This window comes from Devosia sp. LC5 (genome assembly GCF_000735585.1).
Classification (GTDB): domain Bacteria; phylum Pseudomonadota; class Alphaproteobacteria; order Rhizobiales; family Devosiaceae; genus Devosia.
Map to the genome: position 1 here is coordinate 1 of NZ_JNNO01000034.1, position 225384 is coordinate 225384.

Genomic DNA, 225384 nt, shown 5'->3' on the forward strand with positions numbered 1-225384 from the left:
GGCGTGGGGGCACTGGGCATTGTCGATCACGACACAGTCTCGCTCTCCAATCTGCAGCGGCAGGTGATCCACACCACGGCCGGCATCGGCACCGGCAAGGTGGCGAGCGCCGCCGCCTTTGCCATGGCACTCAATCCCCATGCCGGCATCGTGCCCCATGCCGAGCGGCTGGATGCGAGCAATGCCGGCCGGCTGGTCGGCGCCTATGATCTGGTGCTCGACGGCACCGACAACCTGGTCACCCGCCGCCTCGTCGCCGCCGCCGCCGAACGCCTGGGCAAGCCCCTGGTCTCCGGCGCCGTCTCCATGTTCGACGGCCAGGTCACGGTGTTCGCGCCGGGCGGTCCCGGCTTTGCCGCGCTTTACCCCGAGGACGCCAGCGACGATGACCTGCCCTCCTGCGAGGCGACGGGCATATTGGGCCCGCTGACCGGCGTGATCGGCACGTTGATGGCCATGGAAGCCATCAAGCTCATCACCGGCATCGGCACTCCGCTGGTCGGGCGGGTGCTGACCTATGACGGCAAGGAGGCGCGGTTTTCGGAGTTTTCGTATTGAAAGTGGCTCGGTAGTTTAGCGCTACCGATCCCACCACGGTGTCATTCCCGCGAAAGCGGGAACCTCCGTTTACTTGCCCAGTATCGCCAACAGAGGTCCCCGCTTTCGCGGGGATGACATTGTGGGTGGGACGACATTGAGATCCCGACCTCGTCCTTCGACAGGCTCACCATGAGGTCTACTCGGAATATTGCGGTCTAGAAGTAGACCTCATGGTGAGCTTGTCGAACCACGAGGGTCGTGCCCCTAGGCATCAACATGCTTGAACACCAGCGCGGCATTGGTGCCGCCAAAACCGAATGAATTGGACAGCACCACGCCCAGATCCACATCGTCGCGGCGCTGGCGCAGGATGGGCATGTCTTCAAAGGCCGGGTCGAGGTTTTCGATATTGGCGCTGGCGGCGATGAAGCGGTGGCGCATCATCAGGATCGAATAGATCGCTTCATGCACCCCGGTGGCGCCCTGGCTGTGGCCGGTCAGCGATTTGGTGGCCGAAATGGGCGGGCATTTTCCGGCATCGCCGAACACCGCGCGGATCGCCTCGATTTCCTTGAGGTCGCCCACCGGGGTCGAGGTGGCGTGCGGATTGATATAATCCACCTTGGGGCCGACAGTCTTGAGCGCCATCTGCATGCAGCGCGCCGCGCCTTCGCCCGAGGGAGCGACCATGTCGAGACCATCCGAGGTCGCGCCATAGCCGGCCAGTTCCGCCCAGATCCTGGCCCCGCGCGCCCTGGCGTGTTCGTACTCCTCGAGCACCAGAACGCCGGCGCCACCCGAGATGACGAAGCCGTCGCGCGCCACGTCATAGCAGCGCGAGGCCTTTTCCGGCGTGTCGTTGAAATTGGAGCTCATGGCGCCCATGGCGTCGAACAGGTTGGATAGCGTCCAATCGAGATCTTCATGCCCGCCGGCAAACACCACGTCCTGCTTGCCCAGCATGATCTGTTCCATGCCATTGCCGATGCAGTGCTTACTGGTCGCGCAGGCCGCGGTGATGGAATAATTGACGCCCTTGATGCCGAAGGCGGTGGCCAGCGTCGCCGATGCGGTCGAGCCCATGGCCTTGGGCACGGCGAGCGGCCCGATGCGCTTGGGGCTGGTATTCTTGCGGGTGGTGTCGGCGGCCTCGACAATGGTGCGGGTGGAGGAGCCGCCCGAGCCCATGACAATGCCGGTCATGGGGTTGGAAATGTCGCTCTCTTCAAGCCCTGCATCGGCAATGGCCTGCTGCATGGCCAGATAATTCCAGGCCGCGCCGCGGCCCATGAAGCGGGTGACGCGGCGGTCGAGCAATTCGAACGGATCGAGGCGCGGATCGCCCTTGACCTGGCTGCGGAAGCCCAGTTCTGCCTGGTCTTCGGCAAAGACAATGCCGGGCCTGGCGGCTTTCAGGCTCGCCGTAACCTCGTCCAGGCTATTGCCGATCGAGGAAATGATACCCATGCCGGTGACGACAACTCGTCTCATTGCAACCTCGCTCCGTCAAGTTCGGGCGCCCTTGAGCTGGGCGCTTCGTATCGGTTTTCAAGTGGGGCGGATCGTCCGCCCCGGGCATCAGGCGCCCTTCTGGTCCTTGAGCTGGCTATCGCTGAACAGGCCCACCCGCAGGTCCTTGGCCTCATAGATCACCTTGCCGTCGGCCTTGACCCAGCCATCGGCAATGCCCAGGGTCAGACGAGAGCGCATGACGCGCTTGATGTCGATACCGTACTCGACCAATTTGACATCATCGGTCACTTGACCGGTAAACTTAATTTCACCGCCAAGGGCGCGTCCCTTGCCGGGCTGGCCGATCCAGCCGAGGAAAAAGCCGGTCATCTGCCACACGGCATCGAGCCCCAGGCACCCCGGCATCACCGGATCGCCGATGAAATGGCATTTGAAGAACCACAGGTCCGGATTGACGTCGAGTTCGGCGCGCACCTGGCCCTTGCCAAAGGCGCCCCCGGTCTCGTCGATCTGGGTGATGCGGTCGAACATCAGCATGGGCGGGGCCGGCAGGCGGGCATCCATCTGGCCCGGCAATTCGCCACGGCCATGGGCCAAAAGCTCTTCATACCCAAATGCACTCTGCCGATCGGCCATCAAAAGTCCCTCGGTTAACCTTGAGGCACGTCTCGTATAGAGGGCGGAACAGAGGGTCAATAGAGGGGCCATACCGCCTTTGGGCGCAGCATTGCTCCTGCGACGCCTGTGACGCTTGTGCGAAAAAGCCACGATAGCTATAAGGAGCTTAGGTTTTCCGGCCCTTTGGTGAAGTAAAAGGACCCAATGTCAGATCGTACCCAGACCGCCCGGTCCGTTCCCTCGCGCAAGCCCTGCCTCACGGCTGTGTTGCGCATGGCCGGTCTCCGTCCGACCCGGCAGCGCGTGGCGCTGGCCGAATTGCTGTTCGGCGGCCCGCACCGCCATGTCAGCGCCGAGCAATTGCATGACGAGGCGAGCCAATCGCGCGTCAATGTTTCGCTCGCCACCATCTATAATACGCTGCACCAGTTCCATGAAGCGGGCCTGCTGCGCGAAGTGGCGGTGGATGCCTCGCGCTCCTATTTCGACACCGACACCTCCGATCACCATCACTTCTATGTGGAAGACGAGCAGCGGATGATCGATATCCCCGCCAGCTCCGTCGAATTCGCCGCCCTCCCCAACGCCCCCAAGGGTATGAAGGTGAGCCATGTCGACGTGGTGATCCGCGTGCGCAAGGCGCAGTGATTTTTGGCGCCGCCCTCCTCAAGGAGGGCAGCAAATGCCGGTTGCCTCTCTTCCCACAGGGTCATTCCCGCGAAAGCGGGAACCTCTGTTTCTGCGCCTAGAGGCGCCTGGCATCGATTGTCGAACAGGCAGACGCAGTCCCCACAGACACACACCACCTGCGCCCTTCCCTCCATTCATCGTCATCACCCGGCTTGTCCGGGTGATCCATCTCTCAGCGGGTGCGGAGACAATGGATTGCCCGGACAGGCCGGGCAATGACGGCGGCACTTAGCTTGGAATCTAGCACGGCTTGCAACGGAAGCTTGACGCCCCGGCTATCATGAAACATATTAAGTTACATGATAGCCGAAAGCCGCCACAAAACCCCCAACCCCTTCCACGCCAGCAGCGCCTATGCCGAGGGGCCGCCGCGGCAGGTGCCGGGTTTTGCGAGCCTGCACCATATGGTGGCGCTGCTGCTGGCCGAACGGGTGCCGGCAGATGGACGCGTGCTGGTGCTGGGCGCAGGTGGTGGTCTGGAGCTTAAAGCACTGGCCGAGGCGCAGTCGGGCTGGTCCTTCCTGGGCGTTGATCCCTCGGCGGATATGCTGGCCTTGGCCAAACAGGCAATAGAGCCGCATGCCGGCCGCATGCAATTGCACCATGGCTATATCGAGGACGCCCCGGATGGAGCGTTCGACGGAGCCACGTGTCTCCTCACCTTCCATTTCATCCCGCGCGAAGAGCGGCTGGAGACGCTCCGCCAAATCCGCCACCGCCTGAAGCCTGGCGCGCCTCTCCTATTGGCCCATATCAGCTTCCCGCAGGCCGAGCCGGAGCGCAGCCAATGGATCGCCCGCCACGTCGCCTATTCGGCCGCACCGGGGACGGACCCGGTCCAGCTGGCAAGCGCCAGGCAGGCCATCGGCACCCGGCTCACGATTCTCGCGCCCGATGAAGAAGAGGCCATGCTGCGTGAAGCGGGTTTTTCGGGTGTCAGCCTGTTCTATGCCGGGCTCAGTTTCAAAGGCTGGGTGGCCTATGCCGGCTGATTTTGGACGGCTTTGGTATCTCCAAAGCCCGTTGTCCAGTCCCTGTGGGCAGGGAAATCGCCCAAGGCCCGAGTGACAAAGCCCACCTTCATCGCCCATATTGCGCCCGCGACGGAAACAGCCTCAAGGGTGGCCGATGAGCCAAAAGGTCAATCTAAACGCCTATTTCGAGCGAATCGGATTTGCCGGATCGATTGCGCCGAGCCTTGCGACACTGGAATTGCTGCATGAATTGCACCCTGCGGCGATCCCGTTTGAAAATCTGAACCCGCTGCTCGGCCTGCCGGTGGCGCTGGACCAGCAGAGCCTGGAAAAAAAGCTGCTCGGCGAAAAGCGGGGCGGCTATTGCTTTGAACACAATATGCTGTTCAAGCGCATCCTGGCCGAGCTCGATTATGCCGTGCGGGGCCTCGCCGCCAAGGTCCTGTGGAACAATCCGGACGCCGGGGGGCAGCAGCACAGCCACATGCTGCTTGCCGTCGAGATCAACGGCGCCACCTATATTGCCGATGTCGGCTTTGGCGGGCTGACGCCGACCGCCCCGCTGCGCCTGCGCGCCGACGTGGAACAGGCGACCCCGCACCAGACCTATCGCCTGACCGGGGGCGAACCGGAATGGCGGCTTGAGGTCAAGCTGGAGCAAGACTGGCGGCCGCTTTATAGCTTTACGACCCAGGAATGGGCCGACCCCGATTATGAGCCGCTCAACGCCGTCATCGCGGGTGATCCGGCTTCGCCCTTCACCAGGCAATTGCGGGTGGCGCTCTCGCCCAAGGGACAGCGCATCAAGCTCCTGAACAATCGCCTGACAATCGAGCCGCTCGAGGGCGAGCCCGAGCAAAGGCTGCTGGCCAGCGTCGCCGAATTGCGCGACGTGCTGAGCGTCACCTTCGGCCTTGGCCTGCCGGTGGCAGACCTGCTCGACCCCAGGCTCGAAGTCATCCTGGCCGATGCCGGCGTGGCGGAGGTCTAGATGGCCCCGGTCGTCGTCGATCCCGACCGCGTCAAGGAATTTGCCGATTTCGATGCCTTCTATGCTTGGCTCAAAGCCAATCACGACAGTGCAGAAGAAGTCTGGATCCGCATTTTCAAGAAGGCCAGCGGCCGGGCCACCATCACGCCGGCCGAGGCGATCGACGCGGTGCTGTGCTGGGGCTGGATCGATGCCATCCGCAAGAGCTGGGACGATGTCTCCTTCGTGCAGCGCTATTGCCCGCGCCGGGGCAAAAGCGTGTGGAGCCAGATCAATCGCGACAATGTCGCCCGCATGATCGCCGCGGGAAAGATGACCGGGCATGGCCTGGCCCAGGTCGAAAAAGCCAAGGCCGATGGGCGCTGGGACGCTGCCTATAAGCAGAGCATGGAGCCGCCCGCCGACCTGCTGGCCGCCATCGCCGCCAGCCCCAAGGCGCAGGCGGCCTATGAGACCTTGTCGGCGCAAAACCGTTTCGCGCTGACTTTCCGCACCCACAATATGAAAACCCCGGCCGGCCGCGCCAAAAAGATTGCCGATAGTGTGGCCATGCTGGAGCGGGGCGAGACCATCCATCCGCAAAAGGCCAAGCCGTGAGCCGCCACGTGGCCCTGCTGCGCGGCGTCAATCTGGGCAAAAGGCAGGTCAAATCAGCCGAATTGATCGCCGTCTTCGAGGCCATGGGCTTTGCCAATGTCAAAACCCTGCTCGCCAGCGGCAATGTGCTGTTCGATGGCGCGGCGCCCGAACGCGGCAAGATCGAAACCGCGCTGCAACGCCATTTCGGCTTCGAGATCGGCACCGTGCTGCGCACGCAGGCGCAGATGCGCGCATTGGTGGCCCGCGATCCGTTCCAGGGGCGCCTCGAGAATACCGATACCAAGCTCTACGTCACCTTTCTCGCCGAGCCCGATGCCCGCACCCTGCCCATGCCCTGCGGCATTCCGGGCGATTTCGAGGTGGTGGAGCTGACCGAGCGGGAAGTGTTCATGCTGGCGTTTCGCCTGCCCAACGGGCGGTTCGGGCTGGGCATGGAACAGGTGGGCAAACATTTCGGGACCAAGCGGCTCTGGACCTCGCGCAATTTCAATACCGTGCTAAAAGCCGCCGCATGACGCGCCAGGGAGGCTTTCTATGATCACCGTTTTCGGCTCGACCAATCTGGATCAGGTCGGCACTGTCAGCCGCTTGCCCAAGCCGGGCGAGACCGTGGCGGGCGGCACCTTCTCGATGGCGGCGGGCGGCAAGGGGGCTAATCAGGCCCTGGCGGCGCGCCGCGCTGGCGCCGATGTCCGGCATTTTTCGGCGGTGGGTGCCGATGCCTTTGCCGAAATGGCGCTCGAACTGCTCAAGGCGGATGGCGTCGATCTCAGCGACCTCAAGATTTCCAGCGGCCCCACCGGCATTGCCATGATCTTTGTCGATGGCCATGGCGAAAACGTCATCGCCGTATTGCCCGGCGCCAATGGCACGCTGACCCCATCCGATGCCGAAAAAGCCCTTGCCGGATTGGGTGTCGGCGCCGTGCTATTGCTGCAGCAGGAAATCCCGCAGGCCGCGACCGAACGGGCGCTGGACCTGGCGCGGGCGCAGAATGTCACCTCCATTCTCAATACGGCCCCCTTTCTCGACAGCACGCGGGCCATTGCGCCCAAGGCCTCGATCCTGGTCGCCAACGAGACCGAATTCGGCCTGCTGACCGGCACGGGGATCGAGCAACTCGATGCTGCCATGCTGGAATGGTCGACCAAGCATGACCAGACGGTGATCGTCACGCTTGGCCCCGATGGCGCCAAGGCCGCGACCAGGACAGGGCTGATCCATGTGCCGGCCATGCCGGTCAAGCCGGTGGACACGGTGGGCGCCGGCGACACCTTCTGCGGCTATCTCGCCGCCGGCCTCGATAGCGGTCTCGACCTGGAAGCCGCGATGAGGCGCGCGGCGGTGGCCGCGAGCCTGGCCTGCCTCAAGCCCGGCGCACAGCCGGCCATCCCCTATGCCAGGGACGTCGTGGCGGCGCTGGGTTAACCCACCGCACCTCCCCCAACCACCGGCTCTCCCTCGGGCTCGACCCGAGGGCCATCCTCCACACGGCGCGCATCCAGAGTGGTCCTCGGGTCAAGCCCGAGGAAGATGCGGTGGGTGGTGAGGCATCACACTGCGCCAACGGCGTGGGCGGTTGAACCACCGGGCCAAAAGACCAAAACAAAAAAGGCAGGCCCCCTTGGGACCTGCCTTTTTGCATTAGCTTGGCGTAGCGCTCACTTGGGCGCCAGCACCATGACCATCTGGCGGCCTTCGGAGCGGGGCTGGCTTTCGACCTTGGCCACCGGCTCCATCATGTCCTTGACCTTGATCAATAGCTGCATGCCCAGTTCCTGGTGCGCCATTTCGCGGCCCCGGAAGCGCATGGTCACCTTGACCCGGTCGCCATCGTCGAGGAAGCGCTGGACGGCCTTCATCTTGGTCTCGTAGTCATGCGTGTCGATATTGGGACGCAGCTGGACTTCCTTGACCTCGATCACCTTCTGCTTCTTGCGTGCCTCGGCAGCTTTTTTCTGCGCGGCATATTTGAAGCGGCCAAGATCGAGCATCTTGGCGACGGGCGGATTGGCATTGGGAGAAATCAGGACCAGGTCAAGACCCTGTTCCTGCGCCTCTGCAAGAGCCGCACGGGTGTTGACGATCCCGCGGTTCTCACCCTCGGCATCGATAAGCTGGACGTCGGGGCTGGCAATATCCTCGTTCGAGAGCGGCCCATCTTTCTGGGGCGCGACGGGTCTCATGGGACGGCGAATGGCAGGGATCCTTGTATTGTTAAGCCAGGTGGTGAAATCGGCCATAAAATCGTGTTAGCGGGAACATAAGTCAACTGGCAAACGGGGTATATTGCGCCCTGTTGCGTCGTTGAAACGCTTCCGCCCAGTCAATCGCAGAGTACCGGCTCTATGTCCACCATCAACGCTTTCTCCCTTCCGCTCGCCTCGGGCGCCGACCGCCGCGATATCGCGGTCGAACAGCGCCCCGGAACAGGTCCAGGCCTGTTCTGGCTGGGTGGTTTCCGCTCGGACATGACGGGATCCAAAGCGATGGCGCTCGATAGCCTGGGCGCACAAAAGGGCCTTTGCGTGACGCGATTCGATTATTCGGGCCATGGCGCCTCGGGCGGGAATTTCGACCACGGCACGATCAGCCGCTGGCTCGAAGAGGCCGAAGCGGTCTTTGCCACCACCCATGGGCCGCAGATCATTATCGGCTCCTCCATGGGCGGCTGGCTGGCCCTGCTGCTGGTGCGCGCCCTGTGGCGGCGCGGCGGCAATCGCTGCACGGGCCTGGTGCTGATCGCCCCCGCCGTGGACATGACCCGCGAATTGATGCTGCCCGGCTTTACCCCGGCCGAGCATGAAAGCCTGCAGAACAATGGCCATATCGACCAGCCCAGCCAATATTCCGACACTCCCTACCGCATCACCCGCGCGCTGATCGAAGACGGCGAAAGGCATCTGCTGTTCGGCAGCGTGATCGAAACCGGCTGCCCGGTGACCATCCTGCAGGGCGGGCAGGACCCTGACGTGCCCCAGGCCCAGGCGATAAAGCTCGTCACCCATATCCTGCACGACCCGGTGACGCTGACACTGATTCCGGATGGGGACCATCGGCTGAGCCGGGACGAGGATTTGGCACGGCTCAAGGATGCAGTGATGCATCTGGTGGAGGGGATCTAGGGAAGCCGAGCCCGTAGGCTACCTGAAGCTCTCCTCCCCACCGCTCTCCCTCGGGCTTGACCCGAGGGCCACTCGCCGCTTGCGCCGGGTTAGGAAAGGCCCTCGGATCAAGTCCGAGGGAGATGCGGTGGGTCAGACGGTATGGCGGCCCTTCCAACCCACAGACGACAAAAGCTACCGCGTCTGCAGCTTGCTCTTCTGCATCCCGTCCGGCCCAAAATTGTCCGGGCTTAGCCAGCGCTCATATTCGGCGCGCAGGGCCGGCCATTCATCGTCGATCATGGAATACCAATCCGTGTCGCGGCTCTGGCCCTTGAAGATACGGTCTTTGCGAAACCGCCCCTCATATTGAAAGCCGAAGCGCTCGGCTGCGGCCTTGGAGGGCAGGTTGAGCGCGTTGCATTTCCATTCGAAGCGCCGATAGCCCAGATCGTCGAAGGCGTGGCGGGCGAACAGGAACAGCGCCTCGGTGGCCACCCGCGTACGCGCCATGGTCGGGCCCCAATAGACGCCACCGATTTCGATGGAGGCATGTTCGGGAAAAATCCGCATCCAGCCTTGCTGACCCTGCGCCTTGCCGCTCGCCTTGTCGATGACGGCGACATAGCGCTCCGGCCCGGCATTGGTCTCGACGATCCGCGCTTCCTGTTCCGCCAGGGTCTGCGGCGGATAGCTGAACAGCCAGTGATAGCGCTCAGCGCCACCGGGCATCGTGGCCACGGCAAAAAGATCGGCCGCATGGCGCTGGTCCAGCGGTTCGAGCCTGGCGTAGCGGCCTTCAAGCACAATGCGTTCGGGCGCGGATTTGGCGGGCTGAGGCGCGCTCATGGTTGTTCACTCTCCAGAATTGCGGCAAGGCCGGTGCGATAATTGGGGTAGAGCAGCTCGATCCCCAAGGCCCGTTTGATCGCGGCGTTGGAGACGCGCTTGTTGTCGGCGTAAAAGCTGCGCTGCATGGGGGTGAGGTCGGCCGTGTCGAAATCGATCGCGGGCGGCGGCGCCATGCCGAGCAGCTTGGCGGCGTGGGTCACCAGGTCCTGGGGGGCGGCGGGTTCGTCATCGGCCAGGTTGAACGTGCCATCAAGGCGCTGCTGGGCAGCCAGCGCGGTGACCCGGCCGATATCGGCGACATGGATGCGGTTGAACACCTGGCCGGGCTTGACGATGCGATGCGCACTGCCGTCGCGCAGCTTGTCGAAGGCTGAGCGGCCGGGGCCATAGATACCGGCCAGCCGCAGAATGGTCAGTGGCACGCCGCGCTCGGCGGCATAATCGCGCCAGGCCTGTTCGGCGAGGACGCGGCGATCGCTGCGCTCGTTGCGCGGCACCAGCGGGGCGCTTTCATCGATCCAGTTGCCGCCGAAATCCCCATAGACCCCCACCGTGGAATAATAGCACAGCCATTGCAGGTTCTTTGCCGCATCCAGATCGGCGCGGTGTTGCAGCAGCGCCGGATCGCCCGCCGCGCCCGGCGCGATGGAAAGGATGACATTGCTGGCCCGCCGCAGGTCCGGTCCCAATGTGGGGCCCGGCCCGGTACCGTCGAAAAGATGCACCTGGCTGGTGATCGAAGCAAGGGCAGCGGCTTTTTCGGGCGTGCGGACGGTGCCCGAAATGCTAGCCTTTGGTTCACCCGCGGCCAGGAAAAGCGCCGCGGCTCTGGATGAGAAGCCAAGGCCGAAAAAGAAGACGTTCACCAGATATCCCCGGTCCATTCATCGCATACGCTCTTGTCGCTTTCGCCGGGCAAATAGTCCAGCCGCAAGCGCTCGCTCCGCTCCGGATCGAGTTTGCGCAGCGCCCAGATCGCAGCCCCGCGCACCAGCGGGTCCTCGGCGCCAAGCCGGGCCTCGGCCAGGGGCAAGAGCGACAGGTCGCCCGAATTGCCGATGGCGATCAATACGTTACGCAGGAACCGGGCATGCCCGATCCGCTTGACGGGCGAGCCGGCAAACAGGGTCCGGAACCGGGCATCGTCAAGCTGCACGAGATCGGCCAGAGCCGGGCGTTCCAGCTCTTCCCGCGCCCGCAGCCTGGCCTCGCGGCTGACGCTGGCAAATTTGTTCCAGGGGCAGACGGCCAGGCAATCATCGCACCCATAGATGCGGTTGCCCATGGGCACCCGGAACTCCACCGGAATAGGGCCTTTGTGCTCGACCGAGAGATAGGCCAGGCACCGCCGCGAATCGAGCTGGAACGGGGCGGGAAACGCCTTGGTCGGGCAGATATCGAGGCATCGCGTGCACGAGCCGCAGCTTTCTTCATGCGGCTTATCCCCGGGCAGCTCCGCCGAGGTGAAAATAGCCCCCAGAAACAGCCAGGAGCCAAATTCGCGACTGACCAGAACCGTATGCTTGCCCTGCCAGCCCAGGCCCGCCGCCTCGGCCAAGGGCTTTTCCATGACTGGAGCCGTATCGACAAACACTTTCACATCCGCCCCGGCCCGCCGGGCCAGCAGGCCCGCAAGCTCCTTGAGCTTGCCCTTGATCAGCTCATGATAATCGCGATTGCGCGCATAGACCGAGATGGAGCCGAGCGATTTTTCACCCAGAATAGCCAGCGGATCGCTTTGCGGCCCGTAATTGACGCCGAGCAGAATGATCGAGCGCACTTCTGGCCACAATTCGCTGGGGCTGGCGCGACGGGTGGCGGTTTCCGCCATCCAGTCCATATTCCCATGCCAGCCGGCCTCCAGCGCCGCCTGCAGCTTTTCGGGCAGGTCAGGCCGTGCGCTGGCCGGGGCAATGCCAAAGCTGTCAAAGCCCAACGCCGTGGCGCGGGCGCGCAACTCGGCGACGAGTTTGTCAGTGCTGGCAGGTGTTGCTGCGTCGGCCATCATCATCCGGGTCATTCCCGCGAAAGCGGGAACCCCTGTTTAATGGGGTAAGACGACGCCTGCAAACGGAGGTTCCCGCTTTCGCGGGAATGACACCGTGGATTGGCTTCAGAAATCGAGATCCGCATAGCCCTTTTGCGGGGGCATGGAGACGACGCGGTCGTTGAGCAGGGTGCGGAAGGCCGGGCGGGATTTGATGCGGGAATACCAGTCGCGGGTTTCCCCCGCCTTGCCCCAATCGATATCGCCCAGATAATCGAGCGTGGACAGATGCGCCGCCAAGGCAAAATCGGCCAGGGTCATGATGTCACCGGCCAGCCACGAACGGGTGGCGAACAGCCAGTTGAAATAGAGCATATGCTCATTCAGGTTCGCCTTGGCCACGCGCAGCACGGCGGGGTCGGGCGTGCCGCCGCGCTGGTCGCGCTTGAAGATTTTCTCCTCGAGCACATAGCGGGTCACTTCGTCGTTGAGCTTGAAGATGACCCATTCGATCAACCGCCACATTTCGGCGCGCGACCCCGGATCGGGTGGGATCAGCCCGGCCACCACGGCGGGGGTATAGAGATCTTCGATAGTGTGGATATTGGCCAGGATGCCAATCACCGCAATGTCATCTTCCCCCATGAAGATAGGCAGCGTGGCGGCCGGATTGAGTTCGAGCAATTCGGGCGTGCGCAGCCAGGGCTTGATCTCTTCCATATCGAGCGGAACGCCATATTCGGCGCACATCAGACGGATAATGCGGGAAGACGGATCCAGGGGATGATGGAGCAAGGTCGGCATGGCAATTGCGCTCTTGTTGTTTGGAGCCCACGTCCCGCCGCAGCTTGGCGCATGACGCGAACAGCGCTAGAGCTTTGGCAAGGGAGAGGCCCGTCGGAATGACTTAGGAGATCAAATGAACGTCGATCAAGGTCTTTTTGTGCCGCTGATCCTTGGAATCCTCGAAGGCCTTACTGAATTCCTGCCCGTCAGCTCTACCGGCCATCTGCTATTGGCCGGTCATTTTTTTGGATTGAGCCAGCCGGCCACTTTCATCGTGCTGATCCAGCTCGGTGCGATCCTGGCTGTGATCACCGTCTATTTTGCCAAACTGGGGCTGCTGATCCGCGACGCGCTGATGGGCAAGGCCTATGCCTGGCGCTTCGCCATTGCGGTCATCCTGGCCTGTTTGCCGGCCATTATCGTGGGCGTGCTGGGGCGCGAATATATCCAGCAGGTGATCTACGAATCCCCGCTCGTCATCTGCATTAGCCTGCTCATCGGCGGCATTGTCCTGCTGATCGTCGACCGTATGCCCAAGCAGGAAAAATACGACGATATCTACCAGTTTCCCTGGCATCTGGCGCTGGTTGTCGGCCTGTTCCAGATGCTCAGCCTCATTCCCGGCGTGTCACGCTCGGGCTCGACCGTGGTGGGCGCCATGCTGTTTGGCGCGACCAAGCGGAGTGCGGCCGAATTCACCTTCTTCATCGCCCTGCCCATCATGGTAGGCGCCTTCGGCTATGACCTCTACAAGAGCCGCGAGCTGATCGACATGAGCCTGGGGCTCAATATCGCCATCGGCTTTGCCGCCTCATTCGTCGTGGGCACGATCGTGGTGAAATACCTGCTGGGCTTTGTCAGCAAGCACGGCTTTGCCCCCTTCGCCTGGTGGCGCATTGTTGTGGGTGCCGCGGGCCTGGTGGCGATCCTGGCTTTCGGGCGGTAGAGGCACGATCTGGGCCCCTCTCACAGGGGAGGGCTATCGTATATGGCCGGATCTCACCTCGCCCCTCAGGGGAGAGGTCGACGGCGCAGCCGGCGGGTGAGGGGTGCGATGCTGCAAAAATACGAGATATTCCAGCATGGCACCCCTCACCCTAGCTCTGCCAGGTCGCTTTGCTCCCGGCGCCGCTACCCTCTCCCCTGAGGGGCGAGGGGACGATGGACGCTATCCATCGGTCCATATGCGACAGCCTTGCCCCTTACCGCGTCGAGGGATCGACGCCCTTATAGGTGGCGGGAATGGAGAAGAAGGCGCGCGGAATCTGCACGTCTTTTTCCACATCATAGAGCGAGAAGGTCAGTTCCGCTCCGCTGGGCTCCACCAGGCTCCATTGCGCCAGATCGAAGGTGGTGGTGTCGAAAATCAGCGACACCTGCACGGTGCCGGCCACGGTCTGGTCGACCACGGTGATCGATATATAGCCGTCCGAATTGGTGACATTGACCACATTGGCGCTGAGCAGGTCGATCTGGTCGCCGAGGAACTGGCGCAGCGGGATCGTGTCCTGCGGATAGGCGTAATAGGTCTCGTCCTTGCGGTTGAGCACGTAGAAGCCACGGCCCACCGAGACGATTTCCTCGCGGCTGGGCGGGTTGTAGCGAAAGCGCACCTTGTCGGGGCGCTCGAGGAAGAACGTGCCCTCGGTGCGTCCGCCATTGGTGTCGATCTGCAGGAACCGGCCCGCCATGGAGCGGATCGCCGAATTGTGCTGGTTGATATTGGCAATCAGCTGCTGCTCCTCGGCACTCAGCGCTCGATCGAGCGCCAAGGCGGGCAGGCTCAGGGCAAGAGCGGTGGACAGACCGAGCAGCAGGGCATCGCGGCGAATCATGAAAATCTCTGTTCCTGGCTGAAGTCGAGGTGACCCTAACCTAGAAAACAATTGCGGCAACAGCTGGAAGGTTGCATTCACGGAGCGTTCATCCACGATGCCATGCGGACGCACCGGGAGAGATGGAATGCTGCGCTTGTCGATTGTCTTGGGGTTTGCGGCGATGACCGCCTTGCCTGCTCTGGCGGCGCTGCCGCCGCAATACCAGCGGCAAAAGGAATTGCAGGCGATCATTGCCGATGCAGCGGTTGTCGATGCTTTCGGGTTCGAGGGCATTGGCGCCGTGGAATTCGTCGCGCCCGATCTCTATCGGGTGACCGGCGGGAAATGCACGCTCGAGGTCAAAATCGTCGATGTACCCAACAGGCACGGCGAAGGCTGGGCCGGGCCACGCGAATTTGCGCTCGAACTGGGCGAACCGGTCTGCAAGTAATCCGGCCCGGCTAATCGCCCAGTTCACCGCGCGCCTTCTTGCCACGGGCGATCTCGGTGGCGAGCGCATCGAGCTTATGCGGCCAGAAGACGCGGAAGCGCTCGAGCCAATCATCGATCCCACGCAGCGGGGACGCATCGAGCACATAGACGCGGCGCGTGCCTTCGGGACGCACCTGCGCGAAACCGGCCTCGCGCAGCACCTTGAGATGCTGGCTGACACCGGCCTGGGAAATGCCGAATTCGCTGGCGATTACCGCCACCACCTCACCGGAGGCATGTTCGCGCTCCGCCAGCAGTTCAAGAATACGGCGGCGCACCGGATCGCCAAGAACGTCGAAAGCGTGCATCAGCCACCCATGGGCGCTTCGCCCGAATAGAAGGCACGGGTGGCCTCGGCGGCTTTGAGCGCATGCTCGCGATCCTCGCCCGCCGCAATGGCCGCACGGCCCCAATCGTCGCTGGCGGCGCGGACCAGGCTCTTGGCTTCGTCCGACACTTCCCAGCCGCCCAGGCCTTCGGCCCGCACATCCGCGCCAGGCCGCTCGAGATGGGCGGCGAGGCCCAGAAAGCTCAAATCCCAACCAACACCCACCGCGCCCGGGCCAAACTGGTCCCAATGCGGGCTGATCTGGGCGATATGCTCGAGTTCGAGCCTGGTGCCGGCTCCGTCCGGCGTCAGCGTCAGATTGACCCAACTGGTAAAGCCGCCGAATTCCCAGGTCAGGGCCATGGATTTTTCCGGCTCGCAGGCGGTGACCGTGCCGCTGGCATTGCCCTCGACATGATAGCGGCCGCCCAATTCGAGATCGCCCGTCACCGGCGCAAACCAGCGCTTGAGCCGCTCGGGCTGGGTCAGGGCATCCCAGAGATCGGCGGGCGAGGTTGGGTAGACGCGCGCGGCAATGACGGCCTTGGCGGGCTGGCCATCTTTTTCCAGATTGCGGACTTCGCGGACCATGGCGCCCAGATGGGCGGCAATGTCGAAAGCCATGGGTCTCTCCTCTATTTCAGTCTGAACTTATATAAGCATAGACTGAAATAGAGTCGAGTCTTTGTTCGCGCGGTGCCTATCACAGGCACCGGCTTCTCCCTCGGGCTTGACCCGAGGGTCGCTCCCAATACGGCACAAGCGGCAAAAGGCCCTCGGATCAAGTCCGAGGGAGCCCCGGTGGGTGGGATGGCTAGGAACGACGGGGCACTATCGGATGAGAGGTGCTCTCAATACCCGTCGGCATTGTTCCCGACCAGGATCTCGCGCTTGCCGGCATGGTTGGCCTGGCTGATGACGCCTTCGCGTTCCATGCGTTCGATCAGGGTCGCCGCCTTGTTATAGCCGATGGCGAGACGCCGCTGGATATAGGAGGTGGAGGCCTTCTTGTCGGATAGAACGATATGGACGGCCTTGTCGTAGAGCTCGTCGCCCGAGCCGGCATAGTCATCGCCGCCACCATCGCTGTCACCGCCGAATTCGCCGCCTTCTTCGTCATCGGCGGTGATGGAATCGAGATAATCCGGCGTGCCCTGGCTCTTGAGATGGGCGACCACGGCTTCCACTTCGGCATCTGACACGAACGGGCCATGCAGGCGCTTGGTGCGGCCGCCGCTGGCCATATAGAGCATGTCGCCATTGCCCAGCAGCTGTTCGGCGCCCTGCTCGCCCAGAATGGTGCGCGAATCGATCTTGGACGTGACCATGAACGAGATACGCGTGGGGAAATTGGCCTTGATCGTGCCGGTGATGACGTCGACCGAGGGACGCTGGGTGGCGGTGATGATGTGGATGCCGGCGGCGCGGGCCATCTGGGCCAGACGCTGGATGGCGCCTTCAATGTCCTTGCCGGCCACCATCATCAGATCGGCCATTTCGTCGACGATCACCACGATATAGGGCAGCACTTCGAGGTTGAATTCCTCGCTCTCGAAGATCGCTTCGCCGGTTTCGCGGTCAAAGCCGGTCTGCACCGTGCGGGTGATGGTCTTGCCTTCGGCGGCGGCTTCGCTGACGCGCTGGTTGAAGCCATCGATATTGCGGACACCGATCTTGCTCATCTTGCGATAGCGATCTTCCATCTCGCGCACGGCCCATTTGAGCGCCACGACCGCCTTGTTGGGGTCGGTAACGACGGGGGTCAGCAGATGCGGAATGCCGTCATAGATGCTCAGTTCAAGCATCTTGGGATCGATCATGATCATGCGGCACTGCTCGGGCGTCATCTGGTAGAGCAGGCTGAGAATGAAGGTATTGATACCCACCGACTTACCCGAGCCGGTGGTGCCGGCAATGAGCAGATGGGGCATGCGCGCCAGATCGGCGATGACAGGCTCGCCGCCAATGGTCTTGCCCAGGCATATGGGCAGCTTCCCCTTCATCTTCTCGAAGTCGGAGCTGGCCAGCATTTCGCGGAAATAAACGGTTTCGCGATTCTGGTTGGGCAGCTCGATACCAATGGCATTGCGGCCCGGCACCACGGCAACGCGGGCGGAAATGGCGCTCATCGAGCGGGCGATATCGTCGGCCAGCGAGATGACGCGGCTCGATTTGATGCCCGGTGCAGGCTCGAGTTCGAACAGCGTCACGACTGGGCCGGGGCGGACATTGATGATGTCGCCCTTGACGCCGAAATCTTCCAGCACGCCTTCGAGCTGGCGGGCCATTTCCTCCAGCCGCTCGGGCGCATGCTCGGGCGAGGGGCCCTTGTGGCGCGGCTCGGCCAATAGGCTCAGCGGGGGCAGTTCAAACCCACCGGGCTCGTCAAGGAACGAGCTTTGCGCTTCGCGCGCCATGCGACTGCCCGGCACGGGACGCGGCGCGGGCGCGGTGACGCGCGGCTTGGTCGGATCTGCCGGATGGAAGCGCGAATCCCCCTGCTGGCGGTGGCTGACCACCGAAGGCGGCAGCGGCGCATCGGGCACGAAGGGAATGGAATCGTCATCCGGCTCGTCGGGATAATCGATGGCGGTATCGTCATAGCTGGGCCGCGCATTGATGCGGGGCGAGATATCGCCGGGCGCAGCAAAGCCCGGCTCGACTTGTGGAGCACTGGGCGAATGGATGCGGCGCTGCGGAGCGTCAAAGGACGGCTCATCGCGTGGCGACACAACAGGGGCGCGGCCATCAAGGCTGGGCTCGAGATCGTCATCGCGCCAGGGCGCGGCATCGGCAGCACGCTTTTCGGCATGGCTGGCACGGGCACGGCGGAAGGCGGTGCGCAGCGAATAGCCCATATGGACCATGGCGCCCAGGGCAATGTCGACGATCGGGTTGGTTTCCGGCTCGTCATCGGCTTCGGCCGGGGCGGCAGCGGATTTACGGCCACCAGCGGCGGCTTGCGCCTTGCTGGGTGCGGTGGAAACCGTGCTCCCAAGACCCATGCCGATCCAGAACAGCGCCAAAGCGGGGGCCGAGATGATGATGGCGAACAGCGCCGAAGTCACCGCCTGCGGCTGGGCGCCGGTGATCATGGTGGCAAGAGTCATGAAGCCGGTGCCGAGCAGACCGCCCAGCCCCGTGGGCAGCGGCCAGGTCTCGGGCATGGCAACGAAGGAGAAGACGCCGGTGGCCAGGATCGTGGCACCCAGCCAGCCGATCAGGCGCAGGCCCATATGGGTGGGCACGCGGCGGCGCACCATGGCCCAGCCCCATAGCGCGGGCGGCACCATCAGCACCAGGGCGCCCAGGCCCAGGGTCTGGAACAGGATGTCGGCAATGGCCGAGCCGGGAAAGCCCAGCCAATTGGCGGCCGGCTTGCTCGTGGCATAGGAAAAGCTGGGATCATCCACCGACCAGGAGGCGAGCGCGGCGAGGCAGATCGCCACGAGCCCCAGCAGCACGAAGCCGACCAGTCGCATGGGAATGCGAATCGACAAAGCGGGCGGCGGCGCCGGCATGGCTTTGGCCCCGCTGCGCGTACCGCGCTGGGGCAGGGACCGGATTTCGTCGAGCACTGGTGCGGGATGGCTGGGCATGGAGCAAACTCAATACTGCCCGGAATTGACCGGGCCCAATTGAGCTCATGCTAGCGGGACCGGGTTAACCCAAGGCTAACCATGGGGGCCGGGAGGATATTTGCTGAGGTGGGAGCGGGCGGTGGGTCTCCCACCTACCGCTCTCCACCTATCACCGGTGCTCCCCCACCCACGGTTCTCCCTCGGGCTTGACCCGAGGGCCACTCTCAGCCCGGCACACGTGGCGAGAGGCCCTCGGGTCAAGCCCGAGGGAGAACCGGTGGGTGGGATGGATAGTAGATTGAGGAGGATGCGGGCAAGAAACCCAAGAAAAGGCCCGCCACGGGGGGGCGGGCCAGGTCGCCGCAATCGTCCAGGGAGGAAGAACGAAGGGGAAGCAATTGATCGTGGTGTGCAGCCCGTGCAGTTTGCGAGTGGGAAGCCTCTGTGGCGGGCCAAGAGGGACACGAGCCGCACGCCGCGATCAATCTTTTGGTCACTAAAGATGCCCGGCGGCGGAGGACGCCGCCGGGTGAAGTCGCAATTTACGAGTTGTAGGCGCGCTCGCCGTGGCTCGACAGATCCAGGCCATCGCTTTCGCTCGATTCGGAGACGCGGGCGCCACCGAAGATTGCCTTGACGATCAGCATGGCGACCAGGGCCACGACACCGGACCAGACAACGGCGATGATCACGCCAGTGAGCTGGACCATGAACTGGGCGCCCATTTCATAGCCGTCCAGCGGGTAGCCGCCGAAGCCGGGATTAGCGACGATGGCGGTGCCCAGGGCGCCGACAATGCCGCCCACGCCATGGATGCCGAACACATCCAGGCTATCGTCATACTTGAGCATCGGCTTGAGGTTGACGACCGCCCACAGGCAGACGAAACCGGCAACCGCGCCCAGCACGATGGCGCCGCCGACACCGGCAAAACCGGCAGCGGGGGTGATCGCCACGAGACCGGCAACGGCACCCGAGACCGCACCCAGGGCCGAAGCATGGCCACGGGTGACCTTTTCGCCGATAGCCCAGGCCAGAGCCGCAGCGGCCGGAGCCAGCACGGTATTGATCAGGGCAACGGCGGTCAGCGCATTGGCTTCCAGATTGGAGCCGGCATTGAAGCCGAACCAGCCGAACCACAGCAGGCCGGCACCGATATAGGTGAGAACCAGATTGTGCGGAGCGATCGGCTCCTTCATGTAGCCCAGGCGCGGCCCGAGCACGATGGCGGCGACGAGCGCGGCCACACCGGAATTGATATGAACCACGGTGCCGCCGGCAAAGTCATAGGCGCCCATGCCGAACAGCAGGCCGGGGCCCGACCAGACCATGTGGGCCATCGGGATATAGGAGAAGGTGAACCAGATGGCCAGGAACGCCATCAGCGCGCCGAACTTCATGCGTTCGGCAATGCCGCCGACGATGAGGGTCGAGGTGATGCAGGCAAAGGTCATCTGGAAGACCACGAAGACCATTTCGGGCAGTTCGAACCCGGCCGAGAAGGTCGCGGCGGTGGATTCAAGCGTCACGCCCGAGAGGAAGAATTTGGAGAAGTCACCGACGAAAGCCGACAGGCCTCCTTCGGTCGGGCCGGCAAAAGCCAGCGAGTAGCCATAGGCGACCCACAGAATGGCGATCATCGAGAAGCCGAGGAACACCTGGGTCAAAACGGAGAGGATATTCTTGGCGCGCACCAGACCGCCATAGAACAGGGCCAGGCCCGGAATGGTCATGACGATGACGACCATGGTGGACACCAGCATCCAGGCCACGTCGCCCTTGTCGACGACGGCGGTGACTTCAGCAGCCGCCTCGGCCGCCGGAGCGGCAGCGTCCTGCGCAAATGCCGGCAGCGCCAGCAGCAGGGAGGCGATTGCAGCGCTCCCCAAAACTTTTGACATCTTCATCTTGTTGTTCTCCCGATGACGCTTAGAGGGCAGAAGCGCCGGTTTCACCGGTGCGGATACGGGTGACGGCCAGAAGATCGAGTACGAAGATCTTGCCATCGCCGATACGGCCGGTCTGGGCACTGTCGCGGATGGCCGTGGACACGGCATCGGCTAGGGCGTCATCAACGGCGATTTCAACTTTGAGCTTGGGCAGGAAGTGCACGGCATATTCGGTGCCGCGATAGATTTCCGAATGCCCCTTCTGGCGGCCGTAACCCTTCACCTCGGTCACGGTCATGCCGTGGACGTCGAGCGAGTTGAGAGCCTGGCGAACCTCTTCGAGGCGTGATGGCTTGATAATTGCAATCACCAGTTTCATGTGAGCCCCTTTGCGACTTGGCGCTGGTCTGGAATGCCCAACTAGACTCAAGCGCCGTGCCAACTCCGAATGGCGCGAAAATCATCAGCAAAAACAATGTATTAGTAATTCATAAAGGATTCACAACACCGCGGCCGTTGCGAAATGCACAAAAAATGTGCAAAACGGCAGCGAATTGGGCAAAATTACGGCAAGGCTGCCGCGACCTTCGGCCTCTTGCGCCTTATGCGTGCAGGCGCTCAATAAGGGAAAGGAGAACTGACATGGCCAGCGCTGCACAAACCCATGACGTGCTGATTGTCGGCGGCGGCCCGGTGGGGCTGACGCTGGCGCTTGCCCTGGTGCAATCGGCGCGCGGCATCCGCGTCGGGCTGGTTGATCGGCGGCCCCTCTCGGTGCCGCGCGACAATCGCGCCTCGGCCATCGCTGCTGGCGTGCGACGTGTGTTCGAGGCCCTGGGCGTATGGCCCGCCATGGCCGCCCAATCGCAGCCGATTACCGCCATGCGGATTACCGATTCGGGCGTGGGCGATATTTCTCGGCCATTGTTCCTCAGCTTTGAGGGCGATGTGGCGCCGGGCGAGCCCTTTGCCCATATGGTGCCCAATCGCATCAGCGGGCAGGTGCTGCTCGATGCGGTCGGCGCGCAGATCGAAGTGATCGCGCCGGCCGAGATTGCCTCGTGGCAGAGCGACACCCGTTCCGCCCGGCTGGTGCTGGCCGATGGTCGCGTGCTGGCGGCGCCCCTGGTGGTGGCGGCCGACGGCGGGCAATCGGCGCTGCGGCAGATGGCGGGCATTGGCGTCGTCGAGCATGATTACCGCCAGACGGGGCTGGTCACCACGATCAGCCATGAATTACCCCATGACGGGGTCGCCTATGAGCATTTCCGGCCCGCCGGCCCCTTTGCCAGCCTGCCGCTCACGGGCAATCGCTCCTCATTGGTCTGGACCGAGTCCAGCGCCGACGCGCCGCGCTTTCTCGGCATGGACAAGGCGTCATTGGCGCTCGAAATCGAGGCGGTGATGGGCTCGACGCTGGGCGCGGTGACGGTAGAAGAGGATCTGGCGGGCTTTCCGCTCCGCATGCGTATCGCCCGCGATTTCGTCGCGCCACGGCTGGCTCTGGTGGGCGACGCCGCCCATGTCGTGCATCCGATCGCCGGGCAGGGGCTCAATCTGGGGCTCAAGGACGTGGCGGCTTTGGCCGAAGTGGTGATCGAGGCCGTCCGGCTGGGGCTCGATCATGGCAGCGACGACGTGCTGGCGCGCTACCAAAGCTGGCGCCGGCTCGATACCTCGGCCATGGCCATGGTGACCGACGGGATGAACCGGCTGTTTTCTAATGATGCCGCGCCAGTGCGGGCCGTGCGGGATTTCGGCCTGGGCCTGGTCGACCGCGCCGGCCCCATCAAGGCCGCCATGATCCGCACCGCGGCGGGTGTCTCGGGCAATGGACCAAAACTGCTGAGCGGGCTGCCGATCTAGTTTTGGCCCCGCGTCAGCGTCTTGATCTCATCGGGCTCGACGCTGCGTGCTTCATCCAGGCTCAATAGCGGCACGCCCTTGTTGATGGGGAAGGCCAGGCGCGCGGCGACCGAGATCAGCTCGGTATGGTCCCCCGACAGGATCAGCCGCGTCTTGGTCAGCGGGCAGACCAGCATTTCAAGCGTCCGCACATCCAGCACATGGCGGGGATCGACGCCGGAAGGCATCAGTTGAGCGGGGGGCGGTCATTGCCGCCACGCGCCATTTCATATTCGGTCATGGCGATCAGGGTTTCGGCGCGCTGCTCCAGCGTCTGGGCTTCCAGCAGCACCTGTTTTTCGGCGGCGCCATAGGGGGAGACCATGCAGCAGAAATTGACGAGGTCAGCCGTGCCGGTGCGCTCGATCTCTTCGAAATTGAGGTCGATATTGGCGAATTCGGCATAGTCGCGCATCATCTTGATGAAGCGCTCGCGATCCACCGCGTCCTCCCCGAAATCGCGGGTGAAATCCATGGCAAAGTCCTCGGCTGCTATCACCGCCTGCCGATAGGGCGTCATCACCGTCAATTCATGGGCGAGGCGGAAGCGGGTGACGCCTTCCAGAATGATGAAATACCGCCCCTCCCCGCTTTCCTCGAAATGGGTGATCCGGCCGAGGCACCCGATCTGCTGCAGCGGACTGCGGCCGCGCGGGCTTTCCTCGGACGTATCCTCGGGCTGGATCAGCCCGATCAGCCGGTCGCCGCGCAGGGCCGCATCCACCATCTCGATATAGCGCGGCTCAAAGATATTGAGTGGACGATGCGAAAAGGGCAGCAGCAGCGCCCCGGTCAAGGGAAAGACCGGGACGGATTTGGGCAGCTCGGCAGCAGAAGTCGGTCGCTTGGGCATGAGGTCTCCGGCTCAGGAAAATAGCGCAGCCGACAGCAGCCGGCGGCCCTTGAGCGTGGCGGGGTCCTTGGGGCCCCAGGCTTCAAAGAATTCGAGCAGCTTCTTGCGCGCGCCGTCCTCGTTCCAGGTGCGGTCGCGCTTGAAGATAGCAACCAGCGCCTCGGCCGCCTCGACGCGTTTGCCTTCGGCATTGAGTACCACGGCTAGGTCGAAACGGGCCTGGTGGTCATCCGGGTTGGCGGCAAGAGCGGCTTCCAGCGCCGAGGTTTCCGACAATTCGGCCGCTTCGTCGAGCAGGCGGATGGAATTGGCAAGGCTGGTATAGACTTCGCCCTTGCGCTCGGCCTCGGGCACCATGTCGAGCGTTGCCTTGGCCTGCGCGGTTTCGCCGGCCGCGAGGTAAACCTTGGTGAGGCCGATCAGCGCCACGGCGTGGTCGGGCACATGCTGGGTCACCATGCCGAAAATCTGCGCGGCGCGGCCCAGATCGCCAGCAGCCAGCGCCTCCTCGGCGGCAGCAAGAGCCTCGGTGATCTGGGCTTCCATCGAGCCTTCGGCTGGCGCGGGCTCGGGCGCAGCGGCAATCACCTTGTCGGCAAAGCGGCGCACTTCGCCCTCGGGCATGGCGCCCATAAAGCCATCGACCGGGCGGCCACCCGAGAAAGCAAAGACGGCGGGAATCGATTGAATGCCAAGCTGGCCGGCAATCTGGGGGTTTTCGTCGATATTGATCTTGATCAGGCGGATCTTGCCGACCTTTTCATTGACCACTTTTTCCAGCGCCGGAGTCAACTGGCGGCAAGGGCCGCACCAGGGCGCCCAGAAATCGACCAGCACGGGCGTATCGAGCGAAGCATCGATCACATCGGCCTTGAAAGCCTGATCGGTCGAATCCTTGATCAGCGCGCCGGCGGGCGCAGCAGCGGGAGAAGTCGGTGTTGCAACGTTAAACGGAGTGGACATCGGCGTGACGGGCCCTTGGCGTTTTTCGATTTTTGGGTCGGTTCCGGGCTCTTCTTGCGCCCGCAAACCGGGGTGTGACAAGCCCTTCTATCCACAAGGCGACCGGAAGATGACGAAGCGGTCAAAATGTGGGTTGCAATCAGGCAGGTGATTGGGCATATAGGCGCGCATCGGGGCACTGCCAAGGCGGTGACGACGATATGGAGTGCGGGTGTAGCTCAGGGGTAGAGCATAACCTTGCCAAGGTTAGGGTCGTGGGTTCGAATCCCATCGCCCGCTCCAAATACCAAAGTCCGGCATGGCTTTGGTGACAAAGGGTCCTTCGGGACCCTTTTTGTTTTTCCGGGTTTGTTTCTGAGCTCGGCGTTTTTCCAGCAACCGAAACGGGCGCCGATAGTTCTCCTGCCGGCAGGACAGGGAGACTTGCGCCATGGCACATGTACGCTACGAGGTCGTCGAGCATGACGGCGGCTTTGCCTATAAGGTGGGGGATGTGTTTTCGGAGAGCTTTCCGACCCATCGTGCGGCTTTGGACGCGGCCATCGCCGCCGCCGACCGGCAACAGGCCGCCGGGCAGACCCAGGCGATCGGTTATCAGGATGCAGAAGGGCGCTGGCACGAAGAGCTGGCCCGCGGCGATGACCGGCCCCAGACCGAAGTCGAAGACGACCTGATCGAGCCGGTCGGGCGCCGCCCGCGGCGCTAGCCAATTCCCGTATCAAGAAACGCCATCAATTCCTTGGCGGCGGCGCTGCCGGCGCGATTGGCGCCGATGGTGGAGGCCGAGGGGCCGTAGCCGACCAGATGGATGCGCTTGTCGCGTTCCACTTGCGTGGCCAGCCGCCCGCTCATGACGATGCCGCCCGAGGGCTCGCGCAATTGCAGCGGCGCCAGATGATCGAGCGCACTGCGAAAACCGGTGCACCACAAAATGACATCGACATCCAGAATGCGGCCATCGGCCCAGCGCACACCGCTGGCCGTAATCTCGTCGAACATGGGCTGGCGGTCCAATACGCCGCGGGCCCGCGCCGCTTCGATGGCCGGGGTGACGGGCAGGCCCGTGACCGACACCACCGAACCCGGCGGCAGTCCCTGGCGCACGCGCTCTTCCACCAGCGCCACCGCGGCGCGGCCGGCATCCTGATCAAAAGGACCGGTCCGAAAGCGCGGCGGCGTGCGGGTAACCCAACTGGTCTGCGTAACCTGTGAGATTTCATCAAGCAGCTGGATAGCGGAAATACCCCCGCCGACCAGCAGTACATGCTGGCCGACAAAATCCTGGGCGGTTTTATAGTCGCGGGTATGCAATTGGCGCCCGGCGAAGAGATCGGCGCCGGGATATTCGGGAATGAACGGTTTTTCCCAGGTGCCGGTGGCATTGATCAGCCCTTCGGCGGAAAACACACCGCGATCGCTCTCGATGCGCAGCCTTGCGCCCCGGTCGCAGACCACGCTGACCGAGGCGGGGCGCAGCACATTGAGGCCGAAGCGCTCTTCGTAAGCCGCAAAATAGCGCGGCACGGCCACCGCGGCCTGCACCGAATCGTCGCCCCCCGCCAGTTCGGCAAAGGACAGGCCCGGCAGGTCATGCACACGATTGACGGTGCTCAGCGTCAGCGAGGGCCAGCGATATTGCCAGGCGCCACCTGGCGCGGGGGCCTGGTCGAGCACGATGAAATCGCGGCCGGGGGTGAGGCCCATTTGCCTGAGGTGATAGGCCGAGGACAGGCCCGCTTGTCCTGCGCCAATCACGACGACGCGGGTTTTAAGCGCAACGCGCAGGGCAGGGGATGGATCTGACAAAGGCGGGCTCCCGGGGAGAGCCCATATTTAGGGGCGCCAGGCGATGGGAGCAAGCATGGTGGCTTCGCACGCTTGACTCCCATCCATAATCGATTTATTTAACGCATATGTTAATTAATGGATACGTTAAATGCAGCCTGATCCCCTAAGCACGACGCTGGCCGCCCTGGCGGACCCGACCCGCCGCGCCATCCTGGCCCGGCTCGGGCAGGGCGAAGCCAATGTCAATGAATTGGCCGAGCCCTTCGATATCAGCCTGCCGGCCATTTCCCGCCATCTCAAGGTGCTCGAAAATGCGGGCCTCGTCTCGCGCGGCCGCACCGCGCAATGGCGGCCCGTCCGCCTCGAAGGCGCCCCCCTGCGCGATCTTGCCAGCTGGCTCGAACACTATCGCAAATTCTGGGACGAGGGCTTCGACAAGATGGATGCCCTCATCAAGGATCTCACCAAAGGACAGCCCGATGCAGCCAAAAACTGAAGCCATGACCGAAAACGAACTCTTCATCGACCGCACTTTTGCCGCGCCGGCTGCATTGGTGTTTCGCCTCTGGAGCGATGCGGAATTGCTCAAGCGCTGGTTCGGCCCCAAGGATTTTACCTGCCCCAGCTACACGCTCGATTTCCGCGTCGGCGGCGCCTATCGCGGCATGATCCGCTCGGCGCAATATCCCGATGGCTGGTTCGGCGGCACGTTCAAGCAGATCGTGCCCGATCGAAAAATCGTCATGAGCTTCGCCTGGGAACAAGGCTCGGGCCAGACCGATCTTACCGACATCACCATCACGCTCGATGAGGCCGGTAGCGTCACCAGCCAGCGCTTCCACCAGGCCCCGTTCGCCTCGATGGCCGAGCGCGACAGCCATCTGAGCGGCTGGAGCGAATGCCTCGACAAGCAGGTGAGCTACCTGCGCGACAATCCCGCCTGAGGAGAGCAATTCATGCGACAGACCCATCACGGCTCCTGCCATTGCGGCGCCGTCAGCTTCGAAGCCGATGTCGATCTCAGCGCCGAATCCCGCCGCTGCAACTGCACCTATTGCGCCAAGACGCGCTATTGGAAGAGCTTTGTCGGCGTCGACGACATTCGCCTGCTGGCCGGTGCCGAAAGCCTGGCCGATTACCGCGCCCCGGATTCGCTCTGGCCGCCCGATCATATCCATCACCATTTCTGCAAGACCTGCGGCGTGCAGCTCTATTCGCGCGGCTTTCTCGAGCAGATGGGCGGCTGGTTCTACGCGCTCAACATCGCCGTGCTCGACGGCGTATCACCGCAGGATTTTGCCAAAGTGCCGATCACCTATGAAAACGGCGTCCAGGATAAGCAGATGGAGCCGCCGGAGGTCACGTCTTACCTCTGAGGAGGACCTGTGGCCCGCCGGCCACACCTGCCCGCCATCTCCATTCCCCACCAGGAACCAAGTCTTTCAGGCCCCCGTTTAATCCAGCACGGGGCGGTAACCGCGCGGGGCCTCCCAGTCTCGCGCTTCCGCAATAAGTGGCTTGTCCACTTCCTTGAAAGGATCAGAGCAATGAAACAGCTTCTTTTGGCTAGTGTGGCCGCGTTGGCGCTCGGCATTGCCATGCCGGGCTTTGCCCAGGATACGCTGATCGGCCCCGAAGATGATGTGCAAGCCGGCGCCACGATCGGCGCGAGCGGTGGCGGAATAGCCGGCGCGACCGTTGGCGCCGTAGTGGCCGGCCCGCTGGGCGCCGCCATTGGCGGTTTTGCCGGGGCCACTTTGGGCGCCGCGGCGGGTATCGAGACTTCGGTAATCGACTATGCCGGTGCCCACCCGGTCGAACCCATCTATCTCGAAGGCGCGCTCGATATCGGCTATGTGCTGCCACCCGATGTGGTGATCTACCCGGTCGAGACCGATCCCTCCTATGGCTATATCTATGCCAATGACCGCGTCTGGATCGTTGATCTGCAAAGCCGCGCCTTGGTGCAATCGCCCGGCTACGTGGTGACCCAGAATTATCTCGATTACGCCATCGCCAACCCGATCGATCCGGTGTCGCTCGAAGCCGACGTGGTCGTGGGCTATGTGCTGCCGCCCGATGTCGCACTGACCCCGGTGCCCCAATCGAGTTATTCCTATGTCTATATCGAGGGCCGCCCGGCCCTCGTTGAAAGCACCAGCCGTGCCGTGGTCTGGATCAACTAGTCCCGGCGCCGCAAGAGTATTCCTCCCTCTTGAGGGCGGGATGGGGTGGAAGTTCCGTAGTCACGCCCGCCCCGAAGCCGCCCGGTTCACCCGGGCGGCTTTGCTTTGACCGCTTGAACAGTTTGGGCAATATTGCCGGACGAGGTCGGAGGGGCGCATGGCCGATATTCTGGACTATTGTGTGGGGCTCAAGCAGGTCAGCTTCAAACCCGGCCAGCTCATGCTGCCCGAGGGCGAGCGGCTGGGCCGGCTTTATGTGCTGGTCGAGGGGCAGGTGGAGGTGATCCGCGAGCGCACTCAGGTCACCCATGTCGATGAGCCAGGCTCGATTTTCGGAGAAATGGCGGTGCTGCTCGACATGCCCCATTCGGCCAGCGTCAAGGCGCTCTCCGCCGTCACGGCCTATGAAATTCCCGACGCACTGACCTTTCTCGATAGCCGCCCCGAATTCTCCCTCCACATTGCCACCATGCTGGCCCGGCGGCTTTATTATACCACCTCCTATCTGGTCGATCTGCAGCAGCAGGCCGCCGGCAAGCGGCAGGATCTCGACCTGGTCGACCAGATCCTGGCGTCCCTGGTCGAACCCGCCGATCACAAGAGCAAAGTCGCACGATGAATAAACCCGCCCTCACCATCACCTATTGCACCCAGTGCAATTGGCTGCTCCGCTCGGCCTGGATGGCCTCCGAAGTGCTCTCCACCTTCAGCCTTGAAATGGGCGCGGTGACGCTGGTGCCCGGCACGGGTGGCATTTTCGAGATCAGCCTCGATGGCGAATTGATCTGGGAGCGCAAGCGCGATGGCGGCTTCCCCGACGTCAAGCAACTCAAGCAAATGGTGCGCGACCGCATCGATCCCGAGCGCGATCTGGGCCATATCGACCGAACCCATACGGGCTGATCCGCGGGGACTTTCTTTTCTGATATCTTGGGTTAATCTTGCTCATTGCAAAGCGACGCGCCGTCGCGTCGCTCCTTGAGGGAGAGCCAAGCGTCATGGCGCATAAGTTCAAGATCACTGCCGCCAAGAATGGCGAGTTTACCGCCAAGTTCGTCTACAATAGCGAAACCATGGTCTGGTCGGAAAACTACAAGTCCAAGGCCAGCGCGCAGAACTGCATTGAATCCATCAAGAAGAATGCGCCTTCCGCCGCCATTGTCGACCTGACCAAGGGCGAAGAGGGCAAGGGCTACCGCTTTGAAATCGCCGCCTCCAAGGACGGCCAGACCTTTGTGCGTTTCGTCGCCGCCAATAACGAAACCATGGTGCGCTCGGAAACCTATAAATCCAAATCCAGCGCCAAGAACTGCATCAAATCCGTCCAGGAACGCGGGCCCAAGGCCGAGACCGTCGACGAGGCGTAGGGCCCGGCTCTAACGTCGTTCCACCCACAATGTCATTCCGGCGCAGGCCGGAATCCATGCTGAAGGCTATCCCCGCGCTGGATATGCGTGGATGGCCACGGACCTGGATTCCGGCCTGCGCCGGAATGACTCCGTGGTTGAACGGGCAAAAACAAATACTTCCCGCCACGCCACCCGCCCGCAAAACCCCATTCCCAAGCCCCGGCTACCCGGTCTAGTCTTGCCACCAAATCGTTCCGGGAGAATGCCGCCTCATGTCATCCATCCTCAAGCTGCTCGCCACCGCCGCGGCCTCGCTGGCCTTCGGCGCCGTTTCGGTCCAGGCCCAGGATGCCCTGCCCGACCTTGGCGGCCGCACCATCGTCGCGGTCACCGAAAACGCCTATGTGCCGCTCAATTTCGCCGATCCGAACACCGGCGAGGGCATCGGGCTTGAATATGACCTGTTCAACGAGATCGCCAAGCGCCTCAATGCCAAGGTCGATTGGCAGCTCTCCAGCTGGGACGTGATGATCCAGGCGGTGCGCGACGGGCAATTCGAAGTGGGCATGGATGGCATTACCATCAATGAGGAACGCGCCGAGTTGATCGATTTCTCCGACGCCTATCTCACCAGCGAGCAATATATGCTGGTGCGAGCCGACGAGACCCGCTTCACCGAGGCCGAGAGCTTTGCCAGCGATCCCAATCTGCTGATCGGCGCCCAGGCCGGCACCACCAATTTCTATGTCGCAGTCTATAACGTGCTTGATGGCGAAGAAAGCAATCCGCGCATCAAGCTGTTCGACACGTTTGGCACGTCGGTGTCGGCGCTGCAGGCTGGTGATGTCGATACCGTGCTGATGGACCAGACCTCGGCCAATGGCTATATCGGGGCCAATCCGGGCGCCTTCAAAGTCATCGGCGGCCCGCTCGGCGCCGAGGATTTCGGCTTCATCCTGACCCAGGGCTCCGATCTGCTCGAGCCCATCAACGCCGCCATCGCCGCCATCAAGGCCGATGGCACCATGGAAAAATTCCAGCAGAAGTGGTTCTACGAATACAGCGCCGCCCAGTAAGCGGTTTGGCTCATCGACGATGCGGCCTCCCTCGTTATGCGAGACAAGGCAATCCCCTATGCATTGATCCAGGTGCTTTATCGTCCGCTCGCCCCTCTGGGGAGAGGGCCAGGGTGAGGGGTGCGATGCTGGGATATCTGCTGATGGTGCAGCATCGCACCCCTCACCCGGCGCTGCACGCCAGCCCCTCCCCTGAGGGGCGAGGTGATCTGAGCCACATGCCAAGCGCGGTGCAGCGCCGAAGCGCGGCTGCCACCATGAAGACACCATGACCTATTCCCCCCGCCGCCCCTCCATCCTCGCCCGCACGCCCTGGTGGCTGCTTGCCATTGCCCTGCTCTTCGTGCTCGGCTTGTGGGCCATGACCGCCAATGCCGGCTATGCCGTCATCTTCCGCGCGCTGTCGGGCGGCATAACCACCACGCTCTGGGTCACCGGCGTCGCCTTCACCGCCGCCACCATTCTTGGCCTGCTCGTCGCCCTCGCCCGTACCTCCACCAACCGCGTGCTGCGCGAACTCGCCACCTTCTATGTCGAGATCATCCGCGGCATTCCCGTATTGGTCTTTCTGTTCTACGTCGCCTTTGTCGGTGCACCCGGCATGGTCGCCGCCATCAATTGGCTGCTGCAGCCCATTGGCGGCACGATCACCATCCGCCAGTTCGATTTCGCCTGGCGGGCCATCGTGGCGCTCACCATCTGCTATTCCGCCTTCATTGCCGAAATCTTCCGTGCCGGCATCGAGGCGGTCAATTCCGGCCAGGTCGAGGCCGCACGTGCGCTGGGCCTGTCGCGCTGGCATTGCTTCCGCTTCATCATCGCCCCCCAAGCCCTGCGCACCATCCTGCCCCCGCTGGGCAATGACTTCGTCTCCATGGTCAAGGATTCGGCCCTGGTCTCGGCTCTGGGCGTGCAGGACATTACCCAATTGGGCAAAGTCTATTCCTCCAGCACCTTCCTGTTTTTCGAAACCTATAATGTAGTGGCCTTCCTCTATCTCACCATGACCATTTCCCTGTCGCTATTGGTCCGCCTGCTGGAAAACCGCCTGCGCAACGAACGGCGCTGAAGCGCAGCGGTCTTGGTTTCCGTCTTCTGGCGAGCAGGATGACGGGCTCACCTCGCCCCTCAGGGGAGAGGGGACGATTGAGCCCGCGAAGCGGTACATATGATCAACCGGGGGAGAGGCCTCTTCACCACCACTTGCCGAGCGCGGCAAACTCCCCCACTTATAACCCGCAACCCACGGAGACCCGCGCATGAACCGTCTCGCCGCCCTCGCTCTCGCCGCCTTCGCTGCGGTTTCCCTCGCTGCCTGTGGCGACAATCGCACCGTGGGCTCGGTCGGCGTCGACTGGACCGGCAATGACATCGCCATCGATGCGCTGGCCGATCCGGGCGTGGATGGCGTGGTCTGCCACCTGGCCTATTTCAACCGCTCCTTCATCGATCGCATCAGTCAGGGCAATTGGTTCGAGGCCCCCTCCTATTCCGCGCTCGATTGCTCGGTGGTCGGCCCGCTGACCATTGGCAATATTTCCCTGCGCCCCGGGGGCGAGGAAATCTTCCGTGAAGGGCGCTCGCTGATCTGGAAGTCGCTCCGCGTCACCCGCATTTATGATGCGGCCAACAATGCGCTGATCTATCTCGGCCATGCCCGCGAATTGCAGCAGGGTTCGGGCAAGATGAGCCTCTCGGTCATCCCGCTCAATGGCGAGGCCGTGACCTGGAGCAATGGCGAGCCGGCCCCTGCCACCACCCCGGCCACGGTCAATACGCAATAATAGAGCCTTCCCAAGTAGACCTCATGGTGAGCCTGTCGAACCGCGAGGGCGTGGCATGCAAGCCTCCACCCGCTCGACCTGGTCCTTCGACAAGCTCAGGATGAGGTCCAGTGCTTTCTGCCCCCATCCTGCTGCATGCCATCCCATTGGAACGCCATGGCGTTCCGTCGGGCGACAACATAAAAAGATTTCGCGCCGCTCCGCTTCTATCGGCGGTCTGCAATACGATACTCTTTGCCTAACCAGACGATCACCGGTTCAGGCGCACAAGGATCAAAAATGGCCATTCTGATTGGCGATACCGCCCCCGATTTCACCCTCGAATCCACCGAGGGCAATATCCACTTCCACGATTATATCGATGGCTCCTGGGCCGTGCTGTTCAGCCATCCCAAGAATTTCACTCCGGTCTGCACCACCGAATTGGGCTATACGGCCAAGCTCAAGCCAGAGTTTGAAAAGCGCGGCGTCAGGGCGCTGGGCCTGTCGGTCGATAAGCTCGAGGATCATGCCGGCTGGGCCAAGGATATCGAGGAAACCCAGGGCACCGCGCTCAATTTCCCACTGCTGGCTGACACCAAGGGCGAGGTCGCCCGCCTCTACGACATGATCCATCCCAATGCCGACAATACGCTGACCGTGCGCAGCCTGTTCGTCATCGGGCCGGACAAGAAGGTCAAGCTCAAGATCGAATACCCGGCCTCCACCGGCCGCAATTTCGATGAAGTCCTGCGCGTCATCGATAGCCTCCAGCTCACCGCCAAGCACCAGGTCGCCACCCCGGTCAATTGGAAGCAGGGCGAGGATGTCATCATCGTTCCCGCCGTTTCCAACGAAGCCGCCAAGGCCAAGTACCCCGAAGGCTGGACGGAACTGAAGCCCTATCTGCGCATTGTTCCCCAGCCCCGCGGGTAGCGGAACAATATCCCGCGCTCAGAGCGGGTTGCCTCGCGCGCCAATGCGCGCGCTCGTTTTCTCCCTGACAACTGGGCGGCACCAACCTGCCGCCCTTTTCTTTTGGGTGGCGTGAGCTGATGTGCGGGGGAGCGGATTGGTGCCAAGGCCCAAAACGGCACAGAACCTGCCTTTTTCTCGCCCGATTTGCTGCTGTTCTGCCTTTTGATCTCCCGAATTCTTGCCGGAACCTTCGTAAAAACGCGATTGTTTGGCATATGGTATGGAACCGTGACCATTAGGCCACAGCGGGCAAGATGAATCCTGTACTGGCCGGAATCCTCGACTTGCGTTTTCTCAGATTGGCGAATCGAGGATTCATTTCCTGCAATCGCAGTGCCAATCTTGCTAATTGGGCGGCAATGCCGCCCCCGATTTTGCGGCATATGCGCAACAGCAGGTGCTTTGAGTCCAGTCATGGCGTTGCCGCCCACATTATGGCCGGGCAAGGCCATTAATCGATTGCTCACCGTAACTATGTGAGTTTCTCAGCTTGATTAGAAAAGTCGTTTCCGCCGCCGCAATTGCTGCAGCATTGCTCTCGCTTTCCACTGCAGCCTATGCCCAATGCGGCGGCGCTTCCTGGTATGGCCCTGGCTTCAATGGCAAAAAGGCCGCATCGGGTGAGACCTTCAACGAAAACGCCATGACGGCGGCCCATCGCTCCCTTCCCTTCGGCACCAAGCTGCGCGTAACCGACCAGCGCACCGGCCGGCAAATCCAGGTGACCATCAACGATCGTGGCCCGTTTATCGGCGGCCGCATCATCGATCTGTCCAAGGCCGCTGCCGGCCAGCTCGGTTTCCGCAATCGCGGCGTCACTTCGGTGTGCATCGAGCAGATCTGATCGAGAAGTAATTTTCCGTGAGACGGGCCGCCCGGCTGGAGCGGCCCGTTTTTTATGCCGAGCGCAGGCCGAGCGCGTCGATGGCCGCCACCTGGTCGGCCTCAAGCGGGCCGGCCCGCTCCGCTGCAAGCGCCTGTTCCAGTTCGGCGACGGTTTTGACGCCCAGCACCAGCGTATCGACGCCCTCGATGCCCAAGGCATAGCGATGGGCGATAATAGCGGGGTCCTCGCCCCATTGCCGGCAGAGCGCGCGATAGGGCGCGGCGCGGTCGAAGTCATTGCCGGTGGCGCGCTGATCCTCGGGGATCTTGCGGTCAAGGCCCGCGGTCAGCGCGCCGGCTTGCACGGCGCGCACGCCCATGACCCCGACCCCATTGGCCCTGGCGGCGGCGATGATGTCGCGGGGCCGCCCGGGCGTGCCGGTGCCGTTCATTTCCCCGGCGCTATCCATCAGGTTGGCGATGGCCTGCAAAGCGGCGGGGCGGGGGGCGGAAGAAATCGCGTCGATGGTCGCCCCGGTATGATTGAAACCGGTAATGCCCCAACTGGCGATCAGCCCGTCTGCGACCAATCGCTCGAAGGCGGGGACGACCGCGTCGCGATAAAGGCTGAGGCTGGTGGAGCGTTCGTCGCGCGGCCGATCATTGTTGGGATAGACGAAATCGTCGGGGCGGATTTCGGTGTGCAGCAGCATCATGTCGGCTTGGCTGATGCGCATGGCGGCAAGGCTGGCTTCCAGCGAAGCGCGCAGGCGGGGATAGACTTCGGCGGCGGGCGGATTGCCCGCGCCATATTTGGTGGTGATGCGCACGCCTTGCGGGATGCGACCCTCAAAGGCTTTGGCGATCATCGCCTCGCAGGTCTTGTAGCCGGGTGCGGTGTCGATGAGATCGATGCCCGCCTCGACCGCGCGATGCAGGGTGCCGATGGCGTCCTCTTCCGAGGCGGGACCCCAGACCATGCCGATACCGCCGCCGCCCAGCGTGAGGCGGCTGACCTTTCCGAATGGGCCCAGGATATTCTGTTGCATTGTGGTGCTCCGTTTCTAACGATCAGGCGAAGGCCGGCTCGGCCATCTCATCCAGAATATTGGCAATCTCGGCCATGGTGGTGGCGGGGAGCGGACCCTGGTCCAGGGCGCCCAGATTGTCGCGCACCTGGGCTTCCGATTTAAAGCCCGGAATGGGGATTGTGTGCGGCGAGCGGGCCAGAATCCAGCCCAGTGCGCCTTGTGCCGGGCTGCGCCCGCCGGTGGTGAGCAATTCGCGGATGGCCTCGATTCGGGCCAGCGCCTCGGGCAGCGGCTTGCCATCTTTGAAGAAGCGCACCCATTCGTGCCCGGCGCCGCGCACGTCCGAGCTTGGCAGCACCGAAGCGGCAGTGAATTTGCCCGTCAGCATGCCCATGGCCAGAGGTGAGCGATTGAGACTGGCCAGGTTCTGTTCAGCGCAGAGCTTGAGCATGTCGGGCCCGTCCCTGAACACGCTCAATTCCTGCTGCACGGCAGCAAAATGGGGGAATTTGACCATGCGGGCGGCCGATGCGGCATTGTCGGTGCTCCAGCCCCAGGCGCGGATCTGGCCGCTCTCGGCGAGCTGTTCCAGCGCTTCGCCGGCGGCATCGGCTGCAGCATCAGCCAGGTCGCCGACATGGATCTGCAGCAGGTCGATATAGTCGGTGCCCAGCCGGGCCAGCGATTGGGTGCAGGCCCATTGCACATAGGCCGGGCTCACATCGGTGGCCAGCAGCGCCTTGGCCCTGGGGTCATAAGTATAGCCGAACTTGGTGGCGATGACGGCATCGCTGCGGCGCCCGGCCAAAGCCCGTCCAAGCACGCTCTCGCTATGCCCGGTGCCATAGGCATCGGCGGTGTCGAACAGGGCCGCGCCCAGTTCGAGCGCCACCTGGATGGCGCGGATCGATTGGGCGTCATCGATATCGCCCCAGCCATCGGGTTTGCCATTGAGCAGGAAGGGGCCGCCAATGGCCCAGCAGCCCATGCCGATGGCGCTGGCCTTGATGCCGGAGCGGCCGATGGAGCGGAATCTGGAAAAGGTCATGGTGAGGATGTCCTAGTGGCTGGCGTGATTGCGGACGAAATCGGAGAGGCAGTCGCGGCTGGCGCCCAGATCGGCGAGCTGACGGTCATCCATGCTGCGCAGGATGCGCAGGGCGACGTGGTCCTGCCAGACGGCGTGGACCCGGCGAAACAGGTTTTGCAGCATTGCAGTGTTCCTTGAGGCAAAGCCGAACCCCGCGCCGGTAGCATGGCCACCGGCTTTGCAGATTTGGCTGTTTTGATTTCCGTTCGGCGCCTGTCGCGGTGCCGTCGCAGCCATACTTGCGCAAATTTGCGGCGTGCCGCTATGCTCAAGAACGCAAGACACTTTGCAGAAATGAAAAATGGATTTCAGCTGGGACGATCTGAGGCTGTTTCTGGACGTGGCGCGGCTGGGCGGGCTGAGCGCGGCTACCGCCACGACGGGCCTGAGCGCCGCCACTTTGGGCCGCCGCATCACCGCGCTCGAACGCCAATTGGGCGAGCCGCTGTTTGCGCGGTCCCAAACCGGTTATCGCCTGACCCCGCCCGGCGAGGCGCTGCTGGCCCGCGCCGAGGACGTCGAGACCGCGATGCTCTCGCTCAAGCGCTGGAAGGAGGGGGCAATCGGCGAGCGGGTGGTGCGCGTCTCGGCCGGCGCCTGGACCTCCGCCTTTCTTGCCTCCCATATCGGAGCGTTGTGGAGCGTGGATGACCGCTTCGGGCTCGAACTGGTCACTGCCAATGAAAAGGTCGATATCGGCCGGCGCAATGCCGATCTGGGCATTCGCAACCAGCGTCCCTCCGAGCAATGGCTGGCGGGACGGTTGATCGGCAAGGTGGCCTATGGCCTCTACTCAGGCCTCAACCTGGTCAATGGCATTGCCGCCGGATATTTCGTCGGCATTGCCGGCGATGGCGCCCAGACCCAATCGGCCCGCTGGATGCAGGCGCGCCATGGCGATCGCATCGCCGTGCGCGGTAATGATTCGATGAGCGTGCGCGAATTGGTGGCGGCAGGGGCCGGGCTTTCGGTATTTCCGTGCTTCGTGGGTGATAGCGACCCAAGGCTGATCCGCGTGGCGCCGCTGATCGCCGAACTCGAAACCGACCAATGGCTGGTCAGCCATCATGAGGAACGTCATACCCCCGCCGTGCGTGCGGTGGCCGATCGCATCGGCAAGCTGATGGGCGAGCATGGGGCGCTGTTCCGGGGCGAGCGGCCGGGACATTAGGCGCCGCCGTGATCGAGTTGCAACGATACAATTAAGTAGCTAAAGCGCTTGCAGGCCCTATTTTACTCCTCGGCGAAATGGACTAGCGTGCGCCTCGCTTCTGTTTGCGAGTAGCTTTTATTATGAGATTCGGCATTGAGCTGCCGCCCCAGATCAAGGTCTATGGGGCGTTCTTTGTTTATTCATTTTGCATGGGGAGCCTTTATCCCCGCCTGCCCGATATCCAGCACGCCATGGGCGTGGGCGAAGGCGCTCTCGGGTTTGCGCTGATCGGGGCGGCCCTGGGCACGCTGATCTCGCTGACCTTTGCCAGCCCGATCATCGAGCGTATCGGCTATCGCCGCACGCTGCTGACGGCTTTGCCGACGCTGGCGGTGTTTTACGCCATCGCCGTCTGGGCGCAGACGCCGCTGACGCTGTTCCTGCTGCTGATGCCGGTGGGCATAACCATCGGCGCCATCGAGATCATCATCAATCTTGAGGCCGACCGGGTCGAGCATGCCATTGGCCGGCGCATCATGAACCGCTCGCATGCCTTCTGGAGTTTCGGTTTTTTCAGCGCCGGAATGGTGGGGGCCTTCATCGCCCAGACCGGCCTGTCCGCCCAGATGCACCTGGCCATCATGGTGCCTGTTGTCGCCATCGCTACATTGCTGATTCTGGGCCGGTTTCAGCCAGCCGAGCATCGCAGCGGCGGCAATACCGATGCGGCGCCGCGCTTTGCCCGCCCGACCCTGGCTATTCTCGTGCTGGTGACGGTTTGCCTGTCGGCCATGATCATGGAGGGCGCCGGTATCGACTGGTCGGCCATCTATATGCGCGACGTGTTTGGCGCCGCCCCGTTCTGGGCCGGTTTTGCCGTGGCCCTGGGCGCCGGCACGCAGGCGGTGACACGGTTCTTCGCCGATAGTTTTGTCGAACGCTGGAGCCCGGTCATCGTCGCGCGGACCCTGTTGACCATTCTGGGCATCGGCACGCTGCTGGTCTTCTTCACCTCCGCGCAATGGGCGGCTTATCTGGGCCTGGCGCTGATGGGGGTGGGCACCAGCGCCATCTTCCCGCTGGCCATGTCGGCGGCAGCGCAGCGCACCGACCGGCCTGCCGCCGTCAATGTGGCGGCGCTGGCGCAGATTTCCTTTGTATCATTCCTGTTGGGACCGCCGCTGCTGGGCTATATCGCCGAGCATCTCGGCATTCGCTGGGCCTTTGGCGTGGGGCTGCCGCTCGTCGCGTTGAGCCTGTTCGCCGCCTCTGCCCTGGGCCCCAAACCTGTCAGATCGACCGTGACCCCATGAATATTGCACCGCAATACCGCATTTATGCGGGTTTTTTCCTGTTTGCCATAACCACCGGCGCCTTGATGGCGCGCCTGCCCGATATCCAGACCCATCTGGGGGTGTCGGAAAGCCAATTGGGCCTCACCATGATCGGCATGTCGCTCGGCTCGCTGATCTCGCTGACCTTTGCCTCCCCGCTAATCGAAAAAGTCGGGCCGCGCATGACAGCTTTGGTCACCGTGCTGGGTCCGTCATTGCTCTTCGCACTGATCCCCTGGTTGCCGGTGGCGCCGGCCGTGTTCGTCGTGATGTTCTTCACCGGGCTGTTGTCCGGCGCGCTCGAAATCAATCTCAACGTGGAAACGGACCGGCTCGAAACGGCCAGCGGCAAGCGCTACATGAACCGCGCGCATGGCTTTTGGAGCGTCGGCTTCTTCGTCACAGCGCTGTTCGGTGCCATGATCCGCCAGTCCGGGCTCAGCGTCCAATGGCATATGGCGATCATTGCAGCGATCGTCGTGCTAGTGGGCGGCTATATGTTTTTCGGCATGGTGCCGGCGCCCAAGCCCAAGGGGCAGAGCCACGATGCCGGCGCACACCGCATCGCCTTTCCCAATTGGGGCCTGGTGCCGCTCTGCATTATCGGCTTTGCCGCCTTCCTCGTCGAAGGCGCGGGCATCGACTGGTCGGCCATCTATATGCGCGATGTCTTCTCGGCCGAACCCTTTGTGGGCGGCATGGGGCTGACGCTCTTTGCCTTCTTCATGGCGGCCATGCGGCTCACCGCCGACCCGGTCGTCTCCCGCTATGGTCCGCGCAATGTAGCCATGGTGCTGCTGGTGCTGGCGGCGATCGGCGTGCTGATGGTGGGCATGGCGCCCCAGACCTGGGTGGCTTTGGCCGGTTTCTCGCTGATGGGCATTGGCTGCTCGGCGGTCTATCCGCTGGCCGTTTCGGCGGCCGCGCAGCGCACCGACCGGCCGGCCGCGGTCAATGTCGCAGCGCTTGGCCAGGTGAGCTTTGTCGTCTTCTTCCTGGCGCCACCGCTGTTGGGTTTCGTTGCCGAATATCTGGGCATCCGCAACTCTTACCTGATCTGCCTGCCGCTGCTGGTGGCCGGACTCTGGGCGGCGAGCTTCGCGCTGGGCAATCGCAAGGTGGAAGAACCGCACGGCCTGCCGCCCGAGCCGGTGCCGCCGCATGGCTGAGCTGCCGCCCATTATCGACCTGCGCCAATCGGCCACCGCGCTGCGCGTGCAGCGCGGGGTGATGCGGCTGCTGCGCGAAACCTATGACATGGCCTGCTATGCCGAGGTAACCTTGCGCAGCGGCAGGCGGGCCGATGTGCTGGGCGTGGGACCGAAAGGCGAGATCTGGATCGTTGAGATCAAGTCGAGCCTGCTCGATTTTCAGGTCGACAAGAAGTGGCATGAATATCGGGAATTTTCCGACCGGTTCTTCTTCGCTAAGCCGACGGAACTGGACGCCGGGATTTTCCCCGAAAGCGAAGGGTTGATCGTGGCCGATGGGCATGATGGCGCGATCCTGCGCGACAGCCCCGACACGCCCATGGCCCCGGCCCGGCGCAAGGCGCTGATGCTCAAACTGGCGCGGCTGGGAGCGGACCGGATCCATATGTTGATGGATCCGGGTCCGAAATAGGTCGATAGACCGTGGCTTGCCGTTCTTGCAGTAGACCTCATCCTGAGCCTGTCGAAGGACGAGGTCGTGACGGGATGGTGGGCACGACCTCGTGGTTCGACAGGCTCACCATGAGGTCTACTGGGGACGCTACCCCGCCATCGTTTCGCTGAGCCTGCGTCGCCGGATCAGCGGCTCGATGCTTATATTCGGATGCGCGACGGCCTTGCCGTCCACCGATAGACCAGCATTCCAATCCAGCCCGATCGTGCCGACCGGCAGGCCCTTAAGGGTCAGATGGCGGCCGTCAAGGCTGAGGTCGAGCCCGGCAATGCGCTGGGCGAAGGCATGGATATCGTCGCCTTCGGCGGCCAGGGCCATCCAGCCTATCATCTTGCCATAACAGCGGTATTCACGACCGGCGCTGGGGCCCTTGGTGACCGGCTCGAGTGGGGCGGTGGCTTTGTAGGCCAGGAGACCATTGCCTGAGCGCAGGATCAGGGCGCCGTCGATCAGATGTGCTTCCACCCCAGCCTGCGAGACATAGGCATGGGTGAAATCCAGGCGCGGATTGCTGCCCAGGTCGTAGAGCAAGAGGGCAACGTTTTCGTGCTGGGCGGCGCGGGGGAGGACGCCATTGCCGGCCCAATAGGAGGGGCGCTGGCTGCCCCAGGGATCGTCTTCGCCGGGATGGTTGATCCAGCTGCGGGCCAGCGGATGGGCGGAGAACAGCACGTCGATCACATGCTGCTGGTGGCCGTAGCCGCCCGGCTTGGCGCCGGCATTGCTCGATAGCTGCACGGCGGGGGTCTTGAACAGGCTTAGATGGGCGGCGTGGTCATAGCCCTGGGTGTAATGGGCGGTGATGGCCTGGCCCGGCTCGGGCCAGGCCAGACTGCCCAGCTCGGGCGGCGGCAGATAATTACCGGCGGCAAAAAACGGGAGCGAGGCGACGCCCTGATTGAGCCAGCCTTTGCCAAAGGCGACGGTAGCGAAGGGGGCAAGTTCGGTCAGCGGACCGGCGCGCAATTCCTTGTCATAGGCGCGGCCCATGCTGCCGGCGGAAACGCCGCCAAGGGTATGCAGCGCCATCATGGTAAAGATGCGGTCGGTGACGCGGCGGGCGCGGATGGCAATGTCGGCGGGGGCGAAGTCGATCAAGGCCAAGAGACCGATGAAATCGACCGGGTAATAGGCCGATGAATTCCATTCGGCCAGCCCTTCGGCCTCGACCGCATCGAACCACAAATGCAGTCGCTCGGCGGCGAGCTTGGCTTGTTCGCTTCCGTTGCGGTTGGCGGCGGTGAAGAGGCTGTCGGGGAAGAGCTGGCCAGCCATCAGTTGGGAGACGTGGAAGCACAAAGCGTGGTTCTCGCTCCAGAACCACATGACGTCATTGCCCGGCTCATCCACCCAATAGCGGAAATTGAGCAGGGCCGTCTTGGTGCGGGCGCGCAGGTCGGTGGGGAACTGGGCGGCATATCGCGCAAAGGCCCAGAGCAGCGGCACGCTGACGAAATCGGCGCAGTCCCAACGCTCCTCGATAATGCTCAGCGTTTCCTCGATAATGTCGCGGAAGCGCTGGTCAGCTGGCTGGCCCGACGCCAGCATGGCAAGGGCGGTGCCCATGCGCATCTCGCCTTCGTTTGCACTATGCAGCAGGGCCTCGCGCTTGCGCTCGGCAATGTCGGCATGACGCGGCTGGGGGGCAATATCATAGATGATTGCGCAGGCGATCCGGCGGGCAACGCGTGTATCGTCGAGGATGAAGGTCAGGTCGATAATGTGGTAGCCGTCGGGCAATTCATCGCCGCGGCAGAGGGTGACTTTTGTCTCGCCCGCGTTCAGCGTGACCGTGCGATCAAGCATGGTGTGTTTGGCATGCGAGGTCGAGCCGACCTTGGCGTGGATGGCGACGGAAAGGCTTGCGGGGGTGTCGAATTCGAGCACCAGCGGGTCGTTGGAGCCGGTAAATTCCCCGGCTGGCCGGACTTCTGCGGCCAATGCCTTGAGACTATCGAGGTGGGCATCGGCCGGGGCGCCTGGCAGGAAGACGGCGAGGGGGACGTCGTCGAGCAGGGTGAGCTCGAAGAACCAATTGGTGTCGCGCTCGGCCATGTCTTCGGTCAAAACGACGATGTCGCTGCCAGCCGCTTTGATGGGCAGGTGGACGACGCTTTGCTCGGTGGAATTGCGGGTAAAGGGTTCAAAACGCGCAGCTATTTCGCCATCGACCCAGATATGCACGCCCCCCCGCGTCGAGAGGCGGAACGAGCAATAGCGGTCGATCGGGGCGCTCAGACTGGTGCGGCACCAGCGGGCCAAACGGGTCGGGGTGAAGCGGAACTGGCTGAATTCGACGCGGCGATTGGCGCCGGGCAGGTAGAGGCTCTCCACGGGCCAAGAGGTGTCGAGTGTGACATTTCGCGTGGCGATGTCGCGCCAGGTGGCGACGCGGCAGGGTAGGTCGCCAACGTCGACGAAGCCATTGATATATTTGTAGTTTTGCTTGTCTTCAGCGGGCGCCGGAATGCCCGGAAAGGGCGTGGCCATGACTGGCGACAGGGCCCAGGCGGCAAGGCTATCGCCACGGTTGAGGATGAGAAGCGGTTTTGACATGGGACCCGATTTGGTTAGCAGACTGTTAACGTTGAGCGGCCGCAACGGCGCCAGTCAGGCTCAATTCGGCGGCAAATGACACCGCACCTGGCGGCCCGATGGCAGGGCGCGCAAAGCCGGCTCTTCACTGGCGCAACGCTCCTGCGCATAGGGGCAGCGCGGGTGGAACAGGCACCCCGAAGGCGGATTGGCGGCATTGGCGATTTCGCCCTTGAGCGGCACGCGTTTGCGGGTGCGGTTGCCGCGCGGATCGGGTTGCGGCACGGCCGCCATCAGCGCTTCGGTATAGGGATGGAGCGGCTTGCTGAAGAGATCGTGCGTCGGCGCGATCTCCATGATGCGGCCCAGATACATGACGCCGATCCGGTCGGCGATATGCTCCACCATGCCCAGGTCGTGGGTGATGAACAAATAGGTGAGGCCGAACTGCTCCTGCAAATCTTGCAGCAGGTTGATGTTCTGGGCAGCCACCGACACGTCGAGCGCCGAAACGGCTTCGTCCGCGGCAATGAAACTGGGATTGAGCGCGAGAGCCCGGGCAATGCCGATGCGCTGGCGCTGGCCGCCGGAAAAGGCATGCGGATAGCGGGTGAGGAATTCCGGACGCAGGCCGACCACGCTCAAAAGTTCGGCCACCCGGTCGCGGATTTGTGCCTGGCTGCCCACGCCATGGATCACCATGGGCTCGCCCACCAGTTCGAGCAGGGTCATGCGCGGATTGAGCGAGGAATAGGGGTCCTGGAAAATCATTTGCATTTCCTGGCGCATTTCGCGCATGCCCCGCTCGGAGAGGCCCGAAATGTCGACCACTTCGCCGGAAGCGCGGCGGAACAGGATTTGCCCATCGGTGAGGCTATAGGCGCGCAGCATCAGTCTTGCGACGGTGGATTTGCCCGAGCCGCTTTCCCCGACCAGGCCAAAGGTTTCGCCCTTTTTGATATCGAGGGAAACGTCGTCAATGGCCTTGATGTCCCCGACATGGCGTTTGCGCCAGCCGGCATGGATGGGGAAATATTTCTTGAGCCCGCGCACCGAGATCAGCGTGTCATCGGCAAGGGTCAGGCCGGGATCAGACATGGGCTGGCTCCTGCTGTTCGGTTTGGGCGAATTGCTCGGCAATATGGCAGCGCGACATCTGGCTGCCAAAGCGCAGTTCGGGCGGCACTTGGGTGTCGCAGAGACCCGGCACGGCATGGATGCAGCGCGGGTTGAAGGCGCAGCCATTGGGCACGCTGAACGGATCGGGCACCATGCCCGGAATGGTGGGCAGGCGCCGGCCCTGATCCACCCCAAGGCGCGGAATGGAGCGCAGCAGCGCCTGGGTATAGGGATGCTTGGGGGCGTAGAAAATGTCGTCGACATCGGCGGTTTCGACAATGCGGCCCAGATACATCACCGAGACCCGGTCGGCGATATCAGCCACGACGCCGAAATTGTGGGTGATGAAGACGATGGCCATGCCCAGCTCGGATTTGAGCTCCTTGAGCAATTCGATGATCTGGGCTTCGGTGGTGACGTCGAGCGCGGTGGTGGGCTCGTCGGCAATCAGCAGGCTGGGATCACACGAAATGGCCAGCGCAATCATGGCGCGCTGGCGCATGCCGCCCGAGAGCTGGTGGGGATAGGCATCGACCAATTGGGCGGGGCGCGGCATCTGCACTTTGGCCAAAAGCTCGACGGCGCGGGCGCGGGCATCGGCCTTGCTCAGCCCCTTGTGCAATTGCACGGTGCGCATGATCTGGGTGCCGATGGTGTGGACCGGGGAGAGCGCGGTCATCGGCTCCTGAAAGATCATGCCGATATGATTGCCGCGCACCTTGCGCACGGCGCGGCTATTGCGGTCGAGCGCGGAGAGCTCGAACTCTTCCCCGGTGCGGGGACGCAGGCGAATGCTGCCGCCGGTCTCTTTGGCATTCTTGGGCAGCAAGCGCATGATGGCGCGGGCGGTGATGGATTTGCCCGACCCGCTCTCGCCGACAATCCCCAGCACTTCGCCCTTGTTGACATGGTAGGACACGCCGTTGACGGCCTTGACCAGGCCCTCGCGCATGGGGAACTGCACCTGCACATTGTCCAGTTCGAGCAGCCGGTTTTCAGGCATGGAATTGGTCATGATGCTATTGCCCATAGGGGTCGGCCGCGTCGCGCAGGCCATCGCCGAGGAAATTGAAGGCCAGCACGGTGAGCACCACCGCCAGGCCCGGCGAAAGCAGCCAGGGCGCCATCGAGATCGAGCGCAGGTTTTGCGCATCCTGCAGCAGCACGCCCCAGCTGACGACGGGGGGACGCAGGCCCAGGCCCAGGAAGCTGAGCGCGGTTTCGCCCAGGATCATTTCGGGCACGGCGAGCGTCAGCGCCGCGATGATATAGGAGGTCATCGAGGGCAGCATATGCTTGGTGATGATGCGGTATTCCGAAGCGCCGGCGAGGCGGGCCGCCATCACGAAATCCTCGTTGCGGATGGCCATGAATTGCCCGCGCACCACGCGCGCCAGATGGGTCCAGCCGATCAGCGCCAGGATCAATGTAATCAGCACATAGACAAAGATGGGGTCCCAGGCGATGGGCAGAGCCGCGGCCAGACCCATCCAGAGCGGGATGGTGGGAATGGAGCGGATGAATTCCATGAGGCGCTGGATGGAAGAATCGATCCAGCCGCCGAAATAGCCCGAGATCGAACCCAGGGTGAGGCCGAGCACGAAGGCAAAGACCACCCCGACGAGGCCCGCCGACAGCGTCACGCGGCCGCCATGCATGAGGCGGGAAAAGACATCACGACCCAGATCGTCAGTGCCGAGCAGGTTGATCTGCTCGCGGCGATCGTCGACGCCGAAGAGGTGGATATTGGACTTGAACAGGCCCAGGAAATTGTAGTCGTCGCTCTGGTAGAAGAACTGGATCGGCAGCACCGTTTCGGGATCGGCCTCGTAGAGCACGCGGGCGGTATTGGGATCGCGTTCTCGCGACAGACCATAGACGAAGGGGCCGACGAACTGGCCTTCGTGGAACAGGTGAATGCCGGTCGGCGGGGCGAGGGTGCGCAGGCGCTGCACCTTGAACGGATCATAGGGCGCCACCTGATCGGCAAAGATGGCGGTCAGCGCCAGCAGGATCAGGAACCACAGCGAGACGACGGCGAGCATATGCTTGGAAAAGCGGCGCCACACCAATTGCCAGGGCTTGGCGGTGAACAGGTCTTCCTTGTGGTCGCGGACTTTGGGGGCTTCGAGGGCGGAATCGGTCACGGGCGCACTCCTCACGCGTAGCGGATGCGCGGGTCGAACCACGCCAGCAGGATATCGGAGACCAGCGTGCCGATGACGGTAAAGACGCTGAGGATGAGAATGAAGCTGCCTGCCAGATACATGTCCTGCATCTTGAGGGCCTGCAGCAGCAACGGCCCGGTGGTGGGCAGGTTGAGCACGACGGCAGTGATCACGTCGCCCGAGAACAAAGCCGGCAGCGACCAGCCGACGGTGGAGATGAAGGGATTGAGCGCCACGCGCACGGGGTAGTTCCACACCACCTGGCGTTCGGAAAGGCCCTGGGCATAGGCGGTCTCGACATAGGGCTTGCCCAATTCGTCGAGCATATTGGCACGCATGACGCGGATGAGGCCAGCCGCGCCGCCTGTCGCCAGCACGACCAGCGGAATCCACAGATGGGAGAGCAGGTTGACGACTTTGTCCCAGCTCCAGGGGGCGTTCTGATATTGCGGGGAGAACAGCCCGCCCACATCGATATGCAGATACATGAAGCCGATCCACATCAGGATCAGCGCGAGCAGGAAATCGGGCACGCCCTTGCCGAGGAAGCCGAAGACGGTGAAGAGGTGGTCGAGAATGGAATATTGCCGCGTGGCGGAATAGACGCCGACCGGAATGGCGATGATCCAGGTGAAGACTAGGCTGAGCGAGGAAATGGCGAGAGTGAGCGCCAGCCGATCCCAGATCAGGCTGCCCACAGGTGCATTCCATTCCAGGGAATGGCCGAAATCGCCACGGAACACGATATTGGAAATCCAGCGCCAATATTGCACCAGAATGGGGTCATTGAGCCCCAGATTCTGCCGCATGATCGCTTCCTGCGCGATGGAAATATAGTCGCCCTGCTGGCGCAACTGGGCCGCATAGGAGGTGACGTAATCGCCCGGCGGCAGCTGGATGATGACGAAGGATATGAACGAGATAAAGATCAGCGTCGGTATCGCCAGAAGCGCACGCCGCCCGATAAAGGCAATCATACTGCAGTTCTCTCCCCTTGCCGGCACGCCACGGCCCGGCTTGGAGTCCGGGCCGTGGGGCCGAGATGGCGCGCGGGCCGAGGGCTCCGCGCGCCTATGCGTCTATCAGGGCTGGTCGAGCCAGAACTGCTGGGTGCGGGCCAGACCAATGCCGCGGAAGATGTCGTCCTGCACCAGATCGGGCTGCACGTTTTGCATGGTGTTGCCCACGATATTGACCACCGGGCCTTCGCCATAGACGCCGATCACCCAACCCTGTTCGGTAAAGATGCGGGCCATTTCGTTGACCGAGACATCGGCTTCATCGATTGAGGCCGATTGCGAGGCCTTGTCCCACAGCGCCCAGATCTCGCGGACCGGATCGTCAGCGGGTGGCTCGATGCCTTCGGCGCCGTCCGTGCTGTACCATTTGAAATATTCGTTGCCGTAACCGTCCCAGCCCATCAGGCGGCGTGGGTCGGCGGGCAGAAAGGTCATGCGGTCGAACGGGATCCAGTGCATCTGGAAATCGTTATTGGCCCGGTTATTGTCCCATTGCGTGCGGTCGATGACGCGGGGCAGCATTTCAATGCCCACTTCGGCATAGTTTTCGGTCAGCAATTCCAGTGTCTTGGCATGGGCCGCGTCGCTGGTTTCGACCACTAGGCTGAAGCGCTTGCCATCCGCGCGCAGCCGGAAGCCCTGGGCGTCGCGTTCGGTCAGCCCCGCCTCATCGAGCAATTGATCGGCCAGGTCCGGATCGTATTCGGTCCAATGGGTGGCGAGCTCTTCATTGTAATATTGCGTGCCGGTCACCGGCGCCGCCTGGATCGGCTGGGCCATGCCCGATTGGGTCAATTCGATGATCAGCTCGCGATCGACCGCGACCGAAAGCGCCTCACGCACCTTCTCGTCGGCGAACAGGGCGGCCAGCACCTCGTCCTTGACGGTCATGTTGGGCACCAGCGACCAGATATTGGTGTCCTTCCAATTGACCGTATGATAGCCGCCGCGCTCCTCGTTTTCCTTGTAGAAGGTGAAATTGGTGAGGGTCAGCCCGCGATCCTGCATGTCCAGCTGTCCCTGGGCGATCATCAGGTTGAGCGTTTCGGGATCCTGATAGAGGCGGTGTTCGATGCGGTCGATATAGGGGAGCTGGTTGCCCTCCTGATCGACGGCGTAATAATAGGGATTGCGCACCATCACGACCGTATCGGCCGGTGGCGGCGTCTCGATCTTCCAGGCGGTGATCACGGGAAGGTCGGGATTGGACCACCAGGCGGTCGCCGCGCCCTTGGAGCCCCAAAGATCGGTCCAGGCCGCAACGTTGAACTTCTTGGCCGCTGCTGCCAATTCCTCGTCGCTGGCATAATTGTTGTTGAATTGGCTCAGATAATGCTTGGGGAACAGGAAGCTGGGACGGTCCAGACTCGGCTCCCCGGTGGAATCCTTGGCCAGGATTTGCAGGAAATACACATAAGGCTGGGCGAATTTCACCTTGAAGGTGCGCTCATCCACCACTTCGAGTTCGAGCGGCACGCCGCCCGGGGCAAAGGTCGGCTCCAGCGTGGGCACGATCTCGCGGTTGAGGAAGATGTCATTGTACCAGAAGGCGACGTCTTCGGTGGTCACCGGCTCGCCATCGGACCATTTGAGGCCGTCCAGAAGAGTGAAGGTGAATTCGGTGGAATTCTCGTTGACGGAATAGCTCTCGATATAGCCCGGCGTCAGCACGGCGCCTCCGGCTTCGTCGGCGGTCCATTTGAGGACGCGTTCTTCCATCAGCTTGGTGGGGCCCCAGCGATCGCCCGGGCCACTGAAGGCGCGGCGCCAGATGCCGCCATATTGGCCAACCTCGAGGGCGTTGACCACGGTCGGCTTGACCGGCAGGCGCTCATCGACCGGCGGCAGGCTGCCGGCTTCGACCAGCTCGGTCAGCATCGGGGCTTCCTGGAAGGCCCAGGCCAGACCGCTCAGCCCGCTCGTACACAGGATGCCGGTTGCCAAAGCTGCAACCCATTTCTTGGAATTCATCGTCTCAATCCTCCCCCAACATGAACTGGGTTCCCTCGGCGAGGCGCTATGCCCGGCCTGTGATTTTGCGCAGGAATAGCCTCGTCACAATAAAAATATTTGCATGAGATAGATCCTCCCGCCGGCAGGACATTCGAAACCGGCGCGATTTCCTCGTCTTTCCGGTGGCTTCTGCCGCTGCACTTTCATAATTGCGTCACTCGTCGTATGAATCAACTAGAAAAATTTTGCACGAATGGCATTATGCCGCCTAGCAGAGGGGAAGGGGTCCATCTTGAATGGAAGATTGGCAGATAAATCAATCGCCTAGCGAACAACGGCCGGATCCGGCAAATTTAACCAAGGTACGTGCCTCAAATCCGGCATCGCGCCAGCTGCGCCAATTGGCCGAGATATTGATCGAGGGGGGGGCGCTGCAACGCCCCGCCTTGGCCAAGCGGGTCGGGATTTCCAAACAGGCCGTATCCGAATTGCTATCGGTGCTGGAACAGCGCGGACTGGTGCAGGTGGCCGGGACGATCAATGGCCTGCCGGGGCGCTCCAGCCTGAGCTATGCGCTGCGGCCCGATGCGGCTTTGGCGCTGGGCTTTGATATCGGGGGTACCAAGATTGCTGCTGCCCTGGTCGATCTGCGCGGCAAGGTGCTGGCCGAAACTGTCGTGCCGACCGCCCTTGGCGGGCTTGACCAATTGGTCAGGCAATTGGTGGACCTGGCCGATAGCCTGACGAGGACCGCCGGGGCGCAACGGTTTCGCGTGCAGGCCTGTACCGTGGGTGTGCCGGCCGCGGTCAATCCGGCTACTGGTATTTTGAACCTTGCGGCCAATTTGCCCGGTCTGGTTGCGGTGGATTTGCATGCCCGGCTGACCAGGGCGCTGAATTGTCCGGTCTCGATCGAGAATGACGTCAACCTGGCGCTACTGGGGGAAGTTGCCAGCGGCAGCGGGCAGGGCAAGCGCGACATCGCCTTTATCGCCTTGGGCACCGGGGTCGGTGCGGGGCTGATGGTCAATGGCCGGCTATTGCGTGGCGCCACCGGCGGGGCCGGGGAAATCGCCTATCTGCCGCTGCCCGATCATCGCACTACGGCGCGCTCGCTGGCGCAGGGGCATTTTGAAACCATGGTGGGCGAGGCCGGGATTCGCGAAGCCTTTGCCCGGCGCGGCGGGGCAGAGGATGTGTCGGTCCGGACGATTTTCGATCTCGCTACATCGGGCGACGCGCGGGCGCTGCAGACCATCGACGAGTTGGCGGGGCATGTCGCGTTGGGCATCGTGTCGCTGATTGCGCTGGTCGATCCCGAACTGGTGGTGCTGGGTGGCAGTGTTGGCGCGCGGCCCGAGCTGATTGAGCGGGTGCAGGCGGAATTGGCGGCGCGCTTTGAGCGGCCGGTGCCGATTGTGGCGAGTAATACCGGCTCGCGCGCGGGATTGGCCGGGGCGCTGGAGACGGCGCGGCGGCATTTGCTGGCGGATTTGTTCGGGGAGGAATGAGGGGGCTAAATCAGTCGCCGTGCGCTGTTGCGGATGGTCAGGCGGCAGCCCAGTTCCAGGCGGTGGGCGGGAGGATGCTGGGCGGCGTTGACGATGCGCTGCTCGAGCAGATGCAGGGCGGCGGTGCCCATATGTTCGAGCGGCACGCTGACCGTGGTGAGGCTGGGCGTGGTCAATTCGCCGATGGCCACTCCGTCAAAGCCGACAATGGAGACGTCGCGCGGCGAGGCCAGCCCGGCCTTGCCCAGCGCAGCGAGCGCGCCCAGCGCCAGGTTGTCGGCGGCGCAGAAGATCGCTGTCACCCCGCCCAGCCCGTCATGCCCGGTCAGCCAGGCGGTGAGCGCCGCTTCCCCCTGATCGGGCAGAAAGCCTTCGGCCAGATGGATATGGGCGGTGTCGAGCGGCAGGCCGTTGGCGCGGAAGGCGTCGAGAAAACCGTCGCGGCGGCGGCGAATGGTCGAGCGGCCCTCCCAGGTCAGGTGCAGGATCGAGCGGTGGCCTTCCTCGATCAGCCAATTGGTGGCGTAGCGGGCGGCAAAGCGATTGCCAGGCGTGACGCTGTCGATCTGCATTTCATGGTCTTCGCCATTGATCAGTACGGCGGGAATTTCCGAAGCCGCGATGTCGTGCAGCACCTCGCGGCGGTCTTCGCTGAGCAGCAAGATGCCATCGACCTCGGCGGCTCGCGCTTCGGCCACTATCTTGTCGCCGCTGATATCAGGGCGGTCGATTTCGATGGGCACGACGCGAATGGCACGCCGCTCGCATTCGCGCATCAGCGAGCTGAGCAGCGTCCAGGAGAAGAGGTTGAATTCATTATGCGGCAGCGTATCGCTGGGCACGGCCAGAAGAATGGATCGCAGCACGGCGATCGAGGCTTTTTCCCGCCGCTTGGCGAGATAGCCCAATTGGCCGGCAGCATCGAGCACGCGGGCGCGGACCTCGGGCGAGATGGGCGCGGTGCCATTGAGCACATGCGACACGGTCGAAATGGCCACATCGGCCTGTAGCGCGATTTCCTTGAAACCCACTTTCTTGTGCACCGGCTTCATCCTGGCACCATGCGGCGCGCCATGCCGCCGCCCAGGAACATATTGGCCGGGTCCTTGAGATCGATAGGACCACGCGGATCGGGGAAATCGTGCAGGAGCGAGCTGCCCTGGGGCGCCCAGCCCAGCCCATTGTCGGGCGGGTTGGTGAAGAAGGCGCCCGGATTGTCCGAGATGCCGTAAAGGGTCTGGCAGCCCAGCTCGTCCACGCTGAGCGCCTGGCCGACCATGCGCGCCAAATCAGTGGGATCGCACCAATTGCGGGATTCGCGCGGTGTCTTCGGCTTGTGGGCCGAGCAGATGCGAATCGACAGCGATTGCACGCCGTATTTGTCAAAATAGAACCGGGCCAGGTTCTCCCCGAAAGCCTTGGAGACGCCGTACAGCGTGTCGGGGCGATAGGGCATGTCCACCGGCAGCGGCGCTCGCGCCGTGGGGTAGAAGCCGGCCACGTGATAGGACGAGGCATAGATCACCCGGCCCACGCCATGGCGGCGGGCGGCCTCGAAAATATTGTAGCAGCCCATGATATTGGCGCGCAGGATGAGGTCCCAATCGCCCTCATTGGCCATGCCGCCCAGATGCAGCACGGCATCGGGCTTTTGGGCCATCAGCGCATCGATGGCTGCGGCATCGGCCAGGTCGGCCAGCGCGATATCAGTGCCATCGGGCGCGGGGCGCATATCGGTGGCCAGCACAATGTGGCCCTGCGCGACAAGCGCTGGACGGAGCTGTGTTCCCAGATAGCCGGAGGCTCCGGTGAGCAGGATGCGGGACATGGAACCGAAGCCCTTATGCGCGCCGGAAAGTGCTGGCGTGGCACGATTGCCGATTGAGCGGTGCAAAAGTTGGTATGACTAATCCGGCCGTGAGGCAAGATAGCGTCGAGGGGGCAGGAGGCCCGAATCGGGAGCATGCCGGTGAGCGAGACAGCGCGTGAGCAATTGGCCCTGGGGCCCGTGACATTTCTGGTGCGCGAGCGCTTCGGGGTGGGAGAAAGCCCGGTCTGGGACGGGGCGCATGACCGGCTCTGGTGGTGCGATATCGAAGCGGGCGTGATCCATGCGCTCTCACTGGGCGACGGCACCCGGCAGGCGCTGCGCTTTGACGAGCCGGTGGGCAGTTTTGGCCTTGCCGGTCCCGGTCAATTGGTGGTGGCGTTCCGGCGCACGGTCGAACTGGTGGATATCCAAAGTGGGCGGCGGACGCCGCTTGCGGCGGTGGAACATGCAAAGCCCAATATGCGCTTCAATGACGGCAAGGTGGGGCCGGACGGCGCCTTTTATGTCGGCAGCATGGACTTTGGCAGCGCTGGCGAGCCGGAAGGGCGCCTCTATCGCGTCACGCCCGAGGGCGAAGTCAGTGTGCTGGCGAGCGGGGTGACCATTGCCAATGGGCTGGCCTGGAACCGGGAGGCGAACACGCTCTATCACTCCGATTCGCGCGGGCAAATGTGGGTGGATGCCTGGGATTTCGATGCCGCCAATGGGCGCATTGCCAATCGCCGCCGGCTGCGCGACCGCGACGAGACCAATGGCCGCGCCGATGGCGCTGCTTGCGATATGGATGGCTATTACTGGTCCGCTGCACCGAGCCGCAGCCGCATCAACCGCATTGCGCCCGATGGTACGCTGGCCGGCTGGGTCGACTTGCCGCTGAGCCATCCAACTATGCCCTGTTTCGGCGGCGCCGATATGCGCACGATATTTGTCACCAGCCTGAATTCAGGCGGCGACACCGAGGGCCGGGACGGTGTGGTGCAATTCCGCGCCGCGGTGCCCGGCGTGCCGGTCTGCCGGTTTGGATTTCCGCAGGGATAAAGGGTTGAGCATCGCGCCGTGCCGTCCTAGCCTGCCGCGCCGGCAAGGAGAGGCGCCGATGACCCCGTTTTACCATCTGCTGGGCAATAATCTGATTGCCAACATAACCAACTTCACCGTGTGGTTCGCACTGACCTTCTGGGTCTATATCGAGACCCAATCGGTGTTCGCCACCGGCATGATCGCTGGCGTTTATCTGGTGTTCACGGCCGGGTTCGGCTTCTGGCTGGGCAGCATTGTCGATCACAATCCCAAAAAGCTCGCCATGCTGGGCTCGAGCGTGGTGTCGGCCGCCTTCTATGCCGTGTCGCTGGCGCTGTTGCTGCTTTCGCCGGCCGAGGCCTTCACCAATCCCTATAGCCCACAGCTGTGGATCTTCGTGTTCCTCGTCATGCTGGGCGTCATTGCCGGCAATATCCGCTCCATTGCGCTGCCCACCCTGGTCACGATCCTCATTCCTGAAGACCGGCGCGACAAGGCCAATGGGCTGGTCGGCATGGTCTCCGGCATCGGGTTTTTGACCACCTCGGTGATCAGTGGGTTCCTCGTGGCCTGGGGTGGCATGGTGGCGACGCTGTCGCTGGCGCTGGTTTTGACCCTGCTGGCCTTTGCCCATCTGTTTCCGGTTCGGATCGATGAAGGGCGTGTCGAGGCGGTGCCGGGCGAACCGGTCGAGCCCAAGCGGGTCGATATCAAGGGCACGATTGCGGTAATCGCCGCCGTGCCGGGCCTGTTCGCGCTGATCTTTTTTGCCACCTTCAACAATTTCCTGGGCGGCATATTCATGGCGCTGCTGGACGCCTATGGCCTGTCGCTGGTGTCGGTGCAGGTCTGGGGCCTGCTGCTCGGCGTGCTGTCGACGGCGTTCATCCTGAGCGGGATCATTATCGCCAGGACCGGGCTGGGCAAGAATCCGCTACGCACGCTGCTGTTGGTCAACCTGATCACCTGGTCGGTATGCTGCGTCTTTACCATCCAGCCTTCGATCTGGCTTTTGGCCGTTGGGTGTTTCATCTGGATGCTGCTGAGCCCCTATGCCGAGGCCGCCGAACACACGACCCTGCAAAAGGTGGTGCCGCTGGAACGGCAGGGTCGCGTCTTCGGTTTTGCCCAATCGGTCGAACAGGCGGCGTCCCCGTTGACCGCCTTCCTGATCGGCCCACTGACCCAATTCATCGTTATTCCATTCATGACCGATGGCGCGGGCGCCGATGCCATTGGCGGCTGGTTCGGCACTGGTCCGGCGCGGGGCATTGCGCTGGTGTTTACCGTTGCGGGCATCGTGGGCGTGGTCGTGACCCTATTGGCGCTGCGCTCGAAATATTACCGCCAGCTTTCGGCGGCCTATGCCGGCAGCTCGGACGACGACGACCTTGACGGGGAGGGCGCCAAGGCCAGCCCGGCTTGACTTAACAGGCGCGACAGGATTGATGTCTAAATATGACTTTAATTGTCATTTTATGGACCAAAGATGATCACTCGCCGCTTGTTCTCGCTTCTGGCCATCCCGGCCGTGCTGACGCTGCTCGTGCCCGCCGCCTTCGCCCGGGACATTACTCACATCATGGGCACGACAGCCGTGTCCGACGCGCCGCTGCGCATCGTCGCCCTTACCAACGAAGCGACCGAAGACCTGCTGGCGCTGGGCATCGTGCCGGTCGGCGCGGTTCGCTCGGCCAATGCCAATCCATGGTTCGACCATGTCGCGGCCCGATTGGCCGATACGGTAGTGGCCGGCGAGGAGCTGGCGCCCGACATGGAAACCATCGCGGCGCTCCGGCCCGACCTGATCATCGGCAACAAGAAGCGGCACGAAAAGATCTACGACCAGCTTTCGGCCATCGCCCCCACCGTGTTTGTCGAGAACATTACTGGCCAGTGGCGGGAGAATCTGGCGGTCTATGCCGAGGCCGCCGGCAAGACCGCGGAAGCCGAAGTCGCGCTGGCTGACTATCAGCGCCGGGTGACCGCCATCCAGTCGGCGCTGGGCGAACGCCGCTCCGAAAAGGTGGGGTTGGTGCGCTTCATCGCCGGGCAAAATTACGCCTATAACAATGACAGTTTTTCCGGTTCGATCCTGCGCGATATCGGCTTCGGCCGGCCGCAGGCCCAGGACAGACCCGGCCTGGCCGAGCCGATCACCAAGGAACGCATTCCCGAACTCGATGGCGACCGGCTGCTGTATTTTTCCTACGAGACCGGGGACGGGCTGGCGCTCGAGGAGGAACAGAACTGGCTGGGCGATCCGCTCTGGCAGAACCTGGCAGTGGCCAAGACCGGCCATGTCTATGGTGTGTCCGACACGGTGTGGGCGACCGCCGGCGGGATTCTGGCGGCCCATCTGGCGCTGGATGACATCGAGCGCATTTACGGGATCGCTTCGACGCGCTGATTGCGGCCCGCCTGTGGCCCGGTCAAGCCAGCAACAGATTGTCGATGAGCCGCGTGCTGCCCAGATGCGCGGCGACGGCGAGGAGGGCGCCTTCGGGGCCGATCGTGGAGATGGGTTCAAGGCTCTGGGGGTGGCGTACTTCCCAATATTGCGGGGCGATGCGCGGCTCGGTGGCAAGGCTTGCCCGACCGATGGCGGCAAGCGTGACGGCGTGGCGTTCGCCGCCCTCGAAGGCCTTGCGCGCCGCCTCAAGGCTTCTGAAGATCGCCGGAGCTGCCTGGCGGTCGGCGGGTTCGAGATAGATATTGCGCGAACTCAGCGCCAGCCCGTCGGCTTCGCGCACAATGGGGCCACGCAGGATCTGCACGCGCAGGTTGAGATCGCGCACCATGCGCTCGATAACCACGCATTGCTGGGCGTCCTTCTGGCCGAATACGGCGAGGTCCGGCGCAACAATATTGAAGAGCTTGAGTACCACCGTGGTGACGCCCCGGAAATGGCCGGGCCGCACGGCGCCGCAGAGATGGCTCGAAACGCTGTCCTCGGTGACGAAGGTGGAAGCATCAGGCGGATAAAGCTCATGCACCGGCGGCAGGAACACCGCGTCCACCCCCGCCGCTTCGAGCAGGGCGAGATCCTGTTCGATGGGACGGGGATATTTGCTCAGATCCTCATTGGGTCCGAATTGCAGCGGGTTGACGAAAATGCTGGCAATGGTGCGGTCGGCATGGCGGCGGGCCAATTCCATCAGGCTGATATGGCCGGCATGTAGCGCCCCCATAGTGGGCACGAAGCCCAGTTTTTCGGTCCCGGGCAGGCTGTCGCGCCAGGCCCGGACCTCGGCAATGGTGCGCAATATTGTAATCATGCGATAAGGTCCCAGAGGCGTTTGGCAAGGTCCGTCTTGCTCATCACCGGCAGGGCAACGGCCTCGCCCCCGGCGCGGAACAGGGTGCCGCCATTGGTGGGCACGGAAAATCCGGTGGCGCTGGTTTCCCCGCTGCGGGCGACGGGATTGGCAAACAGGAAATCGAGTTTCTTGCCGTCGAGCTTCTTGCGGCCATTGGCTTCGACATCATCGGTTTCGGCGGCAAAGCCTAAAAACCACTGGCTGGTGGCGGCGTCCTTCAAGGCGCCCAGCACGTCCACCGAGGGCACCATATCGAGCGCCACGGCTTCGCTGGCGCGCTTGAGCTTATTGGCCGATGGCGTGGCCACGCGGTAGTCCAGCACCGCTGCGGTGGCGATCACGCCATTGACCTGCGGCAGGAAGCCCAGTGCGGCCTGCGCCATCTCTTCGGCGGTGTGCACCTCGACCAGAGTCAGGCGAGTGGCGCTGTCCTTGGGCGGAACCGGGCGCACCACGCCCTTGTCCACGCCCAGCACATAGCGCACCGCGGCGCCGCGCCGCAACGCTTCCTCGGCCATGGCCGCGCCCATGCGGCCGGTGGAGTGGTTGGTGATGTAGCGCACCGCGTCGATCGGGCTGGTGGTGGGGCCGGCGGTGATCAGTACTGTCGTGCCGGCAAGGTCGGTTTCGGGTTGGATCAGGGCCGCTTCGATGGCGCCGACAATGGCGGGGATGGGCGCCAGCTTGCCGATCCCCACTTCGCCGCAGGCCAGCGTTCCGGCGGCCGGATCGATCACGCCGACGCCGCGCTGCAGCAGGGTTTGCAGGTGGTCCTGGGTGGCGGGATGCTCCCACATCACGGTGTTCATGGCCGGAGCGATCAGCACGGGTGCCTTGGTTGCCAAGGCCACCGTGGTCAGCAGGTCATCGGCCAGGCCCAGCGCCAGCTTGGCCAGCACATTGGCGGTCGCCGGGGCGACGACGAAGACATCGGCCCAGCGCGCCAGATCGATATGCTCGGTGCCTGAAATGTCGGCCCCGAAAAGGTCCGACTTAACCGGCCGCCCGCTCAGCGTTTCGAGTACCAAGGGGGTGATGAATTGCTGGGCGCTGGCGCTCAGGATGCATTGCACCTGATGACCCCGCTTGGTGAGATCGGAGACCACGTCGGCCATTTTGTAGGCCGAGATGCTGCCGGTGACGGCGATGAGGATGTTACTGGCCAAGGGAGGAATCCTTTGGGGCTTTGACCTCTGCGATATAGGCAGTGGCAGCGGCGCGGACAATCGCGGCGACATCGGCCTTTGGCTTGGCAAAGCTGGGCGGCGGGGTGACGCTCAGCCCGATCAGGTCATTGATCACCAGCACCTGCCCGGCGCAATCGGGACCCGAACCGATGCCGATCGTGGGGATATCCAGCAGGCGGGTAATCTCGGCGGCCAGTTCGGGCACGAGAAATTCCAGCACGATGGCAAAGGCGCCGGCCTGCTGCAGCGCCTTGGCGGCCGCGGTCAGTTCGCGCGCCTCTTCCTGCTGCTTGCCGTGGCGGTAATAGCCGCCCAATTGATGCACCGATTGCGGCGTCAGCCCGATATGGGCCATGACGGCAATGCCCTGTACCACCAGCCGGGCAACGATCGGCGCGGCTGCCGCCCCGCCCTCGATCTTGACCGCCTGGACGCCCGTTTGCTGCAGGAGCGTGACCGCATTGCGCAGGGCAGTATCGGGATCGCTCGCGGTGCCGAAGGGCAGGTCGCACACCACCAGCGCGTGATTGGTGCCGCGCTGCACGGCGGCCGCGTGGCGGATCATGTCGTCCAGCGTGACGGGCAGGGTGGTTTCATGCCCCAGCACCACATTGCCCAGGCTATCGCCGACCAACAGGATATCGATCCCCGCCTGGTCGAGCAGCGCCGCGGTCACATAATCATAGGCGGTGAGCATGGCGATATTCTCGCCGCTGCGCTTCTTGGCCCGTATATCGCGCGTGGTAAGGCGCTTGGCCTGGCTCTGGACAGACATGGCACTCCTTGCAGTGAGCGAAGACCACGTGCCCCCGCGCGCCTTCATTAATGCGTTCGGGCGCTCAAGGCTATCCTCGCCGCCCAGCACGCCGGTGGATGGCAGGACGCTTTTGTTTTGCCTGTCGTCCAAATGTCATGTCCGGCTTCTAGATGGGCCGGATGACAACCATCATGCTCGACAATCTGACCAAGCGGTTCGGTGACAATCTGGCGGTGAACGCGGCCAGCTTTACGCTTGAGACGGGGTCTTTCACCGCCCTGTTGGGGCCTTCCGGCTGCGGCAAGACCACGCTGCTGAGATTGATTGCGGGCTTTGAGCAGCCGAGCGCCGGCACTGTTCATTTCAATGGCCGCCTGGTCGGCAGCCCCGGCACGATGGTGCCGCCCGAACGCCGGAGCCTAGGCGTGGTTTTTCAATCCTATGCGCTGTGGCCGCATATGGATGTCGCCGGCAATGTCGCCTATCCGCTGCAGGCGCGCGGCCTGGGGCGGGCGGCTATCGAGGAGCGTGTCGGCGCGGCGCTCGAGATGGTTTCCTTGACCGGCTTCGGACAGCGCGCCGTCGATGGCCTGTCGGGCGGTCAGCGCCAGCGCGTGGCGCTGGCACGGTGCCTCGTGACCGGCACCGATATCATTCTGCTCGATGAACCCTTAGCCAATCTCGACGTGCATCTGCGCGCCGAAATGCTGGACGTGTTTGCTCGCTTGCACGAAAAGACCGGTGCGACCATCGTGTTTGTGACGCATGACCAATCAGAGGCCTTGGCGCTGGCGGACCGGGTCGTCGTGCTGGACCGCGGCGTGGTGCAGCAATCGGGCCGTCCCGAGCAGCTTTATAACGAGCCGGCCAATGCGATGGTCGCGGGTTTTGTCGGTCGTGGGATGCTCGTGCCGGCGCTGGTGTCCGGGGGGCGTGTGATGCTGGCGGACCGGCCGGTTCCCGCTCGTGGTCAAGCGCAGGGCAGCAAGGCGACTTTGCTGCTGCGGCCGGAAAATCTGGCCCTGGCGGAGATTGGCGTTCCGGCCGCCGTCGTTGCCGCCCGCTATTCGGGGGCGGGTTATGACACAATTCTGCAATTGGCGAGTGGCCAGAATGTGCTGCTCACGGCCCGGGAGCGACTGGAGCCCGGCCGCCCGGTGCATTTTGCGGTCGAGGATGCCTGGATCGTGCCGGGCTGATCAGCGCCAGGGCAGCACACCCACCGGAAAGCGGCCGGACAGCCGATCGAGCGCTGCCAGCAGCACTATGATCACGATCAGGGTAATGACGGCCACTGCGGCTGCCTGCGGTGAGAGTCCCGATTCCTCAAGGCTGAACAGGATCACCCCGATAGTCTCGTTGCGGCTGGACCATAGCAGCGCCGAGACGGTCAGTTCATTGAAGGCGCTCATGAAGACCAGCAGCGCGCCCGCGGCCGCCGCCGGGGCAACGAGGGGCGCGGTGATCGTCAGCAGCCGCCTGATGGCGCCGGCGCCAGATGCCGCCGCCGCCTCGTTCAGGTCGGGCGGCAATTGCCCCAGCGCCGCCTCTACCGGCTTGAGGCCAAGAGCCGCAAATCGCATCAAATAGGCGATGAGGATGATCCACGGTGTCGGATAGAGGCTGCCCAGCAGCGGCAGCGGCCGCAGGAACAGCAGGATGCAGGCGATTGCCAGCACGATGCCCGGCAGGGCATAGGGCAATTCGAGCATGCCGTGTGACAGGCGCGCAAAGGCGCGGGGCAATTGCGCCATGCCCAGGGCCAGCGGCACGGCCAGCACTGCCAGGATGGCGGCGGCCAGGAGCGACAAATAGCTGGAATTGACGAAAGCCCGCATGGTGGAGGCCTGCCGCAATAGGACTTCCGCATAGTTGTCGAGCGTGACGGTGGCCGTCGAGAGCGCCACGCCATAGGCGGGCACGAGCGAGGTGGCGATGAGCGCTGCCGCCGGCAGCAACAGCGCGATGGACAGCGCCAGCATGCCGGTGATGGCGGCCGGCCAACGCCAGTGCCCGAGCGCGAAGTGCATCGGCGTGCCGCGGGTCAGCGCGAACGGCCTGCGGCGCAGCGCCAGGCCTTGTGCGCCGATACCCAGGATGGCAATAGCGCAGATCAGCAGTGAGAGCCCCGCAACCTGCGGCAGCACGGTGGGCCCGTTGCTGGAAAGTTGCTGGTAGATCAGGGTCGCCAGCGTCAGGTAATTTTCCGGCATGCCCAATAGGGCTGGAATGCCGAAATTGCCGACGCCCGAGACAAAGGCCAGAGCCGCCGCTGCGATGACATAGGGCCTTAGCAGCGGCAGCACGACGCCGCTCAGTACCCGCGCCGGCCCCATGCCGGCGGCGCGGGCCGCCTCGACATAGTCGCGCGGTATCAGGATCAGCCCCGCGCGCAGGGTGATGAAGACAATGGGGGCGTGCTGGATTCCGAAGAGCACAATGATGCCGCTGCGCCCCAATAGGGGATTGGCTGTACCCGGCGGTGGCGCCAGGCCAACGGCGCCAAGCAGCGCGCTTGATGGGCCCAGCAGATGCATGAAGGCCAGCGCCATCACCTGTGGCGCAATCATCAGCGGCAGGATCAGCAGAAAGCCCTGCAGTTTGCGCAGCGGCATATCGGTGGCCGCAATCAGCAGCGCCAATGGTGCGCCAAGCACCAGCGCCAGCAGGGCACCGAATAGCGATGTATCGAGCGTGTTGAAAATAGCCCGCTGTGTGGCGCCGCGGGCAAGCCGGTCCAGCAGCAGGCTGGCATCAAATGTGCCCTCGATGAATAGCGCTGCCGCCACCAGGCGGCCGATGGGCAGGACCGCCAGCAACCCGACCGCAAGAAGAACAAGAGCGGCGGGCACCAGGGGGCCCGCCGCTCTATGGATGCGGCCGTCCGGCAGCGACAAGGGAGGAACCGTGCCGGCCAGCCGCATCGATGGCTTGGATGAAATCACCGTGGCTTACTGGCCGAAAATCTCGCCAAACTGTTCCTTGTTGGCGGTCTCGTTGGCGAGGGCTGCTGCGGCATCGTAGGGCAATACCTTGATCCCGGCGCGGTCGGGATAACCGGCTGGCAATGCGACGCCATCGCGCGCCGGAATATAGCCCTGGTTCGACGCGAGCTGCTGGCCTTCTTCGGAGAGCAGGAAATCGATAAACAGCTTGGCATTGTCCGGATTGGGTGCCGAGGCGAGAATGGCCGCCGGCTCGGTGACGGCGGAAACGCCTTCGGTTGGGAACACGAAGGCCACCGGCGCGCCCTTGGCCGCTTCGCGGATCGGCAGGAAATCCACGATCATGCCATAGAGTTTTTCGCCGCCGGCAACGGCCGTCAGAATATCGCCATTGCCGCCGGACGCCTGGGCGCCATTGGCGGCGAGCGCGGAATAAAAGTCCCAGCCTTCCGCCAGACTACCGGTCAGCGTCACCGCATGGATCAGTGCTGCGCCCGAGGTGAGCGGGCTGGGCATGGCGAGCTGGTCCTTGGCTTCCGGCTTGGTCAGGTCAAGCCAGCTTGCCGGGACCATACTGGCGGCAGTGTTATAGACGATGCCCGTGGTGATCAGCTTGGTCGAGAAATAGGCGCCGTCCTCGTCGAACAGATTGGCGTCAAAGCCGGTCGTATCGGCTTCGGGATAATTGAGCAGCAGGCCTTCGGCCTTGAGCCCTTCCATGGTCACCACATCGGCGATCAGCAGCACGTCGGCCAGCGGCGCGCCGGCTTCGAGTTCGGCACGGAACTTGGCCATGATCTTGGGCGTACCATCGCGTACCCATTCCACCGTAATGCCCGGATATTTGGCCATGAAGGCGTCCGCGGTCTGCTGGGCATCGGTATTGGGCTGGCTGGTATAGAGTACCAGCGTGCCGTCCTGGGCGAAGGCGGGCGTGAGGGCACTGGCCAGCATCAGGCCGGCGGCAAGAAGGATTCGCATGGCAGCTCCGGGGTCAGGTTACGGCTGGGATGTTCGCGACAATGCGGCGGACTTAACCAGCCTGTTTGACACTGGCATGACGAAACCGGGGTATGCCGGCCAGACGCCTCCGCACGAGCGCGTTGAGCCAATGATGGTGTTTGCACCCGCTCTTGCTCATCGCAGCGGCATCCACCGGGCATCGCATTTCTTTGTTGCGAATGATTTGCAATTGCACTATTGAATTGCTCGTCCCAATCTGGAGTACCCGATGCGCCGTCGTTTGTTTTCCGTGCTTGCTGTGTCCGCTTTTGTCCTCGCATCGTTGCCAGCTGTGGCCCAGGACCGTCTCAAGGCGGTGACCACCTTCACCATCATTGCCGATATGGCGCGCAATGTTGCAGGCGATGCGGCCGATGTGGTTTCGGTCACCAAGCCCGGCGCCGAGATTCACAATTACCAGCCCACCCCCGGCGATCTGATCGCGGCGCAGGATGCCGACCTGATCCTGTGGAACGGGCTGAACCTGGAACAATGGTTCGCCCAGTTCCTGGCCAATCTGGGCGATGTGCCCAATGTGGTGGTCAGTGAAGGCGTCGAGCCGATGGGCATTGGCGAAGGACCCTATGAGGGCAAGCCCAATCCGCATGCCTGGATGTCGCCGACCGACGCGCTGATCTATGTCGAGAACATCCGCAAGGCATTCGTTGCGGCCGATCCGGCCAATGAAGCAACCTACAATGCCAATGCTGCCGCCTATTCCGAACAGATCAATGCGGCCGTCGCCCCGATCCGCGCCAGCATCGAGGCCATTCCCGAGGAGCGGCGCTGGCTGGCGACGTCCGAAGGCGCCTTCAGCTATCTGGCGCGCGATTTCGGGCTCAAGGAACTCTATCTCTGGCCGATCAATGCCGACCAGCAGGGCACCCCGCAACAGGTGCGCCATGTGATCGACGAAGTGCGCGCCAATAATGTGCCGGCGATTTTTTCGGAATCCACCATCTCGTCCAAGCCGGCCGAACAGGTGGCGCGTGAAACCGGCATCAAATATGGCGGCGTGCTCTATGTGGACTCCCTGAGCGAGGCCGACGGCCCGGTGCCGACCTATCTGGACCTGCTTAAGATCACCACATCGACTATTGTAAAAGGTCTGACCCCATGAATGCTGTCCAGCAGCCGGGCCTGGCGGTAAGCGACATCACAGTCGCTTACCGCAATGGGACCACGGCCATGAGACATGCCAGTTTCTCCATCCCGCGCGGTTCCATAACCGCGCTGGTTGGCGTTAACGGCTCGGGCAAATCCACCCTGTTCAAGGCCATTATGGGCTTCGTGCCGCTGGCTGCCGGATCGGTGGAGATTCTGGGCGTGCCCGGCAAGCAGGCGCTCAAGCGCAACCTGGTCGCCTATGTGCCCCAATCCGAAGACGTGGACTGGAATTTCCCGGTGCTGGTCGAAGACGTGGTGATGATGGGGCGCTATGGCCACATGAATATCCTGCGCCGCCCCCGCCCGATCGACCACCAGATGGTGACCGAAGCGCTGGAGCGGGTGAACCTGCTCGAATTCCGCCACCGCCAGATTGGCGAGCTGTCCGGCGGCCAGAAAAAGCGCGTTTTCCTGGCCCGGGCCTTGGCCCAGCAAAGCGAAGTCATCCTGCTCGACGAGCCGTTTACCGGCGTCGACGTCAAGACCGAGGATGCCATCGTCGCCCTGCTGCGCGCATTGCGCGACGAGGGCAAGGTCATGCTGGTCTCAACTCACAATCTGGGTTCGGTTCCCGAATTCTGCGATCGAACGGTGCTGGTCAAGGGTACGGTTCTGGCCTCCGGGCCCACCGCGGAGGTCTTTACCCGCGAATGGCTCGAAATCACCTTTGGCGGCGCCTTGCGCCACTTCGTGCTGGCGGGCTCAGACCTGCATGATGACGATGATCCGCGCCATGTCTCGGTGTTGACCGATGACGAACGCCCCCTAGTCATGTATGGCGAAAACGGCAAGATGAAAACCAAGCAGTCGGACCCGGTCAAGAAATGATCGACATCCTGCTTGAACCTTTTAGCTATGGTTACATGATCAACGCCATCTGGGTCTCGGCCCTGGTCGGCGGCGTCTGCGCGTTCCTGTCGGCCTATCTCATGCTCAAGGGCTGGTCGCTGATCGGGGATGCGCTCAGCCATTCCATCGTTCCCGGCGTTGCCGGAGCTTATATGCTGGGCCTCCCCTTTTCGCTGGGCGCCTTCTTCTCCGGCGGCCTTGCCGCTGGCGCCATGCTGTTTTTGACCCACCGTACCAAGCTCAAGGAAGATGCGGTGATCGGGCTGATCTTTACCGCGTTTTTCGGGCTGGGCCTGTTCATGGTTTCGCTGTCGCCCACCGCGGTCAACATCCAGACCATCGTGATGGGCAATATCCTGGCGGTCACGCCCGAGGATACGCTGCAATTGGTGATCATCGCATTGGTAACGCTGGCCATCATGCTGGTGATCTGGAAAGATCTGATGGTCACCTTTTTCGATGAAAACCATGCCCGCACGATCGGGCTCAATCCGCCGCTGCTGCGGGTGATCTTTTTCACGCTTCTGGCTGCCTGCACCGTTGCGGCCATGCAGACCGTGGGCGCCTTCCTCGTCATCGCCATGGTGGTAACCCCTGGGGCGACGGCCTATCTGCTCACTGATCGTTTTCCGCGACTGATCCTGATCGCCGTGACGGTGGGAACGCTATCGAGCCTGTTCGGCGCCTATATCTCGTTCTTCCTTGATGGGGCGACGGGCGGCGTTATCGTGGTGCTGCAGACCGTGGTGTTCCTGCTGGCCTTTTTCCTTGCTCCCAAGCATGGCCTGTTGGCCGCCAGGCGCCGCACCGCCAAGGAAATCGCCAAATGAACGAATTCCTCATCTATGCGCTCTGGCCGTTCCAGTTTCCCTTCATGACCTCAGCCATGGCGATTGCCGTCATGGTCGCCATTCCCACAGCCCTGCTCTCCTGCTTTCTCGTACTCAAGGGCTGGTCGCTGATGGGCGACGCCATCTCCCATGCCGTGCTGCCCGGGGTGGTGCTGGCCTATATCGTTGGCTTGCCGCTGGGCGTGGGTGCCTTTGCCGCCGGCATGGGCTGCGCGCTTTCGGTGGGCTATCTCAAGGAACATAGCCGCATCAAGGAAGATACCGTGATGGGCGTGGTGTTTTCGGGCCTGTTTGGCCTGGGCATCGTGCTCTACACCTCGATCCAGACCGATGTGCATCTCGACCATATCCTGTTCGGCGACATATTGGGGGTCAGCATCGAGGATCTGATCCAGACCGGTCTGATTGCCCTGGTGGTGACGGCGATCGTGCTGGCCAAATGGCGCGACCTGCTGCTGTTCACCTTCGATCCGCAGCAGGCCGGCGCCATCGGCCTGCCGGTGCGGGTATTGCATTATGGGCTGCTCGCATTGCTCTCGCTCACCATCGTGGCGGCGCTGACGGCGGTTGGCATCGTGCTGGTGATTGCGCTGCTGGTCGCCCCCGGCGCCATCGCCTATCTCATCAGCAAGCGCTTCGCGCCGATGATGCTGATCGCGGTGACGGTGTCGGTGGTGTCTTCGCTGGTAGGTATCTATGCCAGCTTCTTCATCGACTCGGCGCCCGCGCCCACCATCGTGCTGCTGATGAGCATGACCTTCATCGTGACCTTCGTGGTGACCACCATGCGGCGGCCCGCGCCGCTGGCCGCGGCTTAGCACGGGATTTCTCCCGCTTATCCCCTCCTTTGCCGGCCGGCCTAGACTGGCCGGCAAAGGAGTTTTCCCATGGACCAGAGCCCACGCCTGTCGCTGCCCCTCATCATGCCGCAACAGGCACAGAAACACGTGACGCATAATGAGGCGATCCAGGCGCTCGATGCCCTGGTACAACCCATTGTCGAAAGCCGCACATTGGCAAATCCGCCCGCCAGCCCGCTGGCGGGGGAGGCCTATATCGTGCCGGCCGCGGCGAGTGGCGCCTGGTCGGGACATGCCAATGAGCTCGCCGCATTCCAGTCCGGCGCCTGGATGTTCTACGATCCGGCGGCCGGCTGGCAGGTCTATGTCAAAGCCGACCGAACCTTTTATGTATTCGACGCGGGCGCCTGGGTGCCGCTGGCTTCGCTGGGCGCGGGACTGCCCCAATTGGGCATCAATGCCTCCCCCGATGCGACCAATCGGCTGACGGTCTCGAGCGCCGCGACCCTGCTCAACCATGCCGGTAATGGTCATCAACTCAAACTCAACAAGGCCGGCCCCAGCGATACGGCGAGCCTGCTCTATCAAAGCAATTGGTCGGGCCGGGCTGAAATGGGGCTGGCGGGCGATGATCACTGGCGGCTGAAAGTCAGCGCCGATGGCTCGAGCTGGATCGATGCCCTGACCGTGGATGCGGCGAGCGGCGTGGTGAGCTTTGCCGCATCCGTGCATCCGGCCAGCGACAATGCCGTGACGCTGGGCGCCAGTGGCGCGCGCTGGGCCTCGGTCTGGGCGGCGACGGGCACGATCCAGACCTCCGATGCGCGGCAAAAGACCGACATTGCACCCAGCGATCTGGGGCTCGACTTCATCCTGTCGCTCGAACCGGTGAAATATCGCTGGATCATTGGCGGCACCGAGAACGGTGCTGCACGTGAAGGCCGCCGCACCCATTACGGTCTGCTGGCCCAGCAGGTGAAATCAGCGCTGGAAGCGGCAGGTTGCGTGGATTTTGCCGGCCATGTGAAGGCCGACTCCGCCGATCCGCAGAGCGAGGAGGGGCTGCGCTATGACGCCTTCATCGCCCCGCTGATTGCAGCAATGCAGCAATTGGCCGAGCGCGTCGAGAGCCTGGAACGCGCTAAATCTTGAGGCCGCGGATCAGGGCCTTGATGGCCTTGCGATAGTCATTGACCTCTTCCGGTGGTGCCAGCGCGGCACGGTCGAACAGGGCGTTGAGCAAATGCGCCAGCGGCACGGCGGGCAATTCGCGGATCGCCTTGGCCTCCATGGCCGCCGTCACGCCCTCAACCAGGGTGCGCAGGCCATGGCGGCCATCGATCTCGTCGACTGCCGCCCGGCCAAGCACGGCGGGCGCATCCACCAGCAGGATGCGCCGCCGGCCCTGGTCCTGCATGGCATCGAGAAACGCATCGCCCCCGGCGACCAGCGCCTTGACCGGCCCCGGCTCGTCCTCGCTCTCGGTGGCAGCATTGATCGCCATGGCCAGCAGCATATGCTCTTCCTCCACTACGGTGGCGAACAGGGCGGCCTTGTCGGCAAAATGGTGATAGAGCGCACCGCGCGTCACCCCGGCGGCCTGCACGATCTCCGGCGTACCTGTTCCGGCATAGCCGTTCTGGGCAAAGAGCGCGCGCGCTGCGCTCACCAGGGCAGCACGGGTTCCGCTGCGTCGTTCGGCTTGGCTTCGGCGCTCTTGCATACGTACAGCCTGTATGTTAAATGACATTGCAGACAGCTTGCACGTAAATTCAATGCCTCGCAAGGATGCTTACTATGGAAATGCTCAATTCCTATCCGCTCCTCCAGGTCGAGAATGTCGCGGCAACCGCGGAATTCTACCAGAACCATCTCGGCTTTGCCCCGGTCTTCGATAGCGACTGGTATGTGCATATGCGCTCCACCGTCAAGGACCATATCGAACTCGCCGTCATCGCCTATGATCACGAGACTATCCCCGAAATCGGCCGCCGGCCGACAGCGGGCCTGATCCTGAGCTTTGAAGTAAAGGATGCGGCGGCAGAGTATGATCGCCTGCTTGCGGCCGGCGTTTCCATCGCGCAGCCGCTACGCGACGAGGTCTTCGGGCAGCGCCATTTCATCGCTGCGGATCCCAACGGGGTGTTGCTCGATATCATCACGCCCATCGAGCCCGACGCAGACTGGCTGGCCAGCCAGCAGCAATAGGCAGGTTGGTGCTAGCCTGCCGGCCTTTGGTGGGCTAATGGCACAGCATGGCTATCGACATTGCGCATTCCGACGCGGCCATTGCCGCGTCCTCCCCAGTCCTGTTGTCCGAAGCGGGTTCGCTCCGGCGCATCCCGCTTGGGCCCGAGCTGGAGCGACCCAGGAGCTTTTATGACCGGTTCGACGATCGTGCGGTGTTCTACGACGTGTTCCGCGATCACACGGGGCGTTATGTCTACCTGATGGGACCAATGGCGCTCAATCTGGCGCCTCATATTGACGGCCTTGTGGTCGAAGGCATTCAAACCGGCACCATCGTCCGGCCAAAGATACATCATGGCGTGCAGGCCATTATCCTGCGGGTAACCTTGCCCAAAGCGGATACCCATGTTCGGCTCAATATCGGCGATCAGCAGTTCGAGTTGGCCATTCAGCCAAACCGAAGCCAAGCGCTTGCTGGTGATCGCGTCATTTTCACCATCAACAAAGACAACGATCTCGAATGGATCGCCGATTGGGCGCGTTTTTACGTCAAGGAACATGGCGCTACTGCCGTGATCGTCTACGACAACGGCTCCACCGAATATCGTCTTGCTGATATCCGCAGCACGCTGGCTGCCGTCGAAGGGCTCAAAAAATTCTTGGTTATTCCCTGGCCCTATCGCTATGGCTCCATGGGCGATGTCTATACCAAGCACAAGTTCGGTGGACATTGGCCGCAGTTTGCCCAGCCGACCCTGTTCGTCCAGTTCTTCCGCAAATATGCGATGCAGGCGCGGTCCATCCTCAATGTTGACGTGGACGAACTGGTGATGTCGCCGTTTCGCAAATCGGTGTTCAAGGCGGTCGAGTGCTCTCCTTTCGGGTTGCTGCGATTCAATCGGGTCTGGGTGCTCAATGCCCGCGAAGAATCCGGGCCGCCGCGCCATAGCCAGTTCGTCATCCGCAAGAAGGGCATTGCCGCCCGCGACCGCGGCAAGAAATGGGCGCTAGCGCCCGGACGGGCGTTCTTTGCCTCCTGGCGCGCCCAACCCTGGACCCATCAGGTCAAGGGCTGGCTTAATCTATCGGGCTCCTCCAACAGCTTTTATGGCTACCATTTCATCGGCATCTCGCGGTCCTGGTATTGGGATCGCACCGAAAAGATCGTATTCGATCCCAAGCAGCATGTGCGGGACCCCTTGATGATCAAGACCTTCGCCGATGTGTTCGGCCCGGGAAACAAGCCATGAACCTGCCCACCATTGTCAGCTTCTGGCATGGCCCGATGAGCTGGCTCGAAGCGCTGTCTGTCGCCTCGTTCCGCCGCAATGGGCACCGCGTCGAGGTCTATTCCTTCGATCCTGTGCCCGGCCTGCCCGAAGGCGCAGTGGCCATGGACGCCGCCGAAATACTGCCGCGCGACAAGCTGGTGTTCTACAAGGGCAAGGGCACGCCCGGCGTGTTCTCCGATTACTTCCGCATGAGCCTGCTGCGGCAGGGGCGCGGCGTCTATGCCGATCTCGACGTCTATTGCGTGCGCCCCATCGAGGGCCCGCCAGATTATCTGATGGCCTATGAGCGCCCGGGCTCGGTCAATGGCGCGGTGCTGCATATTCCGGCCGATGCGCCGCTGCTCGATGATCTGCTCGCCATCTTCACCGATACCAAGCGACCATTGTTCGAGCCGCATTTGCCCCCGTTCCGGCGGCTGGAAATCGCCGCGCGGCGGCTCCTGGGCGAGAAGATCGCTCCCGAAGACATGCAATATGGCGCCACCGGCCCCTTTGCGCTGACCCATTATGTGCACCGGCACGGCCTGCAGCATCTGGTGCGCCCCAGCAGCGTCTTCTATCCCATTCCCTACGAGGGCATCCCGGCTCTGATGCAGCCTGGCTCCAGCATTGATAGAGCCATTGGGCCCGATACGCTGGCAGTCCATATCTGGCGCAGCCAGCTGACCCGCCGTGGCCGGGCCGGCATGCCGCTGCCCGCGCCCGGCAGTGCCCTGGCCGAACTCTGCGCCCGCGAAGGGATCGTACCCGGCTAGCCTATTTGCCCAGGCCTAGCTTCTTCTTCCACCAGCGCTTCCAGCGATGGCGGGCGAAACGGTAGAACAGCTCATTGGTCATCACATGCCGATAGAGCCGGGCGAAGGCCACGCTTTGCAGCATGCCCGAAAAAATGCCCCAGGGCTTGGCTTCCCCGGTATAATGCAGGATGGCCGGATCGAGCCCCTCATGGGCGTGGCGCGCATCGATCGTGTTCCAGCGCCAGGGCAATTGCAGCCAATTGCGCTGGAATACCAGGTTGAGGAAATCCTGGTCGTAATAGATGCGGGCCATGACGCCGTCCGTGAGCGCCTGTTCCAGCCGCCCGATAATGTCGGCCTGCCGCCATTTGGCGACGTCGATCAGAACCATGCCGGCATTGAAATAGGCATCCGCGGGATCAAAGATATCGCGATTGTTGCGCAGGTCCCGCCCACCGGTGATGAAGGCGCCGATGGAATCGCGCACTGCAGCGACCGGGTGGCCTTCCATGTCCACTTCATAGAGTTTTTCGATATTGTCGCGGACCAGCATATCGCAATCGAGATAGAGCACTCGCGTCACATCGGGGCCGATCAGTCTGTCGATCATCAGCCGCGCATAAACGATATTGCTCAGCCGCTTGTTGACCGGCATGCGGGCGGCCACATCGCGGAACAGTTCAGAGCCGTCCAGATCGTGCCACACTAGGGTAACGCCGAATTCGCCCTCGATCGCCTTGAGGTCATCAATGTGCTCTTGCGTCAGCGTGCGGTGGCAAAGGTGAAACACCAGATCGCTGCGGCGCTTGGTGAACAGGCAAACCGACCGCATCGTGGCATAGGCGGGCGCCCAGAAATTGTCGTCGAAGGTCAGAGCGACGTGGATTTCTTCTTTTGAAGAGGACTTGCCAGTGCTGCTTGTTGAGGGCGCGGTATTGGTCATGAAAATTCTCGACTTCGACCCAATACGGCGATTAGTGCCAAAAGAACAGCAAACAGCAAAGTTTGAGCGAGAACGCCAAGCATGGCATTTGTCAGCGCAGTGGAAAAATATCCAACACTGGTGACCGTAGCCAGATAGATCGCCATGCCGCGCGCCGGACCTCGTACCGCCAGAGCCCCCGCGACTGGTGCAGCAATCGCTAGACCATAGGCAATGAGCCCCATCAGCCCGCCAATAACGGCAAAGTCTGCTATATCGCTATGCAAGTGTCCTGAGGGGGGGAAGGACGGCCCTGATGGAGCGTATTGAGCGGCGATTGCGGTGAAATCGACCAGCCCGTGCCCATAGATTGGGGATGCAAGGAAGGCGCCAATGGCACTGCGATACATGTAGAGCCGTTCGGCGGTTGAGGCGTCGACCACGGCAATCGATCCGGTCATCTCGCCAAAGCTGACCAACTCCGTGAGCCTGCCGCCCAGCTTCAGGCTGACGGCACCGGCAAAACACACACCTATCGCGGCAAGGCTGGAGAGTATCGTAGCCACGGCCGGCCGGCGCGGCAATAGCAGGATTGCTGCACACGCGCCTCCCGCCATCGCCATCGGTATGAAGGCGAGAAATGGCCCGCGCGATGCCGAGCACCAAACCGCTACCAGCGCCAATACGGGCCCGAGAAGAAAAATCGGCCAGACTGATTTGGAGCGATCGAATATGCCAACCATGCTGGCGAAACCGAGCACCAGGGCGATATCGGCAAAGTGTATGGGGTTGTTGACCGACAGCCCGCCGCGATCCAGTCCGCCCAGGGTGATATCATAGACGGCGATGATCGCAGCGGCAGCAGTCCCTGCAAGCGCTGGCCACGCGATCTTTTGTGGGGATAGGTCTGCCTCCAATCGTGTAAGCAATCCCGCATAGGGCCCCACCAGAAGCAACGGACTGAGTATATATACAGCCAGGATGTGCTGCGGCGTACGCGCGGTTATTGCGAAGGCCACAACCAGTAAAAGGCAGGCGACAAGCGGCAGCCAAACCGCGGGTTGGCGCATGATTTCATGCCGGTAAGGGGATGCAATCAAGGCCATGAGCCCAATTGCCGTCAATGCCAGCGTTAACGCGTTGCCTACACCCGGCGCGACGGCTGGCAGGAATAGGCCGACAAAAAGCACGAACCAGAGAAAATATTCGTTGCGTGAATGGAGCAAATCTTAAGCCTGATCAGAAGTAGGGGGAGACCCAGGGTGGGCACCTCTAGCGAGAATGCGTGCGCACTACCATCGATAGCTGAGGGCCTTGGCTGCTGCTTCGTCGAAATGGATCGTTACCTCGGTGTCGCGCGCGGTGTCATGGATGTCATCGATATATTGGCGCTGGGTTAGCTTGAGCGTCTGGTTCTCCGCATCGGCTGAAACGAAGAGATAGTCAAAGCAATCCTTCGATTCGTCACTCTGCAGGCCGGCTATTTCGCTCTTGAGTTGGGCCAATTCACGGCCGCCGATTGCGCTGCCGTCCGAACGCTTGGTGGCGCGGACTGCAGGGACCCAGTCGAGGCCGGTCTCGCAGATATAGCGGCCATCACGAAACTCGCCGCGATCGGTGAACGCGATGTCTATATCTTGGTCCCAGGCATTGCCGATCTCAAATTCGGCGCCGCTCTTGTCCACATCGAGATAGATGTCGGACCACGAACAGGTACCTTCCTCCTCAACGTAACACCAGCGTTCGCTGCTTGCCATCAGGTGAGCCACGTCGGCAATGCGGATCAGCTTGCCGGACTTGTAGTCGTCGATGATCCCCTGTGTCCTGCTGTCGAACCCCAAGGCGGCCGATGTGGCGGCGAGCAGCAATGCGGCGGCGAGTGGGATCTTCATGGACTACTCCAACGCGGAAACTTCGCGCAATCCTAGCCGCAATTGGCCAGCGGCGGAACCGGCCTTGACACGGCAGGCTTAATGTAACAAATAAAGTCACATGAAAGCGTGCGAGTCCGGCGTCGCACCTTGCCTGCAATGTGGAGATCATCATGGATGACGTCATCATCATCGGCGGCAGTTTTGCTGGCCTGGCTGGGGCTCTGCAGCTCGGACGGGCGCGGCGCAAGGTCACCGTGCTCGACACCGGGCTGCCGCGCAATCGCTTTGCCGCCCATTCCCATGGCCTGCTCGGGCATGACCACAAGGCGCCTGCCGATATTCTGGCGGCTGCCCGCCAGCAGCTTGAGCGCTATCCGACGGTGCGCCTGCTCAATGCCCGGGCCGAGAGTGCCGGCGGCACAGCCGACGATTTTGCCGTCCTGACCGATGATGGCGAAACGCTGAGGGGCCGTCGGTTGCTGCTGACCTATGGCGTGTCCGACCAGATGCCGGCCATTCCCGGCTTTGCCGAATGCTGGGGCAAGTCGATCGTGCCCTGCCCCTATTGCGATGGGTTTGAAGTGGCGGGGCAGCATTGGGGGCTGGTTTATTCGGGGCCGCAGGCTTTGCATGCCGTCTCGCTGTTTGGCGACTGGACCGACAAGCTGACGCTGTTCGCCGACGGGCACGAATTGGATGCCGAGGCGCGCGCCGATCTGGCGCGGCGCAATGTGCCGGTGATTGATGGCAAGCTCGTAAGCATCGCGCATGACAATGGTCATCTGACAGCTATCCACCTCGATACCGGCCGCACCGCTGTCGTCGATGTCCTGTTCGCCCATCCGCGCAATCGGCCTTCCGCCAGCCTGCATACCAGCCTGGGACTCGAAACCCTCGAAGCGCCGCTTGGCCTCTATCTCAAGGTCGATGATCGCCGCCAGACTTCGGTGGAAGGCATTTATGCCGCTGGCGACCTCGCCAACCCCATGGCCAGCGTGACATTGGCCACGTCCAGCGGCGCCATGGCCGCGATTTTCGCCCAGCAATCCATGCTGCAATAGGGCGGCAGGGCTTGCCATCAGTTTAGAATGGTTCTAGACAATGTTTAGAACCATTCTAAACGAGACCGCGCCATGTTTTCCCTGCTGCCCGATACCCGCCGCTCTTTTTCGAGCCTCTCCGAACGCGAGATATTGGCTTTGGCAGTAGCGGCCGAGGAAGAGGATGGCAGCATCTATTCCGAATTCGCGACGCGCCTGGCGCCCACCTATCCGGGCTCGGCGGCTTTGTTCGAGGGCATGGCGGCCGAGGAGGATGAGCATCGCCGCCGTCTGCTCGATCTTTATGTCGAGCGCTTTGGCAAGCGGGTGGTGCCGATCCGGCGCGAGCATGTGCGCGGCTTCATCAACCGCAAGCCGATCTGGCTGCTGAAGAATCTCACCCTTGAAGCCGTGCGCCAGCAGGTATGGGAGATGGAGGAGGGCGCCTATCGCTTTTATATGGAGGCAGCCAAGCAGGTCAGCGATGCTGGCACGCGCAAGCTGTTGGGCGATCTGGCCGCGCAGGAACGCCGCCACGCCGACGCCGCCGACCGGATCGATGAGGCGGTGCTGGGCGCCGAAGGCCGCGATGTCGAAAAAACCGAAAACCATCGCCAGTTCGTTTTGACCTATGTGCAGCCGGGACTGGCTGGGCTGATGGATGGCTCGGTTTCGACCCTGGCGCCGGTCTTTGCCGCGGCCTTTGCCACCGGTGATACGCATCAGACGTTCCTCGTTGGCCTGGCCGCGGCGATCGGCGCCGGCATTTCGATGGGCTTTACCGAAGCGGCCTCCGACGATGGCAAGCTGACCGGACGCGGCTCCCCAGTCAAACGCGGTCTGGCCGCCGGCATCATGACGGCGGTGGGTGGGCTGGGGCATGCTTTGCCCTATCTGATCCACGATTTCTTCACCGCCACGGCGCTGGCCATCGCCATCGTGCTGATCGAACTCTGGGCCATCGCCTTCATCCAGAACCGCTATATGCAGACCCCATTCTGGCGGGCGGTCATGCAGGTCGTGCTCGGCGGCTCGCTGGTGTTCGCAGCAGGCATATTGATCGGCAATGCCTGAGGCTTAGGCGACCTTATGGCCCAGGGCCGCTAGGCGATTGTCGAGGATGACGCCGACCTTGGCGCATTCCTGGGCGATTTCGGCGATGAAATCGGCCAGCATGTCGCGATCGAGCGCCGCCAGCGAGCGGACGACCATGGCGGTGTCGCGGTGCAGTGGCTCGAAATCGGGCGGGGCGATTTCGACCAGCCGGCCCGCTTCGATATCGTCGGCGACGGCGGAGCTGACGAAAAAGCCCAGGCCCTCGCCCTTGATGGCGAGGCGCCTGGCGGGGCCGGTGGGCAGTTCGACACTGGTTTTGGCCAGCCGCACCAGGGCGGCGGCGGTTTCGGGCTCGGCCTGCCACCAGCGCAGCGAGATGACGCGGGGCACCAGCGCCAGCACATCCTCGATGCTGGGCTGAGCCGGTAGCCTCGCAGCGATTTCAGGCGCCACCACCAGTGGCACGCGCTCGCGCATGATGACGAGCGGCACCAGATCGACGATCAGCGGATCGATATTGGGCCAGCACAATATGCCCATTTCAGCGTCCCGCTCATGCAGCATGGCGGCGATCTGGGCTTGTCTTCCCTCATGCACCACCACATCGACGCTGGGATATTTCTGCTGAAAGCGCAGCAAGGCCTCGGTGATGAGCGGGGAAACCAGGCTGCGCAGCGAAGCAATGGCGATGCGGCCACGTTCGACCCGGCGCAGCGCCTCGCGACCCTCCTGCGCCGTGCCGATGATGCGGCGGGCAAAGGGCAGGAAAGTCATGCCCTGATCAGTCAGCGTCACAGTGCGGCCGCGCTGAAACAGCGTGACGCCCAGCAGCTGCTCGAGCGCGCGGATGCGCATCGAGGCGGTGGCCTGGGTGATGTGCAGATAAGCTGCGGCTTTGGTAAAGCTCTGGTCGCGAACGATGCGATCAAAAGTGCGAAGCTGGTCGAGGTCCATCGGGAATGCTTATGCGGCTGGAGGTATTGCGAGTAATTTTCAGCCTAGCATCGCATTTTGCGATGGGGAAGCGGGCTCAACCCGCCTTGTTGCGCTCGCGCGAGGCTTCGGCTTCCGCGCGTTTGCGGGCCCGGGCGCGGGTGGCAGCTCGGGCGGCATCGTCGCCCAGATGGGCGCCACCGCGCTGGCGGGCGAGGTCCATCTGTTTCTGCCGTTCGGCAGCCGCGGCGTGCTTGGCGCTGTCATCGCTGCAATGGGGGCAGGCAATGCCTTCCTGATAAGCCGGATCGGCTCGATCCGCTGCGGTCAGCGGATGCCGGCATGCCCGGCACAGGGTGGCATCGCCTTCGACCAGGCCGTGGCCGACCGAGACACGCTCGTCGAACACGAAGCATTCCCCGGCAAAGCGGCTCTCTTCCGTGGGGACTGTTTCGAGGTATTTGAGGATGCCGCCCTTGAGGTGGAACACTTCCTCAAAGCCCTTGCTCAGAAGGTACGAGGACGCCTTCTCGCAGCGAATGCCGCCGGTGCAGAACATGGCGACTTTCTTGTCGCGCGCCGGATCGAGGTGGGTTTCGACATAGTCCTTGAACTCGGTAAAGCTCTTGGTGGCCGGGTCGAGCGCGCGCTGGAAGGTGCCCAGGCCCACTTCATAATCATTGCGGGTATCGACCAGCACCACGTCATTGCGCTCGATCAGGCCATTCCAGTCTTCCGGCTCGACATAGGTGCCGACGGCCTTGGCCGGATTGGCTTCGGGCGCCCGCAGGGTGACGATTTCGGGCTTGAGGCGCACTTTCATGCGCAGGAAGGGCATGGTGCTGGCGGAGGAGAATTTGATCTCGGCGCCGACAAGGCGGGTGCCGAAATCGGGGCCGTCCACGAGATAATTGTCCAGCGCGTCGATGGCATCCATAGACCCGGCCACGGTGCCGTTAATGCCTTCGGGCGCCAGGATCAGCGTGCCCTTGATGCCGAGCCCACAGCAGAATTTGGCCAGAATGGGCTGCAACTCGGCGCAGTCGGGCAGGTCGGCAAATTTATAGATCGCCATCACCTTGTATGGCTGATTGGCTTGGGGCAGACTGGGCATGGGCGTATCATCGGGCGGGCACATGGCCCCGCTCATACCACTCGTAGCGCCACCCGTCACGCATGGGGCAATCGCAAATTCTCAGGAGGACGTCATGACCTATCGGGCCGATCCGGCACGCTATGACAGCATGCAATATCGCCATTCGGGCCGCTCGGGGCTCAAGCTGCCGGTCATCAGCCTGGGCCTGTGGCAGAATTTCGGCGGTACGCGGGACTATCCCGGCGCCATGGAAATCCTGGGCCACGCGTTCGACGCGGGCATTACCCATTTCGATCTGGCCAATAATTACGGCCCACCCGCCGGCTCGTCCGAAGAACTGTTCGGCCAGGTCATGGCGCGCGATTTTCGGCCCTATCGGGATGAGCTGATCATCTCGACCAAGGCCGGCTACAATATGTGGCCCGGCCCCTATGGCGAATTCGGCAGCCGCAAATATCTGATCGCCAGCCTTGACCAGAGTCTCAAGCGCATGGGGCTCGATTATGTCGATATCTTTTATTCCCACCGCTACGATCCCGAGACCCCGCTCGAGGAAACCATGGGCGCGCTGGCTCAGGTGGTGCGGCAGGGCAAGGCGCTTTATGTCGGCGTTTCGAGCTATCCCGAGGCCGAAACGCGGGAGGCGCACCGCATCCTCAAGGAGATGGGCGTCGCCACGACCATCCACCAGCCCAGCTATTCGGTGCTCAATCGCTGGATCGAGAATGACCACACGATCGAGGCCTGTGGCGAGCTGGGTATCGGCATCATCGCCTTCTCGCCGCTGGCGCAGGGCGTGCTGAGCGGCAAGTATAATACCGGCAACAAGGAAGGCACCCGCGCGGCATCCAGCAACACCACGCTGCGCGCCAGCCATGTCGAGCCGCGGGTGCTGGAGGCGGTCGACAAGCTGGGCGCCATCGCGCGGGCGCGTGGTCAGTCCATGGTGCAGCTGGCCTTGAGCTGGGCGCTGCGCCGCAAGGAAATGACCTCGGCGCTGGTGGGCGTGCGCACGCTCGATCAGCTCAAGGACAATCTAGGCGTCCTCAACAATCTGGAGTTGAGCGCTGACGAGATTGAGCAGATCGATGAAGCGACCAAGGATGGGCAGATGGAGCTGCATCCCAGTCCGAAGGGATGGTTGCGGTAAGGGCTGAGCGAGGAAGCACAGGGCCTAGTCCAACCAACAGAGCCTCCCTTCTCCCCTTGAGGGAGAAGGTGCCCGAAGGGCGGATGAGGGGTATCTTTCTGCACTTCTGGCATGGGTGGGCGCAGAACCCCTCACCCTGATCATTCTTCTGAACGAAGAATGATCTGCCCCTCTCCCGCAAGGGGAGAGGGGTGGTCCGGCGGTTAGTGGCGAGCTAATCCCAATCAAACCGCGGCACGCCGAGCGCGGTGAGAGTTTCCGCGCTCTCCCCACCAATCCGGCGCAGCAATAGCGTGCCCAGGCTATGACCAGCCTTGGTGAAATCCTCGAAGACCGTCTCGGCACCCGGCTGGAATTGCGCAAATAGCGGCGAGGCCTGTTTGGTCACGACATGGGTGGATTGCCCGACGGTCTTGCCGGCTTCGTTGAGCGCGCCGATCACCGCCAGGGCAGAAATTTCGGACGCGCAGACATAGCCGTCGGGGCCGCCATCGGGGCGGCGGGCGCGCTTGGCGACATGGGTGCGGATGGCGTCAGTGGCGCTGCCCAGATTGATATCGGCGGCAAATTCGTAGGCGATCCCAGCCTCCCCGGCCGCCCGGGCAATACCGGCCTTGAGGTGTTCGGTATAGGTCAGGGCGCTATCGGGCAGTACGATGGAGACGAGCCGGCAGCCCTTTTGCACCAGGCGCCTGACTGCGCCATAGGCAAAGGCTTCATTGTCGAAATCGACCCAGGGATGAGCATCGGGCCAACGGCTGCGGCCATGGCTGATAAAGGGGAAGTCGTTGTCGAGCAGGAAGCGGGCGCGTTCGTCATAGATTTCGGCCTTGGAAAAGATCACGCCATCGGCCATGCGATTGCGCACGATATGGCGGATCGGCTCCATGGGGGACACATTGCGGAAGAGCGGCGTGATGACGAGGTGATAGGGCGTGTTGCGCATCGCCTCGGTCAGCCCGCTGACGATGGACGTACCGAAGCCGTAAATCTGCTCGTCCGGCTCCAGCACCAGCGAGAGCACATTGGTGCGGCCGGTCTTGAGGCGCAACGCCGCGCGGTCAGGCAGATAGCCGATTTCGGCGGCGACCCTTTGCACCTTGTCGCGGGTGTCCTGCGCTAGTTCGGGCGCATTGTTGAGGGCGCGCGACACCGTGGTCACGGCAAAGCCGGTGAGTTCGGCAATGGTCTTGAGCGTTGGCTTGCCGGATGGCTTGACGCCCCGCTTGGCCGCCGGTTCGGCCGGCATATCGTCGTCAGGCACGCGGCACCCCTTCTGGCCGCCCTGCCGGGCAGCGATCATCTATCGGGGGCGGACATCACCAGATTGTCACGGTCACTGCAAGCACGGTGGCGGGTGTCATGGCTTTGTCATAATATGACAAAATTACACCAGTTTTCGTTCTGCACCCAAAGTCGAGCAGGCTTTTTTCAGAAATCGTCATTCTATGGCGTTGGCCGGGCTGGAAATCTGCCCCGAACGCCCCTATCTTGCCTTCATCGCTGGCAGAGCCCCGGCGGCCTTATCGTTCAACCTGCAGGAGAGGACTGAAGATGACATCATCGAATACCTTCACCATCCATGCTGGCTGCTCGAACGTACGTATTTCCATGCAAGCCTCAAAACGCTGGCAACGGATCTGTCGCTCCAAACGAATGTGACCTCGTCACAACCTCGTCTCAAACTCTCGATAGAACCCCCAGCGTTGCTGCTTCACCCCGGTGGTCCACATGGACCAAATTCCAGGGTGGTGAACGAGTCGACGCCAAGTGGAGCATCCACTGATGCAGGAAAACAGTCTAGATCGGGCCAAGGCCCACAAGCCTATCGTCATTGAAGTGGCCGGCGAGCCTTTGGGCGTCGTCGTGCCGCATGAAGCAGGCTATCGCTTCCTCGCCGTTCGCCTGCCGGCCTTCGCCATTGATGGCCAGCATTTCGAAACCGTCGAAAAGGCGCATTTTGCCGTGTCCCAGGCCGTCCGCAAGGGCGGCGCCGACGCGGCCTGAATTTAGCTCACCAACAGCAAAAACAAAAAAGGCATTCCCGCCACAGGGAATGCCTTTTGTTTTTGGGGGGGAACTGAACGCTCAATCGTCATTGGTCGCGTTGAGTTCTTCGGGGCGCCTGCCTTCATCGGCGGGTGGCGCGGCATGGGCTTGCAGCAGGCTTTCGATCACCTCGACCAGGGCGGTGACATCGACGCGTTGCGCGCCCTGTCTGGCCTGCCGGTCCAGCTCGTCGGAAATGGCCTCGGCCAGCACTGCACGGGGCAAGGGATTATCATGAGCGCTAGCCATTGCCATCGATGGAAATTCCCTGTTCATCCAGCCGGATTTCGACGCCGGGGCGGTTCTGCTGCTGATAGGTATAGATGGCAAACGCCACCACGGCGACCAGCAGGACGGCGATCACCGCATAAAGACCATTGCGAGTCATGAAAGCTCCCGGACGCTTGACGCTTGTTGTTCAGATACAACGCGTTGGCGCCCAACTGGTTCATTGCTTGGCTTAGCTTACCCTCAGGCCCTCGCGCCAGACGCCATGCACGACGGGCAGCGGCCCCGCCTGGCGCACCCGGACCAGATCGGCCCGTTTGCCGATGGCGATCTGCCCGCGATCCTCAAGCCCCGCCGCCCTGGCGGGATTGATGGTGACCATGGCCAATGCCTGGGAAAGGCTCAGCCCCTCGACCCGCTCGGGTAGCACGAAGACCGCCTGCAGCAGGGCAAATGGTACATAATCCGAACTCAGAATGTCGAGGAGCCCCGCCCGCACCAGATCGGTCGCCGAAATATTGCCCGAATGCGACTTGCCGCGTACCACATTGGGCGCGCCCATCAGGATGGAGAGGCCCGCATCATGGGCAGCAGAAGCGGCTTCGAGCGTGGTGGGAAATTCGGCAATGGCAACGCCATCGGCCAGTGCCTCTTCGACATGGGCGAGCGTCGCGTCGTCATGGCTGGCCAGCGGCAGGCCCAATTCGGCGGCGCGCCTGACAATGGTCTGGCGATTGGCTGCCGAATATTGCGCCTGCTCGCCGAGGCGCGCGGCGATATAGCTATCCCGCTCGGCCTGCGTGCGACCCATCTTGTCCTTGTAGAAGCGCTTGTAATCCTCAAGCGAGCCGAACTGGCGCTGGCCCGGCGTGTGGTCCATCACCGAGGCGAGCCGCGTGGCCGGATCGGCCGCATAGGTCTCGAACTGGGCGAGCAGGTCGTGGCTGGGCAATTCGCAGCGCAGATGGATGAAGTGTTCGGCTTTCAGCCAAACGCCCGCGCGGCCGGCATGGATGGCGCCGACGAGCTTGCCGACATGCTCGCCCATGGTCGGCAGATCAAAATCCGAGCCGATCCGCACCGCGTCGAACACAGTAGTAATGCCCGAGCCGGCAATCTGCACGTCATGGGCATGGAGCGACGCCAAAGGATCCCAGAATACGCCGGGGCGGGGGCGATAATAGCTTTCCAACTGGTCGGTATGCAGTTCAACGAGGCCCGGGATCAGATAATCGCCCGCCAAATCCTCGCCGGTCTGCGCTGGGCCGCTATCGATCGCAGTGATCACGCCATTCTCGATGGCGACACTGCCCTCGATCACCTCGTCGGCCAGCACGATCCTGGCATTGCGCAAGACCTGCCCTTCCATCAGTCCTGGCCTCCCAGCACAAATTCGGCGACGCGGCGGAATGGCCGGCCTTTTTCGGGTTCGACGAATAGCGAGAGACCATCGATCACCACTTCATCGTCCAGCACGGGCGAGAACCAGGTCGTGGCAGCCTTGGCGATGTCGGTGGCGTCCTCCGCGCTGAGGCGGTCGGTCAGCGTCATGTGGAACTGGAATTGCTCGAACACATAGGGGTAGCCATAGCCATCGAGCAGTTCCACCTGCCGCTCGGTCAGTCCCTTGCCGAGGCGGGCGGCGCGATCCTTGACGCTCATGGGCGCGCGGAACACTTCGAAGCTCTCCACCACATGGGCAGCAAAGTCCTGCAGCTTTTCACTCGGGCTTTCGGGAATCAGGGCCAGAAAACCATCAAGCGAGGCCAGCTTGAGTTTGCCGATGGTGAAGGGGGCATGCTCGGCGGCAAAGCGGGTGAGCGCGGCGCGCAGGTCGGCTTCGGTGGCGCCATCGGCCAGGCCCATTGGCGCCTTGATCGTGGCGTGAAAGCCGTAACGATTGGCCGATTGCGTGAGATTGAGCAGGCGCGCCCGATCGATGCCGGCAACGGGGCCGTCGAACAGATCGCCATCGGCAGCGTCGCGGCCCAGCCAGGTTGCGGCGCGTTCCCACAGGCTTCCCGTGACCGGAGGGGCAAAATAAATCGCATATCGTTCAGTCATTTTTGTCCCTTTGCAGTCAGCATCCGCCAGCCGCTATCCGCATTCTGTGTCCGTCGTTTGACAGCGCGCTGCTGGACAGCCTCACATGGCTCCGCCACAAGTGTGGCTACCCTTGGCCGTATCGAGTCGCAACCGCCCATGGATCGCACGCTACTTCAATCCCTGTTTCAGGCCGCGGTTGCCAAAGCGCAACCAGCTCTGGCCGTGCGTCTCAACCTGCCGCCCAAGCCGGTTGGGCGAACCTTGGTTATCGGCGCCGGCAAGGCCTCCGCGCAGATGGCCAAGGCGTTTGAAGCAGCCTGGGATGGCCCGCTGAGCGGACTGGTCGTTACCCGCTATGGCTATGGCGAGAGCTGCGAGCGCATCGAAATCGTCGAGGCCGCCCATCCAGTGCCCGACGAAGCCGGGTTCCTTGCGGCACGGCGGATCATGGAGACAGTATCGGGACTGTCGCACGACGATCTGGTCGTGGCGCTGATTTCGGGCGGCGGCTCTTCGCTGCTGCCGGCTCCAGCGCCCGGCCTGACGCTTGACGACGAGCAGGAGATCAACCGCACGCTCCTGGCCTCGGGCGCCCCGATCGGGGTGATGAACCTGATCCGCAATCAGTTTTCGACCATCAAGGGCGGGCGCCTGGCCGCCCATTGCACACCGGCGCTTGTGGCAACGCTGGTCGTGTCCGACGTGCCGGGGGATGATCCGGCCATTGTCGCCTCCGGTCCCACCATTCCCCTGCCGGGTACGCGCGAACTGGCCCGCAAATATGCCAATCTCTACCGGCTCGAACTGCCACCTGCGGCGCAGGCCCTGCTGGCGGGTGAGGACAATCTTGCACCCTTGCCCAGCGATCCGGTTTTCGCCCAGCACACCGTGCGTACCATTGCCTCGGCGGCGCTGTCGCTTGACTCTGCCGCCGACATTGCTCGGTCACAAGGCATCGAGGCGGCAATCCTGTCCGATTCCATCGAGGGCGAAGCGCGCGACGTGGCGCAGGTTCACGCCGCCATGGCCCGCGAAATCGCCGTCCGCAATCGTCCGTTCAACAAGCCCGTCGTGCTGCTCTCGGGTGGAGAAACCACGGTGACGCTGCGCGGCAAGGGCCGGGGCGGGCGCAATGCCGAATTCCTGCTCGCCTTCGCCATCGCCATTGATGGCGTGGAGGGTATTTCGGCTGTTGCTGCCGACACGGACGGGATCGATGGCTCGGAGGACAATGCCGGCGCTTTTGCCGATGGCGGCACCGCCACGCGGCTGCGCCACGCCGGCATAGATCCCCTGGTGGCCTTGGCCAATAACGATGCCTATTCCGCTTTCGCCGCCATTGGCGACCTGCTGGTCACCGGGCCGACCGGCACCAATGTGAATGATTTCCGGGCAGTCCTGATCCGTTAGGAGTGGATGATGGCAAAGACGACTGGCATTGGCGGTATTTTCTTTCGGTCTAGGGATAATTCGGCGCTTGCCGCCTGGTATGAAAAGCATCTGGGCGTGACCGAACTCTGGAACCAGGAGGCCGGGCTCACCGTCTTCGCGCCGTTCAAGCAAACCAGCAGCTATTTTCCGGCCGACAAGCAATGGATGATCAATTTCCGCGTCGATGATCTCGACGGCATGATGGCGCAATTGCGGGGCGCCGACATCGCCGTCGAGACGCGGCCGGACGAATGGGACACGCCCGAGACGGGACGCTTTGCACGCATCCACGATCCGGAGGGCAACCAGATCGAACTCTGGGAGCCTTCAGAGCCACAGCCGCAATAAAAATCATACTTTTATTGCGACAGACCTTGGCGGTCTGCCCGGTCTCTGCTCTAAACACCCCGCAAAAAGCGGCTCGGGGAAATCGACATGGCCAAACGCAAAATCGCTGTCATCGGTGTGGGCAAGATCGCCCAGGATCAGCACCTGCCGGTTATCGACAGGTCTGAGGATTTCGAACTGGCGGCGACGGTGTCGACGCGCGGCGTCGGCCACAACGGCCTGCCCGTGTTCAAGACCCCGGCCGAGCTTTATGAAGCCCTGCCCGACGTGTCGCTGGTGTCGATCTGCACCCCGCCCGGCATCCGCCATCAATATGTCCGCGAGGCGCTCGAGGCGGGCAAGGACGTGATGATGGAAAAGCCGCCCACCACCACCATTTCCGAATTGGACGACCTGGTCGCCTATGCCGGAAGGCTGGGCCGCGTACTCTACCAGACCTGGCATTCCCAATATAATGCTGCGGTGGATCGCACCCGCGATATCCTGGCCGAAAGCGGCGTCAAATCGGTGCGCATCGACTGGCGCGAAAGCGTGCGCAAATGGCATCCCGGCCAGGATTGGGTCTGGGAGCCCGGCGGGTTCGGCGTCTGCGATCCGGGCATTAATGCCATGTCGATCTTTACCAAGGTCATGCCCTTCCCGGTCTTTGTGAAATCGAGCAAGCTCACTTTCCCGGCCAACCGGCAGACCCCGGTCGATGTCGAAATCGTCTTCAAGTCCGGCCAATTGCACAGGCCCAGCCTCTCGGCCGGGTTCAACTGGCTCGAAGAGAGCGGGGAAATCTGGACCATCCGTTTCGAGACCATGGCAGGCGATGTGCTCAAGCTCGAAAATGGCGGCCGCAGCCTGAGCGTCAATGACGAACTGGTACTCCAGCATGGCGACGAGGAATATGGCTTGATGTATGAGCGCTTCGCCACGCTGCTGGACCGGCACGAAACCGACGTCGATGCTGCCCCGCTCCGCATGATGGCGGATGTGTTTTTGCTGGGCGCGCGGGTGAATGGGCCCGCGTTTGAGTGGTAATGTTCAATAGCCGCTGATCTGCACCTCCCCCTTTTGACGGGAGAGGTTGGGAGGGGGTGCGTAAGCCTCAATATTTGGACTGATGGGTTTATTTCCCAGCAGCACTCAAAGTCTTCAAATCCGCATCGCTGAGCTTGAGCCGCACGCCTTTGGCAAGGCTCTCGACCTGTTCCACCGAGGTGGCCGAGGCGATGGGGGCGCTGACGCCGGGTTGGGCGACGAGCCAGGCCAGCGAAACTTCGGCCGGGGTGGCGTCATTGGCCTTGGCGACCTTGTCGAGTGCGGAAAGAATGCTCTCGCCCTTCTTGTCGAGATATTTTTCAACGCCGCCGCCGCGCTGGCTTTTGCCCAGGTCGGCCTTGGAACGGTACTTGCCGGTCAGGAATCCGGCGGCCAGGCTATAATAGACGATGGTGCCGATTTCCTGGTCGATGGCGAGCTTTTGCAACTCCCCTTCGAAATCGGCGCGGTCATAGAGATTGTATTTGGGCTGCAGCACTTCGTAGCGTGGCAGCGATTTGATCACCGCAATCTCCTCGGCATCCCGGATCATCTGCGGCGTATAGTTCGAGGCGCCCACCACCCGCACCTTGCCGGCGCGGATCAGCACGTCATAGGCGCCCAGCGTTTCTTCGTGGCTGGCATCGGGATCCGGCCAGTGGCTGAAATAGAGATCGACATAATCGGTCTGCAGGCGCTTGAGCGAAGCCTCGATGGAGGTCTTGATATTGTCCGCGCTCAGCCCGTTCTTGACCTTGGCGGAATTGACCTTCGTGATGATATGCACGCCGTCGCGATTGCCGCGCGCCTTGAGCCATTTCCCGATAATGGTCTCGCTCAGGCCCGGCGGATTGCCCGGCACCCAATTGGGATAGCCTTCGGCCGTGTCGAGTGCGGTAAAGCCGGCGTCCACGAAGGCATCGAGAATGTCGAAACCCTGTTTCTCATCAACCGTCCAGCCGAACACATTGCCCCCCAGCACAAGCGGTTCGATGACAAGTTCACTGCGTCCGAGCGGGCGGCGATCCATAGGTCTTCTCCTGTGATGATGCTGTCTAAACGCGTTGGGCGGCTTTCCGTTCGCCATCTTGTTTGAGGTGGTGCGCAAAACGCCTGAGGCTAGGCCCTGGGTTCGATAAGGTCCCATTTATTGCCATAGAGATCTTCAAACACCGCCACGCTCCCATAAGGCTCATGCCGGGGCGCTTCGAGAAAGCGCACCCCGCGCGCCATCATGGCAGCATGAGTACCCGAAAAATCGTCGGTTTCGAGAAACAGCATGACCCTTCCGCCGGTCTGGTTACCGATGGCTTTACGCTGCTCGGGACCGTCAGCGCGGGCCAGCAGGAGCCGGGCGCCATTTCCGCCCGGCGGCGCCACCAGGACCCAGCGTTTGCCCCCGCCCATATCGGTGTCGGAAAGCAGGGCAAATCCGGCTTTGTCCCGGTAAAACTCTATGGCTTCATCATATTCTGCGACAAGCAGGGCGATTGTGGCGATCGAATTGGTCATATCCTGTTGGATCACTCCGTCCCATGGGGCGTCAAGCGGTGCCAGGCAGCCGAACGGATCGCAATAAAACCGTCCATTGTTGTGGAATGGGGGCGGGACCGTCATCGAATTGACCAAATGGTCAAACTGACCCATTGCGCTCCCCTAAATTCTACGCTTTGTTGGCGCCCAAGCTCCGGCCGGCAAACCGGATGCGCAAAAAACTTTCTCGGGAGACAACAATCATGAAATTGATGACCACCCTGCTGGCGGCGACCGCCATGCTGGCGCTGGCCGCGGGCGCTGCCCAGGCCAAGCAATTGGTATTCTGTTCGGAAGCCTCGCCTGCTCACTTCGATCCCGGCCCGACGACTGGCGGCAACGATTTCGACGCCTCCTCGCGCACCATCTATAACCGCCTGGTCGAGTTCGAAAAGGGCGGCACCGCCATCGAGCCAGGCCTGGCCGAAAGCTGGAGCACCTCCGAGGACGGCAAGGAGATCACCTTCAAGCTCCGCGCCGGCGCCAAGTTCCACACCACGCCCTATTTCACCCCCACCCGCGATCTCAATGCTGACGACGTGATCTTCAGCTTCGAGCGCCAGTGGAAGGAAGACAATCCGTGGTTCGCCTATCTCGAAGGCATGACCTGGGATTACTTCCAGGGCATGGACATGCCCAAATATATCAAGGAAATCGTCAAGGTTGACGATCTGACCGTCAAGTTCGTGCTCAACGAGCCCAATGCCCCCATGGTTGCCAACCTGGCCATGGACTTCGCGTCCATCGTCTCCAAGGAGTATGCCGATCAGCTCGCTGCCTCGGGCGATCTGGCCGCCTTCTCGACCCAGCCGATCGGCACCGGTCCGTTCGTCTTCTCCGACTATCAGCTCGATACCGTCATCCGCTACCAGGCCTTCCCCGACTATTGGGCCGGCAAGCAGCCGATCGACGATCTGATCTTCGCCATCACCACCGATCCGTCGGTGCGTGCCCAGCGCCTGCTGGCCGGCGAATGCGATATCATGCCCTATCCCTCGCCTGCCGATATCGCCCAGTTGCAGGCTGACGAGAACCTGACGGTGCTGGAGCAGGAAGGCCTCAATATCGGCTATATGTCCTACAACACCACCGAGCCGCCATTCGACAATGCCAATGTGCGCAAGGCGCTCTCCATGGCCGTCGACAAGGCTGCCATCATCGAGGCGGTGTACCAGGGTGCTGGCCAGGACGCCAAGAACCTGATCCCGCCCACCATGTGGAGCTACAACAACAATATCCCAGCCGACACCTATGATCCGGAAGCGGCCAAAAAGCTGCTCGAGGAAGCCGGTGTCACGGACCTGACCACCGATCTCTGGGCCATGCCGGTCTCGCGTCCCTACAATCCCAACGCCCAGCGCGTTGCCGAACTGATCCAGGCTGACTGGGCGGCCATTGGTGTCACCGCCAATATCGTTTCCTATGAATGGACCGAATATCGCGAGCGCGGCAAGCAAGCCGACCGCAAGGGTCCGTTCCAGATCGGCTGGACCGGCGACAATGGTGATCCGGATAACTTCTTCGCTACCCTGTTCTCCTGCTCGGCCATTGGTGTGTCCAATTATTCGAGCTGGTGCAACCAGGAATTCGAAGACCTGATCCAGCAGGCCAAGACCACTGCCGACCAGGCCGAGCGCACCGCGCTCTATGAAAAGGCCCAGGAAGTGTTCAAGGCTGAAGAGCCCGCCCTGACGCTGGCTCACTCGAAAGTGTTCATGCCCATGAACAAGCGTGTCATCGGCTACAAGATGGACCCGCTGGGCATTCACCGCTTTGACGGCGTCGACGTCACCGAGTAAGGCTGCCGCCACGTAAATCCAAGGAGTCCCACGCCGGTTTTACCGGTGCGGGGCTCCCCTTTCATTTTAGAGCAGGGTAAGGAGGCGCCGGCCAACGGCGCCCGTTCATCGCCCCGCCACAACAGGAAACGCGCACCCTGCCGGTTTGCCGGCGCGGCGCATTAGGGTAAAGACCCGCATGCTCAATTACATTCTGCGCAGGCTTGCGCTGATCGTGCCGACCATTATCGGCATTTCCATCTGTGCTTTCGCTTTTGTCCGGGTACTGCCGGGCGACCCCATCCTGGCCATGGCCGGCCAGCATGGCGTGACGCCGGAACGCTACGAAATCCTGCGCGAGCAATTCGGCTACAATCTGCCGATCTGGCAGCAATATTTCAATTATCTGGGCGGCGTCCTGCAGGGCAATTTCGGCGTCTCGCTGGCCACCAAGCGCCCGGTCATCACCGAGTTCATGACCCTGTTCCCCGCCACGATCGAACTGGCGCTGGTCGCCATGTTCCTGGCGGTGATCATCGGCATTCCCGCCGGCATCTTTGCCGCCGTCAAGCGCGGCTCCTGGTTCGATCAATTGACCATGGGCGTGGCGCTGACCGGCTATTCCATGCCCATCTTCTGGTGGGGCCTGCTGCTGATCATCTTCTTTTCCGGCTATCTGGGCTGGACGCCGGTCTCGGGGCGCATCGCGCTCTCCTTCTTCCTGCGTCCCATTACCGGCTTCATGCTGGTCGATACCCTGCTCTATGGCAATTGGCCGGCCTTCGTTTCGGCTTTGCGCCATCTGATCCTGCCGGCGGTGGTGCTGGGCACTATCCCCCTGGCCGTCATCGCCCGCCAGACCCGTTCGGCCATGCTCGAAATCCTGGGCGAGGATTATGTGCGTACCGCCCGCGCCAAGGGCATGTCGCCCCGCCGGGTGATCAATGTGCATGCTTTGCGCAATGCGCTCATCCCGGTGGTCACCACGATTGGCCTGCAGGTGGGCCTGCTCATGGGCGGCGCCATCCTCACCGAAACCATTTTTTCCTGGCCGGGCATCGGCAAATGGATGATCGATTCCATTTCCAAGCGCGACTATGTCGTCGTGCAATCGGGGCTCTTGCTGATCGCGCTCATCGTCATGGCGGTGAACCTGCTCGTCGATCTGCTCTATGCCGTCATCAACCCGCGCATCAGGGTGCAGTAAGATGACCCAGACTCCACAAATCGCTCCCGCCAAGTCCGATCGCGCCGCTGCCTTGCGCGAATTCTGGCACTATTTTTCCGTTAACCGCGGCGCCGTCATCGGGCTGGTGGTCTTTGCCCTCTTGGTGCTGATCGCCATCTTCGCGCCATTGCTGGCGCCCTATTCGCCCGACATCCAATATCGCGACGCCATTCTCAAGCCGCCGATCTGGGACGCCGGCAGCGATCCGCGCTTCTGGCTGGGCACCGACCCGGTGGGCCGTGATATGCTGTCCCGGCTGATCCATGGCGCCCGCTATTCGCTGTTCATCGGCTTTTTCGTGGTCAGCGGCGCCCTGTTCGTCGGCGTGATCCTGGGCGTACTCGCCGGCTATTTCGGTGGCTGGATCGACGCCATGATCATGCGCGTCATGGATATCATCCTGGCCTTCCCCTCCCTGCTGCTGGCGCTGGTGCTGGTCGCCATTCTGGGGCCTGGCCTGTTCAACGCCATGGTGGCGATTGCGCTGGTGTTGCAACCGCACTTTGCCCGTCTGGTCCGTGCCGCCGTGATGGCGGAAAAGAACCGCGAATATGTCACGGCCGCCCGGCTTTCGGGCGCCGGGCATTTGCGGCTGATGCTGGTGACCATCCTGCCCAATTGCCTGGGGCCGTTGATCGTTCAGGCGACGCTGAGCTTTTCCAATGCGATTCTGGAAGCCGCCGCTCTTGGCTTTTTGGGCATGGGCGCCCAGCCGCCGACCCCCGAATGGGGCACTATGCTGGCCTCGGCTCGCGAATTCATCCTGCGCGCACCCTGGGTCGTGACCTTCCCCGGTCTGGCGATCCTGATCACCGTGCTCGCCATCAACCTCATCGGCGACGGATTGCGCGATGCGCTCGATCCCAAGCTCAAGCGGAGCTGAGACATGCCCCTGCTCGAAATCAAGAACCTGACTGTTTCCTTCGATACCTCGGTCGGCCTGTTCAAGGCCGTTGATGGGATCGATGTGTCGGTCGACGCCCGCGAAGTCCTTGCCATTGTCGGGGAATCCGGCTCGGGCAAATCGGTGGCCATGCTGGCGGTGATGGGGCTCCTGCCCAGCACAGCGACCGTCACCGCCGACAAGATGGAATTCGAAGGCCTCGACCTGCTCGCCATGTCGCCGGCCGAAAAGCGCAAGATTATCGGCAAGGACATTGCCATGATCTTCCAGGAGCCTATCGCGAGCCTTAACCCCTGCTTCACCGTGGGCTTCCAGATCGAGGAAGTGCTGTCCAAGCATCTGGGGCTCAAGGGCCGGGTGGCCCGCCAGCGCGCTGTTGAATTGCTCCACCTGGTCGGCATCAAGGATGGCGCCGACCGGCTCAACGCCTTCCCCCATCAGATGAGCGGCGGCCAATGCCAGCGCGTGATGATCGCCATGGCCATTTCCTGCAATCCAAAGCTCTTGATTGCCGACGAGCCGACCACCGCGCTCGACGTGACCATCCAGAAGCAGATCCTGGATCTGCTGGTCCGGCTGCAAGCCGAACATGGCATGGGCCTGATCATGATCACCCATGACATGGGCGTCGTCGCCGAAACGGCCGACCGGGTCATCGTGCAATACAAGGGGCACAAGATGGAGGAGGCCGACGTGCTCTCCCTGTTTGAAAATCCCAAATCCAATTACACGCGGGCGCTGCTCTCGGCGCTGCCGGAAAATGCGGTGGGCGATCGCCTGCCCACGGTGTCCGACTTCGTCTTCGAACCGGCGCCGGGAGTGGCATGATGAGCGCATCCGTTCTCGAAGTCCGCAATCTCACCCGTGACTATATTTCCTCCGGCGGCTTTCTGCGGCCAGCCAAGGTCGTGCATGCCGTCAAGGGCGTCGATTTCTCGCTCGCCAAGGGCCGCACCCTGGCCGTGGTCGGCGAAAGCGGCTGCGGCAAGTCCACGCTGGCGCGCATGATCACGCTGATCGATCCGCCGACCTCGGGCGAAATCCTGATCGATGGCAAGCCGGTCGACGCCGGTCACGTTACCCATGAAATGCGCCAGAAGGTGCAGATCGTGTTCCAGAACCCTTATGGTTCGCTCAATCCGCGCCAGAAGATCGGCGACGTGCTGGCCGAGCCGCTGCTGCTCAATACCAAGATGTCAGCCGCCGAGCGGCGCGAACGCGCCATGGCCATGCTGCTCAAGGTTGGCCTTGGTGCCGAGCACTTTAATCGTTACCCGCATATGTTTTCGGGTGGCCAGCGCCAGCGCATCGCCATCGCCCGCGCGCTCATGCTCAATCCCAGTTTCCTCGTGCTGGACGAGCCCGTATCGGCGCTTGACCTGTCGGTGCAGGCGCAGATTCTCAACCTGCTCAAGGATCTGCAGGACGAGTTCGGGCTGACTTATGTGTTCATCAGCCATGATCTGAGCGTCGTGCGTTACATCGCCGACGAGGTCATGGTGATGTATTTCGGCGATGTCGTCGAGCATGGCAGCCGCGAGGACGTATTCGGCAATCCCCAGCACAGCTATACCAAGACGCTGTTCGCCGCGACGCCCAAATCCGACGTGGAATCGATCCGCCAGCGCATCGCCAAAAAGGCCGCCTTGGCCTCCTGACTCTCTGGTGCCGCCCCTCCGCTCAGGAGGCGCGGCGCCAACGCTGCTCGCCCAGGAACACTTCGAGATCATCCCGGCTCATCGGGCGGGCAAAGGCGTAGCCCTGCAGGATATCGCAGCCGAGCTCGGTCAGGATCACGGCATGCGCCATGCTCTCGACGCCCTCGGCAATCACCTCGATGCCCATGGATTTGCCGATATCGACGATCGAGGCCAGCAATTGGCGCTGCCCGGCATTGTCCAGGATCGGATCGACCAATTGCCGGTCGATCTTGAGCCGGGCCGGGCGCAATTTTTGCAGTGATACAATGGAGGCGTAACCGGTGCCGAAATCGTCGATTTCGATCTCGATGCCCAATTCCTTGAGCTGGTCGATATTGCGCGCAATGACCGCATCGTCCTCGTCGAGATAGATCGATTCCACCAGTTCGAAGGAAATCCGCCCCGGCGGAATATGCAGCTTTTCGAGGCTCTCGATCAGCTCATCATCATGCAGGCGGCGGTGGGAGACATTGACCGAAGCGCGCGGCACCTTGAGGCCCATGCTCTCCCAGCGGTCCAGGTCGGCCAGCGCATGTTCGAGCACGATACGGTCAATACTGGCCATGACATTGAGGTCTTCCGCCGTCGCGAGGAACGCGTCGGGCGCACGCAAGCCCAGTACCGGATGGCGCCAACGCACCAGCGCTTCCACGCCAACCAGGTCATGGCTGCGCGCGTCGAACTGGGGCTGGTAGAAGGCGATGAATTCCTCGCGCTCGAGCCCGCTGAGGATTTCGTCGGCCACCCGTTTGGTATGCACCACCTCGGCCTGCAGCGCCTCGGAGAAATATTCGAAACGGTTCCGGCCTCGCCCCTTGGCGCGGTAAAGCGCGATATCGGCATTGACCAGCAGGCGGCCCACGTCGATGTCCGGCCCATGTTCGGCGGCAATGCCGATGCTGACCCCGAACCGGCATTGGTGGCCCTGATAGCTCACCGGCTTGCGCATTTGCGCCACGATCCGCTCGGCCATCATGCCCAGATACTGATCGCCATCGGCGGCGGGGCAGACCACCACGAATTCGTCGCCCCCGATTCGCGCCACGAAATCGCTGGCGCGGCAATTGGCCCGGAGCACGGTGCTGGCATGGACCAGCATGGCATCGCCCGCCGCATGGCCCAGTGTGTCGTTGATCTGCTTGAACCGGTCGAGATCCAGATGCAGCAGGGCAATGCTGCCGCTGCCGGCATAGCCGCCCGCCGCATTGGCCTTGAGGATATCGTCGAGATAGCGCCGGTTAGGCAATCCGGTCAGGCTGTCATGCAGGGCATTGTGCTCGATGCGGCTCTTGGCGGCTTCCAGCTCCCGATTGCGCGCCTCGGTCAACAGCTTGGTGCGCCGCAAATCCTCGCTGCGGGCCACGTCCTCGGTAATGTCCCAATTGACCCCGACCAGCCGGGGATTGCTGCCGGCTTCGCTATAAACCGCGCCGATGGCCTTGATGGTGCGCACCGTTCCGTCCGGCCAGGTGACGCGGAACACCGATTTATATTGCCCGCTGCGGATGCCCTTGGAAAAATCGGTTTGCGCCTGCGCAAAATCGGCCCGGTGCAGCGCCGCGGTCCAGTGTTCGACACGGCGCGGCGTACCATCATTGGGCAAGCCATAGAGCTCGTTCATCCGCTCGTCCCAGACCAGGTCCCGGGTCACTATGTCCATTTCCCACACGCCGACCTCCGAGCTGTCCAGCGCCAGGGAGAGCCGGCGCGACAGCCGGTCGAGCTCGGCTTCGCGCTGCTTGAGCACGCGAATATGCAGCTGCCGCTCGCCCATCAAGCGCCCGGTGATCAGAATGGGAAACAGGATCAGCGCCCCTGCAAAGATCAATGTGCCGCGCAGCGCCCAGATGCTGGGATCGCTCGTCCAGCCACCTTTGGGCCGGGCTGCAATCTCCCAGGAACCCGAGGGCAGCGCGACATTGGCGACCACCGGGTCCTGCCCATCCAGGTCCGGCCCGAAAAACCGCGGACCCTTGGCGCCGCGCGCATCCCTGCGGGTGATGGAAATATCGCTGCCAAGCGAAGGGGCAAGCAACCCACTCTCGACATAGAGCCGGTCCATATCGACGACGGCGGACACCAGGCCCCAGAAGCGGCGCTCCGTGCCATTGCCGGTGAATACGGGAAATCGCCCGACAAAGCCCTGCCCGCCCTGCACCAGGTCAACCGGTCCCGCCAATACCGGTCTGCCCGTGTCGCGAGCCTCCAGCACGGCATCGCGCTGGGCAATTTCGAGGACATAGTCGAGCCCGATCAGCGCCTCGTTGCTCGCCATCGGATAGGCCATGGTGACCACCAGGCCGGGCGCCGCTGCCACCAGCCGCAATTGGCTCCGCTCGGCAAAAATGCTCGATGCCAGGGCGGCGAAGCGGGCCTGCTCCATCCCTGGCTCGGTTGCCAGGGTCGACACCAGCCCGCGCACCAATTGGATATTGCCGTTGATATTGCCCTCGAGCTTGGCGCGGACCAGCGAAATCTCGGCCTGCACCTCCGCCCGCAATCTTTCGCGGGTGAGAATGCGGGTCTGCTTGTCGAGGAACAGTCCGCCAGCAATGAGCACGATCAACGCAATCACTGCCGGCACTGCAATGGGGCGCAGCCAGTTCAGTCTATTGTCCTGCGACGCAGTTGAATTCACCACTGACACATCCGCCTCCCAGTCTTCTGTCCGGGCAGGATGAGCCTGGCGGCACAACCTTTATGTTTGCCTTACCCGCGCCAGCTCTATCGTCTTGTGGTTAGCGGCGGGCTAAACTTGGCTTTGGTATTTACCCGGTTTCCACCACGATTGTGCCCGCCGCGGCGCATAGGGGGGTGAAGGCGGGGGAGGGGCTGCGGTCGGTTACGAAGGTATGGATCTGGTCGATACGGGCGATCCGGACCGGCGCGGTGCGACCGAATTTACCGGCGTCCGCCACGAGGATTATGTGCCGCGCATTGGCGATGATGGCTTGGGCCACCTTGACCTCACGATAGTCGAAATCGAGCAGGGCGCCTTCCTCATCCAGTGCCGAGGCGCCGATAATGGCGTAATCGACCTTGAACTGGGAGAAAAAGCCTGCCGCTGCCTCCCCCACAATGCCGCCATCGCTGCCGCGCACCACCCCACCGGCAATCACCACCTCGAATTGCGGGTAGATGCGCATCCGGTTGGCGACATTGATATTATTGGTGATGACCAAGAGGCCCGTATGATCGAGCAGCGCCTGGCTCACCGCCTCGGTCGTCGTGCCGATATTGATGAACACAGAAGCGTCATTGGGAATGAGCGCGGCGGCCGCCTTGCCGATGGCCTGCTTTTCGGCCGCCGCAATGTTCCGCCGCGCCTCATATTCGAGGTTTTCAATGCCCGAGGGCAGCACGGCCCCACCATGCATGCGCTTGAGCAGCCGCTGGTCGCAGAGCTGGTTGAGGTCCTTGCGGATGGTTTGCACCGACACGGCAAAGCGCTCGGCCAAGGCGTCGACCAACACCCGCCCTTCGAGCCGGGCCAGTTCCAGGATCGCCTGCTGGCGTGTCTGCGTGTCGCTCACCTTAGGCCCCTATGCCGGCTCGAAATCACTGGGTCGGCCGGTCACGTCGGCCAGTCCGGTAGCAAAGCGGCGGGCATTACGCACATAGCCGTCGGCCGACCGTACGAGGCCCGCAATAGCTTCAGCGTCCAACGCCCGGATCACCTTGCCCGGCACGCCGACGACGAGCGAGCCATCGGGAATTTGCTTGCCTTCGGTAATCAGGGCGCCCGCCCCGATCAGGCAATTGCTGCCGATTTTGGCGCCATTGAGCACGGTCGCGCCCATGCCGATCAGCGTATTGTCGCCAATGGTGCAGCCATGCAGCATGGCCTTGTGGCCAATGGTGCAGCCCTCCCCGATGGTCAGCGGAAAGCCCATATCGGTATGCAGCACCGCATTGTCCTGCACATTGGTGCGCGCGCCGATGGTGATGGTTTCATTGTCGCCCCGCGCCACCGCGCCAAACCAGATGCCCGCATCTGCCCCCACCACGATATCGCCGACCAGCACAGCAGTCGGCGCGATCCAGGCGACATCGGGATCGAGCCGCGGCGCGACGCCGTCGAGTTCATATAGGCTCATCAAAAGTCCTCCTCAGCTCGCCACGCCATAGGCATCGCGCATCTCGGCGATTTCGGCCAGTGCCCGGGCAAATATCTCCCAATCGTCGTGCTCGGCAATCGCCGTCCAGATCGCCTCGACATCCTCGATCAGCATGGTGCGGGGCTGGCTCCGGGCGAAATAGGGATGATCGAGATTGAGAGTGTCGCTGGCCGCATAGCCTTCCAGCATATCGGCAATCGGCCGGAAGGCCTCCGTCGCATAATACGCTGCTGACGGACTGGCGGCCGCCCGTTTGGCGCTCAACGCCCCGCCGCGCCAATCGAAGAAAAACTGCTCATAGGGCGCCTGCGACTGGTTGAGGAAGCCGAACAGCGCGGTGACAAAGGCGCTGTCGCTCTCCACATCGCGCGGCTTGAGCCCTAGCCGGGCCAGCATGGCGGCGGGCAGGGCAGCGCGGAATTGCGGCCAGATCGTATTGAGCGCCGGCTCCAACGCCTCAAGGCTGGAGAGTGGAAGCAGGCATTCGGCCAGCCGCGTCAGGTTCCAGGCCAAAGTGTCGGGCTGCCGGCCAAAGCTATAAAGTCCCGTCTCATCGAAATAGGCAGCGGTGAAATCGGGATCATAGCTGGGCAGGAACCGCCACGGCCCATAATCGAAACTCTCGCCGGTGACATTGATATTGTCGGTATTGAGCACGCCATGCACGAACCCGGCCGCGATCCATTGCGCGCCCAGCCGGGCCACGGCCGCAACCACGGCTTCGAGCAGCGCCGCCGGCTTGTCGGGCGCGTTCGATAACTCGGGATAATAGTGGGCGATCGTGTAGTCGATCAATCGGCCGATCGCGTCATTGTCTTCGAGATAGGCCAGACGCTGGAAAGTGCCGATGCGGATATGGCTGTGGCTGAGCCGGACCAGCACCGAGGAGCGCGTCGGGGAGGGTTCGTCGCCGCGATAGAGTTCTTCGCCCGTCTCGATCAGCGAAAAGCTCTTGGACGTGTAGACGCCCAGTGCTTCCAGCATTTCGGTGGCCAGCACTTCGCGCACCCCGCCCTTCAGCGTCAGCCGCCCATCGCCGCCGCGGGACCATGGCGTTTTCCCGCTCCCCTTGGTGCCGAAATCGAGCAGGCGGCCGTCCTTGAGATCACGCCCCTGTGCGAACAGAAACCCGCGTCCGTCACCCAGATCGGCATTGTAGCTGCGGAATTGATGGCCGTGATAGCGCAGCGCCAGCGGCTGGTTGAGCGAGCCGGGCAGGGGCCTGAAGCGGCCGAAATGCTCGATCCATTGTTCGTCGCTCAGCCCATCCAACCCCATGCGTTTGGCCCAGCGCTGGTCGCGATGGCGCAATATGGTCTGGGGGAAATCGGCGGGGACGACACGGTCGAAGAACGCGTCGCCGAGCGTTTCGTGGTCGGTGGCTGGCTTGAATGCGGGCATGGCGCGAAGCTAGCAATTGGTCCGGCCCGGCGCCAGTGCGCAACCCAGCCTTTCGTCTGCGCGCCTAGCGCAAGCCAGCAAATCGCCCTATATCCCCAGGAATGACAATCCAGAGCGACATCCTGCGCCTCGCGCCCTTTCAGGCCGCCATTTTCGATATGGACGGCACGCTGCTTGATACTGAAGCGGTGTTCAAGACCATCGTCTATGAAGTCTGCACCGATCTGGGCTTCGAGATGACCGATGCGGTGCATATGTCCATGGTCGGCTCCAGCCATGAGCGCACCAATCAATTACTGCTCGAAGCCTATGGCGTGGCTTTTCCCTATACGCTGTTCGACGAGCGCTGCCGCGTCAGCATGCGCGAGCGCACCCATGCCGGCGTACCGGTCAAGCCGGGTGCCCGGGAATTCCTGACCGAACTGGCCGATCGCAATATCCCGATCGCCGTCGCCACCTCCTCGCGTACCCCCCACGCCCATACCCATCTGGGTGCGGCGGGCCTGCTCGATCTGTTCCAGACCGTCGTCACCCGCGACGATGTGGTCAATCCCAAGCCCCATCCCGAGCCTTACCTGACGGCGGCGCGGCGGCTGGGCGTCGATCCGCTGCAATGCCTGGCGCTCGAAGACAGCCATGCAGGGGTCCGCGCGGCCCATGCGGCGGGGATGCAGACCATTATGGTGCCTGATCTGGTCCACCCCAATGACGAATTGCGCGCCCTCGGCATTGCTGTGATGGAGAGCCTCGATCAGGTCCGGCTGGCGGCCTTCGCGCCGCGCTGATCGCATCTGCCTCTGAACTTGTCCAAGGGTCCCGAGTCTTGCTCGGGGCCTTTTGTTTGTGCTGGCCTTGGCTAGCCGAGCGTTAATAGTTTTGGGGCGCCCGAAGCCCGTAAACTTTTATCGATCTGCTTAAACTCCCATTTGTTACGTCCCAAGCCTTTGTACGCTAAAGGTTTTCAAGTCGCGCTGGCTGGATTAACCCTAACTTAAGAAGCTAACGCCTATGGTTAACCAGCGGTAAATTTCAGCTTCCCAGCCGAGCTAAGCCCGGCTAGGGTGCGGCTCGTTATCAGACGAAGCCGGTCCGCAATGACGGAACGGATGAATGCGCCGGAAACGGCCGGACGGGCTCAGGGGCAAGGACGGGGCATTGACGCAAACCTGGCAGGTCATCGCTGTGCGTGCGGTTTCGCATGTGCTGATCCTGTGCGCGGCTGCGCTTGTGCTGTTCGTCACCCTGGCTCCTGCTCACGCCGAAAACCTGCTCATTGCCGATGTGACCCCGCTTGATGTGCCGGCCAATCTGGCCGTGTTGCGCGCCCAGCCGGCGCTCGGCGCCACCATGGCGCCGCTTGAACCCGGCCAGCAGCCTTTGACTGCGGCCCTCCTGGCCAATTACGTCGCCCGCCAGCAGGCGCTGCGCGATTTTGACGTCAACGCCGCCCTGCCGCAGCCTGAACTCAATTCCGAAGTGCTGCTGGGTTACATCGCCCGCGGTTCGTTCGGCGGGAACGGCGCGCTGTCGGCCATTGATAGCTTCGCCACGTCCAGCGCTCCGGCCGAGCGGGCATTAAGCCCTTCAGTGCTCGCTGCCTATGTCGAAAGCGGCTACCAGACCACGCCGCAGCGGCTCGATCATGCCAATACCGAGCGCGGATGCCTCGCTCAGGCCATCTATCACGAGGCCCGCGGCGAAAGCGAAGCCGGCCAGCTCGCCGTCGCCAATGTTATCGTCAATCGCGCGCGGTCGAGCAAGTTCCCGTCGACGCTATGCGGCGTCATCTATCAGAACGCCAATAAGGGCCGCTATCGCTGCCAGTTCACCTTTGCCTGCGACGGGCGCGATGACACGCCGGGCGAACGCCGGGCCTGGGTTCGCTCCAAAGATCTGGCCCAAAAGGTCTATGCCGAATTCGCCCTGGGCGAGAATGTTGGCGCCGTGCCGGGCTCGACCCTCTACTACCACACCACCGCGGTGCGCCCCTCCTGGGCCAATACCTACAATGCGGTCGCCGAAATCGGCTCGCACATCTTTTATTCCCCCAACTGATTGAAGCGCTAGGCGCGATCGGGCTCCTTCCGCTTGTGACGTAGGGCAAATGCGTCCCCATGTCTGTGCTCATGGAGGCGAAGTGTGCCTGAAGATCTGGGCGCGGGGATAAGTGGCGCAGATCGCGGCTCGCGGTATCGTCCTTGCCAAGGCCTATCCCCAAACAAAAGGGCGCCCGGAGGCGCCCTTCTTACGTCAGATGGCAGAAAATCTATTCTGCCGCCTGAGCCATCCTGGGTCCTGGGGCAGCGTCGGCGCCGTCACCGAATTTTTCGAAATTGGCGCGGAACAGGCCGGCCAGGTGGGTGGCTTGGCGGTCATAGGCGTCGGGATCGGCCCAGCTGGCGCGGGGGGTGAGCAGGATGGGGTTGATGCCGGGGACGGCGATGGGGACGGCGAAGCCGAAGAGTTCGTCGGTCCGCATCTCGGCTTGATCCAGCTCGCCATTGAGCGCGGCACTCAGCAGGCGCCTTGTCGAGGCGATGTCGATGCGCTTGCCCAAGCCGTAGCCGCCCCCGGTCCAGCCGGTATTGATCAACCAGGCGGAAGCCCCGCTTTCCTTGAGTTTTTCGGCCAGCATGGCGCCGTAAACCGTCGGATGCAGCGGCATGAACGGGGCGCCGAAACAGGCTGAGAACGTGGCCTGCGGCTCGGTGACGCCGCGTTCGGTGCCGGCCACCTTGGCGGTGTAGCCCGACAAAAAGTGGTAGACCGCCTGTTCCGGGGTGAGCCGGGCGATGGGGGGCAGTACGCCGAAAGCGTCGGCGGTGAGGAAGACGACGGTGCGCGGCGTGCCGCCCACGCTGCCCTTGGCGATGGCTGGCAGCACGTGAATTGGGTACGCCGCGCGGGTGTTCTCGGTGAGCCTAATGTCGTCAAATGCTGGCAGACTGTTAGCATCGAGAATGACATTTTCCAGCACTGTGCCAAAACGCTTGGTCGCAGCATGGATTTCCGGTTCCGCCACGGGGCTGAGCTTGATGGTCTTGGCGTAGCAGCCGCCTTCGAGGTTGAAAACGCCGTCTTTGCTCCAGCCATGTTCATCGTCGCCGATCAGTGGGCGGTCGGGATCATTACTGAGCGTGGTTTTGCCGGTGCCCGACAATCCGAAGAACAATGCGCTCTCTCCATTGGCTCCCAGATTGGCCGAGCAATGCATGGGCAGCACGCCCTGGCGCGGCGCGTGGAAGTTGAAGAGGCTGAAGACGGATTTCTTGATTTCCCCGGCATAGAGCGTGCCGGCGATCACCACGATATTGCGGCTCATGTCGAGCGCGATCACCGTATCGGTGCGGCTGCCATGGCGGGCCGGATCGGCCTTGAAGCTCGGTGCATGCACGATGGTGACGGCGGTCGGGTTGGCGCCGGTGGGCACCATCTCGCCGGGGCGGATCAGCAGGTTGCGGATGAACAGGGCATGCCAGGCGCTGGGGGTCAGCACTGTCACGCCATATTGATGGCGCGGATCGGCCCCGGCCAGCAGGTCCTGCCGGTAGAGCGGGCCGCCGGCAAGATGGGCCTGCGCATCGGCCAGCAGCGCATCGAAATGGGCCGGGCTCATGGCGCCCGAATTGTCCCACCAGACGCTGTTTTCGGTGAGGCCATCGCGTACGATGAACTTGTCCTTGGGCGAGCGGCCGGTAAAGGCGCCGGTGCGCACCGAAACGGCTCCATCGGCGGTCAGCACGGCGCCGCCATCAGCGACAGCGCGGGCAACCAGGGCCGGGGCGATATCGTTGACGAAAAGCGAAGCGGCTGCCGCCCCGATCCGGTCCCGCAAGGCGCTATGGTCGAACACACTCATCTGGCTTACTCTCCAAGGGTCGCCGCAACACCATGATGCGGCCCTCAATGGCGGCCAGATTAGCGTGGACAATAGCGGGCCAACCATCCCGAAATGGGTCGTAAGACGGAAGTTGCATCCACCCGCGGAAACCCGTCGTCATTGCGCAAGACTTGGCCGCGCCTTATTTAATGCGTAATTGTCGCCTGCAACGCGAGGCCGAACCGGCTATAGTTCTGGCCGGCCATACGCGCCACAACAAGAAAGGCAGCTCATGCCCAAGATTGCCCTGGTAGATGACGACCGCAATATTTTGACCTCGGTGTCGCTGACGCTGGAGGCCGAAGGGTATCAGGTCGCCACCTATACCGATGGTGCATCGGGTCTTGAAGGTCTCACCACCGACAAGCCGGACCTTGCCATCCTCGACATCAAGATGCCGCGCATGGATGGCATGGAATTGCTGCGCCGCCTGCGCCAGAAGTCGGATGTGCCGGTGATCTTCCTGACCAGCAAGGACGAAGAGATCGACGAACTGTTCGGCCTCAAGATGGGGGCCGACGATTTCATCACCAAGCCGTTCAGCCAGCGCCTCTTGGTCGAGCGCGTCAAGGCCATCCTGCGCCGTTCGGCCCCGCGCGATCCCTCCGCGCCCGCCGGCGCCCCGGGGGAATCCTCGCCCGGCAAGGCACTGATCGAGCGCGGCTCGCTGGTGATGGACGAAGAACGCCATACCTGCACCTGGAAGGGCCAGCGGGTCACGCTGACCGTCACCGAATTCCTCATCCTGCAGGCGCTGGCGCTTCGCCCCGGCGTCGTCAAGTCGCGCAATGCCTTGATGGATGCGGCCTATGACGATCAAGTCTATGTCGACGATCGCACCATCGACAGCCACATCAAACGGCTGCGCAAGAAGTTCAAGGCGACCGATGACGACTTCGAAATGATCGAGACGCTCTATGGCGTCGGCTATCGCTTCAAGGAGCAATAAGCACCCAAGTGGCCATTATCGACCCCGATATGGATGAGAAGCCGGACGCCAAGGCGCCCGGCAAGGCCACCCCTTTGCCCGAGCCCGAGCAGGACCAGCCCGCAGAGCCGCGCCGCACCCATCGTTGGCGGCTGGTGCTGGCCCCGTTCTACCGGCTGGCTAGCGGCATCAGCCGCTTTCTCGATTTCACGATCTTTTCCAGCCTTACCCGCCGCATCATCGTGCTCAACCTGGCGGGGCTATTGGTGCTGGTGGTGGGGATCCTGTATCTCAACCAATGGCGCGCCGGGCTGATCGACGCCCGCGTGCAGTCGCTGCGGGTGCAAGGCGAAATCATCGCCGCCGCCGTCGCGGCCTCGGCTACGGTCGATAGCGACGTCATCTCGGTCAATCCCGACCGGTTGCTGCAATTGCAGGGCGACGGCACGGTGTCCTCGCTCTCCTATTTCGATCCGACGCTCGAATTCCCGATCAACCCCGAGCGGGTCGCTCCACTGCTGCGCAATCTTATCACCCCGACCCGTACGCGCGCCCGCATCTATGACCAGGGCGGGCTGATGATCCTTGATAGTGACAATATCTATGCGCGCGGCGAGGTGATACGGCAGATCATCGAGACCAAGAAGGCGGATGATTTCTTCCTCTGGGACTGGTGGAACGCAGTGCTGAGCTGGGTGCCGGGCGACAATTTCCCGAAATACCAGGAATATGGCGTCGACGAGGGCATGCGTTATCCCGAAGTCGCTTCGGCGCTGGGCGGCGCACCGGCCGATTTCGTTCGGGTCGATGGGCAGAACCAATTGGTGGTGTCGGTCGCTGTGCCGGTGCAGCGGGTGCGCGCCGTGGTCGGCGCCATCCTGCTGTCGACCGCGCCGGGCGACATTGATTCCATCGTTGCGCAGGAACGCTGGGGTATTCTGCGCATCGCCATGATCGCCGCGGCTGTGCAGATCGCGCTCTCGCTGCTGCTGGCCGGCACCATTGCCGGGCCGATGCGGCGCCTGTCCGAAGCCGCCGAGCGGGTGCAGACCGCCGGCAATGCCCGCGCCGAAATTCCCGATTTCTCCGATCGTCCCGACGAAATCGGGCATCTGTCGGGCGCGCTGCGGCGCATGACCGATGCGCTCTATAATCGCATCGAGGCCATCGAGCGTTTTGCCGCCGATGTGGCCCATGAACTCAAAAACCCGCTGACCTCGCTGCGATCGGCGGTGGAACCCCTGCCGCTGGCCAAGCGGGCCGAGGATCGCGACCGCCTCAACGCCATCATCCAGCACGATGTGAAGCGGCTCGACCGGCTGATCACCGACATTTCCAGCGCCAGCCGGCTCGATGCCGAACTGGCGCGCGAAAGCTCGGACCGCATCGACGTGGAAAAATTGGCCGATGTCATGGTCGGCATCCAGAAAGACATGGCGCTGGGCCGCAATGTCACGGTGGTGCTAGGCAAGCGCAGCGGCAAGGGCAATGCCATCGTCAATGGGCACGAAAGCCGGCTGGCCCAGGTCTTCGCCAATCTCATCGACAATGCGGTCTCCTTCTCGCCCGAAGGGGGCGTGGTGACCGTGGCTTTGGCGACCGATGCCGACGACATCACCGTCACGGTGAGTGATGAAGGGCGCGGCATAACCGGGGATTTCGGCAAGATCTTCCAGCGCTTTTATACCGACCGGCCCGATACCGAGAGCTTTGGCGACCATTCGGGACTGGGTCTCTCTATTTCCAAGCAGATTGTGGACGCCCATAAGGGCACGATCCGGGCCGCCAACCGCCAGGACCGTTCGGGCGCAGTGTTCACGATTGTGTTGCCGCGAGCCCGCAAATAGAGCCCGCCATGCCGCAAAACCTCAATATTCATGGCACGGCGATCGTGCTGGGCGGTGCCGGATTGCTGCTGCGCGGCCCCTCCGGTTCCGGCAAATCGCTGCTGGCCCTGTCCCTGCTCGATCGCTGGGCCGCGCGGGGCCTGGATGCGGCGCTGGTGGCCGATGACCGGGTCGATCTGAGTGCCGGCCCCGAAGGGCTGACAATGGGTGCTCCCGCCGCGATTGCCGGGCTGATCGAGCTGCGCGGGCGCGGCATTATCAACCGTCCCTATCGCAGTGATGTGCCGCTGCATCTGCTGGTCGATCTGGTGCCCGAGCTGGTGCGCATGCCCGAATCCGCTGCCTTCACGGCCGAGCTTTTGGGGCTGGTATTGCCCCGTGCGCCGGTGCCGCAAGCCGGGCTGATCGGGCTCGACCATCAAATGCTGTTGGTAAGTGGGGCTCTGGCAGCCCTTGACCCGCCGGCAGGCCGGCCGTGACAAAAAACCACTTGAATCCCTGTCGCTCCGGGGCAAGACTGCCCTTCACTCGCGCCTTTGGGCCGGGTTCGGCTCCGCGCGCTATCCAAACAATGCCTTGCGCGGGCAGGGGGCAGACAATACTGGAATGCCGTCGGCGCCACGACGCGGGCGCATCTCGGCAGGCTGGGGACGTTGCATGATCGGTCTGGTTCTGGTGACGCATGGTGCGCTCGCCAATGAGTTCAAGTCGGCACTGGAACACGTCGTCGGCCCGCAGGATTATTGCGAAACCATCGCCATTGGTCCTGACGACAATATGGAAAATCGCCGCAATGACATTCTGGCCGCCGTCGACAAGGCCGATAATGGCTCGGGCGTGATCATTCTGACCGACATGTTTGGCGGCACGCCGTCCAATCTGGCCATCTCGGTGATGCAGAACCGCGACGTGGAGGTGATTGCCGGCGTCAACCTGCCCATGCTGGTCAAGCTGGGCCGGGTCCGTGGCGACATGAGCATCAAGGAAGCGGTCAATCTGGCCCAGGAAGCGGGCCGAAAATATATCACCGTCGCCAACTCGATCCTGAGCGCGGGGTAAGCCTATATGGATGCTGCCAGCACCGGCCGGGCCGTCGCCCAGCAATTGACCATCGTCAACCGCAAGGGCCTGCACGCCCGCGCCTCGGCCCGCTTCGTACGCACTGCCGAATGCTTCGACGCCACCATCGCCGTCATCAAGGACGGCACTTCGGTGGCCGGCAATTCCATCATGGGTCTGATGATGCTGGGCGCCGGGCCGGGCAGCACGATCCTGGTGCAAGCCAGCGGCAAGCAGGCCCGCGAAGCGCTCGAAGCCATCGTCGAACTGGTCAATAACGGATTTGACGAGGATAGCGACGGGGCCTCGGGGTGAGCGAGGCGGTCGAGCTCGTCCCTTATTCGGATGACTGGCCGCGAGCGTTCAACGCTATTGCTCCGACCATAGCGGCCTGTTTCGACCCGCCGCCGCTGCGGCTCGACCATATCGGCTCTTCGGCCGTGCCGGGCCTGCCTGCCAAACCGATCCTGGACATCATCGTGCTGGTGGCGGATATGGAAAAAATGGACCCGGCGCTTGTCGCGCTCGAGCGCGCCGGTTTTGAGTTCCGTCCCGAAGTGTCGAATGCCCACCGGATGTTCCTGCGCAAGCTGGGCCCGGCCGGACATCGCACCCATCATCTCCACATTCACGATAGTGCGGATGAAGTCCGTCGGCACGTGATGTTTCGTGATTGTCTGCGGAACGATGCCACGACCAGGGCCGCCTACTTGGCCCATAAGGAGGACTTGGCGACACGTTTCCGCGAAGATCGCGGGGCCTATTCTCGCGGTAAGTCGGATTTCATCGACGAGGTTATTCGAGCAGCGGGCGGACCAGAGCGGGTGCCTTGGAATCCCTAGGCACGGCTCACGCCACCTTCACACTCTCTTTGCCATTTTGCTTTGCTATGGCAGCGGAACTACGCGAGGCCCGCGCCATTGGCATCGGGCAAAGGGGAGAACCAAGCATGCGGCGGATAATTGCCGGGGCCGGCGGGTTGGGACTGGCGCTGATCCTCAGCCAGTTTCCCGAATATGCGCAGCAATATGCCCAGCGGCTGGGCGGCGCCGTCGATGAATTGCGCATCGTCACCGAGGATTTCGACCAGGCGGCCGCCGCTGGCGGGCTCAACCGGGAACAGGCCCTGGGCCGCTATGAAGGCTCGGCCGACAATTTCATCGTCGGCCGCGGCACTGCCATGGCGGCCACGTTCGTGCGCTATGAACAGCTCAGCGCCACGCTGGCCCAGATCCAGGGCGCCGGACCCGTCGAACGCTTCCAATCGCTGCCGGCCTATCTCGATACCGATATCGGCCGGCGCACGCTTGAGGCTTATAAGCCCGCTGTGCCTGTCACAGTCGAGGGCATTCTCTATGCCGGAGGCGGTTTCATCCTGGGCTATCTCGTGCTTTCGGGCCTCTGGCGCTTCTGCGCCCTGCCGTTCAAGCGGAAGCGGCGGGAGGCCTATCGGTGACGGCCTGAGCAAGCCTATTCCTGCTTGCGCAGCCGCTTGCCGGCGATGAGCCAGATCGCCGAGATAAGGAAGTAGATGGCGCCGAAGCCGGCATATCCGGCTATCGTGGGGATCACCATGGGCACCGCTTGCTGGGCCTGGACGACAAAGAAGGCGCCGGCCAGCGCCGATTGCGCGCCGCTCAGGACCATCGCCCACTGGGCTCCGGATTTCCAGCGGCGGATGGCCGTTCCCAATTGCAGCAGACCCGACAGAATTGCCCAGACCCCGAAGACCGCCAGCACGGCGCCCAATCCCATCGGCAGGGCAATCAGCACGGCCAGCGTCGTGGCCAGGCTGACAAAGATGTTGATCGCTTGTGTGCGGCTACGGGCCAGGCCGCCGTTTCTCGTGGCGTCGAGATAATTGGCTGTCGCGTCCCAGAGCGGGTAGATCACCAGCAGGACAGCGCCAAGCCCGGCCTGGTGCAGGCCAAGGGTGAGGGCGACCGCCACCCAGGCCACCGAGAAGGCGGCGCGGCTGAGGTAATAACGGGTGAGCCAGCTTTCCTCAGCGGCACGGGCGGGATTGGTTGCGATGGATGACATGATTTAGCCTATCTACTAATTGGTAGGTATTGGTTTATGGATGACCCGAACAGCCGGACCTGGTTACTGGAAGCGATTGAGCAGGGAGTTGGTGATCGTGCCGAACAGGGCCGGATCGCCAAGCGCCCGGGCGGACAGCATCCCGCCATGTACGGTCGCCATGAAGGTCTCGGCTTCGGCTCTTGGCGTGCTCGAGAGGCGGAAGACGCCCGAAGCCGCGCCGCGCTCAAAGGCCGATGTCAGCCATGCCGACAAGGTCTCGAAATGCAGCCGCACTTCGGCCGCTACTGCCGGCGGCAAGGCCGGGAGTTCGCTGGCCATCAGGGCACAGACGCAAAACGGATCGCTCGCATCCGTGATGCATTTTTCCCAATAGGCGACATATTTGACCAGTTGATCGCGCGGATCGTCGGCGGCCCGTTCCAATGCGGCAAACCCGGCTTTGGCGTCCTCGCGGTAGCGCAGGACCAGGGCGCGCACCAGATCGACCTTGCTGGGGAAATGGTGGTGGATGCTGGCCTTGCGGATGCCCACCACCTCGGCAATGTCGGCATAGCTGAAGCCGTTATACCCGCCCGCAATGATGAGGGCACGGGCGCAGGCAAGAATGCCGTCGGCGGTGGAAGAAGGATTGCTCATGATGAAGTGTCTACCTAGTGGTAGGTAGAGAGTCAAGGGCGCGCGCAGGATATAAACTTATCTTTATATCCGGTTGATCCGGGCGGCGGGCTTGGCTATAGCAAAGGCAAGATTTCCTGTGCCCAAGCGGAGCCCGCCATGACCACCAACTCGACCGACTATGCGGTCAAGGACATTTCCCTCGCCGAATTCGGCCGCAAGGAAATCCAGATCGCCGAAATCGAAATGCCTGGCCTGATGGCCATCCGCGAGGAATATGCCGCCGCCCAGCCGCTCAAGGGCGCGCGCATTGCCGGCTCGCTCCACATGACCATCCAGACCGCCGTGCTGATCGAGACGCTGGTGGCGCTGGGCGCCCAGGTGCGTTGGGTCAGCTGCAATATCTTTTCGACCCAGGATCATGCCGCAGCCGCCATTGCCGCCGCCGGCATCCCGGTGTTCGCCCATAAGGGGGAGAGCCTGGAAGAATACTGGGCCTTTACCGACCGCATGATGGACTGGGGCAATGGGCTCACTCCCAATATGATCCTCGACGATGGCGGCGACGCCACCATGTATATCCTCAACGGTGCCAAGGCCGAGCAGGATGCCTCCTTCCTCGACAAGCCCGGCAATGAGGAAGAGGAAATCTTCTTCGCCACGATCAAGAAGCGCCTGGCGACGTCGCCCAATTTCTTCTCCACCATCCGCGCCAATATCCGCGGCGTGTCCGAAGAAACCACGACGGGCGTGATGCGGCTCTATCAGCTGCATGCCAAGGGCGAGCTGCCTTTCCCCGCCATCAACGTCAATGACTCGGTCACCAAGTCCAAGTTCGACAATAAATACGGCACCCGGGAATCGCTGGTCGACGCCATCCGCCGCGGCACCGACGTGATGCTGGCCGGCAAGGTCGCCATCGTGTGCGGCTATGGCGATGTGGGCAAGGGCTCGGCCGAATCGCTGCGCGGCGCCGGCGCCCGCGTGCTGGTCACCGAAGTCGACCCGATCTGCGCGCTGCAGGCGGCCATGGAAGGCTTTGAGGTCGTGACACTCGAAGACGCCGCCCACAGAGCCGATATCGTGGTTACCGCCACCGGCAATCGCGACGTGCTGATGATCGATGACATGCGCAATCTCAAGGACATGGCCATTGTCTGCAATATCGGCCATTTCGATAACGAGATCGACGTGCTCGGCCTGCGCAATTTCAAGTGGACCAATGTGAAGCCCCAGGTCGACCTGATCGAGCAGCCCAATGGCAAGCGCCTGATCCTGCTGTCCGAAGGGCGCCTGGTGAACCTGGGCAATGCCACCGGCCATCCCTCCTTTGTGATGTCCGCCTCCTTCGCCAACCAGACGCTGGCCCAGATCGAACTCTGGACCAATGGCGAAAAGCTCGAAAAGAAGGTGCATGTGCTGCCCAAGCATCTCGACGAAAAGGTCGCCGAACTGCACCTGGCCAAGCTGGGCGCCAAGCTGACCAAGCTGAGCAAGACCCAGGCCGATTATATCGGCGTGCCGCAGAACGGCCCCTTCAAGTCCGGCGAATACCGCTACTGAGTTTTGGGCTTTTAAGATTGGTGCCCGCGGCTTCTGCCGCGGGCGTTTTTGTGCCGGGCTGTGGGGCTTTGCATATGTGCCGATCCAACGGCTTCATCGTCCCCTCGCCCCTCAGGGGAGAGGGCCAGGGTGAGGGGTGCAATGCTAGGATATCGCGCTTGTTGCAGCATCGCACCCCTCACCCGCCGCAAAGCGGCGACCTCTCCCCTGAGGGGCGAGGTGAGCCGGTGCGCAAGCGACAATCCCAACTTGGTGGACAGAGTTGAGAAGCACGATGCATGTTTCTGCTTCGTTCCCCGTCAAGGGGCGATATCCGCCATTTGGCAACAGGGTAGGTCCATTAAGACTCTTTTAGCCGATTCGCCGTGCCGGTATGGTCAGGGTGATTCGGGGCGCGGGGACACGCTGCCGGCTCGGGGTGGCGGGAACCGAAAATTCCGCTTGCGTCGCCCCTCTAGTGCAAAGCGTACCGCTCTTGGGGCGGACTTGGCAGAACGTAAAACAAACACGAGGGCAGCGCATGGCGCCGGATCGTTTCCGGAAGCATTGGGGATTCCGCGGATTGGCCGCGGCCCCTATGACACTGGCAACAGCCGTACCCGCCTTGGCCCAGAGCCCCACGACGGCCACTCTTGCCGGCGCGGCGCCGCTGGCCATTGCCGTGGGTGCGGGCGCCTTTGCCCTGCTCGCCATGGCCGTGCTGCGCACCATGCAGGCCGATGGCAAGAAGGCCCGCCGCAAGGCTGCCGAACAGATTGCCGGCCTGCGCGCGCTGGTCGACGAATATGAAGCCCTGCTCTCAGGCACGCGCGAAGTCACCGTGCTATGGACCGAAAACGATGGCGGCGCGCCCAAATTCCTGGGCCAGACCTCGGCCGTAGTGCCCACGGGCCGCCAACCCGAAAGCATTCTCGATTTCCATTCCTGGCTGGCCAATTACGATGCCGAGCAACTCGGCCAATCGCTCGAGGCGCTGCGCGTGCATGGCCAGGCGTTTTCCGCCAGCCTCACCGCCATTGACGGCCGGCTGATCCGCGCCAATGGCTGGGTGCTGGGCGGCGGCGTGGCGCTGCGCCTGCGCCCGGCTTTCCTGCAACCCAGCACCGAGCAGGCCGCGACGGCCAATGCCATGATGAGCGACACCGATAGCGTGCGCGCCATCCTGTCGCTGCTGAGCCAGCCCGCTTTCCTGCGCGGACCCAATGACAGGCTGATCTTTGCCAATCCGGCCTATCACAACCTTGCCAGGGCGCTGAACAAATCCGGCAGCGAAGCCGCCCCCGCCGAATTGCTCGACAACGGCGGGCTGAAAGCCCACCTCGCCGCCTGTGCCGGCGCCAACAAACCGGCCCGCATGAGCATGGACTGGCCCGGCCAGGGCCGGTTCGAGCTGATCGAATTTGCCATCAATGGCGGCCGCGCCGGCTATCTGCGGCCGCTCGAGGCAGCTGTCGTGCCGGCCGATCCGGGTGTCGCCCAGATCGGGGGCATCATCAATGCGCTGGCCACCCCGATCGCCATCTTCAACGGCCGGCGCGAACTGGTGCAGTTCAACCAGGCCTATGCCGATCTCTGGCATCTTAATGGCGGCTTCCTCGTGCCGGGGCTGGATGAACGGGCAATCCTGGACAAACTGCGCACCGAGGGCATGCTGCCCAGCCAGGTGGATTACCAGACCTGGCGCACCAGGCATCTGCAATCCTATACCCGCACCATTGCCTATGAGAACGAGCCCTGGCACCTGCCCGATGGCCGCACCATCAAGGTGATTTCGGCACCCGCCGGCGCCAATGGCGGGGTGATCTATGTGTTTGAGGACCTGACCGAACGGCTCAAGCTGGAAAGCACCAACAAGGCCTTCACCAATGTGCAGCGCGAAACCATCAACGCGCTGAGCGAAGCCGTCGCCGTGTTCGGCACCAATGGGCGGCTGACGCTGTCCAATCCACGCCTCTCCGCGCTGTGGAAGCTGCCGATGAACGAATTGGGGCAGAACCCCCATATCGACCAGATCGCCGAGGCCTCGGGCCGCGCCATTCCCGAGGATGGCGCCAGCATCTGGCGGGACCTCAAACGCGGGATCATCGATCTCAACCCCACTCGCTCCGACCAGACCGGGCGGCTCAACCGCTCCGACGGGCGGCTGCTCGATTATGCCATTACCCGCCTGCCCGACGGGCAGACCATGATGACCTTTCTCGACGTCACCGAAAGCGCCTCCTATTCCAAGGTGCTCAAGGAGCGCAACGACGCGCTGGTGGCCGCCGACGTGCTCAAGGACGCCTTCGTCGAGAACGTCTCCTATGAATTGCGCAGCCCCTTGACCAACATCATCGGCTTTGCCGACCTGCTCGCGGGCAGCGAGGGTGGTTCGCTCAACGAACGGCAGCGCTCCTATATCGATTATATCCGCGCCTCCTCGGTGACGCTGGGCGTATTGATCGACAATATCCTCGACCTCGCCTCGGTCGATGCCGGCATTGCCGAATTACGGCCCGAACTGCTCGATGTGCATGGCCTGGTCGACAAGGCGCGGGCGGGCTTGTCGGCGACATTCCCCGAAGTTTCGGGCGAAAAGCCGATCAATCTGGTGGTCGATATCGAAGACCGGCTGCCGTCGTTTATCGCCGATGGCACACGCATCGTGCAGGTGCTGTATAACCTGCTCTCCAACGCCGCCCGCTTCTCCCCGCCGGGCGGGGAAATCCGGCTCACCGTCAGCCATCGGGCCGAGCGCATGCTGTTCATCATCGAGGATGAGGGCCCGGGCCTGACCGATGAAATGAAATCGGCCATCCTCACCCGCCTCGACGCCCCCGCCGGCGGACGCCAGCGCGGCGCGGGGCTGGGCCTCGCCATCGTCAAGACCTTTGTGAACCTGCATGGCGGGGTCATTTCGGCCGAGCGCCGCGAACCCCGCGGCAGCCGCATCATCGTCAACCTGCCCCGCGACAGCGCCATGGCGGGCGTGGCGGAATAATTTTGCCCGTTGGTGGACGAATTTTCCCTTTGGCTGGGAATAGTCATAGATTCAGCGGCTCCAGCGCACCCCTCACCCGCCGCGTTGCGGCGACCTCTCCCCTGAGGGGCGAGGTGAGCCGGCAAGCAATTCTAAGGGCCAAAATATGCAAAAACTGCTCCCCGACGATGAAGCCACCGCGGCCCTTGGCGCGGAATTGGCCGCGACGCTCTCGCCCGGCGACTTGATCATCCTCGAGGGCGATCTGGGCGCGGGGAAAACGGCTTTGGCCCGCGCCATCGTCCGCACGCTCGCCAACGACCCCGCGCTCGACGTGCCCTCACCCACTTTTGCCCTCGTGCAACCCTATGACACGCCAAAGGGTCCCGTGCTGCATGCCGATCTCTACCGGCTGGGCGATCCGCGCGAGGTGGACGAGCTTGGCCTGCTCGAGAATCCCCATGCCATCGTGCTGGTCGAATGGGCCGAGCGCTCACCCGAAATCGTCGCGGCCGCGAGCATGGTGATTACGCTGGCCATCCCACCGGGCGGCATGGGGCGGCTGGTGAGCGTCACCCGCCGCTAGTTATCGCTGCGGCGTTTCATATGCTCGCTTTCCTGGTTGGCGCCGCGGCGGATGGAGCGGTCGCCATGGGAGATTTCATATTCTCCGGCTGGCTGTTCCTGCTCGCGGCGCGCTTCGGCCATGGATTTCTCGTGTGGATCGACCGGGGTGCCCTTGGTCTTTTCCCGGCCCTCGATAATGGCCTTTTGCTGTTGGCGGGTGCGGGCGCCGGTGGTTTTCTCGGTGCCGCGCGGCTGGGTCGTGCTTTGCTGAACCATGATGGTGCTCCTTGGCTATCGGGACCAACGCGGGCGCGGCGCCAAGGGTTTCCCGATGTGATCGGCGTGGGGGGAACTTCTCGCGTCCTTGCCGGTTGGCCCCATGAGGGCCAAGCATGGAGCAAGAGCCATGAACCATCATCCCAAGACCTCAAAACCCAATGATCTCGACCTCAAGCGCAATCCGGGCATCGGCCAGACCACGGCCGGTATCGACCAGGAGGAGACGACGTTCGAGGACGAGGAGGGCGGCTCCACCGTCGAGGGCGATGTGATGAACGGCACCGAAGGCGACGGCAGCATCAATCCGCGCCACCGCGGCCGCACCAATAAATAGCGCCTAATTCTGGCCGAGAATGGTGTCGACCACAGCCTCGACGCTCATATCCGAACTATCGATCCAGAGGCCGAGGCGCGGCGTCTCGCGCGCCAGCGCCTCGGCCAGAATACCGGGCGGAAAATTCTCGCCATACCCGGTCTTGGCCCGCGTCCGATCCCGTCGCGTCAGGGTCGCCACCGATGGCGCCAGCACCACCACTTGCGGCACCAGATCAGCCAACCGCTCCGCCGCCGCCACCAGATCCCGCCCGATCAGGATATCCTGATAGACCACGGCAAACCCTGCCGCGTGGTAGGCCCGCGCCGCATCGGTGGCGAGAAGCTGCCGCAAATCCAGCTGCCGCCGCGCCTCATCATCCAGCACCGGCCCCATCTCGGCCGCGCCATTGACGATCATCTTGCGAAACACATCGCCGCGCAGATGGACGGATTTGGGCAAGCGTTTGGCGAGAGCCTCGGCGATGGTGGATTTTCCGGCGGCCATGGCGCCGGTGATGATGAAGAGGGGTGGGGTCATGGGGGGCATTATGCCGAACCAAACCACGATGTCATCCCGGCGCAGGCCGGGATCCACGCTGTGTTCTGTCCACAATCTGAATAGCGCGGCTGGGCCTTCAGCATGGATTCCGGCCTGCGCCGGAATGACCCGGTGGGTGGAGAAGGTGCTGATAAACCCCAATTTACATCGCGCGCAATTGTATCTAGGCTCCAAGCATTGTGGGGGGCACAATGTCATTTAAAGAAGATGTCGCCGATTTGGCGAAGCGCGCCATTAGCGCGCAAGCAGTTGCTCAGAATGAAGAGGCAACGAAGAACGCTATTGTCATGCCGTTTCTTCGCGTTCTGGGATTTGATGTCTTCGATCCGACGCAAATCATTCCAGAATATGTTGCCGATGTAGGGCTCAAGAAGGGTGAGAAAATCGATTACGCCGTCAAGATCGGCAGTCGGATTGAGTATCTAGTTGAAGCCAAGTCAGTGTCGGTCAATCTGCGCGAGGCGCAGTATAGCCAGCTGTTCCGCTACTTTCACACCTGTGACGCCAACATCGGAATTCTGACCAATGGCTTGCAGATCTGGTTTTTTACCGATCTTGAAGCGCCGAACAAGATGGATGCCACGCCCTTCTTCAAGTTTGATCTGCTGTCCTATGATGACAATGATCTCAAGGAACTGGAGAAGTTCCACAAGGCCAATTTCAGCATTGAGAACATCAAGGCTGCGGCATCCACGCTGAAATATCTGCGCGGGGCGATCGCTTTCATTGAAAAGCAATGGGCCGACCCCGATGAAGCTTTCGTGCGCATGGTGGCCAAGGATTTCTATGAAGGCCAGTTGCGCACTCCCGTCGTCGAGTCGCTGAAGCCCATCGTCAAGCGCGCCTTTGGCGACCTGTTCCGGCAACGCGCCCTGAAAAAGATCGACACGGCTTTTGATGGCGGCAGCGAGGAAACCCTGATCGAGGTCAACGAGACCAAGGTCGAGACCACCCAGGAAGAGTTGCAGGGCTTCATGATCGTGCGCGCCATCGCCGCTGAGGTGGCGCCGGTATCACGCATCACTCTGCGTGACGCCCAATCCTATTGCGCGATCCTGTTTGACGACAACAACCGCAAGCCCATCGCCCGTATGCACTTCAATGGCAAGACCAAGTTCGTGACCGTATTTGGGGCGGACAAGGAGGGAGTGCGGCATGATGTGTCACGAGTAGAGGATCTGTTTGGGCTACGTGGCCCGCTTCTTGCCGCCATCAAGTTATATCTCATCTGAGGGGCCAGACATCGTGCGGAAGGTCTTCATTAGTTATCATCATGCCAATGACCAATGGGCGAAGGACGCTTTGGTCACAATGAATTTTTGGGGGGATGTCTTCGAGGATTTGTCCGTCAACTCAGGAGATATTGATGACGAGTACCTGACGGACGAAGAAATTCGAGTTCGTGTGAGAGACGGGTATCTACGTCAATCAACGGTTACGCTAGTTTTAGTAGGAACAGAGACCCGATATAGAAAGCATGTCGACTGGGAACTTTTTTCTAGCATGCGTGACAGTCAACTAAATCCGAAGTCGGGTATTATTTTGGTGCCGCTTCCGGACACGGGTATTACTCATTTCACGGCGGCGCACGGGGCGGAGGAAAAGAACGCCATATACCCCGACGTCACGAATTGGACTTCATGGAACAGGGGGGAGCATGAAGATATATACCCCCATTTTTCCACGAGAATGATAGACAATCTGGTCTGTCCGACGGCCCACATTTCAGTAGTGCCGTGGAATCGCATCGTGAATTCCCCGGACAACCTGCGTCGAGAAATAGAGTACGCACACGCCGACAGAATGACTTGTGAGTATGACTTCTCGACCCTAATGAGGCGACGTAACGGCCCTGGGCTCAGAAGGTAGGGTGCCCACCGATGCCACAAACCGCAAGTTCCACTCAGAACATCCTAGTCCTTACATGGGATTGGGTAACCTGGTCATTCGGAGTGGAGTTGGGCGGGCCGGCCCTTGCCGTAGTGTTGATCGGCCTCATTTGTACTTTAGCCGCTTGGCTACTCCCTCGTTTGCGACGCAATGAACTTATGGAAATAGACCAGACCGAGATCGGTATTGGTGAATCAAAAATAGTATTTCGACCAAATAATACGGACAGGCAGGTGGCGTACGCCATATGGGTTGAGTTGAGCACTCGGAAGATCGGATTGCCAATAGATCTTGATGATGATGTGATAATTGAAATATATGACTCTTGGTATAATTACTTCTCTGTTACTAGGGATATGATTAAGACCATTGCCGTGTCCAAGGTTCGAGGGGCAAGTACACGGGCGATAGTGAACCTTTCAATTGACGTATTGAATGAAGGACTCCGGCCGCATTTAACCAAATGGCAGGCGCGCTTTCGGCATTGGCATGAGAAAGAGCTGGAAAAAAAAGACAAAAGTGGCGTTGAGGTGGTCGACCCGCAGCTGATGCAAAAGAAGTTCCCTCAATACGAAGAGCTCAAAAAAGAGCTTCTAGAAATAAACAAGAAGCTAATCTTCTATCGGGGGAAGATGCAGGCGATCGTTTTCGATAAGACCTAATGCGCCTCATCCCAATTATGCGCGGCATGCGCGTCCACCTGGATCGGGACGGATAGCCGAACGGCGGGTTCCGCCGCCCCCTCCATGACCGTCTTGATCACCGGCATGGCGGTGTTCTCGGTGCCCAGGGGGACTTCGAAGATCAGTTCGTCATGGACCTGCAGCAGCATGTCGGCTTCGATGCCGGCTTTCTTCAAGGCCGGTTCCATGCGGATCATGGCGCGGCGGATGATGTCGGCGGCAGAGCCCTGGATGGGGGCGTTGATCGAGGCGCGTTCCACGAAGCTGCGTTCGCTCGGATTGTGCGAATTGGCATTGGGGAAATTGATCTTGCGGCCGAAGATCGTGCTGACATGGCCGTCGGCTTTCACCCGCCGCTTCTGTTCTTCCATATAGTCGCGAATGCCGGGGAAGCGCTCGAAATAGGTCTTGATGTAATCGCCTGCCTCGCCGCGTGGAATGCCCAGCTGATTGGCGAGGCCAAAGGCTGATATGCCATAGATGATGCCGAAATTGATCGCCTTGGCGCGGCGGCGCACGTCCGAGGGCATGCCCTGGACCGGGACGCCGAACATTTCGCTCGCCGTCATGGCGTGAATGTCCAGCCCCTCCTCGAACGCGTCCTTGAGGGCCTGGATATCGGCGATATGGGCCAGCACGCGCAATTCGATCTGCGAATAATCGGCTGAGACCAGGATTTTGCCGGGCGCGGCGACGAAGGCGCTGCGGATCTTGCGGCCATCCTCGGTGCGCACCGGGATATTCTGCAGGTTCGGATCGTTGGAGCTCAGCCGCCCCGTCAGCACCGAATGCTGGGAATAGGTGGTGTGGACCCGGCCGGTGCGCTGGTTGATATAGGCGGGCAGGGCATCGGTATAGGTGCCCATCAGCTTGGTGAGCTGGCGCCAATCCACAATGGTGCGCGCGAGCGGCACGCCCTTGAGCGCCAGTTCCTCGAGCACGCCGGCGCCGGTTGCCCAGGCGCCGGTCTTGGTCTTGGTGCCGCCCTCAAGCCCCATCTTGTCGAACAGGATTTCGCCCAATTGCTTGGGTGAACCGAGATTAAAGCTCTGCCCGGCCAGCTCATAGGCTTCCGCTTCGAAGGCGGCGGCGCGCTGGGCGAATTCGCCGGAAAGGCGGGAGAGAATCTGGCGGTCAATGGAAACGCCGCGCCCCTCCATGCGCGAGAGCACCGGGGCCAGCGGGCGCTCGATGGTTTCATAGAGCGCGGTCATGTTTTCGGCGGCGAGGCGGGGTTTGAGCACCTGCCAGAGGCGGATGGTGATGTCGCTGTCCTCGGCGGCATAGCGGGCGGCATCGGCCAGCGGCACCTGGGCAAAGGTCTTCTGCGTCTTGCCGCTGCCCAGCAGGTCCTTGATGGGAATGCCGGCAAAGCCCAGCCAATGGTCGGACAATTCGGCCATGGTGTTGAATTGCGGGCCGTCGAGCGAATAGCTCAACAGCAGCGTGTCATCGATGGAATTGACCGCAATGCCGTAGCGGGCGAGCAGGCCCAGATCGTATTTGGCATTGTGGAAAATCTTGAGGATCGAGCGGTCGGCAAACATGGGCCGCACCAGCTCGAGCGCCTCGCGCATATCCATCTGCCCCTCGACGCGTCCGCCGCCGAACATGTCGTCATTGCCCTCGATATGGCCGAGCGGCAGATAGGCGCCGGTGCCGGGGGCGACGGAAAACGAAATGCCGACCAGGTCCGCGGTCTGGTTGTCGAGCCCGGTGGATTCGGTATCGGTGGCCACATGGCCATTGCTGACGATCAAGTCGAGCCAGCGCTGTAAGGCGCTGGCGTCGCGGATGATCTCATAGGCATCCGGATTGAAGGGAATGGCCTTGACCCGGGCATGCATGTCGGCGGCGTGCAGCACGGTGGCATTGCCGGCCCGGCCAGTGGCCTCCTGGCGGGCAGCACGGGCCTCGGCGCGGGCAGTATTGTCGAAACCGACGGCGGCCACGGGCTTGGCGGCGATGTCCGGATCGGCGGCGAAGTCATCGGGATTGGCATCCAGCAGGCCGGCCAGGCGCTTGGTAATGGTGGCAAATTCCATCGCCTTGAGGAAGGGAAACAGCGCACTTGGCGCAATTGGCTGGCGCGCCAGGGCGCCCAGGTCCAACTCGACCGGCACGTCCTGCGCCAGGGTCACGAGGCGCTTGGAAATGCGGGCCAGCTCGGCATGTTCGCGCAGCTTTTCGCGGCGGGCATTCTGCTTGATCTCGTCGACATGGGCGAGCAGGTTTTCGATGTCCCCATACTGGTTGATCAGCTCGGCCGCCGTCTTGACGCCAATGCCCGGCACGCCCGGCACATTGTCGACGCTGTCCCCGCACAGCGCCTGCACGTCGATCACCTTGTCGGGGCCGACGCCGAACTTGTTGAACACTTCCTCCACCCCAATCCAGCGCAGCGGCGGCTGGCCGGGGCGGGGAATGGTATCGAGCATGCGGATCGAGCCATCGGGCTCAACCAGCTGCATCAGATCCTTGTCGGAGGACACGATAGTGACCTTGCCGCCGGCCTTGCGCGCATTGCAGGCATAGGTGGCGATGATGTCATCGGCCTCCCAGCCTTCCATCTCGATGGAGGGAATGCCAAAGGCGCGGGTGGCGGCGCGGGTCAGGGGGAATTGGGGCACCAGCTCTTCGGGCGCGGGCGGCCGCTGGGCCTTGTATTGCGGATAGATATCGTCGCGGAAGGTCTTGCTCGAATAATCGAAGATCACCGCCATATGGGTGGGCTCGTCCTCGCCCTTGAGATCCTCGGTGAGCTTGTAGAGCATGTTGCAAAAGCCCTGGACGCAGCCGACCGGCAGCCCATCCGACTTGCGGTTGAGCTGGGGCAAGGCGTGGAAGGCGCGGAAGATGTAACCCGAGCCGTCGACGAGCAGCAGATGCATGAAGCGATTCCCGATCCGTGAAGCGAGCGGACTTTAAGGGAGTTTGGTCCCGCCCAAAAGCCTTGCCGATCTTTTCATTTACCCCTGCAACAAAAACCGGCTTGTGGCGTTGGCCGGCTTTAAGCCATCATCGCTGTGGTGGTCCGCTTTGTAATGGGCAAGCCTTTTGGGTGACATGGTTCGACGCATTCCGCGCCATTTGCAGAACCCGGCCAGGCTTTGTCGCCCGGCCCCGAATGGCTGCGCCATGGCCGCATTCGGGCGGGCGGAGGGCCCGGCGGCGTGACCAGTTCGGAGCGCGCATTGATCCTGGTATCGGCCGAGGGCGACGGCGACCAGACCAGCCAATTGCTGAAAAATGCCGGCTGGGCGGCGGAAACCTTCACCCATGCCGACGCGCTGGTGGAGCAATTGCACAAGGGCGCCGGGGTGGCCCTGCTGGCCGATGAAACCCTGCATGGCGACAATCTGCGGCCGCTATTCGAATGGGTCGCCAACCAACCCTCCTGGTCCGATTTCCCCTTCATCGTGCTGACCCGCCGCGATGAAGGCATTCCTGCCGGGCTCGACAACGGGCTTGAGACCCGGCTGGGCAATGTGATCTTTCTTGAACGGCCCTTCCACCCTCAGGCGTTGAGCAATGTGGTGGGCAATGCGCTGCGCGGCCGCCGCCGTCAATATGAAGCACGCCGCTATCTCGATGACTTGCGCGAGGGCGAACAGAGCCTGCAGACGGCGCTGCTGGCCGGCCGCATGGGCTCCTGGGAGCTCGACATCACCGAACAGGTGCTGCATGGCTCCGACCAGTTCAAGGCCTGCTATGGCAGGGCGGCGGACGAGCGGCTGCTGTATGCCGACCTGATCGCCGCCATTGCCTCGCCCGATATCCAGCGGGTGCAGCGGGCGCTGCACGATTCCATCAGCACCGGGGCGGATCTGGTCATCGAATATCGCGTGATCTGGCCCAATGGCACCGAGCATTGGCTGGATTCCCGTGCCCGTGTGCTGCCCGACCGCTATGGCCGGCCCGAAACGCTGGTGGGCGTGGTCTCGGACATTACCGCCCGCCGCAATGCGGAGGCGGAGCGCGAAAAGCTGCTATTGGCCTTGGCCACCGAACGCGAACGCACGCAGCAGGCCCTGCGCGGCGAGCGGGCGCTGTCAGGCCTGTTGCTGACCAGCGTGCCGGCCGGCATTGTCGCCTATGACAGCGATTTCCGCGTCACCATCTGGAATCCGGTGATGGAACGCATTTTCGGGCTGCCCTCGCCAGCGGTGCTCGGACGGCCGCTGACCGATGTGTTCAGCCGCGATCAGGGCGACATCATCGAGCCGCGGCTGCGCGATGCGCTGGCGGGCGTCTCCGGGCCGATCGAGGAAATCGAATTGACCACTATTGCCGCGGGGCAGGTGATGCTGGAAAGCCAGCATGCCCCGCTGCGCGGCGGCGACGGACAGATCGTGGGCGGGGCGGCATTCTTCCGCGACATTACCGACCGCCACCGCGCCGAAGAGCAATTGCGTCAAGCCCAGAAGATGGAAACCATCGGCCAGCTGACCGGCGGGGTGGCGCATGATTTCAATAATCTCTTGGCTGCCGTGCAGGGCAATCTCGAATTGCTGGCCAAGCGCCTGCCCGATGACCCGCAAATCCGCCGCTTCATCGACGGCGCCTTGCAGGGGGCCCAGCGCGGCGCTTCGCTGACGGCGCGCCTGCTGGCTTTCGCCCGCCGGCAGGAGTTGACGCCCGAGCCGACGGACCTGGCCCAATTGCTCGAAGGCATGCGCGGCCTGATGGAGCGCTCGTTGGGCACTATGGTAACCATCCGCTACGAGTTGGCGCCCGGCCTGCCGCCGGCCCGGGTCGATCCCAACCAGCTCGAACTGGCGATTTTGAACCTGGCGGTCAATGCGCGCGATGCCATGCCCGAGGGGGGCGAATTGACCATTTCGCTCAACCAGATGGATGGCAGCGATAGCCGGCTGGGCCTGAGCGGCCCCTTCCTGCGGCTGGGCGTGGCCGATACCGGTTCGGGCATGGATGCCGAAACGCTCAAAAGCGCCATCGAGCCGTTTTTCTCGACCAAGGAGCTGGGCAAGGGGACCGGGCTTGGCCTTTCCATGGTGCATGGCCTGGCCGTGCAACTGGATGGCGCACTCAAATTGATCAGCGCGCCGGGCGAAGGTACCACTGCCGAACTCTGGCTGCCGGTTTCCACCTCACCCGTCACGGAGCTGCGCGAAATGCCGCTGGAACGCACCGAGGCCCCCGCTTCCACCATCCTGGTGGTCGATGACGATGCGCTGATCAACATGAACACCGTCGATATGGTGGAAGACCTCGGCCATACCGCGCTCGAAGCCTATTCGGGCAAGCAGGCGCTCGAAATCCTGGGTAGCGGGCAACAGGTGGATATGCTGATCACCGATTATGCCATGCCCGGCATGACCGGGGTGGAGCTGGCCGGCAAGGCCCGCCAATTGCGGCCCGGCCTGCCCATCCTCTTGGCCACCGGCTATGCCGACCTGCCCAGCGGCACCAGCACCGATCTGCCGCGCCTCGCCAAGCCCTATCAGCAGACCGATCTGGCAACGCAGATCGCAAGACTGCTGGCGCATCGGGAGTGATGGAAGCCGATCAACGCAGCCCGGATTGAACCAACAGCCCCGCCCGCTTGGCGTCGTAATAATAGCCAGCGGCGTAGAACCGCACCGCCTGGTCGTGATTGCCGCGCGCCGTCATATAGGCGCCGGCCAGATACCGCACCGCATAGCGCAGATTGGTCTCGGCATCGAGCAGCCCGCCGGGCGAGCCGCGATAGCCCATGCCGCTGGCGGTAGCGTGGGAAATCTGCATCAGGCCATAATAGGGCCCATTGCGGGCCGCCGGATTGTAATTGCTCTCGCGCACGATCACCCGCCGCACCAGGGCCTCGGGCACGCTATATTGCTGGGAGTAATGCGCGATCAGCCCATCGAGGCTCCCACTGGCCGCATAACCCAGCGCCTCCGGCGCCATCGGTACCGCGTCGGCCTTGGGCACATGGCCCGGCTGGGTGGGCGCCAGCGCCGCAATGGCTGCGGTGGCCGGGCCGGCCGCGGGCTTGAGCGAGCCCGTCGAGCAGCCCGAAACCACAAGCGCCAGCATAGCGGCGGCCCCAATCGCCTTCGCGCTCATCCCAAATGTGTGTACATCTGCCATAAGGTCACCCCAGACCGTTTCCATAGAAGGCGCGATAGAGTGCCGACCTGAAAAAAGCATTACGATTTTAACCATAAGCCCGGCGCAACGGCAAAACCTGCCGCGCAGCCATTCAAGCCCCAGCGCGATAAGGATAAATCGAGGCGGCTTGATGGCAAAATCGCGATGGAGCGCGGGCGGGCATTCATCTGTTCCCGATAGACCGGGAGTCTCGGTCCAGTTCCTTCCCCTCGTGCGGGCAGGTGCCGTGTAGTCCAAATACGCCCGTGCCGGCGAGGAGAGTTCCCCCGCCCCCACCTTCCCACAAGAGGGAGATAGGCAGACGGGGCTTGCCGGGCGGCGGACAGCGCCCTCACGCGGCCTGAGCGAACGACCTCTCCGCCTGCTGCTATTCCCTCCAGTCACCGTCATCATCCGGCTTGTCCACGTGATCCGCGCGGCGGCAACCGATTTGCCCGGACAAATCAGGTAATGACCATGGGAGCTTGGCTTGGGGGACGACGCGGAGACGTCCTCAAACCGAACACCGCCTCAAAAGGGGGTGGGATGAAGTGGCGCCAAGCCAATTCTGAGCGGGATGTTGATTGGAGGGCGGTCACGACGCCATTGGAGCCCGCCAATGCCGTGATACGGGATTTCTTGTTCACCCCCGTTGCGCGGCTCACACTCTTTAGCTAGTTTGCACCCCGTTCAGCCGGGGTCCGCCCCGCCCCACGGATGCACCCGTAGCTCAGCTGGATAGAGCGCTGCCCTCCGAAGGCAGGGCTAAGTCAAGCCTGCTGTAGGCGAGTGGCGAAAAAATAGAGGAAAACCAAGCGATTGGTGAAGCTGGGAGGAAGTAACAAAATCGGTTCCGAGGTCGCGGAAGCACCACGGAAGCAAACTGAAGGAGGTTGTAGAGAACGAACGGCGAGGATCGGCAGGGTTATGCACCCGTACCGTTTGAGCCGATTCGATTACTGGATTCGGGATTGACCCTGTTCGGTCTCGGACACTATCTGAACATTGATGCACCCGTAGCTCAGCTGGATAGAGCGCCACCCTCCGAAGGTGGAGGCCACACGTTCGAATCGTGTCGGGTGCGCCACCACCCCCACCAGGGGTTGGCTTGGCGGGTTAGAGCGTTCCTCCCTGCCTGAAGCGCCCTCCTATAATTGAAGCCGTGCTGGTCTGTCAGCTCGATGTCGGTCCGGCGCTGGGGTTGACCCCGGTGCTCAACCAATCGGGCGAAAGCCATCGCGTCGGCCGCGTGTCCCTGTGCGGCGACGAATTGACCTGCTTCGCGCCGGCAACGGCGAGCGCTGGGCCTCGATCCCGGCGTTCAAGCGCACCGTGCGCGGCATCCGCGTCGAGGTCGGCATGATCCGGTGGCAATGCACCAAGGACTACAAGATCGTGCCGATCCGTCGGCACGTCCTTGCGCCAGCCGTGCGGGCGTGATTCCTCCTCCGACGCGGCGGGGACGGTTGTGACACTCAAGTCATGTCCGCCTCCGATCCTTCGGAAACTCGGCTTGCGGCGCTGACCGCCAAGGTCGGCCCTGCGGAATGCTTCCGTAACTTTGCAAGTCCGGATACAGTGTTGACTGGAAGCGATCTCGTCACGTCATGCCAGAGCCTATGAACCGCCCTTACATCAAACACATCGGCATCGTGGGCTGCTCGGCAGAGGGTGCGGCACTCTGCTACAAGACAATCTGTCAGGAGGGAGCTGCGCTGCTGGGCGAACATGCGCACCCGCAGATTTCGATGCACACGCACTCGCTTGCCGATTACGTCGAGTGCTTGGAACGAGGCGACCTCGACGGTGTCGCGGAGTTGATGCTTAGTTCTGCGCGGAAGATCCAAGCGAGCGGTGCCGACTTCCTGATCTGCCCGGACAACACGATTCACCAAGCCATGGATCATGTGATCCCGCTTTCGCCGCTACCCTGGTTGCACATCGCGGAGGTGGTCGCGGCCGAGGCGGTGAGGAAGGGATATCGCCGGATCGGGCTCATTGGCACGCGCTGGCTGGTCGACAGCGACGTGTACCCGAGCCGCCTGTTGGCGGTGGGGCTCGACCATGTGCGCCCGAAGCCGGGCGAGCGCGAGCGCCTCGGAGAAATCATCATGTCGGAGCTGGTGAATGGCGTCTTTGACCCGTCCAGCATCGCCTACTTCAAAAAAGTAATCGAGCGCTTGAAGGCAAAGGGCTGCGACGCGGTCGCGCTTGCCTGCACTGAGATACCGCTCATCATCAACGACAACAATTCAGCGTTGCCGACACTAGACTCGACGCGTCTACTCGCGCGGGCGGCGTTGAGGCGTGCTGTAGCGCCTTCATCTCCTTGAATGTGAACTAAGCGGATGTACGCGCCCCGGTGTCAAAAGCGAGGTCGGTCGTGACACCAGCAACGCACCTCAGTCTTTCCACGGACTGCAGAGTGTTAGAACCGCCGGTCACAAGTGGACCTTTTTCAAGATTTGCCGGGCGAATTGGCAACGACCGCGAGTGAGTCGGGTGAGGTCATCCCGCTCCAGCGTCCACGCCGTCCTCGCCCCGTGAACACCGGGAGGTTGAGAGTAAGAGGGCTGCGCCGGTCTTCGTGACGGGTTGGAGGCCGAGAGAGAGGCTCCCGCTCGCGCCCGGCTGACGATGTGCGCGGCATCCAGAACGTTCTCGGGAAGCCACAATCCAGGGGGCGGCACTGGTCGCCCATCGAGGCCCAGCAATCGTTCCAGGGCAAACGCTACGGCGCTACCACTGGCTTTGGTATGGAAACCTTCCCCTCGATAGCGATCCGCAAATTTTCAGGCCGATGGTCCCGCATACGCCTCTCGATCTCGATGACGACTTCGTGGCGGGCTTTCGGTGTAGCTGCCGATTCGCGAATAGCAACGTCGAAGCGAACCGACCGTGCCTTCGTGGCTGCGGCGATGCTGGTTACGTGCAGATTCCGTTGAAGTGCATGATAGATAGAAAGCGCCGAATACGTCACCCGAAACGCGGCCCTCAAACTTCGTTTGTTCCTGACGCGATGCCCCGCAATAAAATGGCGATATGCTTTTCGAGCAATTCAGTGCCGCGCGCTTTCGTCAGACTCCACGCGACAGCGTTCGCCAGCAGAAAAACATCCTCGGCTGTGACATCGGCTCGAATCTGCCCGGTCTCTTTGCCGCGAACCAGAACACGATCCGTCAAGCTCTCCAGCGATCCGCACAATTCGGCAAAGCTTCCCGACTTCCCCACTGAGGCATCTAACACGCGGTTCGGCAAACCGCTGTAGGTTCTCGAAAATAGGGCCAGTTCCCGCAGCCATTCGCCCAAGGCTTTCAAGGGGTAACGCGCACGCACACGCTTGTCCGCGTTTCTTGCCAACTGTTCCACATCGTCCTGGATCGCCGCCGCTATCAGGTCTTCCCGTGTCGGAAAGTGGCGATAGAGCGTGCCCTGGCCCACCCCCACTGTCTTAGCAATCTCTTCCAGGGAGGCATCGACGCCCTTGGATGCGAAGGCCGCCCTGGCAGTCTCGACGATCAGATCACGATTGCGGCGTGCGTCCGCGCGAAGGGGGCGCTTGGAGGAGGTTGTCATGTCTCAGCATAGCACTTGACATAAACGGACACCATGTCCACTTATTCGGACACAATGTCCGCTTGTGAGGGGTCCGTCGTGCCCGATTCTGAGAATGCCCAGCCTGTTCCATCAGCTCGGAGCCGTTGGTTTGCTCTGGCAGCCCTCGTCCTGCCCGTCCTGCTGGTCTCCATGGACCTCTCCGTCCTCTACTTGGCAGTCCCCCACATAAGCGCCGATCTGACACCAAGCAGCAATCAGATGCTGTGGATACTCGATATTTACGGATTTGTACTGGCAGGGCTTCTTATTGTGATGGGAAGCCTGGGCGACAGGATTGGCCGCCGTAGGCTGTTGCTCGCCGGAGCCTCGCTGTTCGGTGTGGCGTCATTGCTGGCGGCCTTTGCGCCAAGCCCCGAGTTCCTCATCGCGTCCCGCGCCTTGATGGGGGTGGGCGGGGCCACGCTTATGCCGTCGACGCTGGCGCTGATTCGTAATATTTTCCATGACCCTGAAGAAAGAACGCGCGCCATTGGCATATGGACCGCTGCCTTTGCCGGTGGTGGGGTTCTCGGCCCCGTAGTGGGAGGTGTGCTTCTGAGCCACTTCGACTGGGGTTCTGTCTTTCTTATCAATGTCCCGGTCATCATCACCCTGCTCGTTGTCGCACCGAAGCTCGTGCCGGAGCATCGCAACGATGAACAAAGCGGCTTTGATCTTGTTGGTGCAGCCCTGTCATTGGCTGCGGTTCTCGCGTTCGTTTACGCACTCAAAAAGGGAGCCGAAGAGGGCCTCTGGTCCGTTTCCAGCGGCTCGTTCCTGTTGCTCAGCTTGATCCTACTGGTTGTCTTTTTTGCGCAGCAACGCTCGACACACCAACCGCTGATCGACTTCACCTTGTTTCGGCGCAGAAAGTTCGTTGCGGGCATCCTCGCGGTTACGCTGGGAATGTTGGCGCTGACCGGCCCAACCATGTATCTGGCGCAGTATCTCCAACTTGTCCTGTCCATGTCTCCGCTGACGGCGGCGCTCTGGATGGCCCCCCTTACGTTTGCGTCAATGGCTGGAGCGATGGGTGCAACTGTTGTCGTCGCACGGTGGGGTCTTCCGCGCACCCTGTTCGTAGGGTTCCTTCTGGCCTCAGGTGGTTTGGCGATTACGGCGACAACTCCATCGCAGAACGGTCTAGCTATCGTGTTGATCGGCGGCGCTCTGCTGGGCGCTGGCGTAACGACAATCATGTCGCTCTCAACAGACGTGGTGGTGGCTGCCGCGCCGATAGAGCGCGCAGGAGCAGCTTCTGCACTGTCGGAAACCGGCTCCGAACTCGGTGCAGCGTTAGGTATTGCTCTCACGGGAACGCTGGGCACCGTGATTTACCGCTCTTCGTTGACGCTTCCCGCTGAACTTCCAGAAGATTTACACGAGGTCGCAGCGCAAACACTCGGCGCAGCCATAGCGGTTGCCGATACTCTCACCGGGTCAACCGCCGATGCGCTTCGTTTGAGCGCTCGACAAGCCTTCACCTCCGGCTTCACCACGGCAGCGGGTGTGGGAGCAATCATGATGTTTGCGCTTGGCGTGCTGGTTCCCTGGCTCATGCGATCCGCACCCGTCGAACGCGACATTCAAACCCCGGTGATACCAAAGGCCGCAAAGGAGTAAGAATATGATCGTGGTTACAGGCGCTACAGGTTCAGTCGGACAGCATCTGGTTCGGAACCTTCACTCGCAACAGGTCGATGTCGTCGCGGCGGTGCGAGATCAGAAACGTGCTTCGTTGCCGGCCGGGGTTCGAAGCGTTGCCATGGACGTCGGGGACCTATCGTCAATTGAAAGGGCTGTAGCGGGGGCAGAAGCCGTTTTCTGGCTCTGGCCGTCACTGTCCGGTTCGGAGACTGCCGAGGTTGCGGAGGACATAGGCAGGATACTAGGAGCTTCCGGCGCGCGCATTACATATCTTTCGGCTGAGGCAGCCGCCTCAGAGCCTACTTCGTCATGGGCGATAATGGAAAATGCCATCGAGCAGGCGGTCTCAAAATGGACGACCCTGCGCTGTGTGGGATTCGCGAAGAATGCGCGCATGTGGATTCCGCAAATTCAAGCGGGCGACCGAGTTCGCTGGCCGTTTGGGAACGCGACACGCTCATTGATTCATGAGGCGGACATCGCTGAATCGGCCGCTGCGACGCTGATAGACGAGAGGCACGCCGGTCAGCGCTATACGCTGACAGGGCCAAACGCATTGAAGCAGATCGATCAGGTTAGAATCATCGGAAATGCCATTGGCCGCAGCCTGTATTGGGACGAAGAGCCCGAAGAGGATGCACGTATTCGCCTTACGGAAGAATTTGAGGATTCCGGGCTGGCTGGATACATTCTGGAGAGTTGGCGCTCTTTCATTGATAAGCCCGAACCCGTCACTTCATCCGTCCGAATGCTGACAGGGCGTGATCCCAGATCGTTTGAAAGCTGGGCTCTAGATCATGTGGATGAGTTCCGTTGACCAGAGGGCGGCATGCGCCCGCTGCGTTTTGCACCGATAATTGATCGCCAATGGGGAATGCCGACCTCGTTGGGGTCGCGTATTCCCCTAGCGTCACTCATCCAGACGCTCGCCGTCGCCGAATATCTGAACTTTCGCCAAGTGGCGAACGCGCTCGGCGTGGTGCAATCCAGCGTCAGCGCGCGCGTGAAGGTGCTGGAGGACGACGTTGGTATCCTGCTGTTCGAGCGTCACGCGCGCGGCGTCCGGCTGACGGAAGCCGGCCGACATTTCATCAAACATGTGGCGGCCGGCGTCGATCAACTCGACCATGCCGTGATGACCGCCGGCATGGCGGCGTCGGGAGAAGGCGGTCGCCTGCGCATCGGCATCCGTTGGGTAAGATGACGCCTGCGGATGAAACCAGCTTTGAGCTTCGGCATCTGCGCTACGTGATTGCGGCGGCGGAACATGGCGGGATCCGTCGTGCCGCCCGGCAACTCGGCGTTGACCCAGGTGCTGTCAGCCGCCGCATCCGCGAATTGGAAGATGAGATTGGCGTGGCCCTGTTCATTCGTGGACAGGGCGGCGTCATTCTCACCTTCGCGGGCGAGCGGTTTATCCATCGGGCGCGCAGGGCGCTGAACCAGCTCACCCATGCTACGCTTGACGCTGGCGCCATTGGACGGGGTCAGGCGGGTGTCGTCAGGATCGGGCTGATGTCCTCGATGGCTTCAGGCTTCATCGCCGAGTTGGTAGATGTCTACGCCGCCGATCACGCCCAGGTGCGGATCGATTATATCGAAGGTGACGCTTCCGATCATGTTCCAGCAATCCGGCAGCACCGGCTGGATGTCGCCTTCCTGACCGGCACGCCTGCGGCGGAAGGCTGCGACGTTTCGTATCTGTGGAGCGAGCGCGTCTATGTCGTGATGTCGACCCGACATGAACTGGCCGGAAAAGAGGAAATCTCTTGGAGTGACCTTCGGAATCAGGAATTCACCGTCAGCGAAGCGCAGTCGGGATCGGAAATCCGAGACTATCTGGTGAAGCATCTCGCCGAACTCGGCCATAGCCCACCTATTCAGAAGCATGCGGTTTATCGGGACACCCTGATGCAAATCGTCGCCGGCGGAAACTGCCTGACGCTGACCAGCGAGGCGACGATTGCCACACAGTTTCCGGGTATCGTGTATCGACCGCTCACCGAAGAAAGCCTGCCCTTCTGCGCGGTCTGGTCGCCCCGCAACGACAATCCTGCCTTCCGTCGTCTTCTCAGCCTGGCCAAGGTGATCTCGAAACGCTGCGAGGCCAGCATTGTCACGACGGGCCTGACTGGTCCTTTGGAAAGCGGGATGAATGGTTCTGATCCGGCGCCCGTCGCGCCTTCGCAAAGCCCCGATCCGTCGCAATGAACCGTTCCAGCATCGGCACGATCAGCCGCTTCGGATCGGCAGCAGTCTGGCCGCTCTCCCGGGCCATCGCCTCGGCATAGGCGACCAGATCCCGATGCAGACTGCCTGGCAGGTCTATTGTCACCTTGACCGGCTTGTCTTCGGTAACCGGGCCGAGTTTCAGCTTGGTCATATCAACCCCCATAGGGTTCGAGGACGAGATCGCGGGTGACGATGACGCGCACCGGGAAACCCGGCCGGATCGTCAGCGTCGGTACGACCTGCAATTGGCGCTGGATGATCTGCTGGCCGGCATCGTTGATGGTATCCTGCCCCCCGTCGCGGATGGCGCGCAGAAGCCGGTCGTCGTCATCGACAGCGAGTTCCGCTCCGACCGCGAGCAGCGTCGAAAGACCGGCGGCTTTCGCCATATCCCACCAGTGATAGTCGATGCCGTCCTGCAGCCCGGCATAGCCCTGGGCGTCCGCGCCCGGCTGACGCTCCAGCACGATCGAACGGCCATTCGGCAAGATCAGCCTGTTCCAGACCAGCAGCACGCGGCGCTGCCCGAAGCCGACATCGTTGCTGTATTCGCCGATGATGCGGGTGCCCTGCGGTACGAGGAGGATGCGGCCGGTCGGGCTGTCATAGATGTGCTCCGTCACCTGCGCCGTGATCTGCCCCGGCAGATCGGAACGAATGCCGGTGATGAGTGCCGCCGAAATCACCGCGCCAGCCTGAAGGACGTAGGGCGATGCGGGCGCCATGACGCGATCGGATGCGACCGTGCGCCGGTCGACAGCGGCGTTGAGGAAGGCCGACTGGCGGTCCTGCGCCGTGGGTGTACCTGCCGGGCCAGTTAGGCCGAGACCGGAAAAGTCCGGCATGCCGCCGGCTGCCGTGCCGGTTGCCGCCGCCGTTCTCGCCTCCGTCTGGAAGAAGAGCCGGCTGTTGCGGGCGGCTTCTTGCTCCGCGAGCCGACGCTGCTCTTCTGGATCGACCGCCGGTGTCGCTATTGAAGGCGGCACGACGGGTTGACCCCGGTTCTGCGCATCGAGGATCGGTCTCCCCAGATCGCCGGGCAATGCAGGACCGAGGATCGGGCCAGTGTAGTCGCGTGGCAGACCGGCGATGCCATCTGCCGTGGCGCGATTGTCTACGGAATAGAGTTCCTCATTGCCTGAGCCGGCGTCGCGGGTCTGCAGCGCATAAATCAGGGCCCCACCAATACCGAGGCTGGCAACAAGACCGACACTGGCAAGCACCTTGCGCGAGATGCGCGTGACGCGGGGAGCGTCGGCGCGCAGTCGCATAGGGGCGGCAGGTTCGCCGGTTAAAGGCAGAGCATCGTCGTCTCCGTCCGTATTCGGCTGACTGTTCGCTGTGGGATCGATAGGAGTCATGATGCGGGCCTTCCGTCGGTGCGGACGATCCTGACGGTTTGCTGACGGTCGCCGCCGCCAAGGCGCAGTTCGGCAGCGCCGAACAGGCGGTCGACGATCAGGATGTTGTTATAAATCCGGCTATTGACGATTTGCGGCTCGCCGTCCGGGCCGATGACAAAGAGCGGCGGCATCTCGCCCTGAACGATGCCGCGTGGGAACTCGACATAGACGCGGCGGCCATCGTCATAGACCGAGATCGGCTTCCAAGGTGGGTTGCCGCCGGTGAGACCATAGCGATGGTTTCGAGCCGCAACGGCCGGAATGATGGGTGTGGTAGGCACGGATTGGCGCTGTGATGCCGGTTGCTGGGGATAGGCCCAGGCAACGGCCGGCATATAGAGCGCCTCGCGAGCGCGCAGCTCGATCATGTAGGTCCGGCGATCCGTGGTGATGACGAGATTGGTCGAGATTTCGGCGCGTGTGGGTTTCACGAGAACCTGTACGCGGCGGGTGAGGCCTGAACCGCTTTCGGTGTCGCCGATGATCCAGCGGGCGGTATCGCCGGCTGCGATCGGTCCTGCGCCGGTCAGGCTTTCGCCAGGCTCCAGGGCAATCGTGGTGATCTGCCCCACGGCGGCGTAGACCTGATAGAGGGCCCCTTCACTCCATGGGTAGATCTGGATGGCGTTGTAATAGCCGTCGCGCCTCGGTTCCACGCGGGCGGCGGCATTGGCGTTCTCGACGCGCCCGGTCGGCGTGCCGGCCGAAGTCCCACCGCGGCTCGGCGTCCAGCTAGGGGGCACATGCAGGGGCCGCGGCGCCTGTTCCGTTACAACCGCCGCGACGGCGGGCAGCGGTGGAACATCGGCGTCGTAGCTGATTTCCGGCGGCTTTTTCATCGTTGCGCAACCGGCGAGCATGGTTGCGGCCAGGAGCACGGTCGCCACGGCCGCGCCTCTCTTTCCCGGCCTATCCGAGACGTGGACGGCGCGGGTCATTGGCTCATCTCCCGCGACCAGGAAATTGCATTGATGTAGATACCGAGCGGATTGGCTTTCAGCCGTTCCGCATCACGCGGCGGCTGCACGACGATCGTAAGGATCGCGGTCCAGCGTTCCGTGGTGGAAAGCTGGCCATTCTCGTAGTGGCGTTCGGTCCAGGCCACACGGAAGCTGTCCGGGGACGCCCGGATGACGCTCGACACCTCGACGGCGATCTGCTGGCGGCCGACGCGGGTGAAGGGATCGTTGGCGCGGGCGTAGTCGTTCAGCGTCGCCGCGCCGCGATCGGTGGTGAACTCATAGGCGCGAAGCCAGTTCTGGCGCACAATGATGGCGTCGGCGGGGATCGAGCGGACCTGCTCGATAAAGCGGCCGAGATGCCAGGCCACTTGCGGATCGGTCGGGCGATAATCGGCAACGGCCGGGGCGACTGCCTGCGATTGGCCGAGATTGTCGACCTGCACCACCCATGGAACAATGGTGCCGCGCGCCGACTGCCAGACTAGGGCAGAAGCGAAGCCGCCCGCCAGCAGCAGCGAGCCGAAGGCCATAAACCGCCAGTTCTTCGCCTGGACACGGGCCGAGCCGATGCGCTCGTCCCAAATCTGTGCGGCTTTTTGGTATGGGGTCTCGGGCTCGGGCGTCTTGCCGTAATGGGTTGCGGGACGTTTGAACATCAGCGGTCACTTTCGGAAAGGTTGATGGAGGAGCCGCCGCCATGGCTGTCGCCAGATCGCACCGCGTGGGCGGCGGCGGAGACGCCGTGGGACATGCCCTGCGAGCGTTTCATGCGCTTGGCCCAGTCGGGCGGGCCGTTGCCTGCGGGGGTTGAGGGGGAACCGGCAGCGTCAGCGCCGCGGCCGATCGTTCCCATGGTCGAAGAGCCGCCCGTGGTCTCGAAGGCGGATTTGGCGCCGCCAGAGAAGCTGGATTGGACGCTTTCAGTGGCTTTAGATGCGGCGCGCTTCAGCGGCGAGACGGCGGCGCTGCCGGCCGCTTTCGCTACACCGCCGAGGCCGGATGCCACACCGGATGCGCCGGACTGGCCAGCGGAGGCGAGGCTATAGGCGGTGGAGGCGCCGCCAGCGGCAGCCGCGCCTCCCCGAACGGCGGCAGCGCCACCGGAAAGGGCGGCAGCACCTCCCTTAGCGGCCAGACCTGCCGCACCGCCAGCGCCCAGAGCTGCACCGCCGACGGCGAGGCCGGCTCCGACTGCGGCGCCCGCGCCAAGCTGGGGACCGCCGGAGACAAGACCATTGGCGATGCCGGGGCCGAAAATGCCGAGGCCGAGAAGGGAAAGGGCGGCCAGAACGATCGCCATGGCGTCGTCTATGGTGGGCGTCGCCCCGCTAAAACCTGCGGTGAACTGACCGAACAGGGTCGAGCCGATGCCGATGATGACGGCCAGCACCAGCACCTTGATGCCGGAGGAGATCACATTGCCGAGCACCTTCTCGGCCATGAACGCTGATTTGCCGAACAGGCCGAAGGGGATGAGAACAAAGCCTGCGAGGACGGTCAGTTTGAACTCGATCAGCGTGACGAAGAGCTGGATGGCCAGAATGAAGAAGGCGAGCAGCACCAGGGCCCAGGCGAAGAGCAGGCAGGCGATCTGGATGAAGTTCTCGAAGAAGGACCAGTAGCCCATCAAGCCGGAGATCGACTCCAACAGGGGCCGCCCAGCGTCGAGGCCTGTCTGCGCCACCTTGCCGGGTCGCAGCAGATCGGCCGTCGTGAAGCTGGTGCCGGAAGCCTTGAGGCCGAGACCGGCAAAGCTGTCGAAGATGATCTTCGCCAGATTGTTCCAGTTGGAAATCAAATAGGCGAAGACGCCGACGAACAGGGTCTTCTTTACGAGGCGGGCGATGATATCGTCATCGGCGCCCCAGCTCCAGAACAACGCGGCCAGCGTCACGTCGATGACGATCAGCGTCGTGGCGATGAAGGCGACCTCGCCGCCGAGCAGGCCGAAGCCTGAGTCGATGTAGCTGGTGAAGACCTGGAGGAACTGGTCGATGACGCCGGTGCCGCCCATGATTATTGTCCTTCGTTCTGATGGGGAGCGGCCGGTGCGGCAGGCGTCGGGGTTCCGAGGAAGCGATCGCGGCTTTCGGTCCAGACGCGCAGGCACTCTGGATCTTCGGTGGCCTTCTGCCCGAGTTGCTGGCAGCGGCGCTGACCGGCGCGCAGCGGATCGGGGGTGGACGGCTGAAGCTGCCGGGCGGAGGGGGCCGCCGGTGCTTCTTCCTTGCGGGTCATTTCGATGGCAGTCGCGGTGATCGCGACGGCGACGAATATGATGGCGCCCAACCGGGCCAGCATCTTGCCGTCCATGGTGCTCCCCTTTCCGGGTCTCAGTTGCCGTTGTTGAACATCCGGGCGTTGCCCGGCTGGTAGCCCGTGCCGGGCGTCAGGAAACGGCGGCGCTGTTCACGGCCTTGTTCGGCGGCTGCGGCCTGTTCAGCCGCAGACAGGGCCTCGGCCCGGCCATTGGCGGCGAGCAGCGCCGTGAGGTCGGCGAGTTGCTGTGCTTGAAGGGCGAGGAGCTGATTGCCGGCCTGGGTTGCCTGAAGCGCACCGGTCGCGCTCTGGCTCCGGCCGACCAGGGCCGACATCTCGGTGCGCTGCCCGTCAATATTGCCGACGACGCCGGCCTGTACCCGCATGGCATCCTGAAGACCGCCTACCGTGTTTTGCCAACGCTCACGCGCGCCGGCAACGAGCTGCTGGTCCGTTGCCGAGAGCGAGGCTGCGCCATATTGGGTCTGGAACGCCTGATCGATTTTCTGGACGTCGAAGGCGATGTTCTGCGCCTGATTCAGAAGCTGCTGGGTACGCTGGACCGATTGCTGGAGCTGCTGAATCGAGGAGTAAGGCAGGCTCGCCAGATTACGGGCCTGATTGATCAGCATTTGCGCTTCGTTCTGAAGCTGGGTGATCTGCTGGTTGACCTGTTGCAGGGTGCGCGCCGCTGTCAGAACATTCTGCGCGTAGTTGGTCGGATCGTAGACAATCCATTGCGCGTGGGCTGGAGCGGTGAGCACCGGCGATAGCGCCAGCGGCGCGGCAAGGATCGTCGCGGCGACAAGGGCCGCGCGGGAACGGCGGATCATCATGAGGGTCTCTCCTGGTTGTTGAGGTCGGGGATGAGGTCGATGGCCCAAGCCACGTCGCGGTGGCGCAGCCAGGCGGCGAGGAAGCCCTCACGGCCATGCTCGGCAACAATGCGCTGAATGTCCGTCTGGTCGGTCTTGGAAGAGGCGGCGCAGAGCGCCAGCGCCACATCGGACAGGCCCAGCTCGAACAGGCGATTGCCGCGCCGGGACTGGCAGTAGTAATCCCGCTTCGGGGTGGCCCGCGCGAGGATCTCGATCTGCCGGTCGTTCAGTCCGAAGCGCCGGTAGATGGCGGTGATCTGCGGCTCGATGGCGCGTTCGTTCGGGAGCAGAAGCCGGGTCTGACAGCTTTCGATGATCGCGGGCGCGATGGCACTGCCGTCGATGTCGGACAGGGACTGCGTGGCGAAGATCACGGAGGCGTTCTTCTTGCGCAGGGTCTTCAGCCATTCGCGGAGCTGGCCGGCGAAGCCGTCATCATCAAGCGCCAGCCAGCCCTCGTCGATGATCAGCAGGGTCGGAGACCCGTCGAGGCGGTCGCCGATCCGATGGAACAGATAGGACAGGACGGCGGGCGCCGCGCCCGTGCCGATCAGCCCCTCGGTCTCGAACGCCTGTACGGATGCCCCGCCCAGATGCTCGACTTCGGCGTCGAGCAGACGGCCATAGGGACCGCCGACGCAATAGGGTCGCAGCGCCTGCTTCAGATCGTTGGATTGCAGCAGGACGGCGAGGCCGGTGATGGTGCGCTCGTTCACCGGCGCGGACGCCAGAGAGGTCAGTGCTGTCCAGATATATTCCTTCACCTCGGGCGTGATGCCGAGACCCTCGCGCGTCAGGATCGAGACGATCCAGTCGGCGGCCCAGGCGCGTTCGGGGACATCATGGATGCCGCCCAGAGGTTGAAGCGAAACGCTGTCGTCGGCGTCTTCGCTCAAACCGCCGCCGAGGTCGTGCCAGTCGCCGCCCATGGCGAGCGCAGCGGCGCGGATCGAGCCGCCGAAATCGAAGGCGAAGACCTGTGCGCCCGGATAGCGCCGGAACTGCAAGGCCATTAGCGCCAGCAGTACGGATTTACCGGCGCCGGTCGGCCCGACGATCAGCGTATGGCCGACATCGCCGACATGAAGGGAAAACCGGAACGGGGTCGAGCCTTCGGTCTTGCCGAAGAGCAGAGGGGGCGCTGCAAAATGCTCGTCCCGTTCCGGCCCCGCCCACACCGCTGAAAGCGGGATCATATGGGCGAGGTTCAGTGTGCTGATGGGCGGTTGCCGGACATTGGCGTAGACGTGCCCCGGCAAGGAGCCGAGCCAGGCGTCCACCGCGTTGATGGTCTCAGGCATTGCCGTGAAGTCGCGGCCCTGGATGATTTTTTCGACCAGCCGCAGCTTCTCGTCAGCGATGCGCGGATCGTCGTCCCAGACCGTGACGGTCGCTGTGACATAGGCTTGGCCGGCATAGTCGGCGCCCAATTCCTGAAGTGCCAGATCGGCGTCGGCGGCCTTGTTCGAGGCATCGGTATCGACCAGAGCCGAGGCTTCGTTGGTCATGATCTCCTTGAGGATGGAGGCGATGCTCTTCCGCTTGGCGAACCATTGCCGCCTGATCTTGGTCAGCAGCTTGGTCGCGTCGGTCTTGTCGAGCATCACCGCCCGCGTCGACCAGCGATAGGGAATGGCCAGCCGGTTCAACTCGTCGAGAATGCCGGGCGTGGTTGCGGTCGGGAAACCGACGATGGTGAGAATGCGCAGATGGGAATTGCCCAGACGCGGCTCCAGTCCGCCGGTAAGCGGCTGATCGGCGAGCAGCGCGTCGAGATACATCGGCGTTTCAGGGACGCGGACGCGGTGGCGTTTGGTCGAGATGCAGCCATGCAGATAGGTCAGCGTCTCGGCGTCATCGAGCCATGCGCATTCCGGCATGAAACCGTCGATGAGCTGGATCACCCGGTCGGTGCGGTCGATGAAGCCGCGCAGGATCTCACGAGCGTCGACGCCGGATTGTTCGCGGCCCTCGTAGAGCCAGCTCTCGGCACGCGCCGCGTCTTCGGCGGGCGGCAGATAGAGGAAGGTCAGGAAATAGCTGGATTCGAAATGCGTGCCGGCTTCCTCGAACCCGGCCTTGCGCTCGGCATCGACCAGCGCCGACGCGGCATCGGGGAAGCGGCTTGCCGGATAGGTGGCGGCGGCATGGCGCTGCGCCTCGACGAAAATGGCCCAGCCGGAGCCGAGACGGCGGAAGGCGTTGTTCAATCGTCCTGCTACGGCCACCAATTCGGCAGGGACTGCGGAATCGAGATCAGGGCCACGGAACCGCGCCGTTCTCTGGAAGCTGCCGTCCTTGTTGAGCACGACGCCGTCTCCGGCCAGCGCCGCCCAGGGCAGGAAGTCGGCGAGTCGTGTGACGGTGCGACGATATTCTGCAAGGTTCATCATGATGGTTGTTCTCCTCAGACGCCGAGATGGCCGGGGATGCGCAGATGGCGGCGCACCACATCGACGAACAGCGGATCGCGTTTGGCCGCCCAGACGGCCGCGAAATGTCCGAGCAACCCAAGCGCGATGCCAACCAGCCAGAGACGCAACCCCAGGCCGAGGGCGGCGGCCAGCGTGCCGTTGACGATGGCGATCGAGCGCGGAGCCCCGCCGAGCAGGATGTGCTCGGTCAGTGCTCGGTGAACGGGGACGGAGAAGCCCGGCACTTCGCCGGTCTGGTCGTTGAAGCCCGCCATCAGACGAGCGCTCCGCCGCCGAAGGAGAAGAACGAAAGGAAGAACGAGCTGGCCGCGAAGGCGATCGACAGGCCGAAGACGATCTGGATCAGCTTGCGGGCGCCGCCCGAACTGTCGCCAAAGGCCAGCGTCAGGCCGGTGACAATGATGATGATCACCGCGATGATCTTGGCGACGGGGCCTTCGATCGATTGCAGGATCGACTGCAGCGGCGCTTCCCACGGCATGGACGAGCCGGAGGCGTGGGCGGCGGGGGCGAGGATCAGGCTGGCATAGGTGACGGCGGCAGCCGTCGCGATATGGCGGCGGACGCGCAGAGCACGGCGGATCATGTTGGTTCTCCTGTGAGATTTGGGGTTGAGGGCACGACGCGGTAGTCGCCGTCGGGGCCGAGGCCCTCGACGCGGGCGAGTTCGGAGAGGCGGCGCAGAGATCCACGGCCTGAGAGCACGGCGACGAGATCGATGGTCTCGGCGATCAGGGCGCGCGGGACCGTGACGACGGCTTCCTGAATAAGTTGTTCGAGACGGCGAAGCGCGCCGATGCCGGTGCTGGCGTGGATGGTGCCGATGCCGCCGGGATGGCCGGTGCCCCAGGCTTTGAGGAGATCAAGGGCTTCGGGGCCACGCACCTCACCGATGGGAATGCGGTCGGGGCGCAGGCGCAGGGAGGAGCGAACCAGATCGGACAGCGATGCCACGCCGTCCTTGGTGCGCAGCGCCACGAGGTTCGGCGCGGCGCACTGAAGCTCGCGGGTATCCTCGATCAGCACCACGCGGTCAGAGGTCTTGGCGACCTCGGCGAGCAGCGCATTGGTGAGCGTGGTCTTGCCGGTCGAGGTGCCGCCGGCGACGAGGATGTTTTTGCGCGAGGCGACCGCAGTGCGCAGGGCCTCAGCCTGGTCCGCGTTCATGATGCCGGCGGCGACATAATCGTCGAGGGTGAAGACGGCGACGGCGGGTTTGCGGATGGCAAAGCTCGGCGCCGCGACGACGGGAGGGAGAAGCCCCTCGAACCGTTCCCCCGTCTCTGGGAGTTCCGCCGAGACACGCGGAGCGCCGGAATGGACCTCGGCGCCGACATGGTGCGCGACCAGACGCACAATCCGTTCGCCGTCCGCTGGCGACAACCGCTCGCCCGTATCGGACAGGCCTTCGGAGAGCCGGTCGATCCAGAGCCGGCCATCAGGATTGAGCATCACCTCGACGATCGACGGGTCTTCCAGAAACCGGGCGATGGCAGGGCCAAGGGCGGTGCGCAGCATGCGCGCGCCCCGCGTCGTCGCCTGTGATGTCTGAAAAGATTCCGCCATGTCGTCCCCTTGCGTTCAGGGACCGTTCGGCCAGCCCTGGATCGGGGAAGAGTAAGAGAGGCAGAACTTAGGCCTGCGCAACAGCGTCAAGGACGTAGTAGTGGGCTGGCGTGGAAAGACAGGGAGACGGCGGGAGCTTAGCTTGGCGGCTATGTTGCTGATCGCAGAATTTGGCATTCTGCGACCAGCAAATATCAGCCGTACAATGGTGCTTTTAAGCGAGAGTTTCACGAAAAGCAGACGGCAGGAATCGACCGGTTGAACTCACCACCCATTTCGGACGTTCGGCGATCAAACGGCTGACCATAGAACTCGACATGTGAGAACCTCTTGCCACGTGCACACTTCCATATCGCACGCCAACATGCATACGGTAGGTATGCGAGAACTTCCCAAATCCAGAGCCGCCCGCGCGGCTGAGACACAACAGCACCTTGTGCGGGTGGCGCAGGAACTCTTTGCCGCTCGCGGATATGGAGATGTGAGCCTTGACGATGTGCTGAAAGGCGTTCAGCTCACCAAGGGCGCGCTCTACCATCATTTTCGGGACAAGAAAGACCTGTTTCGCGCCGTCCTCGTGACCGTGCAGACGCAGGTTGCAGCCCGCGCCCGAGCGGCGGGTGATGCGGCCCCCGACCCGTTTCAGGGCCTCAAGGCCGTATGCCAAGCCTTCCTGCACGAGCTGCGCAAGCCCGATGTGATGCGGATCGTTTGCCGCGATGCGGGCGCGGTCCTGACATGGGCCGAATGTGCCGAGATCGACCAGCAGCACATGCTTGCCGTGATGCGCGATTTCATCGGCGCGGCGCAGGCGTCGGGGGCGCTCGCCGCGCTGGATCAGGAGGCGACGACGCGCGTTATCGCCGGGGCGATCTATCAGACGGTCGAATGGGCCTCGCATGATGAGGCCGAGGACCGGATGACTCAGGGGGAAGCCGTCATCATGCGCTTGCTGGACGGGATCACCGGCGATTGACTAACATACCGAAAGTATGGCTTAGCTGAACATACCATTGGTATGTGAGGATAAGCCATGACTGAAAAGCCCAAGACCCTTGTGATGGGGGCGAGCGGATTGATCGGCCGCCCCGTTGCGGAAACCCTTGCAGGCGCGGGCCTGCCGGTGCGGGCTGGCTACCGAAGCCGGCCCGTCGAGATTCCAGGCGCGGAAGCCGTCAGGATCGACGCCGGGACGGGCGAAGGGCTGGCGGAAGCGGTCGAGGGGATAGATCAGCTCTTTTTGCTGGTCGGGGACATGCCTCACCAGACCGAGGCCGAGCTGCGGGTTGTCGATGCGGCCAGCAAGGCCGGCGTCGGTCACATCGTGAAACTTTCGACGTTGGGCGTTGAATCCGAATCCTTCTCCATCGCCCGGATTCACCGGCCCGTAGAGCAGGCCATTGAACAATCGGGGATCGCCTATACCTTCCTGCGGCCGAACTGCTTTATGCAGAATTTCTACACCTACTATCGTGACATGATCGCCTACACCGGCATGGTGAGGATGCCTTGCGACGATGCTGCGGTTAGCTTTATCGACGCGCGGGACATTGCCGCCGTTGCCGCCCGCGTTCTCGTTGATGAGGCTTGGCGCGGCCGCGCCTACGACCTCACGGGGCCGGAAGGGCTGACATACGAGCAGGCAGCGGCCATGCTGGTGACGCCGGAAGGCAAGGCCGTCCGCTATGTGAACATCACGGATGAGGAGTGCCGTTCGGAAATGATCGCTGCGGGCCTCGACGCCACCTATGCCGAGGATACGGTTGAGCTTGCCCGCTTCTATCGCACCGGCGCGGCGGCCCGCGTCACATCGGCGGTTGAGGATATTACCGGCCGGTCGGCACTGTCGTTCTCGACATTTGCGGCCGATCACGCCGACACATGGAAATAGTATGCTGTTCAAGAGCCGGGTTCTCGATAGCATCAAGGCAGGCAGGATAACGCTTGCCTTTCGGTGGTGGACCAAGCCCACGGTGCGCACTGGCGGCACATTGAGGACGCCGATCGGCGTCCTCGCCATCAAGGGCGTCGAGGCGATCGGGCCGGATGATATTTCGGGGGAGGACGCCCGGCGCGCGGGATTCGATACCCGCGAGGCCCTGCTTGCCGATCTGCGAAAAGGGCGTGACGGCACCTTGTATCGGATCAGGTTCCATGTGGCGGGGCCAGACCCGCGCGAGGCCCTGCGCCAGAACGACCGGATTGACGCCGACGACCTCGCCGGCCTGCTCGATCAGCTCGCCGCGCTCGACAAGAACAGTCGTTCGGGACCGTGGACCGCCGATGCACTCCGTTTGATCGGTGAGCGCGACGGCAGAACCGCCGGCGAAATTGCCGAACGCCTCGGGATCGAAAAGCCGACCGTGAAACGCAAAATCCGGCAGCTCAAGGAGCTTGGCCTGACTGAAAGCCTGCAAAGCGGCTATCGGCTTTCTAAACGCGGCCGGTTTCTCGAAAAACACAGACGGAGGGCCGCATGGCCGCTCGACGGCTTTTGACGAATTCTGCTCGAAAGCCGACGGCCCGCCACCCAAACGGCGACGTTCCCCGGAAATATTCGCGACACGATGCGGAGTTGATTTCGGTGCGCTGCTGGTGTCGATCGTAAGTCAGTCAGGCTCGACTATTGAGCCGCTTGCGACTACGTCATCGGGGATCTCGCGCAAGAAGCTCTGCCCTTTCTGCAACCGACGACCGAGTGTTTCCACGAAACCCTCATAGCGCTCGCGGCCTTTGATCTGGGCGGCAGACTGTGCGTCTGGAGGAAGCGGCGGCGTGATCGTCAGCCAGAAGCGGACGAACAGCGCCAGGGTTTCGGCGGTGACGCCGAGATCGCGTTCCATCCGTTGCGCTTGTCGCGATAGCCGGTCGAGACGACGGGCGAACGCGGCTTCTCGCTTGTCGGCGCCATCGGGTGACAGGAAGGAGGCAACGGCCGCCTCCACGATGGCGGAACGGGAAAGTTTCTTTCGGTCAGCCAGTTCGGAAATCCCCTTCATCAGGTCCGAGGGCAGATAGACGTTCATCCGGTCGCGCATGGGCTTCCTCACAGGTCCATATTGTCATTGGGGTCCATGGCGATCTGCCGGGCGACACCGCGCATCTGCTGGCGCAGCATACGGGATTGTCGGGCCGTATCTTCCGGCTCGTCATCCATCACGATGTCGAATTCATTGGACGGGTTGGGCTGCGTGGTTTCCTTGGCGATGGCGACGTGATCGGGCAGTTCCGGCTCGCGGCGCAGTCCGCTGTTGGCGGCGTCCTTTTCCGCCTTCTGGATCTCGGCCAGCTGGACGGCATCCGGCGCCTGTGGTTTCAGCTCCGTCCAGGCGTCTTTCCGCGTGGTTCGTAAGGTTTTGGACGGGTCCGGCGGGGGCAGGACGCGCTCGTTGAAGCGCTTGTCCTCGAAATAGCGCGCCTTGTTGGCCCGGATCGGCGGGGTCGCCGCGAGCATGACGATTTCGTCGTTGGGCGGAAGCTGCATGATCTCGCCGGGTGTCAGCAGCGGGCGCGCCGTCTCCGAGCGTGAGACCATCAGATGTCCGAGCCAGGGCGAGAGACGATGACCGGCATAGTTCTTCATGGCCTTCATCTCGGTGGCCGTTCCGAGGGCGTCCGACACCCGCTTTGCGGTGCGTTCGTCGTTGGTGGCGAACGAGACGCGCACATGGCAATTGTCGAGAATGGAATTGTTGGCGCCATAAGCCTTCTCGATCTGATTGAGAGACTGCGCGATCAGGAAGGCTTTCAGGCCGTACCCCGCCATGAAGGCCAGGGCGCTTTCGAAGAAATCGAGCCGGCCGAGCGCCGGGAACTCGTCGAGCATCATCAGCACGCGATGCCGTCGGCTCTTGGTATGGAGATCCTCGGTCAGGCGGCGGCCGATCTGGTTGAGCACCAGGCGGATAAGAGGCTTGGTGCGGGAGATGTCTGAGGGCGGCACCACGAGATAGAGCGTGGCGGGTCGCTCGTCCTCGATGAGGTCGGCGATGCGCCAGTCGCAACGGCTCGTCACCTCGGCGACGACGGGATCGCGATAAAGGCCGAGAAACGACATGGCTGTGGACAGCACGCCGGATCGTTCGTTGTCGGATTTGTTCAGCAACTCGCGCGCAGTGGACGCAATGACCGGATGCGGGCCTTTCTCGCCGAGGTGCGGCGTGGTCATCATCGCCGCCAGCGTCGTCTCGATCGGGCGCTTCGGATCGGAGAGAAATCCGGCGACACCGGCCAGCGTCTTGTCCGGTTCGGCATAGAGGACATGCAGGATGGCGCCGACCAGCAGCGAGTGGCTGGTCTTCTCCCAATGATTGCGCTTCTCCAGCGAACCTTCCGGGTCGACCAGCACGTCGGCGACGTTCTGGACGTCGCGGACCTCCCACTCGCCACGCCGGACTTCGAGCAGCGGATTGTAGGCGGCGGATTTGGTGTTGGTCGGATCGAACAGCAGCACGCGGCCATGAAGCGCGCGAAACCCCGCGGTGATCTGCCAGTTCTCGCCCTTGATATCGTGAACGACGACGGAGCCGGGCCAGGTCAACAAGGTCGGAACGACGAGGCCAACGCCCTTGCCGGAGCGGGTCGGGGCGAAACACAGAACATGCTCGGGGCCATCGTGGCGAAGGTAGTCGCGTTCAAGTTTGCCGAGAACGACGCCATCCTGGCCGAGCAGCCCGGCGCCTTTCACCTCAGCGGGGGTCGCCCAACGGGCCGAGCCATAGGTGGCGATGGTCTTGGCCTCGCGCGCCCGCCACACCGACATGCCAATGGCGACGGTGATGGCGATAAAGCCACCGGACGCGGCGATCATCCCGCCGATGTTGAAAATCCCGGGGGCGTAGGCCTCATAGGCATACCACCACCAGAAGAACATCGGAGGATAATAGACCGGCATTCCGGCCAGCTCGAACCAGGGCGTGCCGAGCTGCGGTTGAAAGCCAAGCTGCCAGGCCGTCCATTGTGTCGCGCCCCAGATCGACATGAGCACGATCAGCAACACAACAAGGATCTGGCCCCATAATATTTTGGTCGCGGACATACGCTTCTTTCTTCACGGTAAACACCGTAGAGATCGGAAACCGTCCGCCAGTTAATCAAGTGCTAGTCAGTAGGCGTAGTGTCGATGGCTGTGTTGGCGTAGAAAAAGGCGACCCAAGCTGTTGCTCGGTTTTAACTCAACGTTGGTCAGTCGATCCGAAATTCTTCGAGAACGTTCTGGCCAGGCTGAGCAAGCGCCGGAAGGCGGGATTGTCATTGCGCGGTGACCAGACCGCGCAGAAGGGCAGTATCTCTCTCGCAAGCGGGCGATAGACGACACCTGGGAAGCGGGCTGCGGTAGTTGCCTCGCTGGTCAGCGTAAGACAGCCGCCGCGGGCGACGATCTGCATTAGCGTATCTCGATAGACCGCATGCTGCTGGACATTCAGAGGATGTCCGAGTTCGACAAGATGCTTCACCAGATAATCGTGGATCTCCGGTCCTGACTGAACTTCGCTCACGATAAACTCGCGATCCAAAAGGTCGTCCCAAGAGATTTCCTCCTTTTTGGCGAGTTCGTGCTTATCCGACATAACCACATAGACCCGCTCACTCCACAGTTGAACAAGATCGCAATCGTAAGCCATGGGCATTCCTGTCAAAAATGCCACGTCCAACCTTTGCTGCTGGATCGCCGGAATATGTTCCATGGCTCCGCCTTCGACATATTCAATTCGCACACCGGCATGATCGGCAGTGAAGGCGTCCAGTAGGTCGGCGATAAACCCTGAGGCGATGGAGGACATCAGACCTATCTTGATCGCGCCTTCCTGGCCGCGTCCGATGGCGCCCACGTCTATTGTTGCGTATGTGATCTGGTTTAGGATCGTTCGTGTCCTATGGATGAATCGCTCACCAGCACGGGTGACGGTGACGCCTGTATGCCCCCTAATGAATAAGGCGGCACCAATAGCGTCTTCGAGATCGCGCACGCGACGGCTGATAGTCGAGGGTTCAACGGACAGGCTGCGCGCGGCACGCCGAAAGCTCCGCTGCTCGGCTACTTTGAGAACGTACCGCAGATGGCGGAGCTCGAAGGTCAATCGGTCCCCTCCTGACCGCTAGTCGGCCAATTTACTAGAAAGACCTCTACGGCCACTGATACACGACGGGCTTGCGACGGGTCATTCATCGACAATCGATCGTGATGCCGGAGGTTCGCGCTCGGCTGACGATGTGTTCTGCATCCAGCACGTTCTCGGGAAGCCACAAACCAGAGGGCGTTGCCGATCGTCCATCAAGGCCAAGTAGTCGCTCCAAGGCGAACGCTACGGCGCGTCCACTGGCCATCGTATGAAAACCGTCTCCCTCTATCGCTATCCGCCGATTTGCAGTCCGATTGTCTCCCCCGCGTCCCTCGACCTCGATAACGACCTCGTGGCGCGCTTTCGGTGACGTTTCGCGAATCGCAACATCGAAGCGCACCGACTGCGCCTTCGTCACAGCAGCAATGCTGGCGACGTCCAACAGCGAGAGAGCGCTGCCTTCATGGACGACCCCGCCCGAACCGGTAAACTGCCGCGTCAGGTGCGGCCCCTCTGCCCAGAGCCAACGGCCTTCGTACCGGATCAGAGGATGCGGCGTCGCGCGCGCAACACGAGCGGCATCGGCTTGGGCCGTCGCGCCGCCGAGATCGGCTTCGTCAAAGATCGCGCCGATGCGAACTGCGGTGATTTCCGCTAAGTCGCGGGTGTGATGCAGCGTCGCCATTGTGACCAAGCCGCCAAGGTGATGTCCGAGAAGTAAGATCGGGATGTGTCTGCCGTCGCCGCCAGAGCGAGCGGTGAGCGGCGCGATCTCGACTGCGTAGTCGGATATGGCGACATAGGCGGCGCCCTTGGTGATCGCGTGATCAAGCGCGTGCAGATACTCGTCCTTGGCGAAGACAACGACGCCTCGATAGACAAGACCGGGCACCAGTCCCAAGCCTGGCGTCGTGAGATCGCACGCGACGCCTTCCGCGCCGCCCAGTTCCGCCGCGAGTTCAGCCGCTCGCGTGACATCACGCCCGGCTATGACAAGCTTCACATCCGGGTAGAGCCGCCGAATTGTTTTTGCAGCCTCGCGTCCGACGGCACCGTATCCGCCAACCATGAGAATGCCGTTTTTATCGCCGCTCATTGCGCCAGCGTCTCCGTCCTGTGCGCTACGAAACCGTCTGATTGACGCCATGCGTCATCAACCGTCGCACCGATCTCGCGAAGCGCTTTGACCGCCCGCGTGGGATCGACGACGGCGTGCGGCAGATACAGCCCTGGAGCCAACTTCTTACCTGTCCTGAGCCCGAGCATGTCTTCGATTGCCAAGCTGACACCCAGAGCAGTCATGGGAGCCTGACCATCGGGATGGACGAGGGCGCGCCTCGCGTGCGCCTGCCGCCCATCACGAGAAATGCCAGCGATCTCGATCAGAATTTCGTGCGAGAATCCTTCGCCGCGTCGGCGACTGGAAGTTTCGCCAACCGCGAACTGAAAGACAACATCCGGTGCATTGGTCGCCGCCGACAGGCTCAGCACGTCAAGATTGCCGAACGCTTGCGCGTCAAAGTTTCTCCCGTCCACTGCCTCGAACGTGCCTGCCGCATCTTCCCCGGCGATCCAGAGGAAGCGGCCTTTCTTTCGTACCAAGCCAGATGGTCCGGCCTGTGTCTGTCGCACGTAGTCGGCTTCCGCAGCGCCCCCGCCGATATCCTGATCATCCAGCAAAGCCGATACAAGGATGCGATCAATGCGATCGAAGCTGTTTGCGAGGTCAAGAGCAGCGAATGTGCTCGCCCCAGCGAGCCAGTTACTGGCAAGCAGTACGGGAGCAGCTTGCGGGCGTTCGCTGTAGAACGCCGTCTGCGGCCCAAGTTCAAAGGCTGCGCTTGATATGTCGATGAAGGGCGCGCCGTGATCCTGCGCGAAAACCTGACCGTTAAGAGTCTCATCCTTGACGAACATGGCAACGGCGCCGACAGAAATGTCATGAGCCAACCCAAGATCGCGGCGATTCAAATCTAGTGCCACGCCCCTAGAATTGCCGAGTTCGGCGGCTATGGCTTCCGCTCGCTGAAGATCGCGGCCGCCTGCAAGAATGGGCAATTCAGGCCATCTCTGCCGAAGCCGTGCTGCCGTCTGTCGCCCGACAACGCCGGAAGCGCCCACCAGAAGGACCCAAGTATTTTCATTCGCCATCTCGTCTCATCCTCCAATTGCTTCGCGCCGGCTGGACTTAGCGAGCAGGCTTATATACAATATGTAACTTACACTATGTATATAGTCAACCGGGCTCATATGATGGATGTCAAAACGAAGCGGACGCGTCTGAATCGGGATCAAAGAAGGCGACAGCTTCTTGATGTAGCGAAGGGGATGGTCGGCGCGCACGGTGCCGACGCGCTAACGCTTGTATCGCTCGCCGAGACCGCTGGTGTCAGCCGACCGGTCGTCTATGACCAATTCCAGACACGATCGGGGCTCTTCATCGCGCTCTATGAAGAGATAGCCGAACGGCAATTCGGCATGCTCCGGGACCGACTGGCGAACGCCGAGCCTGCCTTCCGATCCGTCGCCGAAGCGGCAAGCGAGGCTTATATGCGCTGCTACGCAACCGTGGGGCCGGAAGCATTCGCCATCGTCGCGGCGCTCAAGGGGGACGAGGCAATGGAACGCTTTGGAAGCGAACTCCTGCGTCGCTATATCGACGCCTATGCAGAAGCCTTTCGTCCCTACACTCGCCTTCCTGAAGAAGTGCTTACAGTTCGCTGCACGGCCATAGTTGGTGCGGCAGAAGCACTATCGGGCGTGATGGTGCGCAGCGAAATTGAAGAGCCGGAGGCCGTGGCGACGCTTTTTTCACTGATCATAAGCTGGTTCAGTACGGATATTCCTTCCGACGGCTAGAATTGCTGAACGTGGCGCACTTCGCCAACCCTGAGGCAGCAAACCTTGCTGTCCACGTTAGCTATCAACCGCGAAGTTGGAATAATATTAAGTGGTAAGGTGGCCTCTGGGCAAAGAACGGCTCGAGCCAAAGCGGCATCATCACTCTCAAGCTGAAACGCTAGATATTAACCTATTAATTCTCAAGGCTGGGCTGATAATCCACATTTCACCGAGATAACCTTGGCCAGGCTGAGAAACCGCCGGAACGCGGGGTTGTCATTGCGGGGTGACCAGACCGCACAGAAAGGCAAGCTTTCTCCGGCGAGCGGACGATAGACGACGCCGGGAAACTGCGTCGCGACCGTCGCTTCGCTGGTCAGCGTCAAGCCTTGCCCATTGGCGACAATCTGCATCAGCGTATCCCGATAGACTGCATGTTGCTGGACGCTGGGGCGATTGCCGAGTTCGGCGAGATGCTTCACCAGATAATCATGGATCTCCGGCCCCGGCGCGGCCTCGCTGACGATGAACTCCAAGTTGCGGAGGTCTGTCCAGGCGATTTCCTCCTTTTCGGCAAGTTCGTGCCTAGCCGACATCACAGCAAAAACCCGCTCGTTCCATAAATGCGCGAGTTCGCAACCTTCGGCTGCGGGGGTGCCGGTCAGGAACGCGACATCCAGCCGATGCTGCTGGACCGCAGGGACATGATCGATGACGCCACCTTCGACATATTCGATCCGCACGCCGGCATGATGGACAGCGTAAGCATCCAGAAGCTCGGCAATAAAGCCAGAGGCGATGGAGGATATCAGGCCTATTCTGATGACGCCTTCCTGGCCTCGACCGATGACGCCGACATCCTTCGTCGCATGGGTGAGTTCGCTCATAACCCTGCGCATCCGGCGGATGAACAGCTCGCCAGCGTGGGTGAGGGTGACGCCTCCATACCCCCGAATGAACAAGGCGGCGCCGATATTGTCTTCCAGATCACGGATGCCGCGGCTGATTGTCGAAGGCTCGACGGACAGGCTACGTGCGGCTCGCCTTATGCCCCCAAGATCGGCGGTTGCTAAAAGATAGCGAAGGTGTCTGAGTTCAAATTCGGAAAAAGCCACGTCATTCGCCAGCGGCCGTTGCAACCGTCGGGGCTGATAGAAAAACAACGGGTACAAGGCTGCCGACGAGAGCGAACGCTGCGACCACCATCAGTCCGGCGAGTTCGGTGAACGAAATGACGACCGACCCCAACAACGCGCCAGCACCGATTGCAGCGTTGAAAATAGCGACATAGATCGCCGATGCCGGAAGCGCCGCATCACCCGCCGTGCGCAAAATCCAAGTCTGGAAGCCGACAAATACGGCAGCAACCCCGATCCCCCAACCCACCAGCAGAATACCGACGACGACCACACTGGCGTTCGCACCGATCAGTCCGATCCCGGACAGGCACAGCGCCATCAACGCCAGCGATCCCATCACGAGCGGCTTGAGGTATCGGTCGACGAGGAAGCCCGTCATAACATTGCCGAGAAGGCCCGCGGCACCGAACGCAAGAAGGAGCGCATACAGTACATTAGGCTGCATGCGCAGACCGTCGGAGAGCAATGGTTCGATATAAGTGAATGCGGCGAAATGTGCGGTGATTGCGCACGCTGTCGCGCCGTAGATGCGAAGGAATGCAGGGTCGCGGGCAATGGCGGCAAGCGCCTGCCGCCCCACGGGCGCTGCGGCCGGTACACGAGGTACTGAAAACATGATGGCAGCCGCAGTCAGGAAGGACAAAGCCGCGATCACGCCAAACGCAGTACGCCAGCCATCGAGATGACCTATCATCCCCGCCAATGGGACACCCAGGACACTGGCCGTCGACACTCCACCGAAAATGATAGACGTCGCGACACCGACATGCCTGGCCGGAACGATCTGTGCGCCCAGCGTTCCGATCATGGCCCAGAAAGCACCATGGGCCACAGCACCGATGATCCGCGCCCCAAATAGCGTAGGAAAGGTCGTCGTCATGGCCGCAACAGCGCTAGACAACGCCAACACCAGCATGAGGCCGACAAGGAGCGGCTTTCTTGGCATGCGTCCCAGCATCATCGCCGACAGCAGCGCGGCGGCGGCTGCGATCCAAGCATAGCCGGTGACGATGAGGCCGACCTTTGCTTCGCTCTCGCCGAGATCACCAGCTATCGAAGAGAGAAGGCCGATCGGGGCCAGTTCTGTGGTGACGATGGTGTCAATCGGCGTCTAAAAGGGACCCCCTATCAGCGTGCAATAGGGACCCCCTTTTCGGGGTTCGGGATGGACGTCACGAGCGCACCGCTTGCGAGGGTTGGGGCGTAGGGAGGGCGTAGCCCGACCGGAGGCTCAACCCTCGCTTGGCGTTCTTTTGGTGGGGTCAGCTGCGGTGCTTGAAGCGCCAGCTGTCGTTGCCGGTCTCGACGATGTCGCAGTGGTGGGTGATGCGGTCGAGCAGGGCCGTGGTCATCTTGGGATCGCCGAACACGGTCGGCCATTCGCCGAAGGCGAGGTTGGTCGTGACGATCACCGAGGTCCGCTCGTAGAGCTTGCTGACCAGGTGGAACAGGAGCTGGCCGCCCGAGCGGGCGAACGGCAGGTAGCCGAGCTCGTCGAGGACCACGACGTCGAGCCGGCAGAGGTGGGCCGCCAGCGTACCGGCCTTGCCGAGGCGGGTTTCTTCCTCGAGGCGGTTCACCAGGTCGACGGTGTTGAAGTAGCGGCCACGCGCCCCGGCGCGCACGACGTTAGCGATGATGGCGGTGGCCAGGTGGGTCTTGCCCGTGCCGGTCCCGCCGACCAGCACGATGTTGCGCCGGTTCGCCAGGAAGGCGCCGCTGTGCAGCGAGCGCACCAGCCCCTCGTTGATCGGCGTGTCGTCGAACACGAAGGCGTCCAGGTCTTTCACGGCCGGCAGCTTGGCCGCCGCCATCCGGTAACGGATGGAAGCCGCATGCCGGTGGGTCGTCTCGGCGCGCAGCAAGTCGGCCAGGATCTCCATAGTCGTGCGCTTGCGCTGCAGGCCCGTGGTGACCGCCTCGTCGAAGGCGCCGGCCATGCCCTTGAGGCCCAGGCCGGTCAGCGCCGCCATCATCTCATGCCGCTGCATGCAGGCCTCGCAAGCTGTCGTAGCGGTCGCAGTCCGCCAGCGGCGGATGCCGCAGCGCCAGGTCGTCCGGCGTGACGATGCTCAGCGGCCGGGGCGGTTCGCGCCGGCGCGCCAGGATGTTGAGGATGACGTCGTCGCTGACGGTCCCGGCGGCGAGGGCCTCGCGCGCGGCAGCCTCCACCGGCTCCAGGCCGTCTTCCAGGACCGCCGCCAGCACCCGCACGAACCGGCGATCGGCCTCGTCGCCCGCACCCAGCTTGCGGCGCAGGCGCGCCAGCGCCGGCGGCAACTCCCAGTCCTGGAACGGCGCGCCATTGCGCAGGGCTCCGGGCTTGGTCGCCAGCACTGGGAGGTAGTGCCAGGGATCGTAGAGGGTCCGGTCGCGACCGAAGAACCGGCGATGGTCGGCGACGACCTCTCCCTCGCAGCGCACGACGATCCGGTCGGCATAGGCGCGGACCTGCACCGTGCGTCGCCCGGCCCTGGCCATCACCGAGTAGCGGTTGCGGTCGAAGCTGATCAGGCAGGTCCCGGTCACCGCGTGCTCGCTCTCGTGGAAGCCGTCGAACGGGCCCAGCATGGGCTGCAGCGCCGGCCGCTCGGCGGCCAGGGCCTGGGCGACCGTCAGCTCCTTCTGCTCGGGATGCTGGCGCAACTCGCCCCAGCGACGGCATTCGGCCTCCAGCCAGCCGTTGAGCTCCTCCAGGCTGGTGAAGCGCAGGCGCGGCTGGAAGAACCGTCCCCGGGCCGTCTGGACCTGGTGCTCGACCTGGCCCTTCTCCCAGCCGGCCGCCGGCGAGCAGGCCGTCGGCTCCACCATGTAATGGCTCGCCATGACCAGGAAGCGCCGGTTGAACACCCGGTCCTTGCCCGTGAAGACCGTCGTCACCGCCGTCTTCATGTTGTCGTAGATTCCGCGTGTCGGCACCCCGCCGAAGAAGGCGAACGCCCGCGCGTGCGCGTCGAACAGCATCTCCTGGGTCTCGCGCGGATAGGCCCGAACATAGATCGCGCGTGACGCACACAGCCGCATGTGGGCCACCTTCACCCGCATCGGCTTGCCGGCGATCTCGACGTCCTCGTGGCTCCAGTCGAACTGATAGGCCTCGCCCGGCTGGAACATCAGCGGGATGAACGACGGCGCATCCGCTACGCCCCGACGCCGCTTCAGCCGCCACCCCGCCGCGTAGCGCCTGACCGCGTCGTACGACCCGTCGAACCCCTCGCGCACCAGCAGGTCATGGACGCGCGTCATCCGCAGCTTCTCGCGCCGCGGCCGCGCCTCGTCCTCCTCCAGCAGTTCATCGAGCCTGGCCTGGAACGGCGCCAGCCTCGGCAACGGCTGCACCGCCCGCCGATAGGCGAACTCCGCATCCGGCTCCCGGATCGCCTTGCGCACCACCTTGCGCGACAATCGAAGGTCACGCGCGATCGCCTTGATCGCCTTCCCGGACGCAAACTCGCGCCGGATCCTCAACACCGTCTCCAACACCAACATCCCGAACTCGCCGCCTGACATCCGCCAAGCCGCCACCGTTAGACCTCAGGAATGAGGGGTCCTTATTCGACGCCGATCACACCGCTAACGGGGTCCCTTTTCCACGCCGATCCACAGACGATGGCAAACGATCCGACGCCGAGGACGCCGACAGCCAACCAGTTTCGCCATGAAGCCTGTTCATGTTGTTCTTGCATTTGAAATGGGCCTTGGATTTTTGCCCAGAAACACCGGCCACCGCTTTGGTGGTCGGGTCGCTGAATCACGGGGTGGAAATGGCCGCGAAGGCCTTTTTGGCAGCGGCGACGCCGTTCATGCAGGCCGGCACGCCGGCATAAACAGCGATCTGGAGAAGGATCTCGACGATCTCTTCGCGGGTGACGCCGACATTGAGGGCGGCGCGAATATGGAATTCCAGTTGGCCTGACGCAGTCCCCATCGCCATCAATGCTGAAACGGTCAGCATCTCGCGTGTTCTGAGATCTATGCCTGGGCGCGCGACGACATCGGCGAAAGCGAAACCAAGGATCAGTTCCGTGAAATCACCGGAAAGCTCATCAAGATTGGCGGCCACGCGCTCAGGGGCTTGCGGGTCGAGCTGGCGCAGCAGGTCCAGCGCTCGCGTGCGACGATCAGCCTGGGTCATGCGTCGACACCTTTCATGCCCTCGGGCGTATAGCGCTCGCCGATAACGGGGAGACGCGAGACGGCAAGGTCGAGGGACGACAACTCTTCGGCAGTCAGTTCCAGTTCTATCGAAGCGGCGTTTTCTTCCAGATATCGGCGCTGTTTGGTGCCGGGGATCGGGACAATGTCGTCGCCCTGGGCAAGCAACCAAGCGAGTGCGATCTGCGCGGGGCTACAGCCCTTGCGCTGGCCGAGTTCCGCGATCACATCGACGATCTGGCGGTTAGTTGTGATGTTTTCGTCTGCAAACCGTGGCAGACCGGCGCGGAAATCACCCTCGGCAAACACCTTCGCGTCCTGAAAGCGACCAGTCAGAAAACCGCGACCCAGCGGTGAATAGGGAACAAAGCCGATGCCCAATTCGCGGCAAACAGGCAGCACTTCCTTTTCGACATCGCGCGACCACAGTGAGTATTCCGTCTGCACTGCCGTTATCGGGTGGACAGCATGGGCGCGGCGCAACGTGTTGGCGTTGACCTCGCACAGGCCGATGTGGGCGATCTTGCCTTCCCGCTTCAGCGCGGCGAGACCTTCCATCGTTTCCTCGATGGGCGTCGACGCGTCGACGCGATGCACATAGTAGAGATCGATCTGTTCGATCCCGAGACGTCGCAGCGAACCCTCGCAGGCCTGACGCGCATAGTCGGCGCGATTGTCGATGTTGCGCCGGTATTCGCCGGGAGCCCGCACAATCCCGAACTTCGTGGCGATCCGCACAGTGGGGCGCCGTGTGGACAGGAAGCGGCCAATCAGTTCCTCATTGTGGTGAGGTCCATACATATCGGCGGTGTCAAAGAAGTTGATGCCCAGCTCGACAGCCCGATCGAGCACTTTGAACGATTCATCGTCGTCGCGCGGGCCATAAAACTCGCTCATGCCCATACAGCCCAGTCCAAGGGCCGAGACTTCGAGTTCAGTTCCCAATCTCCGGTGTTTCATCAACATTCTCCTTGTCAGCCACAGGAGAGTTATGTTCCTCTAATTTCATGAAACGTAGTGCAAATAATACGAATCAGTTTTCCGATATCGGAAAACAAGATATGGGCCAGGTCCATTGGGATGATGCGCGGGTTTTTCTGGCCATCGCGCGAACCGGGACGTTGTCAGGCGCCGCCACGCAACTGAAAACCGGGCTGGCGACGATTTCCCGCCGGATCGAAAGGCTCGAACATGGGCTTGGTGTTCCGCTCTTCAGCAGGCACCAGACTGGTTATCGCCTGACCGATGACGGGGAAGCTCTGGTCGCGCGCGCCGAACTGCTCGAACAGGCGGGGCATTCGTTCAGCGATGGAGGTGGCGGGCAGTCCGAGGTTGCTGGCCGCGTTCGCCTCGCGACGGCGGAGAACCTGGCCAATCCGCTGATCATTCCTTCGTTGCCAAATCTTCTCGACAAGCATCCTGGACTTGGCATCGAGATCGTCACTGACGTCAATTCGGTCAACCTGCATCGGCGCGACGCCGATCTGGCGGTGAGGATGGTCAAGCCGGAACGGGGCAATGTCACGATCCGCAGGCTCGGGATTCTTGGTTTCGGCCTTTACGGTTCAAACGCCTATGTCGATGCAAGGCGAAACGGATCAGGTATCACCGACTTTGATAATGACCGCTTCATCGGGTGGGCGGAAACACAGGGGCATCTTCCTGCTGCGCAATGGATCGAGCGTGTCTTGCGTGGACGGCAGTGCGCGCTGATGACGACGACGCTCACCTCACAGATAGCCGCCGCCAGCGCCGGGGTCGGTTTGGCCGTGCTGCCGCACTTCCTTGCGCGCCGCGAAGGGCTTGTGTGTGTGATGGATGAGTTGGGAGCCGATCAGACGATCTGGCTGGCCGTGCATTCGGATCTGGCGCATTCGCGTAGAATTCGTGTCGTATCGGATCATCTGACGGACCTTTTCCTTAGCCTGAGAGCGGCACTGCAAGGAAATTAGTCGTGCTTATTAAACGCATTGAATTGCCGGCGGAGAGCGTGATTATCGTTACGAAGCGGCGCTTCTTCTGACAACAGCTCTTTTCATGACAGATCACAGGCCGAGATCGCGTTTGCGGCCAAGGCTCCAGTCGATGCCACCGCTGCCGTTGGCGACGCCGGCGATGTGCTGGCCGAGTTTCTTTTCGAGCGGCGGGGTCCAGGGCACGAGCTGGAAGCCAAGCCCGTTGTCGATCATGGCGAAGCGGCCGGATGCAAGCGTCAGGCGCTGGCGATAGACACCGGCGACATGCTCGCCAGCTTGTGCCTTCATGTGCGGCAACCCCGTCTCGGTCGAGAGTTTCACGCCGACGGTATCCAGCTCGCGCTGGCGCAGCGTCTTGAGGAGATCGCGCTGCAGGATGATGCGCTGACCCTGACGGCGGGCGAGGCCCTCCTCGGTCAGATGGTCAGCGCGGACCGTCATGGCGTCGCGGACCTCGCGCCCGAAACCGCCCATGGCAAGCGAGGTCGGTTCACGCTCGACCAGACGATGATCGAGCCAGGTGGCGCCCGGCGCCGTGATCTGTCGGTTGAGGTCCAGATCGGAACGGCTGGCCAACACCACTGTCGGGTTGGGGTCATCGGGACCACCGAAGCGGCGCACCTCGACGATGCCGCCGATGGGCGGGGAATGCTCGAACGCTTCAACGCCACGGAAACGAACATGGTGGGCGCGGCCATCAATGCCGTCGATCACAGCATAGGCTTCGCCGGTCAGTTCGTTCTGAAGGCCCTTGTCCACGAGCCGGCCGATGACGGGTGTCCCTGCCGCGCCGCCGTCGATTACATAGTCGGCGACACCGCGATCCTGACCGCGCTCGGTGAAGGCGCGGTGCATGGTCTTGATGATGTCGCCACGCATGCCGAGATCGCGCAAGGATCGCTCTGCCTCCAGCCCGACCATCCATTCGCCCGGTGAGGCAGGTGCTGCGAGGCCCATCTTTTCCAGATGCTGAAGGCGGCCGACCATCAGGCGCCGCAGTTCGGGATCGGATGCACCGGGGTTTTCGGGCCGCAGGTTGATGAAGCCGGTCTCATCGGCGGCGATGCGGATTTCGACATCAAGCCGTGTCCAGCGCTCGGCCGTCATTTCCTTGTCCAGGGCGATGCGGATTTCGTGCTCGGCCTTGGGGCCGAGTTCGATGGAGACGAGATCCTCGGCGCGGGAACGCAGCCCGCGGCTGATATAGTCGCGCGAGATTACGAGGTCTGCGCCGGTCTCGTCGACGCCGCGCACGATCAGATGAACGTGCGGGGTGTCGGTGTTCCAGTGATCGACGGCCACCCAGTCGAGTTTTGTGCCGAGATCGGATTGCATCTGGCTGGCGAGATCGCGGGTGAAGGCGCGAATGTCCGTCAGGTCACCAGCGTCTTCGGGCGAGACGATGAAGCGGAAATGATGCCGATCATCCTTGCAACGTTCAGTGAAGGCGATGTCATCGGCGCGGTCGCTGCCGGCATCGAACATCACCGTCTTTTCCCCGTCTCGGGTGACGCCCTCGCGCTTCAGATAGGACAGGTGCGCCGAGAGCGGGGCGGAGCGAAACGCCTTGCCGGAGTGGCGGGCGATCCGGGCGGTGACCACGACACGGCGGTTGCCGCCAAACAGGCGGTTGCGGCTGAACGTGTTGCGGCCGCGCCCGAAGGTCGAACGGCCACGCGCCGCTGTCCCGCCGCCAGATCGTGACACCCCGCCGCTGCCGGTGTGACCAGCCTTCTTCGCAGCGCGCAGCACCTGATTGATGAAGCTCTTGGGCTTGCCGCCACGGGTGCTCTTGATGCGCCCTGGCCGGACATTGAAGTCGCTGTCGCCTTCGCTCATGGCCGCGCCCTCCAGCAGGCCAGGACGGGCACAGTGCCGGAAATAGCCTTGTAATCATTGGAGAAAACGCGATCAGCGGCACTGCTCCCGACCGACCGGCACGCCAAAAACCAGGCCAAGTCAAAGACTTGGGCGGCGGTGGACATGGCGCTTTTATCTTGCCCTCTGCCTGTCGTTACCTGTCTCCACCCCTGCCATCCCGCACCTCCTTTCCAGAAGCACGCCATGCTGCGCCACACCGCGAAACCCGTCATTGCGGGCCTCCTGCACCTGATCGGGCGACAAACAGGCTGCCCGATTGCGGTAATATCCCCGAAACGTCGCGCACAGTCGTTGCAGCCGGAGCGTCGACAGAAGCGGCATCAGTCTGCACGGGAATGGCAGAAGATGGGCCGTCCGAGCGCGCGATGAACAACGGCGCGCGCCGCCAGACATGCGGATCGACGGCAGCGACAACGACAGCACCAGAATTGTCGGGAGCGATTTCGCCCGCACCGACAAGGGGCGCGAGCGTGGCGACATAGGCGCGGGTTTCTGCCGGGAGGGGGCGGCCTGCGAGGTATTCCTCGTAGCGACCGGGACCGGCATTGTAGGCCGCGAGGAAGCCCGGCGAACCGTAGCGGTCGTGCATCTCACGCAAGTAAGCCGTGCCCGCCATGATGTTGTCGCGCGGATCGTAGGGGTCGTTGCCGAGGCGATAACGGGCGCGCAATTCGGCCCAGGTCGCGGGCATGACCTGCATCAGCCCCATCGCGCCCGCCGACGATATGGCTCGCACGTCACCGGCGCTTTCGACGCGGCGAACGGCGCGTATCCAGTGCTCGGGAATGCCGAAGCGCTGCGAGGCTTCGGTGACGAAGGCGGCATGCGGATCGGCCGTCGACGATCGCGTCACCGGCACGCTCTGCGCCTGTGTGACGACTGGCGGCGTGATGGTGAGAAGAAGGCCGGAAAGGAGAAGGACGGAGATCCGCCGGGTGGCGCGCCGACCTCCGGGTGCAGTGATGATGGCGGGCGGTGTGCGGGAGAGCGGCATCGGTCACTCCCGCTCGCCGCGCTTGGGCTGGCGGTTCCAGTGCAGCGACCACGAGGTCTTATTGCCGCCGTTCTGGAACAGGTTGGCGCGGAGCGGCTGGGGAAAAGCGGGATCGTCGATCAGCAGTGAAACATAGTCACCGGCCTTCTCGCCGGTGCGCTTCCAGCCCGCTCCAATCTCCGGTGCGCCGTCATCACCGCCGTGCAGAATGCGGTAGTCCGGCGCGTTCTCGGCGTCCGATGGTTCGGCCGGAACGATGATGAGTTCGCGGTAGAGGGTGAGCGTATGGATGCGCCCGACAAAACCCGTTTCTTCGCGAGTGAATTGACCGATCTGCGGCATAGGTTGGTTCCTTCCTGTTGCGGTGGGAGAGCTAGCGGCGAGCGGTGCGCCCGCCGCAGGCGTGGCGTTCACCGCGTTGACGCGCGCCATTCGAAGCGGCCTTCGCCGTCATTGTCGGTCCACAGCGGAACCGCGCGACCGATGATCGAAACCGACGGGATCGGGCCGAAATACCGACCGTCCAGGCTGTCGGGAACTTCCCAGTTCATCAGGAAGATTTCGCCGTCGGCGATCACACGGCAGCCCTGCCAGGCCGGCAGCGGTCGACCGATGCGGTCGCGCTCGAGCGCCGTTCCCATCTCGATCCCGTCGACGGCGATGGCGACGCCCGTCCGACAGACGGTCTGACCGGGAAGACCCAGCACGCGCTTCAGGAGCGGCGTGTTGCGGGGCAGATAACCCCCACCGTCAAGGAAGCTCGCCATCGGTTCGGGCGCATCGACGGCGACCAGATCGGTGACTTCAAGATGTCCCACCGATTCGACGGTGTAGAACCCGATCGGCGTGCTGGCCGACGCATTCCAGATGAGTTTGGTCGGGGCGTCTATCCAGGTGGAGACGGCGACGCCGCTGGTGGCGATGAACGTCGCCACGGCCCAGATGAAGCGGCTCATGGTTCCGCCCTCCGCCGCAGTAGCCACGCCTGATGCTGTTCGGCGGTATATGCGCGCGGCTCGTGACTGGCGGTCAGTCGGTTGTGAACATGCCGCCAATAGTCCGGTGCGACATCGACCGGATCGAGGCCTATCGCTTCGATGGCGTCGATCAGTTGCAGCACCCGTTCGACCTTCGGCCAGCCGTCGATCTTGAGCAGGATTTCGCCGCCTGGACGCACGAAGGGCAGCGTCTGGAATGGCTCGCCGGGACCAATGGCGCGCACGATGTCGACGCGTGAAATGATCGTGCCGTAGTCATTCGACGCCCAGCGGACGAACGCGAACAGGCTGTTCGGCGCAAAGCCGACGACACGCCGCCTGCGGTCGAGGATCTGGTCGTAGCTCTCTCGACCGAACCTGATCCAGTGTTCGATCTTCCTTTCGATCCACGTCAGTTCGACGAGGGTGGTGAACGGTGCGGGGCTGGCCGGTGACGGGCCGCCGCGCACGCGGGGAGCCGCGTTTCCGGTCATGAGGGGTCTCCTGATGGTGGTGGGAATTCGCGCGCGAGCAAATCGCGCAGCATGTCCACGACGGTGGCGCCGCGCTGGAAGGCCGCGATCTTGATGCGGCCGCGCAAGTCCGGCGTGACGTCGATTGTCAGCCGGGCCGTGAAGCCGCCGTCCTTCGGCGACGTTGCACTGGCTGCGTCGGGCGCCTTGATCCAGCTTTCGGGATCGGCGGGCCGCGCAGCGAAGCCGCGCTTTTGCGGAGGCTTCGTCATGGCCTCTCCCCTTGATGGAAAGGCAGGGTCGAGGCGATCCGGTCGCCGGCTTTGCGGGCCATGACCGGATCGATTTCGCAGCCGAGATAGCGGCGACCGGAGAAGCGGCAGGCTTCGCCCGCCGCGCCCGATCCGGCAAACCAGTCGCCGACCAGGCCGCCGGGTGGGCAACTTGTGCGGATCAAGATTTCGATCAGACCGGACGGCTTTTCGGTCGGATGGATTGCGCGGCCATGCGCATTGCGCGCGTAGATGACCGAGCGCATCAGGCGCGGCCCGCCGTCCTCGCTGACATAGTGACCGGCGTCGATATGGCCGGTGTGCGGCGGGCGTTTCTTGCGTCGCACGGTTCGCGCCGTAGCGTCGGGCGTCGTCTGAACGACGTTGTAGACGGCGCCCCACGGTGCATCGCTGCGGTAGAATTGCACGACCAGTTCGTGCACGCGCTTGAAGCGATCGGCGTGGAAGCCAGAGCCGTTCTGCTTCTCCCAGACGATCTCCTGGGCGTATTTCCACCCCGCGTCGTCGAAGGCGGTGGCCGTCGCCATGAAGCAGCGCAGCGATCCGAAAACCCACATCGAACCGGATGGCTGCACCGCCGCTCTTGCGAGCGGCAGCCAGCCATCGACACGCCGGTCCCAGGCAAGGGAGGTGTCGCCATAGGGCGGATCGGCGAAGATCATGTCGAAGGGGCCGCGCGCCGGCATGAGGACACAGCAGTCGCCAGTCAGAACAGTTTGGGAGAGCATCGTCATCGTGCGAGCCTCCCGACTTCGGCGGCGAGCGCGTCGATTTCGCGCGCGGCCATGCTGTCGGCATCGCCCTCGAAGACGAGACGTCCGGTCTGCGCCATGTCGGCGAAGGCGATTCGCTGGCCGATGGTGGCCGCAAGCAACGGCGGATCGTGATCCGTCAGTGTCTCGGCCGTTTCGCGGGCGATGACGGTGCGGGCGGCGCAGCGGTTCAGCAGGAAGCGGGCAGCAAGGTCGGGCCGGTAGATGCGCGCCTCTGTGATCAACGCCAGCATTTCGGCGGAGGCCCAGCCGTCGAACGGTGACGGCTGCACGGGGATCAACACCAGATCGGCGGCGAGAAGTGCTGAGCGCATCAGCCCGGCGATACGCGGCGGCCCATCGATGACGATATGATCGGCGTCGCGGGCCAGCTCGGGCGCTTCGCGATGCAGGGTGTCGCGCGCCAGACCGATAATGCCGAACAGGCGTGGCAGACCCTCACGCGCGCGCTGCTGCGACCAGTCCAGTGCCGAGCCTTGCGGATCGGCATCGATCAGCGTGACGCGCTTGCCCTCAGAGGCCCATTGGCCCGCCAGATGCAGGGCGAGCGTCGTCTTGCCGACACCGCCTTTTTGGTTGAGGAGCGCCACGATCATCGTGCGCCCCCGCTCTCGCGGTCATCGCGCAGGCGGATGATGTCATCGGTCTGGATCGGGGCGACAGGCCCTTTCGGGAGCCCGCTGCCGATGTTGTTCACAGCCCCATCTACAAAAGAAGAGTTAGATTCTGGGTTAGACTCTAAGTTAAGCGTCGGAATCGCCGTTTCGGGCCAGAGGGTTAACTGCGATCCGTGCGTGCGAAGTCCCGATAGTGCTGCGTGTGAAGTCCCGATACCGTTTGCGTGCGAAGTCCCGAGCGCTTCCACAGGGTTATCCACAGGCCCTGTGGAAAACTCTGCGGGCAAGATTCTGAGCAGTTCACGCCGCCCCTGGCGCTCGATGCGCAGGCGATAGCCGGGTAGCGGCTGGCGGATAGTGATGCGCCGGAGCTGGAGGGCGAAATCGGAAACCCGAACCAGGCTGCCGGACTTTTCATGGAGATGAGGGATCTCGAATACCCAGCCGTTCGGCTGGCGGCCGGCGTGTTTGCGGGCGACCCTGTAGAGCCAGCGCTCGATGCCGCCGGTCAGCCGGAAATAAGCAGGGTCGATGGCCAGAACCAATGTCCGGTCGATGACGCCGCGATAGAACCAGTCGGGCAGGACGAATTCCATGCCCTCGACCCGACCGTCGGTGCGGGTCAGTTCCTCCCATTCGTTGATCCAGGAGAACTGGTGCCGCCGCCAATGCTCGCCGTGGCGGATCGTCGTACGGATGGAGGTGGATTGCAGGCGCGACAGCGCGCCCTTCAGCAGCCGGTAGTCACGGGCGCCGGTTTCCCGGCCCGTGGCCATGAGGAGCTGGTAGGGTGTGAAGCGCAGGAAACGCGATGTCTTGAGGCCGAGGTTTTCGGCCTCAACGATCTGGCTGGCGGCCCAGATCAACACGTCAGCATCCCAGATGGTCGCCATGCCATGTTCCGGCACGGCAAAGACCTCGACGCGGACGTCGCCGGTTTCATAGAGGATCGGCACGACGCGCTTGGCCTTGGCCAGCGAGAAGAAGGGCCGTTCCATGAGGTCGCGCTGATCGCGCGGGCTGGCGTCGCCGGTGGCTACGATGAAGGGATCGAGCTTGCTCCGCTCGCTGGAGGTGATGAGGCGACGCCGTGACATATACGGCTCCTCAACGATACGAACGCGCGCCGCGCTCGGGCGCGTGGTCGTCGCGGCGTTTCGCGGGCAGGATCGAGCCGGCCGGGTCGGAGGTCGAGGTGACAGCGCCGCGGTTGGCCCAGGCCTGCAAATCCTCAATCGAATAGACGACGCGGCCGCCCAGCTTGCGATAGGCCGGGCCGGTGCCATAGGTCCGATGCTTTTCCAGCGTCCGGCCAGACAGGCTGAGGAAACGGGCGGCTTCAGGCGTGCGCAGATAGCGCGGCGGCAATCCGGCGAGATTGGGGGACATGAGAGGGCCTCCGTGGGTTCGTTGGGACCGCTGACTGTCAGCGGCGGACGAAGGCCAAGGTGGCGAAGTAGAACCGCGAAGAGGGAGGGGGAACTTGGGGAAGCCTAATTCTCCCCCTCAGGTGGGGCTTCGATCAGGAGCGCCGACGATGGCGGAGCAATTTGAGATAGCCCCCTGCGATCATGGCGAGGCCGTCGCGGACAAGATCCCTGGTGGCGTCGCGCAACGCCGAGGTCTTCCACGGATCGTCGGCGACACGGGCAGCGCCGAAGATTGTGTCGGCGATTTCTCGATAGGTGGCATGGTTCATGCGACCATCGACGGCGCGCAGCATCAGCTTCAGGCGGCGGCGTTGTTGCTGGGTCAGGCGTGCGTCGACTGGCACTGGCAGGTGGTGGAGGCGTCGCCATAGCCGGTCGAGCGCCGCAATGCGGTCGAGGCCGTCGGCGTCGAGCGGCACGATCGCCGCGAGCGGCTGGTCGGCCTCAGGTGACGCCAAAACGATGATATGGATTGCGGAGGAAAGTATCGCGAGCTGCAGGTGTGTGCCCTCTGGTGCGTCGCGCCGGATGGTCTCGAGCAGATCCGATCGGCTTTTGGGCGAAGCGGCCACAGGCGAAGGTGCAGCGGTCAGATGGAGGATGCTGGTATCGGCCTCCGGGGCCCAGAATACAGCCGTTTCACGGCCACTGTGACTCGGGCGGGCGGCGAAATCGTAACCCCCAGCGTTGGCGCAACGTTTGCGGTAGTGGCTGGTCAGCCTGTGCTGTTTTCAACAGCCCTGAATAATCTTCCTGGTAGGTCCCGTTGCGGCGTAGGCATTCCCATGCAAGATCACCGACGCTGAGATCGTCCATGAAGTCATAGTCAGGACTTGTTTTCCACCGAGATGTATCGGGGATCATGGGCACTTCTCCCAAAACTGACAGAGACACACGTCAGGCGGGAATTGATTCCAGTGAGTAGAGCGCGTGTGAAGCCGAAGCGCTGGCAACAGGTGTTGTCACCGCGACAACACCTCGTCAGTTTGGGCGACCGCGCAGCAGTTGCCGATAGCCGTGTTCGGTCATCCAGTGCGCGCGCGCCAGATGGGTGTCGTGGATATGCCGTGCGCGTTCTGGTTCCCGCTCAGGGTCGATGCCGAAGAGCACGCTCGCGGCCTCTTGCCAGTCTGCGCCATCGGCCTGCGCGTCGAGCAGGCGCATATAGAGTTTGAAATGCGCCCGGTCGTATTCGGTCAAGGCCGGGCTTGACGGTGGTTCATCGAGAAATTGGAGCGTAGTCATGTTGGCTCGGCGCAGGTTGTCGTCTCCACAATGGATGTGAGTGGCGGTGTATCGCGGAAACAGGCCGGCGGGATGGCGCGTCGGAAGCAACAGGTGTTGCGGGTCGGACATGCCGACATCAGCACTGAAAGCCTATCGCCTGATCTCTGCGACCTCATCATCCACCATCACGCCTTCACGGCGGCCGGAGGACAGGAAGATGATACCCGCCGCTTCGAGCGTCCTGCGCACCTGATCGCGGGTGCTTTCATGCACGCGCAGATCATTGACCGACTCCAAACGCTTGAGCGCGGTCAGGGATACGAGGGCCTTGTCAGCGAGCGTCTCCTGGTTCCAGCCGAGTAACGCGCGTGCGGCCCGTGTCTGTCGGGCGGTGATCATGCATGATCACCTCCACAGACATCAGTACGCACGCCACGAAAACGACTATTATAGTCGGAATATGAGCGAATAGCGACCCGGAATCGTCGTTTGAGACTGTTGAAAGGCGCCAGAAAAGGCGACTGATTCGGTCGCCGGAAATGGCGTATTCATGCTGACGGATGTCAGTAGCGAAAGCCGATGGCGGCTTTCGCATGGCCGTATGGCTTTCGCCCCTTACGGGGCGAAAGGGTCCAGCTCATCGACAATGGTGTCGTTCTCGCCGTCATACTCGCAGGCGGGCATCACGCCCATGGTGCCGTCCCCGGCGCGGAAGATGACGATGGAGACCATGAGGGTGGCGGCCAGGCTGAAGGCGAAAGCGTGAGCATCTGCGAAGGACATTGTTCCGGCTCCTGTCTTGGAGGCGGGGGACCATCCCCCGCTCGACAGGCGCCCGAAGTGTTTGTCTCCGGGTTGCGATCACCTCGCAGGCGTAGCCGAAGAGGCCGCACGCTCGCGTAGCGGACCCTTCATGGGTTGAGGGCAATAGCCCTGAGATAAACCAAGGAATTGCGTCTTTGAGAGCGGGGGTTGGTGCTTCGACCACAGGAGCTGGTAATGTTCTTTGCTCACGCTGAAGCCAGTGTTCAGCCCTCAGCGCCTGATAATCGGTCGTTGTTCTTCACTGCCCCGGAGACTGGGACGGGTGATCCCTGCCGCAGCTTTGACCGGCCGTGCCACATGATGACCGCTGGACCTTCCCCCTTGGAGGGTGAGGGCCATACGGCCATGCGCGCAATCGCGCTTTTTTCGAGGATCATTTTGGTGTGACTGGTGGCTTGCGACCCTTTCCACGGCGGATGTCAGTCTGGCGGAGCCGTGGTGAGCGGAAGTCGATAGCTTTCGCAGTGCTGGCTTGATGACCTCGCGTATCTGCGATCTGCCGAGAACAGGAAAGAAGCCCGGCGGCTTGCGCCGCCGGGCTTCGGGCTTCGGCTCAGAACGGGATGTCATCGTCGTCGGTGAACTTACCGTCGTTGCTCTCGGTCTGCTTGGCCCGGCTGAGGAAATCCACCGTCTCGGCGATAATCTCGCAGCCGTAGCGGTCGTTGCCCTGCTGATCGGTCCATTTGGTATAGTGGATGCGCCCGCGGACCAGGACCTTCATTCCCTTCTCGCAATATTGCTGGATCGTCTTGCCGAGGCCGTTGAAGGCGGTGATGCGGTGCCATTCGGTATCCTGAACCCGATAGCCGTTCTCGTCCCGAACAACCTTGCCCTCGGAATAGCGGGGGCGCGAGGTGGCCAGCGTGAAGTGGGTGATGCTGGTGCCGCCCTGGGTGGTGCGGGTTTCGGGTTCCTGACCGATGTTGCCGGCGAGAATAACGATGTTCTGCATTTGATGTCTCCGTTGCTTCAGCCCGAGGGACCGTCCCTCCGACGAGACCCGGCCAAGACCGTTGGGAGACGACTGCACCGAAGCGAATGCGCAGGGCGAACCCCGAAGAAATCAGGGTGGTGCGGGCCGGCGCTTCAGCGCCAACTCGGCCTGGTTCGCAGGGGTTGCTGGCGGAAACCGACCGGGCTTAGGGGATCAGTCAGTCGGAGGGATATGGCCTTCGGCGAAGCGCTTCGGAGCGATCAGCGGAACCTTCGTCCTTGCCGGCCTTCACCATCGAGATGGGTCGCCAGAACTGCGCCACCTGTCCGCGGCACCGGGATCTCATTCACCCTCACGCGGCCCGGCTTATAGTTCATGGAAGGCAGGGTTGACCGGGACGGCGGAGACTACCGGGAGGTGAAAGACGCAGCATTGCCTTCAATCGCCCGCTGCCGAACATTGGCATGCGAGAAGGACTGTGGTTCCCGGCCTCCGGCCATCAGCGCAAGGGAACCCGCCAGCCGGGCAATGATCCCATCTGCGGCGGTCGACTCGATGGGCGATCATCCCCTTCCGGTCAAGACTGGTAACGACGAACGCTGTTGACTGGAACTGCGATCTCCTGTTCCGAGCGGAAGCTGGGATGTCTGAGCGCGTTTGCCGCCGTCGACAGAATTTTCCCTGACTTTTCCATGTCGGCAATCTGGTCGTAAAATCTAGGATTTGTGCGACAAGAGAAAAGCTGTTGCCTAATCTCGGCCGGTTGGAAGACCTTGGAAAGGCTCTACCGCTTCGCCAAGCTCCACCCACTCATGGGCACCTCGAAAAATTGCCCGGCCCGAGTTGCTGCGGTATGAACGGGGGGTGATCGGCTGCTTGGGCGTAACGATGGCACAGATGGGTTTCTTCGATCTTTCGGACCGCTATGCGAGCCTGGATGCCAAGAAGGACCCCTTGGTCGAGATTGACGCCGTTGTGCCTTGGGAGGAGTTCCGCCCGACGCTGGAGCGGGTTTGGCGCAAGCCAGATGCGGAGCGGAAGTCGCGCGCCGGGCGCAAGCCGATGGACGCCGTTCTGATGTTCAAGACACTGGTCCTGGGCGCGCTCTACAACCTGTCCGACGACCAGATCGAGTATCAGGTGCGCGACCGTTTGTCATTCATGCGGTTCCTCGGCCTAGGGCTTGAGGACCGGGTGCCCGATGCCAAGACGGTGTGGCTTTATCGCGAAGCGCTGGCGCAGGCGGACCTGGTGGAGGCGCTGTTCAAGCAGTTCGACGGCTATCTGGCGCGACGGGGTTACATCGCGCGGGGAGGGCAGATCCTGGATGCCTCCATCGTCCCGGTGCCGAAGAACCACAACACGCGCGAGGAAAACAAGGCGATCAAGAGCGGTGAGGTGCCCGAGGGCTGGTCCGACAAACCGGCCAAGCGGTCACAGAAGGACGTTGATGCTCGCTGGACCAAGAAGCACGGCAAATCCCACTATGGCTACAAGAACCATGTGAGCATCGACAGGAAGCACAAGCTGGTAAGACGTTACCATGTCAGCGATGCCGCCCTGCATGACAGCCAAGCGGTGGACCACCTGCTGACGCGGGGCAATACCGGCGCGGGGGTCTGGGCCGATCCGGCCTATCGGTCCGAGGAGATGGAAGCCAAGCTGCGCGGCATGAAGCTGAAGAGCCACATCCACCGCAAGGGCAAGCGCGGCAAGCCGCTGACCGAGCAGGCCAAAAGCAGCAACCGGACCAAATCCTCGGTGCGTGCCCGGGTCGAGCATGTCTTCGGCGCGCAGACCAACGACATGGGCGGCACGCTGGTGCGCACGATCGGCATGGTGCGGGCGAAGGCGAAGATCGGGATGAAGAACCTCGCTTACAACATGCGCCGCCTCGGCCAGCTGAGCCGCCTGAACCCGTGCCCGGGCTAACCCAGGGACGCGGAAATCAAGTCGTGCGGCACGAAACGCCGCGCGCGACAGGCAAAGCATCAAAGACCCCGTAGCGCACAAGGGCACTGACGGGTGGCATTACGCCCATTTCAAGCCGCCGAGCCCGCGACCCGCGACCGGAAAAGGTCAAAAATCGAGGTGCCCTCATGTTTCGATCGCTCGAATACTGACATGGTGGGTAGCGCGAACGCCGGGTCAGCAAAAGAACCTACCCCCACCCCTATCCAAGACGGCGATGCATCGGCCTTCCAATAGACGGTCGAACCGCAAGTGGGGCAAAAATACATGCGGACCTTGCGCCCGCTATCGCCAGTGCGAACAAATTCCGTCGCTGCTCCAGATATTTCGACACACTCAACCGAATAGAACGCATTGGCGCTGAACGGCGCACCAGTTCTTCGCTGGCAAGCGAAACAGTGACATAGCGCAGTCAATTGGGGTGACTCGCTAAACGTCAGTCTAAGAGCGCCGCAGGCGCATTTGGCGTCGACCATAGAAACTCCTTCCGCTTGCGCGGTGAGATTATATTGATGTTGGAGGGTGAAGCGCAGGCCCGAACCGCAATTCATTGCGAGGGGCTATGCGAAGGGGCTGAAACCTGATGCTATTTTCAGGTCTACCCCAGCATCAAGATAGATCGTGGGAATGTTGAAGTCTAGTGGGAGATAGGCTGTCGCAAAACTCCCCGATTAAAGCTACAGTTCTGCAACTGACTTCTGCGACAGATGATCCAGGATAACGGCCAACCTGCAAGGGCTGGTTTCAGAGCCATCGCTTCACGCCACGAACGGCCGAGATGAGGTGATTCCTGCCGATATCGCGCCGACGTCGGCACCGCAAGATAAACGGCCGGTTTTCTGACGCCAGCGGGATGCCGCTCGCCAGCGCAACCAAACCGCCAGAAAATTCGATGCCGAAATCAGCGCAAGTTCGACCCGCCCCAACCGGCTTTTCTCACGGTGTCCGGCAGCGTGCACCGACGGATCATTATTGGACGTCCGTCGCACCGATCGCGGTTTGCTTCTCACGAAGCGTGCGTCTGCCGTCTCTGTTCGTCTCACGCAAAATGGGCCGGAATCGCCCTCATTGCGCGTCCGGCCGATCATCATTGCCAGCCGCTACAGGTAGCAACAGCTGCCGGGATGTGGAGGTTAGCGCGAGAGGACGGCCGATCCGAGGGCGTTGAGATTGAGCATCGCGGCAATGCCGATGAACAGGCCGCCAGCGCCACCGAGCAGGTTGAGCGCGATGGTCGAGTCTATGGCGTTCTTCGTGACGCCGTAGACGAGCGCGTATCCGGCAATGGCGGCCGGTACGGCGAAGATGGCAAGCGCGACGAGCCGCAAAGCCGGGTTCTTGGCAAAACCGAGCACGGCGATGACCAGACCGACCGAAAGCAGGGCCGCACCGATGGCGGCGAAACCCGACATTAGGAAACCAGCGCCGGTTCCATAGACATACTGGAACGCGGTGAGACCCACCATGAAGGGCAAGGCATAGATGGCGAAGTTATAAGCGATGAAGCAAAGCGCGATCGACAAGGAGATGGCGAGCAGGATCAGGGTCATGGAAGCCTCCACAGCAAGGTTGTGGGTCACGACAGGCTGCCAGAGGATACGCTCCGCCTGCGACTATGCTACTTCGCCGGTTCTGCAAGGATGCTTTATCTGAGCCAGAATATGGCTCTCAGTCAAGTAGTGGCGGCTGAACCAGCCGCCGAGCGGCGGCGCTTACGCGCCGCCGTCGAACTTCATGACCGGGATGCCGAGCTTGCGGGCCTTGTCGCTGAGGTTCTCCTGAATCCCGGTTCCCGGGAAGACGAGAACGCCGACCGGCAGGACATCCAGCATGGCGTCGTTGCGCTTGAAGGGCGCGGACTTGGCGTGCTTCGTCCAGTCGGGCTTGAAGGCGACCTGCGGAACCTTGCGGTTGTCGGCCCATTTCGCCGCGATCAGCTCGGCTCCCTTCGGCGATCCGCCGTGCAGCAGCACCATATCGGGATGCTTGGCATGGACCTGATCGAGCCTGGCCCAGATCAGGTGATGATCGTTGAAGTCGAGACCGCCGGTGAAGGCGACCTTGGGGCCGGCGGGCAGCATCACCTCGGTTTCCGCCCGCCGTTTGGCGGCGAGGAAGTCCCGGCTGTCGATCATCGCCGAGGTCAGATTGCGATGGTTGACCATCGAGCCTGAGCGCGGCCGCCAGGCCGATCCGGTGTGGCGCTCGAACTGTTCGGCGGCGACATCGCGGAAGAGTTCCATGCTGTTGCGCCGCTCGATGAAGGTTTGACCCTCTGCCGTCAGGCGTTCCAGCTCGACCGATTTCACCTCGGAACCATCCTGTTCCCTTTGCCCGCGACGCTGGGCCTGCTCGTTATCGTCCAGATCGCGTTCGATCCGGGCGGTGGCGCGGTGGAAGAGATTGACGGTGGACCACAGCAGTTCGTCGAGGTCGGGTTCGAGGCGGGTATCACTGAGGGTGACGATCAGGGCGTCGAAGATGTCGGCGACGGCGCCAGCGACGGCATTGCCTTCGGGAAGCGGCCTTGGGTCGGGTTCATCCTCGAACGGACGGTAGCCGTATAGCTGGAGTTCGCTGAGGAGGTGATCGGTAGGGGATGAGGTGTGTGGCGGCTCGAAACCTGCGTCATCATATTCGGTCATCATGGTGTTCGCCCTTGTCGGATCGACCGCGCCCATCGCGGCCTTCGCAGGCGACGAATGCTGTCGGGCGGCCCGGACCTGCACCCGCAGCGAAGCGGAGGGCCAAGCCTCCAGCGCTGGATGGCGAAGACCGGCTATTTTGCCTCGCGATGCAAAGCGCCCAAAGGGCGCGGCGGAAAATAGCCGGGCGCAGCCATTGCCGGTCAGGGCCGTTTGACGGCTCGATCGCCCTCTCAGAAGGCCGAGGGCGGCGGCCCCTCCTGCACATCAGGACAACACCATCACCGCATATGGCAGGTTTGGGCTGCTGCGCGCCTCATTTCCGACGTGACCGATGCCGCCTCACGCCGCGAGAAACCGGCTGGCGTCTTCGGGAACGATCTGAACCCGCAAGGCCGCCCGGAGTGCATCAATGCCGAGTTGGCGCAGATCCTCATTGAAGTCCCCGAGCACCGGCGACAGGACAACCGCCTCGATCCCGACGCCTTTCGCCCGTTCGACCAGACTGTCTCGCGCACCATCCCCCGCCGGATCGCAATCGCGCACGATATAGAGCCGCCGCAGCGACGCAGGGAACAGGATGGCGGCGAGGTGCGCCGCCGAGAGCGCCGCCATCATCGGCATAGAGGGCAGACCCGAGCGGGCCGACAGCACGGTCTCGATCCCTTCACCGGCCGCCAGAACATCATCCGCCACACCGAAGCGGACGCCGTGCCCCAGGAGATGGCCCATCGCCCGCCTCGGCGTTTCGACAGGGGCTTTGCCGCTGCCATCGGGCAAGAGCCAGGTGCGATGCGCGCCGGTCTGGACGCCGCCAAGGTCGGTGACGGCTGCGATCATCGCGGGCCAGATTTCGGTGGGATCATGCCTCTCGGGCCGATAGTAGCAGCGCGGGTGGAAACGGAGGGCTCCGGTTTCGTGCAAAGCCGTAATCGCACGTTTGCGCAAATGCGTTTCCACGACTGTCCGCCCAATCGGCTGGGCCATGGCGAACAGACGCCGTGCTGCCTCCGGTGATCCTGTCGGCGCCGTCCTGGGCCGGGATCGGGGAACCGGATCAGGCTCCGGCCTTGGCAGGCTGAGGAAGGAACGGGCTTCCTCGGCGACGTCCTTGAAGTCGATGAGGCCGCAACTCTCGCGGATGACGTCGAGTAGGTCGCCATGTTCAGCCGTCGCCGCATCGGTCCATTTGCCCGCCGCGCCTTTGCCGGATTCCGGTCCCGTCAGGCGCACGAACATCGAGCGGCCAGGGCTGTTTTGCACATCACCAACCAGCCAGTAGCGGCCTTCACGATGGCCGTTCGACAGATAGCGCTTGCACACCGCCTCGGCCTGTCGGCCGAGACGATGTGCGAGTTCGGCGGCGTCATGGCGAGCCATCTATGCCGCCTCCCGTTCACCGATGCGCTGGACGGGATAGCGCTCCAGCACCTTGGCCAGGATGGCGGGGCCGGAAGCGTCGGTGGGGATGAACATCCTCAGCTTCCACGAGATGATCTCATGGAACAGCCCGTAGGCCGAAAGGCGGTCGCGCATGACGTCGGTGAAGCCGGACAGTTCGATACGGTTGGCGCCCATGACGCGGCTGCGCCGAAGCTGAAGCCCCTCGCTGAGGTCGAGGATGGTCTTGCCGTCCATCAGCGCCATGAAGGCGTCGTCCGGCGTCAGCGTCGAGGTGCCGGTGGCCATCGCGCCCGCGACCCAGGCGGGCGAAACGCGGCGACCGACGATGCGCTCGCCGTCGTCGGTCTGGAGCCGATAGACGCGCGTCGAGTCATTGGGCAGGCGTTTCCAGATCGGCAGCAACAGGCCGCTGACGACATGGAGGGTGCTGTCGACGAATTCCGGCACCTCGGCCACCTCGACATTCCAGGCCGATGCAAACGCAGCATCATCAGCCTCGACCCAATGGGTTTCGCCCATCATCTTGATGGGAACATTATGCGCCTCCATGGGCCGGATCAGGCGGATGCGCCGCTCGATCTCACCATCGTCCAGCATGACGCTGGTGGTCGGGATTTGAACGGCGGCGCGGCCTGAACGTTCATTGATGAGGAGCCTCGCCCGAGGATCGGCAAGCTGGTCGAGGGCCTCCGTGAGCATGATCGGACGGTTGCGCTGGCGCTGCGTGATGGTCAGCAACCGAGCTTCGGCGCCGGTGCCGGGATGGACGTGGATGGTCTGGCGGTCGGTGACGACGAACGATTCCGCCCGCAGCGTTTCCAACCCGACGTCGTAGCTGCCGGAAGTGATGGCGCCCTCGATCCTGGCGTTCAGCAATTGCTCGAAGGCGGTGAACAGCACGCCTTGTAGTTCAATGGTGAGCGCCAGCAGGCGGTTGAGGAAGGTGGTGATCGGCGGCAACTCGTCCTTGATGCCGGTGTCATCCATGAGTTTAAGGCCAGTCGCCTCCTCGAACATCTGGAGCGAGCAGCCCTCGACCTTGCCGCGTACCAGCAGGAGATAGAGCTGCCGAAGCGCGTCGCGCGCATAGTGGGATTCCAGATTGTCTTCGGGCCGAAACAGCCCCTGTCCGCCGGTTTGGCGCTGGCCGCGCGTGATCGCGCCCAGCGTGTCGAGACGGCGGGCGATGGTGGAGAGGAAGCGCTTTTCGGCCTTCACGTTCGTCGAGATCGGCCGGAACAGCGGCGGCTGCTTCTGGTTGGTGCGGTTGGTGCGGCCCAGCCCCTGAATGGCGGCGTCGGCCTTCCAGCCCGGTTCCAGCAGGTAGTGAACGCGCAGCCGCTGGTTCTTCGAGCCGAGATCGGCGTGATAGGAGCGCCCGGTGCCGCCCGCGTCCGAAAAGATCAGGATGCGTTTCTGATCGTCCATGAAGGCGGCGGTCTCCGTGAGATTGGCCGATCCGGCGCGGTTCTCGACGGCGAGACGATCAACGCCGCCGGGGCTGGTCATGGAGTCGGCACCCGACTTGCGGACGATGCGCCGCGAACGGCCCGTGACTTCCGCCACCATGTCCGTGCCGAAGCGCTGGATGATCTGGTCGAGCGCCCCCGGAACGGGAGGCAGGGAGGACAGCTTCTCGATCAGCCGGTCGCGGCGGGCGACGGCCTCACGGCTCTCGACCGGCTGGCCGTCGCGATAGACCGGGCGTGACGACAGATTGCCTTCCGAATCCGTGAAAGGCTCGTAGAGCTGCACCGGGAAGGAATGGGCGAGGTAGTCCAGCACATATTCCCTGGGGGTGATATCGACGCGGACGTCGTTCCACTCCTCAGCGGGAAGCTCCGCCAGGCGGCGTTCCATCAGCGCCTCGCCGGTGGAAACGATCTGGATCACGGCGGCATGACCGTCTTCCAGATCGCGGGTGATGGCGGCGATCAGCGTCGGCGTTTTCATGCTGGTGAGTAGATGACCGAAGAAGCGCTGCTTGGCCGACTCGAAGGCGGAACGCGCGGCGGCCTTGGCCTGCCGGTTCAGCGTGGCGGAGCCGCCATCGCCGCCGCCGGTGATGTTGGCGGCCAGCATGGCGGCGTCGAGATTGTTATGGATGACTGAAAACGCCCCGGCATAGGCATCATAGATGCGGGTCTGTTCCGGCGCGAGCTGGTGCTCGACCAGTTCGTATTCGACACCATCATAGGAGAGCGACCGCGCCGTATAGAGTCCGAGCGCCCGAAGATCGCGGGCCAGCACCTCCATCGCCGCAACGCCGCCCGCTTCGATGGCTTCGACGAATTCCGCGCGCGTCGAAAACGGGAAATCCTCGCCACCCCAGAGGCCGAGCCGCTGGGCGTAGGCGAGATTGTGAACCGTGGTCGCGCCTGTGGCCGAGACATAGACGATCCGGGCGTTCGGCAGGGCGTGCTGGAGCCGCAAGCCCGCGCGACCCTGCTGCGAGGCGGTGACATCGCCGCGTTCCCCTTTGCCGCCGGCGGCGTTCTGCATGGCATGGCTCTCGTCGAAAATGATCACTCCATCGAAGTCGGAGCCCAACCAATCGACGATCTGCTGCACGCGCGAAACCTTCTCGCCGCGCTCATCGGAACGCAGCGTGGAATAGGTGGTGAACAGGACGCCTTCCGGCAGCCGAATGTCCTTGCCCTGCGGGAAACGCGACAGCGGCGTGACCAGCAGCCGCTCCATGCCGAGCGCCGACCAGTCGCGCTGCGCGTCTTCGAGCAGCTTGTCGGATTTGGAGATCCAGACGGCCTTGCGGCGCCCTCTCATCCAGTTGTCGAGGATGATCCCGGCTGACTGGCGGCCTTTGCCAGCGCCGGTGCCGTCGCCAAGCATGAAGCCGCGGCGGAAGCGGACGGCGTTCGGTGCGTCGTCGGGCGCAGCCGAGACGACATCGAAGGTGTCGTCCAGCGTCCATGTTCCGGCAAGGAAGTCGGAATGAGCTTCGCCGGCATAGATGACGGTTTCCAGTTGGGCGTCGGACAACAGGCCGTCGGTGACGATGTTGGCGGGAAGCCTCGGCCGGTAGCTCGGCTTGGGCGGCGCGACCGAGGACATGGCCGCCGATTGCACCAGTTTGGTCGGATGGGCCGCAGAGCCGGGAATACGGATCGCCTGCAATCCGTATTCCTCATAGATTGCATCGGTGATCCGGCCGTCCTCGGCGGGCGTCCAGTCGATGGCGTCATAAGCGAGTTCGACGCCCTCAGGTTCAGTGACGGTGCGGACGGGGGAGGATGCGGCGGCGCGGGCGAGATAACCGCGAACGGTGCGCGGTGCGGCGGCTGGCGCCACCACAGGAACCGAGATCGCAGCATCGACCGGCAACCGTGCCGGGACATGCTCGCCGATCCAGTCGATCAGCGTGGCGACATCGGGCGCGATCCCCGGCGATGCCGGAAAGGCGGCCGGATCGTCGGCGGGCAGTTTGTCGATCACGGTCAGGCGGGTGTCGATGGTGGTGCCATGTTTGGCATAGACCGAGCCGTCGATGGACGCGGTGAACACCACGCGACCATGTTCCTGAAGCCGGATGAAGGCGTCGCGCCAGGCCGGCGTATCGGACGCGAAGCTCGACCCGGTGATCGTCACGAGCCGCCCGCCATCGGCCAGACGCGCCAGCGCCGAGGCGATATGGCGATAGGCGGCGTCAGCCATCCGGCCGGAGACGTTAGCCATCACCGAGAATGGCGGGTTCATCAGCACCACGGTCGGCACGGTGCCAGGCGCGAGGTGATCGTGAATCTGGGCCGCGTCGAAGCGGGTGACGGAAATGGCCGGAAAGAGGTGGGAAAGAAGATCCGCGCGGGTTTCCGCCAGTTCGTTCAGCACCAGCGATCCCCCGGCGATCTCGGCCAGGACGGCTAGCAGGCCGGTGCCGGCCGAGGGTTCCAGCACGCGATCGGCAGGGGTGATCGCTGCGGCGGTTGCGGCGATCAGTCCGAGCGGGATCGGCGTCGAGAACTGCTGAAAAGTCTGGCTCTCTTCCGAACGGCGGGTGTGGGTGGGGAGAAGTCCGGCGATCTTCGCCAGCAATGGCAGAGCTGCGGCCTGAGACCCGGCTTTGCGGAAAAGCGCCTTTCCGTATTTGCGCAGGAACAGCACGGTCGCCGCCTCGCAGGCTTCATAGGCGGTCTTCCAGTCCCAGGCGCCCGCGGCGTCGGACGCGCCAAAGGCGGTTTCCATCGCGCCGCGCAGGATAATGGCGTCGATGCGGCTGCCGCGTTCGAGATGGGGGAGGAGGAGAAGTGCCGCCTGGTGAACAGCAAAGGCCGTATCGACGGCAGGAACAATCGGTGCAGCCGGAAGGGTCGCGGCGGCGGAAGCATATGTCATGGGAGGAACCTCGAGGAGAGCGAAGCGGGATGAACCGGCTGGTGCTCTCTCTCGACCCCACCGGCTCAAACTCCTCCCGGCCCGCCTCTTCCTCTCAAGGCGCGGTCATGACGATGTCGCCACGGCGTTCAGCCGAAACGTCGGCCTGACGCCGTGAAAGTGTAGTCGTTCGCGGCGATGGTCTCGTCGACGACGGCATCCGAAGTCTGGTGTTCGTATTCACGTTCGAGTTGGCGATAGAGCCAGCGGGCCAGATCGCGGAGCGCGTCGATCACGGCCTCCTCGGCATCTTCGGTCATGTCCTGATAGGTCGGACTGTCGCGCTCCACCGAGATCGACATGCAGTATTCGTGGTAATAGTGACCGCGATGGCTGGCCTCGCCGTGAAGCTGGTAGAAATTTCGCCGCTGGATCGCCTGCAAGGCATCGGCGATGCTGTGCAACTCGCCATCCTGCGGCGCGTGCGACCTGATCTTGCGAGGCGCATTCTTCTCATAGGAATAGAAGGCTTCGAAGCAGGCGCCATCGCCCTGCGACCAGAAGCCTCGGAACCAGATGCTCGGCTTCTGGCGTGTCCCGCCGCCGTAAAGGCGAACCGGCCTGGTCTTGAGGCGAACGCCGAGGGTTTCGCAGATCGTCTCGAAATCCTCATAGACGAACTCGTGCCAGTCGACGTCGGTTGCGCTTTCGCAATACCATGCGCGGGCGCTGTCCTTTGCCGAGTCGGACAGCTCATTCAGGCGATAGACGGTCGTTTCGATGATCTCAGGCATCGGGATCACCTCCGTCGAGGATTTCGGCAAGCCAGCCATCGGTATAGGTCCAGGCGATTGTCTCGCCGGTGGCGAGGTCGATAGCGTGCGCACCTCCGCCGAAGGCGTTGACGCGCGCCTTCGAGCAGGTGTTGGCGTACTGGAAGCCCCAGCGGCCGGTTAGCCCGAATTCCTTTGCGCAGATTTTGACGAACTGGATCAGGCGCTCGGGATCGCCGGTCACGTCATCGCGCATCCAGAGCTGCGTGCCGCCATGCTCGGGCTGGATGGAGAGCAAGAAGCCGTCTGAGGGCGGGTCTTCCGACGCGCCTTCCTCGGACAGGGTGTTGTAGAGGTCGAGTGCGCGAGCGGCGTTGTCGGGCGTGCCGACATCGAGCAGGCACGAGAAATGGGTGAAGTAGTCGGCCATGGAGGGTTTCTCCAGAGAGCAGGAACGGGCCAAACCGGGGAGTGCTCTCTCGACCCCAACCGGCTCAAACCCGCCCAGGCCTTCCTCTTCCTCTCAAGGTGCTGCGGCCGCTGCCCCGGACCTCCCGAAACAAAAAGCCCGACACTCCTGCGGGGAGGCCGGGCCAGATTGAGGTGATTATGGGGGTGGTCAGGCGGCAATCCGGCCTTCAACGACATCGGCGCCGACCTCATCGGCGGTGACGTCCTCCAGACGGGCATTGCCGTGTCTGTTCCTGGCCAGCCACAGCTCTGCGGCTTCGCGGCTTTCGGCCAGATACAGCAACTCGCTGTTCCCGCCAAAATCCTGAAGCACGCGCACCATGCCGATGGTCGGACGTTCCACGATCTCGAAGGTCAGATCGCTATCGACCGAATGGGCGCGCATGATGGTCACGAGGATGACGCCGCTGCTGGCGAAATTGCCCTCATGCAGGGTGATGGAAGCCGGTGAGGAATAGGTCGGACGCTCGCGGGCCGGTTCGGTTTTCACCAACCGGCCGACGCCGTTGCGGCGTTCCCAGGCGGCGAATTTCTTGGAAAACCGCGCCGGAGGCTTGGGCGTGCCATTGGTATAGCGGATCAGCGAACCGAGCGGCGCGGTGTCATGGACGATGTGTGCGGACATGGATTCAGTCTCCTGAAACGAGAAAGGCCCGGCGAATGCCGAACCTGGATGGAAGGGTGGGAAAAGGAGCGGGGCGACCGGAGCCGCCCCGCTAATGAGGTTTATTCGGCCGCAATCAGATGGGCCGCTTCGTCCTCGGGATGGTCGGTCTCGTCGTCGTCACCGGCGAGGAAGTCCGGCAGCGCCTCGATGTCGTCCTGTGCGTCAACATCTACCGGTGCCTGATCCTCCTCGAACAACCGCAACGGCTCGGGCAGCCAGCCGGTATCGGCCAGCAGGCGTTCGGCCTCCTTGGCCATGTCGCCCTTCTTCAGATGCTCGATGAGCGAGGCCGCCCGTTCGCCAGCGCCTTCACGCACGGCTTCGAGGATGCGGGGCTTGGTGACGCGGCCGAGATAGTTCTCGACCGTCGGCCGCCATCCGGCGCTTTCCACCATGTCGAGGCCCGTGGCGCGCGCCAGCCGGTCGGCCTGGGACAGGCGCTGATCAAGCCCGTGCTGTGAGAGGCCGCTGCCGCTGAACGGATTGGGCTTCTCGTAAAGCGCATTCACGCCATAGGCGACGCAATGGGCGAGCAACGCCATGCGGCTGGCGTCATCGAGCGCGGCGATCCAGTCCCAAAGCGCGTCGTCATCGGTCGGCAGGTCCGCCTTCCAGCCCTCATACCGCGTCTCGATCCCCTTGGCCGAAGGGCTGTCCTTCAGGTCCGTTCCTTGCGCCGAGAAGAAGTGGTGACGCACGGTGACTTCCAGGCATCCGCTCGGTGCGGAATAGTGGTACCGCTCCATCACCAGCCGGTGCAGCAACGCCGTCATGGCGACGTGAGGGTTGTTTGCCAGCGCATCGTGCAGCGCCAGCGTCCGGTGGGCCGTTAGTTCCGTGACCAGGCGTTCGGGCAGCGGCTTGATGACGTCATCTTCCTCCTCGGGTTCGGCAGGCTGGCCGCCGACGGTGATGACCGCGCGCTGCACGGCCGGGTCCGAGGACGCCGCAGGATCGGATTCCGTGCCTTCGGCCTCGTCCCCGTCGTCCATGGCCACGGTTGCCTCGTCCTCGGAACGGACATAGCCTCGATCAACCGACAGACGGCCTTCGCGGTCGATGTTGATGAACACCCCGGCGCGCGCGATCTCGGCCGGATCGTAGATCGCGGGACGATCCTCGAATGCGGCGAGCGCGGTTTCGATCTCGCCGACCCGCTCGTCCACCGCGTCGGGATATTCTTCGGCTTCGGCATATTCGGCTTCCAGCGCCTCATATTCCGTGGTCAGGGCGTCGAAACTCGCCTGTTCCTCATCGGTCAGCGGGATGGTCGTGCCGATCAGCCGGCGCAGGCCGTGTCCGTAGCCGTAGGGCGTCTCGACACGGGCATCGACCCACTTCCAGCCCTCGGCGGCGATGACCTCGGCCTCGGCCTTCAGTCTGTCGTCGGTGAGTTGGTCGAGCAGAGCGACATCCTGCAACCAGCCGCCATCGTCCGACTGGAACAGGTCGTTCAACACGATGCCGCCAGCGGTCTCATAGGCATCGACGCCAACGAACTGCGCCCGCTTGTCGGAAGCGCGCACCGTCGTCTCGGTCAGCATGCGCCGGATCTGATGCGGCTCTTTCGACCAGGAATCCTTGATTGCGTCCCAGACCTGTTCCTGACGGGCATGATCGGGATTGACGGTGAAGGCCATGAGCTGTTCCAGCGTCACGCCGTCTTCGGCATAAAGGTCGAGCAGCGAAGGCGCGACAGACGCCAGTCGCAGACGCTGCTTCACCACGTTCACCGGGACGAAGAAGGCCGCGGCGATGTCTTCCTCGGACATGCCCTTGAGGCGCATATCCTGGAACGCACGGTACTGATCGAGGGGATGGAGCGGCGCGCGCTGGATGTTCTCGGCCAGGCTATCGTCCTCGGCGAGGATGTCGGCGTCGGCTTCGCGCACGACACAGGGCACGAGCGCGGTCTTCGCCAGACGCTTGGCCTTCACCAGCAGTTCGAGCGCCCGGTAGCGGCGGCCACCGGCGGGAATCTCGAACATGCCCGTCTCATTGCCATCGGCATCGACGACGGGACGCACATTGAGGCCCTGAAGCAGGCCGCGACGGGCGATGTCCTGCGACAGTTCCTCGATCGACACACCGGCCTTGATGCGCCGCACGTTCGACTGGCTGAGGACCAGCTTGTTGAAGGGAATGTCGCGCGAGGACGACAGGGTGATTTTCTGAACAGCAGATGCCATCGGGGTAATCTCCGCGACGGGCGCCGAGAGCCTCTCTCTCGACCTCAAACCCGTCACGAAAAAACCCACACTCCTCTCACTCTCTTTCGGTCGGACGATCGGAGAGCCGTGGATACGGAAATGCGGAAACCCGACTTCAAACGCCGCACATGCCTTCGCATTCATTCGGCCACAGATCGAGCTGGCCGCGATCGGCATCCGTCGTCAGATCGGCCTCGCCGAGCGGGACGGCTGAGCGATGCAGATAGACTTCTCCGCGAACGCCCCGGAACCCGGTGCGGATTGTTCGGTCGAGATCGACCGCATCGGCCCAAGCTTCGGGGTCGGTGTCGCGGATATGCCGCCACGCTGCATCGGAATGAAAGGGACAGCCGATGCAGGCGCTTTTCGGAGGCAGTGGATAGTCGTGCCGTTCGAGCCAGCGCAGGCAGTCGCGGCGGGTCATGCGCCGCTCGATCAGCGGCCAGCGATTGACCTGCCAGGCCTCAAACGAGGGCCTCATGCGAAGAGCCTCATCGAGCGAGATGCCGATCCACTGTTCCACAATCGGGGTTTTGGGCGAGCGTCGACGGGTGAGACCGGCGAGTTCGCGCACCTTTCGCCGGATCGGCACGATCTTGTAATCGCCGGTACATTGACGCCGAATCATGCCGACGCCGACGCGCTCGGTGGGGAGGATGCGCGTGCCGACGACGATGGTTGCGCCGTCATCGTCTTCATCCAGCACGGGAATGGCCGTGCCTGCGGGCGTCACATTACGGGTGAAAGCCGGGATCGAAGCCCAGCGATTGCCCTGCGCACCGGCAACCAGGTCGGCGCGGATGTCGCCGCCGGACACGATATCGACCGGGAACGGCAGCACGTTGGGCGACATGAGCCAGGACAGGTGCTCGTAGACAGCCTTCGGTTCCCAGCCCGTATCGGCGAAAATCGCGCAATCGGGCATGGGACCGATCTCACCCCGCGCGGCCATCAAGGCGAGGGTCGTGGACTGAACGCCGGCGCCAAGACTGAGGACGCGTAGACGAATGGGATTGCTCTCCGTCGCTGGGGACGGAGAGCGGGCTGCGGAAAGTGCGCTCATCATGCGGCCTCCCGCTCATCGTCAAAGTCGACCGAGGGCTCTGCCTGATCCCGATCGGGCAGGAAGCCGAGGATATAGTCGGCGGCCTTGCTTGCCTGACTGGCGGCGCGGACGATGACGCGGTTGTCCTCGCGAAGGCAGGTCAACCAACTGCCAATGTAGTCGGCGTGGCGCACGGTCGGCACGATGCCCATCGATGCGCAGCAGAAGGCAGAAATGAGTTCGGCCGTGATTTCTTCGACCGAATAGAACTTCGAGCCAAAGGAGCCGGACAGATTCCTGTTCAACCGATGGGGTGCCCCGCTGGCATGACCGATTTCGTGTAGTGCCGTGCGATGCCAGTTAATCGGCTCGAAATAGGCCTGTGGGGGCGGCACCATCACATAGTCAGCGGCGGGGACGTAGAAGGCGCGATCGCCGCCGATGCGGAAATCGATGCCGGTGGCCTTGATCAGCGCCTCGACCTTCGGCTCGATCAGGCCGGGCGGCAGTGGCGGGGCTGCGATGCCAATATCCTCGGGCAGACCTTCGCATTGCGCCGCGTTGAACACGGTGAAGCGTTTGAGGAACGGGATCGCGTGGGCATCGTCGCCGGTCTCGCGGGCGCGCTTCTTCTCGTCTTCCGGAATGAAGCGGTCGGCATAGACGACGGTGGTGCCATGTTCGCCCTTGCGGACATTGCCGCCGAGCGACAGGGCCTGGCGAAACGTCAGCCAGCTCTGGCCGGGGAAGCCATGCTGGATCACCGCGCCCCAAAGGATTAGCACATTGATGCCGGAATAGCCGCGCCCCGTGGCGGCGTTCTTGGGCATGGCTAGCGGCGCCTTGGCCGCCGCCGTTCCCCAGGGCTGGACCCAGGGCACGCGCCCTTGCTCCAGTTCGCCGATGATCTTGTTGGTGATATCGTCGTAAAGGCTGGTGCGAACTGCGCCGGCACGGGCGCTGCGATCATATCTGGCCATCGGGATTGCTCCGCGACGGGCGCCGGAAGCCTCTCTCCCGACCCTCAACCCGTCACGGTCAAACCGGCCAAACTCTTACTCTCAGGGGGCGTTGCGGGGTCTCCCCGCAGAAGGGGTCGGCCGAGACCACGACTCGACCGCAGGGGAAGGCTTTCCCCCCAAATCCTTGCATGTCTCGGAGCGTTTATGGGACGACGGTTCACGCTCCTTTGGCATCAAGCCATGCGCGAAGATGCTCGACGCGCCAGGCTAAAAGCGTTCTCGTGTCCTTATCCCAACGCCGAAGCAGGCCCGTCACAACCGCGTCCTCGGGTGTCCATTGGACGCCTCGCCGGGTCACCTCGATATAGCGGGTGTTCCAGACCAGCGATCCGCTGAAGCCGCCGGCTTCCTCGAACTTCATCTCTTCTGCGGCCTCGGGTGAGGTTTGGCTGGTCAGTTCGATATTCTCCGGTTCCCAGAAGAGCTCGAAGATCTGGTCGTCTCCACTATTCTCCTTTTCCTGGGTGGCGTAGCCGCTCCCGTTCGTCTGATGCAGTCCGAAGGCGTAACGGGCATTCTCGCCTGAGAAGCCACGGAAAAAGAGAAGCTCCGCCCGATCGGCCGGAGCGTGGCGCGGACCAAAGCGCTGATAAGGTATAGGTTGGGCCTGATGGATACAGGCTTCCCACGCCGGGTCGCTGATTGATGCGAACGCCGCGTCGACGGGATGACTCTCCATCGTCCACGGCCCCGGATGCTCGAAGACGTCGTCGCAGCCATGGAAGCGGTAGTGCATGGGCTGCACCACGGCGACATGCTCGCAGGTCAGCAGGACGCGGCGGGCCTCACGGGATACGTAGGAGCCCGTGCCGACCAGGCGCACATCCCGCTCGGTTTCCGTACCGAGCGGCGTCACGAATTGCCGGGTATGCGCGAGCATCTCATCCGTAACCTTGTCGCAGGTCGCCTTCCATTGTTGCAGCGTCATCGTTGGCCGTCTCCCTCCGCTCTTGCTGGTTCGCGAGGGCAGCCCGAACCGCCTTAACCCCCATGGACACTTTACATTGAAAACTGTCAGAAATCCGCTTATATTTCTGACAGGAGATCTGCTGTGCAACATTTGACCGAACATATCCTTGCGCATGCTGAGCGGCTTTCGGAGGGAACGCCGCTGGCGGCGAAGAGCCTGCTCCATCTCGGCAGCCGTGCCGGGGTGGACCAGGCCTTGTCGCGCCTTGCAGAGCGCGGGCAACTGATCCGGGCTGGACGCGGCGTGTATCTGCGCCCGGTCACGAGTCGGTTCGGCACGCGCGCGCCCTCGGTGGAACAGGCCGTCGAGGCGCTGGCGGCGCAGCGCGGGGAAGTCATCGTATCGAACGGCGCGGCCGCCGCGAACGCGCTCGGGTTGACGACGCAGGTGCCGGTGCGCTCCGTCTATCTGACGTCCGGACGCAGCCGCACGATGACCTTGGGCAGACAGTCGGTGGAGTTGCGGCACGCGCCGCGCTGGCAGCTCGCGTTGGCCGACCGCCCGGCCGGACAGGCGGTTCGCGCCCTGGCCTGGCTCGGTCCCGAGAAGGCGGAAGCGGCACTCCAGGCCCTGAAGCGAAAACTGCCGCCGACCGCGTTCGGCGAATTGGTGGCGGCCGCGCCGCAATTCCCGACCTGGCTTGCCCGAAGCGTCAGCAAGGCGGCCCATGGTTGAATCCTTCCTCTCGCTGTCGGCGGGCGACCGCCGTGACGCCTTGGGCGTAGCCGCCGACCGCTCCGGGCGGCCGGTTCACTTGCTCGAAAAGGATGTGTGGGTCGTCTGGGCTCTTGCGACGGTTTTCGGTTCGCCTCTTGGCGAGCATCTCGTCTTCAAGGGCGGGACGTCGTTGTCCAAGGCTTATGGCGTCATCCGACGCTTCTCCGAGGATATCGACTTGACCTATGACATTCGGGCGATCGCGCCCGATCTGGTCGGAGACGACGGCGAAGCGCTGCCAACGACGCGGAGTGAGGAGAAGCGCTGGTCGAAGGCGGTGCGTCACCGGCTGCCGGAATGGGTCAAGGGAGCGGTTCAGCCGCTGATCGTCGGAGCGATCGGCGCACAGGGTGTTTCGGCGACGACGCGGATCGAGGATGAGAAGCTCTTCATCGACTATGAGGCGATTTCTGCCGGCTCAGGCTATGTCGCCCCCAGCGTCATGCTGGAATTCGGCGCCCGTTCGACCGGCGAGCCGGCCAGCACGCGTGACGTGGTCTGCGATGCGGCGAGCCTGGTCGAGGGCGTGACGTTCCCGACGGCATCTCCGCGCGTGATGCACGCCGAGCGGACCTTTTGGGAAAAGGCGACCGCGATGCACGTCTTTTGCTTGCAGGAGCGACTTCGCGGAGAGCGCTTCGCTCGCCATTGGCACGACGTGGTTCGCCTGGATGACGCAGGGATATCCGTCGCTGCTGCGGCCGATCGAGACCTCGCCCGCGCGGTTGCGCGGCACAAGAGCATGTTCTTCGCGGAGAAGGTGGTGGACGGCGAGCTTGTCGATTATGAAGCCGCCGTCACGGGAAAGTTGCAGCTCGTGCCGAGCGGTGAAGCCCGCGTAGCGCTGGCTGCGGACTATGGGCAGATGGTCGAAGACGGACTGCTGCTTGAAGACGCCGAGCCTTTTGAGGTGCTGATCGAGCGATGCGCAGACATTGCCGAACAAGTGAACCGCGCGGCGGGGTAGTGAAAGCTGGGGGGAAGTATGGGGTTGTATGAGCGGTGGTGCGAGTCCGCCAAAGAAGAGGACGAGCGAAAGCGCTACTGGACCTATATCGAGAAAGATGGCGGCCGCGACGAGATCCGTGAGTCTCTCGCTGAGACCATCCGCTCGCACTACGATCGACTCGAACGCATCGCCGAGGACGTGGAGCGCCTCGGATATAAGGTCGCAGCTAAGATTCTCAGCGAGGCGATGCCCCAGACAGACAGAGGCCGTTCCGGCGACCTCGGCGAAATCCTCGCGACGGAGCTGGTGGAGGAAGAGATAGGCCTGCGCGTCCCCGTGCGCCGGCTCCGTTACAAGGATGGCCGCAACATGGCCATGCGCGGCGACGACTTCATCGGCGCGGGCTACGACGGCAAGGGTGAGAAGCTCTGGCTTCTCAAGGGTGAAGCCAAGAGCAACAAGAAGCTCGGCAAATCCACGGTCACCAGCGCCCGAAAGGTGCTCGACCGTGACAATGGTCGTTGCACGCCGGACTCGTTGCTGTTCGTCGCCAACCGCCTGCTGGAGAGCAACGACCCTGACGAAAACGCTCTGGGTCGCGACCTCCGCGACGAAGTGGGCCTGAAGTCGCTCCGCGCCAATCGCATCGACCACATGCTCTTCACCGTGTCGGGTAATGGCCCCCACGCCTCCCTGAAGGACGACCTCGACGCTGCCGGGACCAACCGCGACCACTACGTCGTGAACATCCACGTCGAGGACCACCAGGACTTCATCGCGGCCATGTACCAGGAGGCAGAAGACCTTGGAGACGCCTGACGAGTTGACCGCTTTCCTCGCCACCGCGACCGCCGACGGCATCCTCGGCCGGCTCCTCTATCGCGGCGCGGCCTGGTCGCTGATGCGGGAAGCGGGCGTGTTGCCGCAAAACGCGCCGCCCTTGGGCGCGACCATTGAAACTGACCTCGCCGAACATGGCTTCGCCCTGCTTCGGGGTGCCATGGCTCTGCGTGCTCAGACCGGCGCGTCTGATCTGACGAACAAGGCATTCGAGCGGGCCGCCAACGCCTTCGAAGCCATAGTGAGAAACGGCGATCCTGAGGCGCCCGATCGCGGTTTCCGCCGCACCATCGCCGCAGCCGCCTATCACCTGTCCGGCTTCTCGGCCGTGGCCTATTCGCTCTTCAACGAGACGGCTGAAGACCTCAACACCACGCCGGGCGAAACGGCGATCCGTCACCTGATCCTGCGCGACCTCGACCAGCTGCGCAGCTTCGTTCGCCATTGGCTTGGCGACGATGCCCACGGCGACGAGCAGATGGCGGAGGCGCTTGGCGGCGAGGACCCCGACATCGACGAGGTCTTGTCCACCATCCTCAACACGACGATCTGCCGAGCCCTGGCGTTCTTCGACTTCGCGCTCGAGACGGGCGAAGAGGAGCCGATCGAAAGCGCACGGAGCCTGCTCGCCACCGCCGTTAGCCTGGCTGACAATTGCGGGAACGTTCCCTTGTGGTGGATCTCGAACCTCTGCCGCCACCTGATCGACGACCTGTGGCAGCACTCGCTTCACCAAGCTTTGCCGACCGCGCCACCCGAGGGCACGGAAGAAAAATACCCCGACCTGCGCCGGCTGTTCATCTCCTCGCTCTACGCCCGCAAAACCTCGGAGGTCGAGCTGTGGCCCTCACAGCGCGAGGCTGCCCAACGTTCCACGGACGTGACGGACGATCTGGTCGTGGCCCTGCCGACCAGCGCGGGCAAGACGCGGGTGGCCGAGATCGCCGCACTGATGACGTTGTCCGCAGCGCGCCGGGTACTGATCGTCACACCGTTGCGCGCCCTGTCGGCCCAGACCGAGCGTTCTTTCCGAAAGACCTTCGCACCACTCGGGTTCAGCGTGTCCTCGCTTTACGGGGCCAGCGGCCTTTCGGCGGGTGACGAGGACGCCCTGCGCACCCGCGAGATCATCATCGCCACGCCAGAAAAGCTCGACTTCGCACTACGGAGCGATCCTTCCCTGATCGATGACGTTGGCCTGATCGTCCTCGACGAAGGCCACATGATCGGGCCAAGCGAGCGCGAGATCCGCTACGAGACGCTCGTGCAGCGCCTGCTGCGACGCGCGGACGCGGCCGAACGCCGGATCGTCTGCCTTTCCGCCATCTTGCCAAGCGGCGACGAACTGGACGACCTCACCGCCTGGATACGCTCCGACGAACCGGGCGAGCCCGTGCGTTCCGACTGGCGCCCCACGCGACAGCGGTTCGGCGCACTCACCTGGCGCGGCAAACACGCGCTGCTCCGGCTCGACCTCGATGAGGATGGCCCCTTCCTCGACAAGTTCGTCTTGGAGAAACCCGCCCGAGGGAAAGAAAAGAAGCCATATCCGCGAAAAAACTCGCACCTCGCCTTGTTCGCAGCTTGGGAGTTCGCGAGCCAGGGCAAGCGCACCTTGATCTTCTCCACCCAGGCGAACTGGGTGGAGAGCTACGGCAAACAGGTCGTCGACCTCTGCAAGCGCGGCTACCTCGACTCGCTGCTGGACGACGAGGCGCCGATCGCCCGCGCCCTGGAGGTTGGTAAGGAATGGTTGGGCGAGGACCATCCCGCCGTCGCCAGCCTGAAGGTCGGCGTCGCTATTCACCATGGCCGCCTGCCAAGCCCGTTCCTGCGCGAACTTGAAGTCCTCCTGTCCGAAGGCGTGCTGAAGGTCATCGTCGCCTCGCCGACGCTTTCCCAAGGCCTCAACCTCAACGCCGCAGTGCTGCTGGTGCCCGCGCTCTACCGTGCAGGTGAGAAGATCAAGGGTGAGGAGTTTGCCAATGTCGCCGGCCGAGCCGGGCGCGCCTTCGTCGACGTCGAAGGCCTCATTGTCCACGTCATGTTCGACAAGACCGACTGGCGAAAGAAAGAGTGGAGGAAGCTGGTCGCCTCCGCCAAGGCCCGCACCCTGAAGAGCGGCCTGATCCAGATCGTCGCTGAAATCCTTGAGCGCCTGTCGCGCGAGGGCGTGCTCGATCGTGACGATGCCTGGGAATATCTGGCCAACGCCAGAGAGGCCTGGAAATCACCCGATGAAGAGGCCGAGGTGGCCAAGCGTCTGGCCGCCGGCGTGGAATACGACGGCGACGATGTTGATGAAGACGGCGAGGACGACGACGAAGAGGAAACCATCGACGAAGAGCCGCTGTCTCAGCTCGTCGAGCGCCTCGATGCGACCGTGTTCGGCCTGATCGAAGCGCTGGACGCTGATCGCACCGATCTCCCGAAGCTGCTGGACGAGGCGCTGAAGGGATCGCTCTGGGCCCGGCAAATCGCCCGCGAGGAAGAGGACGTCGCGCCTCTGCACAAGAAGGTGTTCGAAGCACGCGCCGACCTCATTTGGAAGACGACCACGGTGCAGGCGCGGCGTGGACATTTCGCGATGGGCGTTGGGCTTGAGGCTGGCCTCTCCATCGATGCCATGGCCGACGAACTGGCCGATCTGATCGACCGAGCAGATGGCGCAGCGCTGAACGGCGACGTCGATGAGCTAGCCGATGCACTCGGAGGTCTGGGTGGACGCCTGCTGTTCATGCGGCCCTTCATCCCGGACAAGGCGAACGCGCTGCCCGCCAACTGGAAGGCTATCCTGCGCGCTTGGGTCTCCGGCGAGGAGGTCTCAAAGATTGGACCGCAGAACATGCGGGCAGTCGAGGAAGCCTTCACCTATCGCCTGGTCTGGGCGCTGGAAGCCGTCCGTACCCGCCGAATGTCCCTCGGCTGGTCGCCGGACACGGTGGCGGGCGGCGCAGCGGCAGTGGTCGAAACCGGCGTCCCACAGTTCATGATGGCGATGCTGATCCGCGCCGGCCTGCCGTCACGGCGCGCGGCCATGGCGGCTATTGAGGACACGAAGCCCGTCTTCGTCACGCCCGCGGAGATGCGGGCCTGGCTCGAATCCGACGAGATCACGGCCTACACCGACGCTGGCGACTGGCCGACGCCCGACACCGCCGCGCTATGGGCGCGCTTCCGAACCGAAGCCCTCAGCGGCGGCATCCAGAAGTGGTCGGTCGAACGCTACAAGCGCTTGCTCGACACCGATGTCGCGCCGCCCGCCGGCCTCTATCGGATCGTCACCGACGAGGGCGACGGACGGACCTGGCTCGCAACCCCTGACTACCAGCGGGTCGCCGCCTTCAGGAAGCCGGCGGTGGACCCCAAGCCCAGCCTCTTCTCGGGAAGGCTACCGGGCAACACCAGGCTGGTGGAAGCCTTGCGCGTCGGCCGCGGAAAACTGCGGTGGCCGCCTGCCGATGCATAGAGGGAAACGATAGGCATGCTCTATGCTTGGGTCGTCTCCCTCTAGTCGAAATAGTATTTCTTAGGCTGCGAGCAGTCTTTCATCCGGCTCGTCTTCCTCTCCAATGGCGCTTTGCAGGAACCGTGAAAGCGCCGCTTTTCGCGAGGTCCGGTCGAGGGCGTATGCGGTCTGCTTGAACTCGATCCCGTCCAGCAGCCCCTGAATATAGCCAGAGATCGTGTCGGCGGCCATGATGAGGGCGGTATCGAGCGTGTGAATATATTTGCTCGTGACCGTGCCCTTGGAATGGCCGATCAGCGCTGCGATCGTGACCTCGGTGAAGCCGAGGTCATTGGCGATGCTTGCGAAGCTGTGCCGCAGGACGTGTGGCGTAACATCGGCGAGCGGGCTGTCCTTGAAGATTTTCTCCCAATGGTTCGGGAAGCTACCGAACGCGTTATCCTCGCCCTGGCCAGGGAAGACGTACGTGCCCTCCGCGCCCGTGCGGCGATCCTCGAGGTACTCAATCACGGGTAGACCAATGGGCCGAATGGACTCGCCTTCCTTGCTGTCCTCCAGGCGCAGGCAGCTCGCGTCGGTATCCGCCTCGGTCCACATCAGCGAGATCATCTCCGAGCGGCGGCAGCCAGTGAGTGCAATCTGGCGGATGATCTCGACGGTCATCACATATTTCTCGTTCTCCGCCGCCTCGCGCAGCATCACGCCCAGGGTGCGGTACTCAGCCTCTGAAAGTCGACGCATGCGGACATTGTCCTTCGGCTTCTTGATACCGTGCGCCGGGTTACGTTCGATGATGCCAGCATCGACGGCATAGGTGAGGATGCCGCCGAGTAGGCCGACCGTGCGCGTCGCCGTGCCGGCGCCGCCACGCACGATGGCCCTTCCACGTAGCTTCTGCGTCTTGACCGATACCCGGGTCTTACCGGCCATGATGTCCTTCAGCACCTTATTGATGTCGGCCTTCGTCAGGTCTTTCACCCGCCGCGCGCCGATCAACGGAATGATGTGGCGTTGGATGCGGCCTGTGTCGGTGACGATTGTCGTCGCCTTCTTGGGGCGGCCGCCCTTGCCGAGAATCAATCCCGCCTTGAGGTCATTGAGATAGAGCGTGCACAGATCTTTCACCGTCAGAGCCTGGTGATCGAGTTGCCGTTCCTCGGAGGGGTTGTCGCCACGGGCTACGCGCCCGAGCTGGACTTTCGCTTCCTGCCGCGCCGTCTCCGGCGTCCAGATGCCATGTAGGCCGATCGTGTAGCGTCGGGTCCGTCCGGCGGCGCGATATTGGATCAGGTAGCTGCGTTTACCGGAAGCGAAGACGCGCAGGCCGAAACCAGGCAGGTCGTCATCCCAGACGAAATAGTCCTTTTCGCGAGCTTCCGCAGCGTCCACGATCCGTTTGGTCAGCTTTGCCATGTGGCGTCTCCTCCGCTGGAGATGGGCTGCTTCCGCGGAAGCACCACGGAAGCAGCCGGTAGGAAGTCAGAGCGAATTTGCGGATATGAATTTCGGCGGAAGAATCCAATTAGTCTATTGGTTTCATGAGGTTGAAGTGTCATGGCGTGCCCTAGCGTGCAATTAGGATGGCTGCCTAAATTGCTCCGAAGGCAGAGGTCGTGAGTTCGAATCTCGCCGGGTGCGCCAATTTCTTTATGCATTTCAAGCCTTTAAGATTGAATTGGGAAGGCGAGACGCGACAAGTTCGTTGAGCTGACTATTCAATGGCAAACTGCGCGGAACTTGCAGGAGATGCTGACCGGCCTGCTGAGCGCGACCCACGATCCGGCAACCGTCGTCGGCGAACGGTCAATTGAGGAATGGGTGCAATGGGCGCAGACGTTCATCGCCGAACTTCAGGAGCCAGTTGCAGACGTCCACGGCCTCTTCAGATCGATCAACGGTCATGGTTCGCTTGCTCCAAGTTGCATGAATTAGCTTCATCGGCATGCTGGTACTCTGCATCACGCAATCCTTCCCCGTCGATGATCTAACGGCATAGGCGGCGTTGCTCTTCAGGCGTCCAGCCAGTGGTTAACGAATTACACTGTCATTTGCGGTAGTGCTGACTGAGCACCGCGACCCGAGCAATCGGGGGCAGCCGGTGGACCTTTGTTCTTTGCCTTATCGCCGGAGGCGCCCGCATGAAGAAAATCGCTTTGGCCATGGGGGCCCTCGCCCTGGCGCTCGCGGGTCTGGTGTTTCTGTTGCCCCTGGCAATCAACTCCAGCTCGCTGAGGGCGGCGCTTGCCGACCAATTGTCTCGCGCCTCCGGGGCACAGATTGCTCTCAACGGGCCGCTCCATTTTTCCGTGGTGCCCGACTTCGGCATTATCGTCGAAGACTTCGCCTATACGGCAGCAGACGGCTCCCTCGCGATGACGGCTGAGCGGTCCGTCGCATCGGTCGCTCCCCTGTCGCTTTTCTCCGGCCAGATCCAGATTACCGGGGTCGAGCTACGGAGCCCCCGCATTGTCCTGTCCGAAGGCGCCGGCAATACGGAGCCAGAACCAAAAGGGGCCGAGGCTGAGGACATATTCCGGGTGATTGCCGGATATTTGGAGAAGGTCTCGATCGATCACATCGTGGTCACCGACGGAGAGGTGTCGCAGGACCAGGCCGGGACAATCGCCTCCATTGCCAGCGGCATTGACATGCGCCTGTCCTTCCCCGGCATAGGCGTGCCTGCTTCGATTGCCGTTTCCGGCATCATGGACGGCAACAGGATGGAACTCGGCGCCGAGATCGGCTCACTGCGCGACCTGCTCGCCCGGCAACCTGCTACGTTCTCCATTTCGGCTAAGGCGTCGCAGCCGGTGCATCCGGCGCTCGCCGACGTCAAGGCATCGGGCAGTATTCAGCTGGCGGCGGACGGTAGCTACCGCGTTACCGGTGGTGAAATCGACAGCATCGGCCAGAAGATGCAGTTGGACGCGAGCTATGTCCCGGGCGAGCGGCCCATCGTCGTTGCACGCGTCAAGGCCGGAGTCCTCTCCTATGCGGATTTCCAGCCCACAGCGGAAGGTGAAGCGCCCGCTGCCACTGCCTCCGGCAATGCGCCGGCCAGCGGCCCCGACCTCTCGGCGCTGAAAGCGCTGGATGCCGATCTGGAACTACATGCCGAAGCCCTGCAGGTGGGTGACGCTGTCGCGCGCGACGTTGTCCTCGCCGCGCAGCTCCAGGATGGCCGCCTCGTCTCGACCGTGGACTCTGCCAGTATTGCTGGCGGCAGCCTGGTTGCAAGCATAGCCCTGGACGCCAATGCCACCCCTTCCGTCGCCAGCGGCTCACTCAATCTGTCATCCATCGACATCGAACAGCTCACTGCGCTGATGGGCCAGCAATCGCCTCTGACGGGCGAAGTGTCCTCCGAGCTCCAATATGCCTTCAAGGGCCTGGATGGGACGGCAATTCGAAATTCACTCAACCTGCGCGGAACAGTTTCGCTCGCCGGCGGCAAAGTCGTTGTGCCCCAGCTTGCCTCCATTGCCGGCGAGGGCGCGGGTGTTGTTGATGCGCTGGAGGCGAACGTTCAGATCGAAGATATCCGCCAGCCACTCAGCGCTTCCGGATCGGCGCGCTGGAACGGCGAAGCCGTAAACTTTGCCACCTCGCTCACGCCGACCCAACTCCTGTGGGAGCAACCGAGCGCAGTGGTGCTCGACCTCAAGTCCGAACCCGTCAACGTAAGTTTCTCTGGCACGGTTGCGCCTTCCGGTCAGGTGAGTGGCAAAGCCGATATCGCAACACCATCATTGACTCGCGCACTTGGCTGGCTGGGACAATCTGTTGGAAACCCACTGGGCCAGTTTGCTTTTTCGGGCGGCATCTCGGCAGGCGACAGCCAGTTCACCATGACCGATGCAACAGTCCACCTTGATGACATTCGGGCCAATGGCTCGCTGTCCGTTGCGATGGCCGGCAAGCCGAGCATCACCGCATCCCTGTCGGTTGACACACTGGATCTCCGCACGCTGATCGGCGGCGGGTCACCTCCTGACGCGGCGGCATCCGGCCCTGCAGCTATCGACCTGTCCATGTTGCGGTTGTTCAATGCCGACATTCGGTTTGCAGCAAACCAGTTGGCCTATGGCGATGTGAAGGTGGGGCCGACCACGGCCACTCTGTCGGTCGCCGAGGGCGTTGCCAAGCTCAACATACCGCAGGCCGGCTTTTATGATGGCATTGTCACAGCTAACGTCACGGCCAATGGCGCCGGTAGTGTTCCGTCCATCGATCTCGTCGCAGCCATGGAAAACGTGCAGGCGCTGCCACTGCTGACGGACGCTGCCGGTTTCGGGCAGATTGAGGGACAACTCAAGGCGAGCGTCCAGGTGACCGGCGCGGGCGTCGATAGCCAGGCATTCGCCCGCTCGCTCAATGGTCCGGTCAATATCGTGGTGTCGAATGGGGCACTGCGGGGAATTGACGTTGCGGGCCTGGTTCGAAATGTGCGCTCCCTGATCAGCTCCGGCTATTCCCAGGACGCCAATGCCAAGACCGAGTTCTCCGAACTGTCCGTGGCCGTCAACATTGCCAATGGCGTAGCCAACGCGGAGACCATCCGTGTGCTCGGTCCGTTTGTCCGCATGAGTGGCGCAGGCAGCGTCGATCTGGCCGCCCAGACCATAGACATGCGCCTGGACCCGCGCGTAGTGGGTTCCCTGGAAGGACAAGGCGGCGACTTCGACGTCTCCGGCCTGGGGATGCCGATCATCATCAATGGACCGCTGTCCGGTCCCAGCATCTATCCTGACCTTTCCGCCATTCTGGCCGACCCCAATCGGGCGCTGCAGGCGCTGTCACAGCTGGGCGTCGACGCCGGCGGCCTGACTGGCGGTGCTTCCGGCGTGATCGAAGGTCTCGGCGGCGCGCTTGGTGGCGAAACGGGCGGACTGAGCAATGAAGGTCTGACCAATGCAATCGGCCAGATGCTTGGCGGGCAAGGAATGCCCACTGATGCCAACGCGCCACCAGGTGAGCAGACACTCCTGAACTCGGTTCTGGGCAGTGTCCTGGGGCAGCAGGCGCCGGGCTCTGCCGCGCCAACCGAGGTTGCGCCGCCCCCGACAGAGAATACTGCCGTTCCTGCGCAGCAGCCGGTGAATATCTTGCTTCCCAGGCCCGATCCAAGGGGCCCGGTATCTTCGGTTCCCCCGACGCCAACGCCATCGACGCCAGCGGGCCAGGTGACTGACCTTATGGGGCCGCAAGTTACACCGCCGACGGATGACCTTGGACAAGATGTGATCGAAGGGCTGATCAATCAGCTGGGTATGTAAGGAAATCGCGCGCGCAGGGTCGGGCTCATACCGTCGCCTGGATTGTCGGGATCGTGGTATTTCTGGACGTGACGCTGCCTATCAATGGCAGCTGCAAGGAGCGTGACCGGCGCCTGTTCGACGACATAATTCACGGTTGCCATGAAGCGGTCGCGCACGGCCTGATTAAGCAGAATGGAAAAGTCACCGGACGACTTCCGGATCTCGCGGCTATGTAGAGCACGCCGTCATGGCCCCAGAACTCGAACTTGAGGGTCGGTACAGCGGCACCATGGCCGTTCGGCAGGCCTCTTTCTCGAAGATGCAGAAGGTGAGTACAAACACCGGATTCTGCTGGTGTCGGAGTTTCCAGACCTGTGCTGCAAGAAGACTTTGCGCTTGCATTCCGCAATTTTGACTGGCGCGGTTTCGACGTCCGCGCCAGCCCGATGGTCCGGAACTAGTCGACCAAGGCGGTCATCAGCGTGTCGACAATTTCATTGCCAGCGCGCTCGCGCACCATGTCGACCACGTCCATGGTCTTGTCCTGGAACTGCGCCAGTTCCTCGGGCGTCAGGTCGATGATGGTCATGTGGGTTTCCAGCTCGGCGCGCTGGCTCAGGATGTGCCCATAGGGGTTCTCCTGCGCATCCACCACGCCTTGCTGCAGTGCGCCATAGAGCTCGGTGAAGGCGATCGGGGTCGGCGACGCGCCCAGGTCACGGCGCCATGCGCGCCATCCGCACCCGGTTGGGCGTCATTCCGCCCGGCCTGCTCGCGGGCACCTTCGCCTATTCCGCCATTATCGAGTATCTGCCCAATCCGGTCTTTGTCATTCGCCAGGATGAGCGCGGCCTGGCCGAACAGGCCTTTGAAACCCTTGTGCAGGCCATGCGTGGAGAGAGGCCGGCCGAGCAGGTGCAATTCGTTGCGACCAATCTGGTCTCCTATCAGGTTCCAGGGTTTTAGGAATGTCCCAGGTGTTGGTGGTCCCAGGGCCATCCGCAACTGGACGCCGCGTCTGTCCTGCACGAACGGCACGCCGCGAGCATCATGCATGACTGCAGCGTGCGACCTGCGATTCTGTGAGCGAAGGCCCGGGACTTGCGGGCATCGCTTGGGACCCACATATTGAGTCCATGGCGAAAACAGGTCCAATATCGCGAGAAATACCCAGGTTACCCGATAAGGGCAGGGTCAGCGGCGACATTGCCGACTTTGTCAAAAAGGTCGGCGCAATGGGGCGTCCAAAAGCTGCACGGGATGGGCGGCTATTGTTCGCGCTGGACGCCACGATGAGCCGTCAACCGACATGGGATCTGGCCTGTTCGTTACAGGCCGAGATGTTTCGCGCCATTCCCAGATCAAGTGCTTTGCAGGTGCAACTATTATATTTTCGGGGCTTTGGCGAATGCCGGGCCAGCAAATGGGTGCTTGATGGCGGTGCCTTGGCCAAGCTCATGAGCGGCATCGACTGTCGCGGAGGGCATACGCAGATTTCCAAAGTCTTTGCTCACGCTAGAGCTGAGCACGCCAAACGACGGATCAATGCTGTAATTTATGTGGGCGACGCCATTGAGGAAAATGTCGACGCTTTGTCCGAAATGGCTGGGCAGCTTGGCCTGCTGAATCTACCCCTGTTTGTCTTCCAGGAGGGCCAGGACGCTCGGGTCGAGGCAGCATTTCGCGACTTCGCGCGACTAAGCAAGGGCGCATATGCCCGGTTCAATGCCTCGGCGCCGCAGGAATTGGCAGCCCTGCTCAAGGCGGCAGCCGCCTACGCCAGCGGCGGCAAGGACCTGCTGGAACTGCAAATCAGTGGCCAGGCGCGGGCGCTGCTGGCCCAGTTGCCGCCGTGACCTACGTCTTCATTGGCGGGCTGGTACTCCTGGCCGCCCTTGCGGCATATAATTATCTGCTCAAGATCGAGCGTCGGAAATTAATGCAAGTGCTGCGTTGGCTGGTCGGCGGGCTTGGCATTCTGATTGCTCTAGGCCTGCTGTTTGCCCGGCGGTTCGATATCGCTCTTTTTATCGGTGCGGCTGCCTTTGCGGTGTTGCGCACCGGAAGGCTGGGACCGATTTCATTCGAGGGACCGGTGGGGGAGGCTAGCCATATCTCAAAGGTCCAGAGCTATAGTTTCGTCATGGAGCTGGATCACGATACCGGCGCGGTTTCTGGTCGCGTGCTGAATGGTCAGTTCGCGGGCATGGACCTAATGGACTTGGGCGAGATGGATACCCGGCTCCTGCTGGCCGAAGTAGAAAACGACCCCGACAGCATTAGCCTTTTAGAGAGCTGGCTCGACGCCAATCGCAGTGGTTGGCGGGAACATTTCGCTGACCAGGACGGGAGCGAAAATCCGGACACCGGGACGCGAGGCGATCCCGTCGCTGAGGCCTATGAAGTTCTTGGCCTAAAACCCGGCGCGAGCCGCACCGAGATTCGAACTGCCCATCGCAAATTGATGAAGGCAATGCATCCCGATCACGGTGGCTCAAGCTACCTCGCCGCCAAAATCAACCAGGCGCGTGATCTTCTGCTCAAACAGGCCGGCTAATCTAACCCGAATTCCACTGATCTATCCCTGGAAAGCTCCCGCAGAGCTCATTCTGCACGCCTCGGGCGAAGCGGCTCATGGCGCGCCAATAGCGGACCCAAACTCTTCGTTGGACAACCCAGCAGTTGGGTTTCGCCATTCACATTGTCGGATTTCTTCAATCGACGGCGATGCGCTGGGGCTAGAACGGACGACATCAACCCGGCGCCACGCCAACAAGGAGAATGTCGATGTCCATCCTGAGCATCACCGCGAAATCCGCATCTGCCGCCCTCGCCTTCGCCATGTTCACCGGCGTTTCCCTTGCGGCGGAAACGGTTGTTGACCTGCCCAACGGGATCAAGGGCACGCTTGCCGTGCCCGATACCGGCGCTACCGGCCCCGCCGTCGTCATGCTGCACGGCTTTGGCAGTTCGCGCGACGAAGTGGGTGGCCTCTTCGCCCAACAGGCGGCAGCGCTTGCCGCCGAAGGCATCGCGTCCCTGCGGATCGACTTCCGCGGCTATGGCGAGAGCGCCGGCGACATGGCCGATACCACGATCGAAGGATTGGTGGCGGATGCCGCCGACGCCCGCACCTATCTTGCCGGCATTGATGGCGTAGACCCGACCCGCATCGGGGTTGTCGGCTATAGCTTCGGCGCGGCCGTCGCCATGCTGGAACCGGACGCGTTCAAATCGGTCGTGGTTTGGGGGCAGATGGGGGACCTCCAGGCCGAATTCCACGAATTCCTCGGCCAGGAGTTCTACGACAAGGCGGCAGCAGAAGGCGTGGCCAGCGTCGATCTCGGCTGGCGCGTGGTGACGCTCAAGCAGACCTTCTTCGAGAGCCTCGCCAGGCACGATCTGGCTGCCCGCTTCGCCGGTTATACTGGTCCGTTCCTGACCATCGCCGGTGACGCCGATCCTGCTGCGGGCTATTTCGAGCAATATCTCGGGCTCGCTGCTGGACAGGCCGAAGCCGTGACCATCGAGGGCGCCGATCACATGCTGGGCGTCTTCAGCGAACAGCCCGGGATCGGCCAGCAGGTCATCGACAAGACCACCGCCTGGCTGCGCGAGGCACTCTAGTTATTTTGGTCAGGCTCGCCGCCGGTTTCCCGCGCAATGATGCGGAAGTCGGGGAGTTCCCTCAGCGCGCGTTCGGGACCGGCCGGCGAATAGACGACGAAAAGCTGCATGACGCCGCTGCCAGTGTTCCTGGTGGAGTGGAAGCGGCTTTCAGGCACGTAGACGGTGCAGCCGGGCCGAACCTGGGCAACGATGGGATTGCCAAGCTCATCTTCCACCATCTGCTCGCCTTCGCCCGCTATGACGAAAATGATCTCTTCTGCCCCCGGATGGTTGTGGCGCGTGTGCCCCTGGCCGCTGGGCAGGTTTACAACGCCGCCCGAGAAGCGTGACGCTTCATTGATCTCCGGGCCGACCGTCAGCGACAGCTGCCCCCAATCGAAACCAAAGGCATCGACGTCCCTGGGGTAGACGAAGTAATTCGGCTTGGTCATGGGTGATCCTCCCGTTCAGGCCAGCGTTCCAGTTCGCAGGTTCTTGAAGGCCTCTGCCTGCGCCTTTATTGCGGTTTCCGCTGGCAGGCGCTCCATCGAACTAGCGCCATAGAAGCCGTTGCATGTCGGGCAGCGTTCCAGGATGTAGCGGGCGTCCTCCGGCGTCGCGATCGGACCACCGTGGCACAGCACGATGATGTCGCTGCGCGCCCTGCGTGCTGCATCGGCGATAGCCTGGATCTCGCCGACGCAATCGTCGAGCGACTTCGCCGAAGTTGCGCCGATGCTGCCGCCGGTGGTCACGCCCATATGCGCCACAATGATGTCGGCGCCGGCATCGGCCATCGCCGTGGCCTCGGCAGGGTTGAACACATAGGGCGTGGTCAGCAGGTCGAGTTTGTGCGCTTCGGCAATCATGTCGACTTCGAGCTGGTAGCTCATCCCGGTTTCTTCAAAACTCTGCCGCATCACGCCGTCGAACAGGCCAATAGTGGGAAAGTTCTGAACGCCCGAGAAACCCATTTCCTTGAGTTCGGCGAGGAAGCGGGGAATCTGGATGAACGGGTCGGTGCCATTGACGCCCGCAAGCACCGGAGTGGTCTTGACGACCGGCAGCACCTCGACCGCCATCTCTTTGACAATCTCATTGGCATTGCCATAGGCGAGCAGTCCGGCGGCGGAGCCCCGGCCGGCCATGCGATAACGGCCCGAATTGTAGATGATGATGAGATCGATGCCACCGGCTTCTTCCGCCTTGGCGGAAATGCCGGTTCCCGCGCCACCACCGATAATGGGCACGCCTGCCGCGATCATGGAACGGAACTTGGCAAGGATGGTCGTGCGGTCGATGACGGGCATAAAGGCTCTCTTAGTTGGAGGAAATTTCGCGGAACGAGCGAACGGCCGCATCGGCGAATTCAGGGGCGTTGATATGGAAGGGCAGACGCGTAACGCGGCGCGTCGCTGTGGGGTACACGGTCTGCTCCAGCGCGTCGAACAGGGCCGCGTCCGCCGCCGGGTCCCAGAACGCGCCGCCTTCGATATCGAGCGCCGACACGCCATTCTGGGGTAACAGCATATGCACCGGGCCCTGGCATTGGTTCAGCCTGCCGCCAATCCAGCGGCCGATCTCGGCATTCTCTTCTGCAGTCGTGCGCATCAGCGTGACGTTGGGATTGTGCCGGTAGATATGCCGGCCGGCATAACGGGCCGGTATTGTCTCGGGCGCCCAGAAATTGATCATGTCCACGGCCCCGACCGACATGACGCAGGGCAGGCCGGTGCGGGCAATGGCACCGAACCGGTCCTCGGTCGCCGGCAGCACGCCGCCGAACAGCAGGTCGCAGACCTCGGTTGTGGTAATGTCCAGCATGCCGTGTAGCAGGCCGCTATCGGCGAGCTTTTCCGCGGTGCGCCCGCCCGTGCCGGTGGCATGAAAGATCAGGCAGTCATAGTCGCTCCGAAGCTGGGCCGCGATCGCAGTGACGCAGGGCGTGGTAACGCCGAACATCGTGAGCCCCAAAGCCGGCTTGTCCTGCGCTTTCGCAGCCGGGTGGGCCACCATCGCCGCGATTGCCTGGCCCGCATTGTTGAGAATGCTGCGGCTCAATCGGTTGAGGCCTGCCATGTCCGTGATGGCAGGCATCATGACGATGTCCGATACGTCCACAAAACCCGAAACGTCGCCCGATGCGAGCGTCGATACCATTATCTTTGGAATGCCCAATGGCAATTGCCGCATACCCTGCGTCACGATCGATGTTCCGCCGCCGCCGCCGATACCCACTATGCCGGCAATGTCGGCGCGGCCCGCCACATAGCGGGCGAAAGCCTGGCCCATGGCCGCAACGGCACTGCCGCGATCTTCACCGCCCAAAACGGCGGTCATGCCCTGCGGATGGGCGGCGGCGACGGTCGCCGCGGCAACATCGACTGCGATGGCTGGAGCCCGCGTGCCGACATCGACGAGCAGTGCCTGTCCGCCTGCACAGCGCACGCACGTTGCCAGATAGGATAGCTCCTCGCCTTTCGTGTCGGCGGTGCCAACCACCAGGATATGGCCCATTCGTTCCCCCGCCCTGGCCCTCTTGATGGAGCATTGTGCCGTAATTGTTCCGGCACGTTTTCGGCTATTGCTCAAAAATGAGATACGTGTATCATATTGGTATGCCAGTCTTACGTCAACGAGCCAAAACGGCCAGCACGGAAAAGGGGGAGGCGACAGAGCGCGGTCCACGGGCACGCACTCGCCGGCTCATGCTCCAATCCGCCACGGCCCTTATGCAGTCGGGTGCCACGCCTTCGGTCAGTGAAGTGGCCGAGGCGGCGGGAGTCTCGCGCGCCACGGCCTATCGGTATTTCCCGAGCCAGGCCGTGCTCGTCCACGCAGTTGTTGACGAGGCTCTCGGCCCGATTCTTGACTGGAAAACGGACGAAAGCGACACCCGTGCCAGGGTGAAGGATCTGCTGGCCTCCTCGATGCCGCGGATCAACGAATTCGAGGCAACGTTCAAGGCTGCCCTCAAGCTCTCGCTGGACCAGTGGGCGCGGCGGCAAGTTGGGACATTGGGCGCCGAGCCGCAGTTTACGCGCGGCCACCGTGTCGACCTGTTGATGCGGGCCACCAGGCCGATGGCGGATACACTATCGCGGGCACAGCGGCTGCGGCTGTCACAGGCGCTGTCGCTGATCTTTGGGGTCGAGCTGATCATCGTCCTGCGGGACATCTGGGGATTGGCCGCAGCGGAGGCAGAGGCCGTCGCGCAATGGGCCGCCCTGGCCCTGGTCAACGCGGCCGAAGCAGAGGCCGCCGGGGAAAAGAAGCCGCGCTGAGCCAAATGACCGCCAAAGGCGGCGCGGCCAGTGCGAGGAGGCGGGGGAGAGGCAACCGGCAATAGTCGGGCTTCGACGTCCCCCAGACAGAGGAGGAGAAGTACGACTTTGGGAGGGGTCGTCTTGTCGTAGTGCCTGATCATTACGCATCAAAATTCTCGCCACGAGCGAGACAGTGCATCCGAGGGAGGAGATGAAACTATGCGCAAGACCATTGCCGGTCTGTTGGCCGGTGCAAGCCTAATGACGATAGGTGCGATTTCCGCACAGGCTCAGGAGCTAACCATTCTGTGGGCCGAATGGGACCCTGCAAACTATCTGCAGGAACTCGTGAATGAATATCAGGCCGAGACCGGAGTCGCCGTGACCGTCGAGACGGTGCCGTGGCCCGATTTCCAGACCAAAGCGTTTACCGAGTTCAACGCTCAGGGGTCGGCCTACGACCTTGTGGTTGGCGACAGCCAGTGGCTGGGTGCCGGCTCGCTCAATGGCCACTATGTCGACCTGACCGAGTTCATCAACGCCAACAACCTGGCAGAAGTCATGGCCCCGGCGACGATGCAATACTATTCGGAATATCCGGGTGGTTCGGGCACCTACTGGTCCGTTCCGCTGGAAGGCGACGCGCTGGGCTGGACCTATCGCAAGGACTGGTTCGAAGACCCCGCGGAGATGGAAGCGTTCAAGGCCAAGTATGGCTACGACCTTGGCGTTCCGCAGGATTTCAAGCAACTCATCGACATCGCCGAATTCTTCCATCGTCCGGATGAAAATCGCTATGGCGCCGCCATCTATTCCCAGAACCAGGGCGATGCGATCGTCATGGGCGTCGAGAATTCCGTTTTCGCCTATGGCGGTTCCTTTGGCGACTACGAGTCCTTCCAGGTCACCGGCCTGCTGAACTCGCCGGAATCCATCGAAGCGCTGGAAGATTACCGCAAGCTGTTCACCTTCGGCCCTCCGGGCTGGGGTAACTCGTTCTTCGCCGAAGTGAACACTGCCGTTGCGCAGGGTCAGGTGGCGATGGGCATGAACTTCTTCGCCTTCTTCCCGGCGCTGGTGAACGAGGCCACCAACCCGCACGCTGCCAATATGGGCTTCTTCGCAAACCCGCCCGGCCCGCGCGGGGATGACTTTGCCGCGCTTGGTGGCCAGGGTATCTCACTGGTCTCCTACAGCCAGAACCAGGAAGAGGCCATGAAGTTCCTCGAGTGGTTCATCAAGGAAGAAACCCAGGAACGCTGGGCTGAACTGGGCGGTTACACGGCTCACGGGGCGATCCTTGAGTCGGAAAAGTTCCGCACGGCCACGCCGTTCAATGAAGCCTTCTTCCAGACCATGTTCAAGGTCCGCGACTTCTGGGCATTGCCCGAATATGCCGAGCTCCTGACCGAGGCCGCCGACGCCTTCTACCCATACGTGGTGAACGGCGAAGGCGATGCCAAGACCACGCTCGACACGCTGGCAACGACCTGGGTCGATACGCTGCAGGCGGCCGGATACCCGGCACAGTAAGGCACTCAAACCTGTCCGGAGGGGAAGGCGACTTCCTCTCCGCCTCCTGCCCAATCGGGGAACTACGCCTTGACCAGTTTAATCACCACGCTCGACCCCAGGTCTCGCGCCGCGTCTCGCGGATGGAGCGACACCACGATCCGGAATGTTTTCGTTATTCCGACGGTGGCATTCCTCATCATTTTCAACGTGTTTCCGCTGCTGTACTCGCTCGGCTTCTCGTTCACCGACTTCCGGGCATCGAGCAAGGCACAGGTCAATCTCGTCGGCTTCAAGAATTATGTCGATGTGCTGGCGGACCCGGTCATCTGGCGAACGTTCACCACGACGCTTTGGTATGTGATCGTCTCGGTCACCGGCCAGTTCGTCGTCGGTTTCGGGCTGGCATTGCTGCTCAACCGCCCTCTGCCCTACAAGGGCTTGCTGACCACCCTGCTCATGCTGCCCATGATGCTGTCGCCGGTGGTGGTGGGGCTGTTCTGGAAACTGATCTACGATCCCTCCTGGGGCATCCTCAACCATGCTCTTGGGCTGGGGCGGGTGGCCTGGCTCAGCGATGCCAACCTGGCGCTTTACGCGGTGGCCATCACCGATATCTGGATGTGGTCGCCCTTCGTGATGCTGCTGTCCCTGGCCGGCCTGTCGGCCGTGCCCAAGCATCTCTATGAAGCTGCCTCGATCGATCGCGCCGGCAAGCTCTATACCTTCTTCCGCATTACCCTGCCGCTGGTCGCGCCGATCCTGCTGATCGCAGTGATCTTCCGCACCATGGAGGCGTTCAAGACCTTCGACATCGCCTTCGTGATGACGGGCCAGCCCGCCGCAGAACTCATCTCGTCGCGGCTCTACAAAATGGCGTTCCAGCAGTGGCAGACGGGGCCGTCCTCGGCTCTCGCCTACATCATCCTGATCATGGTGCTGTGCATCACCAACATCTACGTCAAGTACCTGAACAAGGCAAAGGAGCGCTGAGATGGCTGTCGTTTCAACGCGCGCTGGGCGGCTTGGCAATCGCATCGCGATTGCGGCAGTCATCGTGGTGACATTGATATTCCTGTCGCCGATCTACTGGATCACCTCGACAGCCTTCAAGCCGCTGGTGCTGGCGACATCGGTGCCGCCGACCGTGGTGTTCGAGCCCTCGATCACGCCCTTTGTCAAGCTGTTCACCAAACGTGCCCAGCTCACGACACCAGTCGATCCCGCGGTCTACGAGGCTGCCCCCTGGTGGGAGAAACTGGTTCTTGACGGCGGTGAGCGGCTATCGCGCGATGGCCGGGGCGAGGTTGTGTTTTCGGCCTATCCAGACCGTTTCGCCAACTCGCTGATCATCGCCGTAACCTCGACGCTTCTGGCGGTGTCCCTCGGCACGATCACCGCATACGGGTTCTCGCGTTTCAGGGTCAAGGGGGAGGCCGATCTGCTGTTCTTCATTCTCTCGACCCGCATGCTGCCCCCTGTGGTCGTCGCCATCCCGATGTTCCTGATGTACCGGGCGGTCGGGCTCAACGACACCCATATCGGCCTCATCATCCTCTATACCGCGTTCAACGTGTCTTTTGCCGTGTGGCTGATGAAAGGGTTCATCGACGAGATTCCCAAGGAATACGAGGAAGCCGCGCTGGTCGACGGTTACACACGTATGCAGGCCTTCTTCAAGATCGTCCTGCCCGAGGCGGCAACAGGCATCGCCGCAACGGCCGTGTTCTGTTTCATCACGGCCTGGAACGAATATGCGTTCGCACTGATCCTTTCCAATCGCCGGGCGCAGACCGCCCCACCGTTCATTCCCAGCCAGGTCGGTACCGGCCTGCAGGACTGGACCGTCATCGCCGCGGGCACGGTGCTGTTCCTGCTGCCCGTCGCCATCTTCACCTTCCTGCTCCGCAACCATCTGCTGCGCGGCATGAGTTTTGGTGCAATCCGCAAATGACCCTTGCTGTATTCAATCAGAAATTCCTCGGGCCTGCTTCGATCGTGGTCAGCATTTTGGGGATCCTGTTCCTCTGCCAGCCATGGGTAGCGTTCCTTCATAGCTGGAGCGTCCTGGTCATGCTGATCGGGCTCATTGCCTTCAACGTGTCCGTGCATATCGCGCCGCCGCTCGAGCGTGTGGATGAAGACGACACCGGAGCGGTGTCCCTGTCGCAGACCGTAAAGACGGGGGCCGGTCATGGCTGAAATAGAACTTCGTCATGTCAACAAGCATTTCGGGCCGTTGCAGGTCATTCGCGATGTCAGCCTGACCGTTAAGGATCGGGAATTCGTCGTATTTCTGGGCCCATCGGGCTGCGGCAAGACGACGACCCTGCGGGCCATTGCGGGCCTGGAGGACATCGATTCAGGCGATATCCTGATCGATGGCAAGCCGGTGCAGACCCTGCGCGCGGCCGAACGCGACGTCGCCTTCGTGTTCCAGAACTATGCTCTCTACCCGCATCTGACCGTATACGAGAATATGGCTTTCCCGTTGCGAGCCGTGCGGATGAACCGCGCGGAAATCGATACCACGGTGAAATCGGTCGCCGGATCGCTGGGGATCAACCACCTGCTGAAGCGCCGCCCATCGGCATTGTCGGGTGGGGACATGCAGCGCGTGGCGATCGGGCGTTCCCTTGTCCGCCGTCCCAAGGGTATCCTGCTCGACGAGCCCATCGGCTCGCTTGATGCCAAACTGCGCGAGACCATGCGCGTGGAGCTCAAGCGGCTTCACGTCGAGAACGGCTCCACATCGATCTACGTAACGCATGATCAGGTGGAGGCCATGGCGCTCGCCGACCGCATCGTGGTCATGCATGAAGGCATCCTGCAGCAATTGGGCTCGCCGGCCGACGTCTACGAATACCCGGCGAACATGTTCGTAGCGCAATTCGTGGGCAGTCCGGTAATGAACATGAAGACTGCCGATATGCGCGAAACGGCGGGCAAGGTACAGGTCAGCCTTGACGGCACCGATGTCGCGTTCGACTTCCCCTCCGAACTCGCTGGAAAACTGAGTGCGGGCAAGGCTCAGAAAGACCAGTTGATGCTCGGCGTGCGGCCTGAGGGCGTCCTGATCTCGCGCGATGCCCAAGACGGCTATGTCGAACTGGTCGCCGGCATCATTGAGCCGCTCGGCTCCCATGACATCATCGACCTCAAGGTCGGCGACGGAATTCTGCGGGCCCGCACCAAGAGCGCTTATGTCAGTGCGCCTGGCCAAAAAGTATGGGCCCGCATTGATCCCGCACAGGCACACTTCTTTGACGCGACGTCTGGCATCTCGTTGGGAGTGAGGTTCTGATGGCCAATATTCAGCTCAGGAATATCACCAAGACCTTTGGCACCCATACCGCCCTCAAGGATCTCAGCCTTGAGGTCGCCGATGGCGAGTTCTTCGTGCTGCTCGGCCAGACTGGTGCCGGCAAGACGACCACATTGCGTGTCGTCGCCGGTCTCGAGAAACCCGATTCCGGCCAGGTATTCATCAATGGCCAGGACGTGAACGACTGGGGTGCCGCCGAGCGCGACGTCGCCCTGGTCCTCCAGCAATATTCGCTCTACCCGCGTTACACCGTGCGGGAAAACCTGGCTTTCCCCCTCAAGTCGCCGATCCGCAAGACACCGCAAGCCGAGATCGACGCGCAAATCGCCCGCGTCGCAAAAACGCTGCGCATCGAGCACCTTCTGGATCGCAAGACGGATCGCCTGTCGGGCGGCGAGATGCAGCGCGTCTCCATCGGGCGCGCCATCGTACGCAAACCGCGCCTGTTTCTGATGGACGAGCCGCTTTCGGCGCTCGACGCCAAGCTGCGCGAAGTCCTTCGCACCGAGCTCAAGAGCCTGCAGGTCAATCTGGGCGCAACCTTCCTCTTCGTAACGCACGACCAGGTCGAGGCCATGTCCATGGGCGACAAGATCGGCGTGCTGACCGACGGAAGGCTCGTGCAGGTCGGCACCCCCTATGAAATCTACAACAGCCCGGTCAACACCTTCGTTGCCCGGGCTGTCGGCTCGCCGCCGATGAATCTCATAGACGGGCAGGTGTCGGGCGACGCGGCCAGCGCCATCGGAGCCCGCCTGCCGCTCGGGGCAGGTAAGGCAGGCGCCGGAGAAGGACGGCCTTTGCTGTTTGGCGTGCGCCCGGAGGACCTGCATCTGCAAAGCGGCGCGCCTGTTGCCGCGCGCGTACAGGACATCGAGAACCACGGCGTGGAAAAGATCATCACCCTGCGCGTCGAGGACAAGTTCTTCCACGCGACCGTGCCCAAGCAGGCCAATCTTGAGGTCAACGAAGATGTGCGCTTCACCTGGGATCCGGAAAAGGTCATCTTCTTTGATGCAAGCTCGGGCATGAACCTGGCGCACAGCGCTGCCTGATCGAGAGTGGCCGCAAATACTCTGGGAGGAGTAGATGGCATCCAATAACAGCTATCCCAAGCTGCATAACGCAACCTGGCCCGGCGTTGTCGGCAAGGGTGCCGCGGATTCCGAGCCGATCATTCCACTCGACACGCTGCTCAAGCTGACGGCCGGCGCCCAAGCCGGCGGCCAGAAATTTGACGGTGTCGATCTGTGGCTGGCCGATCCCCATATTTCCATTGATTCCAGCCGGGACGATATCAAACGCGTCTGCGACCATATCGCTGGCTTCGGCCTTGAGGTCGGCTCATTCGTTGCTCCCATCTGGGGCGGCGCTGGCGGCGGCTCCGCCATGGGGGATGCCGATGATGTGAAACGTTTCCTCAGCCAGGTGGAAAAGGCTTGCCGGATCGGTCAGTGGATGCGTGACATCGGCATTCGCCCGAGCGGCGGCATCCGCGTCGATAGTTCGACCGGCGTCGAGGCTTGGGATCAGGACCCCGAGGGCAATACACGCAAGATCGCCGATACCTTCCGCGAGGCGGGCAAGATAGCGCAGGCCCATGGCGAGTTCATCGTTGCCGAAGGCGAGATTTGCTGGGGCGGCATGCATTCGTGGCGCGAGAATGTGAAGCTGCTCGAAATGGTGGGCATGCCCGGCATCGTCGGCTACCAGGCCGACATGGCGCATTCGATGCTGTTCGTGCTCGGCGCCAATGCCGAGAAGGACCGCATCCTGCCGCCCGATTTCAACTGGGCCGACAAAGCGGCGCTCGACGAGGCCTACAAGAAAGTCGCCGATGCGCTGCGTCCGTGGACGCTCGATTTCCACGTCGCCCAGAACGACGGCACCACATTCGGGTCGGGTGATCATGAAAAGACCGGCCGCCATTGCCAGGTCGATGATCCCAATGGCCGGCTCGATGTGGTCAAGCATGCCGGCTATTGGCTGCGCGACGAAAAGGGTGAACTGACCAAGACGATGCGCCACATCTGCTGGGACGGCTGCATGTTCCCCAACGCGGTCATGGAGTCCCAGGAGACTTGGAACAAGGTCCTGGGTCAGATGGTGCAGGTTCGCGACGCCCACGGCTGGCGCGAATAGGAGGGGGACCCAATGACCAAGCAACTCAATGTGGGCATGGTGGGCTATGGCTTCATGGCCCGCGCCCATTCCAATGCCTGGGCCAATGTCTCGCACTTCTTCGACACCGGCTATCGCCCGGTGCTGAAGGCCGCCGCGGCCCGCAATGTCTCCAAGCTCCGCCATTTTGCCGAACAATGGGGCTATGAGAGCCAGGAAAGCGACTGGCGGGCGATGATCGAACGCCGGGATATCGACGCGATCGATATCTGCGTGCCCAACGACCTCCACGCCGAAATCGCCATCGCCGCCGCCAAGGCCGGCAAGATGGTGCTCTGCGAAAAGCCGCTGGCCCGCACCGAGGCCGAAGGCAAGCCGATGGTGGAAGCGGTCGAGCAGGCAGGCGTGCCCAACATGGTCTGGTACAATTATCGCCGCGTGCCGGCGGTGAGCCTGATCAAGAACATGGTCGAGGCCGGCAGGCTCGGCCGGATTTTCCACTATCGCGCGAAATTCCTGCAGGACTGGACCATCTCGCCGGACGTGCCGCAGGGCGGTGCTGCGACGTGGCGGCTCGATGTCGAGGCGGCGGGCTCCGGCGTCACCGGCGACCTGCTGGCCCATTGCCTCGATACGGCGATCTGGATCAATGGCGGCATCACCGCGCTGACCGCCATGACTGAAACCTTCATCAAGGAGCGCGTACATGCCCAGACCGGCAAGAAGCAGGCGGTCGGCATCGATGATGCGGCAGCGGTGCTCGCCCGCTTCGGCAATGGCTCGCTTGGCACGTTTGAATCGACCCGCTATGCCCGCGGCCACAAGGCCGGCTACACGCTCGAGATCAATGGCGAGAAGGGCTCGCTGGCCTGGGATCTGCACGATCTGAACCGCGTGCAGTTTTTCGACCACGGCGTCGAAGGCGCGCAGCGCGGCTGGACCAATATCCTGGTGACCGATGGCGATCATCCCTATCTGGGCAAGTGGTGGGTGCCAGGCCTGATCATCGGCTATGAGCACAGCTTCACTCATCAGGTGGCCGATTTCCTCGACGGATTGCGGACCGGCAAGCCGGCAGCTCCGAGCTTCCGCGACGCGCTCGAAACCAACCGCATTTGTGACGCGATCATTGCCTCGGGCACGTCGGGCAAGTGGGTGCAGCTTTGAGCGTCAAGCTCGGCTTCAACCTGCTGTTGTGGACCACCCATGTCACCGATGAGCATATGCCCATCATCGAAGACCTCAAGGCCACCGGCTATGACGGGGTCGAGGTTCCGATGTTCGAGGGCGATCCCGAGCATTTCCGCAAGCTGGGCCAACGCCTCACCGATATCGGGCTGGCCGGGCAAGGCGTCGGCATCATGCCCGGCGGCGGCAAAAGCGCGGTCAGCGCCGATGCAGCCGAGCGGGAAGGGGCCCTGGGCCACCTCAAATGGCTGACCGATTGCACCGAGGCGCTCGGCGGAACAATGTTTGCCGGTCCTTTCCATCAGCCGCTTGGCCAGTTCACCGGCCGTGGTCCGCAGCCCGCGGAGATAGATCGCGTCGCCGGGGTGTTGAAACAGGCCGGCGCCTATGCCGCCAAATCCGGCATTGAAATATCGGTCGAGCCGCTCAACCGTTTCGAATGCTATTTCCTCAACACAGCCGCACAGGCCGCCGATCTCATCAAGCGCGTCGATGCGGCCAATGTCGGCTACCTCTACGACACCTTCCACTTCAATATCGAAGAAAATTCGATCGTTGATGTCATCCCCGCGACGTTCGGGCAGATCAATCACGTCCACATTTCGGAGAATAATCGCGGGGTTCCCGGCGCCGGCCATATCGACTTTGCCTCGGTGTTCAAGGCGCTCAAGTCAGTCGGCTACGATCGCTGGATGACCATCGAATCCTTCGGATCGGCACTGCCAGATCTCGCGGCGGCGACGAAAATCTGGCGGCCGATCTTCGAGACGCCCGAGGACGTTTACCGCAAGGGATACCGCCTTATGCGCGATGGCTGGGACGCGGCCTGACCAGGTCATGGTGTCGTCAAGTGCCTGAATGACAAAACTCCCCCACATCGTGGGGGAGTTTTTCCTTGAGGGAATAGCTCAGAGCTTGATCTCGGTGCCCAGAACCTTGAGGCAATCGCGCATGAACGCGCCCAGGGCCGTCCAGCCCTTGGCCGACACCATACTCCCATCGATCAGCGAGTCGGTGGGCGACAGGTCGACATAGGTGCCCCCCGCCAGCGTTACTTCGGGTTCGCAGGCCGCCAATGCGCCTACACGCTTGCCCCGAATCACGCCATCGACGGCGATAAGGATCTGAACGCCATGGCAGATCGTAAAGATCGGCTTGTTCGCCTCATGGAAATGGCGGACGAGCGCCTGGATGCGCTTGTCGGTGCGGATATATTCCGGGCCGCGGCCACCGGCGCAGTAGACCGCGTCATACTGGGCCACCTGCGCCTCGGCTTCCGAGAACGTCTTGTTGATATCGGCATAGTGGCCGGGCTTTTCGGTATAGGTCTGGTCACCCTCGAAATCGTGCAGGGAGGTCTTGATGCGATCCCCTGCCTTCTTGTCGGGGCAAACGACATGGACCGTATGGCCCACCGCTTCCATGCCCTTCTGATAGACAAAGATTTCGTATTCTTCGGTGAATTCACCGGTGAGCATCAGGATTTTCTTAGCAGGCATGACAATTCCTCCTTGTTGTCCCAGCGAGTAGCAACTCGCTTGCCGCAGTTTGGATCAGTCGAAGGCCGGCAACAGCCGAGCCCTTGAATTGATGATGTGTATGCGCATTGCTTCGCGCGCTGCCTCGGGCGAACGCTGCTCGAAGGCGGCCATGATCGCTTCGTGTTCGTCGAGCGCCTCCGCGGTCACTCGCCAGTGGAACATCAGCCTGAAGATGTGGAAATGGGCATGCTGCAGGCGCAGCGTCTCGCGGATCAGGCCATTGCCGGCAAATTGCAGAATGCGATCATGAAATTCGGCATCCTGTCGCGCGAAATCCGAATAGCGCAATTGCTCGTCAGCGCCGGCATTCCCGGCCATGCCGCCTGCCAGGGTCCGCATTTCGGACAGGCGGTCATCGTCCATGCCGGCCGCAGTCTTGGCGGCCGCCTCCGGCTCGAGCGCGAGCCTGAGTTCATAGAGTTCATCGAAACCGTTGCGGGTGATCTGCGGCGTCGCGCGGTATCCCACGAGGTGGGTCCTGAGCACGAGACCCTCACCCTCCAGGCGCCCCAGCGCCTCGCGGATCGGGGTTTGCGACACGTTCATCTCGCGCACCAGGCCATCGACGGTGATGCGCGCTCCCGGCGCGATCTTCAGCGACATCAGTTGCGCGAAAATGGCCTCGTATACCCCACCCGCCAGACTCGAGGGGCGCGCCAGTGAGGTGTTTTCGCCGTGTATGTCGCTCGTAGCCATCAGATGGAAATACCGCCCTGCATTGAAAAAACTGCTAGCACGAGACTCGACATCAAGCAATGCTATATCCTATAGGATTTGATATGTGATCACCGGGGAGGGGATCTTGATCTGGTTGCAGGGGCAGTTTGTACAGGCGGAAACCACCAGGTTTAGAAGCGGGGAGCGGCCGTGATGCCCCTCTACGGCGCCCTGCGTATTCCGCGCGAAATCCTGTTCGGTAAAGGTCAGCGCGCTGCCCTCGCCAGCGTTGCGGCGCGCACCGGCAAGCGGGCGTTGGTCTGTACCGATGAGCGCTTTGCCGCTACGCCAGTGTTCGCCGCAATGATGGATAGTCTGCGTGCCGCCTCGATCGAGATTCTTGTCCAGGACACGATCTTGCCGGACGTGCCGCGCGACAGCGTGGCCGTAGGCGTCGGGCAGGCGCAGGGTTTCGCCCCCGATATGGTCATCGGCATCGGCGGCGGGTCATGCCTCGACTTTGCCAAATGTTCGGCCCTGCTGCTCACGCATGGCGGCCGGCTCCAGGATTATTACGGGGAGTTCAAGGTTCCGGGTCCGGTATTGCCCGTCATCCTGGTCCCGACGACTGCCGGAACCGGCTCGGAGGTAACGCCCGTCGCCGTGATCTCCGATCCCGACCGGACGCTGAAAGTGGGCATATCGAGCCCGTACCTGATCTCGACGGCAGCAATCTGCGATCCCGAACTGACCTATTCCTGCCCGGCGGGGCTGACCGCGATAGCCGGCGCCGACGCGCTGACGCACGCTATCGAGGCCTTTACCGCGCTCCATCGCGAGCCCACCGCCGATCTGGCGCAGCGCCATGTCTTTGTCGGCAAGTCCGCTTTCACCGATCATTTCGCGCTTCTGGCGATCAAGCTGCTCGGCCGGAGCCTGGTCACGGCGTTCACCGATGGCAGCAACGAAGACGCACGGGCCGATGTGATGATGGCGGCGACCGCGGCAGGCTGTGCATTCGGCACGGCCGGCACGGCGGCGGCCCATGCCATCCAGTATCCACTGGGTGCATTGACGCATACCGCCCATGGCCTGGGGGTAGCGGCGCTGCTGCCCTATGTGATGACCTATAACAGGCCTGCATGCACGCCGGAGCTGGCTCAAATGGCGTCTGCGCTCGGGCTGGACATCCAGGGCCGGAGCGACAGTGAAAACGCCCAGGCCGCGATTGACGAAGTGACGCGGATCTTTGCCGCCATCAAAATCCCGCGCACGCTGTCCGAACTCGGGCTGCAGAGCGATACAATCGAATGGACGGCCCAACAGGCGGTGGGCATCGAGCGGCTGATAAAGAACAATCCCCGTCCCATCGAGCTTGCCGCCATGACCCAACTGATCCAGGCCGCCTATGACGGCGATTTCGCGGCTGCGGCTGCCCAGCAGAATGGCATAGTCCAATGACCATCGCCCCAGATATCCAGGCCTGCGCAAAGGGCCTCTACATCAACGGTCAATGGCGGCCCGCTCACGGCGGCAAGGTCATCGAAATTGTCGATCCATCCACCGAGATGGTCCTGGCCACGGTTCCCGACGCGACGCTTGAAGACGCGAGCGCGGCGGTCGAGGCGGCGGCGCGCGCTGCCGGGGGCTGGCGCAATACTGCCCCGCGCAAGCGCTCCGAAATCCTCCGCCGCTGTTTCGAACTGATGACCGAACGGGCCGAGATGCTTGCGACGCTCATTTCCATGGAGAATGGCAAGGCGCTGCGCGACGCCCGCGGCGAGGTCGCCTATGCGGCCGAATTCTTCCGCTGGAACGCCGAAGAGGCCGTCCGTATCACCGGTGAGTTTGGCACGGCCCCGGCCGGAACCAACCGGATCATCGTCGATTACCAGCCCATCGGCATCTGCCTGCTCATCACGCCCTGGAACTTCCCCGCCGCCATGGCGACGCGCAAGATCGCGCCGGCGCTTGCTGCCGGATGCACGGTCATCCTCAAACCGGCATCCGAGACGCCGCTGACGGCCTTCGCCCTCGCCGCCATCTACGAAGAAGCAGGCGTGCCGCCCGGCGTTGTCAACGTCATCACCACGACCGCGCCCGGCCCGCTGACCGCCGCCATCCTTGCCGATCCCCGCCTGCGCAAGCTGTCGTTCACCGGCTCCACCGGTGTTGGCCGTGCGCTTCTCGCCGAGGCCTCCAAACACGTCATTTCCTGCGCCATGGAGCTGGGCGGCAATGCGCCGTTCATCGTCTTCGACGACGCGAACCTCGACGCCGCCCTTGACGGCGCGATGATCGCCAAGATGCGCAATGCCGGCGAGGCCTGCACGGCCGCTAACCGCATCTATGTGCAATCGGGCATTCATGACGCCTTCGTTGCCGGGCTTGCTGGACGCATGCAGGCTCTCAAGATCGGCGCCGGCTATGACGCTGCCACCGATTGCGGTCCGATGATCACACGCAAGGCCGTCGACAAGATCGATCGCCTGGTTGCCGACGCGGTCAAGCGCGGCGCCAAGGTCGTTTGCGGCGGCCAGATTCCGAACGAGCGCGGCTTCTTCTATCGGCCCACCGTGCTGACCGAAGTGCCGCGGGATGCCGACATGGCATCGGAGGAAATCTTCGGCCCCGTGGCGCCGGTCTCACGTTTCGAGACCGAGGACGAGGTCATCGCCCGCGCCAATGACACCGAATACGGCCTTGCCGCCTATATTTACACCGGCGATGTCGGCCGCGGTCTGCGGGTCGCGGGCAAGGTCGAGGCCGGCATGATCGGTCTTAACCGGGGGCTGGTTTCCGACCCTGCCGCACCATTTGGCGGCGTCAAACAGAGTGGGCTGGGCCGCGAAGGCGGACAGCATCATGGCATCGCCGAGTTCATGGAGGCGAAGTACATCGCCACGAGCTTCTAGAGAGGCCGAGATGGAGAAAGATCCCTTCCGAATACGTGGACATCAGCCGGATTTCGACATGGTCGTCGCCGATATCGTGTCGCGCAGTGCTGCAACGCGCGAGCGCCTGCCGATGAGCGAAGCAGCCTATGGTGACGGACCTTCCGAAACGCTCGATATCTTCGTGCCACCCGGAACGACCGGGCCTCTGCCGGTCCATATGTTCATCCATGGCGGCTATTGGCGCATGTTTTCCAAGCGGGATTATTCGCTCGTCGCCGAGACGGTGGCCGAGGCGGGCGCCATCGCCGTCATCGTGGATTACGCGTTGATGCCGGGCGTCCGCATGGCGTCGATCGTCGATCAGGTTGGCCGGGCCAAGCAATGGGTCTTCGACAATATCGGCGCTTTCGGCGGCGATCCGTCCCGCTTGACGGTCAGTGGCCATTCGGCCGGCGCCCAGCTTGCCGCCCTGTTGTTCCGCGCCGGCGCTGCTCCATCGGGCATTCAGGCCGCGCTGCTGCTGGGCGGGCTCTACGATCTGGCGCCGCTGCAGAAGTCATTCCTGCAAGCCGAGATCGGCCTTACCGACGAGGAAGTGCGCCGCTTCACCCCGCTGCTCCAGGCCTACGATGCCGGCACGAGCGTTTCAGTACTGGTCGGCTCACGCGAAACACCGCCCTTTCACGATCAGGCCGGCGCATTCACCAAGCTCCTCGGCCGCCAAGGGCTCGATGTGTCATATCGCCTGATCGCGGGGCGTCATCATATGGACAGTGTTCGCGATTTGGGCGATTCAAGCTCGCTGGCCGGCATTGAGTTGACCAAAATCGTGGCCTGCACATCCTGACGCCGCGCCTGCCGGACGTGTGATCCCTGCCCGCAAGGGCAGCACGCCACGTCGAAAGACATGCCCCAACAAGCAATCGAACAGAGCCCTCACACGCGCCGTACGCCGGGGCTCTTTTGGGGCCAGCAGCCATGCATCGAGGCTGAAGCCGGGCTCGTCGGAAAGCCTGCGTGTCAATCACGGTTTCGTGTCATCGACCGGCGTAACAATCGGTGCCAATGCAGCGAACTAATCCCTGCGCGCTCGCTTGAGTTGTGCGTCCTCAAACTATGCAATGGGAGAATGATATGTCCACCAGATCAACCGTGAGTGCGGCCCTTCTGGCCAGCGCCTTTACCGCGGCGCTTTCATCCTTCGCGGCGGCTGCGCCGCTGAGCGAAGCCGAGGGCAAGGCGGCAATGGATGCTGGCAAGGAGAAGTGCTACGGCGTTTCGCTCGCTGGCATGAACGATTGTGCCGCAGGCCCCGGCACCACCTGCCAGGGTACCTCGACCATCGACTTCCAGGGCAATGCCTGGGCTTTCGTTCCTGGCGGAACCTGTACGGCGATCATGGCCCCCGGCGACCGGATGGGGTCGCCCGAGCCCTTGACGCGTGATCTGCCGGCGTAAGCCGCACATCGCGCCGGAAAGTGGAGGTCATGATGAACGAACCGACGAGAATTCAGCCCTCACGGGCATCGGCAGCCGCGCGCTTTCCGGCGCATCCCGTCGATGCCATGGCGGGGACCAGCCTCAAGCCCGAACACCTCGAACGTATCTTCGATGAAGCGCCGCAGCGGGGTTTCTTCGAGGTGCATGCCGAAAATTACATGGGCGCGGGCGGGCCGCCGCATGCGGCGCTGACACGCGTGCGGCAGGATTATCCCGTCTCCCTGCACGGGGTTTGCATGTCAATCGGGGGTCCGCAGCCGCTGGACAAGGCGCATCTGGGACGCTTCAAGGCGCTTGTCGACCGCTACGAGCCGGCGCTTGTCTCCGAGCATCTGGCATGGTCGACGCACCAGAGCACTTTTTTCAACGACCTGCTGCCGCTGCCCTATACCGAAGCCACGCTGGCCCATGTCGCCGAGCACATCGATGAGGTGCAGGACGCCATCGGCCGGCCGATCCTGCTCGAAAATCCCTCGACCTACGTGGTGTTCCCCCAATCGACGATGAGCGAGACCGACTTCATCCGCGCCATCGTCCGGCGCACGGGCTGTGGCCTGTTGCTCGACGTCAACAATGTATTCGTGTCCGCCACCAATCACGGCTATTCGGCACTCGGCTATCTTGCTGACTATCCGCTCGAACATGTAGGCGAAATCCACCTGGCCGGGCACGCCGAGCAGACCGATGACGAGGGCGAACTCCTGCTCATCGACAGCCATGACGGCCCGGTCGGTGATGCGGTCTGGAAACTCTTCGACATCGTGATCAGCAGGCGCGGCGCCACGCCCACGCTGGTCGAGTGGGACAGCGACATTCCCGATTGGCCCATCCTCAAGGCCGAGGCACTTGCCGCACAGCTGATCCTTGACCGCCATGCCTCAGGGCTTGCCAATGCCGGCCATTGACACTTACGCCGCCGGCTTCGTGTCGGCGCTGCTCGATCCAGAGCGCCCGGCCCCTGCCATGGTTTCGGGCCCCGGGCGCAAGGCGGCAGCCAAACGCTACGGCGTTTACCGCAACAACGTCACCGTCAGCCTTATCAACGCGCTCGCGGCAGTATACCCGGCAACCCAGCGGATCACGGGCCCCGATTTCTTTCGCATGATGGTGCGCCTGCATGTGCGGGCGACCCCGCCGGCCTCGCCGCTGCTGTTCGAATATGGCCGCGACTTTCCCGCCTTCATCGAGTGTTACGAGCATGCGCAGTCGATGCCGTGGTTGGCCGATGTCGCGCGCATCGAGCGGGCATGGCTTGACGCCTATCACGCCGCCGACGCAGAACCGCTGTCGCCCCAAGCCTTTGCCGTGGTTCCGGCCGAGCGGCTGGCCGGCATCGTGTTGGTACCGCACCCGGCGGCGCGCATCTTGCGCTCACGTTATTCCGCGCTGGCAATCTTTGCAGCCAACCGCGTCGATCGCCCGGTGACATCGATCGATGCGGGCGAACCGGAGGACACGCTGGTAACCCGGCCGGGGCTCGAGGTCTTCGCGCGACGTCTGCCCCCGGGCGGCGCCCCATTTCTGATCCATCTCATAGCTGGCGAACCGCTCGGCACTGCCGCTGCAGCGGCGATCGACGACAGTCCCGATTTCGATCTTGCCGCCAATATCGCGAGCATGATCGGCGCGGGCGTGTTCATTGCCATTCACTGGGGGAACTAATGTCCATCCAACAATCGGGGTTGCTGCACACCGTCACATCGATTGTCGGCCGCGTAAATTCGGGGATAGCGCGTCTCGCAACGCCCTCGCTGACCCAGCTGGTCCTCCGGCTCGCGCTCGCCGTCCCGTTCTGGCGGTCGGGGGTGAATAAGTGGGACAGGTTCCTGCAGCTCAATGATGTTGCGGTGCTGCTCTTCAGCTCGGAGTTCAAGCTCCATCTGCCCGGCGGCCCATATGCATTTCCCGCACCGGAGATGATGGCCTTTGCCGCAGGCTCGGCGGAAATCGTGCTGCCCGTGCTGCTGGTTCTCGGCCTGGCCTCGCGGCTGGCCGGATTGGGGCTGCTGGTCATGACGATTGTCGTCCAACTCACTGTGCCGGACGGCTGGCCAATTCACCTCACCTGGGCGGCGATGGCGCTCGGCATCATGGCCTGGGGTCCTGGCCGGTTATCGGCCGACCATTTTGTCGGCAAGCTGAAGGTTTAGTACTGACGCGATCCCCGGCTGACCGGGTGGCTATTGCCCATCCCGCATGGATCGTCGAAGGAACTGCGGCGGCTGCCCCAGGACGCGCAGGAAGGCACGCCGCATCCTGCCCGCATCGCCGAAGCCGATCCGATGCGCGATCTCATCGAACGCACCTGCGCCAGCCTCGACGGCCTCGCGTGCAACCTCGACCCGAAGCTGCTCCAGGGCTTTGGCCGGCGTCGTTCCCATCTCGCGCAGGAAGGCTCGTGCGAAATTGCGCGGGCTCATGGCGGCGCGCTCGGCGAGCTGTTCGATCGTGAGCGCTTCGGCGAGGTTTGCCTTGATCCACGTAACCAGCGCTTCGAAGCGTCCCGACTGGCCACCAAGTTCGAGCAGGCCCGAAAATTGGGATTGCCCTCCAGGCCGGCGGCCGTGAACCACGAGTTGCTGGGCAGTGCGGCGGGCGATTGCGGGGCCGTGATCGTCTTCGATCAGTGCAAGGGCGAGGTCGATGCCCGCCGAGATACCCGCTGACGTCCACGTGTCGGCGTCCCTGGTGAAGATCCGGTCGGGCTCGAGGCGGACCTTTGGATAGCTGCGCCGAAAACGCTCGCTACTTTCCCAGTGGGTCGTGGCGGAGCGGCCATCGAGCCTGCCGGCCTCTGCCAGCAGGAATGCGCCCGAGCACACGCTTGCGAGCCGGCGCGGGCGGACGGTCTTCAGCCATTCGACGACCGCCTGGAAGGCGGCCATATCCCAGATCAGCTGGCCACCTGAGACCATGATCGTGTCGAGCCCATCCGCGTCCAGCGGCCCCGCGGCCAGCCCGAGACCGCAGGAACTGGCTGTCATGCCGGCCGTTGGGGCAAGGACCTCGATTGCATAGCCATCGGGCACATAGCGGGATGCGATCTCGAAGGCGGCGGTCGGGCCGGCCACGTCGAGGAACTGGAAGCCGGGATGGATGACAAAACCGATTCTGCGCATGATGGCAGTTTTCGCCCGAAATATGTCATTTCGGACATCATTGGCTTTCACTAGGCTCACGTCAATAGTGGCTCAAGGAGGGAGCAAAGAGTGAAGAAGCGGACCGTTATTGCCTCGGTGCTTGTCGGTGCCGTCATTCTTGCAACGGGCGGCTTCGGCCTGTGGCTCGCCGCGCTCCCCTCCGGGGTTGCGGCGCCGCCTGAACCGGTGCCTGCCTCCGAGGAGGCAACCATGCTGGAGGCGCTCCGGCCCCCCATCGGTCAGCGGCCACTTGTTGCCATTGTCGGTATTAACGACGGGACCGAGACGACGGACTACCTCGTGCCAACCGGGATTCTGCGGCGCGCCGGCGTGGCCGACGTGGTGATGGTGGCGGCCGAACCGGGGCCGGTGCTGCTTTACCCCGCGCTCAAGGTCGAGCCGGATACAACTCTTTCGGTGTTCGACGCCTCCCATCCGGAAGGGGCGGACTACGTGATCGTGCCGGCCATGAGCCGGGATGACGACCCCGCAGTCATGGCGTGGCTGCAGCAGCAATCGGCCAAGGGCGCCATCGTCATCGGCGTCTGCGCCGGGGCCAAGGTGGTCGGCGCGGCCGGCCTGCTCGACGGCAAACGCGCTACGACCCACTGGTACTATCTCAAGGACCTGCTCAGGCGCAGCCCGACAATCGACTATGTCGCCAACCGCCGCTTCGTGGTGGACGGAAACGTCGTGACAACCACCGGCATTACTGCATCCATGCCGATGATGCTGACGCTGATCGAGGCCATTGCCGGGCGCGAGAAAGCCGAAGCGGTGGCACGTGACCTCGGTGTCGACCGCTGGGACGCCCGGCACGCCAGCGCGGCATTCACCCTCATCCGCCCGTTCGCCACGACCGTCCTTGCCAATATCATGGCCTTCTGGAACCGTGACGAGTTCGCCATTGGGCTCGAACCGGGGATGGACGAGGTGTCGCTGGCATTGGTGGCCGATGCCTGGTCGCGGACCTACCGGTCAAAGGCGGTCACGTTTGCGGAGACGTCCGCTATCGACACGGCTAACGGCATCCGCATCCTGCCCGACCGGACCGCTGGGGACTGGCCGGACCACCGTGCCGTTTCCATCTTCCCCGAGCACCCGCCCGCAGCCGCACTGGACCAGGTCCTCCAAGCCATTACCGAGCGATACGGCGAAAGCACGACCAATGTGGTGGCTATGCAACTAGAATATCCAAGATCTAATGCGGAGCGATGAACCGTAGCGACGGAAGCGGAAATTCTTCCCGTCTTGTCGATGCTTCACCCGCCTCGGGGTTCATGTATTATGCGCAAGCCGAACACGGGCCCCCTGATATGAGCAAGACTCCTCGCAGCAGCACTGGTCTGCGCCAATTTCTGGATGTTGAGCAGCAGCGCAACTGGACGGAAGGCAAGACGAACCTGCCTGACGCTGACGAGCGGTCGGAGTCCGTGGAACTGCGGTTCAAGTATGTGCCGCGATTCCACAAGCTGGCTGCCCGCCCCCAGGCACAGGACGTTCTAAAGATTCTCGGGCTCTACGGCCAAAGCTGCATCCCCATGCCACGCAGGACCGAGCGGCAATACTGGTCCGTGTCTTGTCTGCCATCGACGCCCGACAAGCCGCTTGTCCGCGTCAATGCGAGCTGGATGGAGCTTTTCACCATCTACGCGGATGGCGAGGGCATCCGCGCAAGGTTCATCCTGCACCTGCCGGATTTCACGACGGACCACTCGCCCACGCAGGACCAGGCGGATGAAGTCCTGCTCGAGCGCTGCGTCACGACGCCGGAGGACGTCAGCTATTTCTTCCCGCGCGGCGAGGACATTTTTGGTATCAATGTGCGTGGTTCCGCCTCGATCCACAAGTTCCTCGCCACCCCGCACGTACTGCGCGCCATTCGAAGATTCAATCTGACGCATATGAACGAGCCACTGCTACGGCGTCGCGGACTACATGCTGGAAGGTTGAGTGGCTGGGATGCCCGCCGCCGCGGCAGCGCTTGCGTTCATCCGGCCTTAGCCTGCCGTTAGCTCAAACCGGATGGCTTGGGCGCCTTCCCACAAGACCAGCTTTCCAAGCGCTGGCAGGTTCTCCAGTCCCTCAGTTAGCGTAATGAAATGGTTGCCCGCGAGCTGACCCATCTTGCTCGAGAAATCCACGCCGCCATAGGCCAAAAGGATTTCCGTCTCGCTTATGCCGCCAGGATAAAGAATGACATGGCCGGGCGCCGGATGGCTGGTGTGGTTCTCATAGCCCACCTCGAAATCGGTTTCGCCGAGCGGCACCCATACACCTTCCCCGCTCCAGCGCACATGCACGATTTGGCTGTCATAGGGCAGCACCTTCAGGAAGGCTGCGCTCGTTTTGGGCGCAAGCTCGGTTTCCAGCCGCCCTTTGAAAATATAGGGGCCGGCAGTCACTGTGATGTCGTTCAACGCATTTTCCTCTTCTAGGCGTTGCGAGCCTGCTTTGGGCGGCTGGCACGCCGGTTGCAGCATTATGAATCCAGGGCCGCGAGAAACCCCGGTTGTTCGGTATTTTCGGGGTTTCTGGATTTCCACGGCCTCTCGTTCAAGCGCGCTGCACACAAAATAGGCGACAAAATTTGCATGCTTATTGCATTGCCATTGTATGCATTATGTGTTCTTCTTCTGTCAACCAGCGTGACAATCAGGCGGGTTCAAGACGGCAGGAGCGCGGATATGGCATGGCCCACCCAGGCGGCAATGGAGCGGATCGACCGTGAACGGGAAGCCGTGCTGGCCTTCCTGCAGTCGCTTATCCGGCTACAGCCATCCGGGGAAACCGCGATCCAGGCGGCGCTGGCGGACCGGCTTGCGGCGACTGGCGCTCGCGTGCAGAGCCTGCAATACGAACCGGCCGCCGTCCCGCTCATCGATGAATTTGCCGCCGGCGCCAATGCTGCGAGCGGTACGCGCGCCAGTATTGTCGGTACCTACCGGGCCGCTACGTCCGGCGGCCGCAGCGTCATCCTTTTTGCCCATCCGGATGGGGAGCCGATAGGGGATACTGCCACCTGGCAACGCCCACCCTTCGAAGGGGTCATCAACGATGGCCGCCTTTATGGCTGGGGCGTTGCCGACGACCTAGCCGGTGTCAGCGCCGCTGTATCCGCCATGGAAATGATCAAGGCCGCGGGCATCGAACTGGCTGGCGACGTCATCGTCGCAAGCACGCCGAGCAAGCGGCACGCGCGCGGCGTCGCTGCCGTCCTGCACCATGGCTATGCCGCCGATGCGGCTATCTACCTGCATCCCGCTGAGTCAGGCGTTGGCATGAACGAGATCAAGGCCTTCGCTTCCGGTCAACTCGAATTCACTGTCACCGTGCCGGGCAAGAAGCCTGACACCACCGAGCCGGGCCATACCGCCTTTGCCCATGCCGGCGTCAATGCGCTCGACAAGGCCGTGATCCTGATCGCCGCGCTCAAGGCCCTCGATGCCCATCGTGCCCGCCGCGTTCATCATCCGCTCCTCGATGCGGCCATCGGCCGCTCGTCCAATATCCTGCTGTCATCGCTGCAATATGGGCAGAACAGGGCATTCTCGCGCATGCCCACCGAGCTCATCTTCGGCGGCGCGATATCGTTCCCGCCATTCGAGAAGCTGGCCGACGTGCAGGCCGAAGTCGCGGTTGCTCTCGATGCCGCAATCGACGCCGATCCTTTCCTGCGCCACAACCGCCCAGTGCTGCATTGGGTATCCGGCGTCACCGGCATGGAAGTGCCGGAAAGCCACGACCTCTATCGAGCGGTAGCCCATTCGGTGGAGCAGGTGTGCGGTTTCAAGCCCCATGTGAACCCCATGCATACCTCCAGCGATATCCGCAATCCGGTTGTCCAGAGGGGCATTCCCACGGTCGGTCTCGGCCCCTATTGCGGCGACCTGACCCAGACGGGGCGCCACGACGAATGGGTCGACGTCGAAGACTACATCCGTGCCGTCAAGGTCACGGCCGCCAGCGTCATCGCCTGGTGCGGCACATGCTGAAAATCGACGAGAAATCCGGAGCAGCCAATGGTTGCGACGGTCAGGACACCAATCAAACAGGAGCAGCAGACATGACTAAATCGATCCTTCTGGGATCCGCATTCGGCGTTCTCATCGCTTTCGGTGCAGCCCTTTCGATGGCCGCCCCGGCCGTTGCGCAAGACGCTGAATGCCCGGCCGGCCTGCCATTGGCCACGCCGGGCAAGTTGACCATGTCGATCAACGCAACCATTCCG

General features: G+C 62.7%; 228 protein-coding genes, 3 tRNA genes and 4 pseudogenes (1 of these 235 only partly in view). 118 read left to right on the forward strand and 117 right to left on the reverse strand.

What is annotated here, in order from left to right:
- Positions 1-558, forward strand: a 558-nt coding sequence (locus FF80_RS14560) for a ThiF family adenylyltransferase (RefSeq protein WP_035101931.1), incomplete at its 5' end; no start/stop codon positions are given.
- Between the two features lie 246 nt (positions 559-804).
- Here FF80_RS14560 and fabB read toward each other — a convergent pair.
- Together fabB and fabA are read right to left on the reverse strand one after the other, a co-directional pair.
- Positions 805-2031 carry a beta-ketoacyl-ACP synthase I gene (gene fabB, locus FF80_RS14565; RefSeq protein WP_081917458.1) on the reverse strand — a complete coding sequence of 409 codons (1227 nt, stop codon included), beginning with the start codon at positions 2029-2031 and terminating at the stop codon, positions 805-807.
- 87 nt (positions 2032-2118) lie between these two features.
- Entirely contained in the window at positions 2119-2649 is a 531-nt protein-coding gene (gene fabA / locus FF80_RS14570; RefSeq protein ID WP_035101939.1) for a 3-hydroxyacyl-[acyl-carrier-protein] dehydratase FabA, read from the reverse strand.
- Positions 2650-2835: 186 nt separating this feature from the next.
- Between fabA and irrA the strand changes: the two genes are divergently transcribed.
- From irrA to FF80_RS14600, 6 genes are all read left to right on the forward strand, one after another.
- Entirely contained in the window at positions 2836-3279 is a 444-nt protein-coding gene (irrA, locus tag FF80_RS14575) for an iron response transcriptional regulator IrrA (protein ID WP_035101942.1), read from the forward strand.
- Positions 3280-3620: 341 nt separating this feature from the next.
- A complete protein-coding gene (locus tag FF80_RS14580) occupies positions 3621-4313 on the forward strand; it encodes a class I SAM-dependent methyltransferase (protein ID WP_035101945.1) in 693 nt (230 codons plus the stop codon).
- Between the two features lie 136 nt (positions 4314-4449).
- On the forward strand, positions 4450-5286 hold the full coding sequence (locus FF80_RS14585; protein ID WP_035101947.1) for an arylamine N-acetyltransferase: 837 nt from the start codon (positions 4450-4452) through the stop codon (positions 5284-5286).
- Entirely contained in the window at positions 5287-5883 is a 597-nt protein-coding gene (locus tag FF80_RS14590; RefSeq protein WP_035101949.1) for a YdeI/OmpD-associated family protein, read from the forward strand. It abuts the gene before it with no gap.
- On the forward strand, positions 5880-6401 hold the full coding sequence (locus FF80_RS21055) for a DUF1697 domain-containing protein (RefSeq protein ID WP_052153614.1): 522 nt from the start codon (positions 5880-5882) through the stop codon (positions 6399-6401). Before FF80_RS14590 ends, FF80_RS21055 begins: the two co-directional genes overlap by 4 nt.
- Positions 6402-6420: 19 nt before the next feature.
- Positions 6421-7314, forward strand: coding sequence for a ribokinase (locus tag FF80_RS14600; RefSeq protein ID WP_035101952.1), 894 nt, complete (start codon positions 6421-6423; stop codon positions 7312-7314).
- Between the two features lie 233 nt (positions 7315-7547).
- Here FF80_RS14600 and infC read toward each other — a convergent pair whose 3' ends face one another.
- On the reverse strand, positions 7548-8084 hold the full coding sequence (infC, locus tag FF80_RS14605; RefSeq protein ID WP_200877219.1) for a translation initiation factor IF-3: 537 nt from the start codon (positions 8082-8084) through the stop codon (positions 7548-7550).
- Positions 8085-8234: 150 nt separating this feature from the next.
- On the opposite strand from infC, the gene FF80_RS14610 reads away from it, so the two are divergent.
- Positions 8235-9011, forward strand: a complete 777-nt coding sequence (locus FF80_RS14610; RefSeq protein WP_035101956.1) for an alpha/beta hydrolase — start codon at positions 8235-8237, stop codon at positions 9009-9011.
- A gap of 174 nt (positions 9012-9185) precedes the next feature.
- Here FF80_RS14610 and FF80_RS14615 read toward each other — a convergent pair whose 3' ends face one another.
- The 4 genes from FF80_RS14615 to FF80_RS14630 all read right to left on the reverse strand — a co-directional run bounded on the left by FF80_RS14615 (position 9186) and on the right by FF80_RS14630 (position 12633).
- On the reverse strand, positions 9186-9839 hold the full coding sequence (locus tag FF80_RS14615; RefSeq protein ID WP_035101959.1) for a GNAT family protein: 654 nt from the start codon (positions 9837-9839) through the stop codon (positions 9186-9188).
- Positions 9836-10708, reverse strand: coding sequence for an SDR family oxidoreductase (locus FF80_RS14620; RefSeq protein WP_052153651.1), 873 nt, complete (start codon positions 10706-10708; stop codon positions 9836-9838). The genes FF80_RS14615 and FF80_RS14620 overlap by 4 nt, the downstream gene beginning before the upstream one ends.
- Positions 10705-11847, reverse strand: coding sequence for a tRNA epoxyqueuosine(34) reductase QueG (gene queG, locus FF80_RS14625; RefSeq protein WP_035102311.1), 1143 nt, complete (start codon positions 11845-11847; stop codon positions 10705-10707). The genes FF80_RS14620 and queG overlap by 4 nt, the downstream gene beginning before the upstream one ends.
- 108 nt (positions 11848-11955) lie before the next feature.
- Positions 11956-12633, reverse strand: coding sequence for a glutathione S-transferase family protein (locus FF80_RS14630; RefSeq protein WP_035101965.1), 678 nt, complete (start codon positions 12631-12633; stop codon positions 11956-11958).
- A 115-nt stretch (positions 12634-12748) separates the two neighbouring features.
- Here FF80_RS14630 and FF80_RS14635 point away from each other — a divergent pair, with 115 nt between their 5' ends.
- The gene (locus FF80_RS14635; RefSeq protein WP_035101967.1) at positions 12749-13561 is read left to right on the forward strand and encodes an undecaprenyl-diphosphate phosphatase; all 813 of its coding nucleotides are present in this window, start codon (positions 12749-12751) and stop codon (positions 13559-13561) included.
- A gap of 256 nt (positions 13562-13817) precedes the next feature.
- Here the strand turns inward: FF80_RS14635 and FF80_RS14640 are convergent, their stop codons facing one another.
- Positions 13818-14450, reverse strand: a complete 633-nt coding sequence (locus FF80_RS14640) for an outer-membrane lipoprotein carrier protein LolA (RefSeq protein WP_035101970.1) — start codon at positions 14448-14450, stop codon at positions 13818-13820.
- Between the two features lie 127 nt (positions 14451-14577).
- Between FF80_RS14640 and FF80_RS21945 the strand changes: the two genes are divergently transcribed.
- The gene (locus FF80_RS21945; protein WP_035101973.1) at positions 14578-14883 is read left to right on the forward strand and encodes a hypothetical protein; all 306 of its coding nucleotides are present in this window, start codon (positions 14578-14580) and stop codon (positions 14881-14883) included.
- Positions 14884-14893: 10 nt separating this feature from the next.
- Here FF80_RS21945 and FF80_RS14650 read toward each other — a convergent pair whose 3' ends face one another.
- The 5 genes from FF80_RS14650 to FF80_RS14670 all read right to left on the reverse strand — a co-directional run bounded on the left by FF80_RS14650 (position 14894) and on the right by FF80_RS14670 (position 21101).
- Entirely contained in the window at positions 14894-15232 is a 339-nt protein-coding gene (locus FF80_RS14650; protein ID WP_035101977.1) for a metalloregulator ArsR/SmtB family transcription factor, read from the reverse strand.
- A complete protein-coding gene (locus tag FF80_RS14655) occupies positions 15232-15876 on the reverse strand; it encodes an SRPBCC family protein (protein ID WP_035101980.1) in 645 nt (214 codons plus the stop codon). Before FF80_RS14655 ends, FF80_RS14650 begins: the two co-directional genes overlap by 1 nt.
- A gap of 227 nt (positions 15877-16103) precedes the next feature.
- Positions 16104-18851 (reverse strand): DNA translocase FtsK, encoded by a 2748-nt coding sequence (locus FF80_RS14660; RefSeq protein WP_052153616.1) that lies wholly within the window; start codon positions 18849-18851, stop codon positions 16104-16106.
- A gap of 524 nt (positions 18852-19375) precedes the next feature.
- Entirely contained in the window at positions 19376-20740 is a 1365-nt protein-coding gene (locus FF80_RS14665; RefSeq protein WP_035101984.1) for an ammonium transporter, read from the reverse strand.
- Between the two features lie 22 nt (positions 20741-20762).
- On the reverse strand, positions 20763-21101 hold the full coding sequence (locus tag FF80_RS14670; protein WP_035101987.1) for a P-II family nitrogen regulator: 339 nt from the start codon (positions 21099-21101) through the stop codon (positions 20763-20765).
- Between the two features lie 263 nt (positions 21102-21364).
- Here FF80_RS14670 and FF80_RS14675 point away from each other — a divergent pair, with 263 nt between their 5' ends.
- On the forward strand, positions 21365-22588 hold the full coding sequence (locus tag FF80_RS14675) for an FAD-dependent monooxygenase (protein WP_035101990.1): 1224 nt from the start codon (positions 21365-21367) through the stop codon (positions 22586-22588).
- Here the strand turns inward: FF80_RS14675 and FF80_RS14680 are convergent.
- The 3 genes from FF80_RS14680 to FF80_RS14690 are packed head-to-tail and all read right to left on the reverse strand — an operon-like array spanning position 22585 to position 24443.
- Positions 22585-22815, reverse strand: coding sequence for a Trm112 family protein (locus FF80_RS14680; protein ID WP_200877212.1), 231 nt, complete (start codon positions 22813-22815; stop codon positions 22585-22587). The genes FF80_RS14675 and FF80_RS14680 overlap by 4 nt on opposite strands.
- Positions 22815-23480, reverse strand: a complete 666-nt coding sequence (locus FF80_RS14685) for an LON peptidase substrate-binding domain-containing protein (protein ID WP_035101993.1) — start codon at positions 23478-23480, stop codon at positions 22815-22817. Before FF80_RS14685 ends, FF80_RS14680 begins: the two co-directional genes overlap by 1 nt.
- A 12-nt stretch (positions 23481-23492) precedes the next feature.
- On the reverse strand, positions 23493-24443 hold the full coding sequence (locus FF80_RS14690) for a co-chaperone YbbN (protein WP_035101996.1): 951 nt from the start codon (positions 24441-24443) through the stop codon (positions 23493-23495).
- 207 nt (positions 24444-24650) lie between these two features.
- On the opposite strand from FF80_RS14690, the gene FF80_RS14695 reads away from it, so the two are divergent.
- Positions 24651-24725 (forward strand) — tRNA-Gly (locus FF80_RS14695).
- A gap of 148 nt (positions 24726-24873) precedes the next feature.
- Positions 24874-25149 (forward strand): hypothetical protein, encoded by a 276-nt coding sequence (locus FF80_RS14700; protein ID WP_052153617.1) that lies wholly within the window; start codon positions 24874-24876, stop codon positions 25147-25149.
- Here the strand turns inward: FF80_RS14700 and FF80_RS14705 are convergent.
- On the reverse strand, positions 25146-26249 hold the full coding sequence (locus FF80_RS14705; RefSeq protein WP_244445785.1) for an NAD(P)-binding domain-containing protein: 1104 nt from the start codon (positions 26247-26249) through the stop codon (positions 25146-25148). The genes FF80_RS14700 and FF80_RS14705 overlap by 4 nt on opposite strands.
- Positions 26250-26379: 130 nt before the next feature.
- On the opposite strand from FF80_RS14705, the gene FF80_RS14710 reads away from it, so the two are divergent.
- The 13 genes and pseudogenes from FF80_RS14710 to FF80_RS14765 all read left to right on the forward strand — a co-directional run bounded on the left by FF80_RS14710 (position 26380) and on the right by FF80_RS14765 (position 34427).
- Positions 26380-26727, forward strand: a complete 348-nt coding sequence (locus FF80_RS14710) for a metalloregulator ArsR/SmtB family transcription factor (protein ID WP_035101999.1) — start codon at positions 26380-26382, stop codon at positions 26725-26727.
- Entirely contained in the window at positions 26711-27175 is a 465-nt protein-coding gene (locus FF80_RS14715) for an SRPBCC domain-containing protein (protein ID WP_035102002.1), read from the forward strand. The genes FF80_RS14710 and FF80_RS14715 overlap by 17 nt, the downstream gene beginning before the upstream one ends.
- A 12-nt stretch (positions 27176-27187) precedes the next feature.
- Positions 27188-27607 carry a GFA family protein gene (locus FF80_RS14720; protein WP_035102004.1) on the forward strand — a complete coding sequence of 140 codons (420 nt, stop codon included), beginning with the start codon at positions 27188-27190 and terminating at the stop codon, positions 27605-27607.
- Positions 27608-27778: 171 nt separating this feature from the next.
- Entirely contained in the window at positions 27779-28417 is a 639-nt protein-coding gene (locus FF80_RS21060; RefSeq protein WP_052153618.1) for a DUF1236 domain-containing protein, read from the forward strand.
- A gap of 157 nt (positions 28418-28574) precedes the next feature.
- The gene (locus FF80_RS14730) at positions 28575-29036 is read left to right on the forward strand and encodes a Crp/Fnr family transcriptional regulator (protein WP_035102007.1); all 462 of its coding nucleotides are present in this window, start codon (positions 28575-28577) and stop codon (positions 29034-29036) included.
- The gene (locus FF80_RS14735; RefSeq protein WP_035102009.1) at positions 29033-29320 is read left to right on the forward strand and encodes a SelT/SelW/SelH family protein; all 288 of its coding nucleotides are present in this window, start codon (positions 29033-29035) and stop codon (positions 29318-29320) included. The genes FF80_RS14730 and FF80_RS14735 overlap by 4 nt, the downstream gene beginning before the upstream one ends.
- Positions 29321-29415: 95 nt before the next feature.
- Positions 29416-29589: pseudogene (locus tag FF80_RS22240) on the forward strand (DUF1508 domain-containing protein); the annotation flags it as partial.
- 57 nt (positions 29590-29646) lie between these two features.
- Positions 29647-29784 (forward strand): annotated as a pseudogene (locus FF80_RS22355) (YegP family protein); the annotation flags it as partial.
- A 254-nt stretch (positions 29785-30038) separates the two neighbouring features.
- Positions 30039-30842: a transporter substrate-binding domain-containing protein gene (locus tag FF80_RS14745; RefSeq protein ID WP_035102014.1), complete on the forward strand. Its 804-nt coding sequence runs from the start codon at positions 30039-30041 to the stop codon at positions 30840-30842.
- Between the two features lie 268 nt (positions 30843-31110).
- Positions 31111-31911: an amino acid ABC transporter permease gene (locus tag FF80_RS14750; RefSeq protein ID WP_035102016.1), complete on the forward strand. Its 801-nt coding sequence runs from the start codon at positions 31111-31113 to the stop codon at positions 31909-31911.
- A gap of 190 nt (positions 31912-32101) precedes the next feature.
- On the forward strand, positions 32102-32626 hold the full coding sequence (locus FF80_RS14755; RefSeq protein WP_035102018.1) for a CreA family protein: 525 nt from the start codon (positions 32102-32104) through the stop codon (positions 32624-32626).
- Between the two features lie 279 nt (positions 32627-32905).
- Positions 32906-33541, forward strand: a complete 636-nt coding sequence (locus FF80_RS14760) for a peroxiredoxin (RefSeq protein WP_035102021.1) — start codon at positions 32906-32908, stop codon at positions 33539-33541.
- Between the two features lie 532 nt (positions 33542-34073).
- Positions 34074-34427 carry a septal ring lytic transglycosylase RlpA family protein gene (locus tag FF80_RS14765; RefSeq protein ID WP_035102023.1) on the forward strand — a complete coding sequence of 118 codons (354 nt, stop codon included), beginning with the start codon at positions 34074-34076 and terminating at the stop codon, positions 34425-34427.
- A 52-nt stretch (positions 34428-34479) separates the two neighbouring features.
- Here the strand turns inward: FF80_RS14765 and FF80_RS14770 are convergent, their stop codons facing one another.
- From FF80_RS14770 to FF80_RS21700, 3 genes are read right to left on the reverse strand one after another with little or no spacing between them, the layout of a single operon-like run.
- On the reverse strand, positions 34480-35457 hold the full coding sequence (locus FF80_RS14770) for an aldo/keto reductase (RefSeq protein ID WP_035102025.1): 978 nt from the start codon (positions 35455-35457) through the stop codon (positions 34480-34482).
- 22 nt (positions 35458-35479) lie between these two features.
- Positions 35480-36487, reverse strand: a complete 1008-nt coding sequence (locus tag FF80_RS14775; RefSeq protein ID WP_035102026.1) for an aldo/keto reductase — start codon at positions 36485-36487, stop codon at positions 35480-35482.
- Positions 36488-36499: 12 nt separating this feature from the next.
- Positions 36500-36652 (reverse strand): DUF1127 domain-containing protein, encoded by a 153-nt coding sequence (locus FF80_RS21700; RefSeq protein ID WP_152558394.1) that lies wholly within the window; start codon positions 36650-36652, stop codon positions 36500-36502.
- A 178-nt stretch (positions 36653-36830) separates the two neighbouring features.
- Here FF80_RS21700 and FF80_RS14780 point away from each other — a divergent pair, with 178 nt between their 5' ends.
- The 4 genes from FF80_RS14780 (at position 36831) to FF80_RS14795 (ending at position 40639) form a co-directional block, all read left to right on the forward strand.
- Complete coding sequence (locus tag FF80_RS14780) at positions 36831-37700, forward strand: LysR family transcriptional regulator (RefSeq protein ID WP_035102029.1); 870 nt, start codon at positions 36831-36833, stop codon at positions 37698-37700.
- Between the two features lie 122 nt (positions 37701-37822).
- Positions 37823-38995, forward strand: coding sequence for an MFS transporter (locus FF80_RS14785; RefSeq protein WP_035102030.1), 1173 nt, complete (start codon positions 37823-37825; stop codon positions 38993-38995).
- Positions 38992-40185, forward strand: coding sequence for an MFS transporter (locus tag FF80_RS14790; RefSeq protein WP_052153619.1), 1194 nt, complete (start codon positions 38992-38994; stop codon positions 40183-40185). Before FF80_RS14785 ends, FF80_RS14790 begins: the two co-directional genes overlap by 4 nt.
- A complete protein-coding gene (locus FF80_RS14795; RefSeq protein ID WP_035102031.1) occupies positions 40178-40639 on the forward strand; it encodes an MmcB family DNA repair protein in 462 nt (153 codons plus the stop codon). Before FF80_RS14790 ends, FF80_RS14795 begins: the two co-directional genes overlap by 8 nt.
- Before the next feature lie 129 nt (positions 40640-40768).
- On the opposite strand, the gene FF80_RS14800 is transcribed toward FF80_RS14795, so the two are convergent.
- The 6 genes from FF80_RS14800 to FF80_RS14825 all read right to left on the reverse strand — a co-directional run bounded on the left by FF80_RS14800 (position 40769) and on the right by FF80_RS14825 (position 49493).
- Positions 40769-43237 carry a hypothetical protein gene (locus FF80_RS14800; protein WP_052153620.1) on the reverse strand — a complete coding sequence of 823 codons (2469 nt, stop codon included), beginning with the start codon at positions 43235-43237 and terminating at the stop codon, positions 40769-40771.
- Positions 43238-43297: 60 nt separating this feature from the next.
- Positions 43298-44314, reverse strand: a complete 1017-nt coding sequence (locus tag FF80_RS14805; RefSeq protein ID WP_035102033.1) for an ABC transporter ATP-binding protein — start codon at positions 44312-44314, stop codon at positions 43298-43300.
- Complete coding sequence (locus FF80_RS14810) at positions 44307-45350, reverse strand: ABC transporter ATP-binding protein (protein ID WP_200877213.1); 1044 nt, start codon at positions 45348-45350, stop codon at positions 44307-44309. Before FF80_RS14810 ends, FF80_RS14805 begins: the two co-directional genes overlap by 8 nt.
- Positions 45351-45354: 4 nt before the next feature.
- A complete protein-coding gene (locus FF80_RS14815; RefSeq protein WP_052153621.1) occupies positions 45355-46482 on the reverse strand; it encodes an ABC transporter permease in 1128 nt (375 codons plus the stop codon).
- Positions 46483-46493: 11 nt separating this feature from the next.
- Positions 46494-47480: an ABC transporter permease gene (locus FF80_RS14820; protein WP_035102036.1), complete on the reverse strand. Its 987-nt coding sequence runs from the start codon at positions 47478-47480 to the stop codon at positions 46494-46496.
- Positions 47481-47585: 105 nt separating this feature from the next.
- Positions 47586-49493 (reverse strand): ABC transporter substrate-binding protein, encoded by a 1908-nt coding sequence (locus FF80_RS14825; RefSeq protein WP_052153622.1) that lies wholly within the window; start codon positions 49491-49493, stop codon positions 47586-47588.
- 278 nt (positions 49494-49771) lie between these two features.
- Here FF80_RS14825 and FF80_RS14830 point away from each other — a divergent pair, with 278 nt between their 5' ends.
- Positions 49772-50986, forward strand: a complete 1215-nt coding sequence (locus FF80_RS14830) for an ROK family transcriptional regulator (RefSeq protein WP_052153623.1) — start codon at positions 49772-49774, stop codon at positions 50984-50986.
- Between the two features lie 5 nt (positions 50987-50991).
- Here the strand turns inward: FF80_RS14830 and FF80_RS14835 are convergent, their stop codons facing one another.
- Together FF80_RS14835 and FF80_RS14840 are read right to left on the reverse strand one after the other, a co-directional pair.
- Positions 50992-52038, reverse strand: coding sequence for a LacI family DNA-binding transcriptional regulator (locus FF80_RS14835; protein WP_052153624.1), 1047 nt, complete (start codon positions 52036-52038; stop codon positions 50992-50994).
- Positions 52035-52814, reverse strand: a complete 780-nt coding sequence (locus tag FF80_RS14840) for an NAD(P)-dependent oxidoreductase (RefSeq protein WP_035102038.1) — start codon at positions 52812-52814, stop codon at positions 52035-52037. Before FF80_RS14840 ends, FF80_RS14835 begins: the two co-directional genes overlap by 4 nt.
- 141 nt (positions 52815-52955) lie before the next feature.
- On the opposite strand from FF80_RS14840, the gene FF80_RS14845 reads away from it, so the two are divergent.
- The 3 genes from FF80_RS14845 (at position 52956) to FF80_RS14855 (ending at position 56247) form a co-directional block, all read left to right on the forward strand.
- Complete coding sequence (locus FF80_RS14845; protein ID WP_160172840.1) at positions 52956-53855, forward strand: SMP-30/gluconolactonase/LRE family protein; 900 nt, start codon at positions 52956-52958, stop codon at positions 53853-53855.
- Between the two features lie 58 nt (positions 53856-53913).
- A complete protein-coding gene (locus FF80_RS14850) occupies positions 53914-55263 on the forward strand; it encodes an MFS transporter (RefSeq protein WP_035102039.1) in 1350 nt (449 codons plus the stop codon).
- Between the two features lie 63 nt (positions 55264-55326).
- Entirely contained in the window at positions 55327-56247 is a 921-nt protein-coding gene (locus FF80_RS14855) for an iron-siderophore ABC transporter substrate-binding protein (RefSeq protein ID WP_035102041.1), read from the forward strand.
- A gap of 22 nt (positions 56248-56269) precedes the next feature.
- Here FF80_RS14855 and panC read toward each other — a convergent pair whose 3' ends face one another.
- Genes panC through panB form a run of 3 tightly spaced genes read right to left on the reverse strand, consistent with a single transcriptional unit; the run spans position 56270 to position 59119 of the window.
- Positions 56270-57115: a pantoate--beta-alanine ligase gene (panC, locus tag FF80_RS14860; protein ID WP_035102043.1), complete on the reverse strand. Its 846-nt coding sequence runs from the start codon at positions 57113-57115 to the stop codon at positions 56270-56272.
- Positions 57112-58323, reverse strand: coding sequence for a bifunctional phosphopantothenoylcysteine decarboxylase/phosphopantothenate--cysteine ligase CoaBC (gene coaBC / locus FF80_RS14865; protein ID WP_035102045.1), 1212 nt, complete (start codon positions 58321-58323; stop codon positions 57112-57114). Before coaBC ends, panC begins: the two co-directional genes overlap by 4 nt.
- Positions 58313-59119 (reverse strand): 3-methyl-2-oxobutanoate hydroxymethyltransferase, encoded by an 807-nt coding sequence (panB, locus tag FF80_RS14870; protein ID WP_035102047.1) that lies wholly within the window; start codon positions 59117-59119, stop codon positions 58313-58315. Before panB ends, coaBC begins: the two co-directional genes overlap by 11 nt.
- Before the next feature lie 161 nt (positions 59120-59280).
- Here panB and FF80_RS14875 point away from each other — a divergent pair, with 161 nt between their 5' ends.
- Positions 59281-60300, forward strand: a complete 1020-nt coding sequence (locus FF80_RS14875; protein ID WP_035102332.1) for an ABC transporter ATP-binding protein — start codon at positions 59281-59283, stop codon at positions 60298-60300.
- Here the strand turns inward: FF80_RS14875 and FF80_RS14880 are convergent, their stop codons facing one another.
- Both FF80_RS14880 and FF80_RS14885 read right to left on the reverse strand, forming a co-directional pair.
- Positions 60301-62046, reverse strand: a complete 1746-nt coding sequence (locus tag FF80_RS14880; RefSeq protein ID WP_244445786.1) for an iron ABC transporter permease — start codon at positions 62044-62046, stop codon at positions 60301-60303. It abuts the gene before it with no gap.
- A gap of 6 nt (positions 62047-62052) precedes the next feature.
- A complete protein-coding gene (locus FF80_RS14885; RefSeq protein ID WP_035102050.1) occupies positions 62053-63027 on the reverse strand; it encodes an ABC transporter substrate-binding protein in 975 nt (324 codons plus the stop codon).
- On the opposite strand from FF80_RS14885, the gene FF80_RS21705 reads away from it, so the two are divergent.
- The 6 genes from FF80_RS21705 (at position 63026) to FF80_RS21065 (ending at position 67867) form a co-directional block, all read left to right on the forward strand.
- Entirely contained in the window at positions 63026-63250 is a 225-nt protein-coding gene (locus tag FF80_RS21705) for a hypothetical protein (RefSeq protein ID WP_152558395.1), read from the forward strand. The two genes, FF80_RS14885 and FF80_RS21705, sit on opposite strands and share 2 nt — an antisense overlap.
- A gap of 27 nt (positions 63251-63277) precedes the next feature.
- Positions 63278-64168: a metal ABC transporter substrate-binding protein gene (locus tag FF80_RS14890; RefSeq protein ID WP_035102052.1), complete on the forward strand. Its 891-nt coding sequence runs from the start codon at positions 63278-63280 to the stop codon at positions 64166-64168.
- Positions 64165-65043, forward strand: coding sequence for a manganese/iron ABC transporter ATP-binding protein (locus tag FF80_RS14895; RefSeq protein ID WP_035102054.1), 879 nt, complete (start codon positions 64165-64167; stop codon positions 65041-65043). The genes FF80_RS14890 and FF80_RS14895 overlap by 4 nt, the downstream gene beginning before the upstream one ends.
- Complete coding sequence (locus FF80_RS14900; RefSeq protein WP_035102055.1) at positions 65040-65894, forward strand: metal ABC transporter permease; 855 nt, start codon at positions 65040-65042, stop codon at positions 65892-65894. Before FF80_RS14895 ends, FF80_RS14900 begins: the two co-directional genes overlap by 4 nt.
- Positions 65891-66733, forward strand: coding sequence for a metal ABC transporter permease (locus tag FF80_RS14905; RefSeq protein ID WP_035102056.1), 843 nt, complete (start codon positions 65891-65893; stop codon positions 66731-66733). The genes FF80_RS14900 and FF80_RS14905 overlap by 4 nt, the downstream gene beginning before the upstream one ends.
- 69 nt (positions 66734-66802) lie before the next feature.
- The gene (locus FF80_RS21065; protein WP_052153626.1) at positions 66803-67867 is read left to right on the forward strand and encodes a DUF2793 domain-containing protein; all 1065 of its coding nucleotides are present in this window, start codon (positions 66803-66805) and stop codon (positions 67865-67867) included.
- Here the strand turns inward: FF80_RS21065 and FF80_RS14915 are convergent.
- Positions 67857-68384 carry a TetR/AcrR family transcriptional regulator gene (locus FF80_RS14915; protein WP_244445787.1) on the reverse strand — a complete coding sequence of 176 codons (528 nt, stop codon included), beginning with the start codon at positions 68382-68384 and terminating at the stop codon, positions 67857-67859. The two genes, FF80_RS21065 and FF80_RS14915, sit on opposite strands and share 11 nt — an antisense overlap.
- 128 nt (positions 68385-68512) lie before the next feature.
- Between FF80_RS14915 and FF80_RS14920 the strand changes: the two genes are divergently transcribed.
- The 3 genes from FF80_RS14920 to FF80_RS14930 are packed head-to-tail and all read left to right on the forward strand — an operon-like array spanning position 68513 to position 70952.
- The gene (locus tag FF80_RS14920) at positions 68513-68923 is read left to right on the forward strand and encodes a VOC family protein (RefSeq protein ID WP_035102058.1); all 411 of its coding nucleotides are present in this window, start codon (positions 68513-68515) and stop codon (positions 68921-68923) included.
- Positions 68924-68970: 47 nt separating this feature from the next.
- Complete coding sequence (locus FF80_RS14925) at positions 68971-70155, forward strand: hypothetical protein (protein ID WP_035102059.1); 1185 nt, start codon at positions 68971-68973, stop codon at positions 70153-70155.
- Positions 70152-70952 carry a hypothetical protein gene (locus tag FF80_RS14930; RefSeq protein WP_035102060.1) on the forward strand — a complete coding sequence of 267 codons (801 nt, stop codon included), beginning with the start codon at positions 70152-70154 and terminating at the stop codon, positions 70950-70952. The genes FF80_RS14925 and FF80_RS14930 overlap by 4 nt, the downstream gene beginning before the upstream one ends.
- Before the next feature lies 1 nt (position 70953).
- Here the strand turns inward: FF80_RS14930 and FF80_RS14935 are convergent, their stop codons facing one another.
- The 3 genes from FF80_RS14935 to FF80_RS14945 all read right to left on the reverse strand — a co-directional run bounded on the left by FF80_RS14935 (position 70954) and on the right by FF80_RS14945 (position 73748).
- Complete coding sequence (locus FF80_RS14935; protein WP_035102063.1) at positions 70954-71877, reverse strand: glycosyltransferase family 8 protein; 924 nt, start codon at positions 71875-71877, stop codon at positions 70954-70956.
- A complete protein-coding gene (locus FF80_RS14940; protein ID WP_035102065.1) occupies positions 71874-73082 on the reverse strand; it encodes an O-antigen ligase family protein in 1209 nt (402 codons plus the stop codon). The genes FF80_RS14935 and FF80_RS14940 overlap by 4 nt, the downstream gene beginning before the upstream one ends.
- Before the next feature lie 66 nt (positions 73083-73148).
- A complete protein-coding gene (locus FF80_RS14945; protein ID WP_035102067.1) occupies positions 73149-73748 on the reverse strand; it encodes a hypothetical protein in 600 nt (199 codons plus the stop codon).
- Between the two features lie 152 nt (positions 73749-73900).
- On the opposite strand from FF80_RS14945, the gene FF80_RS14950 reads away from it, so the two are divergent.
- Together FF80_RS14950 and mbfA are read left to right on the forward strand one after the other, a co-directional pair.
- Positions 73901-74791, forward strand: coding sequence for an NAD(P)/FAD-dependent oxidoreductase (locus FF80_RS14950; RefSeq protein ID WP_035102069.1), 891 nt, complete (start codon positions 73901-73903; stop codon positions 74789-74791).
- Positions 74792-74863: 72 nt separating this feature from the next.
- Positions 74864-75844, forward strand: coding sequence for an iron exporter MbfA (mbfA, locus tag FF80_RS14955; protein WP_035102071.1), 981 nt, complete (start codon positions 74864-74866; stop codon positions 75842-75844).
- Positions 75845-75847: 3 nt separating this feature from the next.
- On the opposite strand, the gene FF80_RS14960 is transcribed toward mbfA, so the two are convergent.
- Both FF80_RS14960 and FF80_RS14965 read right to left on the reverse strand, forming a co-directional pair.
- Positions 75848-76780 (reverse strand): LysR family transcriptional regulator, encoded by a 933-nt coding sequence (locus FF80_RS14960; protein ID WP_035102073.1) that lies wholly within the window; start codon positions 76778-76780, stop codon positions 75848-75850.
- Between the two features lie 76 nt (positions 76781-76856).
- The gene (locus FF80_RS14965; protein WP_244445788.1) at positions 76857-77897 is read right to left on the reverse strand and encodes a rhodanese-related sulfurtransferase; all 1041 of its coding nucleotides are present in this window, start codon (positions 77895-77897) and stop codon (positions 76857-76859) included.
- A 70-nt stretch (positions 77898-77967) separates the two neighbouring features.
- Here FF80_RS14965 and FF80_RS14970 point away from each other — a divergent pair, with 70 nt between their 5' ends.
- The gene (locus FF80_RS14970; protein ID WP_035102074.1) at positions 77968-79005 is read left to right on the forward strand and encodes an aldo/keto reductase; all 1038 of its coding nucleotides are present in this window, start codon (positions 77968-77970) and stop codon (positions 79003-79005) included.
- A 214-nt stretch (positions 79006-79219) separates the two neighbouring features.
- On the opposite strand, the gene FF80_RS14975 is transcribed toward FF80_RS14970, so the two are convergent.
- Entirely contained in the window at positions 79220-80269 is a 1050-nt protein-coding gene (locus FF80_RS14975) for a LacI family transcriptional regulator (RefSeq protein ID WP_244445789.1), read from the reverse strand.
- 521 nt (positions 80270-80790) lie between these two features.
- Between FF80_RS14975 and FF80_RS14980 the strand changes: the two genes are divergently transcribed.
- Positions 80791-81012, forward strand: coding sequence for a hypothetical protein (locus tag FF80_RS14980; RefSeq protein ID WP_035102075.1), 222 nt, complete (start codon positions 80791-80793; stop codon positions 81010-81012).
- A gap of 81 nt (positions 81013-81093) precedes the next feature.
- On the opposite strand, the gene FF80_RS14985 is transcribed toward FF80_RS14980, so the two are convergent.
- The 4 genes from FF80_RS14985 to FF80_RS15000 all read right to left on the reverse strand — a co-directional run bounded on the left by FF80_RS14985 (position 81094) and on the right by FF80_RS15000 (position 83346).
- Complete coding sequence (locus FF80_RS14985) at positions 81094-81279, reverse strand: hypothetical protein (protein ID WP_035102076.1); 186 nt, start codon at positions 81277-81279, stop codon at positions 81094-81096.
- A gap of 16 nt (positions 81280-81295) precedes the next feature.
- On the reverse strand, positions 81296-81442 hold the full coding sequence (locus tag FF80_RS22110) for a hypothetical protein (RefSeq protein ID WP_035102077.1): 147 nt from the start codon (positions 81440-81442) through the stop codon (positions 81296-81298).
- Positions 81443-81514: 72 nt separating this feature from the next.
- Positions 81515-82651, reverse strand: a complete 1137-nt coding sequence (locus FF80_RS14995) for an alpha-D-ribose 1-methylphosphonate 5-triphosphate diphosphatase (protein ID WP_035102078.1) — start codon at positions 82649-82651, stop codon at positions 81515-81517.
- The gene (locus tag FF80_RS15000; protein WP_035102079.1) at positions 82651-83346 is read right to left on the reverse strand and encodes a DUF1045 domain-containing protein; all 696 of its coding nucleotides are present in this window, start codon (positions 83344-83346) and stop codon (positions 82651-82653) included. Before FF80_RS15000 ends, FF80_RS14995 begins: the two co-directional genes overlap by 1 nt.
- 138 nt (positions 83347-83484) lie before the next feature.
- Here FF80_RS15000 and FF80_RS15005 point away from each other — a divergent pair, with 138 nt between their 5' ends.
- From FF80_RS15005 to FF80_RS15015, 3 genes are all read left to right on the forward strand, one after another.
- Positions 83485-84738, forward strand: coding sequence for a glycerate kinase (locus tag FF80_RS15005; protein ID WP_035102080.1), 1254 nt, complete (start codon positions 83485-83487; stop codon positions 84736-84738).
- Positions 84739-84747: 9 nt separating this feature from the next.
- Positions 84748-85107, forward strand: a complete 360-nt coding sequence (locus FF80_RS15010; protein WP_035102082.1) for a VOC family protein — start codon at positions 84748-84750, stop codon at positions 85105-85107.
- Positions 85108-85194: 87 nt separating this feature from the next.
- Positions 85195-86133, forward strand: a complete 939-nt coding sequence (locus FF80_RS15015; protein WP_035102084.1) for a Gfo/Idh/MocA family oxidoreductase — start codon at positions 85195-85197, stop codon at positions 86131-86133.
- Between the two features lie 88 nt (positions 86134-86221).
- On the opposite strand, the gene FF80_RS15020 is transcribed toward FF80_RS15015, so the two are convergent.
- Both FF80_RS15020 and FF80_RS15025 read right to left on the reverse strand, forming a co-directional pair.
- Positions 86222-87163, reverse strand: a complete 942-nt coding sequence (locus FF80_RS15020; protein ID WP_035102085.1) for an aldo/keto reductase — start codon at positions 87161-87163, stop codon at positions 86222-86224.
- Positions 87164-87252: 89 nt separating this feature from the next.
- Positions 87253-87645 carry a VOC family protein gene (locus FF80_RS15025; RefSeq protein ID WP_035102342.1) on the reverse strand — a complete coding sequence of 131 codons (393 nt, stop codon included), beginning with the start codon at positions 87643-87645 and terminating at the stop codon, positions 87253-87255.
- A gap of 224 nt (positions 87646-87869) precedes the next feature.
- Here FF80_RS15025 and FF80_RS15030 point away from each other — a divergent pair, with 224 nt between their 5' ends.
- The 5 genes from FF80_RS15030 (at position 87870) to FF80_RS15050 (ending at position 93234) form a co-directional block, all read left to right on the forward strand.
- Positions 87870-89465, forward strand: a complete 1596-nt coding sequence (locus FF80_RS15030) for an ABC transporter substrate-binding protein (protein ID WP_035102087.1) — start codon at positions 87870-87872, stop codon at positions 89463-89465.
- A gap of 178 nt (positions 89466-89643) precedes the next feature.
- Complete coding sequence (locus FF80_RS15035) at positions 89644-90651, forward strand: ABC transporter permease subunit (protein WP_035102088.1); 1008 nt, start codon at positions 89644-89646, stop codon at positions 90649-90651.
- A gap of 1 nt (position 90652) precedes the next feature.
- Positions 90653-91555, forward strand: coding sequence for an ABC transporter permease subunit (locus FF80_RS15040; RefSeq protein ID WP_035102090.1), 903 nt, complete (start codon positions 90653-90655; stop codon positions 91553-91555).
- Between the two features lie 3 nt (positions 91556-91558).
- Positions 91559-92404, forward strand: coding sequence for an ABC transporter ATP-binding protein (locus tag FF80_RS15045; protein WP_052153627.1), 846 nt, complete (start codon positions 91559-91561; stop codon positions 92402-92404).
- A complete protein-coding gene (locus FF80_RS15050) occupies positions 92404-93234 on the forward strand; it encodes a dipeptide ABC transporter ATP-binding protein (RefSeq protein WP_035102092.1) in 831 nt (276 codons plus the stop codon). The genes FF80_RS15045 and FF80_RS15050 overlap by 1 nt, the downstream gene beginning before the upstream one ends.
- 22 nt (positions 93235-93256) lie before the next feature.
- On the opposite strand, the gene FF80_RS15055 is transcribed toward FF80_RS15050, so the two are convergent.
- The 4 genes from FF80_RS15055 to FF80_RS15070 form a co-directional block, all read right to left on the reverse strand.
- On the reverse strand, positions 93257-95914 hold the full coding sequence (locus tag FF80_RS15055; protein WP_244445790.1) for an EAL domain-containing protein: 2658 nt from the start codon (positions 95912-95914) through the stop codon (positions 93257-93259).
- 130 nt (positions 95915-96044) lie between these two features.
- Entirely contained in the window at positions 96045-96809 is a 765-nt protein-coding gene (locus FF80_RS15060; protein ID WP_035102094.1) for a DeoR/GlpR family DNA-binding transcription regulator, read from the reverse strand.
- Positions 96810-96818: 9 nt separating this feature from the next.
- Positions 96819-97373, reverse strand: coding sequence for a gamma carbonic anhydrase family protein (locus FF80_RS15065; protein ID WP_035102096.1), 555 nt, complete (start codon positions 97371-97373; stop codon positions 96819-96821).
- A gap of 12 nt (positions 97374-97385) precedes the next feature.
- The gene (locus tag FF80_RS15070) at positions 97386-98795 is read right to left on the reverse strand and encodes a protein adenylyltransferase SelO family protein (protein WP_035102098.1); all 1410 of its coding nucleotides are present in this window, start codon (positions 98793-98795) and stop codon (positions 97386-97388) included.
- Positions 98796-98896: 101 nt separating this feature from the next.
- Here FF80_RS15070 and FF80_RS15075 point away from each other — a divergent pair, with 101 nt between their 5' ends.
- Together FF80_RS15075 and FF80_RS21070 are read left to right on the forward strand one after the other, a co-directional pair.
- Complete coding sequence (locus FF80_RS15075) at positions 98897-99580, forward strand: HAD family phosphatase (protein ID WP_035102099.1); 684 nt, start codon at positions 98897-98899, stop codon at positions 99578-99580.
- 325 nt (positions 99581-99905) lie between these two features.
- Entirely contained in the window at positions 99906-100850 is a 945-nt protein-coding gene (locus FF80_RS21070; RefSeq protein ID WP_081917465.1) for a cell wall hydrolase, read from the forward strand.
- Positions 100851-101061: 211 nt separating this feature from the next.
- On the opposite strand, the gene pckA is transcribed toward FF80_RS21070, so the two are convergent.
- The gene (pckA, locus tag FF80_RS15085; protein ID WP_035102100.1) at positions 101062-102654 is read right to left on the reverse strand and encodes a phosphoenolpyruvate carboxykinase (ATP); all 1593 of its coding nucleotides are present in this window, start codon (positions 102652-102654) and stop codon (positions 101062-101064) included.
- Positions 102655-102907: 253 nt separating this feature from the next.
- Here pckA and FF80_RS15090 point away from each other — a divergent pair, with 253 nt between their 5' ends.
- The 7 genes from FF80_RS15090 to FF80_RS15120 all read left to right on the forward strand — a co-directional run bounded on the left by FF80_RS15090 (position 102908) and on the right by FF80_RS15120 (position 107965).
- The gene (locus FF80_RS15090) at positions 102908-103624 is read left to right on the forward strand and encodes a response regulator transcription factor (protein ID WP_035102101.1); all 717 of its coding nucleotides are present in this window, start codon (positions 102908-102910) and stop codon (positions 103622-103624) included.
- Positions 103625-103632: 8 nt separating this feature from the next.
- A complete protein-coding gene (locus tag FF80_RS15095; RefSeq protein ID WP_244445791.1) occupies positions 103633-105450 on the forward strand; it encodes a sensor histidine kinase in 1818 nt (605 codons plus the stop codon).
- A gap of 8 nt (positions 105451-105458) precedes the next feature.
- The gene (locus FF80_RS15100; protein ID WP_052153629.1) at positions 105459-105929 is read left to right on the forward strand and encodes a hypothetical protein; all 471 of its coding nucleotides are present in this window, start codon (positions 105459-105461) and stop codon (positions 105927-105929) included.
- Positions 105930-106107: 178 nt separating this feature from the next.
- On the forward strand, positions 106108-106509 hold the full coding sequence (locus FF80_RS15105) for a PTS sugar transporter subunit IIA (protein ID WP_035102102.1): 402 nt from the start codon (positions 106108-106110) through the stop codon (positions 106507-106509).
- 6 nt (positions 106510-106515) lie between these two features.
- Positions 106516-106824 carry an HPr family phosphocarrier protein gene (locus FF80_RS15110; protein WP_035102103.1) on the forward strand — a complete coding sequence of 103 codons (309 nt, stop codon included), beginning with the start codon at positions 106516-106518 and terminating at the stop codon, positions 106822-106824.
- Positions 106821-107351, forward strand: coding sequence for a GrpB family protein (locus tag FF80_RS15115; protein ID WP_052153630.1), 531 nt, complete (start codon positions 106821-106823; stop codon positions 107349-107351). The genes FF80_RS15110 and FF80_RS15115 overlap by 4 nt, the downstream gene beginning before the upstream one ends.
- Positions 107352-107458: 107 nt before the next feature.
- Positions 107459-107965: a DUF2937 family protein gene (locus tag FF80_RS15120; protein ID WP_035102104.1), complete on the forward strand. Its 507-nt coding sequence runs from the start codon at positions 107459-107461 to the stop codon at positions 107963-107965.
- A gap of 14 nt (positions 107966-107979) precedes the next feature.
- Here FF80_RS15120 and FF80_RS15125 read toward each other — a convergent pair whose 3' ends face one another.
- A complete protein-coding gene (locus FF80_RS15125) occupies positions 107980-108552 on the reverse strand; it encodes a hypothetical protein (protein WP_035102106.1) in 573 nt (190 codons plus the stop codon).
- Positions 108553-108615: 63 nt separating this feature from the next.
- Positions 108616-109191, reverse strand: coding sequence for a TetR/AcrR family transcriptional regulator (locus FF80_RS15130; RefSeq protein WP_035102108.1), 576 nt, complete (start codon positions 109189-109191; stop codon positions 108616-108618).
- 138 nt (positions 109192-109329) lie between these two features.
- Between FF80_RS15130 and ahcY the strand changes: the two genes are divergently transcribed.
- The 3 genes from ahcY to tsaE all read left to right on the forward strand — a co-directional run bounded on the left by ahcY (position 109330) and on the right by tsaE (position 114278).
- Positions 109330-110733 carry an adenosylhomocysteinase gene (ahcY, locus tag FF80_RS15135; RefSeq protein WP_035102110.1) on the forward strand — a complete coding sequence of 468 codons (1404 nt, stop codon included), beginning with the start codon at positions 109330-109332 and terminating at the stop codon, positions 110731-110733.
- 577 nt (positions 110734-111310) lie between these two features.
- Positions 111311-113713 (forward strand): PAS domain-containing sensor histidine kinase, encoded by a 2403-nt coding sequence (locus tag FF80_RS15140; RefSeq protein WP_035102112.1) that lies wholly within the window; start codon positions 111311-111313, stop codon positions 113711-113713.
- 145 nt (positions 113714-113858) lie between these two features.
- Positions 113859-114278, forward strand: a complete 420-nt coding sequence (gene tsaE / locus FF80_RS15145) for a tRNA (adenosine(37)-N6)-threonylcarbamoyltransferase complex ATPase subunit type 1 TsaE (RefSeq protein ID WP_052153631.1) — start codon at positions 113859-113861, stop codon at positions 114276-114278.
- Here the strand turns inward: tsaE and FF80_RS15150 are convergent.
- Positions 114275-114535 (reverse strand): hypothetical protein, encoded by a 261-nt coding sequence (locus tag FF80_RS15150; protein WP_035102114.1) that lies wholly within the window; start codon positions 114533-114535, stop codon positions 114275-114277. The genes tsaE and FF80_RS15150 overlap by 4 nt on opposite strands.
- A gap of 130 nt (positions 114536-114665) precedes the next feature.
- Here FF80_RS15150 and FF80_RS15155 point away from each other — a divergent pair, with 130 nt between their 5' ends.
- The gene (locus FF80_RS15155; protein ID WP_035102116.1) at positions 114666-114872 is read left to right on the forward strand and encodes a hypothetical protein; all 207 of its coding nucleotides are present in this window, start codon (positions 114666-114668) and stop codon (positions 114870-114872) included.
- A gap of 3 nt (positions 114873-114875) precedes the next feature.
- On the opposite strand, the gene FF80_RS15160 is transcribed toward FF80_RS15155, so the two are convergent.
- A complete protein-coding gene (locus FF80_RS15160) occupies positions 114876-115391 on the reverse strand; it encodes an AAA family ATPase (protein ID WP_081917490.1) in 516 nt (171 codons plus the stop codon).
- 212 nt (positions 115392-115603) lie between these two features.
- Between FF80_RS15160 and FF80_RS15165 the strand changes: the two genes are divergently transcribed.
- Genes FF80_RS15165 through FF80_RS15175 form a run of 3 tightly spaced genes read left to right on the forward strand, consistent with a single transcriptional unit; the run spans position 115604 to position 117964 of the window.
- Positions 115604-116644, forward strand: a complete 1041-nt coding sequence (locus tag FF80_RS15165) for a type I restriction enzyme HsdR N-terminal domain-containing protein (protein WP_035102117.1) — start codon at positions 115604-115606, stop codon at positions 116642-116644.
- 13 nt (positions 116645-116657) lie between these two features.
- A complete protein-coding gene (locus FF80_RS22405) occupies positions 116658-117281 on the forward strand; it encodes a TIR domain-containing protein (protein ID WP_035102118.1) in 624 nt (207 codons plus the stop codon).
- Between the two features lie 11 nt (positions 117282-117292).
- A complete protein-coding gene (locus tag FF80_RS15175; protein WP_035102119.1) occupies positions 117293-117964 on the forward strand; it encodes a hypothetical protein in 672 nt (223 codons plus the stop codon).
- Here FF80_RS15175 and polA read toward each other — a convergent pair.
- Positions 117961-120876, reverse strand: coding sequence for a DNA polymerase I (gene polA, locus FF80_RS15180; protein ID WP_035102120.1), 2916 nt, complete (start codon positions 120874-120876; stop codon positions 117961-117963). The two genes, FF80_RS15175 and polA, sit on opposite strands and share 4 nt — an antisense overlap.
- A gap of 282 nt (positions 120877-121158) precedes the next feature.
- On the opposite strand from polA, the gene FF80_RS21075 reads away from it, so the two are divergent.
- Positions 121159-123504 (forward strand): PAS domain-containing protein, encoded by a 2346-nt coding sequence (locus tag FF80_RS21075; RefSeq protein ID WP_152558396.1) that lies wholly within the window; start codon positions 121159-121161, stop codon positions 123502-123504.
- A gap of 10 nt (positions 123505-123514) precedes the next feature.
- Here the strand turns inward: FF80_RS21075 and FF80_RS22250 are convergent.
- Positions 123515-123856, reverse strand: a pseudogene (locus tag FF80_RS22250) (lytic transglycosylase domain-containing protein); the annotation flags it as partial.
- 946 nt (positions 123857-124802) lie between these two features.
- Between FF80_RS22250 and FF80_RS21710 the strand changes: the two are divergent.
- The 4 genes from FF80_RS21710 (at position 124803) to FF80_RS15215 (ending at position 126411) form a co-directional block, all read left to right on the forward strand.
- Positions 124803-124951 (forward strand) — tRNA-Arg (locus tag FF80_RS21710).
- A gap of 137 nt (positions 124952-125088) precedes the next feature.
- Positions 125089-125165 (forward strand) — tRNA-Arg (locus FF80_RS15205).
- A 170-nt stretch (positions 125166-125335) separates the two neighbouring features.
- Entirely contained in the window at positions 125336-125518 is a 183-nt protein-coding gene (locus tag FF80_RS21955) for a hypothetical protein (RefSeq protein ID WP_035102121.1), read from the forward strand.
- A 179-nt stretch (positions 125519-125697) separates the two neighbouring features.
- Entirely contained in the window at positions 125698-126411 is a 714-nt protein-coding gene (locus FF80_RS15215; protein ID WP_035102122.1) for an amino acid racemase, read from the forward strand.
- A 661-nt stretch (positions 126412-127072) separates the two neighbouring features.
- Here FF80_RS15215 and FF80_RS15220 read toward each other — a convergent pair.
- Complete coding sequence (locus tag FF80_RS15220) at positions 127073-127654, reverse strand: TetR/AcrR family transcriptional regulator (protein ID WP_035102123.1); 582 nt, start codon at positions 127652-127654, stop codon at positions 127073-127075.
- A gap of 78 nt (positions 127655-127732) precedes the next feature.
- Between FF80_RS15220 and FF80_RS15225 the strand changes: the two genes are divergently transcribed.
- From FF80_RS15225 to FF80_RS15240, 4 genes are read left to right on the forward strand one after another with little or no spacing between them, the layout of a single operon-like run.
- Positions 127733-129298 carry an MFS transporter gene (locus tag FF80_RS15225; RefSeq protein WP_052153656.1) on the forward strand — a complete coding sequence of 522 codons (1566 nt, stop codon included), beginning with the start codon at positions 127733-127735 and terminating at the stop codon, positions 129296-129298.
- 4 nt (positions 129299-129302) lie between these two features.
- A complete protein-coding gene (locus tag FF80_RS15230) occupies positions 129303-130139 on the forward strand; it encodes an NAD(P)H-binding protein (protein ID WP_035102124.1) in 837 nt (278 codons plus the stop codon).
- A gap of 12 nt (positions 130140-130151) precedes the next feature.
- Entirely contained in the window at positions 130152-130526 is a 375-nt protein-coding gene (locus FF80_RS15235) for a LysR family transcriptional regulator (protein WP_244445792.1), read from the forward strand.
- The gene (locus tag FF80_RS15240) at positions 130523-131533 is read left to right on the forward strand and encodes a LysR family transcriptional regulator (protein WP_035102126.1); all 1011 of its coding nucleotides are present in this window, start codon (positions 130523-130525) and stop codon (positions 131531-131533) included. Before FF80_RS15235 ends, FF80_RS15240 begins: the two co-directional genes overlap by 4 nt.
- Here the strand turns inward: FF80_RS15240 and FF80_RS21445 are convergent.
- The 11 genes from FF80_RS21445 to trbB all read right to left on the reverse strand — a co-directional run bounded on the left by FF80_RS21445 (position 131439) and on the right by trbB (position 141057).
- Entirely contained in the window at positions 131439-131705 is a 267-nt protein-coding gene (locus FF80_RS21445) for a DUF2274 domain-containing protein (protein WP_081917470.1), read from the reverse strand. The genes FF80_RS15240 and FF80_RS21445 overlap by 95 nt on opposite strands.
- 1 nt (position 131706) lies before the next feature.
- Positions 131707-132825 carry a TrbI/VirB10 family protein gene (locus FF80_RS15245; protein ID WP_035102128.1) on the reverse strand — a complete coding sequence of 373 codons (1119 nt, stop codon included), beginning with the start codon at positions 132823-132825 and terminating at the stop codon, positions 131707-131709.
- 86 nt (positions 132826-132911) lie between these two features.
- Positions 132912-133895, reverse strand: a complete 984-nt coding sequence (gene trbG / locus FF80_RS15250; protein ID WP_035102130.1) for a P-type conjugative transfer protein TrbG — start codon at positions 133893-133895, stop codon at positions 132912-132914.
- A complete protein-coding gene (gene trbF, locus FF80_RS15255; protein WP_035102132.1) occupies positions 133892-134575 on the reverse strand; it encodes a conjugal transfer protein TrbF in 684 nt (227 codons plus the stop codon). The genes trbG and trbF overlap by 4 nt, the downstream gene beginning before the upstream one ends.
- A complete protein-coding gene (gene trbL, locus FF80_RS15260) occupies positions 134575-135933 on the reverse strand; it encodes a P-type conjugative transfer protein TrbL (protein ID WP_035102134.1) in 1359 nt (452 codons plus the stop codon). Before trbL ends, trbF begins: the two co-directional genes overlap by 1 nt.
- Positions 135934-135935: 2 nt before the next feature.
- On the reverse strand, positions 135936-136232 hold the full coding sequence (gene trbK-alt, locus FF80_RS15265; RefSeq protein ID WP_035102136.1) for a putative entry exclusion protein TrbK-alt: 297 nt from the start codon (positions 136230-136232) through the stop codon (positions 135936-135938).
- A gap of 20 nt (positions 136233-136252) precedes the next feature.
- On the reverse strand, positions 136253-137014 hold the full coding sequence (trbJ, locus tag FF80_RS15270; protein WP_035102139.1) for a P-type conjugative transfer protein TrbJ: 762 nt from the start codon (positions 137012-137014) through the stop codon (positions 136253-136255).
- The gene (trbE, locus tag FF80_RS15275) at positions 137011-139449 is read right to left on the reverse strand and encodes a conjugal transfer protein TrbE (RefSeq protein ID WP_035102141.1); all 2439 of its coding nucleotides are present in this window, start codon (positions 139447-139449) and stop codon (positions 137011-137013) included. The genes trbJ and trbE overlap by 4 nt, the downstream gene beginning before the upstream one ends.
- 14 nt (positions 139450-139463) lie before the next feature.
- Positions 139464-139745, reverse strand: coding sequence for a VirB3 family type IV secretion system protein (locus FF80_RS15280; RefSeq protein ID WP_035102143.1), 282 nt, complete (start codon positions 139743-139745; stop codon positions 139464-139466).
- Positions 139745-140077 carry a TrbC/VirB2 family protein gene (locus tag FF80_RS15285; protein ID WP_035102145.1) on the reverse strand — a complete coding sequence of 111 codons (333 nt, stop codon included), beginning with the start codon at positions 140075-140077 and terminating at the stop codon, positions 139745-139747. The genes FF80_RS15280 and FF80_RS15285 overlap by 1 nt, the downstream gene beginning before the upstream one ends.
- Positions 140074-141057: a P-type conjugative transfer ATPase TrbB gene (gene trbB / locus FF80_RS15290; RefSeq protein ID WP_035102147.1), complete on the reverse strand. Its 984-nt coding sequence runs from the start codon at positions 141055-141057 to the stop codon at positions 140074-140076. Before trbB ends, FF80_RS15285 begins: the two co-directional genes overlap by 4 nt.
- Positions 141058-141436: 379 nt before the next feature.
- Between trbB and FF80_RS21080 the strand changes: the two genes are divergently transcribed.
- From FF80_RS21080 to FF80_RS15305, 3 genes are read left to right on the forward strand one after another with little or no spacing between them, the layout of a single operon-like run.
- Positions 141437-142033: a TetR/AcrR family transcriptional regulator gene (locus tag FF80_RS21080; protein ID WP_160172841.1), complete on the forward strand. Its 597-nt coding sequence runs from the start codon at positions 141437-141439 to the stop codon at positions 142031-142033.
- Positions 142034-142090: 57 nt separating this feature from the next.
- Positions 142091-142948, forward strand: a complete 858-nt coding sequence (locus FF80_RS15300) for an SDR family oxidoreductase (protein ID WP_035102149.1) — start codon at positions 142091-142093, stop codon at positions 142946-142948.
- Position 142949: 1 nt separating this feature from the next.
- Positions 142950-143555 (forward strand): helix-turn-helix domain-containing protein, encoded by a 606-nt coding sequence (locus FF80_RS15305; protein ID WP_035102151.1) that lies wholly within the window; start codon positions 142950-142952, stop codon positions 143553-143555.
- A 111-nt stretch (positions 143556-143666) separates the two neighbouring features.
- Here FF80_RS15305 and FF80_RS15310 read toward each other — a convergent pair whose 3' ends face one another.
- The 5 genes from FF80_RS15310 to FF80_RS15330 form a co-directional block, all read right to left on the reverse strand.
- Positions 143667-144095, reverse strand: a complete 429-nt coding sequence (locus FF80_RS15310) for a ribbon-helix-helix domain-containing protein (protein WP_035102153.1) — start codon at positions 144093-144095, stop codon at positions 143667-143669.
- A gap of 8 nt (positions 144096-144103) precedes the next feature.
- Positions 144104-146095, reverse strand: a complete 1992-nt coding sequence (locus FF80_RS15315) for a conjugal transfer protein TraG (protein ID WP_035102155.1) — start codon at positions 146093-146095, stop codon at positions 144104-144106.
- 136 nt (positions 146096-146231) lie between these two features.
- Positions 146232-147137, reverse strand: coding sequence for a LysR family transcriptional regulator (locus FF80_RS15320; RefSeq protein ID WP_035102156.1), 906 nt, complete (start codon positions 147135-147137; stop codon positions 146232-146234).
- A gap of 85 nt (positions 147138-147222) precedes the next feature.
- Positions 147223-148215 carry a hypothetical protein gene (locus tag FF80_RS15325; RefSeq protein ID WP_035102157.1) on the reverse strand — a complete coding sequence of 331 codons (993 nt, stop codon included), beginning with the start codon at positions 148213-148215 and terminating at the stop codon, positions 147223-147225.
- Positions 148212-149270: a hypothetical protein gene (locus FF80_RS15330; protein ID WP_052153636.1), complete on the reverse strand. Its 1059-nt coding sequence runs from the start codon at positions 149268-149270 to the stop codon at positions 148212-148214. Before FF80_RS15330 ends, FF80_RS15325 begins: the two co-directional genes overlap by 4 nt.
- A gap of 99 nt (positions 149271-149369) precedes the next feature.
- Here FF80_RS15330 and FF80_RS15335 point away from each other — a divergent pair, with 99 nt between their 5' ends.
- The gene (locus FF80_RS15335; RefSeq protein ID WP_035102370.1) at positions 149370-149978 is read left to right on the forward strand and encodes a TetR/AcrR family transcriptional regulator; all 609 of its coding nucleotides are present in this window, start codon (positions 149370-149372) and stop codon (positions 149976-149978) included.
- 182 nt (positions 149979-150160) lie between these two features.
- Here FF80_RS15335 and FF80_RS15340 read toward each other — a convergent pair whose 3' ends face one another.
- The 6 genes from FF80_RS15340 to FF80_RS15365 all read right to left on the reverse strand — a co-directional run bounded on the left by FF80_RS15340 (position 150161) and on the right by FF80_RS15365 (position 156214).
- Positions 150161-151075, reverse strand: coding sequence for a LysR family transcriptional regulator (locus FF80_RS15340; RefSeq protein WP_200877216.1), 915 nt, complete (start codon positions 151073-151075; stop codon positions 150161-150163).
- Between the two features lies 1 nt (position 151076).
- A complete protein-coding gene (locus tag FF80_RS15345) occupies positions 151077-152204 on the reverse strand; it encodes an MFS transporter (protein ID WP_081917473.1) in 1128 nt (375 codons plus the stop codon).
- A gap of 157 nt (positions 152205-152361) precedes the next feature.
- Complete coding sequence (gene istB / locus FF80_RS15350) at positions 152362-153090, reverse strand: IS21-like element helper ATPase IstB (RefSeq protein ID WP_035102158.1); 729 nt, start codon at positions 153088-153090, stop codon at positions 152362-152364.
- Positions 153077-154588, reverse strand: a complete 1512-nt coding sequence (istA, locus tag FF80_RS15355; protein WP_200877221.1) for an IS21 family transposase — start codon at positions 154586-154588, stop codon at positions 153077-153079. Before istA ends, istB begins: the two co-directional genes overlap by 14 nt.
- A 262-nt stretch (positions 154589-154850) precedes the next feature.
- Positions 154851-155234, reverse strand: a complete 384-nt coding sequence (locus tag FF80_RS15360) for a carboxymuconolactone decarboxylase family protein (RefSeq protein ID WP_035102160.1) — start codon at positions 155232-155234, stop codon at positions 154851-154853.
- Complete coding sequence (locus FF80_RS15365; RefSeq protein WP_035102161.1) at positions 155231-156214, reverse strand: aldo/keto reductase; 984 nt, start codon at positions 156212-156214, stop codon at positions 155231-155233. The genes FF80_RS15360 and FF80_RS15365 overlap by 4 nt, the downstream gene beginning before the upstream one ends.
- Positions 156215-156261: 47 nt before the next feature.
- Here FF80_RS15365 and FF80_RS15370 point away from each other — a divergent pair, with 47 nt between their 5' ends.
- Positions 156262-157206, forward strand: coding sequence for a LysR family transcriptional regulator (locus FF80_RS15370; RefSeq protein ID WP_081917474.1), 945 nt, complete (start codon positions 156262-156264; stop codon positions 157204-157206).
- A 93-nt stretch (positions 157207-157299) separates the two neighbouring features.
- On the opposite strand, the gene FF80_RS15375 is transcribed toward FF80_RS15370, so the two are convergent.
- The 15 genes from FF80_RS15375 to FF80_RS15450 all read right to left on the reverse strand — a co-directional run bounded on the left by FF80_RS15375 (position 157300) and on the right by FF80_RS15450 (position 167675).
- Complete coding sequence (locus FF80_RS15375) at positions 157300-159069, reverse strand: DUF3363 domain-containing protein (protein WP_035102163.1); 1770 nt, start codon at positions 159067-159069, stop codon at positions 157300-157302.
- Between the two features lie 250 nt (positions 159070-159319).
- On the reverse strand, positions 159320-160105 hold the full coding sequence (locus tag FF80_RS15385; protein ID WP_052153638.1) for a lytic transglycosylase domain-containing protein: 786 nt from the start codon (positions 160103-160105) through the stop codon (positions 159320-159322).
- Positions 160106-160108: 3 nt separating this feature from the next.
- A complete protein-coding gene (locus FF80_RS15390; protein WP_035102165.1) occupies positions 160109-160447 on the reverse strand; it encodes a DUF736 domain-containing protein in 339 nt (112 codons plus the stop codon).
- Positions 160448-160515: 68 nt separating this feature from the next.
- Positions 160516-161061, reverse strand: coding sequence for a S26 family signal peptidase (locus tag FF80_RS15395; RefSeq protein WP_035102166.1), 546 nt, complete (start codon positions 161059-161061; stop codon positions 160516-160518).
- Entirely contained in the window at positions 161058-161576 is a 519-nt protein-coding gene (locus FF80_RS15400; RefSeq protein ID WP_035102167.1) for a DUF2840 domain-containing protein, read from the reverse strand. The genes FF80_RS15395 and FF80_RS15400 overlap by 4 nt, the downstream gene beginning before the upstream one ends.
- Positions 161573-161827: a hypothetical protein gene (locus tag FF80_RS15405; RefSeq protein ID WP_035102169.1), complete on the reverse strand. Its 255-nt coding sequence runs from the start codon at positions 161825-161827 to the stop codon at positions 161573-161575. Before FF80_RS15405 ends, FF80_RS15400 begins: the two co-directional genes overlap by 4 nt.
- Entirely contained in the window at positions 161824-162582 is a 759-nt protein-coding gene (locus tag FF80_RS15410) for a site-specific DNA-methyltransferase (protein ID WP_035102170.1), read from the reverse strand. The genes FF80_RS15405 and FF80_RS15410 overlap by 4 nt, the downstream gene beginning before the upstream one ends.
- A complete protein-coding gene (parA, locus tag FF80_RS15415) occupies positions 162579-163217 on the reverse strand; it encodes a ParA family partition ATPase (RefSeq protein WP_035102172.1) in 639 nt (212 codons plus the stop codon). The genes FF80_RS15410 and parA overlap by 4 nt, the downstream gene beginning before the upstream one ends.
- Positions 163214-164335, reverse strand: coding sequence for a replication initiator protein A (locus FF80_RS15420; RefSeq protein ID WP_081917475.1), 1122 nt, complete (start codon positions 164333-164335; stop codon positions 163214-163216). Before FF80_RS15420 ends, parA begins: the two co-directional genes overlap by 4 nt.
- A gap of 10 nt (positions 164336-164345) precedes the next feature.
- On the reverse strand, positions 164346-164627 hold the full coding sequence (locus FF80_RS15425; protein WP_035102174.1) for a helix-turn-helix domain-containing protein: 282 nt from the start codon (positions 164625-164627) through the stop codon (positions 164346-164348).
- Between the two features lie 133 nt (positions 164628-164760).
- Positions 164761-165240, reverse strand: a complete 480-nt coding sequence (locus tag FF80_RS15430) for a DUF2285 domain-containing protein (protein WP_152558397.1) — start codon at positions 165238-165240, stop codon at positions 164761-164763.
- 409 nt (positions 165241-165649) lie between these two features.
- On the reverse strand, positions 165650-165913 hold the full coding sequence (locus tag FF80_RS15435) for a DUF2285 domain-containing protein (protein ID WP_052153639.1): 264 nt from the start codon (positions 165911-165913) through the stop codon (positions 165650-165652).
- A 132-nt stretch (positions 165914-166045) separates the two neighbouring features.
- Positions 166046-166294 (reverse strand): hypothetical protein, encoded by a 249-nt coding sequence (locus tag FF80_RS15440; RefSeq protein WP_035102178.1) that lies wholly within the window; start codon positions 166292-166294, stop codon positions 166046-166048.
- A 216-nt stretch (positions 166295-166510) separates the two neighbouring features.
- The gene (locus tag FF80_RS22115; protein WP_200877217.1) at positions 166511-166678 is read right to left on the reverse strand and encodes a hypothetical protein; all 168 of its coding nucleotides are present in this window, start codon (positions 166676-166678) and stop codon (positions 166511-166513) included.
- 595 nt (positions 166679-167273) lie between these two features.
- Complete coding sequence (locus tag FF80_RS15450) at positions 167274-167675, reverse strand: single-stranded DNA-binding protein (protein WP_035102181.1); 402 nt, start codon at positions 167673-167675, stop codon at positions 167274-167276.
- An 870-nt stretch (positions 167676-168545) separates the two neighbouring features.
- Here FF80_RS15450 and FF80_RS15455 point away from each other — a divergent pair.
- Positions 168546-169589, forward strand: a complete 1044-nt coding sequence (locus FF80_RS15455) for an IS5 family transposase (RefSeq protein WP_035102182.1) — start codon at positions 168546-168548, stop codon at positions 169587-169589.
- Between the two features lie 110 nt (positions 169590-169699).
- On the opposite strand, the gene FF80_RS21450 is transcribed toward FF80_RS15455, so the two are convergent.
- The 12 genes from FF80_RS21450 to FF80_RS15510 all read right to left on the reverse strand — a co-directional run bounded on the left by FF80_RS21450 (position 169700) and on the right by FF80_RS15510 (position 185122).
- Positions 169700-170104 carry a GFA family protein gene (locus FF80_RS21450; protein WP_081917476.1) on the reverse strand — a complete coding sequence of 135 codons (405 nt, stop codon included), beginning with the start codon at positions 170102-170104 and terminating at the stop codon, positions 169700-169702.
- Positions 170105-170761: 657 nt separating this feature from the next.
- Positions 170762-171178, reverse strand: coding sequence for a hypothetical protein (locus tag FF80_RS15460; RefSeq protein ID WP_035102184.1), 417 nt, complete (start codon positions 171176-171178; stop codon positions 170762-170764).
- 162 nt (positions 171179-171340) lie between these two features.
- Entirely contained in the window at positions 171341-172276 is a 936-nt protein-coding gene (locus tag FF80_RS15465; RefSeq protein WP_035102186.1) for a DUF2493 domain-containing protein, read from the reverse strand.
- Positions 172277-172615: 339 nt separating this feature from the next.
- Positions 172616-173653, reverse strand: coding sequence for a toprim domain-containing protein (locus FF80_RS15470; protein WP_035102187.1), 1038 nt, complete (start codon positions 173651-173653; stop codon positions 172616-172618).
- On the reverse strand, positions 173654-178027 hold the full coding sequence (locus FF80_RS15475; protein WP_035102190.1) for a strawberry notch family protein: 4374 nt from the start codon (positions 178025-178027) through the stop codon (positions 173654-173656).
- Positions 178028-178155: 128 nt separating this feature from the next.
- Positions 178156-178800, reverse strand: a complete 645-nt coding sequence (locus FF80_RS15480; RefSeq protein ID WP_035102192.1) for an antitoxin — start codon at positions 178798-178800, stop codon at positions 178156-178158.
- Positions 178793-179209, reverse strand: a complete 417-nt coding sequence (locus tag FF80_RS15485) for a hypothetical protein (RefSeq protein WP_035102194.1) — start codon at positions 179207-179209, stop codon at positions 178793-178795. The genes FF80_RS15480 and FF80_RS15485 overlap by 8 nt, the downstream gene beginning before the upstream one ends.
- 189 nt (positions 179210-179398) lie before the next feature.
- Positions 179399-179875: a hypothetical protein gene (locus FF80_RS15490; protein ID WP_035102196.1), complete on the reverse strand. Its 477-nt coding sequence runs from the start codon at positions 179873-179875 to the stop codon at positions 179399-179401.
- Positions 179876-179976: 101 nt separating this feature from the next.
- Positions 179977-182106 carry a ParB/RepB/Spo0J family partition protein gene (locus FF80_RS15495; RefSeq protein WP_035102199.1) on the reverse strand — a complete coding sequence of 710 codons (2130 nt, stop codon included), beginning with the start codon at positions 182104-182106 and terminating at the stop codon, positions 179977-179979.
- A gap of 136 nt (positions 182107-182242) precedes the next feature.
- Positions 182243-183190 (reverse strand): hypothetical protein, encoded by a 948-nt coding sequence (locus tag FF80_RS15500; RefSeq protein WP_152558398.1) that lies wholly within the window; start codon positions 183188-183190, stop codon positions 182243-182245.
- A complete protein-coding gene (locus FF80_RS15505; protein ID WP_035102202.1) occupies positions 183190-184152 on the reverse strand; it encodes a zincin-like metallopeptidase domain-containing protein in 963 nt (320 codons plus the stop codon). The genes FF80_RS15500 and FF80_RS15505 overlap by 1 nt, the downstream gene beginning before the upstream one ends.
- A gap of 199 nt (positions 184153-184351) precedes the next feature.
- Positions 184352-185122: a hypothetical protein gene (locus tag FF80_RS15510; RefSeq protein WP_035102203.1), complete on the reverse strand. Its 771-nt coding sequence runs from the start codon at positions 185120-185122 to the stop codon at positions 184352-184354.
- 123 nt (positions 185123-185245) lie between these two features.
- Here FF80_RS15510 and FF80_RS15515 point away from each other — a divergent pair, with 123 nt between their 5' ends.
- Genes FF80_RS15515 through FF80_RS15530 form a run of 4 tightly spaced genes read left to right on the forward strand, consistent with a single transcriptional unit; the run spans position 185246 to position 191139 of the window.
- Positions 185246-185839: a DUF6088 family protein gene (locus tag FF80_RS15515; protein WP_035102204.1), complete on the forward strand. Its 594-nt coding sequence runs from the start codon at positions 185246-185248 to the stop codon at positions 185837-185839.
- On the forward strand, positions 185832-186848 hold the full coding sequence (locus FF80_RS15520; protein ID WP_035102205.1) for a nucleotidyl transferase AbiEii/AbiGii toxin family protein: 1017 nt from the start codon (positions 185832-185834) through the stop codon (positions 186846-186848). Before FF80_RS15515 ends, FF80_RS15520 begins: the two co-directional genes overlap by 8 nt.
- Before the next feature lie 18 nt (positions 186849-186866).
- Positions 186867-187649 (forward strand): DUF1837 domain-containing protein, encoded by a 783-nt coding sequence (locus FF80_RS15525; RefSeq protein ID WP_035102206.1) that lies wholly within the window; start codon positions 186867-186869, stop codon positions 187647-187649.
- Complete coding sequence (locus FF80_RS15530) at positions 187636-191139, forward strand: DEAD/DEAH box helicase (protein WP_035102207.1); 3504 nt, start codon at positions 187636-187638, stop codon at positions 191137-191139. The genes FF80_RS15525 and FF80_RS15530 overlap by 14 nt, the downstream gene beginning before the upstream one ends.
- 60 nt (positions 191140-191199) lie before the next feature.
- Here FF80_RS15530 and FF80_RS15535 read toward each other — a convergent pair whose 3' ends face one another.
- Positions 191200-192552 carry a site-specific integrase gene (locus FF80_RS15535; protein WP_035102208.1) on the reverse strand — a complete coding sequence of 451 codons (1353 nt, stop codon included), beginning with the start codon at positions 192550-192552 and terminating at the stop codon, positions 191200-191202.
- Positions 192553-192885: 333 nt separating this feature from the next.
- Here FF80_RS15535 and FF80_RS15540 point away from each other — a divergent pair, with 333 nt between their 5' ends.
- Both FF80_RS15540 and FF80_RS15545 read left to right on the forward strand, forming a co-directional pair.
- Complete coding sequence (locus tag FF80_RS15540) at positions 192886-193071, forward strand: hypothetical protein (RefSeq protein WP_035102209.1); 186 nt, start codon at positions 192886-192888, stop codon at positions 193069-193071.
- A 377-nt stretch (positions 193072-193448) separates the two neighbouring features.
- Positions 193449-196415 (forward strand): AsmA family protein, encoded by a 2967-nt coding sequence (locus FF80_RS15545; RefSeq protein ID WP_160172842.1) that lies wholly within the window; start codon positions 193449-193451, stop codon positions 196413-196415.
- A 439-nt stretch (positions 196416-196854) separates the two neighbouring features.
- Here the strand turns inward: FF80_RS15545 and FF80_RS15550 are convergent, their stop codons facing one another.
- Entirely contained in the window at positions 196855-197052 is a 198-nt protein-coding gene (locus tag FF80_RS15550) for a hypothetical protein (protein ID WP_035102213.1), read from the reverse strand.
- Positions 197029-197155, reverse strand: a pseudogene (locus tag FF80_RS22410) (C4-dicarboxylate ABC transporter substrate-binding protein); the annotation flags it as partial. The gene FF80_RS15550 and the pseudogene FF80_RS22410, both read right to left, overlap by 24 nt.
- Between FF80_RS22410 and FF80_RS15555 the strand changes: the two are divergent.
- The 4 genes from FF80_RS15555 (at position 197124) to FF80_RS15570 (ending at position 200024) form a co-directional block, all read left to right on the forward strand.
- Positions 197124-197363 (forward strand): hypothetical protein, encoded by a 240-nt coding sequence (locus FF80_RS15555; protein ID WP_035102215.1) that lies wholly within the window; start codon positions 197124-197126, stop codon positions 197361-197363. The pseudogene FF80_RS22410 and the gene FF80_RS15555 sit on opposite strands and share 32 nt — an antisense overlap.
- 305 nt (positions 197364-197668) lie before the next feature.
- Positions 197669-198253 carry a VWA domain-containing protein gene (locus FF80_RS15560; protein WP_244445793.1) on the forward strand — a complete coding sequence of 195 codons (585 nt, stop codon included), beginning with the start codon at positions 197669-197671 and terminating at the stop codon, positions 198251-198253.
- On the forward strand, positions 198250-198954 hold the full coding sequence (locus FF80_RS15565) for a DnaJ domain-containing protein (RefSeq protein WP_035102216.1): 705 nt from the start codon (positions 198250-198252) through the stop codon (positions 198952-198954). The genes FF80_RS15560 and FF80_RS15565 overlap by 4 nt, the downstream gene beginning before the upstream one ends.
- Before the next feature lie 230 nt (positions 198955-199184).
- Positions 199185-200024, forward strand: a complete 840-nt coding sequence (locus FF80_RS15570; protein WP_052153640.1) for an alpha/beta hydrolase — start codon at positions 199185-199187, stop codon at positions 200022-200024.
- On the opposite strand, the gene FF80_RS15575 is transcribed toward FF80_RS15570, so the two are convergent.
- The 3 genes from FF80_RS15575 to FF80_RS15585 are packed head-to-tail and all read right to left on the reverse strand — an operon-like array spanning position 200021 to position 202523.
- Complete coding sequence (locus tag FF80_RS15575) at positions 200021-200458, reverse strand: cupin domain-containing protein (protein ID WP_035102217.1); 438 nt, start codon at positions 200456-200458, stop codon at positions 200021-200023. The genes FF80_RS15570 and FF80_RS15575 overlap by 4 nt on opposite strands.
- A 15-nt stretch (positions 200459-200473) precedes the next feature.
- Positions 200474-201316 (reverse strand): phosphoenolpyruvate hydrolase family protein, encoded by an 843-nt coding sequence (locus FF80_RS15580; RefSeq protein ID WP_035102218.1) that lies wholly within the window; start codon positions 201314-201316, stop codon positions 200474-200476.
- A gap of 10 nt (positions 201317-201326) precedes the next feature.
- Positions 201327-202523 carry a Tm-1-like ATP-binding domain-containing protein gene (locus tag FF80_RS15585; protein ID WP_035102221.1) on the reverse strand — a complete coding sequence of 399 codons (1197 nt, stop codon included), beginning with the start codon at positions 202521-202523 and terminating at the stop codon, positions 201327-201329.
- Between the two features lie 101 nt (positions 202524-202624).
- Here FF80_RS15585 and FF80_RS15590 point away from each other — a divergent pair, with 101 nt between their 5' ends.
- From FF80_RS15590 to FF80_RS15635, 10 genes are all read left to right on the forward strand, one after another.
- Positions 202625-203290, forward strand: coding sequence for a TetR/AcrR family transcriptional regulator (locus FF80_RS15590; protein ID WP_035102222.1), 666 nt, complete (start codon positions 202625-202627; stop codon positions 203288-203290).
- A 201-nt stretch (positions 203291-203491) separates the two neighbouring features.
- Positions 203492-204805, forward strand: coding sequence for an ABC transporter substrate-binding protein (locus tag FF80_RS15595; protein ID WP_052153641.1), 1314 nt, complete (start codon positions 203492-203494; stop codon positions 204803-204805).
- Between the two features lie 69 nt (positions 204806-204874).
- Positions 204875-205777, forward strand: coding sequence for a sugar ABC transporter permease (locus FF80_RS15600; protein WP_035102224.1), 903 nt, complete (start codon positions 204875-204877; stop codon positions 205775-205777).
- Between the two features lies 1 nt (position 205778).
- Entirely contained in the window at positions 205779-206738 is a 960-nt protein-coding gene (locus tag FF80_RS15605) for a carbohydrate ABC transporter permease (protein ID WP_035102226.1), read from the forward strand.
- A complete protein-coding gene (locus FF80_RS15610; RefSeq protein WP_035102228.1) occupies positions 206735-206986 on the forward strand; it encodes a hypothetical protein in 252 nt (83 codons plus the stop codon). Before FF80_RS15605 ends, FF80_RS15610 begins: the two co-directional genes overlap by 4 nt.
- Entirely contained in the window at positions 206979-208088 is a 1110-nt protein-coding gene (locus FF80_RS15615; protein WP_035102230.1) for an ABC transporter ATP-binding protein, read from the forward strand. The genes FF80_RS15610 and FF80_RS15615 overlap by 8 nt, the downstream gene beginning before the upstream one ends.
- Positions 208088-209164 carry an ABC transporter ATP-binding protein gene (locus tag FF80_RS15620; RefSeq protein WP_035102232.1) on the forward strand — a complete coding sequence of 359 codons (1077 nt, stop codon included), beginning with the start codon at positions 208088-208090 and terminating at the stop codon, positions 209162-209164. The genes FF80_RS15615 and FF80_RS15620 overlap by 1 nt, the downstream gene beginning before the upstream one ends.
- A 34-nt stretch (positions 209165-209198) precedes the next feature.
- Positions 209199-210251 carry a TIM barrel protein gene (locus FF80_RS15625; protein WP_035102234.1) on the forward strand — a complete coding sequence of 351 codons (1053 nt, stop codon included), beginning with the start codon at positions 209199-209201 and terminating at the stop codon, positions 210249-210251.
- 12 nt (positions 210252-210263) lie between these two features.
- Positions 210264-211397 carry a Gfo/Idh/MocA family oxidoreductase gene (locus FF80_RS15630; RefSeq protein ID WP_035102236.1) on the forward strand — a complete coding sequence of 378 codons (1134 nt, stop codon included), beginning with the start codon at positions 210264-210266 and terminating at the stop codon, positions 211395-211397.
- Positions 211394-212248, forward strand: a complete 855-nt coding sequence (locus FF80_RS15635) for a sugar phosphate isomerase/epimerase family protein (RefSeq protein WP_035102238.1) — start codon at positions 211394-211396, stop codon at positions 212246-212248. Before FF80_RS15630 ends, FF80_RS15635 begins: the two co-directional genes overlap by 4 nt.
- Before the next feature lie 78 nt (positions 212249-212326).
- Here the strand turns inward: FF80_RS15635 and FF80_RS15640 are convergent, their stop codons facing one another.
- Both FF80_RS15640 and FF80_RS15645 read right to left on the reverse strand, forming a co-directional pair.
- Positions 212327-212917 carry a DJ-1/PfpI family protein gene (locus FF80_RS15640; protein ID WP_035102239.1) on the reverse strand — a complete coding sequence of 197 codons (591 nt, stop codon included), beginning with the start codon at positions 212915-212917 and terminating at the stop codon, positions 212327-212329.
- 54 nt (positions 212918-212971) lie between these two features.
- Positions 212972-213655, reverse strand: a complete 684-nt coding sequence (locus tag FF80_RS15645; protein WP_035102386.1) for a GntR family transcriptional regulator — start codon at positions 213653-213655, stop codon at positions 212972-212974.
- A 174-nt stretch (positions 213656-213829) separates the two neighbouring features.
- On the opposite strand from FF80_RS15645, the gene FF80_RS15650 reads away from it, so the two are divergent.
- The 7 genes from FF80_RS15650 to FF80_RS15680 all read left to right on the forward strand — a co-directional run bounded on the left by FF80_RS15650 (position 213830) and on the right by FF80_RS15680 (position 220163).
- Complete coding sequence (locus FF80_RS15650; RefSeq protein ID WP_035102240.1) at positions 213830-215077, forward strand: iron-containing alcohol dehydrogenase; 1248 nt, start codon at positions 213830-213832, stop codon at positions 215075-215077.
- On the forward strand, positions 215074-216531 hold the full coding sequence (locus FF80_RS15655) for an NAD-dependent succinate-semialdehyde dehydrogenase (protein WP_035102241.1): 1458 nt from the start codon (positions 215074-215076) through the stop codon (positions 216529-216531). The genes FF80_RS15650 and FF80_RS15655 overlap by 4 nt, the downstream gene beginning before the upstream one ends.
- Positions 216532-216589: 58 nt before the next feature.
- A complete protein-coding gene (locus FF80_RS15660; protein ID WP_244445794.1) occupies positions 216590-217360 on the forward strand; it encodes an alpha/beta hydrolase in 771 nt (256 codons plus the stop codon).
- Between the two features lie 287 nt (positions 217361-217647).
- Positions 217648-217971: a DUF2282 domain-containing protein gene (locus tag FF80_RS15665; protein WP_035102243.1), complete on the forward strand. Its 324-nt coding sequence runs from the start codon at positions 217648-217650 to the stop codon at positions 217969-217971.
- 32 nt (positions 217972-218003) lie between these two features.
- The gene (locus FF80_RS15670; protein WP_035102245.1) at positions 218004-218918 is read left to right on the forward strand and encodes a DUF692 domain-containing protein; all 915 of its coding nucleotides are present in this window, start codon (positions 218004-218006) and stop codon (positions 218916-218918) included.
- A complete protein-coding gene (locus FF80_RS15675; RefSeq protein ID WP_244445795.1) occupies positions 218905-219675 on the forward strand; it encodes a DNA-binding domain-containing protein in 771 nt (256 codons plus the stop codon). The genes FF80_RS15670 and FF80_RS15675 overlap by 14 nt, the downstream gene beginning before the upstream one ends.
- Positions 219675-220163, forward strand: a complete 489-nt coding sequence (locus tag FF80_RS15680; protein WP_035102249.1) for a DoxX family protein — start codon at positions 219675-219677, stop codon at positions 220161-220163. Before FF80_RS15675 ends, FF80_RS15680 begins: the two co-directional genes overlap by 1 nt.
- 30 nt (positions 220164-220193) lie before the next feature.
- Here FF80_RS15680 and FF80_RS15685 read toward each other — a convergent pair whose 3' ends face one another.
- On the reverse strand, positions 220194-221132 hold the full coding sequence (locus FF80_RS15685) for a GlxA family transcriptional regulator (protein WP_035102387.1): 939 nt from the start codon (positions 221130-221132) through the stop codon (positions 220194-220196).
- Positions 221133-221222: 90 nt separating this feature from the next.
- Between FF80_RS15685 and FF80_RS15690 the strand changes: the two genes are divergently transcribed.
- Positions 221223-222371, forward strand: coding sequence for a DJ-1/PfpI family protein (locus tag FF80_RS15690; RefSeq protein ID WP_035102251.1), 1149 nt, complete (start codon positions 221223-221225; stop codon positions 222369-222371).
- Between the two features lie 98 nt (positions 222372-222469).
- The gene (locus FF80_RS15695; protein ID WP_244445796.1) at positions 222470-223168 is read left to right on the forward strand and encodes a hypothetical protein; all 699 of its coding nucleotides are present in this window, start codon (positions 222470-222472) and stop codon (positions 223166-223168) included.
- Here FF80_RS15695 and FF80_RS15700 read toward each other — a convergent pair.
- On the reverse strand, positions 223154-223573 hold the full coding sequence (locus FF80_RS15700) for a DUF3830 family protein (protein WP_035102253.1): 420 nt from the start codon (positions 223571-223573) through the stop codon (positions 223154-223156). The two genes, FF80_RS15695 and FF80_RS15700, sit on opposite strands and share 15 nt — an antisense overlap.
- Positions 223574-223840: 267 nt before the next feature.
- Here FF80_RS15700 and FF80_RS15705 point away from each other — a divergent pair, with 267 nt between their 5' ends.
- Complete coding sequence (locus tag FF80_RS15705) at positions 223841-225148, forward strand: M20/M25/M40 family metallo-hydrolase (protein WP_035102254.1); 1308 nt, start codon at positions 223841-223843, stop codon at positions 225146-225148.
- A gap of 71 nt (positions 225149-225219) precedes the next feature.
- A protein-coding gene (locus tag FF80_RS15710; RefSeq protein WP_052153642.1) for an ABC transporter substrate-binding protein crosses the window boundary here: on the forward strand, positions 225220-225384 show its 5' portion. It continues 702 nt past the right edge of the window; only the first 165 of its 867 coding nucleotides appear in the window; it begins with the start codon at positions 225220-225222; its stop codon lies beyond the right edge, outside the window.

Bases quoted from the DNA above. Each gene is read 5' to 3' on its own strand.
- fabB (WP_081917458.1), bottom strand. From the start codon at position 2,031: ATGAGACGAGTTGTCGTCACCGGCATGGGTATCATTTCCTCGATCGGC.
- fabA (WP_035101939.1), bottom strand. From the start codon at position 2,649: ATGGCCGATCGGCAGAGTGCATTTGGGTATGAAGAGCTTTTGGCCCAT.
- irrA (WP_035101942.1), top strand. From the start codon at position 2,836: ATGTCAGATCGTACCCAGACCGCCCGGTCCGTTCCCTCGCGCAAGCCC.
- FF80_RS14580 (WP_035101945.1), top strand. From the start codon at position 3,621: ATGATAGCCGAAAGCCGCCACAAAACCCCCAACCCCTTCCACGCCAGC.
- FF80_RS14585 (WP_035101947.1), top strand. From the start codon at position 4,450: ATGAGCCAAAAGGTCAATCTAAACGCCTATTTCGAGCGAATCGGATTT.
- FF80_RS14590 (WP_035101949.1), top strand. From the start codon at position 5,287: ATGGCCCCGGTCGTCGTCGATCCCGACCGCGTCAAGGAATTTGCCGAT.
- FF80_RS14600 (WP_035101952.1), top strand. From the start codon at position 6,421: ATGATCACCGTTTTCGGCTCGACCAATCTGGATCAGGTCGGCACTGTC.
- FF80_RS14610 (WP_035101956.1), top strand. From the start codon at position 8,235: ATGTCCACCATCAACGCTTTCTCCCTTCCGCTCGCCTCGGGCGCCGAC.
- FF80_RS14615 (WP_035101959.1), bottom strand. From the start codon at position 9,839: ATGAGCGCGCCTCAGCCCGCCAAATCCGCGCCCGAACGCATTGTGCTT.
- queG (WP_035102311.1), bottom strand. From the start codon at position 11,847: ATGGCCGACGCAGCAACACCTGCCAGCACTGACAAACTCGTCGCCGAG.
- FF80_RS14630 (WP_035101965.1), bottom strand. From the start codon at position 12,633: ATGCCGACCTTGCTCCATCATCCCCTGGATCCGTCTTCCCGCATTATC.
- FF80_RS14635 (WP_035101967.1), top strand. From the start codon at position 12,749: ATGAACGTCGATCAAGGTCTTTTTGTGCCGCTGATCCTTGGAATCCTC.
- FF80_RS14640 (WP_035101970.1), bottom strand. From the start codon at position 14,450: ATGATTCGCCGCGATGCCCTGCTGCTCGGTCTGTCCACCGCTCTTGCC.
- FF80_RS21945 (WP_035101973.1), top strand. From the start codon at position 14,578: ATGCTGCGCTTGTCGATTGTCTTGGGGTTTGCGGCGATGACCGCCTTG.
- FF80_RS14650 (WP_035101977.1), bottom strand. From the start codon at position 15,232: ATGCACGCTTTCGACGTTCTTGGCGATCCGGTGCGCCGCCGTATTCTT.
- FF80_RS14655 (WP_035101980.1), bottom strand. From the start codon at position 15,876: ATGGCTTTCGACATTGCCGCCCATCTGGGCGCCATGGTCCGCGAAGTC.
- FF80_RS14660 (WP_052153616.1), bottom strand. From the start codon at position 18,851: ATGCCCAGCCATCCCGCACCAGTGCTCGACGAAATCCGGTCCCTGCCC.
- FF80_RS14665 (WP_035101984.1), bottom strand. From the start codon at position 20,740: ATGAAGATGTCAAAAGTTTTGGGGAGCGCTGCAATCGCCTCCCTGCTG.
- FF80_RS14670 (WP_035101987.1), bottom strand. From the start codon at position 21,101: ATGAAACTGGTGATTGCAATTATCAAGCCATCACGCCTCGAAGAGGTT.
- FF80_RS14675 (WP_035101990.1), top strand. From the start codon at position 21,365: ATGGCCAGCGCTGCACAAACCCATGACGTGCTGATTGTCGGCGGCGGC.
- FF80_RS14680 (WP_200877212.1), bottom strand. From the start codon at position 22,815: ATGCCTTCCGGCGTCGATCCCCGCCATGTGCTGGATGTGCGGACGCTT.
- FF80_RS14685 (WP_035101993.1), bottom strand. From the start codon at position 23,480: ATGCCCAAGCGACCGACTTCTGCTGCCGAGCTGCCCAAATCCGTCCCG.
- FF80_RS14690 (WP_035101996.1), bottom strand. From the start codon at position 24,443: ATGTCCACTCCGTTTAACGTTGCAACACCGACTTCTCCCGCTGCTGCG.
- FF80_RS14700 (WP_052153617.1), top strand. From the start codon at position 24,874: ATGGCACATGTACGCTACGAGGTCGTCGAGCATGACGGCGGCTTTGCC.
- FF80_RS14710 (WP_035101999.1), top strand. From the start codon at position 26,380: ATGCAGCCTGATCCCCTAAGCACGACGCTGGCCGCCCTGGCGGACCCG.
- FF80_RS14715 (WP_035102002.1), top strand. From the start codon at position 26,711: ATGCAGCCAAAAACTGAAGCCATGACCGAAAACGAACTCTTCATCGAC.
- FF80_RS14720 (WP_035102004.1), top strand. From the start codon at position 27,188: ATGCGACAGACCCATCACGGCTCCTGCCATTGCGGCGCCGTCAGCTTC.
- FF80_RS21060 (WP_052153618.1), top strand. From the start codon at position 27,779: ATGAAACAGCTTCTTTTGGCTAGTGTGGCCGCGTTGGCGCTCGGCATT.
- FF80_RS14730 (WP_035102007.1), top strand. From the start codon at position 28,575: ATGGCCGATATTCTGGACTATTGTGTGGGGCTCAAGCAGGTCAGCTTC.
- FF80_RS14735 (WP_035102009.1), top strand. From the start codon at position 29,033: ATGAATAAACCCGCCCTCACCATCACCTATTGCACCCAGTGCAATTGG.
- FF80_RS14745 (WP_035102014.1), top strand. From the start codon at position 30,039: ATGTCATCCATCCTCAAGCTGCTCGCCACCGCCGCGGCCTCGCTGGCC.
- FF80_RS14750 (WP_035102016.1), top strand. From the start codon at position 31,111: ATGACCTATTCCCCCCGCCGCCCCTCCATCCTCGCCCGCACGCCCTGG.
- FF80_RS14755 (WP_035102018.1), top strand. From the start codon at position 32,102: ATGAACCGTCTCGCCGCCCTCGCTCTCGCCGCCTTCGCTGCGGTTTCC.
- FF80_RS14760 (WP_035102021.1), top strand. From the start codon at position 32,906: ATGGCCATTCTGATTGGCGATACCGCCCCCGATTTCACCCTCGAATCC.
- FF80_RS14770 (WP_035102025.1), bottom strand. From the start codon at position 35,457: ATGCAACAGAATATCCTGGGCCCATTCGGAAAGGTCAGCCGCCTCACG.
- FF80_RS14775 (WP_035102026.1), bottom strand. From the start codon at position 36,487: ATGACCTTTTCCAGATTCCGCTCCATCGGCCGCTCCGGCATCAAGGCC.
- FF80_RS21700 (WP_152558394.1), bottom strand. From the start codon at position 36,652: ATGCTGCAAAACCTGTTTCGCCGGGTCCACGCCGTCTGGCAGGACCAC.
- FF80_RS14780 (WP_035102029.1), top strand. From the start codon at position 36,831: ATGGATTTCAGCTGGGACGATCTGAGGCTGTTTCTGGACGTGGCGCGG.
- FF80_RS14785 (WP_035102030.1), top strand. From the start codon at position 37,823: ATGAGATTCGGCATTGAGCTGCCGCCCCAGATCAAGGTCTATGGGGCG.
- FF80_RS14790 (WP_052153619.1), top strand. From the start codon at position 38,992: ATGAATATTGCACCGCAATACCGCATTTATGCGGGTTTTTTCCTGTTT.
- FF80_RS14795 (WP_035102031.1), top strand. From the start codon at position 40,178: ATGGCTGAGCTGCCGCCCATTATCGACCTGCGCCAATCGGCCACCGCG.
- FF80_RS14800 (WP_052153620.1), bottom strand. From the start codon at position 43,237: ATGTCAAAACCGCTTCTCATCCTCAACCGTGGCGATAGCCTTGCCGCC.
- FF80_RS14805 (WP_035102033.1), bottom strand. From the start codon at position 44,314: ATGTCTGATCCCGGCCTGACCCTTGCCGATGACACGCTGATCTCGGTG.
- FF80_RS14810 (WP_200877213.1), bottom strand. From the start codon at position 45,350: ATGACCAATTCCATGCCTGAAAACCGGCTGCTCGAACTGGACAATGTG.
- FF80_RS14820 (WP_035102036.1), bottom strand. From the start codon at position 47,480: ATGATTGCCTTTATCGGGCGGCGTGCGCTTCTGGCGATACCGACGCTG.
- FF80_RS14825 (WP_052153622.1), bottom strand. From the start codon at position 49,493: ATGAATTCCAAGAAATGGGTTGCAGCTTTGGCAACCGGCATCCTGTGT.
- FF80_RS14830 (WP_052153623.1), top strand. From the start codon at position 49,772: ATGGAAGATTGGCAGATAAATCAATCGCCTAGCGAACAACGGCCGGAT.
- FF80_RS14835 (WP_052153624.1), bottom strand. From the start codon at position 52,038: ATGAAGCCGGTGCACAAGAAAGTGGGTTTCAAGGAAATCGCGCTACAG.
- FF80_RS14840 (WP_035102038.1), bottom strand. From the start codon at position 52,814: ATGTCCCGCATCCTGCTCACCGGAGCCTCCGGCTATCTGGGAACACAG.
- FF80_RS14850 (WP_035102039.1), top strand. From the start codon at position 53,914: ATGACCCCGTTTTACCATCTGCTGGGCAATAATCTGATTGCCAACATA.
- FF80_RS14855 (WP_035102041.1), top strand. From the start codon at position 55,327: ATGATCACTCGCCGCTTGTTCTCGCTTCTGGCCATCCCGGCCGTGCTG.
- panC (WP_035102043.1), bottom strand. From the start codon at position 57,115: ATGATTACAATATTGCGCACCATTGCCGAGGTCCGGGCCTGGCGCGAC.
- panB (WP_035102047.1), bottom strand. From the start codon at position 59,119: ATGTCTGTCCAGAGCCAGGCCAAGCGCCTTACCACGCGCGATATACGG.
- FF80_RS14875 (WP_035102332.1), top strand. From the start codon at position 59,281: ATGACAACCATCATGCTCGACAATCTGACCAAGCGGTTCGGTGACAAT.
- FF80_RS21705 (WP_152558395.1), top strand. From the start codon at position 63,026: ATGGCAGCTCCGGGGTCAGGTTACGGCTGGGATGTTCGCGACAATGCG.
- FF80_RS14885 (WP_035102050.1), bottom strand. From the start codon at position 63,027: ATGCGAATCCTTCTTGCCGCCGGCCTGATGCTGGCCAGTGCCCTCACG.
- FF80_RS14890 (WP_035102052.1), top strand. From the start codon at position 63,278: ATGCGCCGTCGTTTGTTTTCCGTGCTTGCTGTGTCCGCTTTTGTCCTC.
- FF80_RS14895 (WP_035102054.1), top strand. From the start codon at position 64,165: ATGAATGCTGTCCAGCAGCCGGGCCTGGCGGTAAGCGACATCACAGTC.
- FF80_RS14900 (WP_035102055.1), top strand. From the start codon at position 65,040: ATGATCGACATCCTGCTTGAACCTTTTAGCTATGGTTACATGATCAAC.
- FF80_RS14905 (WP_035102056.1), top strand. From the start codon at position 65,891: ATGAACGAATTCCTCATCTATGCGCTCTGGCCGTTCCAGTTTCCCTTC.
- FF80_RS21065 (WP_052153626.1), top strand. From the start codon at position 66,803: ATGGACCAGAGCCCACGCCTGTCGCTGCCCCTCATCATGCCGCAACAG.
- FF80_RS14920 (WP_035102058.1), top strand. From the start codon at position 68,513: ATGGAAATGCTCAATTCCTATCCGCTCCTCCAGGTCGAGAATGTCGCG.
- FF80_RS14925 (WP_035102059.1), top strand. From the start codon at position 68,971: ATGGCTATCGACATTGCGCATTCCGACGCGGCCATTGCCGCGTCCTCC.
- FF80_RS14930 (WP_035102060.1), top strand. From the start codon at position 70,152: ATGAACCTGCCCACCATTGTCAGCTTCTGGCATGGCCCGATGAGCTGG.
- FF80_RS14935 (WP_035102063.1), bottom strand. From the start codon at position 71,877: ATGACCAATACCGCGCCCTCAACAAGCAGCACTGGCAAGTCCTCTTCA.
- FF80_RS14945 (WP_035102067.1), bottom strand. From the start codon at position 73,748: ATGAAGATCCCACTCGCCGCCGCATTGCTGCTCGCCGCCACATCGGCC.
- FF80_RS14950 (WP_035102069.1), top strand. From the start codon at position 73,901: ATGGATGACGTCATCATCATCGGCGGCAGTTTTGCTGGCCTGGCTGGG.
- mbfA (WP_035102071.1), top strand. From the start codon at position 74,864: ATGTTTTCCCTGCTGCCCGATACCCGCCGCTCTTTTTCGAGCCTCTCC.
- FF80_RS14960 (WP_035102073.1), bottom strand. From the start codon at position 76,780: ATGGACCTCGACCAGCTTCGCACTTTTGATCGCATCGTTCGCGACCAG.
- FF80_RS14965 (WP_244445788.1), bottom strand. From the start codon at position 77,897: ATGTGCCCGCCCGATGATACGCCCATGCCCAGTCTGCCCCAAGCCAAT.
- FF80_RS14970 (WP_035102074.1), top strand. From the start codon at position 77,968: ATGACCTATCGGGCCGATCCGGCACGCTATGACAGCATGCAATATCGC.
- FF80_RS14980 (WP_035102075.1), top strand. From the start codon at position 80,791: ATGCAGGAAAACAGTCTAGATCGGGCCAAGGCCCACAAGCCTATCGTC.
- FF80_RS22110 (WP_035102077.1), bottom strand. From the start codon at position 81,442: ATGACTCGCAATGGTCTTTATGCGGTGATCGCCGTCCTGCTGGTCGCC.
- FF80_RS14995 (WP_035102078.1), bottom strand. From the start codon at position 82,651: ATGGAAGGGCAGGTCTTGCGCAATGCCAGGATCGTGCTGGCCGACGAG.
- FF80_RS15000 (WP_035102079.1), bottom strand. From the start codon at position 83,346: ATGACTGAACGATATGCGATTTATTTTGCCCCTCCGGTCACGGGAAGC.
- FF80_RS15005 (WP_035102080.1), top strand. From the start codon at position 83,485: ATGGATCGCACGCTACTTCAATCCCTGTTTCAGGCCGCGGTTGCCAAA.
- FF80_RS15010 (WP_035102082.1), top strand. From the start codon at position 84,748: ATGGCAAAGACGACTGGCATTGGCGGTATTTTCTTTCGGTCTAGGGAT.
- FF80_RS15015 (WP_035102084.1), top strand. From the start codon at position 85,195: ATGGCCAAACGCAAAATCGCTGTCATCGGTGTGGGCAAGATCGCCCAG.
- FF80_RS15020 (WP_035102085.1), bottom strand. From the start codon at position 87,163: ATGGATCGCCGCCCGCTCGGACGCAGTGAACTTGTCATCGAACCGCTT.
- FF80_RS15025 (WP_035102342.1), bottom strand. From the start codon at position 87,645: ATGACCAATTCGATCGCCACAATCGCCCTGCTTGTCGCAGAATATGAT.
- FF80_RS15030 (WP_035102087.1), top strand. From the start codon at position 87,870: ATGAAATTGATGACCACCCTGCTGGCGGCGACCGCCATGCTGGCGCTG.
- FF80_RS15035 (WP_035102088.1), top strand. From the start codon at position 89,644: ATGCTCAATTACATTCTGCGCAGGCTTGCGCTGATCGTGCCGACCATT.
- FF80_RS15040 (WP_035102090.1), top strand. From the start codon at position 90,653: ATGACCCAGACTCCACAAATCGCTCCCGCCAAGTCCGATCGCGCCGCT.
- FF80_RS15045 (WP_052153627.1), top strand. From the start codon at position 91,559: ATGCCCCTGCTCGAAATCAAGAACCTGACTGTTTCCTTCGATACCTCG.
- FF80_RS15050 (WP_035102092.1), top strand. From the start codon at position 92,404: ATGAGCGCATCCGTTCTCGAAGTCCGCAATCTCACCCGTGACTATATT.
- FF80_RS15065 (WP_035102096.1), bottom strand. From the start codon at position 97,373: ATGAGCCTATATGAACTCGACGGCGTCGCGCCGCGGCTCGATCCCGAT.
- FF80_RS15070 (WP_035102098.1), bottom strand. From the start codon at position 98,795: ATGCCCGCATTCAAGCCAGCCACCGACCACGAAACGCTCGGCGACGCG.
- FF80_RS15075 (WP_035102099.1), top strand. From the start codon at position 98,897: ATGACAATCCAGAGCGACATCCTGCGCCTCGCGCCCTTTCAGGCCGCC.
- FF80_RS21070 (WP_081917465.1), top strand. From the start codon at position 99,906: ATGCGCCGGAAACGGCCGGACGGGCTCAGGGGCAAGGACGGGGCATTG.
- pckA (WP_035102100.1), bottom strand. From the start codon at position 102,654: ATGAGTGTGTTCGACCATAGCGCCTTGCGGGACCGGATCGGGGCGGCA.
- FF80_RS15090 (WP_035102101.1), top strand. From the start codon at position 102,908: ATGCCCAAGATTGCCCTGGTAGATGACGACCGCAATATTTTGACCTCG.
- FF80_RS15100 (WP_052153629.1), top strand. From the start codon at position 105,459: ATGCCGCAAAACCTCAATATTCATGGCACGGCGATCGTGCTGGGCGGT.
- FF80_RS15105 (WP_035102102.1), top strand. From the start codon at position 106,108: ATGATCGGTCTGGTTCTGGTGACGCATGGTGCGCTCGCCAATGAGTTC.
- FF80_RS15110 (WP_035102103.1), top strand. From the start codon at position 106,516: ATGGATGCTGCCAGCACCGGCCGGGCCGTCGCCCAGCAATTGACCATC.
- FF80_RS15120 (WP_035102104.1), top strand. From the start codon at position 107,459: ATGCGGCGGATAATTGCCGGGGCCGGCGGGTTGGGACTGGCGCTGATC.
- FF80_RS15125 (WP_035102106.1), bottom strand. From the start codon at position 108,552: ATGTCATCCATCGCAACCAATCCCGCCCGTGCCGCTGAGGAAAGCTGG.
- FF80_RS15130 (WP_035102108.1), bottom strand. From the start codon at position 109,191: ATGAGCAATCCTTCTTCCACCGCCGACGGCATTCTTGCCTGCGCCCGT.
- ahcY (WP_035102110.1), top strand. From the start codon at position 109,330: ATGACCACCAACTCGACCGACTATGCGGTCAAGGACATTTCCCTCGCC.
- FF80_RS15140 (WP_035102112.1), top strand. From the start codon at position 111,311: ATGACACTGGCAACAGCCGTACCCGCCTTGGCCCAGAGCCCCACGACG.
- tsaE (WP_052153631.1), top strand. From the start codon at position 113,859: ATGCAAAAACTGCTCCCCGACGATGAAGCCACCGCGGCCCTTGGCGCG.
- FF80_RS15150 (WP_035102114.1), bottom strand. From the start codon at position 114,535: ATGGTTCAGCAAAGCACGACCCAGCCGCGCGGCACCGAGAAAACCACC.
- FF80_RS15155 (WP_035102116.1), top strand. From the start codon at position 114,666: ATGAACCATCATCCCAAGACCTCAAAACCCAATGATCTCGACCTCAAG.
- FF80_RS15160 (WP_081917490.1), bottom strand. From the start codon at position 115,391: ATGACCCCACCCCTCTTCATCATCACCGGCGCCATGGCCGCCGGAAAA.
- FF80_RS15165 (WP_035102117.1), top strand. From the start codon at position 115,604: ATGTCATTTAAAGAAGATGTCGCCGATTTGGCGAAGCGCGCCATTAGC.
- FF80_RS15175 (WP_035102119.1), top strand. From the start codon at position 117,293: ATGCCACAAACCGCAAGTTCCACTCAGAACATCCTAGTCCTTACATGG.
- polA (WP_035102120.1), bottom strand. From the start codon at position 120,876: ATGCATCTGCTGCTCGTCGACGGCTCGGGTTACATCTTCCGCGCCTTC.
- FF80_RS15215 (WP_035102122.1), top strand. From the start codon at position 125,698: ATGAACCGCCCTTACATCAAACACATCGGCATCGTGGGCTGCTCGGCA.
- FF80_RS15220 (WP_035102123.1), bottom strand. From the start codon at position 127,654: ATGACAACCTCCTCCAAGCGCCCCCTTCGCGCGGACGCACGCCGCAAT.
- FF80_RS15230 (WP_035102124.1), top strand. From the start codon at position 129,303: ATGATCGTGGTTACAGGCGCTACAGGTTCAGTCGGACAGCATCTGGTT.
- FF80_RS15235 (WP_244445792.1), top strand. From the start codon at position 130,152: ATGCGCCCGCTGCGTTTTGCACCGATAATTGATCGCCAATGGGGAATG.
- FF80_RS15240 (WP_035102126.1), top strand. From the start codon at position 130,523: ATGACGCCTGCGGATGAAACCAGCTTTGAGCTTCGGCATCTGCGCTAC.
- FF80_RS21445 (WP_081917470.1), bottom strand. From the start codon at position 131,705: ATGACCAAGCTGAAACTCGGCCCGGTTACCGAAGACAAGCCGGTCAAG.
- FF80_RS15245 (WP_035102128.1), bottom strand. From the start codon at position 132,825: ATGCGACTGCGCGCCGACGCTCCCCGCGTCACGCGCATCTCGCGCAAG.
- trbG (WP_035102130.1), bottom strand. From the start codon at position 133,895: ATGACCCGCGCCGTCCACGTCTCGGATAGGCCGGGAAAGAGAGGCGCG.
- trbF (WP_035102132.1), bottom strand. From the start codon at position 134,575: ATGTTCAAACGTCCCGCAACCCATTACGGCAAGACGCCCGAGCCCGAG.
- trbL (WP_035102134.1), bottom strand. From the start codon at position 135,933: ATGGGCGGCACCGGCGTCATCGACCAGTTCCTCCAGGTCTTCACCAGC.
- trbK-alt (WP_035102136.1), bottom strand. From the start codon at position 136,232: ATGGACGGCAAGATGCTGGCCCGGTTGGGCGCCATCATATTCGTCGCC.
- trbJ (WP_035102139.1), bottom strand. From the start codon at position 137,014: ATGATGATCCGCCGTTCCCGCGCGGCCCTTGTCGCCGCGACGATCCTT.
- trbE (WP_035102141.1), bottom strand. From the start codon at position 139,449: ATGATGAACCTTGCAGAATATCGTCGCACCGTCACACGACTCGCCGAC.
- FF80_RS15280 (WP_035102143.1), bottom strand. From the start codon at position 139,745: ATGGCGGGCTTCAACGACCAGACCGGCGAAGTGCCGGGCTTCTCCGTC.
- FF80_RS15285 (WP_035102145.1), bottom strand. From the start codon at position 140,077: ATGATCCGCCGTGCTCTGCGCGTCCGCCGCCATATCGCGACGGCTGCC.
- trbB (WP_035102147.1), bottom strand. From the start codon at position 141,057: ATGGCGGAATCTTTTCAGACATCACAGGCGACGACGCGGGGCGCGCGC.
- FF80_RS21080 (WP_160172841.1), top strand. From the start codon at position 141,437: ATGCGAGAACTTCCCAAATCCAGAGCCGCCCGCGCGGCTGAGACACAA.
- FF80_RS15300 (WP_035102149.1), top strand. From the start codon at position 142,091: ATGACTGAAAAGCCCAAGACCCTTGTGATGGGGGCGAGCGGATTGATC.
- FF80_RS15305 (WP_035102151.1), top strand. From the start codon at position 142,950: ATGCTGTTCAAGAGCCGGGTTCTCGATAGCATCAAGGCAGGCAGGATA.
- FF80_RS15310 (WP_035102153.1), bottom strand. From the start codon at position 144,095: ATGCGCGACCGGATGAACGTCTATCTGCCCTCGGACCTGATGAAGGGG.
- FF80_RS15315 (WP_035102155.1), bottom strand. From the start codon at position 146,095: ATGTCCGCGACCAAAATATTATGGGGCCAGATCCTTGTTGTGTTGCTG.
- FF80_RS15325 (WP_035102157.1), bottom strand. From the start codon at position 148,215: ATGAGCGGCGATAAAAACGGCATTCTCATGGTTGGCGGATACGGTGCC.
- FF80_RS15330 (WP_052153636.1), bottom strand. From the start codon at position 149,270: ATGGCGAATGAAAATACTTGGGTCCTTCTGGTGGGCGCTTCCGGCGTT.
- FF80_RS15335 (WP_035102370.1), top strand. From the start codon at position 149,370: ATGATGGATGTCAAAACGAAGCGGACGCGTCTGAATCGGGATCAAAGA.
- istB (WP_035102158.1), bottom strand. From the start codon at position 153,090: ATGCAGCGGCATGAGATGATGGCGGCGCTGACCGGCCTGGGCCTCAAG.
- istA (WP_200877221.1), bottom strand. From the start codon at position 154,588: ATGTTGGTGTTGGAGACGGTGTTGAGGATCCGGCGCGAGTTTGCGTCC.
- FF80_RS15360 (WP_035102160.1), bottom strand. From the start codon at position 155,234: ATGACCCAGGCTGATCGTCGCACGCGAGCGCTGGACCTGCTGCGCCAG.
- FF80_RS15365 (WP_035102161.1), bottom strand. From the start codon at position 156,214: ATGAAACACCGGAGATTGGGAACTGAACTCGAAGTCTCGGCCCTTGGA.
- FF80_RS15370 (WP_081917474.1), top strand. From the start codon at position 156,262: ATGAAACGTAGTGCAAATAATACGAATCAGTTTTCCGATATCGGAAAA.
- FF80_RS15375 (WP_035102163.1), bottom strand. From the start codon at position 159,069: ATGAGCGAAGGCGACAGCGACTTCAATGTCCGGCCAGGGCGCATCAAG.
- FF80_RS15385 (WP_052153638.1), bottom strand. From the start codon at position 160,105: ATGCCGCTCTCCCGCACACCGCCCGCCATCATCACTGCACCCGGAGGT.
- FF80_RS15390 (WP_035102165.1), bottom strand. From the start codon at position 160,447: ATGCCGCAGATCGGTCAATTCACTCGCGAAGAAACGGGTTTTGTCGGG.
- FF80_RS15395 (WP_035102166.1), bottom strand. From the start codon at position 161,061: ATGAGCCGCTTCATCTGGGCCGTGGCGACGTTCATCGCCACCAGCGGC.
- FF80_RS15400 (WP_035102167.1), bottom strand. From the start codon at position 161,576: ATGACCGGAAACGCGGCTCCCCGCGTGCGCGGCGGCCCGTCACCGGCC.
- FF80_RS15405 (WP_035102169.1), bottom strand. From the start codon at position 161,827: ATGACGAAGCCTCCGCAAAAGCGCGGCTTCGCTGCGCGGCCCGCCGAT.
- FF80_RS15410 (WP_035102170.1), bottom strand. From the start codon at position 162,582: ATGACGATGCTCTCCCAAACTGTTCTGACTGGCGACTGCTGTGTCCTC.
- parA (WP_035102172.1), bottom strand. From the start codon at position 163,217: ATGATCGTGGCGCTCCTCAACCAAAAAGGCGGTGTCGGCAAGACGACG.
- FF80_RS15420 (WP_081917475.1), bottom strand. From the start codon at position 164,335: ATGTCACGGCGTCGCCTCATCACCTCCAGCGAGCGGAGCAAGCTCGAT.
- FF80_RS15425 (WP_035102174.1), bottom strand. From the start codon at position 164,627: ATGTCCCCCAATCTCGCCGGATTGCCGCCGCGCTATCTGCGCACGCCT.
- FF80_RS15435 (WP_052153639.1), bottom strand. From the start codon at position 165,913: ATGACTACGCTCCAATTTCTCGATGAACCACCGTCAAGCCCGGCCTTG.
- FF80_RS15440 (WP_035102178.1), bottom strand. From the start codon at position 166,294: ATGATCACCGCCCGACAGACACGGGCCGCACGCGCGTTACTCGGCTGG.
- FF80_RS22115 (WP_200877217.1), bottom strand. From the start codon at position 166,678: ATGTCCTTCGCAGATGCTCACGCTTTCGCCTTCAGCCTGGCCGCCACC.
- FF80_RS15450 (WP_035102181.1), bottom strand. From the start codon at position 167,675: ATGCAGAACATCGTTATTCTCGCCGGCAACATCGGTCAGGAACCCGAA.
- FF80_RS15455 (WP_035102182.1), top strand. From the start codon at position 168,546: ATGGCACAGATGGGTTTCTTCGATCTTTCGGACCGCTATGCGAGCCTG.
- FF80_RS21450 (WP_081917476.1), bottom strand. From the start codon at position 170,104: ATGGTCGACGCCAAATGCGCCTGCGGCGCTCTTAGACTGACGTTTAGC.
- FF80_RS15460 (WP_035102184.1), bottom strand. From the start codon at position 171,178: ATGACCCTGATCCTGCTCGCCATCTCCTTGTCGATCGCGCTTTGCTTC.
- FF80_RS15465 (WP_035102186.1), bottom strand. From the start codon at position 172,276: ATGATGACCGAATATGATGACGCAGGTTTCGAGCCGCCACACACCTCA.
- FF80_RS15470 (WP_035102187.1), bottom strand. From the start codon at position 173,653: ATGGCTCGCCATGACGCCGCCGAACTCGCACATCGTCTCGGCCGACAG.
- FF80_RS15475 (WP_035102190.1), bottom strand. From the start codon at position 178,027: ATGACATATGCTTCCGCCGCCGCGACCCTTCCGGCTGCACCGATTGTT.
- FF80_RS15480 (WP_035102192.1), bottom strand. From the start codon at position 178,800: ATGCCTGAGATCATCGAAACGACCGTCTATCGCCTGAATGAGCTGTCC.
- FF80_RS15485 (WP_035102194.1), bottom strand. From the start codon at position 179,209: ATGGCCGACTACTTCACCCATTTCTCGTGCCTGCTCGATGTCGGCACG.
- FF80_RS15490 (WP_035102196.1), bottom strand. From the start codon at position 179,875: ATGTCCGCACACATCGTCCATGACACCGCGCCGCTCGGTTCGCTGATC.
- FF80_RS15495 (WP_035102199.1), bottom strand. From the start codon at position 182,106: ATGGCATCTGCTGTTCAGAAAATCACCCTGTCGTCCTCGCGCGACATT.
- FF80_RS15500 (WP_152558398.1), bottom strand. From the start codon at position 183,190: ATGAGCGCACTTTCCGCAGCCCGCTCTCCGTCCCCAGCGACGGAGAGC.
- FF80_RS15505 (WP_035102202.1), bottom strand. From the start codon at position 184,152: ATGGCCAGATATGATCGCAGCGCCCGTGCCGGCGCAGTTCGCACCAGC.
- FF80_RS15510 (WP_035102203.1), bottom strand. From the start codon at position 185,122: ATGACGCTGCAACAATGGAAGGCGACCTGCGACAAGGTTACGGATGAG.
- FF80_RS15520 (WP_035102205.1), top strand. From the start codon at position 185,832: ATGGTTGAATCCTTCCTCTCGCTGTCGGCGGGCGACCGCCGTGACGCC.
- FF80_RS15525 (WP_035102206.1), top strand. From the start codon at position 186,867: ATGGGGTTGTATGAGCGGTGGTGCGAGTCCGCCAAAGAAGAGGACGAG.
- FF80_RS15535 (WP_035102208.1), bottom strand. From the start codon at position 192,552: ATGGCAAAGCTGACCAAACGGATCGTGGACGCTGCGGAAGCTCGCGAA.
- FF80_RS15540 (WP_035102209.1), top strand. From the start codon at position 192,886: ATGCTGACCGGCCTGCTGAGCGCGACCCACGATCCGGCAACCGTCGTC.
- FF80_RS15555 (WP_035102215.1), top strand. From the start codon at position 197,124: ATGCGCGCCATCCGCACCCGGTTGGGCGTCATTCCGCCCGGCCTGCTC.
- FF80_RS15570 (WP_052153640.1), top strand. From the start codon at position 199,185: ATGTCCATCCTGAGCATCACCGCGAAATCCGCATCTGCCGCCCTCGCC.
- FF80_RS15575 (WP_035102217.1), bottom strand. From the start codon at position 200,458: ATGACCAAGCCGAATTACTTCGTCTACCCCAGGGACGTCGATGCCTTT.
- FF80_RS15580 (WP_035102218.1), bottom strand. From the start codon at position 201,316: ATGCCCGTCATCGACCGCACGACCATCCTTGCCAAGTTCCGTTCCATG.
- FF80_RS15585 (WP_035102221.1), bottom strand. From the start codon at position 202,523: ATGGGCCATATCCTGGTGGTTGGCACCGCCGACACGAAAGGCGAGGAG.
- FF80_RS15590 (WP_035102222.1), top strand. From the start codon at position 202,625: ATGCCAGTCTTACGTCAACGAGCCAAAACGGCCAGCACGGAAAAGGGG.
- FF80_RS15595 (WP_052153641.1), top strand. From the start codon at position 203,492: ATGCGCAAGACCATTGCCGGTCTGTTGGCCGGTGCAAGCCTAATGACG.
- FF80_RS15605 (WP_035102226.1), top strand. From the start codon at position 205,779: ATGGCTGTCGTTTCAACGCGCGCTGGGCGGCTTGGCAATCGCATCGCG.
- FF80_RS15610 (WP_035102228.1), top strand. From the start codon at position 206,735: ATGACCCTTGCTGTATTCAATCAGAAATTCCTCGGGCCTGCTTCGATC.
- FF80_RS15615 (WP_035102230.1), top strand. From the start codon at position 206,979: ATGGCTGAAATAGAACTTCGTCATGTCAACAAGCATTTCGGGCCGTTG.
- FF80_RS15620 (WP_035102232.1), top strand. From the start codon at position 208,088: ATGGCCAATATTCAGCTCAGGAATATCACCAAGACCTTTGGCACCCAT.
- FF80_RS15625 (WP_035102234.1), top strand. From the start codon at position 209,199: ATGGCATCCAATAACAGCTATCCCAAGCTGCATAACGCAACCTGGCCC.
- FF80_RS15630 (WP_035102236.1), top strand. From the start codon at position 210,264: ATGACCAAGCAACTCAATGTGGGCATGGTGGGCTATGGCTTCATGGCC.
- FF80_RS15640 (WP_035102239.1), bottom strand. From the start codon at position 212,917: ATGCCTGCTAAGAAAATCCTGATGCTCACCGGTGAATTCACCGAAGAA.
- FF80_RS15645 (WP_035102386.1), bottom strand. From the start codon at position 213,655: ATGGCTACGAGCGACATACACGGCGAAAACACCTCACTGGCGCGCCCC.
- FF80_RS15650 (WP_035102240.1), top strand. From the start codon at position 213,830: ATGCCCCTCTACGGCGCCCTGCGTATTCCGCGCGAAATCCTGTTCGGT.
- FF80_RS15655 (WP_035102241.1), top strand. From the start codon at position 215,074: ATGACCATCGCCCCAGATATCCAGGCCTGCGCAAAGGGCCTCTACATC.
- FF80_RS15660 (WP_244445794.1), top strand. From the start codon at position 216,590: ATGGTCGTCGCCGATATCGTGTCGCGCAGTGCTGCAACGCGCGAGCGC.
- FF80_RS15665 (WP_035102243.1), top strand. From the start codon at position 217,648: ATGTCCACCAGATCAACCGTGAGTGCGGCCCTTCTGGCCAGCGCCTTT.
- FF80_RS15670 (WP_035102245.1), top strand. From the start codon at position 218,004: ATGAACGAACCGACGAGAATTCAGCCCTCACGGGCATCGGCAGCCGCG.
- FF80_RS15675 (WP_244445795.1), top strand. From the start codon at position 218,905: ATGCCGGCCATTGACACTTACGCCGCCGGCTTCGTGTCGGCGCTGCTC.
- FF80_RS15680 (WP_035102249.1), top strand. From the start codon at position 219,675: ATGTCCATCCAACAATCGGGGTTGCTGCACACCGTCACATCGATTGTC.
- FF80_RS15685 (WP_035102387.1), bottom strand. From the start codon at position 221,132: ATGCGCAGAATCGGTTTTGTCATCCATCCCGGCTTCCAGTTCCTCGAC.
- FF80_RS15695 (WP_244445796.1), top strand. From the start codon at position 222,470: ATGAGCAAGACTCCTCGCAGCAGCACTGGTCTGCGCCAATTTCTGGAT.
- FF80_RS15705 (WP_035102254.1), top strand. From the start codon at position 223,841: ATGGCATGGCCCACCCAGGCGGCAATGGAGCGGATCGACCGTGAACGG.